Raw genomic sequence first — 222,624 nt, forward strand, 5'->3', positions numbered from 1 at the left:
GGCTCATGCTATTGAGCCGTCCCTTCGGCCGGCTGCTGGCGGCGGCGGTGCTGGCCCGGCTGGCCCGGCTGGCTCTGCTGCCCGGCCGGCGCCGGCTGGGCGCTGCCCTCGGCCGGCTGCGCGGCGCCGCCCTGCCCGCCCTGGCCGCGGCGGCCACCGGCGCCACCCGCCGGACGATCGCCCGGCAGCGTCACCTTGGCCCCGTCCTTCAGGCGGTCGGCGCCCTCGGTGATGACGGTCTCGCCGCCTTCCAGGCCGCTCGCGATCTCGACCCGCTCGGCGTTGGCCTGGCCGCGCTTGACGTTGCGCAGCGCGACCGTCCTGGTCTGCGGGTTCAGCACGTAGACGTAGTCGCCGCTGGCGCCGTGGCGCAGGGCCGTCACCGGCACCGTGATCGCATTCTTGATGGTGTTGACCTGCAGGCGGATGTTCACGAACTGGCTCGGAAAGAGCTTGCCGCCGTCATTGGTGAAGCGGGCCTTGGCGCGCACGGTGCCGGTCTGGGTGTCGACCTGGTTGTCCATCGCGAAGAAGCGGCCCTCGGCCAGGGTCTGGGTGCGGGTGCGGTCGAGGGCGATCGCCGGCAGGACCGCGTTCTGGCCGATGCGCTGCTGCAGTTCCGGCAGCTGGTCCTGCGGCACCGCGAATTCGACGTCGATCGGCGACATCTGGGTGATCACCGCGATGCCGTTCGTATCGCCGCTGTTCACCAGGTTGCCGATGTCGACGGTGCGCAGGCCGACCCGGCCCGAGATCGGCGCGCGCACCTGGGTGTAGCCGAGATTGATGCGGGCGATGCCTTCGGCCGCCTTGTCGGTGGTGACCGTGCCTTCGAGCTGCTTGACCAGGGCGGCCTGGGTGTCGACGTCCTGGCGTGCGATCGAGTCCTGTTCCAGCAGGGTGCGGTAGCGCTGCAGCAGCACGCGCGCGCTTTCCAGCTGGGCTTCGTCGCGCTGGCGCTGGCCGGTGGCCTGCAGCACGCTCATTTGCGCCGGGCGCGCATCGATGGTGGCCAGCACCTGGCCTTCCTTGACCAGCTGGCCTTCGGTAAAGGTGATCTTCTGCAGCACGCCACCGACCTGGGGCCGCACGGTCGCCACCGCCGCCGGGGTCACGGTGCCCAGGGCTTCGAGCGTGATCGGGATGTCGCTGCGCTCGGCCTTGCCGACGCCGACCGTGGTCGCCGCCATGCCGCCGCGTCCTCCGCGCCCGCCGCCGGGACCGCCGCCACCCGCACCGGGTCCGCCGCCCTGCCCGCGCGCGCCCGCCGCCGCGCCGGCACCCGCCCCCGCCGGCTGGTGGGTCAGGTGCCAGGCCAGCCAGCCCAGGCCCGCCATGGCGAGGATGGCAACGATGGCGCCGATCACGCGCGAGCGGCGGGTGCGCTGGGGTCGGGTGCTGGTCTTTTCCTTGTCGGGAGTGACGGTCGGGTTCATGCGAGTCCTTGGCGGCCGAGTGTTCAAAAGCACAATAAAAATGATCAGCCGAATGTAGCACGGAGCGTCGCGAACTTGTGTTTCGTAACGTACCAAACCAAAAACGAAAACGGGCGCGGATCGGCTCCGCGCCCGTAGGTAACAGCTTGCTCAGGCGTACAACTTGTTACAAAGGCCTAACGCTTGTAAAGAGAATCAGTGACAGCGGGTCAAGGCGCCTCGCACAGGCAGTGGGTCACCGCAGCGAAGGGCTGGCGGCGCGAGGCCACCTGCGACAGCCAGCCCAAGTCCCTGGCCACGCCGGCGGCGGCGCCGGACGGCAGCGCATCCAGGGCCAGGTCGGCCGGCAGCAGGCCAAGCTTGACCTGCACGTTCAGGGCCTGGGCATCCGACACGCCAAGGCGCTGGAGGACGCGCTCGAACAGGGTGTCCGGACGCTCGGCGTAGGCGATGCGGAAGTCGCCGTCCAGGTGGGCGCGCCTGGCAGCCGACTGCAGCGCGTCGCCATAGCTGCCGAGACGGTCGACCAGGCCGCGTTCCTTGGCCTGGGCGCCGGTCCAGACCCGGCCCTGCCCCACCGCGTCGATCTTCTCGGGGGTGGTGCGGCGCGCGATCGCGGCCTTGGTGGTGAACTCGTCGTAGATATGGTTGATGCTGGCCTGGATCACCTGGCCGAAGCGCGGATCGAGCGGTCGCAGCGGGTTGTAGGCGTCGGCCAGCCAGGTCGTGGTCACGCCGGCCGTGTGGATGCCCAGCTTGTCGACCACCTTGTCGGCGGTCGGCAGGATCGCGAACACGCCGATCGAGCCGGTCACGGTGTTCGGGTCGGCGATCACCTCGTCGGCCGCCATCGAGATCCAGTAGCCGCCCGATGCCGCCACGTCGCCCATCGACACCACCACCGGCTTGCCGGCATTGCGGGTGAGTTCCAGCTCGCGGCGGATCAGCTCGGAGCCGTAGGCGCTGCCGCCCGGCGAGTTGATGCGCAGGACCAGGGCCTTGACCTGCTTGTCCTCGCGCGCGGCGCGGATCATGTTGGCGGTCGAGATGCCGCCCACCATGCCGGGGCCGCCCGTGCCTTCGGTGATGTCGCCGGCCGCCACCACCACGCCGACGGCGTCGCCCAGCATCTTCGGCGGATTGCGCGACAGGTAGTCCTGGAAGGAGACCTGGCGGAAGGTCTTGTTGGCGTCGTCGTACACGCCGCGCTTGACCATCAGGGCGCGCACTTCGTCGCGGGTCTTCAGGCCGTCGATCAGCTTCCAGTCCAGCGCGACCTTGCCGGCGTTGCCGTTGGCGGCCGCCATGCGCTGCGGCAGTTCCTCGATGCCCTTGGCGATGGCACCGGCCGGCAGCTTGCGCGCCTTCTCGACTTCGGCCGTGTAATTCGCCCACAGCGCGTTGTACAGGAAGCTGTCGGCTTCCTGGGCCGCCGGCGACGGGCCGTTGCCGATATACGGCTCGGCAAAGCTCTTGTAGGTGCCGACCTTCATCAGGTTGACCGTCACGCCGACCTTGTCGAGGGCGTCGCGGTAGTAGTTGCGGTGGCGCCCGAAGCCTTCGATCAGGACCATGCCCATCGGGTGCAGGTAGACCTCGCTTGCGTGCGAGGCGACCATGTAGCGCTTCTGGTCGTAGGTGCCGCCCCAGGCGACCACGGTCTTGCCGGCCGCCTTGACGCGCTCGACGGCGGCGCCGAATTCGCGCAGCGAGGCCAGGCCGCCGCCGTCCATCTCGTCGAGCAGCAGCACGACGCTGTTGATGTTCGAATCCTTGGCGGCCGCGTCGAGCGCGTTCAGGACGTCGCGCAACTGGATCAGGTGGCGTGCATTGCCGCTCAGCGCCGCGACCGCGGAATCGCGCACGCTGCCGGCCTTTTCTTCGACCAGTTCGCCCTTCAGGTCGAGCACCAGGGCGGTCTTCGGCGCCAGCGGCTTGAGGCCGCCGCCGAAGATCGCCATCAGCAGCAGGATCACGATGAGCAGGAACAGCAGGTTCAGCACGAAGCGGCGGGTGGCGTCGAGGCCGCGCCAGAGCGCGCCGACACCGCGGCGCAAGGAAGAGGCTGGCTTGAATGGCATTCTGATGTCCTTTGATTTATTTCTTAAAACCGGGGTCAGACTCCGAATTAAGTCAATTGATTATAGGTTAAGCCGTCACGATTGCAGGCTTGATCGTCGCCCGGCGCGAGATCGCCAGCAAGCCGATAAACACGAGTGCGCCATTGACGATAAGCAACTCCAGGCCGAGGCGGTAATGACCGAGCAAATAATGCTGGTTGTACTCGAGCAGCGCGCACAGGATCGGCGCGCCGACCGTCACCACCGGCACCAGGCTGTCGTTCAGCGTGCGCTTCGTCATCATGCCGAAGGCGAACAGGCCCAGCAGCGGTCCGTAGGTATAGCCGGCCAGCTTCAGGATCACGCCGATCATGCTCGGATTGTCGACCCATTTGAAGAACAGCACCATCAGCAGGAACAGCAGCGCGAAGCCGAGGTGGACGTGGCGGCGCAGGCGCGACCTGGCTTCTTCGGACAGGTCGTCGCGGCGCTGGATGCCGAGGATGTCGATGCAGAAGGTCGAGGTGAGCGCGGTGATGGCGCCGTCGGCGCTGGGGAACAGGGCCGAGATCAGGGCGATCAGGAAGACGATCTGGACCGCCGCCGGCAGGTGGCCCATGACCACGGCCGGGAAGATCCTGTCGCCGGTGGCGGACACGCCGGCGATCGGCGCGTACAGGTACAGCAGGCCGCCCAGGAACAGGAAGCTCGACAGCACCACCACCAGCACCGCGGTCAGGCTCAGCAGGTTTTTCTGGGAGTCGCCCACGGTCTTCACGGAGATGGTCTTCTGCATCATCTCCTGGTCCATGCCGGTCATGGTCACGACGATGAAGGCGCCGGCCACGATCTGCTTCAGCCAGAAGCCGGGGCTGTCCGGATCGAAGGTGAACACGCGCGACAGGCCGCGCTCGTGCATCTGCTGCAGCGCCTGCGGGATGCTCAGGTCGAGCTGGCCCAGCATGAACCAGACGCAGGCGAACAGGCCGCCCAGCATGCAGGTGGTCTGCAGGGTGTCGGTCCAGACGATGGTCTTCACGCCGCCCTGGTAGGTGTAGAGCAGGATCATGCCGAGCACGACGAAGGTGGTCAGCCAGAACGGCACGCCCAGGCTGTCGAGGATGATGTTCTGCAGCACCGCCACCACCAGGTACAGGCGCGCGGTGGCGCCGAACAGGCGCGAGAGGATGAAGAAGCCGGCCCCGCTCTGGTAGGCGCGGCGTCCGAGACGGCCGTCGAGGTAGGTATAGATCGAAGTCAGCTTCAGGCGGTAATACAGCGGCAGCAGCAGGTAGACCACGGCGATATAGCCGAACACGTAGCCGATCAGCACCTGGCCGTAGCCGAAACCGTCGATGCCGACCGCGCCCGGCACGCTGATGAAGGTGGCGCCGGACAGCGTGGTGCCGACCATGCCGAAGGCGACCAGCATCCAGTTGCTGTTCTTGTTACCGATGAAGAAGCTGTCGTTGTTGGCGTTGCGCGAAGTTGCCCAGGCGACGCCGAGCAGCAGTGCGAAATAAGCGATGAGGATGCAGAAAAGGAGTGCCGGGGACATCAGGGATCCGATAACGATTGACTAAGCGCCGAGCAATATACACGGAAGCTGGGCGGAGAGCCATTGCCGGAGAAACTCAGATCCCCTGCGCCGGCACCCTCTCGAAGGGCCCGATGCAGGCCTCCATCGACTCGTCCTGGCACATCACGAAGCGTGCGCCGGAGGGGTGGAAGCGCAGGTAGTTGGTGGCGCGGGTGCCGACCTGCATCACCTCGCCCGAGCAGTCCTGCTTGCCGTTGTCCTTGACGATGCGGTCTTCGAGCTTGTAGAAGCCCTTGGCGCTGGGCTTTTCGGCCACCGTGAATTCGCTTTCCGACACCTCTTGCGCGCTCTTGACAAGGGTGGTGCCGTCGCCGCGGAAGTGGTAGGTCTCGGAGCAGTTGAGCTGGGGAATACTCAGGACCCAGATCCCGAGCAGCGGATGGGAGGCCGACGGTGCGCTTGCGCGCGCCGGGGCAGCGGCGGCCGCGAACGGCGCAGTACACGTACCGGCCAGCGCGGCGGCGAGAAGGAGCAGTCCGGTAAGCGGTCGCATGATGTCGGTCCTTTACGCAAACGGGCAAGCCCGGGGTGCCTTGTCATTATGGCACACCCAGGCCTGGCCGCGCGCGCGCGTCCCGGCTCAGGCCCCTTCCGGCGTCTTCGGCTTGGCCGGGCGGCGCGCGCGGGCGGCCGGCTTGCGCGACGGCGCCTTGTGGGCCGGGCGGGTCGATTTCTTGCGCTGCTTGTCGCCCTGCGCGTCGCCCTGGCCGTCGGCCGGCGCCGGATCGGACGGGTCGGCGTCGGTCACGGCGTCGCTGTCGGCAGCGTCCACATCGGACACGGCCGGCACCGGAACCGGCGCCCCGGCATCGACCGCAGCAACGGCATCGGCAGCGATGGCCGCATTCTCGGCGCCGGCTTCGGGCGTGGCCTCGGCGCTTGCCGCGGCGCGCGCTGCGGTGCCCTTGCGAGCGGCCGGCTTGCGCGGCGTGCGGCGGCGTTCCTTCACCGGGGCGGCCGGCGCTTCCGCGACAGCTTCGGCTTCAGTGTCGGCTTCGGGCGCGGCTGCCGGGGCGGCGTCGATCGCTTCTTCGACCAGGTCCGGGGTCGGCGCCGGCCAGGTGGCGATGCCGAGGTCTTCCGGCGCCTCTTCCTGCGCTGCCGGCGTGTCCACCGGGGCGGCGGCCTGCTCGGCGCCCTCGTTGCGGCCCTTGCGGCCACGGCCGCCGCGGCGGCGCGATTCGCGCGCCGGGGCTGCCGCCTGATCGCCGGAGCGCGGCATCTCGCTCGGCTGCTCGCCCTGCGTTTCCGCCGCCAGTTCGTCGCCGCGGTCCGGCACACCGGCTTCCGGCATCGCCGGGACTGCCTGCATCTGCTCGGTCTCGGCCACGGCGCCGAGCGCCTCGTTGGCCTGGCCGTTGCCGCTGCGGTAGACATAGGTGCCCGACTTCTCGTCGCGGCCGAATTCGAACAGGCCGCGGGTCTGCGCGTCTTCCAGCAGGTTGCCGAAGGTGCGGAAGCCATAATAGGTTTCGGAGAAATCCGGACGGCGCCGCTTCAGGGTGTCCTTCAGCAGCGAGGCCCAGATCTTGCCGGTGTCGCCGCGCTCGGAGACCAGGGCGTCGAAGGTCTCGACCACCATCTCCAGCGCCTGCAGCTTGCGCGCTTCCATCTCTTCCTTCTTGCGGTTGCTCTCGTCGGAAGGACGGCGGCCCTGCTGCTGCGGCTGGCTCTTGCGCTCGTCGCGCTTGGCGGCGGCGCGGCGCACTTCGCGCACCAGGTCGTCGTAGAAGATGAATTCGTCGCAGTTGGCGACCAGCAGGTCCGAAGTCGAATTCTTGACCCCGACGCCGATCACCTTCTTGGCGTTCTCGCGCAGCTTGGACACCAGCGGCGAGAAATCGGAATCGCCGGAGATGATCACGAAGGTATCGACGTGGGCCTTGGTGTAGCACAGGTCGAGCGCGTCCACCACCATGCGGATGTCGGCCGAGTTCTTGCCCGACTGGCGCACGTGCGGGATTTCGATCAGCTCGAAGTTCGCTTCATGCATGGTCGCCTTGAAGCCCTTGTAGCGGTCCCAATCGCAATAGGCTTTCTTGACCACGATGCTGCCCTTGAGCAGCAGGCGTTCGAGGACGGGCTTGATGTCGAATTTCTCGTAATTCGCATCGCGCACGCCGAGCGCGACGTTCTCGAAGTCGCAGAACACCGCCATGCTGATGTTTTCTGAAGATGAAGCCATGTTTGTTATTGAGAATGTGTTGGTGGACAAGCTATCCGGCGGATTATACGCAACAACACGGATTCCACCTCAGCACGCGCGCTCGGGCAGCAGGCAGGACGCGTACGGGCTCACGAAAGGCGTGGCCCGCCCGGCCTCGTCGTAGCGCGAGCGGACCAGCCCGGCAAGGTCGCCGCCGTACACGTGGATGCTGACCGAGGCGCCATCCGCGCGCGCGTTCGATACGCGGTGGATATCACCGATCGTGGGTGAAACGAGATCGATATCACCGGGCAGCAAGTCGTGCACGGCCCCCGCCACCAGCGGCTTGCCGGGCTCGAGCGGCATGCCGAACTCCTCGCAGCGCTCCCGTCCGCGCAGCATGCCGACCATGCCCCAGACCGTGTGGTCGTGGATGGGCGTGCCCTGCCCCGGCCCCCAGACCATGGCCGACACCGAGAAGCGCCGCGCCGGGTCGAGGTGCAGCAGGTGGATGCGGTAGCTGTCCGGATCGGGCTGGGCCAGCGCCGCCGGCAGCCAGTCGTCATCGGCGATCAGGGCGGCCAGCAGCGGGCGGCCGGCGCGGAAGATGGCGCTCTCGTCGGCGCCGCTGGCGACCAGCTGTTCGAAGGCGCGCAGGAATGCCGGCAAGGCGTTCATGACAGGCGCTCGATGGTGGCGGCATCGGGGATGCCGTCGAAGAAGCGGTCGAGACAGGCCTGGAAGATGGCCTCGTCCGGCGCGATGTCGGCGAACAGGGTCATGCAGGAGTGGAATTTCAGGTCGTCCGGGTAGCCGAAGATCTCGCCGATGTCGCGGTCTGCGTGCATGGCGACCGCCGAGGCGCACTCGCGCAGGCGCGGCCCCAGCACCGGGTGGGCGAGGTAGCCGGCGGCCTCGTCGCCGTCGCGGATCGCGTAGCGGCGCGCCATCTCGCTCTGCCCCAGGCCCGCGATCTGTGGAAAGATGAACCACATCCAGTGGGTGCGCTTGTGGCCCGCGCGCAGCTCGGCGAGCGCGGTGGCGTAGACGTCGCGCTGGGCGTCCACGAAGCGTTGCAGGTCGTCGGTGTCCATGATGGTGTCCCCCTTCTGCGGCCATGCTACTACAATGGCGCCCCATGAAACCCGAACACCTCCAGCTCCTCCTGGTCCGCGAAATGCCCTTCGGTAAATACCAGGGCAAGAAGATCGCCGAACTGCCCGGCCACTACCTCGCCTGGTTCGCGCGTCAAGGATTCCCGCGCGGCGAGCTGGGCGAGCTGCTCGAGCTGATGTACGAGCTCGATCACAACGCCCTGCGCGGCCTGCTGGACCCGCTGCGCCGCTGAATCAGCGCGCCGCGCGCGCCATCAGCAGACGCGCCTCCTCGGACTTGGTGCGGATCCTGAACCATTCCTGCGCCTGCTTGACCTGGGACGCCGGCGGCAGGCGACGGCAGCTGGCGCTGAGCAGCGGCGCCGTCTTGCCGTCGGCCAGCGCCACCTGTCCCACCAGCGCCTCGGCGCAGTGCGGGAACTGGGCCGCGAACTCGCGCGCGATGTCGCCGGCGCCGGCGATCCAGTCATGGCGCGTCGCCGCCTGCTCGGCCAGCTGCTTGCGCAGCGCATCGATGGTGTCGTCGCGCTCCTGCAGGGCCTGCTGGCTGTTCTTCACGATCTCGGCCAGGATGTCGGCCTTCAGGGAGCCGACGTCGACCTTGCTGTCCTCGGCCTGGTGCACGACCAGGTGCGCGCCCTGCAGGCCGGCGCTTCCCATTTTCGTTTCCATGGCGGCGATGGCGCTCTGCGGCATGCGCGGGCCGATCAGGGTCACCTCGATCCCGTGCGTGCCGGCGTCGATATGGGTCTCGATCACGTGGATGTTGGCGGCACGGAATTCCTCGCGCACGAAGGCGCGCGCCTTGCCGGAAAACACCTCGTTGTCGACCAGGCGCGCCGCCAGCCAGATGCTCGGCAGTCCGGTGAGCAGCACTATCGCCAGCAAGGCGCGCTTGACCCGCTTTTCCTTGGCCGCGTCGATGAATTTGCGGTGCGGCAGGCGCAGGAAATCGATGATCACGACTGCGGAAAAGGCGATGAACACGCAGTTGATCGAAAACAGGTAGAAGGCGCCGCCGAACACCTGCCAATTGCCGTTCGCCAGGCCGTAGCCGGCCGTGCACAGCGGCGGCATCAGGGCGGTGGCGATGGCCACGCCGGGGATCACGTTCGACTTTTCGCGCCGGGTCTGGCCGATGATGCCGGCCAGGCCGCCGGCCAGCGCGATCAGCACGTCCCACAGCGAAGGCGTGGTGCGCGCCAGCAGCTCCGACTGGGCCTCGCCAAGGGGCGTGATCAGGAAATACACGGTCGAGGTGGCCAGCGAGATGCCGGCCGCGATCGCCAGGTTGGCCAGCGAGCGCCGGATCAGCGGAAAGTCGTAGATCCCGATGCCGTAGCCCATGCCGACGATCGGCCCCATCAGCGGCGATACCAGCATCGCGCCGATGATCACCGCATTCGAGTTGGTGTTCAGGCCGACCGAGGCGATCAGGATGGCGAACATCAGGATCCATGGCGTCGCCCCCCTCAGCTCGACGCCGGCGCGCAGGCTGCGGTCGATTTCGGCGTCGTCGGCGCGATCGTCGTTCAGGCTGAAGCGGTGGGCGATGGCGGCGCGCAGCGAAGGGCGCTGTTCGACTGGCTGGGGTGCATTCATGACAAGGAAGCGGCAAGGCTGAGTCTATTCAACGGGCCATTGTCCGAGAAAATATCCATTGGGACAAATATTTGTTATTCGATTTCTTCGATGATAGGACCGCAAACAATTCGCTTTTTCACGCTCCCTGACCGGCCTATACTTCACACATCGAGACAAAACAACGGCGACGGCGAAATTCAAAACCATCGCACATTATTGATACCAAAAGGAGCCAATCATGATCGAAATGCGCAAAAGTGAAGACCGCGGCCACGCCAACCACGGCTGGCTGAATTCGCAGCACAGCTTTTCCTTCGCCGACTATTACGATCCGCGCCACGTCGGCTTCGGCCCGCTGCGGGTGATCAACGAAGACCGCGTGGCGCCCGGCGCCGGCTTCGGCACCCACGGCCACCGCGACATGGAGATCATTTCCTACGTGCTGGACGGTGCGCTGGAGCACAAGGACAGCATGGGCACCGGCTCGGTCCTGCACTACGGCGACGTGCAGCGCATGAGCGCCGGCAGCGGCGTGCGGCACAGCGAGTTCAACGGCTCGAAGACGGAACCGGTGCACTTCCTGCAGATCTGGATCCAGCCGAATGCGCAGGGCATTCCTCCGAGCTACGAGGAGAAGCACTTCGCGGCCGAGGAAAAACAGGGCAAGCTGCGCCTGATCGCCTCCGGCGATGGCCGCGAGGGCTCGGTGCTGATCCACCAGGACGCCTCGCTGTACGCCGCCATCCTGAACGGCGACGACCGGGTCGAGCACGCCCTGGGCGCCGGACGGCTCGGCTATGTGCATGTGATCCGCGGCCAGGTCAGCGTCAACGGCGTGGCATTGAAAGGCGGTGACGCCGTGAAGATCGGCGCCGAGGACACGGTGCGCATCGACGGCGCCGAAGCGGCCGAGCTGCTGCTGTTCGACCTGCCCCACTAAGCGCCGGTCCCAGGCTTGGCGGGCTGATACCGAAGTGATCAGTCTGCCAATGCTTCGCCCCGAAAGTGTGGGCCGGCAGTCACAGCGCATGCGAAAGCGCCCCGCGCCGGCGTCGCGGGGCGGCAAGCGCGGGTTAAAATGGAGCCTCAAAGCAACTATCTGCGGCCCACCATGAGCGAACAAGCTAGCGTCCTCGTCGTCGAGGATGACGTCCACATTGCCCACGTCCTGACCTTCATGCTCGAACGCCAGGGCTACCGGGTCGTCCACGTCGCCGACGGCCGCGCCGCCGTCGAGCATGTCGCCGCGAATCCGGCGCCGGACCTGGTGCTGCTCGACGTGATGCTGCCCTACGTGGACGGGTTCGAGATCGTGGGCCGGATCCGCGCCCGCGAAGGCTGGCAGGATACCCCGGTCATCATGCTCACCGCCAAGAATACCGAGCGCGACACCGTGCGCGCGCTCGACGCCGGCGCCGACGACTTCATCATCAAGCCATTCCAGCCGCAGGAACTGCTGGCGCGCCTGCGCCGCTTCCTCAAAGCGGCCGCATGATCGACAAGGGCGACCCGATCCTGGCGGCGGCCTTCTGGACCGGCATCGCCGCCCTGCTGCTGACCCTCCTGCTCGGCCTGCAGATCGTGCGCCTGCGCATCGGCCTGCGCGCCCGCGAACGCCGGCAGGCGCGCACCCTTGCGCGCTGGCGCCCGGTGCTGAACGCGGCCATCGTCGGCGAGAGCCCGGAACAGCTCCCCAGGCTGCTGTCCTCGGAACGCCTGCACTTCATCAAGCTGTGGGTGCACCTGCAATCCTCGTTGCGCGGGGAAGCCGGCGCCGCCCTGAACCGGATCGCCTGCCGCCTCGGCCTGGATACCGAAGCGCGCGCCATGCTGGGCCGGCGCGCACGCACCGAGCGCCTGCTGGCCGCGCTGATGCTGGGCCACCTCGGCGACCGCCAGGCCTGGCCCCAGCTGCTGCGCCTGGCGGGCCTGGATGACCCGACCCTGTCGCTGACGGCGCTGTGGGCCCTGGTGCGGATCGATCCGCAGGCGGCCGCCGAGTATCTGACGCCGCTGTTCATCGAACGCGAGGACTGGGCCATGTCGCACGTGGCCGGCATCCTGCAGCAGGCCGGCACGCCGGTGGCCGCGGTACTGGCGGGGATGCTGCCGCGCCTGGACGCCCAGCGCCTGCCGCGCGCCCTGCGCATTGCCGAAGCCCTGCGGGTCGACCTGCCGGCCGATGCCCTGGCCGCCGCGCTGGCGGGCGAGTCGGTCCCGGTGACGATCGCCGCCCTGCGCATCGTGAACACGCCGCTGCTGCAGGAAGCGGTGCGCACCCTGCTGCTGCATGAAGACTGGCAAGTGCGGGTGCAGGCCGCCAAGGCCCTCGGACGGATCGGCGAGCGCGCCGACACGCAGCGCCTGGTGGCCTTGCTGGCCGACCGCGAATGGTGGGTACGCTACCGCGCGGCCCAGGCCCTGGTCGAACTGCCCTGGCTGGCGCGCGCCGACCTGGACGCCCTGCGCGCCTCGATCGAAGACCGCTTCGCCGCCGACATGCTGGCCCAGGTCATGGCCGAGCAGGATGCGGCCAGCGCCGAGAACAAGGCGGAGGCCGCATGAACTGGCACCATCACCTGATCCAGTTCGTCACCTGGTTCGTCCTGGGCTACTTCGTGCTGCTGAACGGCGGCTACCTGGTCCTGAACCTGCTGTCGCTGCGCACCCTGCACCGCAAGGGCCAGGAAGAGATGCTGGACGACCTGCCGCGCGCGTATTCCGGCCTGGAGCCGCCGGTCAGCATCCTGGTGCCGGCCTATAACGAGGAAGCGACCATCGCCGCCTCGGTGCGCTCGATGCTGCAGCTGACCTATTCGGAATACGAGGTCGTGGTCGTCAACGACGGCTCCAAGGACGCCACGCTGGAGGTGCTGAAGCGCGAGTTCGGCCTGCTGCCCTTCCCGGAAGCCTACCGCCGCCAGATCCCGACAAAGGAGATCCGCGCGATCTACCGCTCGACGCGCTTTCCGAACCTGCGCGTGCTCGACAAGGTCAACGGCGGCAAGGCCGACTCGCTGAACGCCGGCATCAACGCCGCGCGCTACCCGCTGTTCTGCGGCGTCGACGCCGATTCGATCCTGCAGCGCGACAGCCTGGAGCGCGTGACCCAGCCCTTCCTGCGCGACCCGACCGTGGTCGCCACCGGCGGCACCATCCGCATCGCCAACGGCTGCGAGGTCGCCGGCGGCTTCCTGACCAGGGTCGGCCTGCCGCGCAACCCCTGGGCCCTGTTCCAGGTGGTCGAGTACCTGCGCGCCTTCCTGTTCGGGCGCCTCGGCTGGTCGGCCGTGAACGGCATGCTGATCATCTCCGGCGCTTTCGGCGTGTTCCGCAAGGATGCCGTGGTCAGCGTCGGCGGCTACCGCGCCGACACCATCGGCGAGGACATGGAACTGATCGTGCGCCTGCACCGCCTGCTGCGCGCGCGGCGCCAGCCCTACCGCATCGAATTCGTGCCCGATCCGGTCTGCTGGACCGAGGCGCCGGAAGACTTCAAGACCCTGAAGAACCAGCGCATCCGCTGGCAGCGCGGCCTGGCCGAGAGCCTGACCGCCAACTGGGGCCTGATGTTCTCGCGGAACGGCGGCGTGCCGGGCTGGCTGGCCTTCCCGTTCATGCTGCTGTTCGAATGGCTTGGTCCCGTGGTGGAGATGGGGGGCTACCTGTTCATGATCGTGTCTTTCCTCACCGGCGAGATCTCCTGGCAGGCCTTCTCGACCTTCATGTTCGTGGCGATCGGACTGGGCATCCTGCTGTCCGCCTCCGGCCTGCTGCTGGAAGAGATGTCCTTCCACATCTACCCGCGCGGCAAGCAGCTGCTGGCGCTCGGCCTGGTAGTGCTGCTCGAGAACCTCGGCTACCGCCAGCTGAACACCTGGTGGCGCCTGGTCGGCCTGTTCCGCTGGGCGATGCAGAAGGAAGCCAGCTGGGGGGCGATGACGCGCAAGGGCAGCTTCGCGGACCAGCCCTGAACATGCCGCGCCTGCGCCCGCTCCTGCTTCTCTCCGTCTTCGTGATGAGCGCTCCCGCCCACGCTGCCTGGCTGCACCTGTGCCCGCAGGCCGGGGCGCCGTCCCGGCCGCCGTTCGCCGACACGATCGCCGAGGACGGCGCCCGCCTGCGCTGGCTCGTCGACGAACAGCCCGAACGCGCCGGCTGCACCGGCATCGCCCTGCCGCCCGGCGCCAGGATCGAAACCCTGTTCCCGCTGGCGCCGCAGGAAGAGATCGAACGCACCGTCCTGCTGCACGGCCGCGTGCGCGACGGCCGTTTCGCCGTCAGCGAGCACCTGCTGCCTTCTTCCCGCCCGGGCACGCCGAAACCCGGCCCGATGCCATTGCGCGCCAACCTGCTGCCTCACATGCAGGCGCGCGCCTATGGCGTCGAGGAGCGGGTCCGGGTCAGCCTCGACAAAGGCCGGCTGACGGTGGAGTGCGATGCCGGCGCCCGTCCGGCCGGCGTGCTGCTCAGCGGCCCATGGTTCCTGCCGCGCGCGCGCCTGCGCCTGGCGGCCGCGTATGCGGGCGACGCCGGCTTCTCGCTGGCGGCGTCCGACGCCGCGCGCGCCGCGCGCGAAAGCCCGCTGGCGCTGGGCGCGCTTCCGGCCCGCGCATCTGCCCGCCCGGCGGCGCAGGCGGCGGCCGACGCCGAGCCGCTGCGCCTCACGCTGCCCGAGGCCCTGGACCGCCCCGGCTGGCGCAACTTCGTCCTGCAATGCCCGGCGCAGGCGGCCGGCATCACGCTGCAGCGCCTGGTCCTCGAACCCGATCCGGCGCCCGCGCTGCGCCCGCCCGCGCGCGCGACCTGGGTATGGAAGGCGGCCGACTGGCGCGAGCACGGCGCCGGCCTGCTGGACTGGGCCGCGGCGCACGGCGTGCGCGAACTCTTCATCACCGTGCCCTTCAAGAACGAGGCGGTGCAGGAACCGGCGCGCCTGGCGGCTTTTGTGCGCAGCGCCGGCGCGCGCGGCATCCGCGTGCTGAGCGTGGACGGCGACCCGCACATGGTGCTGCCCGAGAGCCTCCCCGCGCTGTCGCGCCTGGTCCGCGCCTACGTCGCCTACAATGCCGCGGCCGAGCCAGGCGCCCGCCTGGCCGGCCTGCAGTTCGACGTCGAACCCTACCTGCTGCAGGAATACGGTGCCGGCCAGGTCGACTGGGACGGCCGCTACCTGGCGATGGCGCGCACCCTGCGCCAGGCCGCCGGCAGCCTGCGCCTCGAGTTCGTACTGCCGTTCTGGTGGGACGGCAAGACCGCCCTGCTGGATGGCCTGGCGCCGCTGGCCGATGCGCTGGTGGTGATGGATTACCGCACCGACCCGGCCGAGGTGAGCGAATTCGCCATCCCCTTCCTCGACTGGGGCGCGCGCCACGGCAAGCAGGTGCGCATCGCACTGGAAGCCGGCCCGGTCGCAGCCGAAACCCAGCGCCGCTACGTGCGCGCCGAGACCGGCGACACGGCCGGCCTGCTGCGCCTGCGGATCAAGGGCCAGCAGGTGCTGGCGCTGCTGCGCGAACCGGTGGCCAACACGCCCGGCATCGAGGCATTCCACCTGCAGTCGACCCGCGAGATCGACGGCAGCGCCACCACCTTCCATCGCGACAAGGCGGCGCTCCTGCGCGTCCTGCCCGGCCTGGAAGCCGACTTCGGCGCCTGGGACGGCGCGTTCGCCGGCATGGCCCTGCACGAGCTGCGCTGAGCGGGACCGGACAGGAAAACAACGCTGGCTTTTGTTCATGGATCGCCATTTTCTTTCCGTGTATTATTAATTTCCGACGATAAATATATAAACTGCATTTCGCCAAGGAGACGGCATGAAGATCCGTAAGCTCAAGCAAAGCTGTGCAACGATGGCCCTGGTGGCCCTGGCCTGCCTGCCGGTCGCGAACGCGGTCGCCGGACCGCTCGACGACGCCAAGGCGCGCGCCCACCTGGATGCGGTCGCCGCGGGCGACCTGGAAGCGCTGATGAAGGACTATGCCGACGACGCCTACCTGGAATGGGTCGGCGGGCCGCTCGACGGCCGCTACCGCGGCAAGGAACAGATCCGCGCCGTCTGGACCAAGTTCATCGCCGCGAACGCCGGCAAGCCGCGCCCCGCCAACTTCGGCAAGGCGCTGTCCTTCGCCAATCCGAAAGGCGCCTCGGTGCAGCAGCGCGCCGACTACGGCGGCCAGGTCCCGGTCAAGGTCTGGCATGCGCTGACCTACCGCGACGGCGACCTCACCACCGAAGTCTGGCAGATCGCCCCTGCCCTGCAGCTCGACCAGTAAGGTTTCCGATGTCGATGCGCTCCCCCTGGCTGGTCGTGCTGGCGCTGCCGATGCTCGTGAACGCGGCCGGCGCCGCCACCCTGGAAGCGCTGGTCCGGACCCCGGCCGGCCAGCCGCTGGCCGACGCCGCCGTGGTGCTGGAGCCGCTTGCGCCCGCGCCGGCGGCGAAGAGCCATCCCAACGCCGTCATCGAGCAGCGCGGCACCGAGTTCGCGCCCTATGTGACGGTGGTGCAGACCGGCACCGCGGTCGACTTCCCGAACAAGGACACGGTGCGCCACCACGTCTACTCCTTCTCCCAGCCCAAGCGCTTCGAGATCAAGCTGTACGCCGGCAAGCCGGGGCAGCCGATCACCTTCGACAAGCCGGGCGAGGTTGTCATCGGCTGCAATATCCACGACTGGATGGAAGCGTATGTGCTGGTGGTGGAGACCCCGTATTTCGGCAAGACCGGCCCGGATGGCCAGGTCCGCATCGCCAACCTGCCGGCCGGCCGCTACCGGCTGCAGCTCTGGCATCCGCTGCAGAAGGCGCGCGCCGCCGCCAGCGAGATCGAGCTCGGCGCGAACGGCGCGGGCGCGGCGAAGCTGAACCTGGTGCTGGACGCGAGGAAGCGCGAGCCCAGGCCGCATACCGAGGTCGACCAGGACCGTTATTAGAACAAGGGAAGCTTTTGCCATGGTTTTGACTTCGCTCCAGCGTCGCATCGTCCTCGTGTTCGTGGGCCTGCTGGTGCTGGTCATGGCCCTGGTGCTGGCCCTGGTGCACGACGGCAGCGCGCGCATCGTCGGCAGCGAAGGCCGCAACGAACTGGCGGTCGGCGCCAAGGTTTTCCAGCGCCTGCTCGAACAGAACCAGCGCCAGCTCGAGACGGCGGCCGGCGTGCTGTCCGCCGACTTCGCCTTCCGCGAGGCGATCGCGACCCAGGACCAGCCCACCATGCGCTCGGTGATCCGCAACCACGGCCAGCGCATCCACGCCCAGGTCATGATGGTGGCCGGGATCGACGGCGCCCTGATCGCCAGCTCCCAGCGCCAGACCGCGCCAGGGGACGCCTTTCCCTTCCCCGACCTGCTGCTCGACGCCGAAACGAACGGGCGCAGCGCGGGCTTCCGCCAGATGCGCAACGGCCAGCTCTACCAGGTGGTGCTGGTGCCGATCATGGCGCCGCGCCGCATCGCCTGGGTGGCGATGGCCTTCCAGGTCGACGACGGCTGGGCGCGCGACATGGCCGAGATCACCGGCCTGGCCGTGCACGTGGTGCGTTTCGGCGCGCGCGGCCCGGTGCTGCTGGCCTCGTCATTCGACGCCCAGCGCCGCGGCGCGCTGCTGCTTGCCAGCCTGCCGGCGGCCGGCGAACAGGCGCTGCAGGACGTGCGGGGCGAGGCTTACCGCACCATGCGCCTGCCGCTGGACGGCGCCATGCAGGCCGTGCTGCAGCTGCCGGTGGCGCTGGTGGAAGCGCCGTTCAACAATCTGCAGCTACGCCTGCTGGTGGTGATCGCCGTCGCCGTGCTGCTGTTCGCACTCGGCAGCGTGACGCTGGCGCGGCGCATCGTCCGGCCGCTCGAGCAGCTGTCGAAGGCGGCGCACCGCATCGCCCAGGGCGACTACGGCCAGGCCTTGCCGTCCCTGCCGCAGGACGAGATCGGCCAGCTCGCCACCAGCTTCGCCCATATGCGCGACGGCATCGCCAGCCGCGAGGAACGCATCGTGCGGCTGGCCTACGTGGATGGCCTGACCGACCTACCGAACCGCACCCGCTTCCTCGAGACCTTCGCCGGCCAGCCGGCCGCCGGCGCGCGCGCGGTGGCGGTGCTGAACATCGACCGCTTCGCCATGATCAACAATGCGCTCGGCTACCAGGTCGGCGACCGCCTGCTGCGCGAAGTCGGCGCGCGCCTGTCGCGCCTGGAGCGGGCGCCGCTGATGGTGGCGCGCCTGTGGGGCGCCCGCTTTGCCTTCCTGCTCGAGATCGACGGCGAGGATTGCGCGCGCGCCTTCGCCGATGCGGTGCTGGCCCAGCTGCGCGACCCGATCACGCTGGACGGCCAGCGCCTCGACATCGGCGGCAGCATCGGCATCGCCCTGTATCCGCAGGACGGGCTCGACGCCGGCACCCTGCTGCGGCGCGCCGAACTGGCGCTGGCGGCGGCCAAGCGGCGCCGTTCCGGCCTGGCCTTCGCCCACGAGGCGGGCGCGGAGCCGGCGCCGGAGCAGCTGTCCCTGATCGGCGACATGCGCGCCGCGATGGCGAACGGCGAATTCCTGCTGGCCTACCAGCCCAAGCTGGACCTGAAAAGCGGACGCATCACCGCCGCCGAAGCGCTGCTGCGCTGGCGCCGTCCGGGGAGCGCGGGCATGGTCCCGCCGGGCAGCTTCATTCCCTTCGCCGAACAGACCGGCTTCATCCGCGAAATCACGCCCTGGGTGCTGGACGCCGCGATCCGCCAGCTGGCGCAATGGCATACGGCCGGCCTGGACATCGCCGTCTCGGCCAACCTGTCGACCCTCGACCTGCTCGATCCGGAACTGCCCAGGCGCGTCAAGGCCCTGCTCGAATTCCATGGCGTGCCGGCCGGCCGCCTGTGCCTGGAGATCACCGAGAGCGCCCTGATGGACGAGCCGGCGCTGGCGCTGGCGCACCTGAACGCGCTGGCGGCGCTCGGGGTGAAGCTGTCGATCGACGACTATGGCGTCGGCCAGGCCTCGCTGGCCTACCTGAAAAGCCTGCCGGTGAACGAACTGAAGCTGGACCGCAGCTTCGTCACCGCGATCGGCAGCTCGACGCGCAATGCCGCGATCGTCCAGTCCACCATCATGCTGAGCCACGCGCTCGGCCTGTCGGTGGTGGCCGAGGGGGTCGAAACGGCGGAGGAGCTGGACTGGCTGCGCGCCCACGGCTGCGACGTGGCCCAGGGCTATCGCATCGCGAAACCCATCATGGCCGCCGAGCTGCCGGACTGGGTCGCCGCCCGGCGCTTCGATGAGGACTACGCAAAGATCGAGGTACGGCTGGCCGGCCTTTCCAGGTAAGCCTGGCCGAAGCGCGCCGACCACAGGGCGCTGCAGGTCGAGCGGCAATCCTCGACCAGGCGTTCGCTGTCCGCATACCGGACCATGTCGTGCAGCGTGGCCGCCTGCAGCTTGTCCATCACGCTGCGCTTGAAGGCGCCGATGGTTTCCGTGCTCATCTGCAGCAGGTGGGCGCTCTCGATGGCCGTCATCCCGCATACCGCCATCGCAAAGACCTGGAATTCGCGCTTGCTGAACGTGTCGTGCGGCTTGTTGCGGATATCGTATTTGCGCAGGCCGGTCGCGAATTCGGCCGCCAGCGCCGTGCTCAGGTAGACCTGGCCGCCGGCGACGCGCCTGACCGCGGTGCGGAATTCGTCGGGGCTGGCGCTTTTCATGAGGTAGCCCTTGACGCCCTTGCGCATCGCGCCGACGCCGAAGGTCAGCTCGTCGAGGGCGGTGAACACCAGGATATCCGACCATGGGGACAGTTCGCGCAGCTGCCTGACGAGGCTGGTGCCGCTGCCGCCCGCCATCTTCGGTTCGAGGATGATGAGCTCGTAGTAGCGGGCGCACAGCCTGGTGATCAATTCCATGCGGCTGGCGGCTTCATCGATCTCGAGGGCCTGCGGGTGCCGCGCGAGCAGCGAGCGCATGCCGAGCCGCGCGACACCGCTTTCTTCGACTATCAGGGTACGGATCATCGCTCCTCCAGGCCGACTGCACGCAGAATGAAAGCGATTATATATTTGAAAATTTGCTCTGGATCAGTACTGAAAAAAAATCCCTGCGCCGGGGCCGCCCCCGGACACGGTCAGCGTGCGGCCAACGTCGACCTGATCGTGATCCGCTCCGCTACACGCGAGCTCGGCACATAGCTCATGGTCATGTCGTCGCCGAAGTCGCCCTGGTTGAACTGCATCTCCACATTGCCGTCGGCGGTGACGAATCTGTCGGGCGCCACGGCGATCAGGCGCATCGGACGCTGGTCGTCGATCCGCGCGACGATGCCCTTCGAGGCGGACTTCACGTCGAGGCGCCAGCCGTTCGACATCGCGTAGGCACCCTTGATCGAATCGGTGTCGGAAGGCGCGACGAAAATGGCTTTCGGCGGCGCCGTCACGAACACGGTCGATCCTGAAGTGCTGTCGGTGAGGGGGTAGTCGTGCGACTGGGACTGGGCGACCGCATGGGAGGCCGTCAGCAGCAGCGAGACGGGAATGGCGATGAACAAGGCACGCATGATAGTTCTCCATCAGGAAGATCGGGGCAAGTACGGGCTTCAGGTACTCGCTTCAGTCTAGGGCCGTGCCCGCCTGTTACAAGGGAATTGGGGCATGCATCACGAAACGGTCTCGATTTGGCGAAAGCCAGATCGAACCGAAATGACTCGCGCCCCGGCCCCCTGCCCTGATTTTCGTATCGGAACAGCTAGGACGCGATCGCCGGCAGGTCGACGAAGAAGCTGGTGCCCTTCCCTTCCGCCGTTTCGAAGCCGATCCGGCCGCCATGCTCCTCGACGATGGTCTTGCAGATGCTGAGGCCAAGGCCGGTGCCGCCCTTCTGGCGCGAGTCGGCGCCGTCGGCCTGGGCGAAGCGCTGGAACACGCGGCCGCGGAAGGCTTCCGGGATGCCGGCGCCATGGTCGATCACGGCGATCCGCAGCGTGCCGCCGTGCGCGTCCAGGCGGGTCAGCACCTCGCTGCCCGGCCCGGAAAACTTGATGGCGTTCGACAGCAGGTTGGTCATCACCTGGGCCAGGCGGTCGCGGTCGACGTCGGCGCGCAGGCCGTCCGCATCCGCATCCGCCTCGAAGGCAAGCTTCACCCCGGCCTGGGCCGCGAAGCTGTCCATCGCCGCGACCGCGCCCCGCGCGATCGGGCCGAGCGCTTGCGGCACGCGGTGGTAGGCCATCTGCCCGGCTTCCATCTTCTGGATGTCGAGCACGTCGCCGATCAGGCGCACCAGGCGCTCGGTGCTGGCGCTGGCGACGCCGACCAGGCCCCGCGCATCCTGCGGCAGCTCGCCGGCCATGCCGTCCGCGAGCAGCGACAGCGAAGCGCTGATCGCGGTCAGCGGGGTGCGCAGTTCGTGCGAGACGGTGGAGACGAACTCGTTCTTCAGGCGCTCGACTTCCTTGCGTTCCGAGACGTCGTGCAGGAACACGCTGAAGAACACGCCATCGCCGGTGCCGACCAGGCCGACCGTCATCTCGGCCGTGATCTCGACCCCGTCGCACCGCACCAGCGCGCGTTCGACGCGCCGTCCCAGCAGGTCGAGCCGGCCGGTCTCGCGGAAGTGCCGCAGCGCCTGCAGCGCGCTCTCGCGGAATCGCTCCGGGATGATCAGCCCGATCAGCATCCGGTCCACGGCTTCTTCCCGGCGCCAGCCGAACATCGCCCGGGCCGCCGAATTCCAGTCGGTGATGCGGCCCTCCAGGTCGACGCTGATGAAGGCGTCCTGGGCGGTCTCGATGATGTTGACGATGCGCTGCTGGCTGGCGCGCACCGTGTTCAGGGCCCGCTCCAGCTCCAGCGTGCGCTGCTCGACCCGCAGCTCCAGGGTGGCGTTCAGGTCTTCGAGTTCGAGGCGCCGCTTGAGCAGGTCGGTCACCAGCACGTCCAGCGTGCCGGACAGGGCTTCGACTTCCTCGTAGTCGGCGCGGCCGGGCGCGATGGCGACCGTGTCGCCGGCCCGGATGCGGCGCGCCGAGTCCGCCAGTTCGCCCAGCGGGCGGGTGATGCGGCGCGCGACCAGGATGCCGGCCAGCGAGCACAGGGCCGCCAGCAGCACGCCGGCGCCCAGGCCGTAGTCGCGCAGCCGGCGCACCGGGGCGTAGGCGTCGTCGACCTTCTGGCGCACCAGCACGGTCCAGCCCAGGCCCGGATACTCGGCGTAGCCGCGGCCGCGCGCGAAGCCGACCAGGTAGGAGGCGCCGTCCGGCCACCGCTCGACCTGGAAGCCGCCTTCCTTCTGCGCCTGGGCTGCCTTCAGGCTGGCCAGCGACAGCTGGCTGCCCTGCCAGCCCGGCGGGCCGAGCAGGACAGTGCCCTTGGCGTCGACGATCAGGGCCTCGACCTGGCGCCGCGCCTCGATCGGCGCGATCACGGAGCGTTCGACGTCGCGCGCCCACTGCCAGGACAGGTGCACGCCCAACACCCCCTGGGGGTGGCCGGCCTCGTCCGGGACCGGGAAGGCGACGTCGACGAAGCGCCACGGCTCGTCCTGCTGCGGCAGCAGCTTGGACAGCAGCTTGGCCTCGTGCACGTCACCGGCGTAGCGGCCGTGCAGGGCGTCCTGGAACCAGGGCCGTTTCGAAATGTCGGCGCCCTCCAGCATGCCCCTGGCCGAGACCTGCACCTTGCCGTCCAGGCCGGCGATGCCGATCCAGCTGTAGTAACCGTAGCTGTCCTGCAGCTGGGTCAGGGTCTCGCGGCGGCGCGCCAGCGTGGCCGTCTCGGGACGCAGGCCGCGGCGCTGGGCGATCAGGCGCACCTCGCGATAGCGTTCGTACATGCCGTGCTCGAGCTTGTCGGAAGTCTGCAGCGCCAGTTCGGCCAGGCCGTAGCCGATGCTGGACTTGACCTGTTCGGTATTCCGGACCTCGATCACGGTGACGAGCAGCACCGAGAGCACGATGGACAGCAGGGTGAAGGCCAGCGCCAGCCAGGCGCCCAGGCGGCGCGGCAGCAGTGTGCGGGGAAAGGATCGGGAGGACGGCATCGGAATCGGGAAGGAAAAAGCCGCCGCCAGCGTAGCACACGATGATGCCGTGCGGATACAAATCGGCCGGCGGATCGGCCGCTGCCGCACGGCGATGTCGGATTTCCGGTAAACTGCCGGTTTACCTGCAGGTATCAACGCTTTTCGATTCAGGAATCCCGTCATGCAAGACAACGCCGCAGTTTCGCCCGCCAGCGCGTCCAATCTCGTCGACTACGTCACCTCGTGCACCCTGCCGACGCCGTGGGCGCAGTTCACGCTGCACGCTTTCGTCGAGCACGCGACCGGGAAAGAGCATCTTGCGATGGCGCTGGGCGACCTGTCCACCGGCGAACCGCCACTGATGCGCATCCACTCGGAGTGCCTGACCGGCGACGTGATGTTCTCGCAGCGCTGCGACTGCGGCGCCCAGCTCGAGGGCGCGCTGAAGAAGATCGCCGCCGAAGGCCGCGGCATCCTGCTCTACCTGCGCCAGGAAGGCCGCGGGATCGGCCTGGTGAACAAGATCCGCGCCTACCGCCTGCAGGAAGCCGGCGCCGACACGGTCGAGGCCAACCTGCAGCTGGGCTTCCACGCCGACGCCCGCAACTACGAACTGGTGCAGCCGATGCTGCGGCACTTCGGCATCGAATCCGTGCGCCTGATGACCAACAATCCGCGCAAGATCGACGCCCTGACCAAGCTGGGCTTCAAAGTGGCCGAGCGCGTGCCGCTGCTGGTCAACCGCAATGCCTTCAACAACGGCTACCTGAACACCAAGCAGGCCAAGCTGGGGCACATGATGACGCCGGCGGCGGAAGCGGTGCTGGACGGCGAACTGTAAACCGTCGTCCCCGCGGAGGCGGGGACCCGAGCTTGTTCGCGTTTCGGTAACGCACGCAGAACCTGGATCCCCGCCTGCGCGGGGACGACGGGTTAAGGCGCGGGGACGACGTAGTAATCTTCAGGCGCATCCATTCTGATTTCTCTGGCAATATGCCCGGATGCGACTGTCCCCGCGCGCCATCCTGATGTGTCTCGCCTGCGCCCTGGCCGCCATCCGCGGCGGTGCGGCGCCGCTTGCGCCGAAGAGTGTTACTTCAGCACAAGGTTCCGGTAGCAAAACAGCACCCCAGCCGCCGCTGGTGATTCCCCCCGCCACCCCGCCGGCCACCACGCCGCCGGCGCCCGGTCCCGGCGAGACCGACGAGACCACGGCCCTGCCGACACCCTCGACCGCCGCCCAGGACCTGTACTCGGCCGCCAAGGCTGACCTGCTGCAGATCCGCATGCTGCTGAAGAACGGCCGCAGCCAGTCCACGGTCGGCTCGGGCTTCCTGGTTGGCGCCAGCAACCTGGTACTGACCAATTACCACGTGGTGTCGCAGATGGCGCTCGACCCGGACGTCTACACCGGCGAGTACGTCGACACCGACGGCAAGACCGGCCCGGTGGAACTGCTGGCGGTGGACGTCCTGCACGACCTGGCCGTGGTGCGCGTGAACCGCAAGGGCACCGGCTTCTTCCAGGTGCCCGAGCATCCGGTCAGGCTGACCCAGGGCCAGTACCTGTATTCGCTCGGCAACCCTCTCGATCTCGGCTTCGCGATCTCGGAAGGCGCCTACAACGGCATCGTCACACGCAGCTTCTACGACCAGCTGATCTTCACCGGCCCGATCAACTCCGGCATGAGCGGCGGGCCGAGCGTGACGGTGTCGGGCACCGTGGCCGGCGTGAACGTCTCGAAGCGCCGCGACGGCGAATCGGTCAGCTTCCTGGTGCCGGTACGCTACGCCCAGGAACTGCTGCGCAGGGTCGCCGCCCAGCCGCACCCGCCGAAGAACTTCAATCCGCTGATCGCCCAGCAGCTGCTGGCCCACCAGCGCGAGATGATCGACCGCCTGCTGGCCGAGCCGCTGTCGATCAAGACCATGGGCCCCTACCACGTGCCGGTGCGGGAATCGCAGCAGTTGCGCTGCTGGGGCCGCTCCAACTTCCGCCTCGAAGCCGAGTACACCGGCGATTCGGTCAGCTGCGCGATGGAAGTCGCGGTCTATGTGTCGGACACCCAGCAGACCGGGCATGTGTCGATGTCGCACCTTTACCTGCGTTCGGCGGTCATGCATCCGCTGCAGTTCTCGGCGCTGGCCAGCGACCGCTTCCGGGTCGACCGCATCGGCCCCTCGCGCGATACCCGCCTGACCCGCCCGGCCTGCACCGAGCAGTTCGTGCACACCGCCAGCCTGTCGCTGCGCGCCGTCACCTGCGTGCGCGCCTACCGCAAGTTCGCGGGCCTGTACAACTTCACCCTGCTCACCGCCAGCACCGACGACGGCCGCGCCAGCCTGCAGAGCCGCCTCGACCTGGCCGGGGTCTCCTTCGAGAACGGGATGCGCGCCACCCGGGCCTTCCTGTCGGCGCTCGGACGGAGCCGGCCGCGCGGACCGGGAAAGTGAGCCCGGCCATGAGCGGACCCTGGTTCATCGAGACCCTGGCGCGCAACGGCGACGTGCTGCAGCGCCGCCGCGTCGACGCCCTGCCGATCCGCCTGGGGCGCGGCTACGACAACGACTTCATCATCGACGATGACTACGTGGCGGCCAGCCACGCGCGGATCGAGCTGGACCCCGCCGGACGCCTGGTGCTGCGCGACCTCGGCAGCCGGAACGGCCTGAACCATCGCGGCAAGCGGCTGCAGGAAGTGGTCCTGTCCGGCGATACCGTGGTGCGCATCGGCCATACCTCGCTGCGCGTGCGCGCGGCCAGCTTTCCGGTGGCGCCGGAACTCGAGGACCGCACCTTCCACCGCTGGGAAGGCGCGCTGCCGGGCGCCGCCGGCATCGTGCTGGCGGGCGGCGCCGGCCTGTTCGCGCGCTGGCTCAGCGACACCCAGTACTTCGAATTCGTGCGCTACTTCGAGGCGCTGGCGTGGAGCGCCGGCGCGGCCCTGCTGTGGGGCGGCGTGTGGGCCTTCGCCAACCGTTTGTTCGGACGCCACGCGCGCCTGGGCCGCCACCTGTTCGTGTTCGGCTGCGGCGTGGTCGCGCTGACGCTGACGGCGCTGCTGGCCGCCACCCTCGCCTATGCCTTTTCGGCGGAGTTCTTCACCCACTACGCCTCGCACGCGGCGACGCTGCTGGTGGCCGGCATGATCTATTTCCACCTCTGTACGGTCAAGCCGCAGAACCGGATCCTGTACCGCTGGATCGGCGCCGGCCTGGCGTTGCTGGGTTCCGGCCTGATCCTGCTGTTCAACCTGCAGCGCACCGGGCGCCTGGCGGACGAGCAGTACATGGCGGTGCTGCTGCCGCCCGAAGTGCGGGTCAGCCGCGACCACGGCATCGATGAATTCATGCGCGAGGTGGAGAACATGAAGGGGCCGCTCGACCGCAGCCGCGGCCGCAAGCCGGGCGAGGACGAACTGGAGGATTGATCGGGAACCCGAGAGCGGGACGCCCCATGCCGGCGGCGCCCCGCTCATCCCGGGTTTGCCGGGCTTAGTGGGTGGTTGCGCTGCGCTGGCCCTGGCTGCCCGCCTGCTGGCCGGCCGCCTGCGGTGCGCCGCTGCGTGAAGCCTCGCCGCTGCGCGCAGCCTCGCCGCTGCCGCCCGACTGCGGCTGGTAGGCGGCGCCGTCGCCGGTGCGGGCGAACGGGTCGGCGAACTGGCGCACGGTTTCCTGCTGGGCGCGCAGGCCGCGCTCGGTCTGCTCGGTGGCGTCGCGCGCCACTTCATCGGCCAGGGCGCGTGCGGTGCGGGTGGTGTTCTGGATGTGCTGCTCGGTCACCCGTGACAGTTCCACCTGGGCATCTGCTGCCAGGCGGGTCAGGTGCTGCTGGTAGGCGCGCAGCTTGTCGCTGGCCGGCTGGGCGCGCGAGGTGGCGGCGCTCAGCAGTTCGGTCTGGCGGTCGGCGCTCAGCACCTGCTTGCCGGCCAGCGTGGTCTCCTCGATCATGGTCTGCACCAGCTGGATGTTCAGGTCGCACATCTGCTGGAAGGAACGGAACATCGACTTCGACATGTCGTTCAGGAAGGCGGTCTGGGCGTCGACGTGGGTGCGCACTGCCGGCGCCACACTTTGCGGGAATGGATACATGCGTATGCCTCGCTTTCTAATCAATGGTTTTTGAAAAAGCCACGGCGCCGCGTGGGCGTGGCGCCGCAGGATTTGCTGCAGCGCCGCATGCCCGTGGCATGAACCTAGAAGACTAAAGGCGCGCCGGCGTACGCGTTTGAGATGTATTAAGTGTGCCGGGCTTGAAATCAGGACTACGCGTCCCGTTGACCTCGCGGCTCGGGCGCACCCAGCGCCGCGCCGCAGTCCTTGCAGAAGCGCGCGCCGGCTTCATGGCCGGTGCTGCCGCAGGCGCCGCAGCGGCGCTCGGCCCGGCTGCGCGCGGCGCCGCGCCGGCGCTCGTTGCGGTTGGCCGCGATCTCGGCCGTCACGATGCCGGTCGGCACCGCCAGGATGCCCCAGCCCAGCAGCATCATGAAGGAGGCGATCGCCTTGCCCAGGTAGGTATGCGGCGTGATGTCGCCGTAGCCGACCGTGGTCATGGTGACGGTGGCCCAGTACATCGCGACCGGGATGCTGGTGTAGCCGTTCTTCGGCCCTTCGACCACATACATGATCGTGCCGAGGATCAGGATGGCCATCAGCACCACCGACAGGAACACCATGATCTTGCGCCGGCTGGCCGACAGCGCCTCACCCAGGCGCGTGTATTCCTCGATGTAGAGCGTGAGCTTGAAGATACGGAACACCCGCAGCAGGCGCAGGATGCGGATGTCGAGCAGCAGCTCGGTGCCCGGCACCATCAAGGAAAAATAGCTCGGCAGCACCGCCAGCAGGTCGATCACGCCGTAGAAGCCGCCCGCATAGCGCCAGGGGCGCTGCACGCACACGATGCGCGCCAGGTATTCGAGCGTGAACAGCCCGGTGAACACCCACTCGGCCGTATCCAGCGCCTTGCCATACTCCTTGTGCAGCCCCGGTACGCTGTCCAGCACCACCACCAGGATGCTGAGCAGGATGGCGAACACCAGCGCGATGTCGAAACGGCGTCCGGCCGGGGTGTCGGCTTCGAAGATGATGTCGAACATGCGCCGGCGCAGCCCGGGCGGCGGCTTGCCATACGAGTCCGGGACTTGCGACACATAGGGATGGTCCTGCGGCTTCACGTCGAGGCCGGCCCCTTCAGTTCGATCATGTTCCCTTCCGGGTCGTGCAGGTAGATCGACGGCCCCTCGCCCTCGGCGCCGAAGCGCGATTCGACGGGGCCGGCCTCGACCCCGTGGGCCGCCAGGTGGGCACGGATCGCCGCCTCGTCGAAGGGCTCGACGCGGAAGCACACATGGTCGACGTTGCGCCCCTCGCGGCCCGGCGCGGCGCCGCCGATGCGGCCCAGCTTGCCGTCCACCGGCACCAGGTCCAGCATCGCGCTGCCGGCGCGCAATTGCACCAGGCCGATCTCGGCCTGCCGCCGTATCTCTTCGCAGCCCAGCACCTCGCGGTAGAAGCGCTGCACGCGCGCCAGGTCGCGCACGCGCAGCACCACATGGTCGATCTCGCGGATCGCGATCGGCCCGCGCGAACTGACGCCCTCCTCAGTCGGCATGGCGCTCGACCCAGGTGGCGAAGCATTCCATGAACTGCTGCAGGAAGCCGCTCAAGGACTCGTCGGTCAGCCTGTCGCCGTCGAACTTGTTGCCGATCCCGCCGATGTAGGCTTCGGGCGACTGCATGCAGGGCATGTTGAGGAACACCAGGCACTGGCGCACCGCGTGGTTGGCGCCGAAGCCGCCCAGCGCGCCGGGCGAATTGCTGACCACGGCGCAGGGCTTGCCGTTCCAGGCGGCCTTGCCGTAGGGACGCGAGCCGACGTCGATGGCGTTCTTCAGCACCCCCGGCAGCGAGCGGTTGTACTCGGGCGTACAGAACAGCACGCCGTCGGCCTCGCGGATGCGCTCGCGGAACTCGGTCCAGCGCGGCGGCGGCGTGTCGGTCTCGTCATCCTGGTTGTACATCGGCAGCTGGGAGATGTTGACGATCTCGAGCTCCAGCGTGGGCGGGGCGAGCAGCATCAGGTTCTTCGCCAGCTTGCGGGTAAACGATTCCTTGCGGAGACTGCCTACCAGTACTGCGATCTTCCTCGTTGCCATGGCGATCCTCTCATGTGGTCGTAATAGCCACATGATAACCGCGAAGCCGGGAAGGGGTTGCCGGCCTCGCGTGCCGCCCTGCCCTGGTTTGTTTGCTTACTGGCTCAGCGTCAGGATCGCGTTTTCGCTCTCGAGGTAGATGAGGCCGTCGTCGCCGACGGTCAGCGCGGTAACACGGTTGAGGCTGGCCGGCAGCGGGCCCGGCCTGACGCCCACGACTTCCGGGGTGCCGGCCACGATGCGCGCGGCGCCTGCCGGCGTGATCTTGCGCAGCACGTTACCGCTGGCCAGGTAGATATTGCCGCTGCGGTCGATCGCCAGCGGTCCCGCGAAAACGGCCGGATCGCTATCGGCCGGGCGCGCGTACAGCGTCGTCGAGACGCCGTCCGGGCTCATGCGCTGTACGCCATTCCCGTTCGAATACAGGATATTCCCGTCGCGGTCCGCGATCCAGTATTGGACATCGACGTTTTCCGAGCCGGGCAAGGTGACGATGGCGCCATCCGGGCCGATCCTGCGGATATAGGTAAGGGAAGGCTGCGTGACGATCGTCGGCACGCTGGCCCAGACCGTGTCGCGGAAGTAGATGTTCCCCTTCGGGTCGGCCAGGAAGGCGCCCGGGAAGGACATGCTGGCGATGTTCCGCGGGCCATCGACCAGGCCGCGGGACGTCGCCGTGGCGACGACGCCGGTCGTGTTCCCATTGCCGTCCAGGGTCCTGAGCGTCCCGCTGGACCAGGCCAGCAACTCCCTGCCGTAGGCCATGCCGGAAACGATGTAGGCGATGCGGCCGCCCTTGCCGTCCTGCTCCGGCAGGGACAGCGTGCTGACGGCGCCGCCGGCAGACATCCTGCGCACCCGGGTGCCTTCGGTCAGGGTCAGATTGCCCTGCGCATCGGCGAACATGGGGTCGACATACGAACCCGCCGCGGCAAAACGGGCGGCGCCGCCCACGCCGTCCGCGGAGCCGGAATTGCCCGGCAGGCCGGCGGCGACGCCGATCTCGCCGGCCGGCGTCACCCGGAAAATGGCCGGCTGCCGCGGGTCCGCCACGTACATGTTGCCGGCGGCGTCCTGGTTCATGGCGGCGTAGTCGCTCCACGCCGTCTCGGCGCCGGTGAAATCCGTCACCACGCCGTCCGGACTCACCCGGCGAATATTCCCCGACAGGACGTAGACGCTGCCGTCGGCGCCGACCGCCAGGCCGCCCAGGACCGGAAGGCCGGCATTCGGCTCCGCGGCATGCAGCAAACCGTCGGCGGGCTCGGGCACCGTCGCCAGGGTCGTCACCACGCCGGCCGGCGTGATCCTGCGCAGCACCCTGTCATCGTCCACGTAGATATTCCCGGCCTTGTCGAGCGCCAGCGCTCCCGGCTTGCGGAAGCGCGCGGCGGCGCCCGCGCCGTCCTGGCTGCCGGTGAGTCCGGCGCTGCCGGCCAGCGTCGTCACCGCGCCCGCCGGGCTGATCTTGCGGATCGTGGCATTCAGGCGGTCGGCCACGTACAGGGTGCCGCCGGCGTCGACGGCCATGCCGGCAATGGCCTTGAAGCCGGCCTCGATGCCGGCGCCGTCGGCCGAACCGGCCACGCTCGGATTCCCCGCCAGCAGGGTCCGCACGCCGGCGGGCGTGGTCTTGTGGATCGCGAGGTACCAGTTTTCGTAACGGTTGCCGGCGGCATCGACCGCGCCGACCACGGTCGCCCAGGTCGCGGCGGGCGGCAGTGTCGCGACATTCGCGGCCGCGCCGGGAAGCAGCACGATCTTCCTCGACTGCAGCGTCGCGGTGAAGTCCCTGTCGTTCACCCACAGCTCGCCGGAGGGGCTGACCGCGATATTGGTCGGTTCCCGGAAGCGGCCCACCGGTCCATCCATCTGGCCTTCCCCGCCGAGCGCCCCTGCGAGCAGGCTGAGCTGCCCCACCTTGACCTGCAGGATGGCCGCAGCGCTGCTCACGCTGCCGCCGCCATTGCGCACCACGACCGTGAAGCTGCTGCCGTCGTCGGCCGCCTGCGCATTGGCCAGCACATAGCTGGCGGCGGTGGCGCCGGCGATGTCGGCGCCGTTGCGCTGCCACTGGTAGCCCAGGCCGTCGCCGGTGGCGGCGACACTGAAGGTGGCGGACTGGCCCACGGCCACGGTCTGCGAGGCCGGCTGGGTTGCGATCGACGGCGCCTGGACGCTTGCAACTGGCGGCGCCGCGCTGCTTCCGCCGCCGCCACCGCAGGCGCTCAGGGCGAGCATCGTGGCGAGCATGGCGGCAAGCAGGAAGGCGCCGCTGCGGGCGCGCAGCGGCGCGCGAATGAAAAGGGGCAAGGACACGGTGACTCCGGGAATCGGCCTGGCGGCCTGAACAATCCGTCAGGATAACAGCCGCCGGCGGGCCCGAAATTCAACAATTGTCACATTTCCTTGCGGGCCCGCTTCAGGCCGCCTGCAGGCCGCGTTCCGGAATCGACCAGGTCTTGAAAGCGCGCTCGATCAGGAGCGTTTCGCGGGCGTCCAGCACGGTGTCGGCGTGCACGATGTCCAGCATCGCCTTCATGAGCGACATGCGCAGGGTCTTGTCCTCGACTTCGCCCAGCAGGTCGTCGAGCAGGCGGGCGTCGATCTCGACCTCGGCGCTGCAGCGCCGGGCGGCGCTCGAGAGCAGGTCTTCGCACAGGTCCCGGACCACGTCGTCGAAGCCGTCCTCGTCGATCCCGGTCTGCAGCAGGATGCCGGAGTGATGCATCGCCTTCACCTCCGAAGGCGCCAGGTGGCCGTCGACGATCATGGCAAGGGCCAGCAGCCGCGACACGGCCTTGGGACTGTTGGTGGGGTAACTACGCATGACAGGACTCCTCAAGTGAACGAGACACCAGAGTAATGCCATGCGCATGAAAGTAAAACCGCATAAACCTTGATGGATACTTCGGTTTTTCCGAAGCTCCTCAAATCCGCCGGCGGCGGTACTCGTCCAGGAAGGATTCCACTTCGCGCGGCGACAGCACCTTCACCGGATCGCCATGGTGGGCGTACAGGTAAGGCGCCCCGCCCTGGCGGTCGGTCAGCTTGGCGCGGATCAGGAAGCGGGTCCCGGCCGGATACAGCGCCGGGTCGCGCAGGCTGCGCCCGCACTGCACCCGCATCGAGGTCGCATAGGCCTGGCCGGCCATCGGCCTGATGCGCAGTGCTCCGGTGCGCACATCGGGCACCGATTCGACCGCGACGTCGCGGTAGGCCCAGGGATCGCGCGCCATCTCAGGCCTTCGCCGCTGCCGCGGCGCGCGAGGCCGCGTGCACCGGCGCTTCGCGGATCGGCAGGTTGACCAGCGCGGCGGCCAGTGCCAGTACGATGTCGGCGTACCACATCCAGGAATAATCACCGAAGTGGACGAAGGAGAGCCCGCCCAGCCAGGCGCCGAAGAAGCCGCCGACCTGGTGCGACAGCAGGGTCAGGCCGAACAGGGTCGACAGGTAACGCGTGCCGAACAGCTTGCCGACCAGGCCGGCCGTCGGCGGCACCGTCGCCAGCCAGGAGAAGCCGAGCGCGGCGGCGAAGACATAGAAGGTCAGCGCCGTCTTGGGCGCCAGCAGGTAGATGCCGATGATGAGGGCGCGGCCGCCGTAGATCGCGGCCAGCAGCCACTTCATGCGGTAGCGCTGGCCGAGCGCGCCCGCGATCAGCGAGCCGGCGATGTTGAACAGGCCGATCAGGGCCAGCGCCGTGGCCGACACCCCGGCCGGCAGGCCGCACAACGCGACTTCGCCCGGCAGGTGGGTCACCAGGAAGGCGATGTGGAAGCCGCAGGTGAAGAAGCCGGCGTGCAGGTAGAGATAGCTCCTGTCGCGCAGGGCCTCGCGGACCTGGCGTCCCAGGGTGGTTTCATCGACGGCGACGGCCGCGTGCGCCGTCGCCTTCCGGCCGCGCATGAGGAAGGCCAGCGGAATGGTCAGCAGCGTGGTCGCCGCCAGCGAGATCATCGCCACCACCCAGCCGCTGGCCTGGATCACCGCCTGCACCAGCGGCGAAAAGACGAACTGGCCGAAAGAACCGCCTGCATTGATGAAGCCGGCGGCGAAGGGACGGCGCTCGGCAGGGAGGCGCTGGGCGGTGGCGCCGATCAGGATCGAAAAGCTGCCCGCCCCCGCCCCGGACGCGGACAGCACGCCGAGGGTCAGCATCAGCCCCCACTGCGAGGAGACGAAGGGCGTGGCCGCCAGGCCCAGCGCCAGCATGAGGCCGCCCAGCACGATCACGCGCGCCGGGCCGTACTTGTCGGCCACCGCGCCGAAGATCGGCTGCGAGGCGCCCCACATGAACTGGCCGACCGCCATCGCCAGGCTGATCGAGGCGACGCCGAGGCCGGTCGAGGTATTGATCGGCGAGAGGAACAGGCCGGTGGTCAGGCGCGCCGCCATCGTGATCATCAGGATCGCGCTGGCGGACAGGATCAGGAGCCAGGCGGCGCGCGGGCTCATCGTCGTGGGCGTGGTCATCTTGGCTCCCTTGTTGTCGTTTTATGTCCGACAGTGTCGCATGGCGCGACGGAAGTTGCAGGCGACCACCCAAAACCGTCGTCCCCGCGCAGGCGGGGACGACGAGCGAACAATACGGCTTACGCCTTGACCAGCAGCGCCGTCGCCTGTGCCGCCATGCCCTCTTCACGGCCGAGGAAGCCGAGCTTCTCGTTGGTCTTTGCCTTGATGTTCACCTGCTGCGGCGAGACGCCGAGGTCTTCGGCGATGCGCGACACCATCTGCGGGATGTGCGGGGCCATCTTCGGCTGCTGGGCGATGATGGTGGCGTCGATGTTGCCGATGGTGTAGCCGGTCGCGAGCACGCGCGAGGCCACTTCGCGCAGCAGGGTGCGCGAGTCGGCGCCGGCGAACATCGGGTCGGTGTCCGGGAAATGCTTGCCGATGTCGCCGAGGGCGGCCGCGCCCAGCAGCGAGTCGATGATCGCGTGCAGCAGCACGTCGGCATCCGAGTGGCCGAGCAGGCCGAGGCGGTGCGGGATGGTGACGCCGCCGACGATCAGCTTGCGTCCTTCGACCAGGGCGTGGCAGTCATAGCCGGTCCCGATGCGGAACGGCGGAGTTGGGTTATAAGATGCAAGAGCCATGGCGTCACACGAATTCGGGTTGGGACACTGCCAGGTACAGCTCGGCGATCCGGATGTCGTCCGGCAGGGTCACTTTCAGGTTGCGGGGGTGTCCTTCGACTAACTTGGGGGTCAATCCGAGCGCTTCAACCGCACTCGCGTCATCGGTAATCGCATTCGGATCGGTAGCGGCCTTCAGGGCCTCGGCCAGCAGCTTGTAGCGGAACATCTGCGGGGTCTGCGCCAGCCACAGGCCGTTGCGCGGGATGGTGCCGCAGGCTTCGCCGTCGATGCAGCGCTTGACGGTGTCGACCACCGGCAGGCCCAGCAGGCCACCGACCGGGTGTTCGCCGGTGGCAAGGATCAGCTTCTCGATCAGTTCGGCGTTCAGGCCGGGACGGGCGGCATCGTGCACCAGCACCCAGTCGGTGGGCGCCAGGGTATTCGCCAGCACGGCCAGGCCGTTGCGCACCGACTCCATGCGGCTCGCGCCGCCGCAGCGCAGCACGGTCACGCCGTGGTTCGGGGCGACGCTGTCGATGTAGGGATCGTCCGGGCTCACCACCACGAAGGTGTGCGCGATCAGGTCGCTCGACAGGAAGGCGTCGAGGGTGTGGCGAAGCATCGGCTTGCCGCCGATCTTCAGGTACTGCTTCGGACTGCCCGCACCCATGCGGGCGCCGACGCCGGCAGCTGGAATTAAGGCAAAGTAACGTGGTGCTTGATTCATTTATGAGCTTGTTGACGAACGTGAGCGTCTTGTCGATCCAATAAGAGACTGTACCTCACCTTGGCAAACTTTGCTGAGACGCGCGTACTCTCCCGGACTGTCAATACGCGCCTGCAAGGCCTTGGCCTTGCCCATCTCGCCCTTGATGAAGGGCATCCAGCGGCCATCGAGTTCCGCCTGCACGCGCGCGAGCGCCTGGCCCCGCGGCGCATACATGGACCGGCCATCGAAACGGCGGCCCAGCACCGTGCGCACCCTGCTTTCCACTTTCGGCAGGTAGTCGGCGTAGGCCTTGAGATGGCGCATTTCGTGCGCAAGTATCTCGCGGTACGGACAGGTCCCCGGCGCGAACTCGCTGCCGACGTAGATCACGACCGGCAGGTAGGACAGGCGCACGCCGATCCGCGGCAGCATGCACTCCTCGCCCGTGTCCGGATCGGCCACGATGGCGCCCTCGACGCTGATGCTCACGCGCGACTCGGCACGGGTCAGGCCCAGCACGTAGTCGCCGGCGCGCTCGCGCTTCATCTGCGTGAGGGTGCGGTAGGACAGGCTGTTGTCGACGCGGTAGCCGGCGTCGCGGGCGTCGACGCTGACGCCGGGCCGCCGGGTATCGGTATCGAGGCCAAGCTGCCGCGCCTCGCAGCGCGCCTCGAAAGGCGTGCGCGCCGCCGCATTGTTTGCCGCGATCAGCAGGATCATGGCAAGCAGTGGCGGCAGCGGCGGCAGCCTCGGCATCTCAGGTCGGCGTCCAGGTGCCGGCGGCGAATTTCTCGAGCCAGAAGGTGCCGATGACGGTCTTCACGTCAGTGATCTCGCCGCGCTTCACCATCTCCAGCAGTTCTGGAATCGTGGCCGTGAAGAGCTCGAGGAATTCGCCGTCGTCCAGTTTCGCCTCGCCCTGGGTCAGGTCGCGCGCCAGGAAGATGTCGAGGTGCTCGTCCGAATAGGCAATGGCGTTGTGGATGGTGCAGACGAAGTGCCAGTCCTTCGCGGTATAGCCGGTCTCCTCTTCCAGCTCGCGCTTGGCGCAGGCCAGGGAGGCTTCGCCCGGATCGATTTTCCCGGCCGGGAATTCGATGAAGACGCGGTCGTTCGGATAGCGGAACTGGCGCTCCAGCAGCACGCGGCCGTCCGGCAGCAGCGGCAGGATCACGACGGCGCCCGGGTGGCGGATGAATTCGCGCTGGCTTTCGGAGCCGTCGGGCAGCTTGATGCGGTCGCGGGTGACTTTGAGGAAGTGGCCATCGTAGGCCAGTTCGCCCTCGATGCGGGTTTCTCGCAGGTGGGAATCCATGAAAACTCCGGTGATACTTCGTTGATCGTTTTACAGACAAGCCAAAGGGAGCTGCGAAAACCGTCGCGAGTGGCGGCAGTTCCGATCGAGAAGCGCAGCCGTACTACTGCACGGCCGGTCCGCCGGAGCGGAGCATCGCAGATCGGGAATGCAACGCGCAGCAGGTTTGCGCAGCTCCCCTCAGGACCGGCGCTTTTTCAGGTAGCGTAAGACGAAACCGGGGAAGGCCAGCACGACGAACATGCAGCCCGAAATTGCATAGAACTCCCAGGTTTGGGGGAACGCGTTACCGATCCGGGATTCCAGCAAATGGGCGAGTCCGCCGACGACGAAGTATAAAACAAACAACTCGAGAAGGCGCACGACGAACAGCTTCGTGTGCGCCCTGCCCTGCGCTGGCTTCAGGGGAATGAAGCCGAACACGCTCTCGTTCAGGAAAGGCAGGTTGGCGAACGCGATCGCGACCGCGATCACCAACCAGGTTGCCAGGGACAGGTCCAAGGCGCTTACGAACCCAGGGTCTGGGTCATGGCGGTCAGGCAGGCCTGCAGCAGCGAGCCCGGCATCACGCCCAGCAGCACCACCAGGATGCCGTTCAGCGACAGCGCCACGCGCATGTCCATCGGGGTCGAGATCGGCGAGGCGTCGGCCACGTCATCGAACCAGATGGTCTTCACCACGCGCAGGTAGTAGAAGGCGCCGATCAGCGAGAACAGCACGGCGACGATCGCCAGCCAGTACTGGCCGGTTGCGACCACGGCCTGCAGCACCGCCCACTTGGCCATGAAGCCCATCATCGGCGGCACGCCGGCCAGCGAGAACATCAGGACGGTCATGACCACGGCATACCACGGGCTGCGCTTGGCCAGGCCCTTGAAGTCGGCGATTTCTTCCGCTTCGAAGCCCGAACGCGCCAGCATCATCACCAGGCCGAAGCTGCCCAGGGTGGTCAGCACGTAGGTGATGGTGTAGTACATGGCGGCGCTGTAGGCCGGGGCGGCGTTGGCGGCATTCGCCACATCCTTGCCGCCGGTCACGCCGGCCATCATGCCGAGCAGAACGAAGCCGAGCTGGGCGATGGTCGAGTAAGCCAGCATGCGCTTGATGTTCGACTGGGCGATCGCGGTCAGGTTACCCACGGCCAGCGACAGCACGGCCAGGGCCAGCAGCATCTGCTGCCAGTCGAAGGCCATCGGCAGCAGGCCTTCGACGAGGATGCGGATCATCATCGCGAACGAAGCCAGCTTCGGCGCTGCGCCCAGCAGCAGGGTCACGCCGGTCGGCGAACCCTGGTAGACGTCCGGCACCCACATGTGGAACGGGACGGCGCCCAGCTTGAAGGCCATGCCGGCGACGACGAACACCAGGCCGAACACCAGGATGGTGTGGTTGGAGGCGCCGGCGGCGGTCAGCTTGGCGATCGTGGTGAGGTCCAGCGAACCGGTGGCGCCGTAGATCATCGAGATACCGTAGAGCATGAAGCCCGAGGCCAGCGAACCCAGGATGAAGTACTTCATCGCGGCTTCGGTCGAGGTTGCGTGGTCGCGGCGCATCGCCACCAGCGCGTACAGCGACAGCGACATCAGTTCCAGGCCCAGGTAGATCGGCAGCATGTTATTGCCGGAGATCATGATCATCTGGCCGAGCGTGGTGAACAGGGCCAGCACGTAGAACTCGCCGCCCATGTTACCGGACATCATGCCGCGGTCGCCGGCGTACTGGCGCGAGTACACCAGGGTGATGCCGACTGCCAGGTAGGTGAACAGCTTGAGCAGGTTCGCCATCGGGTCCGACACGAACATGTTGAAGAACGTGTAGGTCGTGGTGCCGGCATTGAAGTCGGCGTAGGTGATCACCGCGCAGCCGACCAGGGTCAGCAGCGACAGGACGTAGGTGATGTTCCGCTTCCCTTCCTTCAGGAACATGTCGATCAGGAGGATCGCGCAGGACGCGACCACCAGGAAGATTTCCGCGGACAGCGGCGCCATGTTGATGGACGCCGCCGAGACAGTAGTGTTAATCATCGGATTCATATCTGTTTAGTGTTCCGCTCAGTGCATCGCCGGCAGTTTGCTGACCGAGACGTGCTGCAGCAGGTCGGCCACCGACACCTGCATCGAGTCGGTGAACGGCGCCGGATACAGGCCCATGTAGATGGTCAGGATCGCCAGCACGCCGAGCATGAAGAACTCGCGGCCGTTCAGGTCGACCAGCTCGGCGACGTGCTTGTTGCCGATCTTGCCGAACACCACGCGCTTGACCATCCACAGCGAGTACGCGGCGCCCAGGATCAGGGCGGTGGCGGCCAGCAGGCCGGTCCAGAAGTTGAACTGGACCGCGCCCAGGATGACCATGAATTCGCCCACGAAGCCCGAGGTCGCCGGCAGGCCGCAGTTGGCCATCGCGAACAGGACCGAGAAGGCGGCGAACTTCGGCATGCGGTTCACGACGCCACCGTAGTCGGCGATTTCACGCGAGTGCATGCGGTCGTACAGCACGCCGATGCACAGGAACATCGCGCCCGACACGAAGCCGTGCGAGATCATCTGGACGATACCGCCCTGCACGCCGATCTCGTTGAAGATGAAGAAGCCGAGGGTGACGAAGCCCATGTGGGCGATCGACGAATAGGCCACCAGTTTCTTCATGTCCTTCTGGACCATCGCCACCAGGCCGATGTAGATCACGGCGGTCAGCGACAGCACGATGATCAGCGGCGCCAGGTAGTGCGAGGCGTCCGGGGCGATCGGCAGCGAGAACCGCAGGAAGCCGTAGCCGCCCAGCTTCAGCATGATCGCGGCCAGCACCACCGAACCGCCGGTCGGCGCTTCGACGTGGGCGTCCGGCAGCCAGGTGTGCACCGGGAACATCGGGACCTTGACCGCGAAGGCCATCAGGAAGGCCAGGAAGATCAGGACCTGTTCCTTCATGGTCAGCTTTTGGGCGTGCCATGCCAGGATGTCGAACGAGCCGCCCGAACGGTTGTACAGGTAGATGATCGCGATCAGGGTCAGCAGCGAACCCATGAAGGTGTACAGGAAGAACTTGAACGCCGCGTACACACGGTTCGGGCCGCCGAACACGCCGATGATGATGAACATCGGGATCAGGGTGGCTTCGAAGAAGAAGTAGAACAGCAGGCCGTCGAGCGCAACGAACACGCCGATCATCAGGCCCGACAGCATCAGGAAGGAGCCCATGTACTGGGCCACGCGTTCCTCGATCACCTGCCATGCCGAGATCACGACGATGATCGTGATGAAGGCGGTCAGCGGCACGAACCAGAGACTCAGGCCGTCGATGCCGAGGAAGTAGTTGATGTTGAAGCGCTCGATCCAGGCCGCCTTCTCGACGAACTGGGGACCGTGCAGGGTGTTGCTGAAGCTGCTCATCAGCGGGATGGTCGGCAGGAAGCTGACCACCGCGCCGATCAGCGACAGTACGCGGGTGAAGCCCGCGCGGCTGTCACGGCCGACCGCCAGCACGATCACCCCGAAGAGGATCGGTAACCAGACCGCCAGGCTCAGGTAGGGAGGAAATGTTGAAATCGTGGACTGCATCTTGTTTTTCTCTCTGATTAAGCGTGCCAGAACGGGAAGAAGTACAGCAGCGTACCCAGCACGCCCAGGATCATCACGAACGCATAGTGGTAGATGTAACCAGTCTGGAACGTACGGACGATGGTCGAGAACCAGCCCACCAGCTTGGCGGAACCGTTGACCAGCAGGCCGTCGATCAGGACGCGGTCACCGACCTGCCACAGGCCTTTGCCCAGGCCGCGTGCGCCGCCTGCGAAGACGACCTCGTTGAACTTGTCCATGTAGTACTTGTTATCCAGCAGAGTGTGGATCGGGCGCAGTTTGGCGTAGAACCAGGCCGGCACACGCGGATTGATCATGTAGCAGTAGTAGGCGGCGACGACACCGGCCAGGGCCAGCCAGAACGGCAGCGCGGTGAAGCCGTGCAGGCCCATCGCCAGCGCGCCGTGGAACTCCTTGCCCATCTCTTCCAGCGCCGGGTGATTCTCGCCGATGAAGATGACGTTCTTGAAGAAGTCGCCGTACAGCATCGGCTTGATCGCGAAGAAACCGATGATGACCGACGGGATCGCCAGCAGGATCAGCGGCAGGGTCACCACCAGCGGCGACTCGTGCGGCTTCTGGCCCGGGGCCAGGCCGTGGTGGCCGTGGTCGTCTTCCTCTTCTTCTTCGTGGTGGGCAGTGGCTTCGTGCAGTGCAGTCGGATCCTTGCCTTCCGCGCCGTGGTTGTCGGCATGGTGAGCATGGTCGTCATGGTGATCATGCGCATGCGCCTTGCCGAAACGCTCTTCGCCGTGGAACACCAGGAAGTACATGCGGAAGGAGTAGAAGGCGGTGATGAACACGCCGGCCACGACCGAGAAGTAGGCGAAGCCCGAACCCCACAGGTGCGATTCGGCGACGGCTTCGATGATCGAGTCCTTCGAGTAGTAACCCGCGAAGAACGGGGTACCGATCAGGGCCAGCGAGCCGAGCAGCGAAGTGATCCAGGTGATCGGCATGTACTTGCGCAGGCCGCCCATGTTGCGCATGTCCTGGTCGTGGTGCATGCCGATGATGACCGAACCGGCGCCGAGGAACAGCAGGGCCTTGAAGAAGGCGTGGGTCATCAGGTGGAACACGGCCACGTTATAGGCCGACACGCCCAAGGCGACGGTCATGTAGCCCAGCTGCGACAGCGTCGAGTAGGCGACCACGCGCTTGATGTCGTTCTGGATGATGCCCAGGAAGCCCATGAACAGCGCGGTGATCGAACCGATGACGATGATGAAGGACAGCGCGGTGTCCGACAGCTCGAACAGCGGCGACATGCGCGACACCATGAAGATACCGGCGGTCACCATGGTGGCCGCGTGGATCAGCGCCGAGATCGGGGTCGGGCCTTCCATCGAGTCCGGCAGCCAGACGTGCAGCGGGAACTGCGCCGACTTGCCCATCGCGCCGATGAACAGGCAGATGCAGGCGGCGGTCAGCAGCGGCCAGGTGGTGCCCGGCACGGTCATGTTGACCAGCTTGGCGGCCTGGGCGAAGGTTTCGCCGTAGTGCATGGTGCCGGTGGCGGCCAGCAGCAGGCCGATACCGAGGATGAAGCCGAAGTCGCCGACGCGGTTGACCAGGAAGGCCTTCATGTTCGCGAAGATCGCCGTCGGGCGGGTGTACCAGAAGCCGATCAGCAGGTACGAGACCAGGCCCACCGCTTCCCAGCCGAAGAACAGCTGCAGGAAGTTGTTGGACATGACCAGCATCAGCATCGAGAAGGTGAACAGCGAGATGTACGAGAAGAAGCGGTTGTAGCCGTCGTCTTCCGCCATGTAGCCGATCGTGTAGATGTGGACCATCAGCGACACCGAGGTCACCACGCACATCATCATGGCCGACAGCGCGTCGATCTGGAAGCCGACCGACATCTTCATGCTGCCGATGGTCATCCAGGTGTAGATGTCACCGTTGAAGGTGTTCCCGGCCAGCACGTCCATCAGCGTCATGATCGAGATGACCATGGCGATGAACACGCCGGCGATGGTCGCGGTATGCGACACCTTGCGGCCGACCACGTTCCCGAAGAACTTGGTGCCGAGCAGGCCGGCGATCGCCGAGCCCGCGAGCGGTGCGAGTGGCACCGCCAGCAAGAGGTTAGGGTTAATTGGCCCCGTCATTTTCTATAGCCTTATGTCTTGTTTATCGAGGAGTTCACAGAACAAACCGATTAGCCCTTCAGGCTGTCGAGGTCTTCCACGTTGATCGTGTCCAGGTTACGGAACAGGACCACCAGGATCGCCAGGCCGATCGCCGATTCGGCGGCCGCGACAGTCAGGATGAAGAACACGAAGATCTGCCCTGCCGCGTCTCCCAGATAATGCGAGAAGGCGACGAAGTTCAGGTTCACTGCCAGCAGCATCAGTTCGATGGCCATCAGCAGGATGATGATGTTCTTCCGGTTCAGGAAAATACCGACCACCGAGATCGCGAACAGGATCGCGCCCAGGATCAGGTAATGAGCGAGCGACAGAGTCATGGAGCCTCCTTGTTGGCTTCTGCGGCGGCCACTGCGGCTGCATCGATCGCCTTCTGGTTCACCGCCTGCATCTTCACGATGCGCAGGCGGTCGTTACGCTTGACGCGGACGGCGAGGCCCGGGTCGATGGCTTTGGAGTCCTTGCGCTTGCGCAGGGTCAGCGCCACGGCTGCGATGATCGCCACCAGCAGGATCAGGCCGGCGATTTCGAAGCCATAGATGTACTGGGTGTAGATCAGGCGGCCCAGTTCGCGGGTGCCGCCGATGTGGCCGACGGCCGCTTCGGCCGGCGCTTCCGCGGCGCCGAGGAAGCCGCGCCACAGGACCGCGGCCATCTCGACCACGATCAGGGCGCCGATCGCCGAAGCGACCGGCAGGTAGCCCCAGAAGCCTTCGCGCATGCGGTCGACGTTAATGTCGAGCATCATCACGACGAACAGGAACAGCACCATGACGGCGCCGACATAGACCAGCACCAGCACGATGGCGAGGAACTCGGCCTTCAGCAGCATCCAGATGCCGGCGGCGTTGAAGAACGCGAGCACCAGGAACAGCGCGGCGTGAACCGGGTTCTTGGCGGTAATGACGCGCAACCCGGCGATGATCATGATCGCCGAGAACACGTAGAACAGAACAGTTGTGAATTCCATGACTTACGCAGGAGCCCTCTTGTTATTAGCGCGATTAGCGGTATTTGGCATCGGCGGCACGTGCGGCGGCGATGTCGTTCTCGTAGCGGTCGCCCACGGCCAGGAGCATTTCCTTGGTGTAGTACAAGTCGCCACGCTTTTCGCCGTGGTATTCCAGCACCTGGGTCTCGACGATCGAATCAACCGGGCACGATTCTTCGCAGAAGCCGCAGAAGATGCACTTGGTCAGGTCGATGTCGTAGCGCGTGGTGCGGCGGGTGCCGTCCTCGCGCTGCGCCGATTCGATCGTGATCGCCATTGCCGGGCACACCGCTTCGCACAGCTTGCAGGCGATGCAGCGCTCTTCCCCGTTGGGGTAGCGGCGCAGCGCATGCAGGCCGCGGAAACGCGGCGAGATCGGGGTCTTTTCTTCCGGGTACTGCACGGTGATCTTGCGCGACAGCGCATACTTACCGGTCAGCGCCAGGCCCTTGAATAGCTCGGTCAGCATCAGGCTGCCGAAGAAATCTTTTACTCGAGTCATTTCTGCGCTTCCTTACTTCCAAATGTTCCACGAGGTCTGCATCACGCCGGCGACCAGGACCAGCCATACCAGCGTCAGCGGGATGAACACTTTCCAGCCCAGGCGCATGATCTGGTCATAGCGGTAACGCGGGAAGGTGGCGCGGACCCAGATCATCATCGACACGACCAGGAAGGCTTTCAGGGCCAGCCAGAAGAAGCCGCCGAAGGCGCCGCCGATTTCGAGGAACGAGAACGGGGCCTGCCAGCCGCCGAGGAACATCACCGCGGTCAGGGTCGACACCAGGATCATGTTGGCGTATTCGGCCAGCATGAACATCGCGTACGACATGCCCGAGTACTCGACCATGTGGCCGGCCACGATTTCCGATTCGCCTTCCACCACGTCGAACGGGTGGCGGTTGCACTCCGCCAGGCCGGAGATGAAGTAGATCACGCACAGCGGCAGCAGCGGCAGCCAGTTCCACGACAGGAAATTCAGGCCGTGGGAGGCCATCGAACCGACCGCCTGCTTGGCGACGATGTCCGAGAAGTTCAGGCTGCCCGACACCATCAGGATCACGACCATCACGAAGCCCATCGGGATCTCGTAGGAGATCATCTGGGCCGAGGCGCGCATCGCGCCCATGAAGGAGTACTTCGAGTTGGCCGACCAGCCGGCGATGATGATGCCGTACACCTCCATCGAGGTGATCGCCAGCAGCAGCAGCAGGCCGGCGTTGACGTTCGCCAGCGCGGTTTCCGGACCGAAGGGGATGACCGACCATGCGGCCAGGGCCGGCATGATGGTCATGATCGGGCCGATCACGAACAGCGGTGCGCTGGCCTTGGCCGGGATCACGATTTCCTTCAGCAGCAGCTTGACGCCGTCGGCGAGCGGCTGCAGCAGGCCGATCGGGCCCACGCGGTTCGGGCCGACGCGGATCTGGATCCAGCCGATCAGCTTGCGCTCCCACAGGGTCAGGTAAGCCACCAGGCCCATCAGCGGAGCGACGATCACGATGATCTTGATCAGCGTCCAGACGAGAGACCAGGCGGTCGCACCCAGCACGTTCGCGCCGCCGGCATTGAAGCTATTAATTACATCAGGCATCGACATTTTAATTAAGCCTTTTCAATCGAAATCGGACCGAACATGGCGCCCAGCGACGAGGTCAGCTGGTGAGCCGCGGCCACGCGCACGACGTTCGCCGGCAGGCGCGTATCGACGGCGGCGACCAGGGTCGCGCTGCCCTCCCCTTGCTGCACGGTGACCATGTCGCCGGCTTGCACGCCGAGGGTCTCGGCCAGCTTGGCCGAAATGGTCGCCAGCGGCGCCTGGGCGTCGGCGGTGCGCAGCAGCGGTTCCGAACGGCGCGCGATGGCGTCGGCGAAGTAGATCGGCACATCGGCCAGGCGCTCCAGCTTCAGCTCGCCATCCTTGGCTTCGGCGTACCTGGCCGAGGTCGGCGCCAGCTTGGCGATGTTGTTCAGCTTGGCCGACAGGTCGGTGTTGCCCTTGCCCAGCGCTTCGTCGCGGATCGATTCCGAGTTCTCGTAATCGAAGCCCGACAGGCCCAGCAGGTTGCCCAGCACGCGCAGCACTTTCCAGGCCGGGCGGGTGTCGCCCAGCGGCTTGACGGTGCCGTTGAAGCTCTGTGCGCGGCCTTCGCAGTTGACGAAGGTGCCGGCGGTCTCGCTGAACGGCGAGATCGGCAGCAGCACGTCGGCGTAGTCCATGCCGTGCTTGAATGCCGACATCGCGACGACCATCTCGGCGCCCTGCAGGGCGCGGATGGCTTGCTGCGGGTTAGCGGCGTCGAGTTCCGGCTCGGCGTTCAGCAGCAGATAGGCTTTCTTCGGCTGCGCGAACAGGTTCGCTGCATTCTTCGACGTGGCGTTGACCAGGTAGCCGCCGACGGTGTTGGCGGCGTCGACGAAGTAGCCGAACTTGGCGCCGGTCTGCTCGGCGATCCATTGGGCCACGGCGTGGATTGCCGAGGCTTGCGGGTGCTGCGCAGCGGCGTTACCCAGCAGGATGGCGCCCGGCAGGTCCGCGGCATTGTCCACGACCAGGGTCGCGGCGATGGCCTTGGCGGCGTCGGTCGCGTCAATGCCTTCGAAGCCGGCCGGGGCGGCAATGCCCTTGGCGGCGGCGACGGCGACAGCGACGTCCGACAGGGCGGCCAGCCAGTCCGACGGCGCGGCGATCAGGCGGCCGGCGGTCGGGATCAGGTTGTCGTCGTTCGAGCCGTGGATGATCGACAGCTTGGCGCCCGACTTGACGGCGGCGCGCAGGCGGGTCGCGGCCAGCGGGTGGTCCTTGCGCAGGAAGGAACCGACCACCAGCACGCGCTTCACCAGCGACAGCTCGGCGATCGGCATGCCCAGCCACGGGGTGACCGCGCCGTCCAGGGCGAAGTCGCTCTGGCGCAGGCGGAAGTCGACGTTCTCGATGCCGAAGCCGCGCATGGCTTTCTGCAGCAGGTACAGCTCTTCGACGGTCGAGTGCGGCGTGGCGACGGCGGCGATGCTGTCGGCGCCGTGCTCGTGGCGGATGTTACGCAGGCCGTGGGCCACGTATTCCAGCGCGGTCTGCCAGTCGGTGTCGATCCACTTGCCGTCCTGCTTGAGCATCGGATTGACCAGGCGGTCGGCGTTGTCCAGCGCTTCGTAGGCGAAGCGCTCCTTGTCGGACAGCCAGCATTCGTTGACGTGTTCGTTTTCCAGCGGCAGCACGCGCATCACCTTGCCGCCCTTGACCTGGACGATCAGGTTGGCGCCCAGCGAGTCGTGCGGCGACACCGAACGGCGGCGCTGCAGTTCCCACGGACGCGCCGAGTAACGGAACGGCTTGCTCGTGAGCGCGCCGACCGGGCACAGGTCGATCATGTTGCCCGAGACTTCGGAGTCGACGGTCTTGCCGACGAAGGTGGTGATCTCCGAGTGCTCGCCGCGGCCGACCATGCCGAATTCCATCACGCCGGCCACTTCCTGGCCGAAACGCACGCAACGGGTGCACTGGATGCAGCGGCTCATCTCTTCCATCGAGATCAGCGGACCGGCTTCCTTCGGGGTCACGACGCGCTTCTCTTCGCTGTAGCGCGAGCCGCTCTTGCCGTAGCCGACGGCCAGATCCTGCAGCTGGCATTCGCCGCCCTGGTCGCAGATCGGGCAATCCAGCGGGTGGTTAATCAGGAGGAACTCCATCACCGATTTCTGTGCCTGCACCGCCTTGTCGCTGTGGGTGCGCACGATCATGCCCGGCGAGACCGGGGTCGCGCAGGCCGGCATCGGCTTCGGCGCCTTTTCCACTTCCACCAGGCACATGCGGCAGTTCGCTGCGATCGACAATTTCTTGTGATAGCAGAAGTGAGGGATGTAGGTTCCCAGTTTGTTCGCGGCGTCCATCACCATGGAACCTGGTGGGACTTCTACTTTCTTGCCGTCTAATTCAATTTCAACCATTTGATCGTTACCTGACCTGGTTTAAAGGTATGCGGGCACGAGGCAATGCTTGTGCTCGATGTGATATTCGAATTCCTCGCGGAAGTTCTTGATCATCGCTTCCACCGGCATCGCCGCAGCGTCACCCAGGGCGCAGATGGTGCGGCCCTTGATGTTGAAGGCGATGTTGTTCAGCAGGTCCATGTCTTCCGGACGGCCCTGGCCGTGCTCGATACGGTGGACCATGCGGTACATCCAGCCGGTGCCTTCACGGCACGGGGTGCACTGGCCGCACGATTCCTCGTAATAGAAGTAGGACAGGCGCAGCAGCGACTTGACCATGCAGCGGGTCTCGTCCATGACGATCACGGCGCCCGAACCGAGCATCGAACCGGCCTTGGCGATCGAGTCGTAGTCCAGGTCGGTGTCCATCATGACTTCGCCGCGCACGACCGGCGCCGACGAACCGCCCGGGATCACGGCCTTGATCTTCTTGCCGCCGCGCATGCCGCCAGCCAGTTCCATCAGCTTGGCGAACGGGGTGCCCAGCGGGACTTCGTAGTTGCCCGGACGTTCGACGTCGCCCGAGATCGAGAAGATCTTGGTGCCGCCGTTGTTCGGCTTGCCCAGCGCCATGTAATCGGCCGCGCCCATGTTCAGGATGAACGGGACGGCGGCGAAGGTCTCGGTGTTGTTGATCGTGGTCGGCTTGCCGTACAGGCCGAACGAGGCCGGGAACGGCGGCTTGAAGCGCGGCTGGCCCTTCTTGCCTTCCAGCGACTCCAGCAGTGCGGTTTCTTCGCCGCAGATGTAGGCGCCGTAGCCGTGGTGCGCGTGCAGCTGGAACGAGAACTGCGAACCCATGATGTTATCGCCCAGGAAGCCGGCGGCGCGCGCCTCTTCCAGCGCCTCTTCGAAGCGCAGGTATTCCTGGAAGATCTCGCCGTGGATGTAGTTGTAGCCCACGGTGATGCCCATCGCAAAGGCGCCGATGGCCATGCCTTCGATCAGCGCATGCGGGTTGTAGCGGATGATGTCGCGGTCCTTGAACGTACCCGGCTCGCCTTCGTCGGTGTTGCAGACGAGGTATTTCTGGCCCGGGAACTGGCGCGGCATGAAGCTCCACTTCAGGCCGGTCGGGAAACCCGCGCCGCCGCGGCCGCGCAGGCCGGAGGTCTTCAGGTCGGCAATGATCTGCTCGGGCGTGATGCCCTCTTCCAGGATGCGGCGCAGCGCCGAGTAGCCGCCACGCTTCACGTAGTCGGCCAGGTGCCAGTTGTCGCCGTTCAGATCCTTCAGGATCAGCGGATTGATGTGGCGGTCGTGCAGGCTGGTCATTTGTTCAGTTCCTCCAGCAGGGCGTCGATCTTTTCGTCGCTCATGAACGAGCACATGCGGTGGTTATTCACCAGCATCACGGGTGCGTCGCCGCAGGCGCCCATGCATTCGCCTTCGAGCAGGGTGAACTGCCCGTCTTCGGTGGTGCCGCGGTAGTCGATGCCCAGGGCATCCTTGATGCGCTGGCCGGCGCGCTCGCCGCCCGACAGGGCGCACGGCAGGTTGGTGCAGACCGTGATCTTGTGCTTGCCGACCGGCTTCAGGTTGTACATGTTGTAGAAGGTGGCCACTTCCTGGACCGCGATGGCAGGCATGCCGATGTAGTCGGCGACTTCCTGCATCGTTTCCGGCGACAGCCAGCCCTTTTCGACCTGCGCGTGGGCCAGCGAAGCCATCACGGCCGACTGGCGCTGGTCGGCCGGATACTTGGCCAGCTCGCGGTCGATCTTTTGTAAACACTGCTCAGATAACATTTCTTCTCTTCCTTAGCGGTCGACTTAGCGGTCGATTGAGCCGAACACGATGTCTTGCGTACCGATGATGGTCACGGCGTCGGCGATCATGTGGCCGCGCGCCATCTCGTCCAGGCTCTGCAGGTGCACATAGTCCGGGGTACGGATCTTCAGGCGGTAGGGCTTGTTGGCGCCGTCCGACACGATGTAGATGCCGAACTCCCCTTTCGGATGCTCGACCGCGGCATACGCCTCGCCCGGCGGCACGTGGAAGCCTTCGGTGAACAGCTTGAAGTGGTGGATCAGCGATTCCATGTTCGACTTCATGTCGACGCGCGACGGCGGCGCGATCTTGTTGTTGTCGATCATGACCGGGCCCGGGTTCGCAGCCAGCCAGGCAACGCACTGCTTGATGATGCGGTTGGACTGGCGCAGCTCTTCCACGCGGACCAGGTAGCGGTCGTAGGAGTCGCCGTTGGTGCCGACCGGGATGTCGAATTCCATCTTGTCGTACACGGCATACGGCTGGGTCTTGCGCAGGTCCCAGGCGATGCCCGAGCCGCGCAGCATGGCGCCCGAGAAGCCCATGCCCAGCGCGTCTTCCGGCGTGACCACGCCGATGCCGACGGTACGCTGCTTCCAGATACGGTTATCGGTCAGCAGGGTCTCGTATTCGTCGACGTAGCCGTCGAAGCGCTTGGTGAAGCCGTCGATGAAGTCGAGCACCGAGCCCTGGCGGATCTCGTTCAGCTCGTCCACCGCGCGCTGGCTGCGCACCAGCGACGGGCGGTGCTGCGGCATCTGGTCCGGCAGGTCACGGTACACGCCGCCCGGACGGTAGTAGGCCGCGTGCATGCGCGCGCCCGACACCGCCTCGTAGACGTCGAACAGGTCTTCGCGGTCGCGGAAGGCGTACAGGAAGGGACCCATGGCGCCGATGTCCAGCGCGTGCGCGCCCAGCCACATCAGGTGGTTCAGGATACGGGTGATCTCGTCGAACATCACGCGGATGTACTGCGCGCGGACCGGCGCTTCGATGCCCAGCAGCTTCTCGATCGCCAGCACATAGCCGTGCTCGTTGCACATCATCGAGACGTAGTCGAGGCGGTCCATGTACGGCACCGACTGCAGGTAGGTGCGGGTTTCCGCCAGCTTCTCGGTGCCGCGGTGCAGCAGGCCGATGTGCGGGTCGGCGCGCTGGATGACCTCGCCGTCCAGCTCCAGCACGAGACGCAGCACGCCGTGCGCTGCCGGGTGCTGCGGACCAAAGTTCAGGGTGTAATTCTTAAGCTCAGCCATTATTTCATCCCGTAGGTTTCTTCGCGGATCACGCGCGGGATGTTTTCACGCGGCTCGATCGTCACGGGTTGGTAGATCACGCGCTTCTGCTCGGGGTCGTAGCGCATCTCGACATAGCCCGAAATCGGGAAGTCCTTGCGGAACGGGTGGCCGATGAAGCCATAGTCGGTCAGGATGCGGCGCAGGTCGCCGTGTCCTTCGAACAGGATGCCGAACAGGTCGAACGCTTCGCGCTCGAACCAGTTGGCGTTGCGCCAGATGCCGGTGATCGACTGGACCAGGGGCATTTCGTCGTCCGGGCAGAACACGCGGACACGCACGCGCCAGTTATGCTCGATCGACAGCAGGTGCACGACCACCGCATAGCGCAGGCCATCCCAGGTGCCTTCGCCATAGTTCAGGTAGTCGACGCCGCACAGGTCGATCATTTCTTCGAAACGCAGCGACTTGTCGTCGCGCAGGGTCTGCATCGCTGCCAGATAGTCCGCGGCCTTGACTACCACGGTTACTTCGCCGAGCGCCGACGAAATGGCGGCGCGCTCGCCGAGCGCATTCTTCAGGGCGAGCTCAAGGACTTCGAGTTTTGTCGTCATGGTGTAATTCGGCAGGTTCTCTTATCGCGCGATGGTGTTGGTGCGCTTGATCTTGTTCTGGAGCTGGATGATGCCGTACAGCAGAGCTTCAGCGGTCGGCGGGCAGCCCGGGACGTAGACGTCGACCGGCACGATGCGGTCGCAGCCGCGCACGACGGAGTACGAGTAGTGGTAGTAGCCGCCGCCGTTGGCGCACGAGCCCATGGAGATCACCCAGCGCGGTTCCGCCATCTGGTCGTAGACCTTGCGCAGCGCGGGCGCCATCTTGTTGCACAGCGTGCCGGCGACGATCATGACGTCGGACTGGCGCGGGGACGGACGGAACACGACGCCGAAGCGGTCGAGGTCGTAGCGGGCGGCGCCGGCGTGCATCATCTCGACTGCACAGCATGCCAGGCCAAACGTCATCGGCCACATCGAACCGGTACGGGCCCAGTTGATCAGCTTATCGGCTGTGGTGGTAACAAAACCTTCGTTTAAAACGCCTTCAATAGACATGGCTTATTCCCAATCAAGGGCACCTTTCTTCCAGATGTACCAGAAACCGACAACGAATTCGGCGATGAAGACCATCATCGTCACGAACGCCGGCCAGCCCAGGTCACGCATCGAGACGCCCCATGGGAAGAAGAATGCCGTTTCCAGATCAAACAAAATAAACAGGATCGCGACCAGGTAGTACCGGACGTCGAATTTCATGCGCGCGTCTTCGAATGCTTCGAAACCGCATTCATACGGCGACAGCTTGGCGGCGTCGGGACGGTGCGGACCGATAAGACGGCCGAGAACTTGCGGAGCGACGCCAACGCCGATACCGACAAGCACGAACAAAAGGACGGGGAAGTAATTCTCGAGGTTCACAGCAGGAAAGCCTTAGTTGAACGATCGGTTGATAAAACACTGCATGGCTGCAGCACCGCATCGGACAATCCTGGCTTGTGGCCTACCACCAGGATCGTTCGAATGGACGCCTCGGAGTGAAGCACCCATGATCCTCGTAAAAAAGCCAGCTAAGGCAAGGAGCGGAGTCCATGCGCCCTAGCTGGCTTCTGTATCTTGGTGCCGACGGCGAGACTCGAACTCGCACAGCTTGCGCCACTACCCCCTCAAGATAGCGTGTCTACCAATTTCACCACGTCGGCTGGAGACCAGTATTCTACCCTGCCTAAGCATGTTTTTTCAATGCTCAAATTGCGCTAGCACAAGGAAAAATACTCTTTTTCTCTACTTTATTTTCGCTGTATTCACAGCCTGGCGGGTCGAGAAGCCGCCAGAGCTTGCCGGCGGAGAGAATCCACCGATACTACACCTCCCTGTGCAAGCCTGCAGGGAGGGGTCCGCTTTTGCCGTGCGGACCGGAACGTCGTCTTGCCTGGTCTTACTTGGTGGGCACCGGAGCGGCCGGGGCCGGCGCTGCCGGAGCAGCACCTGCCGCCGGCGCGGCAGCCGGGACATCCTGGGTCGCGGCCGGCACGGCCGGTGCCGCCGCCGGTGCCGGCGCCGTGTTCGGAACAGCATTGCCCGCGTTGTTCGCCGGCGCGGTGGCAGGCGCCTGCGCACGCTCCATCACGCCGCCGCCGACGCTGGCCGCCGGGCGGCTGGTGCCGAAGTAGGCCAGCGCCAGGGTCGAGGCGAAGAAGATCGCTGCGGCGACGGCGGTGGACTTCGACAGGAAGTTCGAAGAACCGCTGGCGCCGAACAGGCTGCCGGACGCGCCGGAACCGAAGGCGGCGCCCATGTCGGCGCCCTTACCGTGCTGGACGAGCACCAGGCCGATGATGGCCAGTGCGGACACGACCTGCAGAACAACGATCAGATTGAACAACACGTTCATTATTATTCCATTCCAAGGTTAACTACGTTGCAAATTCGTTTGATGCGCGGGGCTCAGCAGCATGGATGATAGCCAGAAAGTCCTGCGCCTTCAACGCCGCCCCGCCGATCAGCCCGCCATCGATGTCGGGCTGGGACAGCAGTTCGCGCGCATTGTCCGGCTTCATGCTGCCGCCGTACAGGATGGCCACCTCGTCCGCCGCTTCACCATTGCGCGCCCGGAGCTGCTCGCGCAGGCGCGCATGCACTTCCTGCGCCATCTCCGGCGTGGCGGTCCTGCCGGTGCCGATCGCCCACACGGGTTCGTAGGCGACCACGATCTTTCCTACCGCTTCAAGCGGCAGCAATTCCAGTACCGTGGCGAGCTGCTCGCCGACCACGTCGAAGGTCTGCCCTGCTTCGCGCTGCTCCAGCGTTTCGCCGACGCAGACGATCGGGGTCATCCCCTCCTTCATCACCGCCAGCGCCTTCTTCGCCACCAGCGCGCTGGTCTCGCCATGGTAGGCGCGGCGCTCCGAATGGCCGACGATCACGTAGCGGCAGGCGAAGTCGGACAGCATCTTCGCGCACACTTCGCCCGTGTAGGCGCCGCCTTCATACGCGGACACGTCCTGCGCGCCCCAGGCGATCGGGCCACCCTTCAGCGCGTCTTCGCACTGCTGGAGGTAAGGCGCCGGCACGCACACGGCGACCGAGGCCCTGGCCTCGCCCAGTCCCGCGGCGATCCCTTCCAGCAGGGCCGCATTGTCCGCACGGCAGCCGTTCATCTTCCAGTTACCTACGATGAGCTTGGGCCGCATCAGAACCTCACCGTCAAATAACCCGCTATTTTAGCGGTCGTTGATAGGGCGGTCAAACGAAGGCTGACCAAAGGCATGTTTTTCATGGTTGCTTCCAGAGTTGTGGGTATTCTTTCCTCAGCGGGCGCGGCTCAGCCGGTGGCCACTTCGAGCACGATCTTGCCGACATGGGCGCTGCTCTCCATCAACGTATGCGCCTCGGCCGCCTGTTCGAGCGGGAAGCGGCGATGGATCACCGGCCTGATCTTGCCGGCCTCGATCAGCGGCCACACGCGTTCGCGCAACTCGCGTGCAATCTGCGCCTTGAAGGCCACCGGGCGCGGACGCAGGGTCGAGCCGGTGATGGTGAGGCGGCGGCGCAGCACCTGGCCGAGGTCGACCTCGGCGCGCGCGCCGCCCAGCAGCGCGATCAGGACGATGCGGCCGTCGTCGGCCAGGCAGGCGATCTCGCGCTTGAGGTAGTCGCCGCCGACCATGTCGAGCACCACGTCGACGCCCTTGCCGCCGGTCAGTTCCTTCACGACCGCCGTGAAGTCTTCGAGCTTGTAGTCGATGGCGCGTTCGGCGCCGAGGCGCTCGCAGGCCTGGCACTTGTCCGCGCTGCCGGCGGTGGCGAACACGCGGTGGCCGAGCGCGGTGGCGAGCTGGATCGCGGTGACGCCGATGCCCGAGCTGCCGCCCTGCACCAGCAGGGTTTCGCCGGGCTGGAGGGCGGCGCGCTGGAACACATTGCTCCACACCGTAAAGAAGGTCTCGGGCAGCGAGGCGGCCTCGAGCGCGCTCAGGCCCTTCGGCACCGGCAGGCATTGTTCCAGCGGCGCCGCGCAGTACTCGGCATAGCCGCCGCCCTGCACCAGGGCGCAGACCAGGTCGCCCTTCTTGAACCCGCTGTCGCCGAGCTCGCCGTCGACGATCTCGCCGGCCACTTCGAGGCCCGGCAGGTCGGAGGCGCCCGGCGGCACCGGGTACTGGCCGAGACGCTGGAACACGTCCGGACGGTTGACGCCGGCGGCGATGACGCGGATCAGGATTTCGCCGGCCTTCAGTTCGGGCATCGGCCGCTCGCAGAGCTGCAGGACCTCGGGCTTGCCGGGTTGCGTGATTTCGATAGCGCGCATGGTGATGTAAGTGCCTGTTAAATAAGTGGCAATTGTACGCCACCGGCAAGCTCCCGACCAAGCGAAGCACCGCGCAAAAATTGCTGATAACGCTACCAATGCGCAAGTAAATGCTGAGTTGCATCCAAAATGCGACGTGGCTTAGCGCCAGATCAACGGTAGAGCTCCTATGCCTTGTTGGTCCAGTCGAGGCTGCTAGATTGGCTCAGCGGGCTCATGCATATTGCATTGCCCATCACTAAGGAGCGAAACATGAAGTTGAGCTTTCCTGCCCTGCTGGACGCCGGGCGCCGCAGCAGCATCGTCGCCGGCCTGGCCCTGGCCACTACCCTTGCCTTCGCGCCGCCCGGCGTACAGGCCCAGGACTGGACCACCGAACACTGGGTCGGCACCTGGGGCGCGGGCCCCGGCGGCCCGCCGCTGCCGGCGACCACCCAGACCTTCACCGACCAGACCCTGCGCCTGATCGTGCACTCCAGTGTCGGAGGCAATCGGGTCCGGATCCGCATCTCGAACGAGATGGGCTCGACGCCGCTGCGGATAGGCTCAGCCCACATCGCGCTGCGCGCCGGCGGCGCCGACATCCAGGCCGGGACCGACCGTCCGCTGACCTTCAGCGGCAACACGGCGATCACGATCCCGCCGGGCGCGCCGGCGCTGTCCGACCCGGTCGAGCTGAACGTGCCGGCGCTGTCCGACCTGGCGATCAGCGTCTACCTGCCGGGCACGGTCGGCGCCACCACGATCCACGGCACCGCCAGCCAGACCAACTACGTCTCGCTGCCGGGCGACTTCACGGGCGCCGCCTCGCTGCCGACCCAGCGCACGATCCTGTCCTGGCCGTACCTGACCGAAGTCGACGTCGACGGCGGCCAGGCGTCGGGCGGGGCCGCCATCGTGACCCTGGGCGACTCGATCACCGACGGCACCCGCAGCACGCCCGACACCAACAACCGCTGGCCCGACTGGCTGGCGCGGCGCCTGCAGACCGTGCGCGATCCGATCACGGGGATCAACGGCCGCCTGGGCGTGGTCAATCGCGGCATCAGCGGCAACCGCCTGCTGTCGAATCCGCCGGAAGGCTCGCTGGCCGGCCGCAGCATCCAGGAACGCTTCGACCGCGACGTGCTGGCCACCGCCGGGGTGCGCTACATGACCCTGATGATCGGGATTAACGACATCGGCAACAGCTCGGCGGCGAATCCGGTGTCGGCCGACGACCTGATCGCCGGCTACCGCCAGGTGATCGCCCGTGCGCACGAAAAGGGGATCGCGGTGTACGGCGCCACGCTGACGCCGTTCGAAGGCGCCGGCTATTATTCGCCGGAGAAGGAAGTGGTGCGCCAGGCGGTCAACAACTGGATCCGTTCGAGCGACGAGTTCGATGCCGTGATCGACTTCGACCGCGTGACGCGCGACCCGGCCCACCCGACCCGCTTCCTGCCGGCCTACGACAGCGGCGACCACCTGCACCCGAACGACCTGGGCTACCAGGCGATGGGCAATGCGGTGCCGCTGGAGCTGTTCCGCTCGCTGGGTGCGGGGTATCCGAGGATGCATCCGGCGCAGATGGCGAAGCCGGCGCCGGCGACGGTGCAGTAGGCCGAAAAGCGCGTTCCCGCGCCATGAATACGTCGTTCCTGGCATTGCCAGAAACGACTCCCCGCGGAGGCGGGGACCCGGGTTCTGCCAAAGCCGTCGAAACGCTCGCAGACTTGGGTCCCCGCCTGCGCGGGGACGACGCTTGGTGAATTACTTCTTGTTGTCGTTCTTGTGGCTCTGCGAGCCGGCCTTCGCGTGCTGCTCCGAGGAGCCGCCGCGGGTGCCGCCGCTGCCACCACTGCCGCCGCCGCTGCCGCCGCCGCTCTGCTGGCTGCCGCCGCCCTGGCTCTGGCTGTTGCCATCGTTCTTGTGGCTCATGGAGCCGGCGCGGCGTGCCTCTTCCGAGGTGAACTCGTGGGCGTTGCCCGAAGCGTGGGCTGCCTTGCCGCCTTCCGAAGCGATTTCACGCTGCTTTTGCGGGTCCATCGAGGCGAAACCGCGGTTGCTGGTGTCGCTCTGGTTGTTGCCCTTGTTACCGCCGCCTTGGTTGTTCGATGCCATGATTGCTGCCTCCAATGAATAGTTGGGTTATGCACCAGCCCGTTAAAAAACTGGCTGAGAGAAGACCATCTTAGTCATCATGGCCCGGCCCGCCCACCAACAACGCCCCATGGCTTTGTAGGATTACGCCTTCATGGAGCGTCAGCGTCATCTTTGCATCAGAAAGCAACTCAAGGGTTGCCTGCGCCCGTCCTGGACTGGGTCGGCAGCGGCGTCCCGGGCTTCCAGTTGCGCGACAGCGCCTGCGCTTCCTCGATCTGTTCCTGGGTCATCTGGCGCGCAACGATGGCGCGCTGTTCGGTCGCGCTGCGATGGCCGTTGGCGGCCGCTAGGTTCCACAGCATGTAGGCGATCACCATGTCCTGCGGCATGCCGGCGACATGGTAGCGGTACATCAGGCCCAGCGCATGCTGGGCGTCCGGATGGCCCTGCTCGGCGGCCTTGCGGAACCAGGTCACCGCCAGCTTCTGGTCCTGGGGCACGGCATTGCCCGTGTAGTACATCGCGCCGATCACGTACTGGGCGTCGGCCTTGCCCTGCTGCGCCGCCTTGTAGTGCCAGGCGAAGGCCTGTTTGTAGTCGCGCGGGACGCCGCGGCCCATGTAGTACATCAGGCCCAGCAAATGCTCCGCATCCGCGTTGCCGGCCTTGGCAAGCGGCGTGATCTCCTTCAGCGCCAGCGCATAGTTGCGGGCGTTGTAGGCATTGGCGCCTTCCGTGAAGCCTGCCATCGCACTGCTGTGCAGCCCCAGCGCCAGCAGGATGGCAACGATGTGTTTTCTCATTGTCTCGTTCGGAACGTCTTGTTTTTGCTGTCGTCCTGTAGTGGCCGTAGCTGTGCGCTTACTTCCAGCTCACCTTGCCCAGCCCGTCGACCGCCACCTTGCGGTTCAGCGGTTTGCCGTACACGGTCACCGAACCCATGCCGGACAGGTTCAGGCTCGCGTTCTGGTGCGCCGTGACGCTGGCATTTCCCAGGCCCGACAGGTCCACGTTCACGTTGTCGGCCGTGAATTCCTTCGCATCCAGGCTGCCCAGGCCGCCGAGGTCGGCCTTCAGCCACCTGGCGCGCCCGCTCAGGGTCACGAAGCCGGCCCCGCGCAGGTTCAGGTCGACGCCCTCGCCGTTCAGGCTCTGCAGATGCATGCTGCCGATCCCCCCCAGGCTGGCCGAGACCAGCTTGTAATTACAGGATATCCGCATCGATCCGGCGCCATCGAGGCTCAGTTCCAGTTCCTCGCCGGAGAAGCCGGAGACATCGGTGCTGCCCACGCTGTCGGAACTCAGCTCGCGCAGCGCCGGCAGGGTCAACTCGGCGTGCAGGGAGCCCAGGCGCACGCGTCCGTGGAGTTCGGTATCGATGTTCAGCGTGTCGCCGCTCTGCACGGTGACGGTCTTCGCCAGCCAGCGCGGATCCCCGCTCAGGGTCAGGGTGGCCGTGCTGCCCTGCCGGATCCGCAGGTCGACCGCGCCGTCGAGCTTGACGCGCACCACGCGCGCATCGATCGGGCGCGTCTCGGTGGCGACCTCGGGCGCTGCCAGCGCGATGCCGAAGCAGGCCCAGAGGCTAGCCGCCGCCACGCCGAGCTTAAAAACCTTGTTCATCCAATTCTCCGCAATCCATGTTTATGGCAAGCATCAGGGTAAGGGCTTGGCTCGTCAATGCCCAGCGGATTGCGACGAACTGCAAAAAGCGCGCCCCGAGCGACAGGATGGCGGGACTGGGATGCAGCGGGCCGGTCATTATGCGGGACGCAAAGACACGAAATTGTATGAATTTGTCGTCGCGTTAAATTACTTTTTTACATTGCATTAAGTTAAGATAAGACGCTGCCTGGATACGATCCGGGCAACAAGACGCTTTTCGAGTCCAGTCCAAAACAGAGGTTATCAATGCGCATGCGCCTATTACCCGCCCTGCTGGCCGGTGTGTCGCTGTCGATGTCCGCGTACGCCGCGAACAGCGATCAGTGGACCCTGCCGGTGCACGTCAAGAAGCTCGACAACGGCCTGACGGTCGTCGTTTCCGAAGACCACAGCTCGCCCACCGTTGGCGTCTCGGTCGTCTACCACGTCGGCATGCGCCTCGAGCCGCGCAACCGCACCGGTTTCGCCCACCTGTTCGAGCACCTGATGTTCCAGGGCACGCCGAACGCGCCGAAGGGCGTGTTCGACCGCACCATCACGGGCGGCGGCGGCAACAACAACGGTTCGACCCGTCCCGACTTCACCAATTACATCGAGACCGCGCCGGTGTCCGCCATCGAGCCGATCCTGTGGCTGGAAGCGGACCGCATGAAGACCCTCGACTTCAACCCGGCCACGCTGAAGAACCAGCAGGACGTGGTGAAGGAAGAGATCCGCGTGAACGTGAAGAACCAGCCCTACGGCGGCTTCAACTGGATCGACATCAGCAAGCTGGCCTTCAACAAGTGGGAGAACAACCACGACGGCTACGGCAGCTTCGAAGACCTCGAAGGCGCCAGCCTGGACGACGTGCGCGGCTTCCACCGCGACTACTACGGCCCGAACAACGCGGTGCTGGCGATCGCCGGCGACCTCACCCCGGCCCAGGGCTTCGCGCTGGCCCAGAAATACTTTGGCGGCATCGCCAAGCGCCCGACGCCGAAAGCGACCGACTTCGCCGAAGGCCCGAACACCGAGGAAAAACGCATCGAGCAGAGCGACGCCCTGGCCCAGGTTCCGGCCGTGGCCGCCGCCTGGAAAGTGCCGGCCCGCGGTTCGAAGGACCAGGCGCCGATGGCCGTGCTGGCCGAACTGCTGGCCGGCAGCGACGCCTCGCTGTTCTACCAGGGCCTGGTGAAGGGCCGCCAGATCGCGCTGAACATGTCCGGCGGCTTCGGCCTGACCGGTCCCTTCGAATACGACGGCCCGACCCTGTTCACCGTGACCGCGCTGTACAAGCCGAACAGCAACGCCGACGCCCTGCTCGCCGCAATGGACGAGGAAATCGCCAAGGTCGCGAAAGACGGCGTCGACGACGCCACCCTGAAGCGCGTCAAGACCAGCATGGTGGCCGACTGGAACAACGGCCTGGAAAACATCCTGCGCCGCGCCGACACCCTGGCCAAGCTGCAGACCCTGTGGGGCGACGCCAACGTCGTCAACAAGGTGCCGGGCTGGATCGAAGGCGTGAGCTCGAAGGACGTCCAGCGCGTCGCCGCCACCTACCTGGTGAAGGCCAACCGCACCGTGATCGACCGTAAGCCGGTGGCGAAGCCCGCGCCGGCGGCCGCCCCGCAAGCGCCGAACAAGGCCGACACCACCCCGGCCCCGGCCGAAAAGAAATAAGGAGAGCACAATGAACAAACTGATGCTCATCGCCGCCCTCTCGGCGGCTTTCGCTTCGCCCGCGTTCGCGGCCGACACCGCCGCCCCTTCCGGCATGCCCGCCTACGGCAAGGACAAGCCGCTGCCGGCCCCGCACATCGCCAGGAAGACCCTGGCCAACGGCCTGCAGGTCTGGGTGGTGCCGCGCAACGGCGTGCCGCGCGTCGACATGGTCCTGGCGGTGCGCGGCGCCGGCTACATCGCCGATGACGCCGCCCACCCGGCCTTCGCCAGCATGCTGGCCGGCCTGCTGAACGAAGGCACCGCAAAGCACGACTCGCGCGCCATCGCCGAGCTGGCCCAGGGCCTGGGCGGCGGCGTGGGCGGCAGCGCCAGCGCCGACGGCATCACCGTCAGCGCCAACGCGCTGGCCTCGCAGGCCGGTTCGATGATGCAGCTGCTGGCCGAAGTCGCGCGCACCCCGTCCTTCCCGGCCAAGGAAGTGGCGCTGGCCAAGACCAATGCGCTGCAGGCGCTGCGCGTGGCCGAGACCCAGCCGCGCTTCCGCGCCGACCGCGCCCTCAACCGCGCGGTGTTCGGCGATCACCCCTACGGCCACACCACGCCGACCGTCGAAGGGATCACCTCGGTCGACGAAGCGCTGCTGCGCGCCGAGCACGCCAAGCGCTTCCGTCCGGACCAGGCGCTGCTGGTGATCACCGGCCGCATCAAGGAAGGCGAGGCCATGAAACTGGCGCAGCAGGCCTTCGGCGACTGGAAGGCCGAAGGCCCCGCCCCGGCCGCCAGCGTCAAGGCGCCGGACGCCGCCAAGCCGGTCCGCGTGCTGCTGGAACGTCCGGGCAGCGTGCAGTCGACCATCCGCCTGGGCGGTCCGGGCATCGCCGCCACCGCCGCCGACCAGGTGCCGCTGCGCCTGGCCAGCACGGTGCTGGGCGGCGGCTTCTCGAGCCGCGTCAACATCAACCTGCGCGAGGAAAAGGGCTATACCTACGGCGCCTCGGCCGGCGCGCGCATGATGCGCGAAGCCGGCAGCATCGTCGGCGGCGCCGACGTGCGCAACGACGTGACCGGCGCGGCCCTGAGCGAGTACTTCAAGGAGTACAAGCGCATCGGCGGCGAACTGATCCCGCCGCAGGAAATGGAGATGCACAAGCGCTACGTGGCGGGCGGCTACGTGCTGGCCAACCAGATGCAGCGCGCCGTGGCGGCCACCCTGGCGGGCAACTGGCTGGTCGGCCTGCCGGCCGAGTTCCTGGCCCAGTACGTGCCGCTGATCCAGAAGGTCACGCCGGAACAGGTGCGCGACGTGTCGAAGAAGTATTTCGCGCCCGAGAACCAGTCGATCGTCGTGGTCGGCGACAGCAAGGCGGTCGGCGAGCAGCTGAAGGCTTTCGGCGACTTCACCGTGACCGACAAGTAATCCGCAGGCGAGGATGTGCAAAAGCCTCCCGGGTGCGAGCCCGGGAGGCTTTTTATTTGCCGGCGTTCGGCGCTGCGCGCCTCACTTTTTGGCGGACTGCTTGTTGCCGCTGTGCGAAGACTGCCTGGTCTCGCCATGTTCGGCGCGCTGCTTGTTGACGATGCGCGACGCGACCTCTTCCTCGCGGCCGGGATAGCGGTGCTCTTTCTTGAATTCGGTCTCGAGTTTCTTGTACTCGCGCTCGCGCTTGGGGCTGGCTCCCTTGGGCATGATGACCTCCGTGTGGTGGTTGATGCCGCCAGAGTAGACCCGCCGCGTTTGCGCTTCGGTGCGCTGACACACCGAAGCACGCGTCAGCCTTGCAGCGCCTTTTCGAGGTCGTCCAGCTCCGCCGGCTTGACCAGGTGCGCATCGAAGCCCGCTTCCTGGGCCTTGCGGCGGTCTTCCGGCGAACCGTAGCCGGTGTGCGCCACCAGCCGGATGTCGCGCAGTTCGGGATGCTGCTTGAGCATGCGCGCCACCTCGTAGCCGTCGACGTTCGGCAGGCCGATGTCGAGCACGATCACGTCCGGGCGGCGCTCCAGGGCGAGCTCGATGATGTGGGTGGCGTCGGCCGTGGTGGTGGCGTCGTAGCCCATCTCGGCCAGCAGGAAGGCCATCATCTCCATGGCGTCGATGTTGTCGTCGACCAGCAGCACGCGGCGGTGTTTCGTCCCGCCCTGGCCCGCCTGCTCGGCGGCGGGCGCCGGCTGCGCGGGCATCGCGGTGCGCAGCACCGGCAGCTCGACCGTGAAGGTGCTGCCCATGCCGATCCCCGGGCTGCTTGCCGACAGGTGCCCGCCATGCATTTCGAGCAGGCGCGAGACCAGCGACAGGCCGATGCCCAGCCCTTCCGGCGCGCGGTCCGGCGGCACCGCCGCCTGGGCGAACATCCCGAAGATGCGCGGCAGGTTGTCCTCGGCGATGCCGATACCGTTGTCCTGCACCGCAATGCGGACCAGTTCGCCGTCGAGCTTCACTTCGACGCGGATCTGGCCGCCCTTGGGCGTGAATTTGGCGGCGTTGTGCAGCAGGTTGCCCATCGACTGCGCCAGCCGCACCGGATCGCCCAGCACCCAGATCTGGCGCTCCGGCTGGACCACGTCGAGGTGGTGCCCGCGCGCCGTGATCAGCGGGCCGGCGGTCTCGATCGCCTGCGCGATCACGGCCGTCATCTCGACCTCTTCCTTGCGCAGCGCGATCTTGCCTTCCGAGATGCGCGCCACGTCCAGCAGGTCGTCGACCAGGTGGGCCAGGTGGTCGACCTGGCGCGTGATCACCTCGCGCGCCCGCGCCTGGCGCTCGGCGGCGGCGGCGCCGGTGGAACCGAGCAGCGCGGCCGCGTTGCGGATCGGCGAGAGCGGGTTGCGCAGCTCGTGCGCCAGGGTCGCCAGGAACTCGTTCTTGTTGCTGTCGGCCGCGCGCAGCAGGCTTTCCATTTCCTTGCGCCGCGTGATGTCGCTGGTCACGCGCGCCACCCGGTAGACCTCGGCGCGCCCGTCGCGCACCGGGAACAGGCGGTCGCGCACCCAGCGCAGCGCGCCGTCCTTCAGCACGATGCGGAACTCGGCTTCGTAGTGCGGATGCGCCTGCACGCCGCGCCACAGCCCGTCGACATAGGCGCGGTCGTCCGGATGCACGGCGTCCATCCAGCTGCCCGGCTCGCGCTCGAGCGACTCGACGCTGCGCCCCCAGATCGCCGGATAGGCCGGGCTGACGTATTCGAGCGAGCGGGCCGGCACCGAGAACATCCAGAACACGTCCTCGATGTTGTCGGTGAGCTGGCGGAAGCGTTCTTCGCTGTCGCGCAGCGCGCTCTGGGTGCGGCGCATGCGCAGCAGCGCGTTGACGTTGGCGATCAGTTCGTCGGCTTCGATGGGCGCCGCCAGGTAGTTGTCGGCGCCGCCCTCCAGGCCGCGGATCTTGTCGGCGCGCCCGGTCAGCGCAGCCGACGTCTGCAGCACCAGCACCATGGCGCTGTCCGGGTCGGACTTGATGCGGCGGCAGACCTCGATGCCGTTGATGTCCGGCAGCTTGACGTCCAGCAGGACCAGCGAAATCGCACTGTGCTTGACCGCCGCCAGCGCATCGGTGCCGTTGGTGGCTTCCACGACGTCGAATCCGGCGCTTCGCAGGATCCGGGTCTTCGCGTAGCGGGCGCCGTCGTTGTCGTCGACATTCAGGATCAGGGTAGGGTTCGTCATCGTCTATCCATCAATTTGCGGTAGGCTGCGCGGCAACACCAGCCGGAAGGTGGAGCCGGCGCCGACCTGGCTTTCCACCTCGACCCGGCCGCCGAGCAGCTCGGCCAGCTTGCGGCACAGCGGCAGGCCGAGTCCGGTCCCCTTGCTGCGACGCTGCAGCGGGTGCTCGATCTGGCTGAACTCCTCGAAGATCAATTGCAGGTTTTCCGCGCTGATGCCGATCCCGGTGTCGGCCACCGTGAAGGTGATGGTATCGTGCTCGCGGTCCTGGAGGGCGCTCACCTTCACCGAACCCTGCTCGGTGAATTTGAGCGCGTTCGAGATGAAGTTGCGCAGCACCTGGGAAATCTTGCCCTCGTCCGATTCGAAAGCCTCGTCGACCTCCGGCGGCTCGAACACCAGCTCGACCTTGCTTTCGTCGACCAGCGGCCGCAGCATGCCCTTGAGCGCGCGGAACAGGTTCTCCGGCACCACCGGCGCCACCTGCAGATCGACCTTGCCGGCCTCGATCTTGGCCAGGTCGAGCAGGTCGTTGACCAGTTCCGACAGGTCGTTGGCGGCCCGCTCGATGAACTTGACCTGGCGCTCCTGTTCCTGCGTGAGGTCGCCGTCCAGGCGGTCCAGCAGCAAGCGCGCCAGGGCGCGGATCGAGGACAGCGGGGTGCGCAGCTCATGGCTGGTGTTCGACAGGAAGCGCGACTTCATCTCGTCGGCGAGGCGCAGGCGCTCGGCCTTGTCCTCGATCTCGGCGTACAGCGCGACGATGCCGCGGTTGGTGTCCTCCAGCTCGCGGGTCAGGTCCAGCAGGTCTTCCTGGCGCTCGCGCAGCTCGGCCAGGGTGGCCACCAGTTCCTGGTTCTGCTGGTGCACTTCCAGGTAGCTGTTCGCCACCGGGCTGTCCTTGGCCAGCTGGGCGCCCAGCTCGGCCAGGCGGGCCGGGCCCACGTAGGCCTGGGGCGGCAGGCTCTTGCGCATCGTGACCGCCGGCGCGCCGCGCGCGTCCGTCCCGATCGTGCACTCGTCCATCAGGCGGTGCGCCGTGACCACCGCGTCGTCCGGCAGCGGTGCGGCGGCGGCCGTGCTGCCGGTGGTGATGGTCATCTCCAGCCACTGGCGCCCGCCCTGGTCGAGCACCTGGAACAGGGCCCGCCCGCCGAAGCCGAGCTGGCAGGCGCCGCGCGCCACCTCCGACACCGCGGTGGCGACGCGCACCTGGTCCTGCTGCGAGAAACCGAGCAGCCCCGAGACCTGGCGCGCGCGCTGGCGCACCAGCACCACGTCCTGCTCGCCGGACAGGCCTACATTCAAGATCCGCTGGCTGCTCATGCATGCCCTCCCCGGCGCCGCCCGACCAGCACCATGGCGTCGTCGCGGCGGCGGATGAAATCGCGCATCAGGATGCCCGCCACCAGCACCGGCACGCGCGCGTACAGGCCGGGGTAATCCTCCAGGCTCCACTGGGTATGCACGCCGTCCGAATGCAGGATCACGATCGCGCCCGGCGGGCAGTCGGCGGTGAATTCCTGCACCTTGCGCATGTTCGCGCCGACGATGCCGTTATGCGAGACCAGCGCGCGCCGCGTGGCGCCGTCGTGGACCACGCCGTTGACGTTGCCGATCCCGGCGAAGCGCAGCGCGCCGCCGTCGTACTCGATGCGCGCCACCGACAGGGCCGCGCCGCGCGTGATTCGCAGCGCCTCGTGCGCCGCCTGCAGCACCTCGGCCGGCGCCGCGGATGGGCGGCGCTCGAGCGCGTGGATGGCCGCGTGCGCCGCCTTGGCCGCCTCCGGGCCGTGGCCCAGGCCGTCGACGCCCAGCAGCGTGGCGCCATGCCGCCCGCAGCTCGCGGCCCAGCCGTCGCCGCAGGCATCCTCGCCGCCCATCGGCACGCACAGCGCCCCGATCTCGATGCCGCAGGGTTCCGGCGGCGGGCTGCCGCGCCACAGGCGCATGAAGAAGGCCGCGCCCCTGTCGCGCATCGACCAGACGTCGAACTCGTCGGACTGGCGGCGCAGCGCGCCCAGGCCGGTGCCGGCAGTGCCGGCGGTCGAGACGCCGTCCTGGATGCTGGTCGCGAGGTCGGCGATGCCGGGGCCGTCGTCGATCGCCAGCACGTCGATGCCGGCCATGTCCGCGCCGGACTGCGCGCGCATGACGTACAGGGTGCCCTCGCCGGCATGCTTGAGGATATTGGTGCCGGCCTCGGTGATGACGATCGCGAGACGCCCCGCCTGGACGTCGTCGAAGCCCAGTTCGTCGGCCAGTTTCTGGCCTGAACGTCGGGCGGCGGCGATGTCGCTGGCGTGGTTGATCGGGAAGACGAGCTGTGGCGACAGCGAACTGATCAGCGTTTCCATTTGACGACAGACACTGCCGTGCCCTCTCCCGGACGGGAATCGATATCGAACTCATCGACCAGGCGCTTGGAGCCGCCCAGGCCGAGACCCAGGCCGCCGCCGGTCGTGAAACCGTCGCGCAAAGCCTGGTCGAGATCGGGGATGCCCGGCCCATTGTCCACGAAGACCAGGCCGACGCCGCGCCGGAAGCCATCTTCGAGGGAATCGAGATGGACTTCGCCGCCGCCGCCGTACTTGATCGTATTGCGCGCCAGTTCGCTGGCCGCCGTCACCAGCTTGGTCTGGTCGACCAGCGACAGGGCAATCGCCACCGCGCGCTCGCGCACGTGCCTGCGCAGCCCCACCACGTCCTCGTCGGAACGCAGAGGCAGGGTCATGCGCGCGGTACGCAGCCGGCTGTTGCGCTCCAGGAGCGCGGTATCGAAAGCTACTGCGTTATTGAGAGCTGCGCTCATCAAAAGTGCGTCTTTCCTAACAGGGTCATGCCCTTTTCCACGTTAAGTGCCGTCTTCACGCCGTGCAGGGTCAGGCCCAGCTCGACCAGCGTGATCGCCACCGCCGGCTGCATGCCCACCACCACGGTCTGGGCATCGAGCACACGCGCCATCGCGGCGGTGTTGCTGATCATACGCCCGATGAAGGAGTCGACCAGGTCGAGCGCCGAGATGTCGATCAGGACGCCCTTGGCATTGTCGCTCACGATGCGCTCGGTCAGGTCGTCCTGCAGCGTCATCGCGAGGCGGTCATGCATGTCGACCTGGATCGTCACCAGCAGCAGGTCGCCCATGCGGAGAATCGGAATACGTTCCATGCGAGGCTCAGGCTTTCTTCATGATCGAGGTGCCGGTGCGCTCGAGCGCGACCACGAAGGCATCGGCCAGGCTGGCCTTGGTCGTCACGTCTTCCAGGTTCACGCCGAGGTGGACGATGGTCTGGGCGATCTGCGGGCGGATGCCGCTGATGATGCAGTCCGCGCCCATCAGGCGGGCGGCGGCGATGGTCTTCATCAGGTGCTGGGCGACCAGGGTGTCGACGGTCGGCACGCCGGTGATGTCGATGATCGCGATGGCCGCGCCGGTGTCGACGATCTTCTGCAGGATGTTTTCCATCACGACCTGGGTGCGCGCCGAATCCAGGGTGCCGATCAGCGGCAGCGCCAGGATGCCGTTCCACAGCTTGACCACCGGGGTCGAGAGCTCGAGCAGTTCCTGCTGCTGGCGCACGATGATCTGGTCGCGGGCGCGCTGGAACACCTCGATGGTGTACAGGCCCAGCTTGTCGAGCAGGGTGCTGAGTACCCAGGAGGCGTTGGCCAGCACCGCCGGCTCGTTGGCAAAGCCCGCGTTCATGCGGGTGAACAGCGGCTGCTTGAGCGAGAACACGAAGGTCGCGGTTTCGCTCGGGGTCGAACCGCCCTTGGCGCGGCTCGAGGAGATCTCGGCCAGCAGGTCGCGCACTTCGTCCCACGAGCGGTGTTCGATGTTCTGCAGCTCGCCGCCGCGGGTGGCATTGCTGAAGGCCGTCAGGAATTGCTGGCAGTGCTTGCGCAGCTGCTCTTTCGAGACCGCATTGGACCGGACCGTCAGCGCATCCAGCTGGGCCACCCATTCGGCGCCGATCTCGGCCTCGTGTTCCTGGATGATCTGGCTGATGCGGGTAGCGTAGTCCTGAGTGGTCATCTTTCTTTTTCCTTTAGGTGCTTGGACGGTAAAGAGCCTTTTATGTCACATGACAAGGCCATTCTGTTAAATGACTAACTATACCATTCCTTTCCTTGATGACACGACACGATTGCGTGCGTCGCTTTTTATTTTTGACTTACAGTCGGGTTTGCCAATTCTTTATGGAATCGACGATGAGTCTACAAAACCTGCTGGAGATCGGCAGCCTCGACAAGGCTGAACCGCGGCGCGACGACATCCAGCGCCTGCTGGCCGCCGCCGAGCGCAACCTGAACGACGCCGCCGTCACCGCCATCAGCGACGAAAACCGCTTCGATGCGGCCTACAAGTGCGTGATGCAATGTGCCATCGCGGGCCTGCTGGCGAACGGCTACCGCACCTCGACCAGCAAGCCGGGCCACCACCAGACCGCGATCCAGTCGCTGCCGACCACCATCGGCCTCGACAATACAACCATGGTCGAGCTGGACGAGCTACGGAAGCTGCGCAATTGCGACGACTACGAAGGCGACCCGGTCAGCCCCGCCGCGGTCGAAGAAGCGCAGGCGCATGCGAAAGCCCTGCTCGCCCGGGTCAGGGACTGGCTGGGGGAGCATCATCCTGGGTTGGTTTGAGGGTGGGTTGCCGGGCAACAAACCGGGCTGCTTGGGCCTAGGCCATCATCCGCTTTGTCCCTTTAAAGTGGAGAAAGCAAATGGCGGAACAGGCATCGATGTCTGCGCTGGACAGGTGGAAAAACAATCTACGTAGCGCAATCGACTCACCCAAATGGAATGACTACGATTGCGAAATCAAAACCGCGGTCGAGGAATACAATCGCCATCTCGGCAATACTCCGGGCTTCCGAGCACTCGACTGGAAGCTCATCAAGGCCATGGTCTGGGTGGAAACAGGCGCCGAGAATGCTGAGTGGAAAACCAAACCCATGCAGATAGGTGTGAATGGCGATCCGGGGCTGGCTTCGCTCCTTCGCGGGAATGAAGGTGGCGACCTGATCATTCCTCCACTGTGGCAGGGGCGATTGACGGCGGGTTCCGCGCGAACGATACCCGCCCATAATATCCGTGCAGGGATCGGTTATCTGCTCATGCGCATGGCGAACTTTGAGCACCGAAGCGTCCAAAGTGACCAGACCGTACTGAACGTCGCCGTCAAGGCCGGCGACAATCTGGACAAGATCGCCAAAACTCAAGGGACGACTACGGAAATGCTGAGGAAGTTGAATCCCACCGCGTCAGTCTTGCGTCCCGGATTGGCACTCAGGTATCAGAAGGCGTCGGTCAAGCGTGTCATAACAGGGTGGCGTCTGATTACTACCAGTTTGATTGCACAGCGATACAACGGCGGAGGTGATCCAAACTATGCGAGGAAGCTCGACTTCGCGTTTGCTTTGCTCACCAATCGAAAGGAAGCAACATGCGGATGATTTCTGTCTTAGCAGTGACTTTGCTGATCCCGTTGGCTTCGACCGCTGCGCCTGCTAGTCAGCAAAATGCTCTTGACGAGTGCGGCGCCAACTCACAAGCCGGCATGCGCGAGTGTTTAGGCAGGAAGGCTATTGATAGCCAAACTTTGTTGAAGCGTGCCGAGGGCAATGCTATTGCCGCCTTAGGCCAATGGGACGAGGATGCCAAGTACGTGACGCTCGCGAAAAAGAAGCTCGACACCTCGGGTAAGGCGTTCGAACAGTATAGGGAAGCGCAATGCGCACTTGCCTCATCGCTTGGCGGAGGCGCTGTTACCAGTGCGCTTGAATTGCGCCGCCTGGCCTGCGTGATCGCGTTGAATAATGAGCGCGCAGCTTCGCTCGCAAGTAGTGTTACCGACCTTCCACGACGCTAAGCGAGCCGAGCGGGAAATAAAAAAACCGCCAGGCTCACGCACTGGCGGTTTTTACATTCAGCCAGCCGCCGAAGCGGCCAGCTCAGAGAGCAGCTTACTGCGCCGCGCCCGCCGCCGCGTCATCCGCGGCTGCAGCCTTCATCGACAGCTTCAGGCGGCCGCGCTCGTCGGTCTCGAGGACCTTCACGCGCACTTGCTGGCCTTCCTTCAGGTAGTCGGCCACGGCGTTGACGCGCTCGTTGGCGATCTGCGAGATGTGCAGCAGGCCGTCCTTGCCCGGCATGACCTGGACGATGGCGCCGAAGTCCAGCAGCTTCAGCACGGTGCCGTCGTAGGTCTTGCCCACTTCGACCGATGCGGTCAGCTCTTCGATGCGGCGCTTGGCTTCCTGGCCGGCGGCGGCGTCGACCGAGGCGATGGTCACGATGCCTTCGTCGGTGATGTCGATCTGGGTGCCGGTCTCTTCGGTCAGCGCGCGAATGACTGCGCCGCCCTTGCCGATCACGTCACGGATCTTTTCCGGATTGATCTTGATGGTGATCAGGCGCGGTGCGAAGTCCGACAGCTCGGTCTTCACGGTCGGCATGGCCTTCTGCATCTCGGCCAGGATGTGCTGGCGGCCTTCCTTGGCCTGGGCCAGCGCCACCTGCATGATTTCCTTGGTGATGCCCTGGATCTTGATGTCCATCTGCAGCGCGGTGATGCCGTTGGCGGTGCCGGCCACCTTGAAGTCCATGTCGCCCAGGTGGTCTTCATCGCCCAGGATGTCGGTCAGGACGGCGAACTTGCCGCCTTCCTTGATCAGGCCCATGGCGATGCCGGCCACGTGCGCCTTCATCGGCACGCCGGCGTCCATCAGCGCCAGGCAGCCGCCGCAGACGGAGGCCATCGACGAGGAGCCGTTCGACTCGGTGATTTCCGAGACCAGGCGCACCGAGTAGCTGAACTCGTCCGGCGCCGGCAGCGCAGCGACCAGCGCGCGCTTGGCCAGGCGGCCGTGGCCGATTTCGCGGCGCTTCGGGGTGCCCACACGGCCGGTTTCGCCGGTGGCGAACGGAGGCATGTTGTAGTGCATCATGAAGTCGTCGGTGTACTCGCCCATCAGCGCGTCGATCTTCTGGCTGTCGCGGCCGGTGCCGAGGGTGGCGATGACCAGCGCCTGGGTTTCACCGCGGGTGAACAGGGCCGAGCCGTGGGTACGCGGCAGGACGCTGGTGCGGATCGAGATCGGACGCACGGTGCGGGTGTCGCGGCCGTCGATGCGCGGCTCGCCTTCCAGGATCTGCGAACGCACGACCTTGGCTTCCATGTCGAACAGGATGTTGCCGACTTCGGCGCTATCCGCTTCGATGCCCTGCTCCTGCAGGCCTGCCATCACTTCGCCCGACAGCGACTTCAGCTTCTGCTGGCGCGCCGACTTTTCGCGGGTCTGGTAGGCGTCACGCACCTTGGCTTCGGCCAGCTGGGCGACTTGTGCGATCAGGGTTTCGTTCTTCGGCGCCGGGCTCCACTCGACTTCCGGCTTGCCGCCTTCTTCGACCAGGGCGTGGATCGCGTCGATCACGGCCTTCATCTGCTCATGGCCGTAGACGACCGCGCCCAGCATGATTTCTTCCGACAGCTGCTGGGCTTCGGATTCGACCATCAGCACGGCGTGCTCGGTACCGGCGACGACCAGGTCCATCTGCGAGGTCTTCAGCTGGGTGGTGCTCGGGTTCAGGATGTACTGGCCATTCGAATAGCCGACACGGGCGGCGCCGATCGGGCCGCTGAACGGGATGCCGGCCACGCACAGGGCGGCCGAAGCGCCGATCATCGCAGGGATGTCCGGATCGATCTCAGGATTCACGGACAGCACGTGGATGATGACCTGGACTTCGTTCAGGTAACCTTCCGGGAACAGCGGGCGGATCGGACGGTCGATCAGGCGCGACGTCAGGGTCTCCTTCTCCGACGGACGGCCTTCGCGCTTGAAGAAGCCACCCGGGATCTTGCCGGCGGCGTAGCTCTTCTCGATGTAGTCGACGGTCAGCGGGAAGAAATCCTGGCCCGGCTTGGCGTCCTTCTTGGCCACCACGGTTGCCAGGACAACGGTGTCCTCGACCGACACGAGGACGGCGCCGCTGGCCTGGCGAGCGATTTCGCCGGTCTCCAGGGTCACGGTATGGTCGCCGTACTGGAAGGTTTTCGTAACTTTGTTAAACATGGGTAATCCCTTTCTATTTGCCGACAGAATTTCAGGCGCTGTCGTTCACCTCACCACAGTTTTTGTTTTGGGAAACCGGGGTCAGATCCCGGTGTTCAGGGTGGGCTCTGACCCCGGTTTCCCAAAACAAAAACAAAAAATGCCTGCGGCAGTCGGGCTGACGCAGGCACTTCGTGATCAAGCCGATTGGCTCAATGCGTAGATTACTTACGCAGACCGAGCTTGGCGATCAGGTCGCGGTAACGGTTCAGATCTTTGTTCTTCAGGTAAGCCAGCAGGCTCTTACGACGGTTGACCATCATGATCAGGCCGCGGCGCGAGTGGTGGTCTTTCTTGTGTTCCTTGAAGTGGCCGTTCAGCTCGTTGATGCGTGCGGTCAGCAGTGCAACCTGGACTTCCGGCGAACCGGTGTCTTTGTCGCCACGTGCGTTATCCGCGATGATGGCGGCTTTGTTGATGTGTTCTACGGACATGATGTTACCTTTCACATGCGGTGCAAGAGTCGGAACCCAGCGCACCGTGAATTGTTAAAAAACTTGGCCTCGAAAGCCAAGACCGGGAAGTATAGGGGAAAATGACGGGTGAAGCCAGTATTTCCTCGGCTTCGCTACAATAGGCGGGTTGGCATTGCCGTTCTGGCATGCTCCAAGGATTAAAACGATGAAAAGAACCCACAAGAACTTCGCAAGACCCGCCATCGCCCTGGCGCTCATCCTGACCCTGTCCGCGTGCGCGCCGCTGGTGCGCAGGACGCCCGCGGTCGGCGCCCCGCTGTCCGAGGTGACGGCCAAGCTCGGCCAGCCGAACGCCGTGTATCCGGACCCGGCCGGCGGCCAGATACTGGAATACCGCGGCCAGCCGATGGGCCAGTTCCAGCACATGGCGCGCATCGGCGCGGACGGCCGGCTGCTATCCTACGAACAGGTGCTGACCAGCGAGAATTTCGCGAAGATCGAGATCGGCGTCTGGAACAAGGACGAGGTCCTGCGCCACTTCGGCCGCCCGGCCGAGGTGATGCGTTCGCGCCTGGAAGAAGGCGAGATCTGGTCCTACCGCTACAAGGAACAGGGCCTGTGGAACTCGATGATGAACGTGGACTTCAATGCGCGCGGCACGGTGCTGCGCGTGTTCAACAGCCCGGATCCGGTGCTCGACGACCGCTACCGGGGACTGTAAGCGCGTAAGGCCTTGCATGAAGGAGATTGCGATGAAACACACGATCAGGACAATCGCGCTGGCGGCGCTCGCATTCTCCCTGTCCGCCTGCGCGCCGATGTTCCGCCAGCCGCCGCCCCCGGGCGCGCCGCTGGCCGAAGTCACGGCCAGGCTGGGCCGCCCGGACGCGGCCTACCCGGAACCGGACGGCGGCCAGGTGCTCGAATACCGCGGCCAGCCGATGGGCCAGTTCCAGTACATGGCGCGCATGAGCCCGGACGGCCGCCTGCTCTCCTACGACCAGGTCCTGACCAGCGAGAATTTCGCGAAGGTAAAGGTCGACCACTGGACCAAGGCCGACATCCTGCGCAACTTCGGCCAGCCGGCCGAGACCTCGGCCGTGGCCTTCCACAACTACGAGGTCTGGTCCTACCGCTACAAGGAAGCCGGCGTGTGGAATTCGATGATGCATGTGCACTTCGACCAGCAGGGCGTCGTGCGCCAGATGCTGAATGGTCCGGACCCGCGCTACGACGACCGCTTCCGGCGCTTTTAAGCAATCGCTAAGCATGCGGTGAGGATGTGTGAGAAAGCAGCGCCGGCAGGCCGCTATACTCTTTCCACATGAACATTGCCTATCGTGCAGCCAGCACCGACCGCCGCCTGAGCCTGCTGCTGACCGCCCTCGTGCACCTGGCCTTGATCGCCGGCTGGTACGCGGCGCGCACGCTGCCGGCGCCGGCGCCCCCGAACGATGGCCCGCGCAGCCGCGTCCTGTGGATTCCCCTGCCCCGCTCCCGGCCCGCGCTGCGCGACAGCGAGCCCGCGCCGCCGCCAAAGGAAAGCACGGCGCGGCCGATCCCGCTGCATCCGCGTCCCGCCGCCCCCCTCGCCCTGCCGCCGGCGCCGGCGATCGAATCCCGGCCCACGCCCGCGCCCGCCGCCGCGCCCGCGCCGGCCCAGACGCCGGCCCCGGCCACGGCCACGGCCACGCAGCCCGCCCCGCCCGGGCCGAGCGCGGAACAAATCCTGGAACGCGCCCGGCGCGACATCGGCGGCATCGACAAGGCGCTGCGCAAGGAAAACAAGCCGTATATCGCGGCGCCGCTGGACAGCCCGCAGATGCGCCTGCGCCAGGGCATCGAGCACGCCCGCGCGATGGCGCCGAACCGCATCTGGGAAGCGCCCAAGGTCGAGGAACTGGTGAACAACACGGGCGACGGCGCGCGGCGCTCGCGCGTCGTCGGCGGCAGGGGCACCTACTGCGTCACCGAGCGCGCAACCAACACCGATGTCGAGATGATCGAACACCACGGCAAGCTGCGCATCACGAGCTGCCCGACGCACGAAGAGCCGGCCAAGAAGCAGGAATGGCGCACCCTGCAGGACTGAGTCCCGGCAGGCTAATACCTTAACAAAACCTTTTTCTTACTCCGCGAGCAACAAGGCATACGCTGGGCCATCCCGAACGTCCGTAACCGGTCCGTGACCGGTCATTTAACTCGACCATTATTATTCACGAGTTCTATCGACCGAATCGATCGGACGATGCGGAATACTTACCAAGTGCCAACAGACGCCTTCGACCAGTGGCACGGGACCGGATATACGTGAGCAGTCGTACCTCACGGCCTGCCGACGGATTGTTTGCAAACGAGGAGGAGTCCATATACGGACATCCAGATCGCTGGCCCTTGTTCATCCCATGATCGGGTTTCTTCGCTGTCTGCGGCCACATCGACTGGCCGCCATCAGCAACAGGACGCCGGCGCTGAACATAGTGGCAGGTGCCGGTTCTGGCACCGGCAGCATGTAGACCTGGCCGCTCGTTCCATAATAATTGAAACCTGTCCACCCGCCATACGGATAGAGTTGGAAGCCGTAGTAGAAGCTCGAGTCCGGATCGTGTAGCAGGCCCAAGGGCACTGAAAACGATAGCGTATCGTCAATAAGCGTGTAGTCGCCATACCTTATCAGCGCCGCATGGACGATGGGATCGTCGGGGAGCCATTCGGAGCGGGGCTTGGGCCACCAGATGGTCAGCTGCCGCCGTGTAGCGATCTCATAACTACCGATAACGGTTTGTGTACCAAGCGGGCCGCTGCGGTACATCCCCTCGGTGGTGCTCTGGATGGGATCGCTCGATACGGTGTCGGTGAAGAATTGGAACGCATCGGCCGCGCGTCCCACATCGTCGAGCGTGAAAAAATCAGGAGGACGGTCGAAACGCACCGAGAAGTTTGCCTGTCCGTTTGCAAGGTCAATCACCGCGCGATACTGGGTGGGGTGCAAGGGTAGATCGTATGCTCGCGTACTTGGGAGCACGAACAAGAGAAGGAAACCGGCAGCTAGCCAGTGCCATATAAAAGTTAGACGGGTGCTCAAGTTCATTTTCATGCCCCTTAGCTTTGACAGCGGGCACTCATCATCTGCTTCTAGCAAGCGGCAATTTTGATCCACGTCAAACGCCGAGGGCGACAGGAGTTCCAGTGCGTTCGGTTTCCTCAGGCCTTTATACCGCCTTACCGGAGAACTATCACAACGGGCCGGGTTCCCCCCTCAGGAGACTGAAAGCTCCTGGGCACAACCTATGGCAATATAGTGATCGCCTTTGAGACCGGTACCCAGGTGTATCACTATGCCGGGCCAGCGAACAGCATCGCGCACCTTGCTGCCTGGTTTTCGGCGCACCTCTACTTCAATCTGAACGCCGAACCGATCACTTCTGGCCTGCATCCCCCTAGCCCGACCATGTCCGTGCATCTGGCCTCCCGTGCCGGAACCGGCATCGACGAGGCGACGCTGCGCCGACCCTGCAAATACGACCAGATCGCGTAGGATGGAACCGGCATTGATGCCGCCAGCATATCTTCGCCGCGAGGCGGCGAGCATACCGGACGGAAGATCAGCACCGGCTGCCATCGGATGAGCACGCCGGGCGTGAAACGTCCGATGGCGGGTGCTCAAGCGCCTTCCTTCGGATAGCCGACGGTCTGCGACAGCAGCACTTCCTGGTCGTGTGTAAGGCCGAGCGCGTCGGCGATCGCTTCGCGGTCGATCCAGGCACGGATCACACTGGCGAGGCCGTTCGCGGCGGCAAACAGGTAGACGTTCTGCGCCGTCGCCCCTGCCGCCGTATACGCATACGCGGCGCGCCTGTCCACCGGAACGAGTCGCATGCGGGCATGGTCGGCTACGTAGACCAGGCCCATCGGCGCGTCGTCCACGAAGTCCTGATAACCGGTGATGCTGCGCAGGTCGTTCGGCGCCGCCAGTTCGAGCCGGTGCCCCTGCGCTTCGTAGCGATATGCGCCACCCGGGAGCGCGACGAACACGTCGATTTCCTGCGCGTTCATCGCGGATGGTGCGGTGCGCTTTCCGTCCGGTCGGTTCACTCCGCAGGCCGCCCACAGTAACGCGGACAGCAGCGGCGGCGCCAGCTCGTGCGGCGCGAACTCTCGCGACGAATGGCGTGCCGCCAGCGCCTCCATCAGCGGCATCCCTCCCTTGCACGCCGGCGCCGGCAGTGCGATCGTCGACGCTGATTCTCCCAGTTGCGGCTTGGGCCGCAGCTGCCCCATTTTGCCGAGCGCGAGCTTCATCAAGGTACTCATCACATTGTCTCCCATGCCTGTTCAGGCCAGCCTGGCGCCCAAGTATCCGGTGAGGTCGTCAAGCGTGCGCAGCTTGCCGTAATCGGACTCCGGAATGTCGATCTTGAAACGCCGGTGCAAGCCAATCAGGAAATTCAGCCAGTCCATCGAGTCGAGGTCGACCTGTTCGCGCAGCAGCCTGGTGCGCGTCAGTCCGGCCGGATCGACTTCGGGCGCGATCGACGTCAGTTCCGCCATCACGCCCGCCAACAGATCCTGCTCGTTCATTGCTTCTGCTCCTCAAAGTTCGGCCGGGCGCTGCAGGCGTTCGCGCAGATTCACAAGGAACATGGCGCCGCGATGGCCATCCGACACCCGGTGGTCGGCCGCCAGGCTTGCCGTGACCACCGGCATGGCAGACAGTCCGCCGGCGCTTGCCCAGGGCCGCTCCATGATCCGGCCGAAGCCGACCAGCGCCACCTGCGGCGGATAGATCACGCCGAACACGGCTTCAGCGCCCTCCTCTCCGAGATTGGTGACCGTGATGGTCGGCTCGGACATCTCGGAACTGCGCAGCGATCCGGCGCGCGCACGGCGCACCAGGTCGGACAGCTCGCGCATCAGCTGCTCGAGCGGCTTGACTGCGACGTCGTGCAGCGCGGGCGCAACCAGGCCACCCTGGCGGAGCGCGATGGCGACGCCGACATGCACTTGCTTTGATCCCTGGTAGGCGCCGTCGCGAAAAAAACCGTTCAGGTCGGGGTAGTCCTGGAGCGTCAGCGCGACCGCCTTCAATTGCAGCGTGGCCATCAGCAGGCGCTCGGTGATGGGCCGCGCGGCATTGGCTTCGGCCAGCCATTCCTGGGCACGGCGCATCGGCACCGTCTCGCTCAGGTAGTAGTGTGGAATCTCGCGCTTGGAACGGCTCATGGCGGCCGCGATCGACTTGCGCATCTCGCGCTGGCGATCCGCCGGTGCCGGCGCGGACGACGCGGCAAGTATCCCGTTTTCGACGTCCTGCAGTGTGACGGCGCCGCCGGGACCGGTACCGATGACACCCTCGATGTCGATACCGGCCTCGCGTGCGCGCCTGCGCGCGGCTGGGGACACCGGACGTCGGCCCTCGGATGGGGGCCCGGCCTCGGGAGCCACGCCAGCCGCCGGCGACGGCGGGGGTACAGCCGCTGCCCGGCTGCGCTGCGCCGCGCGCGCATGCTCCTCCGTTTCGCCCGGCTCCAGCAAAGTCGCCAGCACCGCGCCGACCGGCACCGTCTCGCCCGGCTGTACCACCAGCTCGAGCACGGTGCCGTCGTTCCAGGCTTCGACATCGACCGCAGCCTTGGAGGTGTCGACCACGGCCACCACCTGCCCGCTCCTGACCGCGTCACCCGGCTTGACATGCCAGGCCAGCAGCTTGCCCTGGTCCATGTCGGAACCGAGCGAGGGAAGCTTGAATTCGATCATGCCTGCCCCACCAGTGTGCGTGCCGCGGCAACGATGTCTTCGGCTTGCGGCAAGGCGGCCAGTTCCATGTGGCGCGCATACGGCACCGGCACTTCGGCGCTGCACACGCGGGCCACCGGGGCGTCGAGGTCGTAGAACGCGTTTTCCATGATGCGCGCGACGATCTCGGCGGCCAGGCTGCCGCTCTTCCAGCCTTCGTCGACCACCACCGCACGCCGCGTCCTGCGCACCGAAGCGGCGATCGTGTCCGTGTCGAGCGGCCGCAGCACGCGCAAGTCGATCACCTCGGCCTCGATCCCGGCGGCGGCCAGTTCCCCGGCCGCCTGCAAGGCTTTCGGCACACAGCCGCCGTACGCGATCAGGGTGAGGTCGCTGCCGGCGCGGCGCACCGCGGCGCCATCGATGGCGCACCAGGGCGCCGGCGGCGCGTCGCCGAACTCTTCCTCCATGTTGTACAACTGCGCATGCTCGAAGATGATCACCGGGTCCGGATCGGCCAGCGCCGGGGCCAGCATGCCGCGCGCGTCGGCCACGGTCGCCGGGGCCAGCACGCGGATGCCGGGGATGTGCGCGTACCACCCTTCCAGGCTGTGCGAATGCTGGGCCGCCAGCTGGCGGCCCGCGCCGGTCGCCATCCTGATCACCAGCGGCACGCCGAACTGGCCACCCGACATGTGCCGCATCGCTGCCGCCGTGTTGACGACCTGGTCCAGGGCCAACAGGCTGAAGTTGACGGTCATGATTTCGACGACCGGGCGCATGCCGCCCAGCGCCGCGCCGATCCCGGCGCCGACGAAGCCGAGTTCGGACAAGGGCGTGTCGCGGATCCGCTCGGGCCCGAACTCGTCGAGGAAGCCTTTCGACACGGCGTACGAGCCGCCATATTTGCCGACATCCTCGCCCATCAGGAAGACGCGCGGGTCCGACACCAGCGCTTCGTGCAGGGCCGCGCGCATCGCCTCGCGGTAACTCATCTTCATGGTGCTGCGTCCCCGCCGAGCAGGTCTTTTGCCAGGTCTTCGACCGGCTCCCAGGCGGCGGCGTCGGCGAAGGCCACCGCCGCCTCGACTTCGCTCCGGGCTTCGGCGTCCAGCGCCAGGAACTCGTCTTCGGTCAGCTTGCCCTCGGCCTTCAGGCGCGCCGTGAACGCGTGCAGCGGCCCGTGCTGCTTCCATGCCTCGATCTCGGCCGGATCGCGGTACAGGTCGGGGTCGAACATCGAGTGCGCGCGAAACCGGTAGGTCTGGCATTCGAGGAAGTACGGCCCTTTTCCGGCGCGCACGTGGCCGGCGGCGAGCGCGGCCGCCTCGTGCACCGCAAGCACGTCCATGCCGTTCGCCCTGCCGACAGCCATGTTGTAGGCGGCGGCCTTGGCGCACAGGTCGGTCTGCGACTCGGAACGGGCAAGCGCCGTGCCCATCGCATAAAAATTGTTTTCGCAAATGAACAACAGCGGCAGCTTCCACAGCGCCGCCAGGTTCGCCGTTTCGTGGAACACGCCCTCGGCCATCGCGCCCTCGCCGAAGAAGCAGGCATTCACGCGTGCTGTCCCCCGCGTCTTGTCGGCCAGCGACAACCCGGCCGCAAGCGCGATGCCGCTGCCCACGATCGCGTTGCCGCCGTAAAAATGGCGGTCGCGGTCGAACAGGTGCATCGAGCCGCCGCGCCCGTGCGAGCAGCCGGCCAGCTTGCCAAACATCTCCGCCATGATCGTGTTCATGGGCACCCCGCGCACCAGTGCGTGCCCGTGCTCGCGGTAGGTCGCGATGACGTTGTCTTCAGGCGCCAGCGCATGCAGCGCTCCGACCGCGACCGCCTCCTGGCCAACGTACAGGTGCAGGAAGCCACGGATCTTGCCGGCGCCGTAAAGCTCAGCCGATTTTTCCTCCATGCGGCGGATACGCTGCATATCGGCCAGCAGCGCATGGCAGAACGCACGATCCCGCGGCGCGCTGGGCGGCCAAGCGGCGGACAGTGCGGCTTCGGCAGGGCTCATCGCTTGGCTGATGGGCGGGCTCATTGGCTCGACTCCAGGGTGGAGATATCGCCTTCCGGCAGGCCCAGTTCGCGCGCCTTCAGCAGGCGCCGCATGATCTTGCCGCTGCGCGTGCGCGGCAGCGACGCGACCACCTCGATTTCCTTTGGCGCCATCACAGCGCCCAGCCGGCTGCGCGCGTGGCCCAGCAGCGCCTTGCGCAACTGCTCCGAGTCCGCGTAGCCGGCGCGCAGCGAGACGAAGGCCTTGACGACTTCGCCAACGGTCGGATCGGGCTTGCCGATCACGCCGGCCTCGGCGACCGCTGGATGTTCCATCAGTGCGCTTTCGACCTCGAAGGGGCCGATCAGGTGCCCTGCCGACTTGATCACGTCGTCGCTGCGGCCGACGAACCAGAAATAGCCGTCCGCGTCGCGCCGCGCCAGGTCGCCCGTCAGGTAGAGGTCGTCCGCGAAGCATTTGCGATAGCGTTCCTCGTTGTTCAGGTAGCCCCGCATCATGCCGGGCCAGCCGCGGCGCAGCGCAAGTTCGCCTTCGATGCCGGGTTCAAGGACGACGTCGACCTTGCCTTCGGCATCGCGCCGCACGATGCAGGCCTCGACCCCGGGCAGCGGGCGTCCCATCGAGCCGGGCTTGATGTCGAACCCGGGCGTGTTGGCGATCATGATGCCGCCCGTTTCGGTCTGCCACCAATTGTCGTGGATCGGCAGCCCTAGCACTTCCTGTCCCCACCAAACCGCTTCGGGATTGAGGGGCTCGCCGACGCTGGCGATGAATCGAAGGGCCGGGAAGGAATATTTACGGGGAATCGCATTACCCGCCTTCATCAGCATCCGGATCGCCGTCGGCGCCGTGTACCAGACGCTCACCCGCTCATTTTGCAGGATGCCATACCAGCGCTCGGCATCGAAGTCGGCAGCATCGACGATCGAGGTGACGCCGTGCAGCAGCGGTGCGACGATGCCGTAAGAGGTGCCCGTGACCCAGCCCGGATCGGCAGTGCACCAGAAGATGTCATCCGGATGCAGGTCGAGTGCATACTTGCCGCTGACCCAGTGGGTGAGCACCGCGCCATGCACGTGCATGGCACCCTTTGGCGTGCCGGTGGTACCGCTGGTAAAGTGCAGCAGCGCGAGTTCCTCGGGGTCGGTGGGCCCGATCTCGAAGCGGTCGGACGCCTGCGCCAGCAGGTGCTTCAGGTCTTCGGTGTCGGGAAGCGGTTCGTCGTCTCCGTTCTCGCGCGCCAGGAGCACATGCCGCAGAAAGGGAAGTCGAGCCCGGATCGGCATGATCTTGCGCCGGTACAGCGAGCTGGTCGTGACCAGTACGCGCGCATCGCCGATGGTCATGCGTGTCGCAATCGGTTCCGACCCAAAGGCGGAAAACATCGGACACGCCACGCAGCCGTTCTTGAGGCTGCCCAGCACCGCAATGTAGAGTTCGGGAATGCGGCCGGCGAGCACGAACACGCGCTCGCCCTTGCCGACGCCGAGCGTGCGCAGCACGTTGGCGAACCGGTTGGTCAACAAGGAAAGTTCAAGGTAACTGAGATCGTGACGTTGTTCAACGCCGAGGAAGCGGAACGCCGTTTTGTCTCTTGCGGCGCCGCTGGCGTGCCGGTCGACCGCTTCATGTGCTATGTTCAGGCCGCCTTGCGGCAGGCCCGCCAGCTCACGCCGCGCCGCCTCCCATGAGAAGGCGGCGCGCAGCCCTTCATAGTCGGTCCAGTTGGGCGTGACCCGGTTTGCCGCACTACTCTTGCGGATGATCGAAGGCCGTGGCACGACTTCCTCCGTACTCGCAAAACGTGGTTCATTATGTGGCGCGCCGCTTGGCAGTGTCAACATCGGCGCTATCTGGCGAATCTGCTTCCCCAACCGATGCGCTGGGACAGCAAGTGTCGCTGTTCGATATAAGGATGCCTAGTCGCTTTTTGGATACTGAAAAGTTGGCGGCATCTGCTTGCCCCCGCGACTTTGCTGAATTGGAGACAGAGCCTGCCGATACCGACCGAGAACCGGAGTGCACGACTCGCGCATCCGACATGAGCGACGAGCAGACATCCATCAGGCATTCCTTTCGCTTGCCCGCTCGCTCATCTATTGGCGGTATCTCGAACGGTTTTATCAGGCGTACTTACTCGTCGAAATCCTCGGCCAAATTCTTCCAGCCCCGGCTCTTGGCGAAGGCCGCGAATTCCTCCGGCGCCTCGAGCACGACCAGGCGGCTCTCCTGCAGGCCCGGATCGCTGTGGCCGAAGTCCGGCCCCTTGTAGCCGACGGCCCGGAGGCGGTCGATGATCTGGCGGACCAGCACCGGATCCTTGTAGGCGCCGGGTTCGAGCCGGGCCTTGAAATCCACGTATACGTCGATGATCCCGTAGCCCTCGTCGAAGATGCGGATCGCCTTGACGTCGAGGGTACGGCCCTGGCTGTCCTTGGCCTGGAAGGGGCCGGACAGTTCAATATCGGAATTATCGCTCATGGCTGCAGCATACCACCGGGCGCGCGGCTCAGCGCCGCTCGCTCGGATCGAGCGTCTCCTCCTCGGTCTGCACGATGCTGACCGGCTTGCCCTTGGCCAGGCGCCAGAAGTAGACCACATAGCCCGACAGGCCGTAGACCACGAACAGCGGCCACAGGACCTTCGGCGGGTCGATCGCCAGCAGGGCGAAGAACAGCGCGATCAGGAACACCACGATGAAGGGCACCGACTTGCGGAAGTTGACGTCCTTGAAGCTGTAGAACGGCACGTTGGTGACCATGGTCAGGCCGGCGAACAGGGCCAGGCTCCAGGAGATCCAGTCGACCTTGGCCGGGCTGATATTGATCTCGGGATCGGTCATCATCATCACGAAGCCGACCACCAGGGCCGCCGCGGCCGGGCTGGGCAAGCCCTGGAAGAAGCGCTTGTCGACCACTTCGATATTGGTGTTGAAGCGCGCCAGGCGCAGCGCGGCACCGGCGCAGTAGACGAAGGCGGCGATCCAGCCCAGCTTGCCCAGGCCGCGCAGCGACCATTCGTAGATCACCAGGGCCGGCGCGGCGCCGAAGGACACCATGTCGGACAGCGAGTCGTACTGGGCGCCGAACTCCGACTGGGTGTTGGTCAGGCGCGCCACGCGGCCGTCCAGGCCGTCGAGGATCATGGCGATGAACACGGCCCAGCAGGCATGATCGAAACGCTGGTTCATCGCCATCACGATGGCGTAGAAGCCGCCGAACAGGGCGGCGGTGGTGAAGGCGTTGGGCAGCAGGTAGATGCCGCGGCGCGGACGGGCCTCGGCGTCGGCCTTGCGGGGCACCCGGCTGAAGCGGCTGAAGCGGCCGAAACGACCGGTCTTGGGCGCGCCGTTCTTTCTGCGGCGTGGGAATGTTGGCATAGTATTGTTATTCGGTAACAGCGCGCGCGGGCGCGAACCTTGCCATTATATGGCCGCGCCGCGCCGTTAGCGAACCGATACTGTTACCTGAATTACCTGAATTTCACTTTGCCGACCAGCCGCATCTGCAGACGGGTCTCGCCCGGCTCGAAGCTGGGCTCGGGCATCTCGGCGCTGTCGGCACGTTTGCCGCGCATCATCGCCATCGGCGCGGCCGCCGCCTCGGCGCCGCCCACGTAATTGCCGCTGCCTTCGAAGTCGACGGTATCGATCACGGCGTCGCCCACGTTCCGGCCCATCGCGCGCGCGATCGAGGCGATGCGCTCGTTCAGGTTGCGGTAGGTGGCGGCGATGCGCTCGTCGTCCAGCTTCCTGGTCAGCTCGGGGCTGAGGTGGTAGTCGATATTGCTGATCCCCAGCACCTTCTGGGCCGCGGCGGCCGTCTTCGGCAGATTGTCGAGGTTGCGGGTCCTGACTTCGAGGTACTGGCCGACGCGCCAGCCGATCGGGATGCGGCGCGCGGCCGGCGTCGCCAGCGGGCGCGGCGTGTCCGGCACTTCCGGATACACCGGGTAGCTGTAGTAATTCACCGTCTTCAGCACGGCCTGCGGGTCTTCCCTGCGGACGATGTCCGTGCCCTGCTTCATCTTCTGGTTCACGCGCGCGGTGGCGGCGGCGCGGTCCTTGTCCTGCTCCTCGACCGAGAAGGTGACGGTGGCTTCGTCATTCGCGTGCCTGACTTCGCCGAAGGCCGGGACGATGACCAGGGTGCCGCTGGTCGTCGCCACGGCGGCGGTCTGCGCCTGGGCGTCCAGCATGGGGGCCAGGCCGAGGCCGAGGCTGGCGGCGAGGATGAGCGTCGATGCGCGCATGGCTGTTCTCCTGTGAGTTCGTATCAGGCCGAACGATACCGTGTTTTGCGCCGCTGTCGAGTTTCTGTAATGGAAAGTTGCAAACGTTTGCAAATGAGTGCATTTGTCGCGCACGCCAGACGCGCACCGGACAAGCGGACTTGGCGGGTATAGGCTGCATGACAGGCTTTCGAGGAGCATGCCATGCGCCACTACCACCTCGTCCTTGGCTGCGGACTCGCCCTGCTGGCGCCGCAGTTGCCCGCCCTTGCCCAGATCCAGGCCGAGGTCCAGGCCGGCGGCTTGCGCTACACCCTCACCGACCTGGCGCCGAACGACGGCAAGTCCCCCGGCCTCAGGCTGTACGATCCGGGCGCGGCCTATATCAGCGTCTCGGCCGAGGCGCCCGGCAAGCCGGCCAGTTACCGGCAGGGCCAGAGCCTGGATTCGCTCAGCCTGTCGGCAGGGTGGCCGGGGGATTCACGGGTGCAGGGCTTTTACCGAAATGGCGGCAGCCTGGAAAATTCCGCGATCGGCCTCTCCTTCGCCACCCTGCGCCCGGACCTCGACGGCACGATCCTGCAGGCCCGGGTGGACGGGCCGCTGATGTCGGTCGACCTGGCGCCGCACACGGCCGTCATGCTGAGCCTGGACGTGACGCTGGCGATGAGCATGACGCCCGACGCCGGCGGCCACACGCGCATCGGCAGCGCCACGGCCTCGCTGCTGCTGTGGCCCGACGTCAACGTGGAATACAAGGATGCCGCCGAGGTCCACGTGGGAAACCAGGTGATCTTCGGCGATGACCGGCTCGAAGACAGCGCCGCCCGCACCCTGAGCGTGAACTGGGCGAACGACAGCGACGCGACGGCGTTCGCGCTGCTCGGCTACGGCGTGTTCGGCAGCGCTCAGGCCTGGACGGTTTCCGCGGTGCCGGAGCCGGCGGAGTGGGTGATGCTGGCGACCGGGCTCGGGCTGGGACTCACACGCATAAAAAAACGCCGCTCCCGCAGCGGCGGGAACGGCGTTCGCAGGTGGCAGCCGACGGCTTAGTTCTTCGACTGGTCCACCAGCTTGTTCTTCGCGATCCACGGCATCATCGCGCGCAGCTTGCTGCCGACCTGTTCGATCTGGTGCTCGGCGTTCAGGCGGCGGCGCGAGATCAGGGTCGGGGCGCCGGCCTTGTTCTCGAGGATGAAGGACTTGGCGTACTCGCCGGTCTGGATGTCCTTCAGGCACTGGCGCATGGCGTTCTTGGTGTCTTCGGTCACGATGCGCGGGCCGGTCACGTACTCGCCGTATTCCGCGTTGTTCGAGATCGAGTAGTTCATGTTCGCGATGCCGCCTTCGTAGATCAGGTCGACGATCAGCTTCAGCTCGTGCAGGCACTCGAAGTAGGCCATTTCCGGCGCGTAGCCGGCTTCGGTCAGGGTCTCGAAGCCTGCCTTGATCAGCTCGACGGCGCCGCCGCACAGCACGGCCTGCTCGCCGAACAGGTCGGTCTCGGTCTCTTCGCGGAAGTTGGTCTCGATGATGCCGGCGCGGCCGCCGCCGTTCGCCATCGCATACGACAGCGCGATGTCACGGGCTGCGCCCGACTTGTCCTGGTACACGGCCACCAGGTGCGGCACGCCGCCACCCTGGGTGTAGGTGCCGCGCACGGTATGGCCCGGGGCCTTCGGCGCAACCATGATCACGTCGAGGTCGGCGCGCGGCACGACCTGGCCGTAATGGACGTTGAAGCCGTGCGCGAAGGCCAGCACCGCGCCCTGCTTGGCGTTCGGCTCGACGTTTTCCTTGTAGACCTGGGCGATGTTCTCGTCCGGCAGCAGGATCATGATGACGTCGGCGGCTTTCACTGCCTCGTTGACTTCGGCGACCTTCAGGCCGGCCTGCTCGACCTTGGTCCAGGAGGCGCCGCCGCGGCGCAGGCCGACGGTGACGTTGACGCCGGATTCGGACAGGTTCTGGGCGTGCGCGTGGCCTTGCGAGCCGTAGCCGATGATGGCGACATTCTTGCCTTTGATGAGGGAGAGGTCGCAGTCTTTATCGTAGAAAACTTTCATTTTTAGATCCTGTGTTTTGGTGTATTTGGTTCGCGGGCACGGGTGCCCGCCCTACGGTAGGGTGGGCACCCCGTGCCCACGCATGCCGCTTTAAACTTTCAAAATGCGCTCGCCCCGGCCGATGCCGGAGCCGCCCGTGCGGACGGTCTCGAGGATGGAAGCGCGGTCGATGGCGTCGATGAAGGCGTCGAGCTTGCTCTTGGCGCCGGTCAGCTCGATCGTGTAGGTCTTCTCGGTCACGTCGATGATGCGGCCGCGGAAGATGTCCGCGGTGCGCTTCATCTCTTCGCGCTCCTTGCCGACCGCCCTCACCTTGATCAGCATGAGCTCGCGCTCGATGTGCTGGCCTTCGGTCAGGTCGACCACCTTCACCACCTCGATCAGGCGGTTCAGGTGTTTCGTGATCTGCTCGATGATGTCGTCCGAGCCGGAGGTCACGATGGTCATGCGCGACAGCGTCGCATCTTCGGTCGGCGCCACCGTCAGGGTCTCGATGTTGTAGGCGCGTGCGGAGAACAGGCCGACCACGCGCGACAGGGCGCCCGCTTCGTTCTCGATCAGGACTGAAATAATGTGGCGCATTACAGGTCCTCCGAGCTCAGCAGCATCTCCGACAGGCCCTTGCCCGTCTTGACCATCGGCCAGACGTTCTCGCTGCGGTCGGTGATGAAGTTCATGAACACCAGGCGGTCCTTCATGGCGAAGGCGTCGCGCAGCGCGCCCTCGACGTCGCCCGGTTTCTCGATGCGCATGCCGACGTGCCCGTAGGACTCGGCCAGCTTCTCGAAATCGGGCAGCGAATCCATGTAGGACTCGGAATAGCGCGAGTTATAGTCGAGCTCCTGCCACTGGCGCACCATGCCCAGGAAACGGTTGTTCAGGAGGATGATCTTCGGCGTCAGGTGGTACTGCTTGCAGGTCGCCAGCTCCTGGATGTTCATCTGGATCGAACCCTCGCCGGTGATGCAGGCCACGGTGGCGTCGGGATTCGCCATCTGCACGCCCATCGCGTACGGCAGGCCCACGCCCATCGTGCCCAGGCCGCCCGAATTGATCCAGCGGCGCGGCTGGTTGAACGGGTAGTACTGCGCGGCCCACATCTGGTGCTGGCCGACGTCGGAGGTGACGAAGGCGTCGCCGCCGGTGACCTGCCACAGGGTCTCGACCACCGACTGCGGCTTGATGACCTCGCTGGACGGCGTGTATTTCAGGCATTCGCGCGAACGCCATTCGCCGATCTGCTGCCACCATTTCTGCAGCGCCGGTTCGTTCGGCTTCTGTTCCGCCGCGTCGAGCTGGGACAGCAGTTCCACCAGCACGTCCTTGACGTTGCCGACGATCGGGATGTCGACCTTCACCCGCTTCGAGATCGACGACGGGTCGATGTCGATATGGATGATCTTGCGCGGATTGCTGGCGAAGTGCTTCGGGTTGCCGATCACGCGGTCGTCGAAGCGGGCGCCGATCGCGACCAGCACGTCGCAGTGCTGCATCGCCATGTTCGCCTCGTAGGTGCCGTGCATCCCCGGCATGCCGACGAAGTGGCCGCTGGAGGCGCGGTAGGCGCCCAGGCCCATCAGCGTATTGGTGACCGGGAAGCCGAGCTTGTCGACCAGGCGGTTCAGTTCGTTCGAGGCGTTCGCCAGGATCACGCCGCCGCCGGTGTAGATCATCGGGCGTTCGGCGGACAGCAGCAGCTGCACGGCCTTGCGGATCTGGCCCGCGTGGCCCTTGTCGACCGGCTTGTACGAGCGCATCTCGACGTCGCGAGGATACTCGTACAGGGCCTTCTGCATGCTGATGTCCTTCGGGATATCGACCAGGACCGGGCCGGGACGGCCGGTGCGGGCGATATAGAAGGCTTTCTTCATCGTCGCGGCGAGGTCGCGCACGTCCTTGACGAGGAAGTTGTGTTTCACGACCGGACGGGTGATGCCGACCGTGTCGCACTCCTGGAAAGCGTCCTGGCCGATCGCGTGGGTCGGCACCTGGCCCGAGATCACCACCATCGGAATCGAATCCATATAGGCGGTGGAGAGGCCGGTGACGGCATTCGTCACGCCCGGACCGGACGTGACCAGGGCCACGCCGACTTCGTTCGAGCTGCGCGAATAGGCGTCGGCTGCGTGGATGGCCGCCTGTTCGTGGCGTACCAGGATGTGCTGGAATTTGTCCTGCTTGAAGATGGCGTCGTAGATATAGAGGACCGCGCCGCCGGGATAACCGAAGACGTGTTTCACGCCCTCTTCCGCGAGGCAACGAACAACTATTTCAGCGCCCGTGATGGGAACTGCTGCGTCATGACTCATTACGTTTCCTTTCAAGACCCATAGGGAGATTGATCGGATGCTCGTTCCTGACGAGATACGTATCGCGCAACAGTGCTCAGGCTTCCCTTCTTCCTGCGGTCACGTCGATCTTTCAGCTATCCGTAGACAGCTTACGAACCGGCGCTGGTCGCAAACTCGTTTGGCGTGAGTTTCTGTTGGCGTATTGCGTGTCTCTCGCGCTTTTGGCACGGGTTGGAGCAAACTGCCTACATGTGAAAGCGCGTCATTCCTGGACTGGCGGGGTATGCCATTCCGGATGACCTTGGGCTTCGGGGTTGCAAAGCGTTAGATACCTTACTGCGTTGCACCATTTAGGTCAAGTACAAATATGGAAATAACTTTTTTGGTGCATCGGGGATGTGCGCAAAATTATCGTCGGCTGTCGGGCCCGGCAGTTCCTGAAAATTGCCGGGATCGCGTTACGCGCCTGAATCAGGCGACGCCGTTCATGCAGAATTCGCGGCAGCCGGGACGCTGCAGCAAACGCTCTACATAAGCCTGGATGGCCGGATAGGCCGGCCGTTGCATCGGCGTCATCAGCCAGCGATTGACCGACAGTCCCAGCACGATATCGGCCAGCGAGAACGCCGTCCCGGCGGCGAACGCGCCGGTGTTCGCGAGCTGCCCCTCGAGGATGCCCATGTGCCGGTTCCACTGCGCGATGCTGTGCTCCACCTGTCCCTGGTCCGCATGCGCCGGCCTGTTGCGCACCAGGGCCATGAAGGCATAGCGCCAGGAATTGTTCAGCTCGGTCGCCTGCCAGTCCATCCACTGCTCGACGCGCGCCCGCGCCGCCGGCGCCGACGGCAGCAGGGCGGCATCGCCGCCGTAGCGGCCGGCCAGGTAGCGACAGATCGCGTTCGATTCCCACAGCACGGTATCGCCATCGACGATCACCGGCACCATCGCATTCGGATTCAGGGCCAGGAATGCGGCTTCCCGGGTGGACTGGAATCCGGCGCCCCAGTCTTCCCGGTTGAAGGGAATCTCCAGTTCGGCGCAGGTCCACAAGACCTTGCGGACATTGATCGAGCTTGCCTTTCCGAGAATGCGCAGCATCTTCATCTCTTCCTGTAATGGTCCGAATGATTGTAAATGCCCGTTTACAGTGCGCTCAACCGTAATTTTTGCTAGGATTCGAAGGTTTTCCGACCCTTCATCGCATGGCCACTGACAAAGAACTAAACGACTTCCTCGAGAGTGTCGAGCGGCGCGCCTTCAAGCAGGCGGCGTACGCAGTCCGCAAGGACGAGGCAGCGCTGGACATCGTTCAGGACGCCATGATCAAGCTGGCCGAGAAATACGGCGACAAGCCCCTGGCCGAACTGCCGATGCTGTTCCAGCGCATCCTCCAGAACACCATCCTCGATTATTTCCGGCGCGAGAAGGTCCGGAACACCTGGGTCAGCCTGTTTGGAGGCCTCGGCCGCCGGGATGAAGGTGACGAGGACTTTGATATACTCGACTCCTACGAGGCCGAGGAAGGGACAGCTGCCGCCGAGTCGAGCGCAGACCAGGTCGAACGCGCCGAAACCTTGCGCCTGATCGACGAAGAGATACAAAAGCTCCCGGCGCGTCAACGGGAAGCCTTCCTCATGCGTTACTGGCAGGACATGGACGTGGCCGAAACGGCCGAAGCGATGGGTTGCTCCGAGGGCAGTGTGAAAACGCACTGTTCTCGCGCTACGCATACCCTCCAAAAAGCCCTGGAGGCCAAGGGAATTAAATTATGAACACCGACGACATCAACCTGGCGTACAAGATTCGCCACGCCCTGAACGAGAACCTCGACCATCTGCCGGCCTCGACCACCGACAGGCTGGCGGCCGCGCGCGCACGCGCGGTGGCGCGCAAGAAGGCCGATACGCCGGCCTCGGTACGAAAGCAGGAACAGCAGCGTCCGCGCTTCGATATCCGTTCGGTGCTGGCGATGCCGTGGGTGGCGCGCGCCGCCGTGGCGGCGCCGCTGCTGGCGATGGTCATCGGCCTTGCCGGCGTCTACCAGGTCGAGCGCGAGCAGCGCAGCGCCGAGCTGGCGGACCTCGACGCCGCCGTGCTGTCGGATGACCTGCCGCTCACGGCGTATACCGACCACGGCTTCAATGCCTATCTGGCCCAGCAACAGCAGCAGCCGCCGCAACGCGCTCAGTAAGGCCCAGCTTGATGACGGGAAACAAGGGTAAAGTCGCCGCCGCCGGCGCCGCCGTGGTTTTCGCCGGTCTCGTGCTGCTGTTCAGCCAGCAGCACGACCGTGCCGGCATGCCGGGCAGCGCCGCACCCGCGGCCGATGCCAGCAGCGCCGACAGCGCCGTCCACCCCGGCAACGCCGGTGCGCCGCTTGCGCACAAGGGCGGCGACAAGCCGCTGTGGCGCGCGCTCACCCCGGCCCAGCAGCTTGCCCTGCAGCCGCTGCAGAGCGAGTGGGACCAGATGGATGGCGTGCGCAAGCAGAAATGGCTGCAGCTGGCGAACCGCTTCGCCGGCATGAATCCGGAAGAACAGCAGCGCGTCCATGCCCGCATGCGCGAATGGGTCAAGCTCACCCCGGCGCAGCGCGAACTGGCGCGCGAAACCTATGCGCGTGCGCGCAAGATCGGTCCGGACCAGAAGACCGCAAGCTGGGAGAACTACCAGCAGCTGTCCGAAGAACAGAAGAAGAAACTGGCCGCGTCCGCCGCCGGCCGCAAGACGACCTCCGTGGTGCCGAGCCAGGCCAGCGGCAAGGTCGTGGTCCCGCTCGGCCAGGGGGCGACCTCCTGCCCTGCCGGCACCGTCAAGAACACCGTCTCCGCCACCCCGCCCTGCGTGGCGGTGCCGGCGACACCGCAGCAGCCGGCGCCCGTCCCGGCGCCGCAACCCGCCCAGCCCGCCCAGCCGGCCAATCCGTCCCAGCAGGAAAAGCCGGTGCCGGCCAACTGGGGCATCAGTCCGAACAACGCCTGAGTCCGCATATGTCCGACACGCCCAGCAGCACGCCGACGATCAAACGCCGCCTGATCGTCATGGTCTACGAGACCTTCCTCCTGCTGGCTGTCGAGATGCTGGCCGTCGCGCTCTACCTGCTGGTCACGCGCAACAGCCATGCGCCGCTGGCCCAGCACGGCCTGAAAGTCTTCCTGTTCCTGGTGACGGGCGCGTATTTCGTCTGGAGCTGGACCGACAGCGGCCATACGCTGGCCATGAAAACCTGGCGCCTGCGGCTGACCGGCGATGGCCAGGGCCGCGTGCCGCTGCGCACGGCCGTGCTGCGCTATCTGCTGGCCTGGGGCTGGTTCCTGCCGGCGCTGATCGTCTGCGCCGCCTTCGGCCTGAAGGGCAAGGCGGAAGTCTCGGCCGCGATCGCCATCGGCGTGGCCGGCTGGGCGTTGACCGCCTTCCTCGACAAGGACCGCCAGTTCCTGCATGACCGCCTGGCCGGCACCCGCCTGCTGCAACTGCCGAAAGCAGCGAAGGCGTCGAAGACCGCGGCGGTGTCGCCGGCGGCCTGAACCCGTCTAGAAGCGCTCGACGTCCCGCAGGTAGCGCCACTGCCCCACCGGCAGGCTGCTCAGCGCCACACGGCCGATGCGCAGGCGGCGCAGCGCCTTCACTTCCAGCCCGACCTGGGCGCACAGGGCCTCGATCTGGCCAGGCACGAGGCCCTTGCCGGCGAAGCGCAGCCGCGCCTCGCTCTGCCAGCTGGCCTTGAGCGGCGCATTCGGTTTCCCGCCCCGGTTCAGACGCGCCAGGCCGTCTTCGGCGATGGCGCCGCCGACCTCGGCCACGTACTCCTGCTCGATGCGGTCGCCATCCTCGCCCAGCTTGCGCAGCACGCGCCAGTCCTGGCTGAACACGACCAGGCCGCTGGCCATGACTTCGAGCGGCATCGCCGGCGTCAGTCTGCCCAGGTGACGCTTCAGGAAGCGCTGGCCCTGTCCTTCCTGGAACAGCGTTTCATGCTGCAGCGAGTCGAGCGCGGCCTTGCCGTGCAGGCCGGCCGGCTTGTGCAGCAGGATGGTGACCGGCGGCGGCTCGACCGGCGTGGCGCCCGGCAGCAGTTCGATGCGCTGGGCCGGCGTCACGCGCGTGGCCGGGTCCTCGGCGACGATGCCGTCGACGCTGACCCAGCCGCCGGCGATGTAGCGCTCGGCCTCGCCGCGCGAACACGGCACGATTTCGGCCACGCGCTTGGCGAGGCGGATAGCTTCTTCAGTCATCAGGAACGCCAATCCTTGAAAAAGCCCTGGAAAGCCGCGATGGTCTTCTGCACGTCTTCCTTGCTGATGTCCAGGTGGGTCACCAGGCGCGTGTGGGCGCCGACCGAGGCGCGGATGCCGGCCTTGGCCAGGTGCTCGCGCAGCGCCGCCACCGCCGCTTCCGGAATCTCGACGTAGAAGATATTGGTCTGCGGCGCGGTGACGCGCAGCGGCTCGATCCGGGCCAGGCCGCTGGAGAGCTCGGCCGCGTTCTGGTGGTCTTCGGCCAGGCGCTCGACGTTGTGCTCGAGCGCGTAGTGGGCCGCCGCCGCGATCACGCCGGCCTGGCGCATGCCGCCGCCCAGCATCTTGCGCCAGCGCTTGCCCTGCTCGATGAAGGCCTTCGGTCCCAGCAGCACCGAACCGACCGGCGCGCCCAGGCCCTTCGACAGGCAGACCGAGACGGTGTCGAAACCGGCGACCGCGTCACGCAGGCTGATGCCGTTCTTGACGGCGGCATTGCAGACGCGCGCGCCGTCCAGGTGGGTGGCCAGGCCCTTGTCGTGCGCCAGTCTGGTCGCCGCCGCCAGGTAGTCCTGCGGCAGCACGCGGCCGCCGATGGTGTTCTCCAGCGCCAGCAGGCGCGTACGTGCGAAGTGCATGTCGTCCGGCTTGATGCAGGCCGCGATGTCGGCCAGCGACAGCGAGCCGTCCGCCTGGTTGGCGATCGGCTGCGGCTGGATGCTGCCCAGCACCGCCGCACCGCCGCCTTCGTATTTGTAGGTGTGCGCTTCCTGGCCGACCAGGTACTCGTCGCCGCGGCCGCAATGGCCCATCAGGGCGATCAGGTTGGTCTGGGTGCCCGAGGGCGCGAACAGGCCGGCCTCATAGCCGAACAGCTCGGCCGCGTAGTCCTGCAGGCGGTTGACGGTCGGGTCGTCGGCGTACACGTCGTCGCCGACCGGGGCGGCGGCCATGGCGGCGCGCATCGCCGCGGACGGTTGGGTGACGGTGTCGCTGCGCAGGTCGATCCAGCGCTGGGTTTGATCGCTCATGGGTCTCAGTCAGTCGGTGGTGGATACGGCGGGTTCGCCGGTATAGAAGCGCCGGGCCATCTCTTCCAGGCCCACTTCGGCCAGCACCTGCTGCAGGCGCTCGGCGGGCCGCTTGCGCGGCAAATTCTTGTAGGTGGCGACGATCAGCTCGTTCTTCATCGAGTGCTCCCAGCCCACCAGCTCCGTCACCGTGACCTGGTAGCCGTGCGCCTCCAGCTGCAGGCAGCGCAGCACGTTGGTGATCTGGCTGCCGAACTCCCGGGTGTGGATCGGGTGGCGCCAGATCTCGGTCAGCGCGCTGCGGCCCAGGTCCTTGCCCTTGTTCTTGCGCAGCACCGAGGCCACTTCCGCCTGGCAGCAGGGCACCAGCACGATATGCTTCGCCTTCTTCTTCAGCGCGAAGTCGATCGCGTCGTCGGTCGCGGTGTTACAGGCGTGCAGCGCGGTGACCACGTCGACGGTGGGCGGCAGCTTGTCGGACTCGGTGGACTCGGCCACCGACAGGTTCAGGAAGGACATGCCTTCGAAACCCAGGCGCGCGGCCAGTTCGGTCGACTTCTGCACCAGCTCCTCGCGGGTCTCGATGCCGTAGATATGGCCGCCCTCGCCCGCTTCCCTGCCCTTGAACAGCAGGTCGTACAGGATGAAGCCGAGATAGGACTTGCCGGCGCCATGGTCGACCAGGGTCACGCCCTGCTTGCCGCCGGCCAGCACGTCCTTGACCAGCGGCTCGATGAACTGGACCAGGTGGTAGACCTGCTTCAGCTTGCGCCGGCTGTCCTGGTTCAGCTTGCCCTCGCGGGTCAGGATGTGCAGCTCCTTGAGCAGCTCGATCGACTGCCCCGGCTTGATCTCGGGCGCCAGTTCATAGATGGTCGGCGCCGGCTTCTTCGGGGCGCTGTCTTTTTTAGCGTGCATGATGTCAGCTGGATTCGTCGATCCAGGCGGTTTGAATGGCTTCCAGCACGCGTTCGCCGCCGCGCGCGTGGTCATCGTCGAAGCCGTCCAGCCCGACGACCCAGTTATGCAGGTCCACGAAGCGCACCGTGGCCGGATCGACGTCCGGATACTTCTCGTACAGCGCCTCGGCGATGGCAATGACGTCGGTCCACTTCATGGCGGCTCCCTGGAATCGGCGATCGGCGATCGGCGATCAGTGATTCTCTGCAGCGTGGTTGATCGTGTATTTCGGGATCTCGACCACCAGGTCTTCATCCGCGATGATGGCCTGGCAGGACAGGCGCGAGTTCGGCTCCAGGCCCCAGGCCTTGTCCAGCATGTCCTCTTCCTTTTCTTCCTGCTCGTTCAGCGAGTCGAAGCCTTCGCGCACGATCACGTGGCAGGTCGTGCAGGCGCACACGCGGTCGCAGGCGTGCTCGATCTCGATGTCGTTCTCCAGCAGGGTGTCGCAGATCGACTTGCCCTGCTGGCCTTCGAGCACGGCGCCTTCGGGGCAGAAGACGGGATGGGGGAGGATGACGATTTGTGGCACTTCTTTACCTCTTGGTTTTATATGTTTAGACCTGGTCCAGCGACTTGCCCGCCAGTACCTTGCGCACGTTCTTGTCCATGCGCCGCGCCGCGAATTCCTCGGTGCCGTGCGCCAGCGCCTGCACCGCATCGTGCAGCCTGTTCTGGCGCTCGTCGGTGCCGATCGCCTCGTCCTTCGAGCGGGCCAGCGCATCGCGCACGCCCTGCTCCAGCGTGGCCACCGCCGCGCGTTCTTCCTCGCTCAGCAGCTCGGCGTCGGACTCCAGCGCCGACTGGGTCGCCAGCAGGATGCGCTCGGCCTCGACCTGCTCTTCGCGCAGCGCGCGCGCGACCATGTCGCCCTGCGCCGAGTTGTACGAGTCCTGCAGCATGCGCGCCACCTCGTCGTCGCCCAGCCCGTAGGACGGCTTGACGGTGATGTGCGACTCGACGCCGGAGCGGGTTTCGCGCGCCGAGACCGACAGCAGGCCGTCGGCGTCGACCTGGTAGGTCACGCGGATGCGCGCGGCGCCGGCCGCCATCGGCGGGATGCCGCGCAGCTCGAAGCGCGCCAGCGAACGACAGTCGGACACCAGTTCGCGCTCGCCCTGCACCACGTGCACGGCGAGGGCCGTCTGGCCATCCTTGAAGGTCGTGAATTCCTGCGCGCGCGCGCACGGAATCGTCGAGTTGCGCGGGATGATCTTCTCGACCAGGCCGCCCATGGTCTCGATGCCCAGCGACAGCGGGATCACGTCCAGCAGCAGCCAGTCGTCGCCGGCCGCGCGGTTACCGGCCAGCAGGTTCGCCTGGATCGCGGCGCCCAGCGCCACGACCTTGTCGGGGTCGATGTTCGCGTGCGGGATGGTCTTGAAAAAGTCGCCCGCCGCGCGGCGCACGTTCGGCATGCGGGTCGCGCCGCCGACCAGCACCACGCCGTCCACGTCCTCGACCGACACGTTCGCATCGCGCATGGCCTTGCGCACCGCGTTCATGGTCTTGGCCACCAGCGGCTGGGTGATCTCGGCGAAGGTCTTCGCGCTCACCGTCACCTGGACGATCTCGCCGGACTTCAGGATCGCCTCGACCGTGGTCTCTTCATTCGTCGACAGCAGTTCCTTGGCCTGGCGCGCCTTGACCATCAGGGTCGCGGTGTCCTCGTCCGACAGCGGCGCGAGGCCGGCCTGCTGGGTGATGTGGCAGAACAGGCGCTGGTCGAAGTCGTCGCCGCCCAGGGCCGAATCGCCGCCGGTCGACAGCACTTCGAACACGCCTTTCGACAGCTTCAGGATCGAGATGTCGAAGGTGCCGCCGCCCAGGTCGTAGACGGCGAACACGCCCTCCTTGCCGTGGTCCAGGCCATACGCGATCGCGGCCGCGGTCGGCTCGGACAGCAGGCGCAGCACGTTCAGGCCGGCCAGCTGGGCCGCATCCTTGGTCGCCTGGCGCTGCGCGTCGTCGAAGTAGGCCGGCACGGTGATCACGGCGCCGACCAGTTCGTCGCCGAGTGCGTCTTCCGCGGTCTGGCGCAGGGTCGCCAGGATCTGCGCGGAGACCTCGACCGGGCTTTTGACGCCGGCGACCGTCTTCAGCTGCACCATACCCGGAGCATCGACAAAGTCGTAGGGCATGTTCTCGGCGTGCGCGATGTCCTTCAGGCCGCGGCCCATGAAGCGCTTGACGGAGACGATGGTGTTCTTGGGGTCGGTGGTGCGGTGCGCCTGGGCCTTGTAGCCGATGTTGGCGTGGCCGTTCGGCAGGTAGCGCACGATCGATGGCAGCAGCGCGCGGCCGTCTTCGTCGCTCAGCACTTCCGGGATACTGGAGCGCACGGTCGCGACGAGGGAATTGGTGGTGCCCAGGTCGATGCCCACCGCCAGCCGGTGCTGGTGCGGCGCGGTCGACATGCCGGGTTCGGAAATCTGCAGTAGTGCCATGGTCGTGTTACCTGGTTTTATTATTCGATGCGATCGGCGGCGCCGACCGCGCGGACATGGCGCATACGCGCAGTCCGTTTACGATTCGAGCGCTTCGAAGGCGTAGTGCAGCTCGTCCGCGAATTTATCGAGGAACATCAGCGCCCGCACGCCCTGCGCGGCCTGGCCGTAGTCGCCGGCGTCGAGCAGCTTGCCGACCCGGGCCAGCCGGCTCTTCTTTTCGCTGCGCACCTGGGCATCGAGTTCGTCCAGCGCCTCGGCATCCTTGGCCGCGCGTGCGTCGCCGAGCGCCTCGCGCAGTTCCATCTGCTGCATCAGGAAGTCCATCGGCATGGCCGTGTTGGACTCGGTCTGCAGGTCGACGCCGTTCAGCTCGCACAGGTAGCGCGCGCGCAGCATCGGGTTGCGCAGGGTCTGGTAGGCCTCGTTGGCGCGGGTCGCCCACTGCATCGCGACGCGCTTCTCGGCGTCGCTGGCGTTGACGAAGCGGTCCGGGTGCACGCGGCCCTGGATTTCGCGGTAGGCCGAATCCAGGGCGTCCATGTCGACGTCGAACCTGGCCGGCAGCTGGAACAGCTCGAAGTGATTCTGCATGAGGCTCGGCTTCCTGCGTCAGATGCGGAAGCTTTCGCCGCAGCCGCAGTTGTCCTTGACGTTCGGGTTATTGAAGCGGAAGCCTTCGTTCAGGCCCTCGCGTGCGAAGTCCAGCTCGGTGCCGTCGATGTAGGGCAGGCTCTTCGGGTCGACGAAGACCTTCACGCCGTGCGATTCGAAGATGTTGTCCTCGTTCGCCGGCTCGTCGACGTACTCCAGCTTGTAGGCCAGGCCGGAGCAGCCAGTCGTGCGCACACCGAAACGCAAGCCGACACCCTTGCCCCGGCGCTCGAGGTAGCGGGTGATGTGACGCGCGGCTTTTTCAGTCAGGGTGATTGCCATTTTTCTCTTACGCCTGTTCGGTAGCGTGCTTGTGCTTGTAGTCGGCCACGGCCGCCTTGATCGCATCCTCTGCCAGGATCGAGCAGTGGATCTTCACCGGCGGCAGGGCCAGTTCTTCGGCGATCTGGGTGTTCTTGATGGACAGCGCTTCGTCCAGCGACTTGCCCTTGACCCACTCGGTGACCAGCGAGCTCGACGCGATCGCCGAGCCGCAGCCGTAGGTCTTGAACTTCGCGTCTTCGATCACGCCGGCTTCGTTGACCTTGATCTGGAGCTTCATCACGTCGCCGCAGGCCGGGGCGCCGACCATGCCGGTGCCGACGTCGTCGGAGTTCTTGTCGAACGAGCCGACGTTGCGCGGGTTTTCGTAGTGGTCCAGGACTTTATCGGAATATGCCATTTTTGTACTCCTTCAGAATGCGATGATTAGTGGGCTGCCCATTGGATCGTGCTCAGGTCGATGCCATCCTTGTGCATTTCCCACAGCGGCGACAGTTCGCGCAGCTTGCCGACCTTTTCCTTCAACAGCTTGACTGCAAAGTCGATGTCTTCCTCGGTCGTGAAGCGGCCGATGGTGAAGCGGATCGAGCTGTGCGCCAGTTCGTCGCTGCGGCCCAGGGCGCGCAGCACGTACGACGGTTCCAGCGAGGCCGAGGTGCAGGCCGAACCCGAGGACACGGCCAGGTCCTTGACCGCCATGATCAGCGACTCGCCCTCGACGAAGTTGAACGAGACGTTCAGGTTGTGCGGCACGCGGTGTTCCATGTCGCCGTTGATGTAGACCTCTTCGATCTCCATCAGGCCCTTGGCCAGGCGGTCGCGCAGCGCCTTGATGCGCGCGAGTTCGCTGTCCATCTCTTCCTTGGCGATGCGGAAGGCTTCGCCCATGCCCACGATCTGGTGCGGCGCCAGCGTGCCCGAACGCAGGCCGCGCTCGTGGCCGCCGCCGTGCATCTGCGCTTCCAGGCGCACGCGCGGCTTGCGACGCACGTACAGCGCGCCGATGCCCTTCGGACCATAGGTCTTGTGTGCGCTGAAGCTCATCAGGTCGACCTTCAGCTCTTCGAGGTTGATCTCGACCTTGCCGGTGGCCTGGGCGGCGTCGCTGTGGAAGATGATGCCCTTCTTGCGGCACAGTTCGCCGATTTCCTTGATCGGCTGGACCACGCCGATCTCGTTATTCACCAGCATGACGGAAACGATGATGGTGTCCGGACGGATCGCGGCTTCCAGCTGCTCGATCGAGATCAGGCCGTTATCCTGCGGCTCCAGGTAGGTCGCCTCGAAGCCGACGCGCTCCAGCTCGCGCACGGTGTCCAGCACGGCCTTGTGTTCGGTCTTGACCGTGATGATGTGCTTGCCCTTCGACTTGTAGAAGTGCGCAGCGCCTTTCAGGGCCAGGTTGTTCGATTCGGTTGCGCCCGAGGTCCAGATGATCTCGCGCGGGTCGGCGCCGACCAGGGCGGCGACATCCGCGCGCGCTGCCTCGACCGCCGCCTCGGCGCTCCAGCCGTAGGCGTGGCTACGCGAGGCCGGATTGCCGAACTGCTCGCGCAGGAAGGGAATCATCGCATCCGCGACGCGTGGATCGATCGGCGTGGTCGCCGAGTAGTCCATGTAGATCGGGAAATGCGGTGCAGTCTGGAAGCTCTGCTCGATTTTTTTGTCCAGGGGCGCGTTCATCAGTTCACTCCATTCAATATGCTGTGCGTTGCTTCGGTATTGTCCGACGCCGCGTGGCGGTGCATCACCACGACGTTCTGTTCCTTCTGTTCTTTCTGCTTCTGCTGTTCGACCAGGTCATGCAGGGTGACCGAGTCGAGGTAATCGACCATCTTCGCGTTCAGGGTGGCCCACAGCTCGTGGGTCATGCAGCGGGTGCCGCTGGCGGCATCGGCGCCGTGGCAGTTTTCCTTGCCGCCGCACTGGGTCGCATCGAGCGGTTCGTCGACGGCGATGATGATGTCGGCCACGGTCACCTTGTCGGCGCCGCGCGCCAGGCTGTAGCCGCCGCCCGGTCCGCGCACCGACTCGACGATCTCGTGCCGGCGCAGCTTGCCGAACAGCTGCTCCAGGTAGGACAGCGAAATGGCCTGGCGCTGGCTGATGCCCGACAGCGTGACGGGGCCCTTGCCCTGGCGCAGGGCAAGATCGATCATCGCGGTAACAGCAAAACGGCCTTTGGTGGTCAGACGCATCACAACCCCGGGTTGGTTTCCAAACAGTGTTAAAATCTTGCTTCTCTTCAACGCTTCAAGTTTCCCTTCCCTGCGTTGGCAAGAATAAAAACCCGATTAGTTGATTGATTTAGTCAAGTATAGCGCATTCGACGGGGTTTGTCTTGGCAGCCCCAATTCCTGATATGGCACAAACCGGGGTCAGACTCCCGATTTAAGCAATATCACCCTCACAATTTCCAGAATGCGGAGTCTGACCCCGGTTTGACCCCGGTTTGATGGCGGTCAGTCAGCTTGCGTGCAGCAGTTGCATCGGCCCGAACAGCTTGTGCATGCCCTCGTGGCCAATGAAGCTGAGGTTGTAGGGGTGTTCCGCCTGGATCTGGGGCAGGCCTTCGGTTTCCGGCACTTTTTTCAACTGTTCGGCGATCTTGCCCCACAGGACCAGGGTCGGCTTCTGTGCGCATTGCGCCAGGGCCGCGAATACGGCGCGCTGGAAGGGCAGCCAGGCGCGCGCGTCGACCGCCGGGGCGACGTGCTTGCGGAAGACCAGCGAGGCGTTCAGCAGCAGGAAACCCTGCCCGGTCAGCTTGTCTTGCAGCTCGGCCAGGGTGCGGATCGCGCCGCCCTCCCGCGCCGCCCTAGCGATCGGCGCCAGCGCCGCGCCGCCGGTATCGTCGATGCCGAGCTGGCCGTCGGCGACCAGCAGCATCTTCATGAAGTTGCGCAGCGAGGTCGCGCGGTTCACCGGTTTCGACAATCCCGTCTCCGACCACAGCTCGCCCACCGCGCCATCCATGAAGCAGACCCCGGTCGCGCTTTCCGGACGCGGATACGGCCCCTCCCCCACCAGCACGTAGCGCACCTGCGGCAGCGGCAGCGCGAAGGCCGCGAACAGGCGGCCGCCGTTCGGCAGGTAATCGTCGCCGGCAAGCGTGGGCAGGTAGGCGGGATCGAACGCCGCCATGGCCTGCAGGCCGGCTTCGAGGTGCGGACGCCAGGAGGGATCGGCAAGGCCGAGGGCGTCGAGAATCGGTGCTGGGATCGCGGTAGTCGGCATGGTGGAAGCGGCAAGCGGAAAAGGGTCCAGATTGTAGCCGTTCATCCAGCCTCAAGGGCGCGCGGCGTCCTTTTTTGCGGCCTGTTCCGCGCGTCAAACTGGCGTCCGGTTTTTGCAAAACGGGGCATCATCGCCCCGCATCAGGCATTCATCCCGCAACCGAAAGGAGAACCCATGCAAACGATCCAGGATGTGATGACCCGCGACGTGCAGAGCATCTCGCCGCAGGAAACGATCCAGCGCGCCGCCCAGATGATGGACGAACTGAATGTCGGCGCCATCCCCGTGCTCGACGGCCGCAAGCTGGTCGGCATGATCACCGACCGCGACATCACGGTGCGCGCCACCGCCGCCGGCCAGGCGCCGGGCAGCACCCGCGTCGGCGACGTGATGAGCACCGACGTGCGCACCTGCTCGCCGAACCAGACCGTCGACGAAGTGCTCGGCCAGATGGGCGATGTGCAGATCCGCCGCGTGCCGGTCATCGACGAGAATTCGCAGGAAGTGATCGGCATCGTTTCGATGGGTGACATGGCGACCAAGCACTCGGCCGGCATCGACCATGCCCTCGAAGAGGTGTCGACGCCCTCGGAACCGGACCGCTCGATGCCGGGATCGCAGACCCGGCACTGATCGCCGGGCGATGCGGCGCCGGCCGCGAACGGCATTCGCAGCCGGCTTTATATTGTCGGAAGTTTTTACATTTGGCGGGAAATACGATTTCGCCGCGCCGGTGAGCCGGTCACGCTTTCCCAGCTAAATCCGCCGAATGACGGCTGTTGGCATGCTCGTTGCTTTATTTGCCATCATGAGAATTTCGAAGACCCTTGCCCACACCGCGGTCACTGTCGCGCTCGCGCTATGCTGCAGCGCGGCCGCGATCGCCATGCCGCTCGGCAGCAAGGACGCCTTCCCGCTGGGCGCCGCGCGAACCAGTACCAGCCAGCCGGGCGGCGAACGCCTCATCGGCAAGACCGACGCGCCGCTGCCTGCGCCTGCGCCGAAAGGCGTGCCGGAACCGATATCGGTCGCCCTGCTCGGCCTTGGCCTGGCTGGCATCGGCCTGGTTCGCCGCGCCGGCAAGGCCCGGCTTACTCGGCGTCGGGCTGGTTCGACGGATGGGCTGCGATAAAGGCCGGAATCTGCACGCACTGCGCATTGATGCGCGAGATGTTCGTATAGCCGGACACGTCGATGCCGTGGCGCTGGGCATTGAAGACCTGCGGCACCAGCAGGCAGTCGGCGATGGTCGGCGTGCGGCCATGGCACAGCGGACCGGAGCTCGGATCGCGCGCCAGGTGTTTTTCGAGCACGTCCAGGCCGCTCACCAGCCAGTGGCGGTACCACTCGTTCTTTTTCTCTTCGGAAATGCCGAGCTCATGAACCAGGTAACGCAGCACGCGCAGGTTGTTCACGGGATGGATGTCGCAGGCGATGATCTGGGCCAGCTCGCGGACGCGGGCGCGCTCGGTGGCGTCCTTCGGCATGATCGGGACCTGCGGATGGGCGTCTTCCAGGTATTCGAGGATGGCGATCGACTGGGTCAGCGTGATGTAGTCGTCCTGGAAAGCCGGCACCAGGCCGCTCGGGTTGATGGACCGGTACTGTTCCTGCAGCTGTTCGCCGCCACCGCGCAGGAGGTGGACCGGGATGGCGTCGTACTGCAGCCCCTTCAGGTTCAGTGCGATGCGTACCCTGTAGGCGGCCGAGCTGCGAAAATACGTGTAGAGCTTCATTCTTTCCTCCCGTGATAATGGGCGACCTCCTGGTCGATCGCCCCGAAAATGCTTGCGCCGGCCGCATCCAGCATCTCGATGCGGACCGTGTCTCCATAGCGCAGGAATGGCGTCTGCGGCGCGCCCTGCTCGATCGTTTCGTACATGCGCAGCTCGGCCAGGCAGCAGTAGCCGACGCCGCCGTTGGCGATGCTCGATCCGTGCAGGCCGCCCTGCTTGTTCGATACCGTGCCGGAACCGACGATGCTGCCGGCCGCCAGTTCACGGGTCTTCGCGGCATGCGCGACCAGCTGCGCAAAGCTGAAGGTCATGTCGTCGCCCGCATTCGGGCGGCCGAAGGGCTGGCCGTTCAGCGTCACCTGCAGCGGCAGGCACAGCTTGCTGTCGCGCCAGGCATCGCCCAGTTCGTCCGGTGTCACGGCCACCGGAGAAAAGGCGCTGGCCGGCTTCGACTGGAAGAAGCCGAAGCCCTTCTCCAGCTCCTTCGGGATCAGGTTGCGCAGCGAGACATCGTTCACCAGCATCACCAGCCGGACCGCCTGCGCCGCCGCCTCCAGGCTCGCGCCCATCGGCACATCGCCGGTCACCACCGCGACTTCGGCTTCCAGGTCGACGCCCCACTCCTCGGACAGCACGGCGATCGGATCGTGCGGGCCGACGAAGGAATCTGAGCCGCCCTGGTACATCAGCGGGTCGTTGTAGAAGGATGGCGGCACCTGGGCGCCGCGCGCCTTGCGCACCAGCTCGACGTGGTTGATGTAGGCCGAGCCGTCGGCCCACTGGTAGGCGCGCGGCAGCGGCGAGGCGCACTCTTCCTCCAGGAAGGAGACCGCGTCCGGGGCCGTGCCCTGGTTGAGTTGCTGGTAGACCTGGCGCAGCCGGGGCGCAGTGCGCTCCCAGTCGTCCAGCGCGGCCTGCAGGGTCCGCGCGATCGCCGGAACGGGCTGGCAGGTCACGAGGTCGCGACTGACCACGACGAGGGTGCCGTCGCGTCCGCCTGCTTTCAGGGTGGCGAGTTTCATGATGCTCCTTGGCAATTTGACATTGCCGCCATTAAAGACTAATCCGGACTATCATACAAACAATATTTTTCGTTCTATTTATCGGATTGTCTGATGAATCCCACCCTGCGCCAGATGCGCGCCTTCGTTGCTGTTGCCAAGACTGGTAACTTTACGCTTGCCGCGCAATACCTGCACGTTACACAGTCAGCTTTGTCAGGTTTGATCAAGGAACTCGAACAGACACTTGGCGCGCGCGTGATCGACCGCAGTACGCGCAAGATTGCGCTGACCGACATGGGCAACGAGCTCTACCCTCTATTCAGCCAGATGATCGACGATCTCGACAGTGCGCTTGCTAACGTTGCGGACCATACACAACTCAGAAAGGGTATCGTCCGGATCGCGGCCCCCCAGCTGATGGCCTGCACCCTGCTGCCGCAGGCGATCGCGGCCTGGCGCGCGCTGCACCCCGAAATCAAGGTCAGTCTGGCGGACAGCGCGGTCGAAAACGTCATGGCGCGGGTGCTGGCCGGCGAGGTCGACTGCGGCATCGGCCCCGAGCGCGACGACAGCCCGGAACTCGACGCCCGTCCCCTGCTCGAGATGCCGTTCGAGGCCGTGCTCCCGCCCGGCCATCCCCTGGCAAGCCGCGAGCGGCTGGCATGGGGCGACCTGGCCGGCTACCCCTTCATCTCGCTGCGCGGCCAGTTCACCGAGCGCCTGCTGGCCGACATGGGCGAGGCCCTGCGCGAAACCACGCTGAAGCCGGAACACGAAGTGACCTACATGACCACCGCGCTGGCGATGGTGGCGGCCGGGCTCGGGGTCACGGTCTGCATGCCCTATGCCTCGGCGCTGGTGCGGCGCCACGGCCTGCTGACCCGGCCGCTCGACGCGCCGGTGCTGCAGCGCCGCTTCTTCATCTACACCCGCGGCCACCGCTCGCTGTCCCCGGCGGCCGCGGCCTTCATCGGCTTCCTCGGCAGCTATGTGAGCCAGAAGCTAGAATAAGGGCATGTCGCACAACACCATCGCCATCAACCGCCATATGAACCGCTTCGACAGCCACGCCAGCGTCTGGCTGTTCGGCTACGGTTCGCTGATCTTCAAGGCCGACTTTCCCTTCCTGGAGCGGCGCCCGGCCCATATCGCCGGCTGGACCCGCCGCTTCTGGCAGGGTTCGCACGACCACCGCGGCACCGAGAGCGCCCCGGGCCGCGTCGTGACCCTGGTGCCGGAGCCGGGCGCGCTGTGCCACGGCATGGCCTACCTGGTCACGCCCGAGGAATTCGCCCACCTCGACTACCGCGAAAAGAACGGCTACCTGCGCCTGGCCACCGACATCCACTTCGAGGACGGCAGCTCGGCCGAGGGCCTGGTCTACATCGCCACCCACGAAAACGCTGCCTACCTGGGCCCGGCCAGCGAACGCGAGATCGCGCGCCAGATCGCCCGCGCACGGGGGCCGAGCGGCCCGAACAGCGAATACCTGCTGGAACTGGCCAGGGCCCTGCGCGAGCTGGGCAAGCCCGATGCGCACGTGTTCGAGATCGAGCGCCACCTGGGCGAATTCGCGGCCTGAACCACACAAGCCAGGAGAGCACATGGAACAAGCGAACAAACCGCCTTCCGCTGCCGAACTCGACGACGACACCCTCGCCTTCGTGCGCCGGGTGTTCGGTTTCGCCCGCGCCGGCGAGGCCGGGGAGCTGGCGACCCTGCTGCGCCAGGGCCTGCCGCCCAACCTGCGCAACGAACGCGGCGACAGCCTGCTGATGCTGGCCTGCTACCACGGCCATGCCGACGCCGCGCGCGTCCTGCTGGAGCATGGCGCCGATCCGGAGATCATGAACGATGCCGGCCAGGCGCCGTTGCACGGCGCCGCCTTCAAGGGCGACTTGGCGGTCGCCGCCCTGCTGCTGGGCCACGGCGCCCAGGTCGATAGCGCCGGCCCGAACGGCAAGACGGCGCTGATGTTCGCCGCGATGTTCAACCGTACCGGGATCGCGGAACTGCTGCTGGCGCGCGGCGCCGACCCCTTCCGCCTGGATGCCGACGGCAACTCGATGCTGGACGCGGCGCGCAAGATGGGCGCGGTCGACACCATGGCCCTGCTGGCCGCGGCGACCAACGAACGCTGATTACAAGGAAGGCTGGGGGCAGACGCGGTTGCGTCCGCCCTGCTTGGCTTCATACAGCATGGCGTCGGCGCGCAGGAACAGCGCGTTTTCCGTCTGCTGCGCCGGATAGGCCGCCATCCCGCCGCTGAAGGAAAAGCGCCGCACGTCGCCCGCGCGGACTTCGAAGGGCAAGGCGCCGAAGGCCTGGCGCATGGCGTCCAGCCTCGCCCACCCCTGCTCCGGCGTGCAATCCCAGAACACCAGCACGAATTCCTCGCCGCCGAAGCGGCTCAGCAGGTCGCGTTCGCCCAGGTGGGACGCCAGGCAGACCGCCAGGCGCTTGATCACGATGTCGCCGAAGTAATGGCCCCAGGTATCGTTGATGGTCTTGAACTTGTCGATGTCGATCACGCCGAAGGCCAGCGGGCATTCCTCGCGCGCCGCCTGGCGGATCAGTTCCTGGGCTTTCTTCTGCAGGCCGATCTTGTTCAGCAGGCCGGTCGCACGGTCTTTCGAGATCAGGTCCTTGCTGATGCGGATCTTGCTGGCGCGGTTGACGAGTTGCGCGCACAGCAGCCCGGCGTCCAGCGCCGGCAGGACGGCGTCGAAGCCGCTGGCCAGCGCATGCTGCATCAGGCCGGTGTCCGGCTGGCGCTGCAGCAGCATGATCTCGCGCACCGGATCGGCTTCGATATTCTTCTTCAACACGCGCGCCAGCGAATCGGTGCGCGCGAATTCAAGGTCGCTCACCAGCACCATGTCGGGCTGCAGCTCGCGCACGCGCAGGTGCAGGGTGTGGGCTTGCTCATGGGAAATCATCTCGATGCGCGCCTGGCGCAGGCAGTCCTCGTCCAGCGGGCCGGGATCGCCCAGGTGGATGATGCGCACCAGATCGCCGCGTTTCTGCTGCACGAACAGATTGAACAGCTTGTCGACCAGCACGTCGTTGGCGATCGGCTTTTCCGCATAGGCCAGGCAGTGGCTGTCGACCAGCTTTTGCTGCAGCAGGTAGCGGCCGCCCTGGCGATGACTCTGCAGGTAGACGTACTCGCGCCCGTCGGGCAGGCGCTGCAGCAGTTCGCCCAGCATCAGGGTCTTGCGGCTGTCCTGCATATCCGACTGCATATTGTGCAGGGCGTCGAGGTCGATCACGAACAGGCCATTGCCGGCGTCGCCCTCCACCGCCGCCACGAATTCGCTGACTTCGCTGAAGAAGAACATGTCGAAGTCATACTTGTGCGCATGCAGCCGCAGCTCGGCCGCGTTGTCCTTGATGAAGAAATTCTGCGACAACAGCAGCGCGCGGTACTTGTAGAGCGGGACCTTGCTGGACATGGACGTGGGTCGCTATTCGTGTGCAAAAGTTGCATACGAAACATACAGCGAACTCGCCCAAAATTGTGTGAAAAAAGAAAGTTTTTTTGCAAACATTTGCGCGGATGGCGCGGCAACAACAGCGTCTTACCCGCCGCGGGTCGGCGCGCCGGTCTGGCGGAGATAGGTCGGCTTCACCTCCCCCGTCAGCCAGACCCCGTTATCGGACTGGTAGAAGGCCAGGCCATCCGCATGCATGCGCGCCGCGTCGACAGCCAGCACGGCCGGAAAGCCGTGACGTGCCCCGACCCGCATTGCCGTCGCCACGTCGGCGGACAGGTGCACATGCTGGCGTCCGCCGGCGCGCAGGCCGGCGGCCAGGATGGATTTCAGGAAGCGGCTGGCGGTGCCATGGTAGAGCACGGCGGGCGGCTCGGCTTCGCGCAGCTGCAGGTCGACGGCAATCGAGTGCCCCTGGCTGGCGCGGATGCGGCTCCGGTCGTCGTTGAAGGCGAAGCGCTGCTTGTCGTTGCCGGCGACCGTCCGCTCCAGCAGGGCCCGGTCGATGCGCTTGCCGTGCGCGTCCAGGCAGGCCAGCAGTTCATCGACGCCGGCCCAGCCGTGGGCATCGAGCGCCAGGCCGATGCTGTCGGGGCGGTGGCGCAGCACGTAGCTGAGCAGTTTGCTGGTGGCGACGATCTGGTCCTTCATCGGCCCAGTATAGTCGCGCCCAACAAAACCCTCAGGGCAAGGCGCATCGTCGAAGACAGTACATACGTACGGCGAGACGATGCAACGCCGCCATGAGGGTTTTGTTGGGCGCGACTCAGGCCACGCCTTCGATCACGCGCCGCACCTGCAGCGCCCGTTCCTCGACGCTGCCGCTCACCAGGGTGTAGGGAATGCCGCGCGCCTCCAGATCCTGCAGCACGAGCTGATGGATGCGTCCGCGCCAGGCTTCGTTCTCGCGGGCGGCCTGTTCTTCATAAGGGATGTCGTCCGCGCAGACGAAGGTGTAGGCATAACGCTCGCGGCAGTCGTCGGCGCAGCGCAGCAGCTCGGGCGGTACCGGCTCCTTGACCTGGCCGAACTCCAGGCCCAGCAGCAGCGTGGTCAGGGCATTCGTGTCGACGAAGAGGTAGCGCCTGGCGTAGGGCATCTGCTCGTCTTCGGCCTCGCGGTGGCGCAGGGCGATGTCGACATAATCGCCGGCATCGAGCTGGCCCTGCTTGTCTTCCCAGATGTAGCGGCCGATCTCGGGCACGGCGACGCTGCCGTACTGGCGCGCCAGGTATTCGCACAAGGTCGACTTGCCGGTCGACTCCGCGCCGACGAACACGACCCGCTTGATCTGGCCCGATGGGCTGCCCTGCTCATCCATATGAATCCCGTTTTTGAAAATGACCAATTGCGCTACAGAAATACAAGAGGCGTCATCCTAGCCGACGGCAGCGCCCGCCACAAGGCGCCGCCGTCGGGCTCCCGGCTCAGAACAGGTCCAGCTGCGGGCTCGCCTTGGCCTTCCTGTTGGCCGGCTTGCCGCCGCCCTCGCCTGCCGCATCGGCCACCTTCGCGCCGAACAGGTCCAGCTGGGTCACATCCTCATCGCGGCGCTGGCAGGCTGCGGCCGACGGCACCACCAGCGGCCGGCGGAACTGGGCGCCGTCCATCTTGCTGAAGCGGCCATTAAAGCCATCCATGCCGAGCCGCTTGACGGCCTTGGTGAAACGCTGGCGGATCAGGTCGGCCCATACGCCTTCGCCGCTCATGCGCTTGCCGAAGTCGCTGTCGTATTCCTTGCCGCCGCGCATATCCTTCATGCGGTTCAGCACGCGTTGCGCACGGTCTGGAAAATGAGCGTACAACCATTGATGGAACAGGGGGTTGACCTCCCACGGCATACGCAGCACGACGTAGTGGGCGCCGACCGCGCCGGCGTCCCTGGCAGCCTCGAGGATGCGCTCGATTTCCGGTTCCGTGATGAACGGGATAATCGGCGCCACGCTGACGCTGACCGGGATGCCGGCCTCGGTGAGCGTGCGGATCGCGCGCAGGCGGCGCGCGGGGGCGGCCGCGCGCGGCTCGAGCGTGCGCGCGATCTCGCCGTCCAGGGTCGTGATCGTGATCGCGGCCGCCGCCAGGCCCTTCTCCGCCATCGGCGCGATCAGATCGATGTCGCGCTCGATCAGGGCCGACTTGGTGATCAGGCCATACGGGTGATTGCACTCGCCCAGCACCTGCAGCACTTCGCGGGTGATGCCGCGTTCGCGCTCGCAGGGCTGGTAGGCGTCGGTGTTGACGCCGATGGCGATGCTTTCGGGCACATAGCCGGGCTTGGCCAGCTCGCGGCGCAGCAGGTCGGCCGCATTCACCTTGGCGAAGATGCGGCTTTCGAAATCCAGGCCGGGCGACAGGCCGAGGTAGCTGTGCGAGGGCCGGGCGAAGCAGTAGATGCAGCCATGCTCGCAACCCCGGTAGGGATTCAGCGAGACATTGAACGGGATGTCCGGCGAAGCGTTGCGGGTCAGGATGGTCTTGGCAAACTCATCCGTGACAATCGTCTTCGGCGGCGCCGGCTCGTCGGGTTTCAGTCCCGGGACCGTCCAGCCGTCGTCGAAACGTTCGCGGCCGTGGACTTCGTAGCGGCCCTGGAGGTTGGACACGGCGCCACGCCCCTTGTGCGGCGTCAGGGGCCGCGGGGGGATCATGACTTGGCCTTGCAATTCCACGTCTTCAGCCCAAGCTTGTTGGCGATTCACTATGGCGCTCCCGAGTACTGTATGGATATACAGTATCGTACACCCGCTTGACGAGGGGTTCAAGCGCGAAATAGCCGGGATTGTTGTTCCACAAAGGCTTCGAAGGCTTCCAGCAACGGTGCATAGTGCGCAGGCCGGTTTTCGAGTTGCGCAAGGGCATGAACAGCCGCTTCCAGCGAAGACAGCTGGTCCGGCGCATGGGCCTTGCGAATCCGATAAGCGGACGGCGGCATGTCCTCCAGGGCCAGGCGCGGCAGGCGCTGCAGCGCCGGATTCAGGTAGAGCATCTTGCGGCTCTTGCGCCAGGTGGCGTCCAGCAGCACCAGGCGCAGCCGCTCCGGCCGCGCCAGCAGGGCCGCTTCGATACGGGGCGGCGCCGGCAGGCCGAGCGCGGCCTCGCCCGCCGTCTGCGGATACAGCAGCACAGGCGTGCGCCCGTCCGCATGCAATGCCGCATCGAGTTCCGATACCGGAAAGGTCTCGCCCACCAGCAGCCGGCTCGACGGCAAACACAGGTGCAACAGGCGCGCGCTGTTCTTGGCGTTGCGCACCTCGAGCGGATGCTGCAGCACCAGCAGTTCGACCTGGCTGGGCAGCGGCTTCACGAAGCCGCAGATGCAGGCGCTCTCGGCGCGCAGGCAGGCCGCGCAGGTGGCGCGGCGGGAAGTGGAAATCGTCATGGGCGCCGATTGTACCCGCGCCCGCCCGCGACAAATCTAGAAGCTGCCGCCGACCCGCTCCCCGCGCGGCGGCATATTGTCCGGCACCGGGACCGGCGCGTCGTCCTTGCGCAGCGGCTTGAGCGCCGCGCTCCACTGCACCACCTGGTCGAGCATGGCCTCGACCGCGCGCTCGTGGTGCTCGGCCGGATTGAAGCTCGTGAACTGCTCGAAGTCGGTGAACAGCGACAGCATCACCTGGGCCCGCACGTCCGCCACCATCAGCTCGCCCATCACCAGGCGCAGGTTCTCGATCGCGCGCGCTCCGCCCGCGCTGCCGTAGCCGACGAAGCCGGCGGCCTTGTTGTTCCACTCCTTGTACAGGAAGTCGATGGCGTTCTTCAGCGCACCCGAGGTCGCGTGGTTGTATTCGGGCGTGACGAACACGAAACCGTCGAATTCGGCGATCTTCGCCGCCCAGGCTTTGGTGTGCGGCTGCGAATACTGGCCCATCGAGGGCGGCGCCGGCTCGTCCAGCAGCGGCAGATCGAACGCCTGGATGTCGACCAGTTCGAAGGCGGCGTCGCCGCGCGTGCCTGCGCATTCCATCACCCAGCGCGCCACGTCCAGCGCCTTCCTGCCCGGGCGGGTGCTGCCCACGATGATTCCGATATTGATCATGCTCGCCTCCGGTCTTTGCAAATGCTCATGAAGTCATGGTGCCACGGTCCAGCCTCCGCCCAGCGCCCGGTACAGGTCGACATGCGCCGCCAGGTAGCTGGCGCGCAGTTGCAGCACATTGGTCTCGGCGCTGAAATTGTTGCGCTGGGCGTCCAGCTCCTCGAGATAGGACGAATAGCCGTTGCGGTAGCGGTTGTGGGCGATGCGCAGGGCCTCGGCGGTCGCCACCCTGCGCGCTTCGGCCTGCTCCAGCTGTTCGCGCAGGCGCTGCACCGCCGCCAGGCCGTTCTCGGTCTCGGCGAAGGCGTTGCGCACCACCGATTCGTAGGCGAACACGGCGCGGTCGCGCAGCGATGCCGAGATCTCGGCCTGGGCGCGCAGGCGGCCGGCGTCGAACAGCGGCGCGAGGACGCTGCCGCCGACGCTCCACAGCAGCGTGCCGGAACCGCTCAGCAGGTCGGGCAGCTTGTGCGCATAGGCGCCGACCGACGCGGTCAGGCGCAGCGAGGGCAGCATCTGGTCGCGCGCGGCGGCCAGGCTGGCGTCGGCGGCGGCGACCGTACGCTCGGCCTGGGCGATGTCGGGGCGCCGCCGCAGCAGCGCGGACGGCAGGCCGGGCGCGATGCCCGGCGCGCGCAGGCCCGCCAGGTCGGCGCCGCGCGCCACCGGCCCGGGATTCGCGCCGAGCAGCAGGCTCAGGGCATTCTCCTGCTGGGTGATCGAGCGCTCCAGCTGCGGGATCGCGGCGGCCGTGTTGCGGTATTCGGCCTCGGACTGGGACACCTCCAGGCGCGAGCTGTAGCCGACCTCGAACTGGCGCCGCGCCAGCGCCAGCGAAGCCTGGCGCGAGGCCAGGGTCTGGCGCGCCAGGGCCAGCTGGGCGTCCAGTCCGCGCAGGTTCAGGTAGCCGGACGCCGTGCTGGCCGCCACCGACAGCGCCACCGCGTCGGCGGCGGCCTGCTGGGCCGCGTAGTCGAAGCGCGCGGCCCGGGTGGCGGATTCCAGCCGGCCCCATGGGTCGAGTTCGTAGGCCGCCTGCACATTGCCGGTGAAGTTGGTCGCCTCCACCGGCGTGCCGAAGGGGCCGATCGAACGCCCGCGCGACGGTCCCGTCGTGACGGACACGCTGGGTTCCTGGGCCGAGCGGGCGACGCGGATCCGCGCCTGGTATTCCTGCAGGCGCGAACGCGCCGTGCGCAGGTCGGCGTTGTGCGCCAGCGCCTGCGCCACCAGGGCGTCCAGCACCGGATCGCCGAAGGCGCGCCACCATTCCTTCTCGACGGCGGCGTTCGGCCCCACCTGCAGGGGCGCGCGCCAGGCCGCCGGCAGCGCGAGCGTGGAGGCCGGACGGTCCTGCACCGGAATCCGGCAGCCGGCCAGCAATGCGGCGGCCGCCACGGCGCATGCCAGTTTGCTCCCCTTGCTCATCGCTGCGGTCCCTTTGCGGCGGCGGGCGCCGAGGTGTCGATGCTGGTCACCACCGACATGCCCGGCCGCAGGCGCGCGGCCAGGTCCTGGTTGGGGTCGATGCTGATGCGCACCGGGATGCGCTGGGCGATCTTGACGAAGTTGCCGGTCGCGTTATCCGGCGTGATCACCGAAAACTCGGAGCCGGTGGCGGGCGAGATCTGCTCGACGTGGCCGCGCAGCCTGGCGTGGTTCAGGGCGTCGACCGTGAAGGTGACGGGCTGGCCCAGGCGCACGTTCGCCATCTGGGTTTCCTTCAGGTTCGCCACCACCCACATGGTCTGCGGCACCAGCGCGGTGAGCTGGGCGCCGGCGTTGACGAAGGCGCCGAGGCGCACCGTCACCTGGCCCAGCTGGCCGTCGCGCGGCGCGACGATGCGGGTATTGGCGAGATCGATCTCGGCCAGCTTCACGGCCGCCTCGGCGTTCGCCACCGCCGCCTCCAGCGACGCGCGGTTGACATCCACGGTCCTGGCGCTCTGGCGCGAGATCTCCAGCGCCGCGCGCGACTGCTCGGTCTGCGCCACCGCCTGCGCGCGGGCGGCGCGGGCGGCGTCGCGTTCGCGCGCGGACAGCGAACCGTCGGCGGCCAGTTCCTCGACCCGGCGCAGGTCGGCCTGGGCGCGCTGGGCCTGGGCGGCCGCGTTCGCCACCGCCGCCTGGTTCTGGGCGATGGTGGCGGCCGCGCTCTTCCGGCTCTGGGCGAAGTTGGCGAGCGCCGCGCGCTGGCTCGCGAGCTGGGCGCGCGCCTGCTCCAGGCGCTGGTTGTAGATGCGGTCGTCGATGCGCATCAGCAGCTGGCCCTTGCGGACGTGCTGGAAGTCCTGCACGTCGACCTCGACGATGTAGCCGGACAGCTGCGGACTGATGATCGTCACCTGGCCGCGCACCATGGCGTTCTCGGTGCTCTGGATCGCGCTGCGGAAGGGCGGCAGGTCCCAGGCATACAGCACGATCAGCACGCCGATCAGTGCGATGAGCGCGAACAGCAGGCCGCTGGCAATGACGTGGCGGTTCGATTTCTGTTGTGTGGTCGGGGTCTCGGCCATGGGTCGTTATCTCGTTATCTCGTTATCTCGTTATCTCGTATGCGGAAGCGGATGGCGCGGCACCGGCAGCGGCGGCTGGCCTTCCGGCGTCGCGATCGGCGAATCGGTCGGCGGTTCGGCCGGTCCTTCGTCGAGCGCCGTGTGGCCCTTGGCGGGCGGGGCGGCGGGCGGCGCCACGTACATCAGCCACAATGCGCGCCCGAAGATCCACAGCGCCAGGAAGGCGGCGATCGCGGCGATCGCCAGGAACACGTCGTTGTAGGCCAGGATGTTGGCCTCGCGCGTCTGGGTCTGCGCCAGCACCGAGATGCCCTGCCGGGTGCGCGCGGCCGGGTCGGCCAGGGTGCCGGCGTAGGCCGCCGCGCCGCGCTGGATGCGGGCGGCCACCAGCGGATCCAGGCTGCTGAGCTGCTCGGCCAGGATCGACGAGTGGAATTTTTCGCGCGTGACCTGCCAGGTGCCGAGCAGCGAGGAACCGAGCAGCGCGCCGATGTTCTGGGTCAGGCTGAACAGCACCGAGAAGGTGATCAGGTTGCCGGGGTTGGTGACCACCGTGCCCATCAGGGTCAGCAGCAGCGGCCCGAGGAAGAGCACGCCGCCGAAGGCCAGCATGGCCTGGCTCACGTACATCTCTTCGGGACGGGTCAGGCTGGTCGCGTGCGAATCGATCCAGGCGCCCAGCGCCATGATCAGGAGCGCCACCACCTGCGGCCCCATCAGGTGCTGCGGGTTCATGACCAGCACCGCAATCGCGATGCCGGCGACGGTGGCCAGCAGCACCACCAGGAACAGCATCGTCATCTGGTCGTTGTTCAGGCCCACCAGGCGCAGGAAGCCGACCGCGCCCACGCTCTGCTCGGACAGCACGACGCGCACCAGCATCATCGCCAGGAACAGGCGCGCGATCATGCCGTTGGTGAGCCAGCGCAGGTTGAGGAGCGGGTTCCTGCGGTTGTGCTCGACGGCGATCGCGGCCACGATCAGGAACACGGCGCCGGCCAGCGCCACGCCGACCCAGGGCTGCGAGGTCCACCACAGCACGCGCCCGAAGGTCAGCGCCGCGCACAGCAGGGCCACGCCGGGCGCGAACAGCGCGAAGGTCAGGAAGTCGGTCGGCCGGAAGGCCTTGAAGCGGTCGCCCGGCGGCAGCTTCAGCCACAGCACGGCGCTCAGCGTGACCAGGGTCAGGCCCAGCTCGAACAGGTACAGGCCGCGCCAGTTGGCCAGTTCCAGCAGCCGGGTCGAGAACAGGTAGGCGATCGGCTGCGGCAGCTGCGAGATGCCGAGCGAGGCCGCGATGAACCGCGGCCGTATTTCGCGCCTGGAGGCCGCCTGCAGCGTGTAGTACAGGCCGAGCGTGGACAGCGCCGCGCCCGCCATCCCGTGCGCCGCGCGCACCGCGATCGCCGAGCCCAGGTCGTTGACGAACAGGTGGGCAAAGGTGACCAGCGCATACAGCACCAGGAAGAATTCGGTGAAGGCGCGCAGGCCGAACTGCTGGCGGAACTTCACCAGCAGCAGGTTCATGGAGGCGTTGGTCATCACATAGGCGGTCGGCAGCCAGTTGACCTCGGACGCATAGGCGCCCAGCGCGCCCTGCAGGTTGATCAGGTTGACCGTCACCAGTGAATTGCCGAGGCCGCCGGTCAGGGTGACCAGGGTCCCGACCAGGAAGAAGGCGAGACGGCGGCGCGGCGTGTGCTGCGGGAAGGACGGGCTGCCCGGCAGGGTCGGCCGTTCGTCGGGATGCCAGTCGCGCGGCGCGTACTTGTCGCTCATGCGCTCTCCAGCGCCTGCTGCAGGCTTTCCAGCACCGCGGCGGCGGCCGCGACCTGGGTCGGGTCCAGGCGCGCGAGCGCGTCGCGCCGCAGGCGCTCCGCCTGCGCCCGCAGCTTTTCCTCCAGCGTCCGGCCCTGCGGCGTGAGCACGATCAGCTTGACGCGGCGGTCGCGCCGGCTCGGGGTCCGCTCGATCAGGTTCGAGGCGGCCAGGCGGTCGATGGTGGCGACCAGGGTCGCGCCGTCCACGCCCAGGTGCTGGGCCAGCTCGGTCTGCGAGGGCGGGCGCGCCTCCTCGCCCTCGGCGGCGCGGTCCAGCTCGGCCAGCGCGGCCACCGCGCTCCAGCCGGCCGCGGTCAGGCCGCAGGCCTTCAGCTGGCGCTCCAGCGCCTGGCGCCAGGCCCGGCTGCCGGCCTGCAGCGCCTGGGTAAACCGCTCGCTCAGTCTTTCATCGAAAGCAACCATGGGTCACCAAATCGTTGGACACACTGATTATCTGCTTGTTCTGGAAAACTTGACCACACACGAAGATTTAATGCGCGAATTAGTTAATCGGATATTGCTCTCGCAAATTACCGTGCTTAGAATAAATTTATTCCGCTAAGCAATTGGTTCCCTGACGGACACAACCGTGAGGCCCGCCGTTCCAGAGTCTTCCATGTCTAGAGCACGCGCATCTGTTCGCAAACTGACCACCGCACTGATCGTCGGCCTGGCCCTGCTGCCGGGTCTGTCGGTCGAGCAAGAGTTGCAACTCGACTACAGGATCAACGAGCACATCATGCTGATCCCGGCCGGCCAGAATCACGAGGCGCGCCTGGAGACGACCGTGTTCCAGCCGAACGGTCCGGGTCCCTTCCCCCTCATCATCATCAACCACGGCAAGGATCCGGGGCACCCGAACCTGCAGCCGCGCGACCGCTTCTATCACATGGCCCACGCTTTCGTGGCGCGCGGCTACGCGGTGATGGTGCCGATGCGCCAGGGCTTCGCCAACTCGACCGGGCGCTACCGCGACCGCGGCTGCGACATGACCGCCAACGGCTACATCCAGGCCGAGGACATCCGCGCGACCCTGGAATTCGCCCGCGAACAGAAGTGGATCGACGCCGACCGCATCGTGGTGGCCGGCCAGTCCTACGGCGGCCTGGCGACGATGGCGCTGGGCACCCAGGAACTGCCGGGCGTGCGCGCCCTGCTCAACTTCGCCGGCGGCCTGCGCGACGACAGCAACAGCTGCGGCTGGCGCTCGTCGCTGGTCTCGGCCTTTGCCGAGTATGGCGCGCAGAACAAGATCCCGAGCCTGTGGATGTACGGCGCGAACGATTCGCTGTTCGGTCCGGAACTGGTGGCGCGCATGCACGACGCCTTCGAGCAGGCCGGCGGCAAGGCCCAGCTGGTCGAATACGCGGCGTTCAAGCGCGATTCGCACGGCATGCTGGCCAGCCGCGACGGCGAAAAGGTCTGGCTGGCCGACACCATGCGCTTCCTGGACCAGGTCGGCATGCCGACCAAGGTGCTGTACAAGGTGCCGGAGCCGCCGCTGCCGCAGCCGACCAATTTCGCCAGCATCGGCGACGTCGCCTCGGTGCCCTTCCTGAGCGAGAACGGCAAGCGCGCCTACGCCGAATATCTCACCAAGATGACCCCGCGCGCCTTCGCGGTGTCGCCGAGCGGCGCCTGGTGCTGGGCCGAGGAAGGCGAGGATCCGGAAGCGCGCGCCCTGGCGACCTGCTCGGCCAAGAGCGACAAGCCGTGCCGCCTGTACTCGGTCGACGAGAGCGTGGTGTGGAATCCGGACCTGGCCGAGAAGGCCGCGGTGACGGCCTCCAACACGCCGGCGCCGGCGCCAGCGACCTCAAGCGACGGCGCGGGGACTGCGCAGCTGGGCAGTACGGCTGTGGTGGCGAACTAAATCGAGCTAGCGCAAACTCCGCCCGGGAGTCCAATTCGACAATGTAGCGTCCGCCACCCATGCCGGGAGAGCTGCATGTCGCCAATCAAGAAGATCTGCGCCCGCGCGCTGCTGGCCCTGGGCTGCACGCTGGGCGCCGCCAACGCCGGGGCCGCCAACAACGATCCGGTCGTGCTGGTCCACGGCTTCCTCGGCTTCGGCCCGGACAGCTATCCCGGCAACGGCTTCCTGTACTGGGGCGGTTACCACGACATCGCCGCCCGCATGCAGCTTTACAAGGGGCCGCATGCGGTCTACACCGCCGGGGTCGGCGCGATCAGCTCGAACTGGGACCGCGCCGCCGAGCTGTACGCCCAGATCAAGGGCGGCTGCGTCGACTACGGCGCCACCCACGTCGCCCGCTACGGCTATCCGGGCCAGCCACAAAAGCCGGACGGCAAGTGCTGGGCCGCCGATCCGAACGACAATCCGCACGGCTATCCGCTCGCCTTCTACCCGCAATGGGATGCGCGGCACCCGGTCCACCTGATCGGCCACAGCCAGGGCGGCACCACGATCCGCGCCCTGGTCCAGTTACTCGAACACGGTTCGCCGGACGGCGACGAAGGCGGCGGCGAGCTCTACCGGGGCGGCAAGACCGGCTGGGTCAGGAGCGTGGTGACGATCTCGGCGCCGCACAACGGCACCACCCTGCGCGACGCCGTGCTGGACGTCCTGCCGAACCTGCGCAGCCCGCTGCGCGACAATTTCGACCAGCGCCTGGCGCACTGGGAACTGGCGCCGGACGGCGCACGCGAATTCAACCGCTGGGCGCAAACCTCGCCCTCGGTCTACTGGTTTTCGGTGGCGACGCGCGCAACCGTGGCCGGGGCCTGGTGCTGCAACGGCAGCGACCGCGTGCTGGCGCCCGTCCAGAGCAGCCGGTTCCAGTACCCGCGCGAGGACATGATCCCCTACTTCAAGCTGTTCGCGGGCGAGTTCATCGCGGGTTCGCTGGCGCAGCCGGGCATGGGTTCCTATACCCAGTCGGCGCGCGGCCGGGTGCGCATCGACAGCAGCTGGTTCGCCAGCGACGGCGTGGTCAACACGGTCAGCATGCGTGCCCCCGACGGCCATCCGGTGCGCGACTACGACGGCACGGCGGTGAAAGGCAGCTGGAACTTCCTCGGCACCTACGAAGGCTACGACCACTTCGACATCCTGAACTGGCCGAACCCGGGGCCGTCGGCGGATCCGGTCTACGACCGCATCTGCGACATCATTTTCGGATTGTGACGGCATGGTGGGCACGGGGTGCCCACCCTGGGTTTACATCGCCGACCGCAGCGTGCGCGCCAGGTCCGACAGGCGGTAAGGCTTGTTGACGAAGGCGAACTCGCTCAGGTCCTTGCCGTGGCGCTGCTTGAGCGCCGGCAGCGGATAGCCGGACGCCAGCATGATCTTGGTGTCCGGATAGTGGGCGCGCGTATAGCTGGCCAGTTCGATCCCGTCCATCCCGTTCGGCATGACCACGTCGGTGAACAGGATGTCGACGTCGCGCTGCTCCATCAGGTCGATCGCCTCGCGGCCGCTGGATGCGGTCACCACGTCGTAGCCCATGCTGGTGAACAGCGAGGCCGCGACGTCCATCAGGTCCGGCTCGTCCTCGACGATCAGCACGCGCTCGATGTGCGGGCGGCGGTCCTCCAGCGCATCGGACACCACCGCCGGCAGGTAGATCGCGATCGTGGTGCCCTCGCCCGGCGTGCTCTCGATGACGACGTCGCCGTCCGACTGCTTGATGAAGCCGTACACCTGGGACAGGCCCAGGCCGGTGCCCTTGCCCACTTCCTTGGTGGTGAAGAAGGGTTCGAAGGCGCGCGACACCACCTGGGGCGGCATGCCGGTGCCGGTGTCGGCGACCGTGATGCGCACGTAGTCGCCGGCCGGCAGGCTGCCGGCCTGGTGATGCCGTTCGAGCGTGACGTTGCGGGTCGCGATGACGATGCGGCCGCCGTCCGGCATGGCGTCGCGCGCGTTCACGACCAGGTTCAGCAGCGCCGATTCGAGGCGCGCGCTGTCGATGACGGCGCTGTGCGCCTTGCGGTCGAGGTCGACCTCGAACTCGATGCTGGCATTGCCGGCGCGCCGCAGCACCGGTTCGAAGCCGGTGATGATGCGGTTCAGGTTGCGGGTTTCGGCCTGCAGCGGCTGCTGGCGCGCGAAGGCCAGCAGCTGCTGGGTCAGGCGCGCGCCGCGGTCGACCGCGCGCCGCATGCTTTCGATGGTGCGGGTGTCGCCGGTCTCGCCGCGCTGCAGGGCCAGCACTTCGAGGCCGCTCGACAGCACCGACAGCAGATTGTTGAAGTCGTGCGCGACGCCGCCGGTGAGCTGGCCGATCGATTCCATCTTCTGGGCCTGGTACAGCGCGGCATTCGCGGCTTCCAGGGCCTCGGCGGCGCGCTTTTTCTCGGTCAGGTCGCGCGTGATCTTGGCGAAGCCGACCAGCTGCCCCGCGTCGTCGTGGACGGCGTCGATGATCACGTGGGCCCAGAAGCGGGTGCCGTCCTTGCGCACGCGCCAGCCCTCGGCCTCGAAGCGCCCGGCGCTGGCGGCGGTGGACAGCGCGCGCTTGGGCACGCCGGCGGCCTGCTCTTCGGCCGTGTAGAAGCGCGAGAAATGGCTGCCGACGATCTCGGCAAAGGCGTAGCCCTTGATGCGCTCGGCGCCCGAATTCCAGTTGGTGACCACGCCTTCCGGCGACAGCATGTAGATCGCGTAGTCGGTCACGCCCTGCACCAGCAGGCGGAAGCGCTGTTCGCTCTCGCGCAGCTTGTCCTCGGCCTTCTTGCGCTCGGTGACGTCGCGGGTCACCTTGGCGAAGCCGAGCAGGACCCCGTCCTCGTTGTAGATCGGGTCGATGACGACGTGGGCCCAGAAGCGCGTCCCGTCCTTGCGCACGCGCCAGCCTTCCGACTCGTACTTCCCTTCCTTGAGGGCGGTCGCCAGGGCGCGCGCCGGCAAGCCGGTGGCGCGGTCCTCGTCGGTATAGAAGCGCGAAAAATGCTCGCCCAGAATTTCCTGCGCGACGTAGCCCTTGAACCGGTTCGCACCGGCATTCCAGCTGCTCACGTGACCCTGCGGATCGAGCATGTAGATCGCATAGTCGTTGATGCCGGAGATCAGGTATTGGTAACGCCGCTCATCCGACAGGACTTTTTCAGGCTGCATGTGTTCGCTCATGGCTAGGCACTCGTGTCCAGATGCACGAATTTATTGATCCAAATCCATTTAATCATACACGCTCACCGTCTGCCTTGCCTTGCGCACGCCGCGGTGAGTTCACATCGCAACATTGTAAATACCGTTGTGTTCGCGCTGCATCGCAAGATTGTTAAAAGCCTAAATGAGGGCACGCTTGCCATTCAATGTAAAATGGCGGGCTTGCAATTAACGTTCTTGAGCGCTCAGTACATGACTTCTGCCCCATCCGTTCCGGAACTCGACCTCTCTGCCTGCGACAGGGAGCCGATTCGCACGCCCGGCAGTATCCAGCCGCATGGTTTCTTGCTGACGCTGTCGGGTGAACTGGAGGTACTACAGGCGAGCGCGAACCTTGGCGACTGGACCGGCGTTCCGGCCGGTTCGGCAATTGGCCGTCCCCTTGCCGAAGCCATCGGCGAAGCGGCCGCCCAATGCCTGGCGCCGGAGCTGGCCGCGGGTCCGGGAGCGAAGCTGGGCGCCCGTCCGTATTACGTCGGCACCATCACTGCCGCGAACGGCCGCCATTTCGACGTCCTCGGCCATCGTTGGGACGCGCTGACGATCCTCGAGTTCGAACCGACCGAACGCGCCGCGCCGGCCGACTTCCGCCAGCTGTATTCGCTGATCGGCGACTTCCTGCAGAAAGTCAACGGCGCGGAATGCGTGGAATCCCTGGCTGCGCTGGCCTGTCAGCACGTGCGCTCGGTCATCGGTTTCGGCCGCGTCCTGGTCTACCAGTTCGACCGCGACGGTCATGGCCACGTGATGGCGGAAGCGAAGCAGGAGGACTATGCATCCTACCTGGGCCAGCATTTCCCGGCGTCGGACATTCCGGCGCAGGCGCGCCAACTGTATGCGCTGTCGCCGATCCGCCTGATCCAGGACGCCAATTACACGCCGGCGCCGCTGGTCCCGGCCCTGAATCCGCTGACCGGCAAGCCGAACGACCTGTCGTTCGCGGTACTGCGCAGCGTTTCGCCGGTCCACCTGCAGTACATGCGCAATATGCATACGATGGCGTCGATGTCGGTATCGCTGATGGTCAAGGGCCAGTTGTGGGGCATCATCTCCTGCCACAACGAAGATCCGTCGCCGGTGCCGTTCGAGCAGCGCACCGCCTGCGAGCAGCTGGCCCAGCTCCTGGCGCTGTGCATCGAGTCGCGCGAGGACGCCCGCGAGCTGAGCTTCCGCCTGGAAGTGCGCCGCATCATGGTGTCGATGCTGGCCGGCCTCAGCCAGGGCAACGATTTCGTCGAGAACCTGTCGAACGTGTTCCCGGAGCTGTTGCGCTTCGCGCGCGCCAGCGGCGTCGCGGTGGTGGTCGACGAACGCGTGCTGACCTTCGGCGACGCCCCGGAGCAGGCAGAGCTTCTCGAGCTGGTCGACTGGCTGGCTGCGCACGACCATGGCGACGTCTACCATACCGACAAGCTGTCCGCCGCCTGGCCCGGCGGCGAAAAAATGATCCGCAACGCTAGCGGCCTGCTGGCGATGCCGCTGTCGCGCATCCACAAGAACTATCTGCTGTGGTTCCGCCCCGAGTTCGTGCATACGATCGAATGGGCCGGCAACCCGCACGACAAGATCGCGCAGGCAGCCGCCGCCGGAATTGCACTGCAGCTTTCGCCGCGCACCAGCTTCGAAGCCTGGCGCGAGACCATTCATGGCACCAGCGTGCCCTGGCATAGCGGCGAGATCGAGCTGGCGGTGGAGTTCCGCGCCGCGCTGCTGGGCATTGTCCTCGAACGCGCCGAGCAGATGGCCGAACTGGCCGAGGAACTGACCCGCTCCAACAAGGAGCTGGAAGCCTTTTCCTACTCGGTGTCGCATGACCTGCGCGCACCGCTGCGTCACATCGTCGGCTTTGCCGACCTCCTGATCGAATCGGCCGGCAGCGAGAACGGGCAGCAGCGCCAGCGATTCCTCGGCAATATCAAGGAAGCCGCGCGCCTGGCCGGCAAGCTGGTCGACGACCTGCTGTCGTTCTCGCAGATGGGCCGCGCCTCGCTGCGCCCGACCGATGTCGACATGGGCGACCTGGTGGCCGCCTGCATCGACAAGCTGGCGCTGGAAACGCAGGGCCGCAACATCGAATGGAAGATCGACCCGCTGCCGCAGGTGCATGCCGACCCGACCTTCCTGCACCTGGCGATGTTCAACCTGCTGTCCAACGCAGTGAAGTTCACCGGCCAGCGCGACCCGGCCGTGATCAGCGTCAGCTTCGAGGACGCCCCCAACGAGACCGTGTTCCACGTCGCCGACAATGGCGCCGGCTTCAATATGGACTACGTCCACAAGCTGTTCGGCGTATTCCAGCGCCTGCATCGCATGGAAGACTTCCAGGGCACCGGCATCGGCCTGGCGAACGTGCGCCGCATCGTCGAGCGCCATCATGGCCGGGTGTGGGCGAAGTCAGTCCAGGGCGAAGGCGCGACCTTCTCCTTTGCAATTCCGAAACATGTACCAGACACCTGAATTAACCGAATTTACCGATCGAATCCTGAAAGAACGCATGCTCAAGCCCATCCTGCTTGTCGAAGACAATCCCAACGACCTGGAGCTGACGCTGATCGCGCTGTCGAAGAGCCAGCTCGCCAACCAGGTGATCGTCGTGCGCGACGGCGCCGAGGCGCTCGACTACCTGCACCGGCGTGGCGAACACGCCGGGCGCGCGGCCGGCAACCCGGCGGTCGTGCTGCTCGACCTCAAGCTGCCGAAGGTCGACGGCCTCGAAGTGCTGAAGGAAATCCGCGAGACCCCCGCCCTGAAACCCCTGCCGGTGGTGATGCTGACCTCGTCGAAGGAAGAACAGGACCTGGTGCGCAGCTACGAGCTGGGCGTGAACGCCTACGTGGTCAAGCCGGTCGACTTCACCGAATTCGTGCGCGCGATCGCCGACCTCGGGATCTTCTGGGCGGTGCTGAACGAACCGCCGCCGGGTTCCCACAAGGTCATCAAGCAGGCCAAGTAAGGCTCACGCCGCGCGCCGGCGCAGCAGATGGCGGATGCGCGCGCTGAGCGCGTCCGGATGGTAGGGTTTCTGCAGCAGGTTGATGTTCGCTTCCAGCTTGCCCTCGTGCGCCAGCACGCCTTCCGCATAGCCCGAGGTGTACAGGATCTGGGCGTGCGGCAGCAGGGCGCGCACGGTTTCGCCGAGCTGCAGGCTGCTGACCGGTCCCGGCATGATGACGTCGCTGAACACCAGGTCGATCTCTTCGCCGCTCTCCACGATCGCCTTCGCCACCGCCGCATCGGGCGCCTCCAGCACCCGGTAGCCGAGCGCCGACAGGATGCCGCAGGTGGCGCTGCGCACGTCTTCCTCGTCCTCGACCACCAGGATGGTTTCGGGGCCGCCCAATAGCGGCGCCGCCGCCACGTCCTCGAACGCCGTCGGCTCGGATTCGCTGCGCGGCAGCCAGATGCTCACGCTGGTGCCCTTGCCCGGCTCGCTCTGCAGCACGATCTCGCCGCCCGACTGCTTCACGAAACCATAGGCCATCGACAGGCCCAGGCCGGTGCCCTGCCCGGTCGGCTTGGTGGTGAAGAAGGGCTCGAAGGCGCGCTCCAGCACGTCCGCCGGCATGCCCTTGCCGGTATCAAGGATCTCGATCATCACGTAGCGGCCGGCTTCCAGCGACGGCGGCAGTGCGTCGTCCGGCCCCCTGTTGGCGGCGCGGATGGTAAGCGTGCCGCTGCCGGCCATCGCGTCGCGCGCATTGATGGCCAGGTTCAGCAGGACGTTGTTGAGCTGGTTCGGATCGACCAGGGTGCTGCCAAGGCGGTGCTCGATCTCGGTGACGACGCGCGCGCGCGGCCCCAGCACCCGGCGCATCATGTCTTCCATCTCGCGCAGCAGGTGGCCGGGGTTGATCACCACCGCCTGCAAGGGCTGGCGGCGGGCAAAGGCCAGCAGGTGCGAGGACAGCTTGGCGCCGCGCTCGACGCCGGCCAGCGCCATGTCGACGCGCGCCTTGCCGGCCTCGTTCAGGTTGCCGACCAGCTTCAGGAGCTGCAGGTTGCCCCCGATGATCTGCAGCACGTTGTTGAAGTCGTGCGCCACGCCGCCGGTGAGCTGGCCGATCGCTTCCATCTTCTGGGCCTGGAACAGCGCCGACTGGCTGGCCGCGAGCTGCTCCTGGCTGTGGCGCAGCGAGACGAAGGCGTCGTCGCGCTGGCGCCGGGCGATGAAGGCGTCGCTGTGGTAACGCACGCGCGCCACCAGTTCGCGCGGGTCCGGCCATTTCACCAGGTAGTCGTTGGCGCCCACCGCGAAGGCCTTGGCCTTGATGTCCGGATCGTCTTCCGAGGACAGCACGATCACGGGAATGTGTTCGGTGTCGCGGTTGGCGCGCAGGCGCCGCGTGACTTCCAGGCCGTCGATCTCCGGCATGCGCAGGTCGACCAGCACCACCGTGGCGCCGATCTCCCTGGCCAGCTCGACCGCCATCTCCGGCCGGCTCGCAAAGCGCAGCACATGCGGCGAACAGGCTTTCAGGCCATGCGAGATGATGTCTTCGGCAAAAGGCTCGTCGTCGATGAGGAGAACGGAACAGGCGCTGGATTCGTCTTGGGTCATTGCAACTGCGGCGGCATCGGTGGTGGGGGGGAAACGCGAATTGCAAAATCTTAAGATTTGATTTTACATCATTTCCTATATGGACGATGCCGTTTCCGCCGCCAGCAGCACAGGCCTTCAGCGCCGGCCTTGTTTCTTGTTGGCCGTGAAGGTGCGGGTGTAGAACCCGGGCGGCTTCTTCGCCACCCAGCCGATGAAGGACTGGATGTCCTCGTGGCCCTGCAACGCTTCCCAGGTGTGATAGGCGCGCAGCAGCTCACGCTCCGAGAAGGTCGCATGGATCTTCCGGTGGCAGATCTTGTGGATCGGGAACTGCTCCTTGCCCTTGAAGGTCTTCGGCACCAGGTGGTGCCGGTCGATGTTGACGGTGCCCAGCGGCCGGCCGCACAAGGGGCACGCGGCCTCATCGGCAGGGACGTCGGAAGCCTCGGGAAGATCGGGAATGCGGGTGCGGCGCGCCATCCCTCTCATATCGAGGCGGGCGCCGCCTTTTAAAGGTCGTGCGCCGGCTCGGCCACCATCAGGCGCGAGAAGCTGGCGATGCTGGCGGCGGCGGCGAAGACCGCCGCGATCGCGATCGCGTACCAGGTGCCGCGCAGGTAGAACATGGTCAGGCAGAAGGCCACCAGCGCGGCCCCTAGCGACTGGCCGACCAGGCGCGCGGTCGCCACCATGCCGCTCGCGCTGCCGCTGCGCGAAGGCGGCGCGCTGGCCATGATCGCCTTCACGTTCGGCGCCTGGAAGAAACCGAAACCGATGCCGCACACGGCCATGCGCCAGCCGATGTCCAGTGCCGAGGGCGATGCCGGCATGCCCAGCAGCAGGGCCAGGCCGGCCGCCAGGATCGCCAGGCCGACGCCGCCCAGCAGGCCCGGCGAATAACGGTCGCTGAGGCGCCCCGCCACCGGCGCCATCACGCCGACCATCACCGGCCACGGGGTCAGCAGGAAGCCGGTCTCGACCGGCGTGCGGCCCAGCTGGCTCTCGAAATAGAAGGGCAGCGCGACGAAGGCCAGCGCCTGCGCCGCGAAGGTGCAGACCGCGGTCAGGGTCGACAGCGTGAACAGCGGCAGGCGGAACAGGTCGACCGGCAGCAGCGGCGCCGGGTGCCCCTTCTGGCGGCGCAGCAGCAGGACGAAGAAGACCAGCGCGATCACGATTTCCGGCAGCAGCGTGCGCATGCCGACGCGGTGGGCGGCGTCGCCCAGCGCCAGGATCGCCATGCCGAAGGCGGCCACGTTGTACAGGCCGGCGAGGCCGTCGACCTTGTGGCTGGCGCGGCCGGTCTCCGGCAGCGCCTTGCGCGACAGGAAGAAACCGAGGATGCCGGGGATGACGTTGATGCCGAACAGCCATTCCCACGAGGAGGTGGCGAGGATCACGGACGCCAGGCTCGGGCCGAGCGCAAAGCCGATCGCCACCACCAGCGCATTGTTGCCGAAGCCGCGCCCGTGCAGCCGCGCCGGATACACGGCGCGGATCAGGGCCGAGTTCACGCCCATCAGCATCGCCGCGCCCAGCCCCTGGAACAGGCGCCCCACGATCAGCATCGGCAGCGACCACGCCAGCGCGCAGGCCAGCGAGGCCGCCGTGAACAGGGCCATGCCGCCGATGTAGACGCGCTTGTAGCCGATGGTCTCGCCCAGCGCCGCCACCGGCAGCAGGGTCGCGACCATCGCCAGCTGGTAGGCGTTCACGATCCAGACCGAATTCGCGGGCGTCGCGTGCAGCTGGTCGGCCATCGCGGGCAGCGCGGTGTTGGCAATCGCGGTATCCAGCGCCGACATGCCGACACCCAGCGACAGCACGAGCACGGCCCAGATCAGCTGCGCGCCGCTCAAACCGTCGACCGGCACATTGGCTTGCTTGTAAGTACTTGTATTGACTGGGGTTTTCATGCGCGGCCCGGAGTAAAGGAAAGATTATAGGAGGGCCGGGCGAAGTCTGCTGGAGAGGGGCGAAAAGCATCGGCGCCAAATCGCGCCGGCAAGATCCCGGCCCGCCGGCTGGGGACGGGTGTAGAGTGTCTGCAAATAAACACGATTGCACTGCATGGCCAATACGAGCGCTGAGCGTACTCATCGACAAATACCTTCCACACCGGGCGCGACCGATGCCGGCCAGCGTGTCGAATCGATCGATATCCTGCGCGGCATCGCCTTATTCGGCGTCCTGGCAGTCAATTTGCTGACCGAATTCCGCGTCTCGATCTTCGCCCAGTTCACGGATGCCGCCGAGCCGGCGGCGCTGGACCGGGCCGTGATGAACATCGTGCACCATGCGCTGGAACTGAAGGCCTTCGCCCTGTTTTCCTTCCTGTTCGGCGTGGGGCTGGCGATGCAGTACGAGCGCCTGTCGGCTACCGGAAAGCCGCTCTACTGGCTGACGCGCCGCCTGCTCGTCCTGCTCGTCCTTGGCCTCGTGCATCTGCTGCTGATCTGGAACGGCGACATCCTGACCGAATATGCGCTGGCGGGCCTGATCGCCTTGCCCCTGCTGCAGGCATCGCGCCGGGTGCTGGCGCTGGCGGCAGCGGGGCTGTTTGCCGCGTACCTGGCCTTGCCCACGCTGCCGCTGCACCCGTGGCCGGATCCGGACTGGATCGCGCGGCATGTCGGGCAGGCAAACGCGGTATATGGCGGCGGGAACTGGTTCCAGGTGATGCGCTTCAGCCTGCGGGAACTTCCCTTCCTGCTGCCCTTGCACGTCTATATCTTCCCGCGAACGCTAGGCTTGTTCGTTCTCGGCATGCTGGCCTGGCGCAGCGGGCTGTTTGCCGGCGGCGCCAGGCGCAAGGCGGCGCTGGCGCGCCTGGGCTGGGCGCTGGGAATTGCCGGCATGACGCTCGCCCTGGCGGATGAGAACCGCTTGTCGCAACTGGCGCCGGTCTGCCTGGCGCTGGCGTTTGCAGCGCTGGTCGTGTACGCCGTCCACTACACCGCGAGCCGCGCCCTGCTCCGGATGTTTTCCGCCATCGGCCGCATGGCCTTCACCAACTATATTGCGCAGTCGCTCGTCTTCGGCTGGATTTTTTTCGGCTATGGACTGGGCCAATTCGGCCGCCTGCCTGCGGCGCCGGTGCTCGCGCTGGGCATTGCCGTGTACGCCATACAAATACAGCTGAGCATGGTCTGGCTGCGCCATCATCGCTTCGGCCCGATCGAATGGTTGTGGCGAACCCTGATGTATGGCAGGCGGCAAGCGATGCGGCGATAAACATGACTGACAATGAAAAAGGGCCGCAGCTTGCGCATGCGGCCCCTCCATATTCTGGCTCCCCGACCTGGACTCGAACCAGGGACCTGCGGATTAACAGTCCGTCGCTCTACCGACTGAGCTATCAGGGAATTGAAGCCGTATTATAGCTGCATAGTTGCCGTTTGACCAGAGTCCGCGCGCGGCATCAGCAAGGCGTGCTGCGACGCGGTGTGGAAATCGCGCCAGACGCGGTTGATCTCGCTGTCTTCGCGCGCCGCGTACAGGCCGCAGTAGGGGTACAGGGTATCGACGGCGCGGCGCGAAGCGGCCACCCATTCCACCGACAGGGCCTCCATCTGCGCCGCCTCCTCGTCGCTGACCGGCGCGCCGGCCGCCGCCCGCGCCCAGGTCGCGTCCAGGCACGCGTAGAAGCGCGCGCGGACATCCTCCAGTTGCGCACGCGCGCCCTCCAGCAGCGCGCGCACGGCCGGCACCTCGATCAAAGGTTCGCCCGCGCCGCCGAAGCGGTTGCGGCGCCGCGCGATGCATTCGGCCGCCAGCTCGACGAAGTGAGCCGCCATGCCGGCCACGTTGGCCGACAGCGTGACGAAGGCGAAGGCCATGAAAGGGAAACGGTACAGCGGCCCCTGCTCCTTCGCGCGCGCCGGATCGATGGCGAAGCCGTGCTCCGCACCCACCCACTTGTCCTGCACACGGTAGGCGTGGGAAGCGGTGGCGCGCAGGCCGATGCTGCGCCAGTTCGGCACCAGCTCGACCAGCGCAGCCGGCACCACGAAGGCCTGGATGCGCGGCTGGCCGGCCTCGTCGAGCAGCGGGCGGCCGTTTTCGCGCAGGATCGCGTTGAAGGTGAAGTGGGTCGCCATCGGCGCGCCGCTGGCGTAGTCCCACAGGCCGGTGATGCGCCAGCCCGCCTGTTCCCGATCTTCGCGGTCGGCGTAGCCGGTCGGTGCGCCGCTGCCGGCCAGGCAGACCTCCGGCGTCGCCAGGATCGCGCGCGCCAGGCCCGGATCCAGGAAGCCGGCGAACCAGCCGGCGCCGGCGCACAGGGTCACGGTCCAGCCCATGCTGCCGTCGAGGCGGGCGATCGCTTCTTCCAGGCGCACGACGTCCGGCAGCGCCGCTTCCGGGCCGCCGACGCTGCGCGGGGCCAGCATGCGCAGCCAGCCGCGCGCGTGGATCAGGGCCTGCTGTTCCGGGCGCAGCCAGCCTTCGGCATCGGCCTGGGCGGCGTGGGCGACGACAAGGGCGGCATCGTGTTCGGCGGGTGCGGAGATCATGGTTTGGCCTGGAAACGAAAAAGGCCGCTTCAGTGAAGCGGCCTTTGGCGTACTACTTGAATTCTGGCTCCCCGACCTGGACTCGAACCAGGGACCTGCGGATTAACAGTCCGTCGCTCTACCGACTGAGCTATCAGGGAATTGAGGCACGCATTATAACCGCTGGAAGAAATCCGGCAAGGATTTTTTATTTTGTTATAGTGCTCGCTTCCCTCCTCACCTTCTACAGCAATGACGCAAGCACCCATCCTCGGCACCCCACTCTCCCCTTCCGCCACCAAAGTGATGCTGCTCGGCTCCGGCGAGCTCGGCAAGGAAGTGATCATTTCCCTGCAGCGCCTCGGCATCGAAGTGATCGCCGTCGACCGCTACCCGGATGCGCCGGGCCACCAGGTCGCGCACCGCGCCCACGTGATCGACATGACCGACGGCGAGGCCCTGGGCGCGCTGATCGCGCAGGAGCGGCCCGACCTGGTCGTGCCGGAGATCGAGGCGATCGCCACCGACAAGCTGGCCGAGCTGGAAGCCGCGGGCGTCATCACTTGCATCCCGACCGCGCGCGCCGCGCAGCTGACCATGAACCGCGAAGGCATCCGCCGCCTGGCCGCCGAAGAGCTGGGCCTGGCGACCTCGCCCTACCGCTTCGCCAGCAGCCTCGACGAGCTGAAGGCCGCCTGCGCCGAGATCGGCTTTCCGAACGTGGTGAAGCCGGTGATGTCGTCCTCGGGCAAGGGCCAGTCGAAGCTGGACAGCGCCGACGACGTCGAGAACGCCTGGAACCACGCCGCCGCCGGCGGACGCGTCGATGCCGGCCGCGTGATCGTCGAGGGCTTCATCGACTTCGATTACGAGATCACCCTGCTGACCGTGCGCGCCACGAACGGCAACGGCGAGATCGCGACCCAGTTCTGCGAGCCGATCGGCCACAAGCAGGTGCACGGCGACTACGTCGAATCCTGGCAGCCGCAGCCGATGAGCCCGCGCGCCCTCGAGAGCGCGCGCGAGATCGCCAGCAAGGTCACGGCCAGCCTGGGCGGCCGCGGCGTGTTCGGCGTCGAGCTGTTCGTGAAGGGCGACATGGTGTGGTTCTCGGAAGTCAGCCCGCGCCCGCACGACACCGGCATGGTGACCATGGCAACCCAGGTGCAGAGCGAATTCGAGCTGCACGCGAAGGCCATCCTCGGCCTGCCGGTGAACACCGAGCTGCGCGCGCCGGGCGCTTCCGCGGTGATCTACGGGCAGCTGGACGAAGCCGGCATCGCCTTCGAAGGCGTGGCGGAAGCGCTGCGCGTGCCGGGCTCGGACATCCGCCTGTTCGGCAAGCCGGAATCCTTCAGCCGCCGCCGCATGGGCGTGGCGCTGGCGACCGCGCCGGACATCGACACGGCGCGCCATCGTGCGCTGGAAGCGGCCGGCAAGGTCAGGCCGGTGCCGGGCAAGTAATCAGGCCAAGCGCCTCAGGATCCCGGGCGCATCAGCCTGGGATCGTAGCCCCACTTCCGGACCTTCCTGGCCTCGATGCGCCCGGCATCCGGATGCAGCGGATTGATCAGCACATTGCTCTCTTCGCCCACGATCACCGATGGCACGATCAGCACCGCGCTGCGATTCGCCTTCAGCCATCGGTCGCCCTCGTCCAGGCTCACCTTGCCGGCCGGGATCGCATCCCAGCCCACCGGCGGCGCGGGCATCCAGGTCGCGCTCTTCCACACCGCATCGGGAATCGTCAGCGCCACCAGGTAGCGGTTCAGCGGCAGGCCGCCCGCTTTCAGGCGCACGAAGGTTTCGAGGACCGCCAGCGAGATATTGCTGGCGCAGTAGAGCATGGCGTTGCCGGGCCGGTTCCAGCGGCCGCCGGACTGCTTGGCGCCCGCGCCTGTCAGGTCATCTGCGGTATAGCCGGGCGTATCGGTCGCGATGCGCCAGACGACGCTCACGCGTAGGCCCCTGTCTGCATCCTTGCGAGCAGTTTGGAGATCATCTCCTGACCTTCGATGGTGTCCATGTATTCGGCGGGCGTGGCGCCGCCGAGCGCCGGGATCGGCTCTTCCATCCAGTGGGTGAGCCAGCGGGCGGCGTCGAAATCCTTCATGAGGTCCGGATCGCCGGATTCTTCGAGCATGGTCTCGACCTGCCCGATCAGTTTTGCCATGCCGACCACTTTTTCGCTGTCTTCGCGCGACAGGGCTTCGTTGCGGCTGGCCTTGCGGTTGACGGTGGCCGTGGCGATGTCGAGCATGGTGAAGACTTTTTCCTGCTGTACATCGAGGCCGCTGACGAAGGTCTTGAAGTCGGCGGCCTTCACGCCGTTGCGGATCAGGTCGATCCGATCGACGGCAGTGGTTTGATAAAGCTCGCGGAAGTTAAGCCACCGGCCTTGATCGCGCGGCGCCTCTTCGGAGTTTCCTGGTAACCACTTCTCAGCAATCGCGTCCATGATTTGCTCCTTTGAGCAGAAATCTTAGATCAAATGAGCGAACAGTGCAAGGCAAGGGCCGGCGCAGCCGGCAAGGATAAAAGAAAAGGGGCGTCGATCGCTCGACGCCCCTTCTTGTATTCTGGCTCCCCGACCTGGACTCGAACCAGGGACCTGCGGATTAACAGTCCGTCGCTCTACCGACTGAGCTATCAGGGAATTGATGTTGCTATTATAGCCTTTCCAGCACGGCTTGCACAGGCCAACTTGCCTATCGTGCATGCCCGGAAAAGGCAGAGAATGTTGGCTCCCCGACCTGGACTCGAACCAGGGACCTGCGGATTAACAGTCCGTCGCTCTACCGACTGAGCTATCAGGGATCAGCACTCATGTTCTTCCGATCCGGCTTGCGCCGAATCGGAAGAGCCAAGAGTTTAGAGAACTTTTGCGATGGCGTCAACGACGCGATCGATGTTCTTCGAATTCATCGCCGCAACGCAGATACGGCCGGTGTCCACGGCGTAGATCGATTCGTCGCGCAGCTTGCCGACCTGGTCCTTGCTCAGGCCCGAGTACGAGAACATGCCGACCTGCTTGCGCACGAAGTCGAAGTCCTGGCCCGGGGCCTTCTCGGCCAGCTTCTTGACCAGCTCTTCACGCATTTCCTTGATGCGCACGCGCATGCCGGCCAGCTCGTCTTCCCACAGCTGGCGCAGTTCCGGGGTCGACAGCACCATTGCGACCACCTTGCCGCTATGGGTCGGCGGGCTGGAGTAGTTGGTGCGCACCACGCGCTTCAGCTGCGACAGGATGCGCGCCGCCTCTTCCGCGGTCGAACCGACCACCGACAGCGCGCCGACGCGCTCGCCGTACAGCGAGAAGGACTTCGAGAACGAGTTCGAGACCAGCAGCGGGCCGCCGGCGTCGACGAAGCGGCCCACCACGGCGCCGTCTTCGGCGATGCCCGAGCCGAAGCCCTGGTAGGCCATGTCGAGGAAGGGAATCAGGCCGTTTTCGCGGACGGCCTGGATCACCTGGCCCCACTGGTCGGCCGACAGGTCGGCGCCGGTCGGGTTGTGGCAGCAGGCGTGCAGGACGACGATCGCGCCTTCCGGCATCTTGCGCAGGTCGGCCAGCATGCCTTCGAAGTTGACGCCGCGCGTGGCTGGGTCATAGTAGGCGTAGTTGTTGACGTTGAAACCGGCGCTTTCGAAGAGGGCGCGGTGGTTTTCCCAGCTCGGGTCGCTGATGTAGACGTCCGAGCCCGGCGCGAAGCGCTTCAGGAAATCGGCGCCGATCTTCAGCGCGCCGGTGCCGCCGAGGGCCTGCACGGTCACCGCACGCTTCTCTTGAATTACGGCGCTGCCGGCCCCAAATACGAGTTCCTGCACAGCCTTGTCATACGCGCCCAGGCCTTCGATCGGCAGATAGGTGCGCGGCGCGGGTTGTTCCATCAACATCGCTTCCGCCTTGCGTACGCATGCCAGCAAGGGCACTTTTCCGTTGTCATCGTAGTAGACGCCGACGCCCAGGTTGATTTTGGCCGGATTGGTATCTGCATTGAATGCTTCGGTGATGCCCAGGATCGGGTCGCGCGGGGCCATGGCAATGGCGCCAAAGATGCTGGCAGGAGCTGTGGAATTCATCGTGATAGACTCAGGTTTGTCGGCTGGGTTCGCAGCGGTTGTATAGACAGCGGCATGATGTTGCACTGCCGCAGGCGGATTCCAATTCTAGCAAAGGTCTGAACTCATGGCAGAACTATCGGTCGCAAATACTCCCGCGCCCACCGTCATCACTTTCCCGAATTCTCCGTTCAAGCTGCACCAGCCCTTCCCGCCCGCCGGCGACCAGCCGACCGCGATCGATGGCCTGGTCGAAGGCATCGACGACGGCCTGATGTACCAGACGCTGCTGGGCGTCACCGGTTCCGGCAAGACCTACACGATGGCCAACGTGATCGCCCGTGCGGGCCGTCCGGCGATCGTGTTCGCGCCGAACAAGACCCTGGCCGCCCAGCTGTACGCCGAGTTCCGCGAGTTCTTCCCGCAGAACGCGGTCGAGTATTTCGTCTCCTACTACGATTACTACCAGCCGGAAGCCTATGTGCCGCAGCGCGACCTGTTCATCGAGAAGGACTCGTCGATCAACGAGCACATCGAGCAGATGCGCCTGTCGTGCACGAAGTCGCTGATGGAACGGCGCGACGTCATCATCGTCGCGACCGTGTCGGCCATCTACGGTATCGGTAATCCGGACGAGTACCACAAGATGGTGCTGACGCTGCGCGCCAAGGACAAGGTGGCGCAGCGCGACGTGATCGCACGCCTGATCCAGATGCAGTACACGCGCAACGAGATGGACTTCGCGCGCGGCACCTTCCGCGTGCGCGGCGACACCATCGACATCTTCCCGGCCGAGCACGCCGAGCTGGCGATCCGCGTCGAGATGTTCGACGACGAGATCGAATCGCTGCAGCTGTTTGATCCCTTGACCGGCAAGGTGCGCCAGAAGATTCCGCGCTTCACCGTCTACCCGGGTTCGCACTACGTGACCGGGCGCAGCACCGTGCTGAAGGCCGTCGACTCGATCAAGGCCGAGCTGCGCGACCGCCTCGAATACTTCCGCGAAGCGGGCAAGCTGCTGGAAGAGCAGCGCCTCGAACAGCGCACCCGCTTCGACCTCGAGATGCTGGCCGAAGTCGGCTTCACGAAAGGCATCGAGAACTACTCGCGCCACCTGTCCGGCGCGATGCCGGGCGAGCCGCCGCCGACGCTGATCGACTACCTGCCGAAGGACGCGCTGATGTTCATGGACGAGTCGCACGTGATGGTCGGCCAGCTCAACGCGATGTACAACGGCGACCGTTCGCGCAAGACGAACCTGGTCGACTACGGCTTCCGCCTGCCGTCGGCGCTGGACAACCGGCCGCTGAAGTTCCAGGAATTCGAGAACAAGATGCGCCAGTGCATTTTCGTCTCGGCGACGCCAGCCGACTACGAAAAGCAGAAGGCCGACAACGTGGTCGAGCAGGTGGTGCGTCCGACCGGCCTGGTCGACCCGCAGGTCATCGTGCGCCCCGCGCGCTCGCAGGTCGACGACCTGATGGGCGAGATCAACGACCGCATCGCCAAGGACGAGCGCGTGCTGGTGACCACGCTGACCAAGCGCATGGCCGAGCAGCTCACCGAATACCTGAGCGACCACGGCATCAAGGTGCGCTACCTGCACAGCGACATCGATACCGTCGAGCGCGTCGAGATCCTGCGCGACCTGCGCCTGGGCACCTTCGACGTGGTGGTCGGCATCAACCTGCTGCGCGAGGGCCTGGACCTGCCGGAAGTCTCGCTGGTGGCCGTGCTGGACGCCGACAAGGAAGGCTTCCTGCGTTCGGAACGCTCGCTGATCCAGACCATCGGCCGCGCGGCGCGTAACCTGAACGGCGTGGCGATCCTGTACGCCGACCAGATCACCGACTCGATGAAGAAAGCCATCGACGAGACCGAGCGCCGCCGCGCCAAGCAGATCGCCTTCAACGAAGCCAACGGCATCACCCCGAAAGGCGTGAACAAGAAGATCAAGGACATGATCGACGGCGTCTACAGCGCCGCCGCGGCCAAGAACATGGAACAGGCCGAGGAAACCGCGAAGATCGAGGGCATGAGCGAGAAGCAGATTTCGAAAGAGATCAAGCGCCTCGAGAAGCTCATGGTCGACCATGCCAAGAACCTCGAGTTCGAGAAGGCGGCCCAGGTGCGCGACCAGCTGCATGTGCTCAAGCAGCAGGCTTTCGGGGCGCCGGGGGCGGACAATGTGGTGTCGATGCTGGGCAAGTAAGCCTCGGCCTCGCCAGGAAAAAAGCGGCCTGCAGGCCGCTTTTTTTATCGCTGACATTCGGTTACATTGCCGGCCGCACACAGCAGGCGCCGCATGCTAATGTCGAAGCAACATCATCGAAAAGAAAAGGACTCGCCATGAAAGGTCGCCTCATCGCCGCCGCGGCGCTCGCCCTCCTCCAGCTGGCGGCCAGCCCCGCCTTCGCCGCGCCCGACACCAGCTACCTGCAGAACGAGCTCGACGGTCGCGGCCGTTGCCTCGGCACGGCCGGCCCGGACGTCGCCATGCTGGCGTGCGACAAGTCGCCGACCCAGCAGTGGTTCGTCACCCGCGGCGCCCTGCCCGGCTTCGACAAGTTCCATACGGTCGCGGACGGCGAAAGCGTCTGCCTGGCGGTGCATCCGGACGACCGCAAGAACGTGCTGGCGATGGAAGCCTGCAGCCAGGCCGACAACCAGCAATGGACCGTCAAGCGCCTGAACGAGGTGCCCCGCCTGATGCAGCTGACCAACCGCAAGACCGGCGCCACGCGCTGCCTGGAAGCGGTCCAGACCGGCCTCAAGCTGACGCCGTGCGGGCGGCGCCAGAACGGGCACCGCTGGCACAGCAATTACACGCCGACGATGTGATGCCGGCTTACTTCACGTCGAGCAGCTCGACGTCGAAGATCAGGTTGCTGTTCGGCGGGATCGGCCCCGCGCCCTGCTCGCCGTAGCCCAGCGAGGCGGGAATGATCAGGGTGCGCTTGCCGCCCACCTTCATGCCCTGCACGCCCTGGTCCCAGCCCGGGATCACCTGACCGCCGCCGAGCTGGAAGCTGAAGGGCTCGCGGCCGATCGAGGAATCGAACTGGGCGCCGTGCTTCTGCGGCGCGTCCGGCGCGTACAGCCAGCCGGTGTAGTTGACGACGACGGTATTCCCCGCCGCCGCTTCCTTGCCGCTGCCCTGCACGGTATCGATTTTCTGCAGCGCGAGCGCGGGCGTGGCGGCCGATGGGGCGGTGGCCGATTGCGGGGCGGCCGATTGCGGAGCCTCGCTGCGCTTACAGCCGGTAAGCAGCAGGCCTGCGGCCAGGAGGCCGAAGGCGCCGGCCGTGAACAGTCGTTTCATGATGATTTCCGTTTAGAGAGTTTTAACAAAGGCGCGTACGCCGCCCAACAGCATCTCGATCGACATGGCCGTCAGGATCAGCCCCATCAGGCGCTCGAAGGCCGTCATGACCTGGGCCCCGAGGGCCTTCTGCAGGCGCTCGGCGGCCAGGAACACGGCCAGCCACACCACGCCCACCGCCGCCAGCGCGGCCACGTGGATCATCACGTCTTCCATATTGTTCGAGGTGAACAGCAGCACCGTGGCCAGCGCCGACGGGCCGGCCAGCGCCGGGATCGCCAGCGGCACGATGAAGGGCTCGCCGCCTTCGCTGCGGCCCAGCACGCCGTCCGGGTGCGGGAAGATCATGCGGATCGCGATGATCAGCAGGATCACGCTGCCGCCGATACGCAATGAGATGTCGGTGAGCTGCAGCGCCGCCAGGAAGTGCCGGCCGAAGAACATGAAGACCAGCAGCAGCAGGAAGGCGATCGCGCACTCGCGCACCACGATGCGCGGACGGCGCGCCGGCTCCACGTCTTTCAGGGCGGTGGCGAACAGGGGGACGTTGCCGAAGGGATCGGTGACGAGCAGGAGCAGGATGAAGGTCTGGAAGAAGCTTTGGGTCATGGGATCGGGAAAGTTGTATATGGCAATCTTAACCGATCGGCATCCGGCGGCGGGCTTAAATGAGCAGGGGCAGGCGCGCATCCGCGAAGAAGTCGGCCACGCTGGCGGCCTGGCCCAGCATCTGGTTGACCAGCGGGCGCGAATCGCCGCGCCGCCATTGGAAGGAATAGGTCAGCGGCGTCAGCGCGTGCTCGTCCGTCAGGATGTGCAGGAGCTTTTCGCGCACCAGCTTCCGCGCCCAGCCCTCGGGCAGGATGCCGACGCCGACGGAAGCGATCAGCATGCCGGCGATGGCGCCCCAGTTGTTGCAACTGATCCGCTCGACCGCGGCGATGCCGTGCGCCAGCAGCCAGTCGTCGATCAGGCGCGTGGTCCCGGCAGCCTGGGGAAGCGCAATGATCGGCTGCCGGTCGCGCAGCATGGCGCGCAGGTCCTGGTAGCGCGCCGCCAGCGCCGGCGCCGCCACCCACACGAACTGCGCCTGCGTGATCGGCTGGGACAGCACCGTCTGGCGTGACGAGCGGCCGGCGACGATCGCGAAATCGAGTTCGCCGTTGTCGACCCGCGTTTCCAGCACCGCGCCGACGTCGACATACGGTTCCAGCACCAGCTTCGGGTACTGGGCGCGGACCTGGGCGATGAAGCGCGGCAGCCAGGTCATCGCGCTCAGTTCGCCCACGCCGAACACGCAGCGTCCGACCAGGCCCGCGCCCGGCGCGAAGGCGTTGCGGATCGCGGCCGCGCCGTCGAGCAGTTCGAGGGCGCGCGGCAGCAGTCCCTGCCCGGCCTCGGTCAGCACCGCGCGGTGTCCGCTGCGGTTGAACAGCGGCTGCCCCAGCGATTCCTCGAGCTCGGCGATCCGCTTCGACAGCGAGGACACCGACAGGTGCAGGCGCTCCGCGGCGATGGCGAAATTCGCGCAGGTCGCGGCCCAGTAGAAGGCTTCCAGTTGCTTGAGCGTCATTGGCTTGCTTGTTTCCTTTATCGAAACAAGTTTATCTTAAATTTTTCGCTTTTATTTGAATTCCTGATCATTAAGATGCTCTCTGTTACCCCGGCTGGGTGTCTGAAGAGGTATGCATGAGCACGGAACTGCGCAGGAAACGCTATGCCGTCATTGGCGGCGGCATCAATGGACTGTCGGTCGCCCGGCAATTATTGCTGGATGACCCGGATGGCTCGGTCACGGTGTTCGAAAAGGAAGCCGAGGTTGCGCAGCATCAGTCGAGCCACAACTCGGGTGTCGTGCATGCCGGCCTGTACTACGAACCCGGCGGCCTGAAGGCGCGCCTGTGCCGGCGCGGGGTGGAACTGGTCCGGGACTACTGCGGCGAACACGCGATTCCTTACGACGAATGCGGCAAGGTGGTGGTGGCGCTCGACAAGGAAGAATTGCCGCGCCTGGACGCCATCTACAGGAAATCGCTGGCCAACGGCGTGCCCGGCGTGCGCCTGGTCGAGCAGGACGAACTGCGCGAGATCGAGCCGAACTGCATCGGCATCCGTGCGCTGCATTCGCCGCACACCGCGATCGTCAGCTACGGCCAGATTGCCCGGCGCATCGCCCGCGAGATCGAGGAAAAAGGCGGGACGATCCGCCTGAACGCACCGGTCTCGCGGCTGATCGAGCGCGGCAGCCAGATCCATGTGGAGCTCGAAGGCGGCGAGGTGCATCCCGGGCATTTCGACCTGGCCGTGGCCTGCTCCGGGCTGCAGTCCGACCGCCTGGCGATGCGCTCCGGCGACGAAGCCACACCGAAGATCGTGCCTTTCTTCGGCCAGTACTACGTCATCGACGAGGCCTTCAAGTCGCACGTCAAGGGCCTGATCTATCCGGTGCCCGATCCGCGCTTTCCCTTCCTGGGCGTGCATTTCACCAAGCGCATCGACGGCCAGATGACCATCGGACCGAACGCCTTCATTTCGATGGGACGCGAAAACTACGACGGCAGCCGCTTCAGCATGCGCGACATCGCCGATTTCCTGGCCTATCCCGGCTTCTGGAAATTCGCCTCGCGCAATGTGCCGGCCACGCTGCGCGAACTGAAGACGGTGCTGAGCGAGTCGGTGTTCGTCCGCGAGGCGGCCAAGTACGTGCCCTCGCTCGCCGATGTCGGCGTCACCCCGGCGGTGCGCGGCATCCGCGCCCAGGCCATGCAGAACGATGGCGCGCTGGTGGACGATTTCGTCATCCGCCGCCAGGGCAACATCACGCACATCCGCAACGCACCGTCGCCGGGCGCGACCTCCTCGATGGCGATTGCGGAATACATCGTGCGCGAGGTCCTTCCGCGCCAATAAGCCCCCAACCATTAAAAAACAAACCAAGATCAGGAGACTTCATGGATATCCGCAAACCCGATTGGGAAACACCGGAACAGATGGCCGGCAGGCTGAAGAAAGTGGCGGCCGCGACCATCGTCGGCTCCATGCTGGAGTGGTACGACTTCTACCTGTACGCGACGATGGCCTCGATCGTGTTCAGCAAGGTGTTCTTCGATTCCACGGACCCGTCGAGCGCATCGATGAAGGCGTTTTCGACCTTCGCCATCGGCTTCGTGGCGCGCCCGCTCGGCGGCATGCTGTTCGGCTATTTCGGCGACCGTTTCGGCCGCAAGAAAATGCTGTACGTGACCTTCCTGGTGATGGGGCTGTGTACCGCCGCCATCGGCCTGATTCCTTCGTATGCGGTGATCGGCGTCTGGGCGCCCTTCCTGCTGGTCGCCATCCGCATCGTGCAGGGCCTTGGCGCCGGCGCCGAGCTGGCCGGGGCCGCCGTCACCTCCTATGAACACGCGACGGAGGAGAAGCGCGGCCGCCAGGGTGCCTGGCCGGCGCTCGGCCTGAACCTCGGGCTGCTGCTGTCCTCGATGACGGTCTACCTGCTGACGCTCGGCGGCGACAAGTTCCTGCTGGCCGGCGGCTGGCGCATTCCATTCCTGCTCAGCTCGGTGCTGGTGATGGTCGGCCTGTGGGTCCGCAAGAAACTGCCCGAGACGCCGGAATTCGACCATGCCAAAGCGCAGGAACGCCAGGCGCCCAAGGCCAGGCCGTTCAAGGAACTGTTCAGCACCAACCTGAAGGGCCTGGGTGTGGTCTTCTTCGTGGCGATCGGCTACAACGCCCTCAGCTATATCTTCAAGACCTTCTCGCTGGCCTACCTGACCCAGTTCAAGGGCGTCTCGGCAAACGTCACCTCGCTGTCGGTCACGCTGGCGAGCCTGGTGGCGATCGTCGCCGTGCCGACCTTCGGCTGGCTGTGCGACAAGTTCAGCAGCAAGAACCTGCTGGTCGTCGGCGGCATCCTGTCGGCCCTGTTCGCCTATCCCTTCATGGCGCTGCTGGACAGCGGCCAGCATTCGATGATCTACCTGGCCCTGATCCTCGGCACCGGCGTGCTGGCGCCGATGATGTTCGCGCCCCAGGGTTCCTACCTCAGCCGCCAGTTCTCGGTGCAGAGCCGCTCGACCGGGGTCGGCACGGCGCGCGAGATCGGGACCGCGATCGCCGGCGGCCTGGCGCCGCTGTGGGCGCTGTCGATGGTGGCGCAGTCGAGCACGCATTCCACCACCGGGGTCGTGCTGATCCTGGCCGGTTCGGGCCTGATCCTGGCCCTTGCTTCGCTATGCGACCAGGGCTACCGCTTCAGCCGGCATAAGAACTGAGGGCGGGACGCACCACCGCCGGCGCCTTGCGCGCCGGCGCTGCCGGCTGGGCCGGCATGTCCTTCAGCTTGAAGATGCGCATCGCGTCGGCCAGCTCGTCCGCCTGGTGCTGCAGGGTCTCGGAAGCCGCTGCGGCCTCTTCCACCAGCGAGGCGTTCTGCTGGGTGGTCTGGTCCATCTGGCTGACGGCTTCGTTGATCTGCTCGATCCCGAGGGTCTGCTCGCGGGTCGCGGCGCTGATCTCACCCATGATGTCGGCCACCCGGCGGATGCTGTCCACGATCTCTTCCATCGTCGAGCCGGCCTGGGCCACCAGCACGCCGCCGGTTTCGACATTGCTGACCGAGGCGTCGATCAGGGCCTTGATTTCCTTGGCGGCGGCGGCGGAGCGCTGGGCCAGGTTGCGCACCTCGCCTGCGACCACGGCAAAGCCGCGGCCCTGTTCGCCGGCCCTGGCCGCTTCGACCGCGGCATTCAGCGCCAGGATATTGGTCTGGAAGGCGATGCCGTCGATGACGCCGATGATGTCGACGATTTTCTTCGACGAGCTGTCGATCAGGCTCATCGTGTCGACCACCTGGCGCACCACGGCGCCGCCCCTGGCCGCCACTTCGCTGGCCGAACCGGCGAGCTGGTTGGCCTGGCGCGCATTGTCCGAGGTCTGCTTGACCGTCGAGGTCAGCTCTTCCATCGACGACGCGGTCTCTTCCAGCGAACTGGCCTGCTGCTCGGTGCGCGACGACAGTTCGAGGTTGCCGGCAGCGATCTCGTCCGTCGCACGGGCGATGTTGCCGACGCCGTGGACCACGTTGTGCACCAGGTCGCGCAGCGAATGGTTCATCTCGCGCAGGGCTTCCAGCAATTGTCCCGCCTCGTCCTTCGAGGTGACCTCGATCTCCCCGGTGAGGTCGCCCTTGGCCACGCGGCGCGCAACGCCGATGGCGGTTTCGAGCGGCTTGACGATGCTGCTGCGAAGCAGCCAGCCGCAGGCGACCACCAGCAGCACCAGCAGCACACTCAGGGCGGTCTGCATGCGCAGGCTGGCCTGCGCCGCCTGCTCGGCTCGCACGGCGCTGGCATCGATGGCCTGGCGCTGCATGTCGAGCAGGTCGCGCAACAGGGACTGGTATTTGTTCGAGGCCGGGATGAATTTCTCGTCGAGTACGCGATTGGCGGTCTCGACGTCGTTGGCTTCCTTGGCCTTGGTGACCGCGGCCTTCTGGACGTTGTAGTAATCGCGCGCATCGGCGATCTGCTGCAGCAGTTTTGCTTCTTCCGGCGAAGTCAGGAGTTCCTTCACCTTCTTCAGGATGGCGCCGGCTTCCTTGCTGCCGGTTGCCGAATCCGCGGCGAAGAAAGCGACCAGGCCGTTGTCGGCGCTTTTCGCGATCGCCAGCGTACGGCGCGAACCGCCGTAGATGGTGCGGTACCAGTCGCTCACCAGTCTCTCCTTGGCGAGCGGCAGCGCCATCAAATCCCTTGTCGAGGCGGTAATCTTGTTCAACTGCCACAGGCCGACACCGGTAATGGCGATCGAGACGAATAAGACGATCGCGAAGACGACCGCAATCTTTTTGCCAATATTGAGGTTTTTCATTATTAACATTTACGCTGGTTTGAGGCGCGAAGCGTCGGCCCTGGGGCGAACTTATCCGCATGGAAGGCGTCAAATATGCCGCATGAATTTCTTTACGGCAACAAAAATAGAAGAACTGTCGGCATCTACGCAACAAACCGTATCCAAATTCCGACAAATCGGTTTATGATTGCCCCATGGAAATTTTGTTTCCACCGGCAATTGTGAAGTTCATATTTACAGCGAGGCATCGGTTCACTGGCGCCGGCGACTCAGCTCCCTTCCGTTTTCACAGGATTCACACAGCATGACCGACCCCACCCAATCGAAGCCGCGCCGCGACTTCCTGATCAAGTCATTCGTCGGCGCAGCCGGCGCAGCGACCGCCGCCCTGCCGCTCGCGGCGCAGGCGCAGGCCGCCGGCGGCCAGGCTGCCCCGGCGGCTTCCCCCGCCGCCGCAGCGGCCGCCGCCGATGCGCCGGCGGGCTATACCTGGCTGCGCCCCGGCGAGCAGGTCTTCGTCGAAGCCCTCGTCAACCACATGTGCCCTGCGGACAAGCACACCCCGAACGGGGTCGACATGGGCCTGAACATCTACTTCGACCGTGCGCTTGCCGGTAACTGGGGCCAGGGCGACCGTCTCTTCCTGCAGGGCCCGTTCAGGCAGGGCAGCGCCAACCAGGGCTACCAGCTGGCCATGACGCCCGCCGCCCTGTTCCGCGCAGGCACCGAAGGCCTGGACGAGTATTGCCAGGCCACGTACAAGAAATCCTTCGACGCCCTGCCGCCCGAGGCCAGGGAACAGCTGCTGAAGGACCTGCAAGCGGGCAAGATCGCACTGCCGAACGGCGTGCCGGCCAAGCCCTACTTCGCGCAGCTGCTGCAAATGTTCTACGAAGGCATGTTCGCCGACCCAATCCACGGCGGAAACCGCGACAAGATGGCCTGGAAGATGATCGGCTACCCGGGCGTGAACACGACCAACAAACTGAATATCGTCAAGTTCAAGAACAAGCCGTACCGCCCGCAGCCGCTCGGCATCGCGGACGTCAGCTGAAGCAAACATCAAGGCAAACGCAATGAAAAAGATGAATGAAGTGGATGTCGTGCTGGTCGGCGCAGGCTGGACCGGCGGCATCCTGGGCAAGGAATTGTCGGAAGCGGGCATGACCGTGGTCTGCCTGGAGCGCGGCAGCCCGCAAACCTCGTCGGAAGATTTCACGGTGCCGCGCATGCGCGACGAACTGGCGCTGGGCATCCGCAACGGCATGATGGTCAACACGGTCGACCAGACCGAGACCATCCGCAACGAAGCCAAGGAAACCGCGCTGCCCTACCGCCGCCTCGGTTCCTACCTGATGGGCACCGGCGTCGGCGGCGCCTCGACCCACTGGAACGGCCACACCTGGCGCTGGACCGACGACGAGTTCAAGATCCGCTCGCGCTACGAGGAAAAGTACGGCAAGAAGTACATTCCGGAAGACATGACGATCCAGGACTGGGGCGTCACCTACAAGGAACTTGAAAAGTACTACGACAAGTTCGAGAAGACCGCCGGGATCTCGGGCAAGGCGGGCAATATCAAGGGCAAGAAAATCGCTGGCGGCAACGTCTTCGAAGCGCCGCGTTCGAACGAGTATCCGCTGCCGCCGGTCGAGCAGACCCTGGCCGGCGAGATGTTCGAATCGACCGCGAAGAAGATGGGTTACCACCCCTTCCCGCGCCCGACCGCGAACACCTCGCGCGCCTATACCAATCCGGACGGCGCCAAGTTCGGCGAATGCCAGTACTGCGGCCACTGCGAACGCTTCGGCTGCGAGTCGAACGCCAAGGGCGGCGCCCACATGACCGTGCTGCCGTTTGCGCAAAAGCAGAAGACCTTCGAGCTGCGCGCCAACGCCTGGGTCACCCGCATCGAGCGCGATGCGTCGGGCAGGAAGGCGACCGGCGTCACCTACATCAACCTGGTGAACGGCGAAGAAGTCTTCCAGCCGGCCAAGATGGTGGTGCTGACTGCCTATGCGCTGAACAACGTGCACCTGATGCTGGTGTCGGGCATCGGCCAGGCCTATGATCCCGCCACCGGCAAGGGCCTGATCGGCAAGAACTACTGCTACCAGACCGGCGCCAGCGCCACGCTGTTCTTCGAAGACAAGCTGTTCCACCCCTATATGTCGTCCGGCGGCACCAGCACCCTGATCGACGACTTCAACGCGAACTGGGACTTCGACCGTACGCCCTTCGGCTTCATCGGCGGCTCCATCATCGGCACCGTGCAGTACGGCGGCCGGCCGATCCAGTGGCACCCGGTCCCGGCCGGCACGCCGGCCTGGGGCAGCAAGTGGAAGGACGAGGCCGCCAAATGGTACGAGCGCGCGATGAACATCGGCGCGGCCGGCAGCGTGATGCCGAACCGCGGCAACTTCCTCGACCTCGATCCGACCTACCGCAACCGCCTGGGCATGCCGCTGATGCGCATGACCTTCGACTACAAGGACAACGAGCGCAAGCTGTCGGCGCACTCCGCCGAGATCATCAACAGGATCGCGCAGGCCATGAACCCGACCCACCTGACCCCGGCGAAGCCGCGCAACTCGTGGAACTCGACCGTGTACCAGAGCACCCACAACACGGGCGGCACCATCATGGGCACGAACCCCGGCAACTCGGTCACCAACAAGTACGGCCAGGTGTGGGAGGTCGACAACCTGTTCATCATGGGCGCCTCGCTGTTCCCGCATAATTCGGCCTACAACCCGACCGCGCCGGTGGGCGCGATCGCCTACATGGCGGCCGATATCATCAAGAACGTCTACGTCAAGAATCCAGGAAAACTCATCGATGCCTAAGTTCGTCAACTCGTCTGCAATCGCGTTCGCGGCCCTCGCCGCCCTCTCCTTCCACGCCCAGGCCGCCGACGAGCTCGGCAAGAAGACCTTCGAAACCTGCGCCGCCTGCCATTCGCTGAAGGCCGGCGAAAACGGCGTCGGTCCCAGCCTGCACAACATCGTCGGCCGCACGGCCGGCCTTGAACCGGGCTTCCGCTTCTCGGGTCCGATGAAGCGCAGCGGCATTACCTGGGACGAGAAGAGCCTAGCCGAATTCCTGCATGCGCCGCAGGAAAAGGTGCCGGGCAACCGCATGCCGTTCTCGGGCGTGCCGGACGACGCGGCGCTGAAGGCGGTGGTGCAGTATCTGGCGACGGCTGGCAAGTAAGGCCAAGACGTCGTCCCGCGCCACCAACGTCGTCCCCGCGCAGGCGGGGACCCAAGTTCGTTGCAGGCCACGATCATCTGCTAACAGTATTCACGCAAACTTGGGTTCCCGCCTCCGCGGGAACGACGGGTCAACAATAAAAAGGGCGGTCCCTCACGGAACCGCCCTTTTCTTTCGTTCGCACTTCACCCGCACACGCGCGCGGGTAAGCGAAATCAGTTCTTCTCGAACTTCTTCAGCCACGCCGACAGCTGGTGCGGGCGCAGGCCGTCGTAGTCTTCGAACGGCTGGTGGATCCACGGGTTGTGCGGCAGGTCCTGCAGGTGGTAGTCCGGCACCAGCGACGAGGTGCCCTTGACCCAGATGACCGCCGAGCGCACTTCGGTGACGGCTTCGTAGTTGGTCTTCAGGTGCTCGCGCACCTTCTGCAGGGTGACGCCGGAATCGGCCAGGTCATCGACCAGCAGGATCTTGCCGGCCAGCGGGCCCTTGGTCATCGTCATGTACTTGGCGATGTCCAGGTCGCCCTGCTTGGTGCCGGCTTCTTCACGGTAGGAGCTGGTCGACAGGATCGCCAGCGGCACGTCGAAGATGCGGGAGATCGCGTCGCCCGGGCGCACGCCGCCGCGCGCGAGGCACAGCACCATGTCGAACTTCCAGTTCGATTCGTAGACTTTCAGCGCCAGGCGCTCGACCAGGCGGTTGTACTCGTCCCAGGAGACCCACAGGTCCTTGTCGGTCGATGCAGGAGTATTCACTTTCAAATTCCTTTTTGCCGGGCTTCGCAAACCTTGGTCTTCGAAGCCCTTCTTATTAATATCAGGCGGCGAACGGGTGACGCAGCACGATGGTTTCAACGCGGTCCGGGCCGGTCGACACCATGTCGATCGGGACGCCGACCAGTTCTTCGATGCGCTTGATGTAAGCGCGGGCATTGGCCGGCAGTTCGTCCATGGACTTGGCGCCGACGGTGCTTTCCTTCCAGCCCGGCATTTCTTCGTAGACCGGCACGCAGGCGGCCGCCTCTTCCGCGCCGACCGGGAAGATGTCGACGTCACGGCCGTCGATCTTGTAGCCGGTGCACAGCTTCAGGGATTCGATGCCGTCCAGCACGTCCAGCTTGGTCAGGCACATGCCGGTCACGCCGTTGATCTGGACCGAGCGGCGCAGCAGCGCGGCGTCGAACCAGCCGCAGCGGCGCGCACGGCCGGTCACGGTGCCGAACTCGTGGCCCACGCGCGACAGGTGCTCGCCGACGCCGGCGTCGGTCGGCAGTTCCGACGGGAACGGGCCCGAACCCACGCGGGTCGTGTAGGCCTTGGTGATGCCCATGATGTAGTGCAGCATGCCCGGGCCCACGCCCGAACCGGCGGCGGCGTTGCCGGCCACGCAGTTCGACGAGGTCACGAACGGATAGGTGCCGTGGTCGACGTCGAGCAGCGAACCCTGGGCGCCTTCGAACAGCAGGCTGCCGCCGGCCTTGTGCGCGGCGTACAGTGCCGAGGAGACGTCGCCGACCATCGGACGCAGGCGCGGCACCAGGGCCATCGCGTCGTCGAAGGTCTTCTGGAAGTCGATTGCCTGGGCTTTCAGGTAACCGGTCAGCACGAAGTTATGGTAGTCCAGGTTCTCGCGCAGCTTCTCGGCGAAGCGGGTTTCGTTCAGCATGTCGGCGATACGGATCGCGCGGCGCGCCACCTTGTCTTCGTAGGCCGGGCCGATGCCCTTGCCGGTGGTGCCGATCTTGTTGACGCCGCGCGCGGCTTCGCGGGCGACGTCGATGGCGACGTGGTAGGGCAGGATGACCGGGCAGGCTTCCGAGATCTTCAGGCGCGACGCGACTTCGACGCCGGCGGCTTCGAGCTTGTCGATTTCGCGCATCACGTCCGGCACCGACACCACGACGCCGTTGCCGATGTAGCAGGCCACGCCTTCGCGCATGATGCCCGACGGGATCAGCTGGAGGGCGGTCTTCTGGCCCTTGATCACCAGCGTGTGGCCGGCGTTATGGCCGCCCTGGAAGCGCACCACGCCGGCGGCGTGGTCGGTCAGCCAGTCGACGATCTTACCCTTGCCTTCATCGCCCCACTGGGTGCCGATGACAACGACGTTCTTAGCAGTATTTGACATCACTTAACCTAAGTTTTTTAGAATCCAATTTCCCTGTTCGAGGACGAGCACGCGGTCGCACTCGAACTCGTCCTGTACATTCTCGTGACCCGGCATGGACTGGATCACGACTTCGCCTGCCTTGCGCAGGTCAGCGATTTTTTCGCGCAGCTCGGGGGCGTTGCCCCACGGCGCACGGATGGCATGCTTGCGGTCGGCGGTCGGCAGCAGCCGCGCCAGTTCGCGCAGGTCGAGCGAGAAGCCGGTTGCCGGACGCGCGCGTCCGAAGGCTTCGCCGACGTGGTCGTAGCGCCCGCCGCGGGCGACGGCGTTCGGCAGGCCCGGCACATAGAGCGCGAACATGGCGCCGCTCTCGTACTGGTAGCCGCGCAGGTCGGCCAGGTCGATCGCCACTTCGGCGCGGCCGATGGCGCAGGCCGCCAGCGCGGCCAGTTCGCCCAGTGCACGGGAGATGCCCGGCAGCGCCGGCAGCACTTCCCTGGCGCGCGCCAGCACGTCGACGTCGCCGTAGAGGTTCGGCAGCGCCATCAGGGCGGCGCGGGTGCCTGCCGCGTAATGGATGGAAGCCTCGTCCAGGCCCGGCATGTCCTTCGACTTCAGCAGGCCGTGCAGCAGCTGCTCGTCGCGCTTGGCGGCCGGGTCTTCGGCCAGGATCGCGCGCAGCACGCCGGCGTGCGACAGGTCCAGGCGCGGCTGCTCGAAGCCGGCCAGGGCCAGCGAGGCCAGCGCCAGTTCCTGGATCTCGGCGTCGGCTTCGAGGCCGGCGTGGCCGTAGATTTCGGCGCCGATCTGGAGCTGCTCGCGGGTCGCGTGCAGGCCCGACGGGCGGGTGTGCAGCACGGTGCCGGCATAGCACAGGCGGGTGACGGTGTCGCGGTTCAGCAGGTGGGCGTCGATACGGGCGACCTGGGTGGTCATGTCGGCGCGCAGGCCAAGCAGGCGGCCGCTCATCGAATCGACCAGCTTGAAGGTCTTGGAGTCGGTATCCTGCCCCGCGCCGGCCAGCAGCGACTCGACGTACTCGAGCATCGGCGGCATCACCAGCTCATACCCGTAGGTGCGGAAGGTGTCGAGCATCAGGCGGCGCAGTTCCTCGATCTTGCGCGCTTCGGACGGCAAGACGTCGGCGATATTCTCGGGCAATAGCCAGGTAGGCATGGGCAAAGCGAAAGGGAGTTGTTAAAGATTGAGCAACGGAATGCGCGGCTTTGCACGCGTATTCTGCGCCGAATCGACGATTTTAACCGAAAACCGGCCGGGATTGGCGCAGAAGTTGCGGGGCAGGCACACGGCGCCCGCCCCTAAAGTGCTTATTTGCCCGTTCCCGGGCTCTTGAAGTACTTGAAGAAATCCGAATTCGAATCCAGCACCAGCACGTCGCTGCGGCTCTTGAAGGTCGCGCGATAGGCTTCCAGCGAACGGTAGAAGCGGTAGAACTCGGGGTTCTTGCCGAAGGACTGGGCGTAGATCTGGGCCGCTTTCGCATCGCCCTCGCCCTTGATGGTCTCGGCGTCGCGGAAGCCTTCGGCCAGGATCACGCTGCGCTGGCGCTCGGCGTCGGCGCGGATGCCTTCGGCCTCGGCTTCGCCGGTCGAGCGCGTCTCGCTGGCCACGCGCAGGCGCTCGGCCTTCATGCGCTCGATCACCGCATTGTTCACCTGGGCGGTGAAGTCGACGCGTTTCACGCGCACGTCGACGATCTCGACGCCGAGCTGGCGGCTGGCGGCAGCGACCCGTTCACGCACGCCGGCGGCCAGCTGCTGGCGCTGCCCCGAGAGCACGTCGGCCACCTTGCGCGCGCCGATCTCGGCATTCATCGCAAGCTGCACGGCCTGGGCCACGCGCTCGGCGCCGCGGTCGGCGCTTCCCTGTCCGCCGCTGCCGCCGATCGCCATCAGGTACTGGCGCGGATCATTGATGCGCCATTTGACGAAGGCGTCGACCAGCAGGTCCTTCTTCTCCGCCGTGACGAAGCGCTCGCCGTCGGCGGTGTCGAGGGTCTGCAGGCGCTTGTCGAGGTAGACCACGTTCTGGAACGGCGGCGGCAGCTTGAAATGCAGGCCGGGCTCCTTGATCACCTCGCGCAGTTCGCCGAGCGCATAGACGACGGCGTAGCGGTTCTGGTCGACCACGAACATGCTCGAGGACACCAGCGCCAGGACGATGGCCGCCCCGATCACGATCGAAAGCAGGCGGCGCATCAGCGGGTCTCCCGTTCACGCGACGAATCGCGGCTGCGCGGATCGACCTTGCGCACCGACTCCGGCTGCGGATGCTGGTCCGGGGCCGGCGCGGCCTGTGCCTGCGGCTGGTTCTGCTGGTTCTGCTGCGGGTTCGCCGACTGGTTCTGCTGCGGCTGGTTCTGCGGCTGGCCGGCCTGCGGTCCCTGCGGGGCCGGCATGACGGGACCGGAACGGCTGCCGATCGCCGCCTCGTTGGCCAGCGACTGGTTCAGCATGCGGTCGAGCGGCAAATAGATCTGGTTCGAGGTCTTGGCGTCGATCATGACCTTGCTGGTGCTGGAGAAGATCTGCTGCATGGTGTCCAGGTACATGCGGTCGCGGGTGACGGCCGGCGCTTTCGCATATTCGGCCACGACCTGGTTGAAGCGGGCGGCATTGCCTTCCGCGGTGTTCACGACCGTCGCGCGATAGGCTTCGGCGTCCTGTTTCTGGCGCTCCGCCTTGCCCTTCGCCTGCGGGATGATGTCGTCGGCATAGGCCTGCGCTTCGCTGCGCGCTCTAGCCCGTTCTTCCTGGGCCTTGACGGTTTCCTCGAAGGCGCCGGCGATCTGCTCGGGCGCGGCCAGCGACTGCACGGTCACGCCGGTGACGGCGGCGCCGAGCTTGTAGCTGTCGACCATCTTCTGGATCATGCCCTGCGCTTCGCCGGCCAGCTGGTCGCGGTTTTCGGCCAGCAGCGCATCCATCTTCGCGCGGCCGACCAGTTCGCGCACCACGGTCTCGGCGGCGTCGCGCACGGTCTCGACCTGCTCGCGGTTGTTGAACACCCAGGCGACCGGGTCCTTGATCTTGTACTGCACCGAGAACTGGACGTCGACGATGTTCTCGTCCGCGGTCAGCATCAGCGCTTCGTTCGGCTGCTTGTTGCGCACGTTCGCGCGGTAGCCGATCTCGGCGGTCTGGACCTGGCTGACATTGACCGTCTCATGGGCCTGGAACGGGGCCGGCCAGCGCCAGTTGAAGCCGGCGCCGGTCTTGTGCGAGAGCTGGCCGAAGGTGGTGACGAGACCGACCTGCCCTTCCGGCACGATGAAGGCGCCGCTGGCGAGCCAGATCAGGAACAGGATCGCGCCGACCACCGACGCGGTGACGCCGACCCCGCGCGCATCCGGGCGGTAGCCGCCGCCGTCGCCGCGCTTGCCGAACAGGCGGTTCAGGCGCTGGTTGAAGTCACGCCAGAGCTGGTCGAGGTCGGGCGGGCCGTCGTTGCCGGAGCCTTTGCCCTGCTGGGCCTTGGGATCTTCAGGTTTGTGTCCCCAGCGGGGGTCGTGCAGTGACATAGGCTAGTGTGGAACCACATGGGTGGTGTTCGGAATATTCTCGGCATCAGCAAGCGCGATCACGGGCTCGGTCCTGGCCGCCTCGACGATCGCGTCGCGCAGCAGGTCCAGCCCCGCGCCACTGTGGGCGCTGATAAAAACGCGGCTGATTTTATCATATTCATCACGTTCCACCCCGGGCTCCAGCCCGGCCGCATCGATCTTGTTCCAGACAAGGATCTGCGGGATGTGGTCTGCGCCGATTTCGCGCAGCACCTCGTTGACCTGCTCGATCTGCTCCATGCGCACCGGCGACGAACCGTCGACCACGTGCAGCAGCAGGTCGGCATGGATGGTTTCTTCCAGCGTGGCGCGGAAGGCGGCCACCAGCTGGTGCGGCAATTCGCGCACGAAACCGACCGTATCGGAGATCACCACATTGCCGGTTTCCTCGCCCAGGTAGAGGCGGCGGCTGGTGGTGTCCAGGGTCGCGAACAGCTGGTTCGCGACGTACACCCCGGCCTTGGTCAGGGTGTTGAACAGGGTCGACTTGCCGGCGTTGGTATAGCCGACCAGCGACACCGAGAATGTCTGGTTGCGTCCGCGCGAGCGGCGCTGGGTCTCGTGCTGCTTGCGCAGCTTGGCCAGGCGGGTGCGCAGCATCTTGACGCGCTCGCCGATCAGGCGGCGGTCGGTCTCGAGCTGGGTTTCGCCGGGGCCGCGCAGGCCGATACCGCCCTTCTGGCGCTCAAGGTGGGTCCAGCCGCGGATCAGGCGCGTGGCCAGGTGCTGCAACTGGGCCAGCTCGACCTGCAGCTTGCCCTCGTGGCTCTGGGCGCGCTGGGCGAAGATGTCGAGGATCAGGCTGGTGCGGTCGACCACGCGCACGTTCAGCCTGCGCTCCAGGTTGCGCTGCTGGGCCGGCGACAGGGCGTGGTTGAAGATGACGATCTCGATCTTGTCGGCCAGGCAGGCCTGGGCGATTTCGTCGGCCTTGCCGCTGCCGACGAAATGCGCAGGATCGGGACTGCTGCGTTTTGCGGTGATCGTGGTGATCGGATCCGCTCCGGCGGAACGCGCCAGCAGCGCCAGCTCTTCCAGGCTTGCGGTGAAATCGCCGCGGCCGAAGTCGATGCCGACCAATGCTGCGCGCATGGTGTTGCCGGAAACGTCAGCCATTGACCTCACTCGGCGTCTTGTTCGAGGTTGAGGTTGACGGCACGTGCCGGGACGACGGTGGAAATGGCGTGCTTGTAGACCATCTGGGTGACGGTGTTACGGAGCAGAACCACGTACTGATCGAAGGATTCGATATGTCCCTGGAGCTTGATCCCGTTGACCAGGTAGATAGAGACCGGGACATGTTCCTTGCGCAAGGCATTGAGGAATGGGTCTTGTAACAGTTGCCCTTTGTTGCTCATAACAGCTCCGTAATGTTGTTGTCGTATAAAAATTGAGGCACTACGCCGGTTTTCAAGTGCTCGGGCCAACATTCTCAGCTTTTGAATGATGTCCCGAAGCTACTGTAACCTGTTTTGTCGTTTTTTGTCGTACCGCTATGGTTAGACCAGACTTAAGACTGGTCTTTCGCAAACGGGTTTTTACCGCTCCGCAGTTCGATCCGCAGCGGGGTGCCGATCAGGTCGAAGGTGTCGCGGAAATGCTTCTCCAGATAGCGCTTGTACGGCTCGGTGATGCCATCCAGCGCGTTGCCGTGGATGACGATGATGGGCGGATTCTGGCCGCCCTGGTGGGCATAGCGCATCTTCGGGCGGGTGCTGCCCTTGCGCTTCGGCTCCTGCTTCTCGACCGCTTCCTGCAGCGCACGCGTCAGGCGCGGGGTCGACAGCTTGGCGGTGGCGGCGGCGTAGGCCGTATCGATCGCCTTCATCAGGTGATTGATGCCGGTGCCCTTCAGCGCCGAGATGAACTTGGTTTCGGCGAAGGACAGGAAATCGAGCTTGCGGTCGATGTCGTTCTTGACCTGGTCGCGCTGGTCGCTGGTCAGGCCGTCCCACTTGTTGACGGCGACCACCAGCGCGCGCCCGCTCTCCAGGATGAAGCCGGCGATGTGGGCGTCCGATTCGGCGATGTCGGCCTGGGCGTCCAGCATCAGCACGACCACGTTGGCTTCCGAAATCGACTGCAGGGTCTTCACCACCGAGAACTTCTCGACGGCCTCGAACACCTTGCCGCGGCGGCGGATGCCGGCGGTATCGATCAGCGTATAGTGCTTGCCGCCTTTTTCGAAGGGCACCTCGATCGAGTCGCGGGTGGTGCCCGGCATGTCGAAGGCGATCACGCGCTGCTCGCCGACCAGGGTGTTGATCAGCGTGGACTTGCCGACGTTCGGGCGGCCGATCAGCGCGATCTTGACGCCGTAGTCGGCCGGGTCGAATTCCGCCTCTTCCTGCGGACGCAGGGTCGCGGCTTCATCGATCGCCTCGTTGACGAGGTCGAGCACGCCGTCGCCGTGGGCGGCCGAGATCACGTAGGGGTCGCCCATTCCCAGCTCGTAGAACTCGGCGGTGACGCTGGTGTACTTCATGCCCTCGCTCTTGTTCACGACCAGCATGACCTTGCGGCCCGACTTGCGCAGGAAGTCGGTGATGGTCTTGTCGTGCGGGGTCAGGCCCTGGCGGCCGTCGACGATGAACATCACGACGTCGGCCTCGGCCACCGCCTGCTTCGTCTGCAGCGCCATCTCGTGCATGATGCCTTCCTTGGCGACGGGTTCGAAGCCGCCGGTATCGATCACCAGGAAGGGGCGGTCGCCCATGCGGCCCTCGCCATAGTGACGGTCACGCGTCAGGCCGGGCAGGTCCGCCACCAGCGCGTCACGCGAGCGGGTCATGCGGTTGAATAGGGTGGACTTCCCGACGTTCGGGCGTCCTACGAGTGCAATTACCGGCTTCATGTAAGTATCTTATTCCACCGCGATCGCTGTCACGGTTCCGTTTTGTGTTTGAAAAATCAGGTTCGAGCCCGCGACCAGCGGAGTCGAGCTGATCGCACTGCCGTCGGTGGCGGCACGGGCCAGGAAGGCGCCGTCCTCACGCGACAGGAAGTGCACGTAGCCCTGGTAGTCGCCGACCGCGACCGCACGGCCATAGGAGACCGGGGTCGACAGGCGGCGGAAGGCCAGCTTGTCGTTCTTCCAGGCGCTGGTGCCGGTGTCGCGGTTGTAGGCATACACCGCGCCCTTTTCGTCGGTGACGAAGACGAAGCGCTGGTCGACCGCGACGCCGGCTTCCGACGACAGGTCGCGGGTCCAGTGCGGGCTGCCGTTCAGCGCATCCCAGCAGCCGACGCGGCCCTGGTAGGACACGGCGCAGACTTCGCCTTCGAACACCACCGGGTAGCCGCCGATGTCGGTCACGCGTTCGAGTTCGGTGGCGCCGCGCGCGACGCCGACTTCGATCTCCCAGCGCGGGGCGCCGGTCGCCAGCACCAGCGACATCAGCTTGCCGCCCGGCTGGGCCACGATCACGTCCTTGTCGTGCACCACCAGGCCCGGCGCCGTGCGCAGGGTCAGCGGCGGCGCGGCGCGCTGCACGGTCCATTTCTTCTGGCCGGTCGCGGCATCGATGCCGACGATGCGGTTATCGACGCTGCGCGCCACCACCACGCCCTGCCCCACCACCGGCGAGGACAGGATCTCGCTCGACAGCTGGGTCTTCCAGAGCTGCTTGCCGTCCATGTCGAAGGCCAGCAGCTGGCCCTTCTCGCCGCCGACCACGATCAGGTTGCCGTCGGTGCCGACGCCGGCGGTCAGGTCCATGCCGGCCTTGACGCGCCAGACCTGGCGGCCGCTGGCGGCTTCGGCGCGCACCAGGGTGCCGTCGCCGCCGGCCACGATCACGGTATTGCCGGCCAGCGCGGGGGTGAACTGGTAGTTGCGGGACTTGCCGACTTCCAGCTTCCAGGCGGTACGCACCGCCATCGCCCCTTTCAGGTCGACCAGCGGCGCCGGCACGTTGCCCTTCGGCTTGGATGAGAACGGATTCAGCGAACTAATCGTCGAGCAGCCCGTCATCAGGGCGAGGACACCGACACCAACCAGCTTCCGGGTAATACGCATGTTCTTCTTGCCTTATTCTTCGAATGTCTAAAACGCCGTCCCCGCGCAGGCGGGGATCCAGGTGCTGCGAGAGCAGTCGTCACGCATGCAAACCTGGTTCCCCGCCTCCGCAGGGACGACGGATCTTATGCAGCAGCCTTCGCGGCCGGCACCGTGCCGCCGATCGCGTCGAGCTTGATCTGCACGATCTGGCGCCCAGGGTGCTTCTTGTCCATCTTGTCGAGCGCGGCCTGGTAGGCGGTGCGGGCTTCCGGCAGCTTGTTCTGCGCCACCAGCACGTCGCCCTTGCGGTCCGCCACTTCCGCGGCGAACTGCGGCTCGATGTCGCCGTTCAGGATCGCCAGCGCCTGGTCATAGGCCTTCTCGTCGAGCAGCACGCCGGACAGGCGCAGGCGCGCGATCGACTTGTACTCCTCGTTGCCATGGTCGACCGCCCACTGCAGCTGGGCCTTGGCGGACTTCAGGTCGTTGGCGTCGAAGGCGGCCTTGGCGGCGGCCAGCGCGGCCATCGGGGCGTAGGCGGTGCTGTCGTACTTGCTTTCGATGTCGGCGGCCATGCGCTGGACTTTCGCATTGTCGTTCGCCTGGGCGGCCTCGGACAGGCTGTCGTACAGGGCCGAGGCTTCGGCGGCCTTGCCGCGCTGGTGCGTGTTCCAGAAGTTATAGCCGGCGTAGCTGCCCAGCGCGATGATCAGCACCCAGCTGATCAGGTTGCCAAAGCGGTTCCAGAAGGCCTTGAAATTGGCTATCTGTTCCTGTTCTTCGAGATCGTATGCCATGGACGTGGATTTCTTTTATCGGTTATGGGAAGGGTCGGGATTACGGATGATAGTGCACGTGCTCGTGATCGTGGTCGTGGTCATGGCCGCCGATGACCTGGTCGACGATGTAGTCGACCGCCTCGTCGAAGGCCACGCTGGCCTGCTGGGCGCCGCCCTCGGCGTCGCGCAGCGACTTCACCGCCACCACCTCGTTCTTGACCTCGTCCTCGCCGATGATCACGGCGAACGCCGCGCCCGAGCCGTCGGCCTTCTTCATCTGGCTCTTGAAGCTGCCGGCGCCTTGCGCGGTGGCGCAGTGCAGGACCACGTCCAGGCCGGCGTCGCGGATGCGCTCGGCCAGGATGAAGGCCTTCAGCTGGGCGTCCTCGCCCTGGTGCACCATGTAGACGTCGCACTGGCTCGGCGCGGCCGGCTCGCCCTGGCCCTTCATCAGCTCGATCAGGCGCTCCATGCCCATCGCAAAGCCGATGCCCGGGGTCGGCTTACCGCCGATCATCTCGATCAGCGGATCGTAGCGGCCGCCGGCGCAGACGGTGCCCTGGGCGCCCAGTTCGTCGGTAACCCACTCGAACACGGTGCGGTTGTAGTAATCCAGGCCGCGCACCAGGCGCGGGTTGACGGTGTACTGCACGTTGCTGGCGTCGAGGATCTTCTTCAGGCCCTCGAAGTGGGCCAGCGACTCGCCGCCCAGGTAGCTGAGCAGCTGCGGCGCGGCGTTGACCAGGTCCTGCATCGCCGGATTCTTGGTGTCCAGGATGCGCAGCGGATTGGCGTGCAGGCGGCGCTTGGCTTCGGCGTCCAGCACGTCGATATTCGCTTCGAAGTAGGCGATCAGGTCGGCGCGGTGGCGCTGGCGCTCCTCGGCGTTACCGATCGAATTCAGTTCGAGGCGGATGTTGTCCAGGCCCAGGTCGTCCCAGACGCGGCGGCACAGCATGATCAGCTCGGCGTCGATGTCCGGACCGGCAAAGCCGATCGCTTCCGCGCCGAACTGGAAGAACTGGCGGTAGCGGCCGCGCTGTGGACGCTCGTGACGGAACATCGGGCCCTTGTACCACAGGCGCTTCGGGCCGTCGTAGGCCAGGTTGTGCTCGACCACGGCGCGCACCGCGCCGGCGGTGCCTTCCGGGCGCAGGGTCAGCTGGTCGCCGTTCATCGAATCGGTGAAGGAATACATCTCCTTCTCGACGATGTCGGTGACGGCGCCGATGGCGCGCGCGAACAGGCCGGTCTCCTCGACGATCGGGGTGACCAGCTTCTGGTAGCCGTAGCTCTTCAGCACGGATTCCACGGTGTTCTCGAACAGCTCCCACAGCGGCGCATCGGCCGGGAGGATGTCGTTCATGCCTTTGATGGCAACAATCTTTTCTTTTTTATCGGACATTTCTACTTTCCTTGCGCCGTAGGGTGGGCACCCTGTGCCCACGCGAACGCGTGCACTGTGCCGGCTTATCCGTGGGCTCGGGGAGCCCACCCTACGCTGTTAGCTGACTGCTTCGGTTTGACCGTAGTTTTTTTGCACGTAATTCAGCACGATCGTCTTGAACTCATCCACGATCCGCTCGCCCCGCAGTGTAGCGACCTTTTGGCCATCCACAAAGACCGGCGCCGCCGGCGACTCGCCGGTGCCGGGCAGCGAGATGCCGATGTTCGCATGCTTCGACTCCCCCGGACCGTTGACGATGCAGCCCATCACGGCCACGTTCATCCCTTCCACGCCCGGATAGGTCTTCTTCCATTCCGGCATCTGCTCGCGCAGGAAGGTCTGGATGTTGTCGGCCAGTTCCTGGAACACGGTGGAGGTCGTGCGGCCGCAGCCCGGGCAGGCGATCACCATCGGGGTGAACTTGCGCAGGCCCATGGTCTGCAGGATTTCCTGGCCCACCACGACTTCCCTGGTACGGTCGCCGCCCGGCTCCGGGGTCAGCGAGATGCGGATGGTGTCGCCGATGCCTTCCTGCAGCAGCACCGACAGCGCCGCAGTCGAGGCGACGATGCCCTTGCTGCCCATGCCCGCTTCGGTCAGGCCCAGGTGCAGCGCGTAGTCGCAGCGCTTGCCGAGTTCGCGGTAGACCGCGATCAGGTCCTGCACGCCCGAGACCTTGCACGACAGGACGATCCGCTCGCGCGCCAGGCCGATCTCTTCGGCGCGCTGCGCGTTCTCGATCGCCGAGGTGATCAGGGCTTCGTACATCACGGCCTGGGCGCTCCAGGGCTGGGCGCGCGCCGCGTTCTCGTCCATGATGCGGGCCAGCAGCGACTGGTCGAGGCTGCCCCAGTTGACGCCGATGCGCACCGGCTTGTCGTAGCGGATCGCGGTCTCGATCATCTGGGCGAACTGGCTGTCGCGCTTGGCGCCCTGTCCCACGTTGCCCGGATTGATGCGGTACTTCGACAGCGCCTGCGCGCATTCCGGGAAGTCGCGCAGCAGCAGGTGGCCGTTATAGTGAAAGTCGCCGACCAGCGGGACGTCGACTTCCATCCTATCGAGCTGTTCGCGGATGGCCGGCACGGCGGCGGCCGCTTCCGGCGTGTTGACGGTGATGCGCACGATCTCGGAACCGGCGCGGGCCAGCTCCTTGACCTGGATCGCGGTGCCGATCACGTCGGCGGTATCGGTATTCGTCATCGACTGCACGACGACGGGGGCGTCGCCGCCCATCCATACCTTGCGCTCGCCGTGCTGGATCAGCACCGGACGGCTGGCGCGGCGCGCCAGGGGACCCGAGGGAATCGGCATGTTCGTAGAAGTCATGTTATTGCAAGTTAACCAGTGAGTAAGTCTTGCCCGGCTGCGGCGGCAGCGCCACCGGGGCGCCGCGCAGGCTGGCCGAGACGGCGCCCGGGTTGCCGATGATGACGCGCACCGGCTGGTCGACGTTCACGGTTTCGGTGCTGCCGGCCTTGACCAGGCGCTTGATCATCGGGGCGCCGCCCTTGGCCGGACGCACTTCGATCCAGGCGTCCTCGCGCACTCTCAGCACCAGCGCGTTGGCGCCGGCGGCGGCGGGCTGCGCGGCGGCAGCCGGCGTTGCAGGGGCCGGGTTCTGGCTGGTCACCGGACTGGCCGGCGCGGCCGGCACCGTGGTCGGCGGCGCGCCGGTGGCGGTGGTGGCCGGCACGTTCACGACCGGGCCGGCAGCAGCGCCGCCCGGCGTGGCGGCCGCGCCATCGGCGGCCGGTGCGCTGGCCGGGCCCGGCACGGAAATCAGCGGCACCGACGGATTCTGCAGGGTCTCGGTCGCGCTGCCGTGGGCGGCGTCGGGCGAGGCGGCGCTCGGCGCCGGCACACTGGCCACGCCGGTTTCGCCACGCTGGCCGGATGGGATCAGGCCGAAATGCCAGGCCGCAGCGGCAGCGGCCACGACCACCACGGCGCCGGCGATCCAGCCCAGCGGCAGCGAGGAGCGCTTGCCGTGCGAAGGGAACTTCGCCTGCGAGAACGAGGCCGGGGCCGGACGCCGCACCGGGGCCGCGCCGGCCTCTTCATGGCCCGGCGTATCGATCGCGATCCGCGCCACCAGCGGGGCCGGATCGAGTTTCATCAGCTTGGCATAGGCGCGCACGAAACCGCGCGTCACGGCCGGACTCGGCAAGGCCGCATAGTCGCCCGCCTCCAGCGCCACCACCTGGCGCACCGCCAGTTTCAGCTGGTCGGCAACCTGCTCCACCGTCCAGCCCATGGCTTCGCGTTGGGCTGCCAGCACCTTGCCCGGGATGTCATGCCGGCTGTCGGGCGTCGTCGGCTCGTCTGCACGCTCGGAACTCATCGTCGTCATCTCACTCGTTAAATGCACCGCGCTCGAACGCCGCGTATTCGGGCGAGCCGGGGAAGCGCTTGCGCAGCTGTGCCGCGAGAGTCGCTTCGGTAGTCCGGTCGCCCAGCATGTGCTTGACCCGGATGGCCAGCCACAGCACGTCGGCAGACAGCGCATCGAGTTTCGCTGCCTCCGTCAGGCGGTTGATGAAAAACCCGGCGCGGGTGTAGTCGCGCCGCTCGAAATAGACCCGCGCCAGGCCGGCCTGGATCGCCGGCAGCTCGGGTTCGTAACGCAAGGCGTCGAGCAGGTAGCGCTCGGCCGCGTCGATATTCTTCAGTTTCAGGCTGCAGTTGCCGGCATTCACCATGGCCTTGACCGGCGAGCGGTACTGCGGATTCTTCAGCGCCGACTCGAAAAAGCCGAGCGCCTGGTCCGGCCTGCCGCCGGCGTCGCACAGAAACAGCCCGTAGTTGTTGGCCAGGTCGGGATTGCGCGGCGCCAGGCGCAGCGCATGCCGGTAGTTGTCGTCGGCCAGCGCGTTCTCGCCCATCGCGGTGTAGATCAGGGCGCGCAGGCCGTAGGCGTCGGCATAGTCGGGGGTGGCGGCGATCGCTTTCTTGACCTCGTCCAGCGCGATCTCGTATTTGCGGTCCTGGAAATAGCCGACCGCCAGCTGCAGGCGGATCTGGGCGCGGTTTTCCGCGGCCGTCTGGTCGGATGCCGTCCTGAGTTCGCGCGGCGACTCGTCCTGGCTGGCGCACCCGGCCAGCAGGGTCAAGGCACCCATCGCGAAAACAGCGCCGGCCAGTCCGGACCGCGTCGGCTTCAAGAAGGGATCTCCACGATCTTGCCGAAGTCCGGGCCGAACTTCTGCTGGTATTCGGCCATCTTGCTCATCCGCTCGTTGACGCGGGTACGGTCCTTGACCTCGCCGGCCAGCTGGCCGCAGGCGGCGTCGATGTCGTCGCCGCGGGTCTTGCGGATGGTGGTGACCAGGCCGGCATCCATCAGGATCTGGGCGAAAGCCTTGATGCGCGGGTTCTTCGACCGCACCAGGCCCGATTCCGGGAAGGGATTGAACGGAATCAGGTTGAACTTGCACGAGACGCCCACGGCCGGGTCGTTGACCAGGGCGATCAGCTCGCGCGCGTGCTCGTCGGTGTCGTTGACGCCGTCGAGCATGCAGTATTCGAAGGTGATGAAGTCGCGCGGCGCGAACTCCAGGTAGCGCCTGCAGGCCGCCATCAGCTCGCGCAGCGGGTATTTCTTGTTCAGCGGGACCAGCATGTCGCGCAGCGGGTCGTTCGAGCCATGCAGCGAAACCGCCAGCGCCACCGGGCACTCCTGGCTCAGTTTGTCCATGTTCGGCACCACGCCCGAGGTCGAGACGGTCACGCGGCGGCGCGACAGGCCGTAGGCGTTATCGTCCAGCATCAGCTTGAGCGCGGTGACGGTCGGCTCGAAGTTCAGCAGCGGCTCGCCCATGCCCATCATCACCACGTTGGTGATCTGGCGCTCGCCCTTCGGACCGCCTTCGATGCCCTTGGTCTTGCGCAGCTCGAACTCGGCCATCCACAGCTGGCCGATGATCTCGGCCACGCTGAGGTTGCGGTTGAAGCCCTGCTTGCCGGTCGAGCAGAAGCGGCAGTTGACGGCGCAGCCGGCCTGGGTGCTGATGCACAGCGTGCCGCGCGTCTCTTCCGGGATGAACACGGTCTCGACCGCGTTGCCGTTGCCGACGTCGACCAGCCACTTGCGGGTGCCGTCGCTGGACGTGTGGTCGCTGATGATGGCCGGCGCCGTTACCGTCGCGCGGGTCTTGAGCTTTTCGCGCAGCGACTTGGCGAGGTCGGTCATGTCGTCGAAATTCGCCACGCCGAACTGGTGAATCCAGCGCTGCAGCTGTTTGGCGCGGAATGGCTTCTCCCCCAGTTCGGCGCAGTAAGCGACGAGCTGCGCGGGATCGAAGTCCAGCAGATTGGTGAGAGTTGCCATCGTTGAATCCTGTATCGTCAAAATAAATCCCGCCCGCCGGGCTCCGGGAGCGTGGGCGAGCGGGTCACTACGGTGTCGGCATGCAGCTTAACGCAGCGTGCCGGCTTGGCGCGAAAAAATTTCGCGCACTTGATTAACGCGAGTAGACGTTCAGCGCCGGGAAGTAGTACGCGATCTCGACAGCGGCGGTTTCCGCAGCGTCCGAACCGTGCACGGCGTTGGCGTCGATGGAGTCGGCGAAGTCGGCGCGGATGGTGCCCTTGTCGGCCTTCTTCGGGTCGGTGGCGCCCATCAGTTCGCGGTTCTTGGCAATCGCGCCTTCGCCTTCCAGCACCTGGATCATGACCGGACCGGAAATCATGAAGTCGACCAGATCCTTGAAGAACGGACGCTCCTTGTGGACGGCGTAGAAGCCTTCCGCTTCAGCGCGCGACAGCTGGGCCATGCGGGCTGCGACGATCTTCAGGCCAGCGCCTTCGAAGCGGCTATAGATTTGACCGATCACGTTTTTTGCAACTGCGTCGGGCTTGATGATCGACAGGGTGCGTTCGATTGCCATGTAAAAACTCCAATAAAAAGAAAGGTTTAAATCGAGAACTTCGGAACTCAATCAACCTTCGATTTTACCATACATCCGCAGGCCAGCCGATATTGCGAGGGCGGCATCGCCGGTGATACAGTGTCGGTAATAATTACTCGTCCATACCGTGGGCTTAACCGGGCCTTAACGGCTGCTTTAATGGCCGGGAAACGTCCCCATATCGGATGTCGATAGAAGTTCATCAACCGGAGGCAATATGATTCCCAATCTGCAGAAAACTTATGACGTCTCGGCCAGCGGCGCCGTACGCCATCGCGTACTGCGCAATACCTACTGGCTGCTCGCCCTGTCGATGATCCCGACCGTGCTCGGCGCCTTCATCGGCGTGCAGGCGCGCCTGCCGATCATGGGCGGCGGCCTCGGTTTCCTGCTGTTCTTCGCGATCGCCTTCGGCTTCATCTTCGCGATCGAGAAGACCAAGAACTCGGCGGCCGGCGTGCCGGTGCTGCTCGGCTTCACCTTCTTCATGGGCCTGATGCTGACCCCACTGCTGCGCTACACCCTGGGCTTCGCCAACGGCGGCGCGCTGATCATGGGCGCCTTCGGCGGCACGGCCGTCGTGTTCGCGGCGATGGCGACGGTAGCGACCGTGTCCAAGCGCGACTTCTCCGGCATGGGCAGCTGGCTGTTCGCCGGCACCATCGTGCTCATCCTGGCGTCGGTGGCCAACATCTTCCTGCACCTGGCCGCGCTGCACCTGGTCGTGCTGGTGCTGGCGATGGGCATCTTCTCGGCCTGGCTGATCTTCGACGTCCAGCGCGTCATCAATGGCGGCGAAACCAACTACATCACCGCCACCCTGTCGATCTACCTGGACCTGTACAACATCTTCACCGCCCTGCTGCAACTGCTCGGCATCGGCTTCGGCAACCGCGATTGAGCGTCGGGGCGCCTTGCCCTGAGGGCTTTCTCGGGCGCTCCTGCAATGTCGCCCTCCAGGAACCGGCCTCGATGGCCGGTTTTTTTGTACAATAATCGGATGTCTCGCAGCCTGGTCCATGTCTTCCTGTCGCTGCTGCTGCTCGTTTCGCAGCAGCTGTCGCTGGGCCACGCCTACTCGCACTGGACCGACGTCCAGGAATCGCTGACCGAGCAGCGCCAGAGCGCCTACGACCCCGACGGCGACGGCGGCAAGCCGTCCAAGCCGGGCCTGCACGAGCAGTGCGGCCAGTGCGCCGCCAGCGCCCAGGTCGCATTCGCGCTGCCGTCGACGGTACGCCAATTCATCCCCGCCGAGCTCGCGTACGCCGTCCCCAGCCTCGCGCCCACGCCCGGCATCTGCCTGCTGGCGGCCTGCCCCTTCCAGCAGCGCGCCCCACCCCGGGCCTGATAACGCGTCCCCTGCTTTTCCCGCGCTGCCCGGCCTTCGCCCCGGCAGCGCGGACCGTTATCCATTCGCTCGAGGTTTTAAACGATGAAAAAGATTCAACCGACGCTGATCGCCAGCGCGATCCTGTTCGCCTACGCCCCTGCCTTCGCCCAGACGCAGTCCCGGATCACGCCGGACGGCGGCCAGGTCATCAATGAAGGCAAGGTCCAGCAGGTGGTGGTCACCGCCAATCCGCTGCGCAATGGCGAAGGCGACCAGATCCTGACCCCGGCCAAGGTGCTGGCCGGCGACGAGCTGCGCGACAAGGTCGGCAGCTCGCTCGGCGAGACCCTGCAGAACGAGCTGGGCGTGTCCGCCTCGGCCTTCGGCGCCGGAGCCTCGCGCCCGATCATCCGCGGCATGGAGGGTTCGCGCGTGAAGATGCTGGAGAACGGCATGGCGACCTCGGACGTGTCCGGCCTGTCGAACGACCACGCGGTCGCTTCCGAAGGCGCGGTGGCGCGCCAGATCGAGATCCTGCGCGGCCCCGCCGCCCTGCTGTACGGCTCCGGCGCGATCGGCGGCCTGGTCAACGTCGTCAACGAACGCATCCCGACCGCGCTCGAAGACAAGCCCACCGGCCAGGCCGAGAGCCGTTACAGCACGGTCGACAACGGCCGCAACCTGTCCGGCTCGATGGACGGCGCGGTCGGCCACGTCGGCCTGCATATCGACGGCAACTGGCGCGACACCAACGATTACAGGATCCCCGGCAGCCGCGTGCTGGGCGACCCGGCCTCCGGCGGCGGCCGGCTGCCGGACAGCGATACCAGCGAGCGCAGCATCGGCGCCGGCGCCTCCTACATCCGCGACTGGGGCTATGTGGGCGTGTCCGCGAACCACCTGTCGAACAACTACGGCATCCCGAGCGCGGAAGGTTCGCGCATCGACCAGCGCCAGAACCGCTACGACCTCGACAGCCTCGTGCACGATCCCTTCACGGGCTTCGAGAGCGCGCGCCTGAAGGCCGGCTTCACCGACTACCGCCACGCCGAGCTGGGCGAGGACCTGGCGCCCCAGGTCATCTTCAGCAACCGCTCCTTCGAATCGCGCCTGGAGCTGACCCACAAGCCGCTCACCGGCCTGCACAACCTGCACGGCACCTTCGGCGTGCAGACCGAGAACACCCACTTCTCGGCGCTCTCGGCGGCGGGCGGTCCGGACACGGTGCCGGTCACGCATTCGACGTCCAGCGCGGCCTTCCTGGTCGAAGAGACTTCGCTCGGCCCGGTTCGCCTGAACGCCGGCGCGCGCTACGAGAACGTGCGCCGCGAACCGGTCGGCAACGCCGAGCGCAGTTTCAACCTGGGCTCCGGCTCGGTCGGCGCGCTGTGGCCGTTCACGAAGGGCTATAGCGCCGGCGCCACGCTGTCGTATGCCCAGCGCGCGCCGTCCACCGACGAGCTTTACTCGGGCGGCCCGCACGACGCCACCCTGACCTTCGACCTCGGCGACGCCAATCTGAAGAAGGAGGTCTCGCGCAACATCGAGCTCTCGCTGCAGAAGGACACCGGCATGCTGCGCTGGAAGGCGAACCTGTTCCGCAACAACGTGTCCGACTTCATCTACGGCCACATCACCGACCTCAGCCTTGACCAGGACGGCAATGCCGGCGGCAGCTTCCGCCAGCGCCTGTTCCAGCAGGCCCCGGCCCACATCCAGGGCGCGGAAGCCGAACTGACGTGGAACGCGGTGGGCATGGGCTGGAACGGCCGCCTGTTCGCCGACGGCTCACGCGGCGAGCTCGACAGCGGCGACAGCCTGCCGCTGCAGCCGGCCGACCGCATCGGCGCCAGCCTCGGCTACCGCCAGGCCGACTGGCGCGCCGGCCTGTCCTGGACCCACGCGCGCGGCCAGGACCGCTTGGCCGCCTTCGAGAGCACGCCGACCCCGGCCTACAACCTGGTCGACGCCAACCTCTCGTACACGCAGAAGCTGGAGCACACCGACCTGACCTGGTTCCTGCTGGCGAAAAACCTGCTGAACCAGGACATTCGCCTGTCGACTTCGCTGCTGAAGGATATTTCGCCACTGCCTGGCCGGAACCTCGTGTTCGGCGTCCGCGCCAAGTTTTAAGTGTGAAATATAAATTTTTCTTCAGAAAATGTATTTTTTCTCAGCCGCGATCCAGCTTGTGCATTTGCGCATAGAATGACGACTTTCGGACTCGAAGGCGATAGCATGGAAGCGGCCACGCGCGACTTTCATCTCCTCGATACTTCCGGCGCGGTGCGCGCCGGATACCACCTGCATGACTGGTCGGGTTCGCCGCTCGGCCTGCCCGACCAATGGGATCCGGCGCTGCGCAACGCGGTCAGCCTGATGCTCGAGTCGGAGTTCCCCATGTACATTGCATGGGGTCCCCGACTGATCCTGCTCTACAACGCCGCCTATATTTCCCTGCTCGACGGCAGGCATCCGTCCACCCTCGGCGCGCCCCTGCTCGATGCCTGGCCCGACCAGTGGCCCGGCATGAAGCCGCTGGCCGAACGCGCCCTGGGCGGCCACTCGACCTATGGCGAAGACGTGCCGCGCACGATCCGCCGCGCCGGCAAGCCCTACCACGGCTGGTTCACGCTGGCCTACTCGCCGGTGCGCGACAGCGGCGGCGCGGTGCGCGGCTTTCTGTGCGTCACCAGCGAAACCACGCCGCGCGTGCAGCTCGAACGCCGCCACGCGGTGCAGCTGCAGGTGGTCGACAGCCTGCGCCGCCTGCACCATCCGTCCGACATCGTCGAAAGCGCCTGCGCCCTGCTCGGCAAGCATCTCGAGCTCGACCATGCCTGCTACGTCGAGGGCGACGGTACCGGCGCCGGTTTCGAAGTCATGCACGACTGGGCGCGCGACGGCGCCTCCGCGCTGGCCGGACGGCGCGCCCGCATCAAGGATTTCGGGCCGGCGGCGCTGGCCCTGCTGCACACCGGCGCGCCGCTGGCGATCCGCGACACCACCAGCGACCCGCGCCTGGCCGAGCGCGGCGAACGCTATGCGGCGGCCGGCGCACGCGCGATCCTGGCGCTGCCGCGCCTGCGCCGCGGCCAGCTGCAGGCGGCCCTGGTCGGCTACGCCACCAGCGCCCGCACCTGGGACGAGGAAGAATGCAAGCTCGCCGCCGACATCGCCGAGCGCAGCTGGGAAGCGCTGGACCGCATGTCGGCCGAGCAGGCGCTGCGCAACGCGGTGGCGCGCCAGACCACGCTGCTGGACATGAACGAGTTCCGCCTCGAGCTGGCCGACCTGCTGCGCCGCCTCGACGACCCGGCCCAGATCTTCGTCCAGACCGCCGCCATGCTGGGCCGCTTCCTGCAGGTCAGCCGGGTGCTGTACGGCGACTACGACGCCGACCGCCAGCTGGTCACCTTCCACTCGAACTATACCGACGGCATGGTGACCGAACTGAGCGGCACCTTCCCGGCGGCCCTGTTCGGCGCCGCCAACTTCGTCGCGCTGGCGCAGGGCGCCACCATGGTCGCCAGCGACCTGCAGCGCGATCCGCGCACTGGCGCCCCGGACACCTGGCCGACCTTCGCCGCGCTGCAGATCCGCTCCTGCGTGGTGGTGCCGGTGCACCACAACGGCGCGCTGACCACCTGCCTGCTCATCAACGACAACCTGCCGCGGGTCTGGAGCGCCGACATCGTGCGCCTGATCGAGGACGTCGCCGAGCGTTCCTGGAGCGCGCTCGAGCGCGTGCGCGCCGAGGAAGCGCTGCGCCTGGCCGACCGCCGCAAGGACGAGTTCCTGGCGATGCTGGCGCATGAGCTCCGCAATCCGCTGGCGCCGATCTCGGCCGCCGCCCAGCTGCTGACCATGGGCCCTTCCGACAGCGGCCGCGTGGAGCGCACCAGCGCCATCATCGCGCGCCAGGTGGCGCACATGACCGGCCTGATCGACGACCTGCTGGACGTCTCGCGCGTGACCCGCGGCCTGGTGGTGCTGGCGCGCGACGAGGTCGATCTGCGCCGCGTGATCGACGACGCGGTCGAGCAGGTGCGCCCGCTGATCGAGTCGCGCCGCCACGAACTGAGCCTGGAGCTGGCGCTGGATACCGGCCCGGTGATCGTCGAAGGCGACTACAAGCGCCTGGTGCAGGTGCTGGCCAACCTGCTCAACAATGCCGCCAAGTACACGCCGGAAGGCGGCCGCCTGGGCATGTGGATGGGCGCCTCACCCGATCATGTGCTGGTCAGCGTGAAGGACAACGGCATCGGCATCGCCGCCGACCTGCTGCCGACCGTGTTCGACCTGTTCGCGCAGGCCGAGCGCACGCCCGACCGCGCACAGGGCGGCCTGGGCCTGGGCCTGGCGCTGGTGAAGAGCCTGGTCGAGCTGCACGGCGGGATGGTGACCGCATCCAGCGAGGGCCGCAACATGGGCACCGAGTTCACGGTGCGCCTGCCGCGCCGGCACGCCGTAGCGGTTACTTCCGGCGCGCCGGACGCCCCGGCCGAGGCGGCGGCCGACGGCGCCCGCGGCCTGAAGCTGATGCTGGTGGACGACAACGAAGACGCGGCCATGACCCTGGGCCTGCTGCTGGAGGCGAGCGGTCATGCGGTGACGGTGATGCACGACCCGCACCAGGCGCTCGCGCGCGCCGCCGGCGAACGCTACGACGTGTTCCTGCTGGACATCGGACTGCCGGGCATGAGCGGCGTCGAACTGGCGCGCCGTCTGCGCAAGCTGCGGGGTTCGGAGAAGGCGGTGCTGATGGCGATTTCGGGCTACGGGCAGCAGTCGGACCGTGCGGATGCCCAGGAGGCCGGCTTCGACCGGTATTTCGTGAAGCCGGTGGATGCGGAAGAACTGATCGGTGCGCTGGCCGAGGTAAGCGCCTGGCGCTGAACCGCAACCTCGTCGTCCCCGCGCAGGCGAGGATCCAGGTATTCGTGAGTGACGCTTGCGTCAAGCTGGCATACGCGTGGGCACGGGGTGCCCACCCTACCATTACGCTTCCTGCTGCTGCGCCTCTTCCTTCACCTGGAACTCGCGCGGCACGAAATCCTCGACCAGGTCGAACACCCCGATCGACTCCACGTGCGAGGTATGCGGGAACATGTTCGCCACGCCCGCCTTGCTCATCTTGTAGCCGGCGCGGTGGGTCAGGATGCCGGCGTCGCGCGCCAGGGTCGACGGGCTGCAGGACACATACACGATCCGCTTCGGCATCAGGTCCGGATGCGTCAGGCGCAGCTCGGCCAGGGCGATGGCCAGCGCCACCGCGCCGTCGCGCGGCGGGTCGACCAGCATGCGGTCGAACTTGCCCAGCGCGACCAGGTCATCCTTCGTCACTTCGAACAGGTTGCGGGTCGAGAAGCTGGTCTTGCCGTCCAGGCCGTTGGCGCGCGCATTTTCCAGCGCGCGTGTGGTCAGGGCGGTACTGCCCTCGATGCCGACCACCTCCCGCGCCCGGGTCGCCAGCGGCAGCGTGAAGTTGCCGAGGCCGCAGAACAGGTCGGCCACGCGCTCGCCCGGCTGCACCTGCAACAGGCTCAGCGCCTTGTGCACCAGCAGGCGGTTGATCTGGTGGTTCACCTGGGTGAAATCGGTCGGCTTGAAGGGCATGCGGATGCCGAACTCCGGCAGCGTGTAGTACAGCTCCTTCTGCTTCGGATAGTAGGGGTAGGCGGTATCCGGCCCCTTCGGCTGCAGCCACCATTCGACATTCCACTTGTCCGCGAATGCCTTGACCAGCTTTTCGTCGTTGGCGTCGAGCGGCGCCATGATGCGCAGCACCAGCACGGTGCTTTCCTCGCCCACCGCCAGCTCGATCTGCGGCATCTGCTGGTAGATCGACAGGCTGCTGACCAGCTCGCGCAGCGGGACCAGCATCTTCGAGACGTGCGGCGGCACGATCTCGCAGCTGGTCATGTCGGCCACGTAGCTGGAGTGGCGCTCATGGAAGCCGACCAGCATGCCGCCCTTCTTGGGCACATGGCGCACCGACAGGCGGGCGCGGTAGCGGTAGCCCCAGGTCGGGCCGTACATCGGGCGCATGATGTGCTCGGCCTTGGTCTTGCCGATGTGCCAGAGGTTATCTTCGAGCACGCGCTGCTTCATCGCAACCTGGGCCGAGGGCTCCAGGTGCTGCATCGAGCAGCCGCCGCAATGCCAGAAGTGCGGGCACTTCGGCTCGACCCGCATCGACGAGGCCTTCTGCAGGGTGAGCATGCGGCCCGATTCCCAGTTCTTCTTCTTGCGCAGGGTTTCGAAGCTGACCGTTTCACCCGGCAGCGCGCCTTCGACGAAGATGACCTTGCCCGGCGAGCCGTCCTCGTTCTCCAGGTGGCCGACGCCGCGCGCGTCCATGTCGAGGGATTTGATCTTGATGAAGGTTTCTTGCATGGGAATAGAAGAAAGCAAAAACGAGGAAGGTACAGGCGATAGGCCGCGCAATCAATCAACGTCGTCCCCGCGAAGGCGGGGATCCAGGTTCGTCGAGCAGTACTAACGCTTGCGTTGGCTAGGCACGAGACTTGGGTTCCCGCCTGCGCGGGAACGACGGCAGGTCAGCCGAACATCATAGCAAGGAATCGCGCACCACGCCACGGGCGGCCATGGCCCGTTTCAGCTTGACGAGGGCTTCCTGCTGGATCTGGCGCACGCGCTCGCGCGTCACGCCCATTTCTTCGGCCAGGGTTTCGAGGGTCGCCGGGTCGTCGTTGTCGAGGCCGAAGCGGCGCATCACGACCACGCGCTGCTTGTCCGGCAGTTTCTGCAGCCAGTCGCGCACCAGCAGCGTCATCTCGTGGTGTTCGGCGTGCAAGTCGGGACTGACGTCGGCCTCGTCCGGCAGCATGTCCATCAGGCTGGTCTGCGGATCGTTGTCGAGCGGGGCGTCGAGCGAGGTCGCGTGCTCGGACAGGGCCAGGATGTCCTGCACCTCCTCCGCCGGCCGCCCGACCAGGCTGGCGATGTCCTCGGCGCTGGCTTCCTTGCCGTCGTGGTGCTGGGCTTCGAGGTGGTATTTGGCGCGCAGCATCTGGTTCAGCTCGCGCACCATGTGCACCGGCAGGCGCACCGTGCGGGCCTGGTTCATGATCGCGCGCTCGATGCTCTGGCGGATCCACCAGGTGGCGTAGGTGGAAAAACGGAAACCGCGCTCCGGCTCGAACTTGTCGATTGCCCGCATCAGGCCGATGTTGCCCTCCTCGATCAGGTCGAGCAGGACCACGCCGCGGTTGATGTAGTGCTTGGCGATCGAGACCACGAGCCGCAGATTATGCTCGATCATCTTCTGCCGAGCAGCGAACTCCCCGGCCTTGGCCAGGGTCGCGTAATGCACCTCCTGCTCGGCCGTGAGCAGGGGCTTGGCGCCGATCCGGTTCAGGTAGTACTGGGTGGTGTCGGTGGAGAGTTCGGCCTGCAGTACGCTCTTGAGCTCGTCCACGCTGTCGGAGGCGGCCGGCCCTTCGGCCAGCAGTTCCGCGCGCTCGCTGCCATCGGCGCCGAAGTCGCTGTCGCCCAGCGCTTCCTCCGGCACCTCCTCCGGCCCATTGTCCGGCATATCCTGGTCCAGCGGGTCGGGCGGCAGCGTCATTGGTCCTCGCTAACGACTGGGCAGGAACTTCGACGGGTCGACCGGCTTGCCCTGCTGGCGTATCTCGAAATGCAATTTGACCGTGTCGGCATCGGAATCGCCCATCTCGGCGATCACCTGGCCCTTGGTCACGCTCTGACCTTCCTTGACCACGATCGCGCGGTTGTGCGCATACGCCGACAGCAGGCTGTTGCTGTGCTTAACAATCACGAGATTACCATATCCGCGGATGCCGCTGCCCGCGTACATCACCTTACCGGAACCGGCGGCCATCACCTGCTGGCCGAGCTTGCCGGCGATATCGATGCCCTTGTTCTTGCCTTCATCGAAAGTGGCGATGATCTTGCCGTCCGACGGCCACATCCAGCTCAGCTTCTCGTCGTCGCTGGCGGTGACCGTGCTGCCGGCCGCCAGGCCCGGGCGCTCGACGGCTTTCGGGTTCACGGACGGATTGTCGTCCTTCTGGGCTTCGGCCAGGCTGCCTTCGCTGTACGGCTTCTTGTCGCCGCGCGGCGCGGTCTTCTTCGGCACCGCGGCGGGTTTCTCGACGCCCGGCATCACGATCGGATTGGTGCCGGCGATGGCGCCGGCGTTGCGCTCGGGCGGCGCCACGCGCAGCACCTGGCCGACCTTGATGTCGTCCGGATCGGCGAGGTTGTTCCAGGCCACCAGGTCGCGGTAGTTCTGGCCGACGTCGAGCGCGATTTTCAGCAGGGTATCGCCCCTGCGCACGGTATAGCTGCCGCGCGCGTCGGCTTTCGTTTCCTCGGACGCGGGCGACGGGTTTGCGGGATGCTGGGGACGCGGCATCTTGTTGGCGGCCACAGGGGCCGGTCGGTCGATCACGGGCGCCTGGCGGGTCGGGGTGCTACAGGCGCTCAGCACGATACTGACGGTCAGCAGGGCTAAGCGGGGTGTTGGTTTCATTCTCATCTAATTCTGTTACGACTTTCTGGCATTCTCAAACGATGCCTGGCCGCAGTGGGACAAAATGGCAGGCTTCCAGCGTTTCGCTGGTCCATTCCGATTTGCCGGTGCGGGTGATGCGCTGCAGATGCTGGACCTGGGCGCCGACTGGCGCCACCAGCCGGGCGCCGATGGCCAGCTGCTCGAGCAGTGCGCGCGGCACCTCGAGTCCGGCCGCTGCAAGGACGATGCCATCGAAGGGCGCGACTTGCTGCAGCCCAAGCATACCATCTCCATAGTGCAAGCGCAGGTTTGGGATGCGCAATGGCCGCAGATTGGCCTTGGCCAGCTCGTGCAGCGGCTTGATGCGCTCGATCGAATACACTTCCTGGGCGACGCAGGACAGCACCGCGGCCTGGTAGCCGCAGCCGGTGCCGATCTCGAGCACGCGCCTGAGCTGTCCACCTTGCGGCTGGCCGCTTTCCTTGAGCAGTTCGATCATGCGGGCCACGATGTAGGGCTGCGAAATCGTCTGATTATGACCGATCGGCAGCGAAACGTCAGCATACGCCTGGCTCGACAGGGCCGGCTCGATGAACATGTGGCGCGGCACGGTCTCGAGGGCGGCCAGCACTTGCGGGTCCTTGACGCCCTGGCGGGTCACATAGGCCGCCATCGCCCGGCGCCGGGCCTCGGTGGCCGCCAGGTCGGAACGCGCCAGCGTCTGTTGGGGAAGAGCCGGTTGCTGGGCGCCGCCGTTGCCGGCCGCACGCGCACCCGGGAGCGTCTGGACCTGGCTGGTGCGCGCGTTCTGGGTTGCGGTCTGCGGCGTCGCCACCGGCGCCGGCGCAGCAGGTTTTCGGGTGCCGCCGCCTGTCACGGAGGACAGCGGCAACGGGAAATTGCTGCGCTTTTCGTTCATTCCAGCCACCCTCGCAAGCTGTCCAGCTGTTCGCGATGGGTCAGGTCGACCTGCAGCGGCGTGATCGACACCCTTCCCTGGCTGGTAGCATAAAAATCGGTGCCCTCGCCGGCATCGCGGCAGGCGCCGGGCGCGCCGATCCAGAAGATTTCGCGGCCGCGCGGGTCCTGGCCGCGGATCACCGGTTCGGACTGGTGGCGGCGTCCCAGGCGCGTTGCGGTCAGCGCTCCCATCTGCTCATAAGGCAGGTTCGGGATATTCACGTTGAGCAGGAACGGCGATTCCAGCTTCTCAAGGCGGCGCAGCACGATGTCGCGGGCGACGCGCGCGGCCGATTCGATCTCGGACCAGCCGCTGCGGACCTGGGAAAAGGCGATCGCCGGGATACCAAACAGATAAGCCTCGGTCGCGGCCGCCACAGTGCCCGAGTACAGGGTGTCGTCGCCCATGTTCTGGCCGTTGTTGATGCCGGAGACGACCAGGTCGGGGCGGGCGTCGAGCAGCCCCGTCAACGCGATGTGCACGCAGTCGGTCGGGGTGCCGTTGACGAAATAGAAACCGTTTGCAGCTTTCGACACCGACAGCGGCCGGTCCAGCGACAGCGAGTTGGACGCCCCCGAACGGTTGCTGTCGGGAGCGACCACCACGATGTCGGCGACCGCGGCGAGCGCGTCGGCCAGCGCCTGGATACCAGGAGCGAGATAGCCGTCGTCGTTACTGATAAGGATTCGCATGCGTGCGATTTTACCTGAAGCAACGGCTGTATCGACGCCTCGGGCTGCACATTTATTGCTCATCGGGACAATCCGGGCCGCGCCCAGACCGGCGGCCCCCGTGCTTGCCGTCGCGCATGCGCCACACCTGCCCCCGGCTGCGGCTCAGCTGCGGCTCAGCTGCGGCTCAGTTGCGAATGACCCGCCTGCCCTCTTCCATCGCATGCAAACCTTCTTCCAGCGCGATCACGTGCTGCTCGAGCCGTCGGGCGGCCTCCAGCTCGTCGCCCTGCTGGCCCAGGTAAAGCTGGCCCAGGCGCGCCAGTTCGCGCGCCAGCGGCGGCGCCTGGGTGTCGCCGGCGCGCTCGCGCAGCGCCTCGACCGCCTGCACCAGGCGTACCTCGGCCAGCGGCCGCCATGGAAAATGGCCCGGTTCCATCCACTCGAGCAGGGTCTCGACGCTGCGCACCGGTCCCAGCCTGTCGCGGGCGGCGCCGCGCGCGCAGGGCGGCGCCTCGCCCAAGGCGGCCTGCGGCAGCTGGACTTCGTCGAGATAGCTGTCGAGGGCGACGCCGGCCAGGCCGTAGCAGTCGCCCAGCAGCTTTTCGAGCGCCGACTGGTAACCGGCCAGGCCGTGGCGGGCATCGCCGTGGCGCCAGTCCAGGCGCGCCTCGATGGCGCCGGCCGGCGGGCTGGGCAGTGGGTAGACCAGCAGCGGCCGCTGCTCGTCCTCGTGGCTGCAGCGGTAATCGAGCGCGCGCCGCACCACGCCGTCCAGGCCCTCCAGGCTGCGCGGTTCCGGCGTGAACAGGCCGACCATCTTGTCGGGCAGGAGCGCGGTGCAGACGCTGGTGGCGGCCGAGCGGCCGCCGCGGCAATCGACCAGCACATGCGCGAAGCGCCGCGTGAGGTGGGCGGCGAAGCTGCGGAACAGCGCCGGGCAGGCGCAGAACAGGGCGTCCCAGTCGAGCCGGTCGACCCGTTCGCCGTAGCTGTCGTCGAAGCGGCCGGCGCGCATCAGGTACAGCGGGCGGCTGTCGTCGACGCGTTCGAGATAGGCATCCCAGTCGAGGCTGTCGAGCACGCGCTCGGCCAGTTCCCGGGTCTCGTCGGCAGGCGCGCGCCCGAGCGCATGCAGGCGTTCGCGGCAGGCTTCGAACAGCTCGAGCACACCCTGGCGCTCCGCGAGCGGCTGGCCGCCGGAAAAATAATGGTGCAGGCCGGGCGCTTCGAGGTCCCAGTCGATCATCAGCACCGGGGTCTTGCCGTGCTTGCGTCCAGACAATAGCCACGCGGCATGTGCAAGGGCGCGACTACGCACGCTCGCGCCATCGTAGGCGTAAAACGTCGTCACCTCGCCGGCCACGGCCGGCGCAGCGGTGATGCGGTTGGTATCCATATTGCTCCTCATTTTTTGGGGAAGGTGGTATCCGTTATCTCGCGCCACGGGGGTGGGACATCGGGGAGCACGAATTGGTTGCAGTCATGCCCCGGTGGCATGTATTTTTTCAGGCATTGGTAATGGGCGACGATGCGCCGGACCATCTTGTCGATGTCCGGCAGAAAATCCGGATTCGATTTCAGGTCGCCGGTCGCCATCGTGAAGCGGGAGAAATCGACATAGAAGCTGGACTCCGCGATCTGCGGCGGCAGCTGTTCCGGGTGCCGGGTCATGATCACGGGGATGATCAGGTGGCTCGGCAGCGCATACCAGCGGCTGCGCTCGATCTCGAGCTGGCGCATGGCCGCGTATTCGCGCCGCGTGTAGGCATGGGCTTCATATTTGGGCGTGTAAATCAGGATCATGCAGACGCTCTCGCACATCGCGCGCGCGATCTTGCGATCGAGGTCGTCGCCGCCGCCGAGCTGCTCGACATCGACGAACAGTTCGTCTTCGTTGTCGAAATACGGCTCCAGGTAGCAGCGCAGGGCATCGGCCAGGGTGGCCTTGAAGCGCTGCATGAGCTCGTGTCGCCCATGGGCATAGCTGAAGAAACAGCCGTAACGGATCGCCATTGCTCTCCCCTAAATCGATGCATGCGGCAGCGGACCTGCAGACTCTAGCAAGCCATGCATGCCGCATGTTGTGGAAGCACAAGCGCACTGCCGGCCTCGGCCGGCCGGCCTTGCGGCATAATCCCGGCTTCGTATTCGCAGAACTGACAGGAGAAAGCATGAAAGCCGTCGTGTGCAAGGCATGGGGACCACCGGACAGCCTGGTGGTGGACGAACTCGCGGACCTGGTCCCCGGCCCCGGCCAGGTGGTGGTCGACGTCAAGGCGGCCGGCGTGAACTTCCCGGACGTGCTCACCGTGCAGGGCAAGTACCAGGTGAAGCCCGCGCTGCCCTTCACGCCGGGCAACGAATTCGCCGGCATCGTGCGCGCGGTGGGCGACGGCGTGACGGCGTACAGGCCGGGCGAGCGCGTGATCGGCTTCACCCGCACCGGCGCCTTCGCCGAGCAGGCCCTGGCCCCGGCCGAGATGCTGATGCCGATGCCGCCCGGGATGGACTTCGACATCGCCGCCGCGATCACCCTGACCTACGGCACCTCGCACCACGCGATCGCCGACCGCGGCGCCCTGCAGCCGGGCGAAACCATGCTGGTGCTGGGCGCGGCCGGCGGGGTCGGCCTGGCGGCGATCGAGATCGGCAAGGCGCTCGGCGCGCGCGTGATCGCGGCCGCTTCCAGCCCGGAAAAGCTGGCGGTGTGCCGGACCCACGGCGCCGACGTGCTGATCGACTACACGAAGGAAGACCTGCGCGAAGCGCTCAAGGCGGCCACCAATGGCAAGGGGCCGGACGTGATCTACGATCCGGTCGGCGGCGTCTACAGCGAGCCGGCGCTGCGCTCGATCGCCTGGCGCGGGCGCCACCTGGTCGTCGGTTTCGCCAACGGCGAGATCCCGAAGCTGCCGTGGAACCTCATGTTGCTGAAAGGCGCCTCGGTGGTCGGCGTGTTCTGGGGCGATTTCGTGCGCCGCGAACCGCAGGCCAACCTGGCGGCGATGCGCCAGATGCTGGGCTGGATGGCGGAAGGGAAATTGCGCCCGCTGGTATCGCGGCGCTACGCGCTGGCGGACACCGCGCAGGCGCTGAACGACATGGCCGAACGCAAGGTCACGGGCAAGGTCGTGATCGTACCGGGAGACGGGAAATGAGCAAGGAAGGAGGACTGGATCCGGACGGCCTGGCCGCCCTGCGCGCCCGCTTCGAGCAGCAGTCGCGCAAGGCCCAGGCCTACTACACGGTGATGCACGCCGTGCGTGGCGTGCTGGGCTCGGACGATGCGGCGAGCGCCTGGATGGAAGCGCCGCTGGCGGCCATGGGCGGCAGCACGCCGGCCCGCCTGGTCGACGAAGGCCGTACGGACCAGGTGCTGGCCCACGTCCGCACGCTCAAGCCCTAGGGGCTATCGAGCCGGTCAGGCCGCCGGGGTCGTCTCGCGGCCCTTGGCTTCGCCGGCGGCGCGCAGTCCCGCCGCGCGCTTTTCCCAGTAGTGGGCATTGCTGATGCCCAGCGCCAGCGGATCGAATTCGGGATCCTTGCCGGCCGCCTTCTGCGCCTCGTAGTCGCGCAGGCACTTGTAGGCGGTATTGCGCAGCAGCAGGATGGCGATGATGTTCAGCCAGGCCATCAGGCCGACGCCGAGGTCGCCCATCGCCCAGGCCACGTCGGCCGTCTTCACGGTGCCGTACACGGTCGCGCCGATGATCACGACCTTCAGCAGGAAGTTCATCCACGGCCGTGGCGTGTGGCGGTTGATGTAGGCGACATTCGTCTCGGCGATGTAGTAGTACGCCACGATGGTGGTGAAGGCGAAGAACAGCAGGGCCAGCGCGACGAAGATCGAGCCGAAGCCCGGCAGCACGTTTTCCAGCGCCGTCTGCACGTAGCCGGGGCCGGCCGCGACGCCCTGCACGCCCTGGTAGATGTGGCTGCCGTCGGCGCGCTCGACGTTGTACTGGCCGGTAATCAGCAGCATGAAGGCGGTGGCCGAGCACACGAACAGGGTGTCGATGTAGACCGAGAAGCCCTGCACCAGGCCCTGCTTGGCCGGGTGGCTGACTTCGGCAGCCGAGGAAGCGTGCGGGCCGGTGCCCTGCCCCGCCTCGTTCGAGTACACGCCGCGCTTGACGCCCCACTGGATCGCCATGCCGAGGATGGCGCCGAAGGCCGAATCCATGCCGAAGGCCGAGCTGAAGATCAGCTTGATGACGTGCGGCAGCTGGCCAATGTTCAGGAAGATGATGACGACGGCCACGATGATGTAGGCCAGCGCCATGAAGGGCACGACGACCTCGGCGAAGCTGGCGATGCGCTTGACGCCGCCGAAGATGATGAAGCCGAGCACGATTGCCAGGCCGGCGGCGGTCACGTTCGGGTCGATGCCGACCGCGGTCTTCAGGCCCTCGGCGATCGAGTTCGCCTGCACGCCGGGCAGCAGCACGCCGGTGGCGACCACGGTCACGGCCGCGAACAGCCAGGCATACCATTTCACGCCCAGGCCTTTCTCGATGTAGAAGGCCGGGCCGCCGCGGTATTCGCGGTTGATCTGTTCCTTGTACACCTGGCCCAGGGTCGATTCGACGAAGGCCGAGCTGGCGCCGAGGAAGGCGACCGCCCACATCCAGAACACGGCGCCGGGGCCGCCGAAGGTGATCGCGGTGGCGACGCCGGCGATGTTGCCGGTGCCGACGCGGCCCGCCAGCGTCATCGCCAGCGCCTGGAAGGAAGACACGCCCTGGTCGGAGCTTTTACCTTCCATCATCAGGCGCGTCATCTCGCGCATGTGGCGCACCTGCAGGAAGCGCGACCGGATCGAAAAATACAGACCGGCGCCCAGGCACAGGACAATCAGGGCCGGACTCCAGACATAGCCATTGATGGCGTTGACCAACTCGTTCATCGATACTCCTTGGATGCTATCCGATTTGCAACAAGACGTAACACGATAAGCGAAACGGCTGAGCGTGCCTAGACTTTTTTTGCACCCGCGGCGCCTGCTATGATGGCGTCATGTGCGTGAATTACCGACCTCCCCTCCCCGAACAACTGGACATGGTGCTCGGCACCCTGGTCGACCTGTATCGCGACTGGGACTGGCCCACCGAAACCTGGAAGGACTACCTGGCGCCGATCGTGCGGGCGGACGCCCGCAACCGGCGCATGCTGAGCCTGGCCAGCTACGGCATGGTGCCGCGCCGCCATATTCCGGCCGGCGTGAAGGTCTTCGATACGATGAATGCGCGCGCCGAGTCGATCGGCGAGAAGCGCTCGTTCGCCCCGAGCTGGCACCGCACCCAGCTGTGCGCGGTGCCGATGAACTGCTTCTTCGAGCCGAACTACGAGAGCGGCAAAGCCGAGCGCTTCGGCATCGGCATGGCGGACGATGCGCCCTTTTTCGTGGCGGGACTGTGGCGCGAATGGCGCGAGGCGGACGGCCAGGTCGCGACGTCCTTCACCCAGATCACCATCAACGCCGACGAACATCCGCTGATGAAGCGCTTCCATAAGCCGGGCGACGAGAAGCGCGCACTGGTGGTGCTGCCGCCCGGGGATGTCGACGCCTGGCTGGCCTGCCGCGATCCGGAACTGGCGCGCAGCTTCCTGCGGCATTATCCGTCCGAGGGGATGAAGGCCTGGGCCGCGCCGGCGGCGCCGCGGGCGAAGAAGCTCATCGTTCCGGAGACCGGGTCTTTGTTCTGATGTCACCCGTGGGCTCCCCGAGCCCACGTCCACATTACGCGTCCGGTTTCGGCTGTGTGAAGAAGTCGATCACCTCGGCCTGCACCCGCGTACGGCGGAACGGCGGCAGGCTTTGCCAGATGCGGCGGCCGTAGGGCTTGCTGATCACGCGCGGGTCGCACAGCATCAGCACGCCGCGGTCGTCGACGTCGCGGATCAGGCGGCCGGCGCCCTGCTTCAGGTTGATGATGGCTTCCGGCAGCGTGTGGTGGACGAAGCCGTTCATGCCCTTCTTTTCCATGACCTCGATGCGCGCCGCCAGCACCGGATCGTCCGGCGGGGCGAAGGGCAGCTTGTCGATGATGACCAGCGACAGCGCCTCGCCGCGCACGTCCACGCCTTCCCAGAAGCTCTGGCTGCCCACCAGCACGGCGTTGCCGGCATTGCGGAAGGAATCCAGCAGCTCGGTGCGTCCGCGCTCCCCCTGCACGAACAGCGGGAATTCCAGGCCGCGCGCGGCGAACTCCTCGCGCAGGCGCTCGGCCACGCGGTTCACCGCGCGGATCGTCGTGCACAGGAAGAAGCAGCGGCCGCCCGCGGCTTCGATGACGGGCAGCGCCATGTCGACCACCGCGTCGGTGTAGCCGAAGGTGTTCGGTTCCGGCAGCCCGGTCGGCACGTACAGGATGCCCTGCTCCTGGTAGTCGAAGGGGCTGGGCCAGGTGCGCGCCGGCTCGCCGGTCATGCCCATCTGGGAAGTGAAATGCTTGAAGTCGTTCTTCACCGCCAGCGTGGCCGAGGTGAAGATCCAGCTGCGCGGCGTGCCGGCGCGCTGGCCGGCGAAGATCGGCGCGATCGACAGCGGCGTCTTGTGCAGCTGCAGCGAGGACGAGAAAGCCTCGACCCACAGCACGGCGTCGGCGCCGGCGAACTGGCTGTAATCCTTTTCCTTCGGGTCCTTCTTGACCGGTGCCTGCTTCCAGTCCTTGAAGTTGTCCAGCAGTTCCACCGCGCGCACACGCACCTGTTCCAGGGTTTCGGCGCGCTCGGCGTTCGCTTCCAGCACGTCGAGCATGCCTTCCAGTTCTTCCTTCAGCTTTTCCAGCGCCGGGAAGAAATCCGAACTCGGCGGGATCTGCGGCAGCGACAGGCGGGTGCCGCCTTCCGGGAAGGTCAGGCGCAGGTCGCGCGCGGCTTTTTCGACCACCGTCACGACCTTGGCCCAGTCCGGGCCGCCGCGCGCATGCGCCAGGCCTTCGGCCAGCACGTCGCGGCACAGCTCCAGCACCTGCGAAGTCGAGACCGTGGTGCCGAAGAACAGGGTCGCCACTTCGGGCAGCTGGTGCGCTTCGTCGAACACGATGGTGTTGGCGGACGGCAGCAGCTCGGCCATGCCGCCCTCCTTCAGGGCGACGTCGGCGAAGAACAGGTGGTGGTTGACCACCACCACGTCGGCCTGCTGGGCTTCGCGGCGCGCCTTCATCACGAAGCAGTCCTGGTAGTACTGGCATTCCTGGCCGACGCAGTTTTCACGCGTGGAGGTCACCAGGTTCCACACCGACGCGGTTTCGGGCACCTTGGCCAGCTCGGCCTTGTCGCCCGAGTTGCTCATCTTGATGAAACGCGAGATCTCGCGCAGGTGGCCGACGTCGTCGCGCGAGGTCAGGCGCCCGTTCTGCAGGGTGCGTTCCAGGTGGTAATGGCAGACGTAGTTGGCGCGGCCCTTCAGCAGGGCCACCGACACCGGCGCGCGCAGGGCCTGGCGCACGTTCGGGATGTCGCGCGAGAACAGCTGGTCCTGCAGGTTCTTGGTGCCGGTCGAGATGATGGTCTTGCCGCCCCACAGCAGCGTCGGAACCAGGTAGGCGAAGGTCTTGCCCGTGCCGGTGCCGGCCTCGGCGATGAGCGTGCCCTGGTTGCCGATCGCGTCGGCGATCGCTTTCGCCATCTCGGTCTGCGACTGGCGCGGCTTGAAGCTGCCGACGGCGGGCGCGAGCGGGCCGTTCGGGCCGAAGATGCGGTCGATCTCGGCGTCGTATTTACCCGGCGCGACAACTGCCTCGGACTCGGTGGACGGGGCTGCTGCGGCGTCGCTGGGAATGGGCTCGCCGGCCAGGCCGGGCATGGGAAGGTGATCGGTCAAAGTCGTGGAATGGGGTAAAACTGCCAGCTTACGCCGGCACGTCCGGTACCAACTGCATTTTCAGCAAAGTGATGTGGTCCTTCAGCTGCAGTTTGCGCTTCTTCAGGCGGCGCAGCTGCAACTGGTCGGAATGGCCGTCGCGCGTCAGCATGTCGATGACGGCGTCGAGGTCGCGGTGTTCCACGTCGAGTTCAATAAGGCGGCGCTGGATCTCCTGGACATCGATCATGGTGGACTTTTCCGAACTAAAGAGCTGATGCTGTGGTGGGAGGACGCGATTCGTCGTTACGGCTTGCAACTGTAGTGCAAACCAGTGCATAGTTTAATCTACGCCGACGTTGCCGCCAACAAAGTTCGGCACGCCGGTAACGGAAAGCCACGTTTATGAGTCCATACAAGTTAGAAGCGGGAACCGCGCAGCACATCGGCAACCGTCCGCAGCAGAACGACCGCGTCGCCCTGATGACGGGCGCCCGCGCTCCCGGATACGTGCTGGCGATCCTGTCCGACGGCATCGGCGGCGCCGCGGCGTCGGAACAGGTGCTGCACACGGCCAAGCACGTGTTCGACCTGTTCAAGCCCGGCGACGGGCCCGCCGTCGAGCGCTTGGAGCACTTGCTGCGCGATATAGTGCAAGAGACTCACCTGGTCATCAAGATGAATGCCGTTACCACCGGGGTCGAGACGCATGCCAGCTTCGTCGGCCTGGTCCTGAGTCCGCACGGCGAGGCGGTGTGGGCGCATGTGGGCGATTCGCGGCTCTACCACTTCCAGGATGGCGCCTGCCTGGCGCGCACCAGCGACGCCGCCTATGTCGAGCACCTGGTGGCAAGCGACCGCCTGCCTCCGGCATCGGCGAAGAACCACCGCAAATCCAAGCTGCTGGTCAATGTGCTGGGCAATGGCCGCAAGGAGCCCTACGTCACCGTCGGCCATTGCACGGGCCTGGCGGCGGGCGACGTGTTCCTGCTGGCGTCGGACGGGCTATGGCATTTCTTCACCGACGCCGAACTCGGCGCGGCCACCGCGCGGTCGACGCCGCGCCAGGCTTCCGAGATGCTCATCACCAAGGCCGGCGAACGCTCGCAGGGCAAGGGCGGCAATTGCACGATGGCGATCTTGAAACTGGTGCCGCCGCCGCAGGAGGTGGGCAACTACACGGTGCAGAAACTCAGGCGCGCGGTGTAGGGCGTTTACACCGCGCCCGCGCGACAGCGGGCATGCTGCGGGCGTCACGCGTGGGCACGTTGTGCCCACCCTACGGCGTCGGGCTGGCGGCCGCCTTGGCCTTCTCCGCCTTCTCTTCCTCGGCCTTCCTGGCCAGCTTGGCCGCGCGTTCCGCCTTCTTCCGCGCGACTTCGCGCTGGCGTTCCTCGGATTCGGCCTTGCGGCGTTCGTAGTCGCGCGCGTTCTGGGCGCGCTTCGGCGCATCGGCCGCTTCCTTGGCCTGGGCTTCCTTCAGGCGGGCGTCGCGCTTGGCCTCGCGGGCGGGCACGGTGGGCGCGCGCGGCGCCGGCGCTTCCTGCACCTGCGGCGCCGGCTTCGGCGGCTCGGCAGCCAGGCGCGCTTCTTCCTCGCGGTATTTCTTGTCGGCCTCGGCCAGCTTGCGGTCGCGCTCGTCGACCACGGCCTGGCGCTTGAAGCGCTCGGCCTGCACCTCGATCGCGCGCTGGGCCGCCAGCGCGCTGCGGCGCCGTTCCTTGGCATCGTCGAGGCAGCGGTTGACGAAGAACTTGTCGTAGCAGACCCGCTCGCGCTCGGCGAAGCGGGCCTCGACCGCGGCGCGTTCGCGCGCCACCGCGGCCAGCTGCTGGTCGGCCTGGGCCACCGAGGTGACCGGCGGCGGCGGCACTTCGCGCACGGCCGGACGGTTGCCGGCGCAAGCCGCCAGCAGCGCGCACAGCAGGGCGGCCTGGGCGCCGAGGGCGGCGCGGCGCATGATCGGGTTTGCCTTCATCGTCTTGTTGTTTTCCTGTTCGATGGTGTTCACGCGAGGGAATCGGCGGCGCCGCGGCGCTCAGCCAGCATGTATTCGCGCGATTGCATCTCAATGATACGCGAGACGGTACGGTGGAACTCGTTCGACATCGCACCTTCCGTGTACAGGTGCTCCGGCGCCACCTCGGCCGACATGATCAGCTTGACCTTGTGGTCGTAGAACACGTCGATCAGCCAGGTGAAGCGGCGCGCCTCCGACGACATCGCCGCCGACATGCGCGGCACCGCGGACAGGATCACGGTGTGGAACTGGCTGGACAGCTCGAGGTAGTCGTTCTGCGAGCGCGGGCCGCCGCACAGGGTGTGGAAATCGAACCAGATCACCCCGCCCGCGCGCCGCAGGGCGCGCAGCTCGCGCTGCTCGATGTGCACGCGCGGGTCTTCGTCGGCGGTGTCGGCGATCTTGGCGTAGGTGTCGCGCAACGCATGGTCGCTGGCGGCGTTGAGCGGCGTGTAGTAGGCCTGCACCTGTTCCAGCGTGCGGTGGCGGTAGTCGATGCCGGCGTCGACGTTCATCACGTCCAGCTTGTCCTTCAGCAGCGCGATGGTCGGCAGCATGCGGTCGCGGTGCAGGCCGTCCGGGTAGAGCTTGTCGGGGTCGTAGTTCGAGGTCATCACGAAGGAGACGCCGTATTCGAACAGCTTCGACAGCAGGTTGTACATGATCATCGCGTCGGCCACGTCGCTGACGTGGAACTCGTCGAAGCAGATCAGGCGGTACTTCTTGGCGATGCGCTTGGCGACTTCGACCAGCGGGTCTTCCACGCCTTTGAGCTCGTCGAGCTGGCGGTGCACGGCGCGCATGAATTCGTGGAAGTGCAGGCGCGTCTTGCGCACCACCGGGACCACCGAATAGAAGCTGTCCATCAGGAAGGACTTGCCGCGCCCCACCCCGCCCCACATGTAGACGCCCTGCGGCACCTCGGGACGCTTGATCAGGCGCTTGAAAGCGGACGACCGCTGGGCCTTGTAGTGGACCCAGTCGTCGTACGCCTGCTGGAGACGGTCTACCGCGCGCTGCTGGGCCGGATCGGACTTGAAGCCGCGCTCGGTCAGCGCGTGCAGGTAATACTCTTGGACGTTCATGAGGTGCTCATCAAAACGTAGGGTGGGCACCATGTGTCCACGCGGATGCCGGCGTGGTGCGGACCTCCGCGTGGGCACGGGGTGCCCACCCTACAGCGGCGCAAGGCCGCTATTTACTTAGAAGTTCAGCGAACGCTTGTCGACGGCGAGCGCGGCTTCCTTGGTCGCTTCGGACAGGGTCGGGTGAGCGTGGCAGATGCGCGCGATGTCTTCGGCCGAAGCCTTGAACTCCATCGCCACCACGGCTTCCGAGATCAGCTCGGAAGCGACCGGGCCCACGATGTGCACGCCCAGGATCTCGTCGGTAGCGGCATCGGCGATCACCTTGACCATGCCGGTGGTGTCGCCCAGCGCGCGCGCACGGCCGTTGGCCATGAACGGGAAGGTGCCGGCCTTGTAGGCGACGCCATCCTTCTTCAGCTGCTCTTCGGTGCGGCCGACCCAGGCGATTTCCGGCGAGGTGTAGATCACCCACGGGATGGTGTTGAAGTTGACGTGGCCATGCTGGCCGGCGATGCGCTCGGCAACCGCGACGCCCTCTTCTTCCGCCTTGTGCGCCAGCATCGGGCCGCGCACGACGTCGCCCACTGCCCAGATGCCCGGCACGCCGGTGCGGCACTCGTCGTCGACGGCGATGAAGCCGCGCTCGTCGAGCTGCAGGCCGACGCTCTCGAAGCCCAGGCCGTTGGTGTTCGGCACGCGGCCGATCGAGACGATCAGGCGGTCGAAGGTGGCGGTCTGCGCGGCGCCGCTGGCATCGGCGTATTCCACGGTGACGCTGTTGTCGCCCTTGGTGATGTTGCCGATCTTGACGCCCAGGTGGATGTCCAGGCCCTGCTTGGTGAAGGCCTTCTGCGCTTCCTTGGCGATCTGCTGGTCGACTGCGCCCAGGAAGGCCGGCAGGCCTTCCAGCACGGTGACCTTGGCGCCCACGCGGCGCCATACCGAACCCATTTCCAGGCCGATCACGCCGGCGCCGATCACGCCCAGCGTGGCCGGGACGGCGTCGATCGCCAGTGCACCGGTGTTCGACAGGACCAGTTTCTCGTCGAACGGGGTGCCCGGCAGTTCGCGCGGATTGGAGCCGGTGGCGACGATCACGTTCTTGGCGGTTAGGGTATCGGTGGTCGGGCCCGAGACGTTGACGGTGAAGCCTTCGCCAGCCTTGCCGGCGAGGGTGCCGCGGCCGTGGAAGAAGGTGACCTTGTTCTTCTTGAACAGGTAGACGATGCCGTCGTTGTTGGCCTTGACCACGCCATCCTTACGCTTGAGCATCTGGCCCAGGTCCAGCTCCAGGCCGGACACGTTGATGCCGTGCTCCTTGAAAGCATGGCCGGCGTGCTCGAAGTGCTCCGACGATTGCAGCAGCGCCTTCGACGGGATGCAGCCGACGTTGGTGCAGGTGCCGCCCAGGGCAGGACCGCCCTTGGCATTCTGCGCCTCGTCGATGCAGGCCACCTTGAAGCCCAGCTGGGCAGCGCGGATGGCAGCCACATAGCCGCCGGGGCCGCCGCCGATCACGACGACGTCAAATTGTTTATCGCTCATTATTTATCCCTTTTACGTCGTTCCCGGACTCATCCTGGGACGTCATCCCCGCGAAGGCGGGAACCCAAGTCGGACGCATTTCGACTGCGCTCGCAGAACCTGGGTCCCCGCCTTCGCGGGGACGACGATCGATTATTCGCGGGTACGACGGTTAATTTATTCTTCCGGTACGAAAATCCACAACAACAGGTAAATCACCGCGCCAAATCCGAAGGTCAGGGTGAACAGCGTAAACACCAGCCGCCACACCCACGAATCCACCTCCGACACCCGCGCCAGGCCGCCGCACACGCCGCCGATCCAGCGGTCGGTGCGCGAGCGGCGCAAGGTGTTGAGCTCGGCAGCGAAACTCCCGCCCGAGGCCGTCGAGGCGCCCTTGTTCAGGTTCACCGTCGACGAGGACAGGATCTTCGCCTTGGCCTGTTCGAATTCGGCGTCGGTCAGGGCGCCGGCCTGGTGCAGTTCGTGCAAGCGCTTGATTTCATCGGCAATCATGGTGACAACCCTCCATCAATACAGCACGAACGGCGCGCCAGGCGACGCGCCTTTCCTGGTGAATTACAGGTCCAGCAGCAGGCGCGACGGATCTTCCAGCGCGTCCTTCATGGCGACCAGGCCCAGCACGGCTTCGCGGCCGTCGATGATGCGGTGGTCGTAGGACATCGCCAGGTAGTTCATCGGACGGATCACGATCTGGCCGTTCTCGACCACGGCGCGGTCCTTGGTCGCGTGCACGCCCAGGATAGCCGACTGCGGCGGGTTGATGATCGGGGTCGACAGCATCGAGCCGAAGGTGCCGCCGTTCGAGATCGAGAAGGTACCGCCGGTCAGGTCTTCCAGGGTCAGCTTGCCTTCCTTGGCTTTCTGGCCGAATTCACCGATCTTCTTCTCGATGTCGGCGATCGACATCTGGTCGGCGTTGCGCAGGATCGGCACCACCAGGCCACGCGGCGAACCGACAGCGATACCGATGTCGAAGTAGCCGTGGTAGACGATGTCGTTACCGTCGACCGAGGCGTTCAGGATCGGGTACTTCTTCAGCGCGTGCACGGCGGCCTTGACGAAGAAGGACATGAAGCCCAGCTTGACGCCGTGGTTCTTCTCGAACTGGTCCTTGTACTTGGCGCGCAGGTCCATGACCGGCTTCATGTTGACTTCGTTGAAGGTGGTCAGGATCGCGTTGGTCGACTGCGACTGCAGCAGGCGCTCGGCGATACGGGCGCGCAGGCGGCTCATCGGCACGCGCTCTTCCGGACGGTCGCCCAGGTTGGCCGGGGACGGGGCGGCGACTTGCTGCAGGGCCGGCTTGGCGGCCTGCTGCTGCAGCGGGGCCGGTGCGGCCGGCGAAACTGGAGCCGAACCCGCGGCGCCTTTGTTGGCGACGGCGGCCAGGGCATCGCCCTTGGTCACGCGGCCGTCACGGCCGGTGCCGGTGGCGTCGGCGGTGCCCAGGTTGTTGTCGGCCAGGATCTTGGCGGCGGCCGGCATGGCGACGTCGCCTTTCGAGCCGGTCGATGCCGACGAGGTTTGCGGGGCGGCGGCAGCGGCCGGGGCGTTCGCCACCGGAGCGGCGGTAATGCCGATCGGGCTGGTCTGTGCCGATGCTTCGGTATCGATGATCGCGATGGTCTCGCCGGCAACGACGGTCGCGCCGTCGGCCTTGATCAGTTGCACGATCACGCCAGCGCTCGGGGCCGGCAGTTCAAGAACCACCTTGTCGGTCTCGATGTCGATCATGTTCTCGTCGCGCGCGACGGCTTCGCCGACCTTCTTGTGCCAGGACAGCAGGGTCGCCTCTGCAACCGATTCCGACAGTTGGGGGACCTTGACTTCGATTTGTGCCATTTAAAACTCCGTATATTTTTCTTGCGAAAACCCCGCGCCAGCCAGAACGGCGCGGGGTGCTCTTGGGCTTTTAACTAATTACTTGGTCAGAATGAAGCCCTTGAGCTTCGAGAACGCGGTTTCCAGCAGTTCCTTCTGCTGCGCCACGTGCTTGTCGGCGTAACCGACAGCCGGCGATGCGGAAGCCGGACGGCCGGCGTACGACAGGCGCTGGCCCGATTCCATGCTTTCGAACAGGTTGTGCTGGATCTGGAACCACGGACCCTGGTTCTGCGGCTCGTCCTGCACCCACACCACTTCGGTCGCGTTCGGGAACTTCTTCAGTTCGGCAACGAAGGCCTTGTGCGGGAACGGATACAGCTGCTCCATGCGGACGATCGCGGTGTCGGTCGCGTTGCGGGTCTTGCGGGTGTTGACCAGGTCATAGTAGACCTTGCCCGAGCAGACCAGCACGCGCTTGACCTTGTTGGCGTCGATCTTGTCGTCCAGTTCGCCGATGACGGTCTGGAAACCGCCCTTGGCCAGGTCGGTCAGCGGCGAGCCGGCGTCCTTGTTACGCAGCAGCGACTTCGGCGTGAAGATCACCAGCGGCTTGCGGAACTGGCGCACCATCTGGCGGCGCAGCAGGTGGAAGATCTGGGCGGCGGTGGTCGGCTGCACGACTTGCATGTTGTGGTCTGCGCACAGCTGCAGGAAGCGCTCGATACGTGCCGACGAGTGCTCCGGACCCTGGCCTTCGTAGCCGTGCGGCAGCATCAGCACCAGGCCCGAGGCGCGGCCCCACTTCACTTCGCCCGAGGCGATGAACTGGTCGATGACGACCTGGGCGCCGTTGACGAAGTCGCCGAACTGGCCTTCCCAGATGGTCAGGGTGTTCGGCTCGGCGGTCGAGTAGCCGTATTCGAAGCCCAGCACCGCTTCTTCCGACAGCACGGAGTCGATGACGGTGAAGTTGGCCTGGTTGTCCGACACGTTGGCCAGCGGCAGGTAGATGCCCTGGTCCCAGCGCTCGCGGTTCTGGTCGTGCAGCACGGCGTGGCGGTGCACGAAGGTGCCGCGGCCGGCGTCCTGGCCCGACAGGCGGACCGCGTAGCCCGACGACAGCAGCGAGGCGTAGGCCAGGTGTTCGCCCATGCCCCAGTCCAGGTTCAGCTCGCCCTGGCCCATCTTGGCGCGGTCGCCCAGCACCTTCTCGACCAGCGAGTGCAGCTTGAAGTTTTCCGGCACGGTGGTGATGCGCTGCGACAGGCGTTTCAGCTCGGTCAGCGGCACGGCGGTGTCGGCGGCGTCGGTCCACTTCTTGTTCAGGAACGGCGCCCAATCCACGGCGTACTTGTTCTTGAAGTCGGTCAGGACCGGATCGATGGTGTGCTTGCCGGCGTCCATCGCGGCGCGGTATTCGGCCACCAGCTGGTCGCCGCCGTCAGCGGCGATGGTGCCCTGCGCAGCCAGCTTGTCCGCGTACATCTTGCGGGTGCCCGGGTGCTTGGCGATCTTCTTGTACATCAGCGGCTGGGTCAGGGCCGGGGTATCCTGCTCGTTGTGGCCCAGCTTGCGGTAGCAGACGATGTCGACGACCACGTCCTTGTGGAACTCGGTGCGGTAGTCCATCGCGATCTGGGTGGCCAGCACGACCGATTCCGGATCGTCGGCGTTCACGTGCAGCACCGGCGCTTCGATCATCTTGACCACGTCGGTGCAATAGATCGTCGAACGGGCGTCGCGCGGGTCCGAGGTGGTGAAACCGATCTGGTTGTTGATGACGATGTGGACGGTACCGCCGGTGCCGTAGCCGCGGGTCTGGGCCAGGTTCAGGGTTTCCATGACCACGCCCTGGCCGGCGAATGCGGCGTCGCCGTGCACCAGGATCGGCAGCACTTCCTTGCCCTGGCGGTCGCCGCGGCGTTCCATGCGGGCCTTGACCGAGCCTTCGACGACCGGGTTGACGATTTCCAGGTGCGACGGGTTGAACGCCAGCGACAGGTGGACCGGGCCGCCCGGGGTCGAGATGTCGCTCGAGAAGCCCTGGTGGTATTTCACGTCGCCTGCCGGCAGGTCGTCGGCGTGCTTGCCTTCGAATTCTTCGAACAGCTCGGACGGGGCCTTGCCCAGGGTGTTGACCAGGACGTTCAGGCGGCCGCGGTGGGCCATGCCGATCACGATTTCCTGGACGCCCTGCTCACCGGCGCGCTGGATCACTTCGTCCATCGAGGCGATGAAGGACTCGCCGCCTTCCAGCGAGAAACGCTTGGCGCCGACGTACTTGGTGTGGAGGTAGCGCTCCAGGCCTTCGGCCGCGGTCAGGCGCTCGAGGATGTGCTTTTTCTTTTCTGCGGTGAAGGCCGGGGTCGAGCGGATCGATTCCAGCTTTTCCTGCAGCCAGCGCTTTTCGGTCGGGTCGCTGACGTACATGAACTCAGCGCCGATCGAACGGCAGTAGGTGTCGCGCAACATGTTCAGCAGGTCGCGCAGCGATGCGGTTTCCTGGCCGAAATAGGTGTTGCTGATATTGAATTTGGTATCGAGGTCGGCTTCGCTGAAACCGTAGAAGGCAGGATCCAGTTCCGGGATCGGCGGGCGCTCCTGGCGCTGCAGCGGGTCCAGGTTGGCCCAGCGCGAACCGAGGTAGCGGTAGGCGGCGATCAGCTGGGTGACGGCGACGCGCTTGCGGCCGAGTTCGGCATCCGGGGAGGCGGTGACGGTGCGGATCGGGCCCTGCTTGGCGCGCTCGGCAAAGGAGGCGATCACGGAGGAGTGGGCCACGTCCGGCTTGGCCGAACCGTCGACGGCGGGCATGTGCTGCATCGCGTCGAAATACGCGCGCCAGTTGTCAGGCACCGAACCCGGGTTGTTCAGATAGGCTTCGTACAACTCTTCCACGTACGGCGCATTACCGCCGAACAGGTACGAGTTGGCTTCGTATTGTTGCATCATTCTTGCTCACCTTTCTTCGCGTTTCGCGAAATTAGGGCGGGTTAATCTAACCTTCCGCGACACGGCCTGACCGGTTAGCGGATCGCACTACTACTCAAGTTGTGGGGGAAGGACTATACAGGGCGGAACTTTGCAGTGGATCAATGCAGCATATTGCCGCTACGCTGCCAATTTGCGCACGGTATTGTAACGCAAGGCGCCAAGCACGACAGCGGATGGAGTTGTTTTTATTTGTTACCGTGTAGCACCAAAACTGCTGAGTTGACCGGCTAAATGATAATCGTTATCATTTAATGCATGTACTCGACCGGTCCGACATCCTCCTCCCCTCCAGCCGCCCTGCCGGCCGCGCCACGCCGCGCCGTCTGGCTGCGCCAGCTGCACCAGTGGCACTGGATCAGTTCCGCCATCTGCCTGATGGCGATGCTCCTGTTCAGCGTCACCGGCTTTACGCTGAACCACGCGGCGCAGATCGAAGCCAGGCCGCAGGTCACGCGCCAGAAGGCCGCCCTGCCGGACGCGCTGCGCGCGCGCCTGGCCGCCTTCGCCGAAAGCCATGCCGACGCCAGACTGCCGCTGTCCGACGAGCTGGCCAGCTGGGCGAACAAGAATTTCCCGGTCGACGTGCGCGGCGTGAACGCCGAATGGAGCGAGGAAGACGCCTATATCGCCCTGCCCCGCCCGGGCGGCGACGCCTGGCTGCGCATCGGCGCCGACGGCCGGGCCGAGTACGAGAAGACCGACCGCGGCTGGATCTCCTGGCTCAACGACATGCACAAGGGCCGCAACGCCGGCGCCGTGTGGAGCTGGTTCATCGATATCTTCGCCGGGGCCTGCCTGGTGTTCTGCATCACCGGTTTCCTGATCCTCAAATACCACGCCGCCAACCGGCCCTCGACCTGGCCGGTGATCGGCTTCGGCATCGTGCTGCCGATCGTGCTGGCGCTCCTGTTCGTCCATTAATCCCTTTGAAAGCCCGTCCATGACACTGTCCCGATCGATCGCCCTGAGCTTGCCCCTGACGTTCTCCCTGACGCTGCCGCTGGTGTCGAACGGCGCGATGGCCGCCGACCTGAGCGTCAAGTTCGAACTGCCGCAGCTGAACGTGGCCGAGTACCACAAGCCCTACGTCGCGATCTGGATCGAGCGCGCCGACCAGAGCGTGGCGTCGACCCTGGCTGTGCTGTACGACGTCAAGAAGAAGGACAACGCCGGCACCAAGTGGGTCAAGGACCTGCGCACCTGGTGGCGCAAGGCCGGCCGCGACGTTGAGCTGCCGATGGACGGCGTGAGCGGCGCAACCCGCCCGGCCGGCGTGCAGACCCTGAACTTCGCCGGTCCCAAGGCAGGCCTCGACAAGCTGCCGGCCGGCGACTACAAGCTGGTCATCGAAGCCGCGCGCGAAGCCGGCGGCCGCGAACTGGTGCGCGTGCCCTTCACCTGGCCGGCCAAGGGCAAGCTGGCGGCCAGCGGCTCGGGCAAGGAAGAGCTGGGCGCGGTCTCGATCTCGGTCCAATAAGAAGAGGAATTGCCATGCAAGCCAGATTCATGAAGCAGTTCGGCATCGCCTTCGCCCTCGCCGGCATCGCGTGCGCGGCCCAGGCCCACCGCCCGTGGATGCTCCCGACCAGCACCTTCATCGAGACCGAGCGCGAAGCCTGGGTCACGATCGACGGCGCGGTCTCGGAAGGCCTGTTCAACGTCGACCACCTGCCGCTGCGCATGGACGGCCTGACGGTCACCGATCCGGACGGCGCCACCGCGCCCGCCCCGGCCGCCACGGTCGGCAAGTTCCGCTCCAGCGTCGACCTCAGGCTGCCGAAGGACGGCACCTACCGCGTCACCCTGGCCGCCACCAACGTCATGGGCAGCTACAAACTGAACGGCGAGACGAAACGCTTCCGCGCCAGCGAACAGGCCGCTGCCAAGGAAATCCCCGCCGGCGCCACCGACGTGAAGAGCAGCGTCATGGTCCAGCGCCAGGACACCTTCGTCACCCTGAACAAGCCGAGCAGCGGCGCGCTGAAAGCCACCGGCACGGGCCTGGAACTGGTGCCGGTCACCCATCCGAACGAACTGCGCGCCGGCGAGAAGGCGAGCTTCCGCTTCCAGCTGAACGGCCAGCCGCTGCCGAACTTCCCGTTCAGCCTGATCCCGGGCGGCGTCAAGTACCGCGGCACGATCAACGAAGTACGCCTCAGCACCGACGCCAAAGGCGAAGCCAGCTTCACCCTGCCGGCCGCGAACATGTACTGGCTGAGCGCGAAATACCCGGTCGCCGAATCGGCCGACGCCAAGCGCTACAGCTACTCGGCCACGCTCGAGATCCTGCCCGAGTAATCGGCTCAGCCCTCCATCATGCGCGCCGTCCTCGTTCCCCTCGATGCCGATCCGGTCCTGCCCGACCCCGCCAGCCGCCCGCACGGCCTGGCCGGGACCTCGATGGGCACCGGCTGGTCGGCGCGGCTGATGCTGCCGCCGGCGCTTGCGTCCGGTCCCGATGGCGACCTGCGCGGCGCCCTGCAGCGGGAGCTGGACGGGATCGTCGCCCAGATGAGCCACTGGGATCCCGGCTCCCTGCTCTCCCGCTACAACCGCGCGCCCGGCGGCAGCTGGCATGCGCTGCCGCCGCAGTTCTTCGCGGTGATGGACTACGCGCTGTCCGTCTTCGACGATAGCGGCGGCGCCTACGACCCGGCCGCCGGCGCCCTCGTCAACCTGTGGGGCTTCGGTCCCGTCGGGCGCTATGACCAGGCCGGCTTCTACGCGCCCGCCGCCGGCGCGGTCGCCGCCGTGCTGGCGCAGGCCCGCGAAGGCCGGCCCGTGCTCGACCGCGAAGGCCGGCGCCTGCTGCAGCCGGGCGGCGCCGTCCTCGACCTGTCCTCGGTGGCGAAGGGCTACGCCGTCGACTGCCTGGCGCGGCGCCTGGAAGCCCTGGGCGTCGGCCATTACCTGGTCGAAGTCGGCGGCGAGCTGCGCGGCGCCGGCGTCAAGGGCGACGGCCAGCCCTGGTGGGTCGAGCTGGAAGGCGTGCCCGATGCGGCCGATGCGGCCGGTGCGGCTGCCGCGCCGGCGCCGCAGGCGGTGGTGGCCCTGCACGGCCTGGCGGTCGCCACCTCGGGCGACTACCGCCGGTACTTTCATCACGCCCGGCGCCGGGCCTCGCACACGCTCGACCCGCGCACCGGTTCTCCCGTAGACAACGGCGTCGCCTCGGTGACGGTGCTGGCCCCGGACTGCATGGCGGCCGACGCCCTCTCCACAGCCCTGACGGTGATGGGCGCGGAGGCCGGCCTGGCGTTTGCCGAAGGGCGCCACCTGGCGGCGCGCTTCCTGCTGCGCGAGGGCGGCGGGCTGCGCGAAGTCCACAGCCCGGCCTGGCGCGCGCTCTTGCAATGACACTCCGATGACGATCACCACCGAACCGCTGCGCCTGGGCGGCGCCCTGCTGCTGTGCGCCAGCTACCTGCTGATGTGCGCCGGCTACGTCCGCGCCGCGCGCGCGCGCGCCGCGGCGGTCGGCGCTTCGGGCGCCATTACTGCCGACTGGCTGGTCGTGTATGCGAGCCAGACCGGCAGCGCCGAAGCCCTGGCCCGCCGCAGCGCCGGGCTGCTCGCCACCGGCGGCCTGGCGGCGCGCGCGGCCTGCATCTCCAGCCTCGACGACGCCAGCCTGCGCGGCGCGGCGCGCATCCTGTTCGTCGCCAGTACCTACGGCGAGGGCGACGCCCCCGACACGGCCGCGCGCTTCGCCGGCCGCCTGATGGCCGCGAACGGCAAGCCCGCCGGCCTGGCCCACCTGCACTACGCCGTGCTGGCCCTGGGCGATCGCAGCTACGCCAACTTCTGCGGCTTCGGCCGCGCGCTGGACGCCTGGCTGGCCGCGGCCGGCGCCACGCCGCTGTTCGAGCGCATCGACGTCGACCGCAACGACAGCCGGGCCCTCGAGGACTGGCAGCACCACCTCGGCCGCCTGGCCGGCACCATGGATGCACCCGACTGGGAAGCGCCGGCCTACGCCGACTGGCGCATCGCCGAGCGCGAGCTGCTGAATCCCGGCAGCCTGGGCGCCCCGCTGGTCCGCCTGGCGCTCGCGCCCGTCGATGCCGCCCTGCCCGCCTGGGAAGCCGGCGACCTGGCCCAGCTCAGCGCCCCGGCCGACCCGGACCATCCGCGCGAATACTCGATCGCCTCGATCCCATCCGACGGCCGGCTGGAACTGCTGGTGCGCCTGCAGCGGCGCGAAGACGGCAGCCCGGGCGCGGCCTCCGGCTGGCTGTGCGAAGGCGCGACGGGTGGGGACCGTATCCGCCTGCGCATCCGCGAGCACCAGCGCTTCCGCCTCGGCGAGAATGCGCGCCGGCCGATGCTCCTGATCGGCAATGGCAGCGGCCTGGCCGGCCTGCGCGGCCTGCTGCGCGCGCGCGTCAAGCTCGGCGTGCGCGAGAACTGGCTGCTGTTCGGCGAACGCAACAGCGCCCACGATTTCCTGCTGCGCGGCGAACTGGAAGGCTGGCTCGATGCCGGCTGGCTGGAGCGGCTGGACCTGGCGTTTTCGCGCGATCAGGCGGAGCGCATCTACGTGCAGGACCTGCTGCGCGTGCAGGCCGATGCCGTGCGCGCATGGATCGGACGCGGCGCCGCCATCTATGTGTGCGGCAGCCTGCAGGGCATGGCAGGCGGCGTGCACGAGGCCCTGGGCGAGATCGTCGGCGCCGATGTGCTGGAACAGCTGGCGGCCGAAGGGCGCTACCGGCGCGACGTGTACTGAGCCATCAGCCTTTGGTCACGCCGCTCCGCCCCACGGCCTGGCGGCCGGCTGCCGGAAGCGCTCCAGCACCTGTACGGACGGCAGCGGGCGCGCGACCAGGTAGCCCTGGATCTCGTCGCAACCGTGGCGCTCCAGGAAGGCCGCCTGGCCGGCGGTTTCCACGCCCTCGGCAATGACGCGCATCCCCAGCGTCCTGGCGAAGGAGATCACGGCCAGCACCACCGCCGCCGCGCTCGGCACGGTTTCGATTTCGTGGATGAAGGAGCGGTCGATCTTCAATTTATCGACCGGGAAGTTGCGCAGCGCGCTGAGGCTGGAATAGCCGGTGCCGAAGTCGTCGATCGAGATGGCTACGCCGAAGTCCTTCAGCTCGTGCAGCAGGCGCGTCGCGTGGTCGATGTCGTGCATGATCGAACTTTCCGTGATCTCCAGCTCCAGGCTGGACGGCATCAGGCCGGTGGTGTGCAGCGCCTGCTTGACGGTGTCGACGATGCGGGCATTCCGCAGCTGGCGCGCGGCCAGGTTGACCGCCACGGTCGCGTCGGGAAAGCCGGCTTCGTGCCAGATCCGGGCCTGGAGGCAGGCTTGCAGCAGCACGCGCTCGCCCAGCGCCACGATCAGCGCCGAATCCTCGGCCAGCGGGATGAAGCGGGCCGGCGGCAGCAGGCCGTGTTTCGGGTGCTGCCAGCGCACCAGGGCCTCGGCGCCGGTGAAGGCGCCGGTGGCGAGGTCGAGCTTGGGTTGGTAATGCAGGACCAGCTCGCCGGCCGGCACGCCCCGGCGCAGTTCCGTCTCGAGTTCGATGCGCTCGGCCACCGCGGCGTCGCGCGTGCTCGCATACAGCTGGATATTGTCCTTGCCGGTACTCTTGGCGCGCAGCATGGCCGAATTCGCGCGCCGCAGCAGCATCTCGGCGTCTGCGCCGTCCAGCGGGTAGATCGCGGCCCCGATGCTGCAGGTCACCACCGCGTCCTTGCCCGCCAGCGGCACCGGGTCGCGCACCGCCGCCAGCATCGCGTTCAGGCGCGCGCTGCTGCGCTCGGCGCTGTCGAGGCCGGCCAGCAGGATCACGAACTCGTCGGAGCCGATGCGCGCCACGGTATCGCTGTCGCGCACCAGGCGCGCCAGGCGCCGCGCGGTCTCGCGCAGGAACTCGTCGCCGCAGGCATTGCCCAGGCCGGTGTTGATGAAGGTGAAGCTGTCGAGGTCGAGATAGACCACCGCGACCATGCGGCCCTCGCGCTGGGCGCTGCAGATGGCGCTTTGCAGGCGGTCGATCAGCAAGGCGCGGTTCGACAGGCCGGTGAGCTGGTCGTGGGTGGCGCGGTACTCCAGCTCGCGCGTGCGTTCGGCCACGCGCAGTTCGAGGCCGTCGCGGGCCTCGCGCAATTCGCCGTTGGCCAGGGCCAGGCGTTCCTGGAAGTGGCGGGTGACCAGGATCCGCCCCAGGGTGCCGGCGATATTGCTGAGGAAGGCAATGTAGGGCCGCAGCGCGGCGTCGTCGTCGACCCTGAGCAGCAGCCAGCCGAAACGCCGGGTCGGCGTGCCGATCGGGAAGCACTGGACGCCCGTCTTCAGGTGGCGCATCACATTCAGTACCGGCACCGGTGAACACTCGGCCTCGCAGTGCAGCTTCAGGGCAGCCATGTAGGCGTTCGGCGCGTCCGTAAAGCCCTCGAGGGCAACGTGGACCTCGGCCAGCCCGGGCATGCTCTCGAGGGCGCGCGCGACAAAGCTGGCGATGTGCACCTCGTCCGGCATCGCGTCGATGGCCTGCTGGATGACGAGCAGCCGTCCCAGCACCATGGCGTCCAGTTGCGGCGGGCCCGGTTCTTCGACGACGGCGGCCATGGCATCACCCGTAGTTCTGGTAAAAGGGATTGCGCAGGAGGTGGCCGCCGACGATCACGACCGGATGCACGTTCAGCACATCGTAGATCAGGCCGCCGTCGAACCTGTTCAGGTCGTACTGGCACATGATGGTCATCGGCGCCTCCTTGATCAGCTCGTTGATCCGCGATTCGCATTCGAGGATGCGGTCGGCGCCGGGAATGCCGCGCAGCGCCCAGGTCATCTCGCCGGCGAAGCGGGCGCCGGCCAATCCCCTGGCCTGGCCTTCCACGTAGGCCTCGCGCAGCCTGGCGAGCATGTCGTCGGGATCGAAACGCCCCATCGGAAAATAGCCTTCCGCCGTGATGGCGGCCTCGGCCTGTCCGGGCCGGTCGCGCACGGCCGCGGCCAGGTCGAGCTCTTCCAGGGCGCGCGGCAGGTCGGCGCGGCTGGGCACGTCGGCCACGTAGTTGAAGGCCTCGTGCCCGAGCAGGGCCTGGCGCGCATACAGGGGCAGGATCTGCCGCCGCTCATCGTCGCTGTTGTAGAGGTAGCAGATGTGCGTGCCCGCGGGATAGGGCTCGTCCGTGAATCCTAGGCATACATGCCGTCCTGGCGCCGCCATGCTGGCTCCCTGTGCATTCGGTCAGGGGTCCGAGAATACACCTTTCATTCCGAGTCGGCGTCGGCTTTTACCCACGGCGTTCAGAATTTCATTTCGAGGTTCGCCGCCACCCGCGGCGACGAGGGCGTGAAATTCGTCTGGCGTGAGGCGCCCGCCGCGTCCTGGTACAGGCGATCGGAGGCATTGTCCTGGCCGAGCAGATTGTTGGCCGACAGGCGCAACTGGTAGCGCGGATTGAACTTGACCAGCACATAGGCGTCGAGGTCGCGCCGGGTCTGCTGGTACTGGCTCTGGGCGTCGGAGATCCGCACCCAGCCGCCCTTCTGCCAGGCCAGGCTGCTGCCCATGGTGAGATCGCCCTTGCGGTAGTCGATGCCGAGGTTGGCCGACATGACGGTCTGGCCGTCGAGGCGGTTGCCGGGGCCGGGCACGCTCGATACCCGGGACCAGTTGCGGGTGAAGGCGGCGCGCAGGTCGATGCCGCCGAGCGCGGCGGCCAGCAGCTTGCCGGGCGCCTTGGCTTCCAGTTGCAGCGAGCGCACCAGCGCATCGCCGTCGTTGACCGGACGGTAGATCCAGCGGCCGTTCGGGTCGAGGTCGAGGGTGGTGCGGATGTAGTCCGAGATCGCGCGCCGCGACACGCTGGCCGAGAACATCGCGCCTTCCTTCAGGAAGTGCTCGTAGGTGATGTCGATGCCGTTCGCCAGCTCGGGGCGCAGGTCCGGGTTGCCGCCGGAGTCGGGCGCGAAGCGGGTGTTGACGGCGGCATCGTAGCGGCGCGCGGTGAGCTGGTCGATGGTCGGCGCCTTGTAGGTGCGGGTCAGGGCCAGGCGCAGCTGGCGTCCGCTGTTGCCGGGGAATTTGTACAGGGTCTGGGCGACGGGGCTCAGCACGTGGTTGCGCGAACTGGTCGACAGGCGGCCGGTGTCGGTGCCGCTCGCCTCGCTGTCGGTCCGCACGCCTTCCCAGCGCGCGCCCAGGTACAGCGAGAGCTGCTTGTCGACGTTCCATTCGTCCTGCACGAAGCCGGCCACGCGCGTCACTTTCGGCGCGAAGGTCTCGAGGATGCGGGTCGACGCGTCCTGGTTCAGCTGGTCGCGGCGGTCGCGGGCCTGTTCGCTTTCCTCGACGCTGCCTTCCAGTCCGGTGGCCAGCGCATGCCCGTCGAACAGCGAACGGGTGTACTTGCCGCGCACGCTGGCGCGGTGCGCGCGGGTGATGCTGTTCCAGTCGCGCAGCAGGCGCTGGTCGCCCGCCTCGGTGAGCAGCTCGTTGAAGTTGAGGCCGTCGTTGCGGCTGCGGTCGCCCGACACCTTCAGGTCCAGCTTGCCGCCCGCCAGCTTGCCGATCCAGCCGACCTCGCCCTGCATCATGCTGTTGGTGTTCGGCGAGCGGTACCGGGTGTCGACGTAGTCCGGATTGCCGAAGCTGCCGACCTGGTCGATGTTGTGCGACGCACCGGTCCAGCCGCTGCGACCCACCTGCAGTCCGCCCGACAGGTTCAGCTCGTCGCCGTCGGCGACTTTCCAGGACAGGCGCGGGAACAGCACCACGCCGCGGTAGCCGCCGCCGCCGTCGGACGCGGTGCTGCGCGCCTGACTCACTTCGCCGGACGGCAGGGTGAAGGTATCGAAGCCGCGCGAGCGGCTGTCGTTGTCGCCGTCGTACACGCCGGCATACACGAAGTACGAGAGCTTGCCGGCCTTGTCGGCCAGGTTGACGCCCCCATTCAGGTTGCGGCTCTGCTGCGATCGCATCAGGCCGATGCGCACGTCGTGCTGCGGCTTCGACGTCACCTTCTTCAGCACGATGTTGATCGTGCCGGCGATCGCCTGCATCGAGTACTCGGCGCTGGCCGCGCGGATGATCTCGATCCGCTCGATCTGGTCGGGCGTCAGCGCGTCCATGTTGAAGCCCGGCGGCGGGCGGTCGCCGTTGACCAGGATCTGGGTATAGCCCGCGCCCAGGCCGCGCATGCGCAGGGTCTTGCCGGTCACGGTCACGCCCGGCGCCCGCTTGAGCACATCGTAGATATTGTCGTCGCCGTACTTGCGGATCTCTTCCGCGCTGAGCACCGTCTTGCTGGCGGTGTCGTCGCGGCGCGGATCGTAGTCGCTGGCCGCGCCCTTCACCTCGACGGTGGCGACTTTTCCCTCTTCCTTGCGGTCCTTGCCGTCCTTGTCGGCGGCGGCGGGTTCGGCGGAGACGGCGGAGACGGCGGTCTGCGCCAGCGCGGCGGCCGGCAGCAGGGAAACGAGGACGAGGGAGGCGACGGAGCGGACTGGCATCGTGAAGGGCTGCGTTACTGAACAGCCCGCCACGATAGCAGCCGCGCGGCGTTTAAAGTGCGCTAATTGTCACAATGCAACAATTACTCCGCGGCGCGCACGCAGCTGAAGTAGGCGAAGAGATCGTCTCCGCGTTCCGCGGCGGCGCCGGTGGCCAGGTTGACCGCCAGGTGCCCGACGGCGCTGCCTTCGGTACCCATGGTCGACGACCAGGTATTCCCCAGTGTCCAGCCATGGCCGGCGATCGCACCGGACGCATACAGCGCGCTCAGCTCGGCCGCGTTCGGCTGGCGCCAACCGTCCGCGCCTTCGATCGTGGTGCTGGTGCAGAAGGCGCTGGCGTTGCTCCAGCTGCCCGCGCTGCTCACGCCGGCCCAGGACAGGCCGTTGAACGTCACCACGGTCGCGGTCGTGGCCGGGGCCAGGCACTTGTTGCTGCCGCTGTCCAGGCTGGCAGGCGGGATGCAGGTCGGTTTCACGCTGCAGACGCCGCCGACGCGCACGCTGCCGGCCTCGCAGGGCACGGCGGTGACGGTGAGCTTGGTCGTGGCCGAGGTCGGGCCCCAGCCGCCGACGCTGTTCTGGTACGCGGTGATCGTCGTCTCGCCGGGTCCGGTGATGGTCACCAGGCTGCCGGAGACGGTGGCCACCTTGGGGTCGCTGCTGCTGAAATTGAACGGCGCCGGGCTTTTCGAGGTCGGCGGCGTCAGGTTGAACGGCGCATCGGTCTCGGTCTTGGTAATGGCCGCGAACGCGCCCAGCGGCGGGCCCTGGTCCGGATCGGAGCACGCCGCCATCAGGCACAGCATCAACAACAAGCCGATGAGTCGCTTCATGTCATCCCTTTTGAAATCGTCAAATAAGCTTTGTCACAGTATCAAAATCCGGGCTTCCAAAATACGTGCTTTGTCACGCGTGCGCGACGCCGGCGCTCTTAGTGGCTTGCGGACAGTGTTCCGTGAATCTCAGTTCCCCAAGGATCCTTCTCCGCGACTGGCTTGCCATGCGCGCCGAAATCCATGATCTCGTCGCTGGCGCGCGCATACCGCGGCCAGGCCGGCAGCCCGGCGCCGTTCGGGTCGCCGCGCTTCACGAAGTTCACCAGGTAGGCGCTCATCGCGCGCGCCATGGCGCGGTCGCGCCGCGTGGTCTTCGCGGCGTACTTGATGGCGGCGGTGTCGAAGAAGAAAGGAATATCGGTCGCGTGCTGGGCGCCCGGCTCGCCCACCGACTGCGCGACATACGAGAACCGGTAGGCGTAGACCGGCACGCCATGGCCGGCAAGCGTGCCCGCCAGCTTGCGCGCGCCGGCCACCATGAAGCCGGTCCTGCCGCCGATGTCGGCGCTGGTGGCGCCGATCATCACCGGCACCCTGGCGAAGCGGCCTTCGGCGAAGGCGCGGGCCGAGTCGACGGCCAGCCTGCCGTCGGCGAAGGGACCGATATAGGTCGGCGGATCGCCGGCCGGGCGGTTGGCGAGGTTCATGCCGTCCACCACCTCCCCGGCCGGCAGCGCGCGCAACCTGTCCAGCACCTGAGCCTGCGGATCGCCGGCCGCGATGCCCTTGCTGGCCGCGAAATTCACGCCGGCCTGCTCGACCTCGGCCAGGGCGGGCGTCGGCGTGCCGCCATCGCCGCCCGACAGCACCACGGCGCCGGCGAACAGCCCCCTGGCCAGCGGCGACGCCAGCAGCGTATTCACCGACATGCCGCCCGCCGACTCGCCGACGATGGTCACCCTGGCTGGATCGCCGCCGAAGGCCGCGGCATTCCGCTGCACCCACTGCAGGGCTGCGAGCTGGTCCATGAAACCGTAGTTGCCGCCTGCCTCGTCGCGACTCTCCCTGCTCAGGGCCGGATGGGCGAAGAAGCCGAAGCGCCCCAGGCGGTAATTGAAGCTGACCACCAGCACGCCCTGCTTCGCCAGCCGGGCGCCGGCATAGGTCGGCGGCGAGCTGCCGCCGTTGACGAAGCCGCCGCCATAGATCCAGACCAGCACCGGCAGTCCGCCCCTGGCGCCGGCCTTCGTCGGCTGCACCGGCTTCCAGACGTTGGCGTACAGGCAGTCTTCCGAAGGCGCGGTGCCGAGCGGGGCGGCGTCGCTGGGGAAAGGCAGCTGCATGCAGTCGTGGCCGTATGCCAACGCCTGGCGCACGCCGCTCCACGACGCGGCCGGCTGCGGCGCGCGCCAGCGCAGCGCGCCGCCAGGGGGCGCGGCAAAGGGAATGCCCTTCCAGCTCGCGACCCCGCTTTCGACCGCGCCGGCCAGCTTGCCGGTGTCGATCGCCACCACCGGCCCGGCCTTCACGGCGGCGAGCGCCGGCGCGCCCAGGGCGAGAATGGCGGCGAACAGGATGCTGCGTGGCGCGGGATGGGGCATGGGCGGTCTCCGATGGTTGAACCCGGCCGATGCTAATCAGAGCTTGATAGCCCGTCAATTGAAATTGGTCGGGGCGCCGCAACTTGTCCTAGAATGGCTCGTTGCCAACTTTTCATCCGACCTTGAAAATTTCGATCGGCCATCGCCTGTTCGCTTCCGTCCTGCTCGCGATCCTCGCGGTGGCGGCGGGCGCCGTCTACCTGCTGCGCCAGAACGTGCTGGCGGGCTTCGGCGACTATGCCGTCGGGATCGAGCTGGACCGCCTGGACGAGTTGTCCGGCGCGCTGGCGCGCCAGTACCGCGGCCATGGCGGCTGGACCTTCCTGCCTGCCGGCGATGCGCGCGCGGGCTGGATCGCCCGCGAGCTGGAACGCCTGCAGCGCGAACGCGAGGAGACCGTCGCGCCGGCGCCGGCCGCGCCGGAGGCTCCTGCTGCGCCCGAGGCTCCCGCCGTGCCGCAAGCCGTTCCAGCAGCGGCGCCGGTCGCCGGCGTGCCTGACGAGCCGCCTGCCGCTGCGCCGGCCGCGCCGATGGCCGTGGCCGCCCCGCCCGCGCCGCCCGCACCGCCCGCGCCGCCGCTTCCGCCCCTGCCGGCGCCCAGGATCGCCCCCGAACCGGGCGTGGACGCCTCCCTGCCCCGGCGCATCACCCTGCTCGACGCCGGCGGCCGCTACCTGGCCGGGCGCGTCCCCGGTGCGCTTCCGCTGGCGCGCCGCCCGATCGCCGTGGACGGCCGCACTGTCGGCTATCTCGGCGTGGCGCGCGGCCGCCGCCCGAGCGACGCCATGGCGCTGGCCTTCCTCGAGCAGCTGCGCGCCAGCCTGTGGTGGATCCTTGCTTTTGCGGTGGCCCTGTCGGCGCTGGCCGCGACCCTGCTGGCGCGCCACTTCCGCGGTCCGATCCGTGAACTCGCGGGCGGCGCCGGCATGCTGGCCGAGGGCCGCTTCGAGGTGCGCCTGCCGGCCGGGCGCAGCGATGAACTGGGCGAGCTGGCGCGCCACTTCAACACCCTGGCGCAGAAGCTGGACAGCGCGGAAAGCGCGCGCCGCCAGTGGGTGGCCGACACCTCGCACGAGCTGCGCACCCCGCTGGCCGTGCTGCGCGCCCAGCTCGAGGCGATCCAGGACGGCGTGCGCGGCAGCGGCCCGGACAGCATCGACGCCATGCTGCGCCAGGTGCTGGCCCTGAACAAGCTGATCGACGAGCTGTATGCGCTGGCGCGCGCCGACGTCGGTGCGCTCGAACTCAGCCTGGTGCCGCTCGACCTGTGGCGGCTGGCCTGCGACCAGGCCCGCGCCTTCGAAGCGCGCCTGCTGGCGGCCGGGCTGGCGCTCGAATTCGGCCCGGCGCCGGCTTCGGCGATGGTGCTGGCCGATCCCGACCGCATGCGCCAGGTGCTCGACAACCTGCTCGAGAACAGCCTGCGCTACAGCGCCGCCGGCGGCCGCGTGGTGCTGGGCGCTGCAAGCGATGGGACGCTGCTGCGGCTGCACCTGGACGACAGCGCGCCCGGCGTGCCGGACGAGGCCCTGAGCCGCCTGGGGCAGCGCTTCTACCGCGTCGACGCCTCGCGCAGCCGCGCCCACGGCGGCGCGGGCCTCGGCCTGGCGCTGTGCCGCCGCCTGCTCGAAGCGCAGGGCGCGCAGCTCGGCTTCGCGCATGCGCCGGCCGGCGGACTGCGCGCCACCATCGTCATCCCTCTCGCCAGGCAAGCATGAACCAGGAAATCTACATCGTCGAAGACGAACCCGAACTGGCCGCGCTGGTGGCCGACTATGCGAAGGCGGCCGGCTTCGAGGCCACCGTGTTCGGCGACGGCGCCCAGGCCCTGGACGCGATCCGGCGCCGGCCGCCGGCCCTGGTGGTGCTCGACCTGATGCTGCCCGGCCTGGATGGCCTGTCGCTGTGCCGCGAACTGCGCCGTTTTTCGGCGCTGCCGGTGGTGATGACGACCGCGCGCGTCGAGGAGATCGACCGCCTGCTCGGCCTGGAGCTCGGCGCCGACGACTACCTGTGCAAGCCTTTCAGCCCGCGCGAGCTGGTAGCGCGCATCAAGGCGATCCTGCGCCGCGCCGCGCCGGCCGCCGGGCCCGCCGCGCCGGCGCCGCCCGCCATCGACGTCGACGCCGCCGCGCGCCGGATCCGCATCCACGGCCAGGTGCTGGCGCTGACGCCCACCGAATACGGCATCCTGGCCGCGCTGGCGCGCCGGCCCGGCCAGGTATTCTCGCGCGCCCAGCTGCTCGACGCCGCGCGCGAGGGCAACGCCAGCCTGGACGTCGCCGACCGCGCCATCGACAGCCACGTCAAGAATTTGCGCCGCAAGCTGGACGCCGTCCTGCCGGGCGTCGAGGCCATCCATTCGATCTACGGGCTGGGATACCGCTTCGATTTGTGATCTTCATTTTTTCTCCACATTCGGGCTGCACCATGGTTGCATCCAACTGAAAAGGAGAACGACATGAAAACCCGCATCGCCTTCCTGGGCTTCGTCCTGCTGTCGGGCGCCGCCGGGGCCAGCCTGGCCGACGGCCGCGTCCACGTCTACGTCAACTGCCAGGCCGCCGACGCCCACTGCCCGCCGCCGCCGAAGGCGCCGAAGCCGCCGCGTCCTCCGGTCCCGCCGCCGCCGCCGGCGCCACCCGCGCCCGATGCCGACACGGCCGCCGCCGCGCTGCCCGCGCCGCCCGCACCGCCGGCTCCCGCAGTCCCACCCGCGCCGCCCGTCCCGCCGGCTCCGCCGCCGCAGCCGGAGATCCCGCCGGTACCCGACAGCGCCCACGCCGACTGCGCCGCGAAGAAGCCGGGCACCCGCCTGAGCTTCACCCTGCGCCCGGGCGAAACCATGAGCGGCGTCTGCCGGAAACAGGGCGGCAAGATGGTCTTTTCGCTGCGCGAGTACGAGCTGGCCGGGTGACTTTCGCGGCGGGAGCGGGTATCCTTGCCCGCATGCCGTCTCCCGCCCCACCGAAACCGACTCCATCCGAACTGGAACTGCTGCGCATCCTCTGGCAGCTGGGCGCCGCCACGGCCAAACAGGTGCACGAGGCGATCGCGGCGGAGCGCCCCGACATGACGGCGGCGACCGTGCTGCGCCTGCTCCAGCTGATGCACGCCAAGGGCCTGCTGCTGCGCGACGAAAGCCAGCGCGCCCACGTCTATACACCGGCCCAGCCGCAGGACAGCCTGCAGACCAGCCTGGTCAGCGACTTGATCACGAAAGCCTTTTCCGGCTCCGGCAAGGCGCTGGTGCTGGCCGCCCTGCGCGGCCACGTCAGCAAGAAGGAGCGCGAGGAGATCCAGGCCATCCTCAGCGGCGAGAACACCGGTCAAAAAGACGGCGGGAAGGCATCGTGAACGACAGCGTTTCCCTGCCCGACCCCGACCCGCGCCCCGTGCCGCCCAGGGAACCCGCGCTCGAGGATTGCTGCGGCACCGGCTGCGTCAACTGCGTGTTCGACATGTACCAGATCGCGCTCGAGAACTACGAGCGGGCGCTGGCAGCCTGGGAAGCGCGGCATCCGGGACAGGCCGGTGCAGGCGCCTAGCGCCGGCCGCGGCGCCGGCATCGGCGGGCGGCTGCGCACCCTGGTCGGCGCCAACGCCTTCCTGCTGCTGGCCGCCCTGACCGGCTTCGTCGGCGCGCTCGCCACCGTCGCCTTCCGCGAAGGGCTGGTCGGCTTGCAGAAACTGTTATACGGTCGCAGCGGCTCCTTCGTCGAAATCGCCGGCAGCCTGCCCTGGCAGACCCGCCTGCTGCTGCCCTGCGCGGGCGGCCTGCTGGCCGGCGCCCTGCTGGCCCTCGGCCGCCGCCTGCCCTCGCAGCGCCGCCCGGACTACATGGAGATCGTGGCGATCGGCGACGGCCGGGTGCCCATCCGCCTCACCCTCGTCAACGGCCTGTCCTCGCTGCTGTCGATCGCCTCGGGCGGCTCGATCGGCCGCGAAGGCTCGATGATCCAGCTGGCCGCGCTGTCGGCTTCCGTGGGCGGGCGGGCGCTCGGCCTCACGCCGATGCGCCTGCGCCTGCTGGTGGCCTGCGGCGCCGCGGCCGGCATCGCCGCCGCCTACAACGCGCCGATCGCGAGCGCCTTCTTCGTCACCGAAATCGTGCTGGGCGCGATCGCCATGGAGAGCCTCGGCCCGATCATGGTGGCGGCGGTGGTCTCGAACATCACGATGCGCCACCTGCCCGGCTACCACCCGACCTACGAGATGCCCGCCTTCGCGCCGATCGCCGGCGCCGAGATGCTGGCCTTTGCGGTGCTGGGAGTGCTCGCGGGCCTGGCCGCGCCGGCCTTCCTCGGCGGGCTGCGGCGCACCCGCCGGCTGTTCGAGGCGCTGGCGCTGCCGCTGCCGCTGCGGCTGGCCCTCGGCGGCCTCGGGGTCGGCGCGATCTCGGTATGGGTGCCGCAGGTCTGGGGCAACGGCTACAGCGTGGTGAACTCGCTGCTGCACGCGCCCTGGGTCTGGCAGAGCGTGCTGCTGGTGCTGGCCGCCAAGATGCTGGCGACCTGGCTCACCTGCGGTTCCGGCGCGGTCGGCGGCATCTTCACCCCGACCCTGTTCGTCGGCGCCACGCTCGGCTACCTGTTCGCGCTGGCGGTGCAGGCGGTCTGGCCCGGCGCCGCCGCGCTGCCGCCGGCCTACGTCGCGGTGGGCATGGGCGCGACCCTGGCGGCCGCGGCCAGCGCGCCCCTGATGGCGATCCTGATGATTTTCGAGATGACCCTCAGCTATCCGCTGATGCTGCCGCTGGTGCTGGCCTGCGTGATCGCCTACGCGGTCGCGCGCGCGGCCGGCGGCGCTTCGATGTACGAGATCACGGCGCAGCGCCTGGCCGAGGCGGAAGAGCGCGAACGGCTGCGCACCATGCGCATCGCCGAACTGATCCGCCCCGGCGAAACGGTCCTGCCGGAAGGTGCGCCGCTGAGCGAGGCGGCGGCGCTGTTCCGCCAGCATACCGTCAAGTACATCTACCTGGTCGACGGCGCGAACCGCTATCGCGGCGTGGTGGCGCTGCACGACATCGCGCCGCGCTTCCAGGATCCGGCGCTCGCCACCCAGCCCTGCGCGGAGATCGCCCGCCAGGACGCGCTGCCGCTGCTGACGGCCGATATGAGCCTGGACGAGGCCCTGCGCCAGTTCATGCGCCACCACGGCGAGCGCCTGCCCATCGTGGGCGGCGCCGACAATCCGGAACTGCTGGGCACCGTGCACAAGACCGACCTGCTGGACGCCTACGTGCGGCTGAATCGGACCCTGCTCCACACCCGGATCGAGGCGTAGAATATTGAGCATGGCACATTTGCTCGATAACATCTTCTGGAACACCCTGAACGGCGCGCACTACCACCTGTCGAGCGGCACCGACCGGGCCAGGCGCTATGCGCAGGGCTTCTCCCCCATCATCGGCTTTCCGGATCCGCAGCAGCCGGACTTCGCGGCGCTGGAGCCCTTCTGCGAAGCCGGCGAGCGCTTCTACTGCGACGCCTGGTCGGGTCCGGCGCCCGGCGGCTGGCGCATCGAAGCCGAGTCGACCATGTTCCGCATGGTCTGGGACGGCGCGCTGCCGGAGCTCGACGAGGCGCCGGACGCGAATTTCCTCGGCACCGAAGATGCTGCCCGGGCGCTCGAGCTGGCCATGCTGACCCGCCCCGGCCCCTTCGGTCCGCGCACCATCGAGCTGGGCGAGTACTTCGGCTACTTCGAAGAAGGGCATGGCGGCAGCCGGCGCCTGATCGCCATGGCCGGCGAGCGCATGGCGGCGCCCGGCCTGCGCGAGATCAGCGGGGTCTGCACCCGCCCCGGCTACGAGGGCCGCGGCTATGCGCGCCGCCTGATGCTGAAGCTGATCCGGCGCCAGCTGCTGCGCAGCGAAACACCCTTCCTGCACGTGATGCGCGCCAACCAGGCGGCGCACGCGTTCTACCTGCGCATGGGCTTCCGCGACTACAAGGAAACGGTGGTGCGGGTGGTGACGCCGGAAGGCCGCTACGTTCCCTAGCGCACGATCGAAACGCGGACTCGTCATTACAATCCTCTCATCCGTCAGCATTCCTTGAGAGGCCGCCATGTTCGATATGGATCTTCCGTGGTGGGAATTTATTTTGCGCGGCGCGATGGTCTACCTGGCGCTGCTGGTCATGGTGCGCCTGTCCGGGCGCCGCACCATCGGCCAGTTCACGCCCTTCGACCTGCTGGTCGTCATGCTGCTGTCGGAAGCGGTGTCGAACGGCCTGTCCGGCGGCGATGATTCCGTGAGCGGCGGCCTGATCATCGCGGCGACCCTGATCGTGCTGAACGGCAGTATCGGCCTGCTGTCGGCGCGCAGCCGGAAGATGGAAGCGATGGTCGAAGGCGAGGTCGTGCTGATCGGGCGCGACGGCGTTTTCTTCGACAGGACCATGCGGCGCAACCGTATCGGCCAGATCGACATCGAGCAGGCGCTGCGCGGAGCCGGCTGCGCCCGCCACGAAATGCGGTGCGCCTTTCCCGAGGCGGACGGCAGCATCACCATCATGAAGGAAAACCAGCCGGGAACGCCACCCGGCCCCGGGCAGGAATATCTCCGAACCCCTCGGTTCTTAAGGGCACTATCTCAGCCGTACGGTGCGAGTCCGCCCCATCCACTGGTGCTAAGTTTTTGATCGCATCCCAGGACGGGGTGCGTTGCAGAGACTCTGTTCAACACGATGTATTCCATGAAACAAGTTCTGTCCGTTCTAGCACTGGCGGCGGCGTCGGCCCTGGCCACCCCGGCCTTCGCCCAAACCTACCAGGCCGTGGCCAGCGGCCCGGCCGAGAGTCCGCCCAACGGCTCGCCCGGCAACAGCATCGCGACGATCGAGTTCAGCGGCACGAATATGTCGGTGGACATGCCGTTCAACAACCTGGTCGGCAGCACCACCGAGGCCCACGTCCACTGCTGCACCAGCGAGGCCTTCACCGGGACGTCGCCGGTCGCGGTGCCGTTCACCGACTTCCCGGCCGGGGTCAAGTCCGGCTCCTACACCAGGACCTTCGGGCTGTACGACGAAACCACCTATGACCCGGCCTTCCTGAAGGCGAACGGCGGTACGGTGCAGGGGGCGGCTTCGGCGCTGGTGGACTCCATCAATGCCAACGAGGCTTACATCAACATCCACACGACCGCCCATCCGGAAGGCGAGATCCGCGGCTTCATCGTGGCTGCGCCGGTTCCGGAACCCGCCGGGTGGGCCCTGCTGGCGGGCGGGCTGGGCGGCCTGCTGTGGGCGAGCCGGCGCCGGCGTCCGGAAACCAGCTGGCAGAAATAGACAGGAGGTGGGCTAGCTAGCCACGCAGCACGGCGCCGCGTTCGGCGAGGAGGTTTGCCCAGGCCGGGACCGCCTCCTGCCAGAACGCGGCCAGGGTGCTTGTCGACGCGGCCCGCGCGCCAAGGCGCAGGCCGAGGAAGCCGGCGGCTTGTTGCAAGGCTGCAACGGCGGCCTCTTCCGAATGAGCATGTTCGCCGGGCAGGATCGCCAGCGCCCCGGTCTGCTTGGACAGCTTTTCACCATTCGCATTGCGCACCACCGGCACGTGCAGGTAGCGCGGCGTCGGCACGCCGAGCAGGCGCTGCAGGTAGATCTGGCGCGGGGTCGAGTCGAGCAGGTCCGCGCCGCGCACGACGTCGGTCACGCCCTGTTCCGCATCGTCCACCACCACCGCGAGCTGGTAGGCCCAGTAGCCGTCGGCGCGCTTGAGCACGAAGTCCCCCGATTCCAGCGCCAGCCGCTGTTCCTGCCAGCCGGCGAAGCGGTCATGGAAGCCTACCGCGTCCGCGCCCGCTTCCGGCACGCGCAGGCGCAGGCTGCGCGCTTCGCGGCCCGGCGCCAGGCCGTGGCGGCAGGTGCCGGGATAGATGGCCGCGCCGTCCGGCCCGACGCCGAGGCGCGAATCGGCGATCTCCCTGCGGTTGCAGCCGCAGCCGTACACATGCGCCGCGAGCCGCTCGCGGGCAGCCTGGTAGAGCGCCTTGCGCTGGCTCTGCCAGACGATCTCCCCGTCCGAATCCATGCCCAGCCAGGCCAGCTGTTCGAGGATGGTCTCGGCCGCCCCGGGCACGGCGCGGCCTTCGTCGATGTCTTCGATGCGGATCAGCCAGCGCCCCTTGTTGGCGCGGGCGTCGAGGTAGCTGGCCAGGGCGGCGACCAGCGAACCGGCGTGCAAGGGGCCGGTCGGAGATGGCGCGAAACGGCCGATGTAGGCGCTGAAAGGGGTCGTGTTCACAGGCGCAACCTTAGCACAGGCGGACAGCGGGCGTCCGGCAGCCCCGGTCGATGGATGTTTGTCCACGACAACAACCGCTATATTCACTTGCAATTACCGCAAAGCAATATACAATTGTGTTTTGTCCTAGACAAATAAGACAAACAACCGAGACCAACAAGGAGCACCCATGCTGTCAATCCCGAACGTGATCGCCTTCGGCAAGGACGATATCGACAATTCCCTGTCCAAGCTGCCCGGCAACAAGATCGATGAACTGGCCTTCGGCGCCATCCAGCTCGACGCCCAGGGCAGGATCCTGCGCTACAACCAGGCCGAGGCGGAGATCACCGGCCGCAAGGCCGACGCCGTGATCGGCACCAACTTCTTCCGCGACGTCGCGCCCTGCACCAACACGGCCCGCTTCAAGGGCGTGTTCGACGCCGGCGTGCGCGCCAACAACCTGAACACCATGTTCGAGTACGTGTTCGACTACAAGATGACGCCGACCAAGGTGAAGATCCACATGAAGAAGGCCATCAGCGACGGCACCTTCTGGATCTTCGTGAAGCGCCTGTAAGCCATGCACGCCTCCCCATGGTGGACCGACCGCGGCGCGCTGCTGCGCTTCGTCGCCGACCTGGCGGCGGGCGAGCTGGCGGCGCTGCGCCATGACCAGTTCCTGCTGCCCGCCGGCTGGACCGGCTCGCTGTCGCTGCAGCACGACCTCGGCGTCGACTCGCTCGAGCTGCTGCACCTGGCGGGCAGCCTGGCCGAAGCCCTGCAGATGCACCGCAGCGGGATCGAGGACTACCTGCTGGCGCGCCGCACCCTGGACGGCTGGCTCGACATCGCCACCGCCGCCCTGCAGCACTGGGACGCCGAACTGACTTTCCGCACCTCGGGCAGCAGCGGCGAGCCAAAACGCTGCACGCACGCCCTCGCCGCCCTGGAACAGGAAGCGGCCAGCCTGGCCGCGCTGTTCCCGCGGCGCCGGCGCCTGCTGCTGGCGGTGCCCAGCCATCACATCTACGGTTTCCTGTTCGGCGTGCTGCTGCCGCGCCATCTCGGCCTTGAAGCGGACCAGGTCGTCAGCGTGCGCGCGCGCCTGCCCTCGCAGCTGGCCAGGCATGCGCTGCCCGGCGACCTGGTGGTCGGCCATCCGCAGTTCTGGCAGGCGGCGACGGGCAGCGGGGCGCGCTTCCCCGAGGACGTGACGGGCGTCAGCTCGACCGCGCCCTGCCCCGATACGGTCGCGGAACAGGCCGAGGCGGCGGGGCTGGCTTCGCTGGTCCAGATCTACGGCGCGTCCGAAACCGGCGGCCTCGGATGGCGCGCCTCGCACCGCGACGCCTATCGCCTGCTGCCCTACCTGGAACGCGTGCCCGGCCTCGACGACGAGGTGCTGCGCCGCGGCCCCGATGGCGTCGTGCGCGCCCTGGCGCCGCAGGACGGCCTGGCGTGGTGCGGCGCCGACCGCTTCACGGTGGGCGCGCGCCGCGACGCCGCGGTCCAGGTGGGCGGCGTCAACGTGTTCCCGGAACGGGTGCGCAATGTGCTGCTGGCGCACCCGCTGGTGGAAGATGCGGCCGTGCGCCTGATGCGCCCCGACGAGGGCCAGCGCCTGAAGGCCTTCGTGGTGCCGCGTCCCGGCGCCGGCGCCGCCTTCGCGCAGGAGCTGCGCGCCTGGGCCGACGCCAGGCTGGCGCCGCTCGAGCGTCCGAAGGCGATCACCCTCGGCCCGCAGCTTCCGCGCGGCGCGTTGGGCAAGCCTGCCGACTGGCGGCTAGAATACAGTCACTCATGACGATTACACAAACTACCCTCAGTATCGCCGCCGTCGAGCGCGAGACCCGGCTGTCCAAGGACGTGCTGCGGGTCTGGGAACGGCGCTACGGCTTCCCGCAGCCGGAGCGCGACGCGAACGGCGAGCGCAGCTACCCGGCCGAGCAGGTCGAGCGCCTGCGCCTGATGAAGCGCCTGATGGACCAGGGCCACCGCCCCGGCGCCCTTGCCGCGCTGGCGCCCGGCGAGCTGGCCGCGCTGGCCGCGCCGGAGCTGCGCGCGGCGGCGGACGAGCCGCAGGATGGCGCGATCGCGCTGCTGCTGGACCTGATCCGCGAGCGCGACCCGATTGCTGCCCGCCACGCGCTGCGCCAGGCGCTGGCGCGCCAGGGCCTGGAGCGCTTCGTCGAGCAGACCGTGGCGCCGCTCACGGCGGCCGTCGGCCTGTGCTGGGAAGACGGCAGCTTCGACGTCTTCGACGAACATTTCTATACCGAATCGGTAGAGAGCCTGCTGCGCCAGGCGATCGCCGACCTGCCCGGCGCCCGCCAGGGTCCGCGCATCCTCCTCACCACCGTGCCTGGCGAAGGGCATGGCCTCGGCCTGCTGATGGCCGAAGCCATGCTCTCGCTGGAAGGCGCGACCTGCATTTCGCTGGGCACCGAGACCCCGCTGCTCGACATCGCGCGCGCAGCGGCGGCCTACGGTACCGGGGTCGTGGCGCTGTCGTTTTCGGCGGCCTATCCGCGCCGCCAGCTGGCGCCGGCGCTGGCGCAGCTGCGCCAGCTGCTGCCGCCGGCGGTGGAATTATGGGCCGGCGGCGCCGGCGTGGCGCGCCTCGATGCCGTCGACGGCGTGCAGCTGCTGCCGACGCTGGACAGCGGCCGCCAGGCGCTGGCCGCGCTCGGCCTCAAGATGTAAGTCCGCTCAGGCGGCGTCCTTCGACTGCCAGCCCTGCAGCTGCGCGATGAAGTCGTCCAGCGGCGCCGGGCGCGAGAACAGGAAGCCCTGCATCGCCGGCTTGCGGTTGGCCGTCAGGAACTCGGCCTGCTGCACGGTCTCGACGCCTTCCGCCACCACGCGCAATCCGAGATGGTCGGCCATCGCCAGGATCGACTGCACGATGGCGGTGCCGTTGGCGTCGCCCGGGGTGTCGCGGATGAAGCTCTTGTCGATCTTGAGTTCGTACAGCGGCATCTTTTTCAGGTAGGCCAGGTTCGAGTAGCCGGTGCCGAAATCGTCGATCGAGAAGCGGATCCCCATCTGCGCCAGCTCGTGCATGCGCGCGATGGTTTCATTGAGATCGTTGACCAGCAGCCCTTCGGTGACTTCGAAGATCAGCTGGCTGGCCGGCGCGCCGGTCTCGACCAGGATGGTGCAGACCTGGTCGACGAAGTCGGGCTGGCGGAACTGCAGCGGGCTGACGTTGATCGACAGCGGCACCGCCAGGCCGGCGCGGTCGAGGCGCTGCCAGTACAGGCAGGCCTGGCGCAGCACCCAGTGGCCGAGCGGGACGATCAGGGCGCTCGATTCGGCCGCCGGGATGAACACGTCGGGCGCGACCATGTTGCCGTCCGCGCGCCGCCAGCGCATCAGGAGCTCGGCGCCGACCGGCACGCGCCGGTGGTCGATCTGCATCTGCAGGTGCATCGACAGTTCGCCGTTCTCCATCGCGTTCGCCAGGTCGCGTTCCAGGGTCAGCTTGCGCTCGGCCTCGGCCAGCATGCCGGTCTCGAACAGGGCGACGCCGTTGCGGCCGGCGACCTTGGCGCGGTACATCGCGGTATCGGCTTCGCGCAGCAGGTCGTGGCCGGTCTTGCCGTCGCGCAGCGGCAGCGCGATGCCGATGCTGGCCGAGGCATTGTAGAGCTGGCCGTCGATCTCGACGTCCTGGGCCAGGACGCTGCGGATCTTTTCGGCCACGGTCTGCGCCACGAGGGTGGCGCGCTCGACTTCCCGGCCCAGGTTCTCGAGCAGGACCACGAATTCGTCGCCGCCCAAGCGCGCCACGGTATCGCCCTGGCGCAGCACGCCGGCGACGCGCGCGGCGGCATGCTTGAGCATCGTGTCGCCGATCGCATGGCCGCGCGCATCGTTGATGGTCTTGAAATTGTCGAGGTCGATGAACAGCACCGCGCCCAGGCCGCCGCCCGTGTAGGCGCGCGCGACCATGGCGTCGAGGCGCTCGATCAGCAGGCGCCGGTTGGGCAGCCCGGTCAGCACGTCGTAGAAGGCCAGGCGGTGGATGGCGTCGGCGTCGTTGCGGCGCTCGGTGATGTCGCGCCCGACCACCACCCAGTGCGTGTTGCGGCCGCCTTCGCCGGCAAAGGGCACCATCTCCATCTCGACCCAGTATTTTTCGCCGCTCTTGGCGTAGTTCACCAGCTCGGCCGTCACTGGCTCGCCGCGCTGCATGGCGCTGAGGATGCGCGCGACCTCGGCCTGGTCGGTATCGGGGCCGTACAGCAGGCGCATGCTGCGCCCGACGATGTCTTCGCGCGAATAGCCGGTGCGGCGCACGAAGGCGTCGTTGGCGAAGATGACAGGCTGTTCGGCGCCCTCGACATCGACCACCCGGGCGATCAGCACCATGTCGTTGAGGCGCGCCACCGCGGCCGAGGTCAGGCGCAGCTCGGCATTCAGCTCATGCAGACGGGCATGGCCCTCTTCGAGCGAATCGGCGGTCCGGCCCAGCTCTTCCATCGATGAGTTCAGGCGCTGCAGCAGGCCGCCGCAGGTCAGGGTGATCAGGGCGCCGACGAACAGGTAGTTCAGGGTGACGATCAGGCAGGGCAAAAAGGCATGCTCTTCCATGCCCGCCACGTACAGCCTGGCATAGCCGGCGATGCCGAGCGTGAAGATGGTCGCGCCGCTGAACAGCAGCGCGCCGATCGCCGGCCGCATGCCCAGCAGCACCACGCTCAGCACGGGCAACGCGACCAGGAAGATCTGGCTCACCGGCCCGACGGTCAGCATCAGGCCGATGCCGATCATGTACAGGATCGCGAGGAAATTCACGACCCGGAAGGTGTAGTCGACACGCGGAAGACGCCAGAGCGCGATCACCCACGCCAGCGCCAGGCTGTCCATTGCGGCGACCGGCCAGAGGCCCTCGCTGACCGACAGGCCGATGCTGGGCACCGCCGCGAGCGTGCCGAGCATGACCACATACGACAGCAGGGTTGCGAAAACCCTGGAGCGCCAGTGTGCGATGTCGTAATAGGTTCCCATGGAGCGGCTCGTCAATCTCACTCCGCATGCGACTTCTACGGAGGATCATGGATTGTTGCAAAGCAACATTCTAGTTTAGGGCGCGGAAGCTGTCAGCAACTCCGTGCCCGGTGTTGTACCTGCGGGACGAAACGATAGCATCAAGAAATTGAACGCCGGCTATTTCGAGGGCGCGGCCTCGGCCTGCGTCACCAGCGCCGTCACCTGCTTCGCGATCCCGTTCGGCACCGCCATCGACAGCTGGTAGTGCAGGATTTCGAATCCCTTGCCGGTCCGGCGGATCACGCCGCTGGCCATGCAGTGGCCCATGTTCGGGGTGTCCAGCAGTTCGTCGAACCAGATCAGCTTGCCGTCGTCGGAGGCGTAGACATTGCGCCGGGTGGCCTTGAACGACCAGGCGGACTGCTTGCCTTCGAAGTATTTGCGGGCCCAGGCCTTGAACGCGTCGCGCTGCCACAGCTCGCTGCGGTCGGTGCCGATGTAGACGCCGTCCGGCGCCATCTTGTCGAAATAAGCCATGCGCGCGTGGGCCGCGTCATCGTGCCAGCCGTCGACGAAGGCGTTGACCTGCTTGCTCAGGGCCGGGTCGGCGCTGGCGGCCTGGGCGAGGCTGGCGAAGCACAGCGCGCAGGCCAGGATGAATGATTTCAGCATCAGAAGCGCCCTCCGTCGACGTCGCGCAGGAATTTGATCAGGCCCTTGAAATAGGTCTTCTGGTCGTCGTACATCGACATGTGGCTGCCGTTCGGGCATTCCAGCAGGCGGCCATGCTGCACCTTCTGCGACACCATCTTCATATGGGCCGGATCCATGGTGTCGTGCAGGCCGGCGATCACCAGGGTCGGCACCGCGATCTTCGGCAGGTCGGCGACGCGGTCCCAGTTTTCCAGGCGCGCGTTGTGGGCGCCCAGTTCGCTCGGGCCCTGCATCGGCACGTAGATCTTCGGGTTGATGTGCGCGAACGAGCGCTTGACCGGCTCGGGCCACTGGTCGGCCGGCATGCGCAGGACGTGGTGCTCGTAGTGATTCGGGACCAGCAGCGCCATGTAGCGCGGATCCTCGTACTTGCCGGCCGCTTCGAGCTGCCTGATCTCGGCCAGGGCCTTCTGGTCCATCTGCGGCATCAGGACGGTGTCGGCGTATTTGTTATACGCCGGGATGCTCATCATCATGTTCGAGATGACCAGGCCCTTCAGGTTGCGGCCGTACTTGAGCGCGTACTCGGCGGCCAGGATGCCGCCCCAGGAATGGCCCAGCAGGTAGAAATTCTTGTTGTCCAGGCCCAGCGCCTTGCGCACCTGCTCGACCTCTTCCACGTAGCGCGGCAGGTCGACCAGGGAAGGATCGTCGGGCTGGTCGCTGTAGCTCGATCCGAGCTGGTCGTAGTAGTAGTACTCGATGCTGGCGCCGGGGAAGTAACTGTCGAAGGCTTCGAAATACTCGTGCGTGGCGCCGGGGCCGCCGTGCAGCAGCAGGACCTTGATGGTCGGGTTGTTGCCGACGCGCTTGGTCCAGACCTTGAAGGTGCCCTTCGGCGTCGTGATCGGAATCATGCGCACGCCGCCGGACAGCACGTCGCTGCGGCCGGTGTTGTCGAAATAATCCTGGGAAGCGGCGCTGGCCGGGCCGGTAGCCGTCAGCAGTACTGCCGCGATCAATGCAAGAATGCGTTTCATCGGGACCTCGTGGGTTGCAGTGCTTACATTGTACGTTGGAAATGTAACCAAATGTGCAAGAAAACCAAGTGTTCAATAAGTCGTGTACAGTTGGTTCTCCAGCAATTTCGTACTTGAGCGATGAGAGCGTGGACCTTGATGATGGCGGCAGGACTCTGTGCGGCCGCGCTGCAGGCGCCGACGCAGGAACTCGAGGAGCACAAGGCCGTGCAGCCGAAGCTCAGCCTGCGCCTGAGCGACGCGGTAATCGAGAAGGCGGTGCGGGAGACCCTGGCCGAACAAAAGGGCAAGCTCGGCACACCGTCGGGAAAGACGCTCAGCGGCGACGCCTACCAGAAATTCGAGCGCGCCTTCTCCGAAGCGGAAAAGCCGGACTGCCTGCATCCGGATGCGATGAAATTCCAGCCGCACAGCCTGCAGTTCAAGATCCTTGGCCAGACCTACGGCATGGGCGTCGGCGGCCTGCTTGCCCTGCCCTTCTGGGGAGCCGCCATCGTGCGCGGCAAGTGCAATTGAGGCCGAATCAGGAATCGTGGATAATATCGCCATGAACGATACTACCCAACTCCCTCCCCTGCCCGACCACCTGTCGATCGACCCGCGTAGCCCGCATCACAACGCGGAGGTCTTCAAGCACCCGGTCGGCATCCGTTTCAACGGTAAAGAGCGCACCGACGTCGAGGAATACTGCGTCAGCGAAGGCTGGATCAAGGTCGCGGCCGGCAAGGTCGTGGACCGCAAGGGCCGTCCGATGCTGATCAAGCTGAAGGGCACGGTCGAGCCGTATTACGCGGTTTAAGCTTCTCCCCTTAGCTCATCCACAAGGCGGCTGCCGGAGCGATCCGGCAGCCGTTTTCTTTTCAGCGGTGCAGTTCCCCTGCCCGTTCCGGCTGGTAAATCAGTTCCAGCACGGTCAGCTTGAACAGTTCGCCGCCGGGGCGCGCCCATTCGATCGTATCGCCTTCCGCCAGGCCGATCAGGGCGCTGCCGATCGGCGACAGCACCGACACCCGGTCGCTGCCGAAGGCGATGTCCTTCGGGTAGGACAGCGTCATGCAGAAATCCTGCGCCGGGTGGTCGATCTCGAAGCGCACGGTCGAGTTCATCGTCACCACATTCGGCGGCACCTCGTCCGGATCGACGACGTCGGCCCGGCCCAGCTCGTCCGTCAGGTGGAAATCGCGGTCGCCATGGGCCTGCGGCAGTGCGTCGAACAACGCTTCCAGGCGCTCCATGTCGAGGGAGGATACGGTGATGTTGGGTCTCATGCTTAACTCCTGTAATGGTCAGACCAGCAAATGGCGTGGCTGACGCCGGTGGCGGCAGCCGGGTGGGTCATTGGAATAGGCTCGGGGAGGAAGATGCCGCTTCGTGCGGCGCTGTCCTCACCGAGCCCAGGAGAGCCAGGCGAGATCTCGCGGGTAAAATCGCGCGTGCAGCAACCGTACGCCTTCGGACAGGAAGGCGGTTCGGCGATCGGCGCGGACGGCTGGCTTGCACATGAGTCCAGTATATAGAAAAAAAGCGAGCCCGCAGGCTCGCTTTCTCATGAGAACAAAGCGGGATCAGCGCTTGTCGATGCTCGGGACGTCGCGGCGCGGCGAACCGACGAACAGCTGGCGCGGACGGCCGATCTTCTGTTCCGGATCGGCGATCATCTCGTTCCACTGGGCGATCCAGCCCACGGTACGGGCCATCGCGAAGATACCCGTGAACAGCGAGACCGGGATGCCCAGGGCCGACTGCACGATGCCCGAGTAGAAGTCGACGTTCGGGTACAGCTTGCGCGACACGAAGTATTCGTCGTTCAGGGCGATCTTTTCCAGTTCCATCGCCAGCTTGAACAGCGGGTCGTCCTGCAGGCCCAGCTCTTCCAGCACTTCGTGGCAGGTTTCGCGCATCAGCTTGGCGCGCGGGTCGAAGTTCTTGTACACGCGGTGACCGAAGCCCATCAGCTTCACGCCCGAGTTCTTGTCCTTGACCTTCTCGATGAAGGCCGGGATGTTCTCGACGCTGCCGATTTCCTTCAGCATGTTCAGTGCGGCTTCGTTCGCGCCGCCGTGCGCCGGGCCCCACAGGCAGGCGATACCGGCAGCGATACAGGCGAACGGGTTGGCGCCCGACGAACCGGCCAGGCGGACGGTCGAGGTCGATGCGTTCTGCTCGTGGTCGGCGTGCAGGATCAGGATGCGGTCCAGGGCGCGCACCAGCACGTCGTTGACCTTGTACTCTTCGCACGGGTTACCGAACATCATGTGCATGAAGTTCGCGCTGTACGACAGGTCGTTGCGCGGGTACATGAACGGCTGGCCGATCGAGTACTTGTACGCCATGGCGACCAGGGTCGGCAGCTTGGCGATCAGGCGGATTGCCGAGATCTCGCGCTGCTTCGGATCGTTGATGTCCAGCGAGTCGTGGTAGAACGACGCCAGCGCGCCGACGGTACCGACCAGCACCGACATCGGGTGCGCGTCGCGGCGGAAGCCACGGAAGAAGAAGTTCATCTGCTCGTGAATCATCGTGTGACGGGTCACGGTGTTCTCGAACGTCGCCTTCTGCTCGGCGGTCGGCAGTTCGCCGTTCAGCAGCAGGTAGCAGGTTTCCAGGAAGTCGCAATTGACGGCCAGTTGCTCGATCGGGTAGCCGCGGTACAGCAGCTCGCCCTTGTCACCGTCGATGTAGGTGATGCTCGAGTTACAGGCGGCGGTCGACATGAAGCCGGGGTCGTAGGTGAACTTGCCGGTCTGGCCGTACAGCTTGCGGATGTCGATGACGTCCGGGCCGATGGTGCCCTTGTAGATCGGCATGTCGACCGACGGGCTGCCGTCCGAGAACGACAGGGTGGCTTTGGTTTCAGAGGTATTCATGACACTTCCTTCTGTGGGAGGTGATATACAAAAAAACGAAAACAAAGGTTTCGTTACGCTTGCCGCAGGCGCGCCACCAAAGCACGCACATGCGGCAGGTCGACCTCGCCCTCGGGCTCGGCGCGTCCCAGCAGCAGGTCCATCAGCGGATTGTCCGCCAGGTCCAGCAAACGGGTCAGCGCATCGACTTCTTCGTCCGTCAATTCCTCTTCGTGCGCATCCAGGAAGCGCGTGAGGATCAGGTCGTTTTCGAGCAGGCCCCGGCGGGCGCGCCAGCGCAGGCGGGCGCGGTTGGCGGGGTCGGATTGATGCGTTTTCACACTAGAGTCCGTTGTTCGGTCAACACTATACTCCGGCTGCCGCTTAGCGGCAGTACGGTAGTTTTACTGTATTTATGGAAACAAGTTAGGCGCATTTCGCCGGAAATATACCTGTTCCGGCCCAATTGCGCCGTTTCGCACAATGGAGCACCGCCCCGACAAGCGGGGCGGTCTGCGATCGCCTTAGATCGCGCGGCGAACCAGCAATTCCTTGATCTTGCCGATCGCCTTGTTCGGATTCAGGCCCTTCGGGCACACGTCCGTGCAATTCATGATCGAGTGGCAGCGGAACAGGCGGTACGGGTCTTCCAGGTTGTCCAGGCGCTCGTTGGTCGCTTCGTCGCGCGAGTCGGCGATGAAGCGGTAGGCCTGCAGCAGGCCGGCCGGGCCGACGAACTTGTCCGGGTTCCACCAGAACGACGGGCAGGAGGTCGAGCAGCAGGCGCACAGGATGCACTCGTACACGCCGTCCAGCTCTTCGCGCTCTTCCGGCGACTGCAGACGCTCCTTCTCCGGCGGGATCGAGTCGTTGATCAGGAACGGCTTGATCGAGTGGTACTGCTTGAAGAAGTTGGTCATGTCGACGATCAGGTCGCGCACCACCGGCAGGCCCGGCAGCGGACGCAGCACGATCGGCTGGGTCAGCTCGTTCAGGTTGGTGGTGCAGGCCAGGCCGTTCTTGCCGTTGATGTTCATGGCGTCCGAACCGCACACGCCTTCGCGGCAGGAGCGGCGCAGGGCCAGCGAGTCG

221 protein-coding genes and 5 tRNA genes (2 of these 226 running past the window's edge) are annotated in these 222,624 nt (G+C 66.5%); 72 read left to right on the forward strand and 154 right to left on the reverse strand.

Going from position 1 to position 222,624, the window contains the following annotated elements; translation table 11 throughout:
* From AM586_RS06965 to AM586_RS07000, 8 genes are all read right to left on the reverse strand, one after another.
* Positions 1–7: the beginning of an efflux RND transporter permease subunit gene (locus AM586_RS06965; RefSeq protein WP_082439698.1), read on the reverse strand. 3,179 nt of this gene lie to the left of the window's left edge; the window shows 7 of its 3,186 coding nt (coding positions 1–7); the start codon lies at positions 5–7; its stop codon lies off the left edge, out of view.
* 1 nt (position 8) lies between these two features.
* Entirely contained in the window at positions 9–1,436 is a 1,428-nt protein-coding gene (locus AM586_RS06970) for an efflux RND transporter periplasmic adaptor subunit (RefSeq protein ID WP_047826240.1), read from the reverse strand.
* Between the two features lie 209 nt (positions 1,437–1,645).
* Positions 1,646–3,517 (reverse strand): signal peptide peptidase SppA, encoded by a 1,872-nt coding sequence (gene sppA / locus AM586_RS06975; RefSeq protein WP_047826241.1) that lies wholly within the window; start codon positions 3,515–3,517, stop codon positions 1,646–1,648.
* 67 nt (positions 3,518–3,584) lie between these two features.
* Positions 3,585–5,054 (reverse strand): sodium:solute symporter, encoded by a 1,470-nt coding sequence (locus tag AM586_RS06980; RefSeq protein WP_047826242.1) that lies wholly within the window; start codon positions 5,052–5,054, stop codon positions 3,585–3,587.
* Positions 5,055–5,130: 76 nt separating this feature from the next.
* The gene (locus tag AM586_RS06985; protein WP_052234423.1) at positions 5,131–5,589 is read right to left on the reverse strand and encodes a hypothetical protein; all 459 of its coding nucleotides are present in this window, start codon (positions 5,587–5,589) and stop codon (positions 5,131–5,133) included.
* An 87-nt stretch (positions 5,590–5,676) separates the two neighbouring features.
* Entirely contained in the window at positions 5,677–7,281 is a 1,605-nt protein-coding gene (locus AM586_RS06990) for an NYN domain-containing protein (protein ID WP_047826243.1), read from the reverse strand.
* Positions 7,282–7,350: 69 nt separating this feature from the next.
* Positions 7,351–7,920, reverse strand: coding sequence for a cysteine dioxygenase (locus AM586_RS06995; RefSeq protein WP_047826244.1), 570 nt, complete (start codon positions 7,918–7,920; stop codon positions 7,351–7,353).
* Positions 7,917–8,336, reverse strand: a complete 420-nt coding sequence (locus AM586_RS07000; RefSeq protein WP_047826245.1) for a DUF1810 domain-containing protein — start codon at positions 8,334–8,336, stop codon at positions 7,917–7,919. The genes AM586_RS06995 and AM586_RS07000 overlap by 4 nt, the downstream gene beginning before the upstream one ends.
* 44 nt (positions 8,337–8,380) lie before the next feature.
* Between AM586_RS07000 and AM586_RS07005 the strand changes: the two genes are divergently transcribed.
* Complete coding sequence (locus tag AM586_RS07005) at positions 8,381–8,590, forward strand: DUF3820 family protein (protein ID WP_047826246.1); 210 nt, start codon at positions 8,381–8,383, stop codon at positions 8,588–8,590.
* 1 nt (position 8,591) lies between these two features.
* Here the strand turns inward: AM586_RS07005 and AM586_RS07010 are convergent, their stop codons facing one another.
* Positions 8,592–9,959 (reverse strand): DUF389 domain-containing protein, encoded by a 1,368-nt coding sequence (locus AM586_RS07010; protein ID WP_047826247.1) that lies wholly within the window; start codon positions 9,957–9,959, stop codon positions 8,592–8,594.
* A 220-nt stretch (positions 9,960–10,179) separates the two neighbouring features.
* On the opposite strand from AM586_RS07010, the gene AM586_RS07015 reads away from it, so the two are divergent.
* From AM586_RS07015 to AM586_RS07050, 8 genes are all read left to right on the forward strand, one after another.
* Positions 10,180–10,881 (forward strand): pirin family protein, encoded by a 702-nt coding sequence (locus tag AM586_RS07015; RefSeq protein ID WP_047826248.1) that lies wholly within the window; start codon positions 10,180–10,182, stop codon positions 10,879–10,881.
* A gap of 171 nt (positions 10,882–11,052) precedes the next feature.
* A complete protein-coding gene (locus AM586_RS07020) occupies positions 11,053–11,436 on the forward strand; it encodes a response regulator transcription factor (RefSeq protein WP_047826249.1) in 384 nt (127 codons plus the stop codon).
* Entirely contained in the window at positions 11,433–12,506 is a 1,074-nt protein-coding gene (locus AM586_RS07025; protein ID WP_047826250.1) for a HEAT repeat domain-containing protein, read from the forward strand. The genes AM586_RS07020 and AM586_RS07025 overlap by 4 nt, the downstream gene beginning before the upstream one ends.
* Positions 12,503–13,915 (forward strand): glycosyltransferase family 2 protein, encoded by a 1,413-nt coding sequence (locus tag AM586_RS07030; RefSeq protein WP_047826251.1) that lies wholly within the window; start codon positions 12,503–12,505, stop codon positions 13,913–13,915. The genes AM586_RS07025 and AM586_RS07030 overlap by 4 nt, the downstream gene beginning before the upstream one ends.
* 2 nt (positions 13,916–13,917) lie before the next feature.
* Positions 13,918–15,642: a hypothetical protein gene (locus AM586_RS07035; protein WP_047826252.1), complete on the forward strand. Its 1,725-nt coding sequence runs from the start codon at positions 13,918–13,920 to the stop codon at positions 15,640–15,642.
* Positions 15,643–15,757: 115 nt separating this feature from the next.
* Positions 15,758–16,216 carry a nuclear transport factor 2 family protein gene (locus AM586_RS07040; RefSeq protein ID WP_229411268.1) on the forward strand — a complete coding sequence of 153 codons (459 nt, stop codon included), beginning with the start codon at positions 15,758–15,760 and terminating at the stop codon, positions 16,214–16,216.
* 8 nt (positions 16,217–16,224) lie between these two features.
* Entirely contained in the window at positions 16,225–16,875 is a 651-nt protein-coding gene (locus AM586_RS07045) for a methylamine utilization protein (RefSeq protein WP_109370443.1), read from the forward strand.
* 19 nt (positions 16,876–16,894) lie between these two features.
* On the forward strand, positions 16,895–19,252 hold the full coding sequence (locus tag AM586_RS07050) for a bifunctional diguanylate cyclase/phosphodiesterase (protein WP_047826253.1): 2,358 nt from the start codon (positions 16,895–16,897) through the stop codon (positions 19,250–19,252).
* Here the strand turns inward: AM586_RS07050 and AM586_RS07055 are convergent.
* The 3 genes from AM586_RS07055 to AM586_RS07065 form a co-directional block, all read right to left on the reverse strand.
* Positions 19,210–19,935, reverse strand: a complete 726-nt coding sequence (locus AM586_RS07055) for a response regulator transcription factor (protein WP_052234424.1) — start codon at positions 19,933–19,935, stop codon at positions 19,210–19,212. The genes AM586_RS07050 and AM586_RS07055 overlap by 43 nt on opposite strands.
* 110 nt (positions 19,936–20,045) lie before the next feature.
* A complete protein-coding gene (locus tag AM586_RS07060) occupies positions 20,046–20,474 on the reverse strand; it encodes a hypothetical protein (RefSeq protein WP_047826254.1) in 429 nt (142 codons plus the stop codon).
* 188 nt (positions 20,475–20,662) lie between these two features.
* On the reverse strand, positions 20,663–22,954 hold the full coding sequence (locus tag AM586_RS07065; protein WP_047826255.1) for an ATP-binding protein: 2,292 nt from the start codon (positions 22,952–22,954) through the stop codon (positions 20,663–20,665).
* A gap of 163 nt (positions 22,955–23,117) precedes the next feature.
* Between AM586_RS07065 and ribA the strand changes: the two genes are divergently transcribed.
* The 3 genes from ribA to AM586_RS07080 all read left to right on the forward strand — a co-directional run bounded on the left by ribA (position 23,118) and on the right by AM586_RS07080 (position 26,366).
* Positions 23,118–23,777 carry a GTP cyclohydrolase II gene (ribA, locus tag AM586_RS07070; protein WP_047826256.1) on the forward strand — a complete coding sequence of 220 codons (660 nt, stop codon included), beginning with the start codon at positions 23,118–23,120 and terminating at the stop codon, positions 23,775–23,777.
* A 160-nt stretch (positions 23,778–23,937) separates the two neighbouring features.
* A complete protein-coding gene (locus AM586_RS07075; RefSeq protein WP_052234425.1) occupies positions 23,938–25,389 on the forward strand; it encodes a S1C family serine protease in 1,452 nt (483 codons plus the stop codon).
* A gap of 8 nt (positions 25,390–25,397) precedes the next feature.
* A complete protein-coding gene (locus AM586_RS07080) occupies positions 25,398–26,366 on the forward strand; it encodes an FHA domain-containing protein (protein WP_047826257.1) in 969 nt (322 codons plus the stop codon).
* Between the two features lie 64 nt (positions 26,367–26,430).
* Here AM586_RS07080 and AM586_RS07085 read toward each other — a convergent pair whose 3' ends face one another.
* The 31 genes from AM586_RS07085 to AM586_RS07235 all read right to left on the reverse strand — a co-directional run bounded on the left by AM586_RS07085 (position 26,431) and on the right by AM586_RS07235 (position 54,289).
* Entirely contained in the window at positions 26,431–27,027 is a 597-nt protein-coding gene (locus tag AM586_RS07085) for a phasin family protein (RefSeq protein WP_047826258.1), read from the reverse strand.
* A 173-nt stretch (positions 27,028–27,200) separates the two neighbouring features.
* Positions 27,201–28,112 carry an ion transporter gene (locus tag AM586_RS07090; protein WP_373887949.1) on the reverse strand — a complete coding sequence of 304 codons (912 nt, stop codon included), beginning with the start codon at positions 28,110–28,112 and terminating at the stop codon, positions 27,201–27,203.
* The gene (locus tag AM586_RS07095; protein WP_047826259.1) at positions 28,109–28,549 is read right to left on the reverse strand and encodes a VOC family protein; all 441 of its coding nucleotides are present in this window, start codon (positions 28,547–28,549) and stop codon (positions 28,109–28,111) included. The genes AM586_RS07090 and AM586_RS07095 overlap by 4 nt, the downstream gene beginning before the upstream one ends.
* Positions 28,539–29,093 carry an NADPH-dependent FMN reductase gene (locus AM586_RS07100; RefSeq protein ID WP_047826260.1) on the reverse strand — a complete coding sequence of 185 codons (555 nt, stop codon included), beginning with the start codon at positions 29,091–29,093 and terminating at the stop codon, positions 28,539–28,541. The genes AM586_RS07095 and AM586_RS07100 overlap by 11 nt, the downstream gene beginning before the upstream one ends.
* Before the next feature lie 96 nt (positions 29,094–29,189).
* Positions 29,190–31,412, reverse strand: a complete 2,223-nt coding sequence (locus tag AM586_RS07105; RefSeq protein WP_156328263.1) for a hypothetical protein — start codon at positions 31,410–31,412, stop codon at positions 29,190–29,192.
* Between the two features lie 103 nt (positions 31,413–31,515).
* Positions 31,516–31,923, reverse strand: coding sequence for a TerB family tellurite resistance protein (locus AM586_RS07110; RefSeq protein ID WP_047826261.1), 408 nt, complete (start codon positions 31,921–31,923; stop codon positions 31,516–31,518).
* A 100-nt stretch (positions 31,924–32,023) separates the two neighbouring features.
* Entirely contained in the window at positions 32,024–32,332 is a 309-nt protein-coding gene (locus tag AM586_RS07115; protein WP_047826262.1) for a hypothetical protein, read from the reverse strand.
* A gap of 1 nt (position 32,333) precedes the next feature.
* A complete protein-coding gene (locus tag AM586_RS07120) occupies positions 32,334–33,572 on the reverse strand; it encodes an MFS transporter (RefSeq protein ID WP_047826263.1) in 1,239 nt (412 codons plus the stop codon).
* A 119-nt stretch (positions 33,573–33,691) separates the two neighbouring features.
* A complete protein-coding gene (ispF, locus tag AM586_RS07125; protein WP_047826264.1) occupies positions 33,692–34,198 on the reverse strand; it encodes a 2-C-methyl-D-erythritol 2,4-cyclodiphosphate synthase in 507 nt (168 codons plus the stop codon).
* Positions 34,199–34,202: 4 nt separating this feature from the next.
* A complete protein-coding gene (gene ispD, locus AM586_RS07130; RefSeq protein ID WP_047826265.1) occupies positions 34,203–34,907 on the reverse strand; it encodes a 2-C-methyl-D-erythritol 4-phosphate cytidylyltransferase in 705 nt (234 codons plus the stop codon).
* Positions 34,908–35,645: a hypothetical protein gene (locus AM586_RS07135; protein WP_052234427.1), complete on the reverse strand. Its 738-nt coding sequence runs from the start codon at positions 35,643–35,645 to the stop codon at positions 34,908–34,910.
* Between the two features lies 1 nt (position 35,646).
* Positions 35,647–36,204: an NUDIX domain-containing protein gene (locus tag AM586_RS07140; protein WP_047826266.1), complete on the reverse strand. Its 558-nt coding sequence runs from the start codon at positions 36,202–36,204 to the stop codon at positions 35,647–35,649.
* A 180-nt stretch (positions 36,205–36,384) separates the two neighbouring features.
* Positions 36,385–36,705, reverse strand: coding sequence for a DUF2818 family protein (locus AM586_RS07145; RefSeq protein ID WP_047826267.1), 321 nt, complete (start codon positions 36,703–36,705; stop codon positions 36,385–36,387).
* 5 nt (positions 36,706–36,710) lie between these two features.
* A complete protein-coding gene (gene nuoN, locus AM586_RS07150; protein ID WP_373887950.1) occupies positions 36,711–38,237 on the reverse strand; it encodes an NADH-quinone oxidoreductase subunit NuoN in 1,527 nt (508 codons plus the stop codon).
* A gap of 18 nt (positions 38,238–38,255) precedes the next feature.
* The gene (locus AM586_RS07155; protein WP_047826268.1) at positions 38,256–39,764 is read right to left on the reverse strand and encodes an NADH-quinone oxidoreductase subunit M; all 1,509 of its coding nucleotides are present in this window, start codon (positions 39,762–39,764) and stop codon (positions 38,256–38,258) included.
* Positions 39,765–39,781: 17 nt separating this feature from the next.
* Positions 39,782–41,899 (reverse strand): NADH-quinone oxidoreductase subunit L, encoded by a 2,118-nt coding sequence (nuoL, locus tag AM586_RS07160; protein ID WP_047826269.1) that lies wholly within the window; start codon positions 41,897–41,899, stop codon positions 39,782–39,784.
* 50 nt (positions 41,900–41,949) lie between these two features.
* Positions 41,950–42,258, reverse strand: coding sequence for an NADH-quinone oxidoreductase subunit NuoK (gene nuoK, locus AM586_RS07165; protein WP_036168632.1), 309 nt, complete (start codon positions 42,256–42,258; stop codon positions 41,950–41,952).
* Positions 42,255–42,908 carry an NADH-quinone oxidoreductase subunit J gene (locus tag AM586_RS07170; protein ID WP_047826270.1) on the reverse strand — a complete coding sequence of 218 codons (654 nt, stop codon included), beginning with the start codon at positions 42,906–42,908 and terminating at the stop codon, positions 42,255–42,257. The genes nuoK and AM586_RS07170 overlap by 4 nt, the downstream gene beginning before the upstream one ends.
* A gap of 34 nt (positions 42,909–42,942) precedes the next feature.
* The gene (nuoI, locus tag AM586_RS07175) at positions 42,943–43,431 is read right to left on the reverse strand and encodes an NADH-quinone oxidoreductase subunit NuoI (RefSeq protein ID WP_047826271.1); all 489 of its coding nucleotides are present in this window, start codon (positions 43,429–43,431) and stop codon (positions 42,943–42,945) included.
* 12 nt (positions 43,432–43,443) lie between these two features.
* Positions 43,444–44,529 carry an NADH-quinone oxidoreductase subunit NuoH gene (gene nuoH, locus AM586_RS07180; RefSeq protein WP_082439699.1) on the reverse strand — a complete coding sequence of 362 codons (1,086 nt, stop codon included), beginning with the start codon at positions 44,527–44,529 and terminating at the stop codon, positions 43,444–43,446.
* Positions 44,530–44,534: 5 nt separating this feature from the next.
* On the reverse strand, positions 44,535–46,877 hold the full coding sequence (gene nuoG, locus AM586_RS07185) for an NADH-quinone oxidoreductase subunit NuoG (RefSeq protein WP_047826272.1): 2,343 nt from the start codon (positions 46,875–46,877) through the stop codon (positions 44,535–44,537).
* Between the two features lie 21 nt (positions 46,878–46,898).
* Positions 46,899–48,194: an NADH-quinone oxidoreductase subunit NuoF gene (gene nuoF / locus AM586_RS07190; protein ID WP_047826273.1), complete on the reverse strand. Its 1,296-nt coding sequence runs from the start codon at positions 48,192–48,194 to the stop codon at positions 46,899–46,901.
* A complete protein-coding gene (nuoE, locus tag AM586_RS07195) occupies positions 48,191–48,667 on the reverse strand; it encodes an NADH-quinone oxidoreductase subunit NuoE (RefSeq protein ID WP_047826274.1) in 477 nt (158 codons plus the stop codon). Before nuoE ends, nuoF begins: the two co-directional genes overlap by 4 nt.
* Before the next feature lie 24 nt (positions 48,668–48,691).
* Entirely contained in the window at positions 48,692–49,945 is a 1,254-nt protein-coding gene (locus AM586_RS07200; protein WP_047826275.1) for an NADH-quinone oxidoreductase subunit D, read from the reverse strand.
* Entirely contained in the window at positions 49,945–50,538 is a 594-nt protein-coding gene (locus AM586_RS07205; protein ID WP_047826276.1) for an NADH-quinone oxidoreductase subunit C, read from the reverse strand. The genes AM586_RS07200 and AM586_RS07205 overlap by 1 nt, the downstream gene beginning before the upstream one ends.
* Positions 50,539–50,559: 21 nt before the next feature.
* Positions 50,560–51,036 (reverse strand): NADH-quinone oxidoreductase subunit B family protein, encoded by a 477-nt coding sequence (locus tag AM586_RS07210; protein ID WP_047826277.1) that lies wholly within the window; start codon positions 51,034–51,036, stop codon positions 50,560–50,562.
* A gap of 3 nt (positions 51,037–51,039) precedes the next feature.
* Positions 51,040–51,399, reverse strand: a complete 360-nt coding sequence (locus tag AM586_RS07215; protein ID WP_060567006.1) for an NADH-quinone oxidoreductase subunit A — start codon at positions 51,397–51,399, stop codon at positions 51,040–51,042.
* Positions 51,400–51,595: 196 nt separating this feature from the next.
* Positions 51,596–51,680 (reverse strand) — tRNA-Leu (locus tag AM586_RS07220).
* Between the two features lie 236 nt (positions 51,681–51,916).
* The gene (gene secG / locus AM586_RS07225; protein WP_047826278.1) at positions 51,917–52,372 is read right to left on the reverse strand and encodes a preprotein translocase subunit SecG; all 456 of its coding nucleotides are present in this window, start codon (positions 52,370–52,372) and stop codon (positions 51,917–51,919) included.
* 22 nt (positions 52,373–52,394) lie between these two features.
* Positions 52,395–53,171: a triose-phosphate isomerase gene (gene tpiA / locus AM586_RS07230; RefSeq protein WP_082439700.1), complete on the reverse strand. Its 777-nt coding sequence runs from the start codon at positions 53,169–53,171 to the stop codon at positions 52,395–52,397.
* Between the two features lie 131 nt (positions 53,172–53,302).
* Complete coding sequence (locus AM586_RS07235) at positions 53,303–54,289, reverse strand: NAD(P)H-quinone oxidoreductase (RefSeq protein WP_047826280.1); 987 nt, start codon at positions 54,287–54,289, stop codon at positions 53,303–53,305.
* A gap of 252 nt (positions 54,290–54,541) precedes the next feature.
* Between AM586_RS07235 and AM586_RS07240 the strand changes: the two genes are divergently transcribed.
* The gene (locus AM586_RS07240; RefSeq protein ID WP_082439701.1) at positions 54,542–55,891 is read left to right on the forward strand and encodes an SGNH/GDSL hydrolase family protein; all 1,350 of its coding nucleotides are present in this window, start codon (positions 54,542–54,544) and stop codon (positions 55,889–55,891) included.
* Between the two features lie 150 nt (positions 55,892–56,041).
* Here the strand turns inward: AM586_RS07240 and AM586_RS07245 are convergent, their stop codons facing one another.
* The 3 genes from AM586_RS07245 to AM586_RS07255 all read right to left on the reverse strand — a co-directional run bounded on the left by AM586_RS07245 (position 56,042) and on the right by AM586_RS07255 (position 57,997).
* Positions 56,042–56,392, reverse strand: coding sequence for a KGG domain-containing protein (locus AM586_RS07245; RefSeq protein WP_047826281.1), 351 nt, complete (start codon positions 56,390–56,392; stop codon positions 56,042–56,044).
* Between the two features lie 170 nt (positions 56,393–56,562).
* A complete protein-coding gene (locus AM586_RS07250) occupies positions 56,563–57,177 on the reverse strand; it encodes a tetratricopeptide repeat protein (protein WP_047826282.1) in 615 nt (204 codons plus the stop codon).
* Between the two features lie 58 nt (positions 57,178–57,235).
* Positions 57,236–57,997, reverse strand: a complete 762-nt coding sequence (locus AM586_RS07255) for a GIN domain-containing protein (RefSeq protein WP_060567008.1) — start codon at positions 57,995–57,997, stop codon at positions 57,236–57,238.
* A 294-nt stretch (positions 57,998–58,291) separates the two neighbouring features.
* Here AM586_RS07255 and AM586_RS07260 point away from each other — a divergent pair, with 294 nt between their 5' ends.
* Positions 58,292–59,704 (forward strand): pitrilysin family protein, encoded by a 1,413-nt coding sequence (locus AM586_RS07260; RefSeq protein WP_229411270.1) that lies wholly within the window; start codon positions 58,292–58,294, stop codon positions 59,702–59,704.
* Between the two features lie 10 nt (positions 59,705–59,714).
* Positions 59,715–61,124: a pitrilysin family protein gene (locus AM586_RS07265; RefSeq protein WP_047826284.1), complete on the forward strand. Its 1,410-nt coding sequence runs from the start codon at positions 59,715–59,717 to the stop codon at positions 61,122–61,124.
* A gap of 81 nt (positions 61,125–61,205) precedes the next feature.
* Here AM586_RS07265 and AM586_RS07270 read toward each other — a convergent pair whose 3' ends face one another.
* From AM586_RS07270 to AM586_RS07300, 7 genes are all read right to left on the reverse strand, one after another.
* The gene (locus tag AM586_RS07270) at positions 61,206–61,394 is read right to left on the reverse strand and encodes a hypothetical protein (protein ID WP_047826285.1); all 189 of its coding nucleotides are present in this window, start codon (positions 61,392–61,394) and stop codon (positions 61,206–61,208) included.
* Positions 61,395–61,477: 83 nt separating this feature from the next.
* On the reverse strand, positions 61,478–63,367 hold the full coding sequence (locus AM586_RS07275) for a response regulator (RefSeq protein WP_047826286.1): 1,890 nt from the start codon (positions 63,365–63,367) through the stop codon (positions 61,478–61,480).
* Positions 63,368–63,370: 3 nt separating this feature from the next.
* Positions 63,371–64,693 (reverse strand): sensor histidine kinase, encoded by a 1,323-nt coding sequence (locus tag AM586_RS07280; RefSeq protein WP_047826287.1) that lies wholly within the window; start codon positions 64,691–64,693, stop codon positions 63,371–63,373.
* Entirely contained in the window at positions 64,690–65,724 is a 1,035-nt protein-coding gene (locus tag AM586_RS07285) for a SpoIIE family protein phosphatase (RefSeq protein ID WP_052234429.1), read from the reverse strand. The genes AM586_RS07280 and AM586_RS07285 overlap by 4 nt, the downstream gene beginning before the upstream one ends.
* A complete protein-coding gene (locus tag AM586_RS07290; protein WP_082439702.1) occupies positions 65,712–66,179 on the reverse strand; it encodes an anti-sigma regulatory factor in 468 nt (155 codons plus the stop codon). The genes AM586_RS07285 and AM586_RS07290 overlap by 13 nt, the downstream gene beginning before the upstream one ends.
* Complete coding sequence (locus AM586_RS07295; protein ID WP_047826288.1) at positions 66,179–66,535, reverse strand: STAS domain-containing protein; 357 nt, start codon at positions 66,533–66,535, stop codon at positions 66,179–66,181. The genes AM586_RS07290 and AM586_RS07295 overlap by 1 nt, the downstream gene beginning before the upstream one ends.
* 7 nt (positions 66,536–66,542) lie before the next feature.
* The gene (locus tag AM586_RS07300) at positions 66,543–67,403 is read right to left on the reverse strand and encodes an STAS domain-containing protein (RefSeq protein ID WP_047826289.1); all 861 of its coding nucleotides are present in this window, start codon (positions 67,401–67,403) and stop codon (positions 66,543–66,545) included.
* A 176-nt stretch (positions 67,404–67,579) separates the two neighbouring features.
* On the opposite strand from AM586_RS07300, the gene AM586_RS07305 reads away from it, so the two are divergent.
* The 3 genes from AM586_RS07305 (at position 67,580) to AM586_RS07315 (ending at position 69,248) form a co-directional block, all read left to right on the forward strand.
* Positions 67,580–68,020, forward strand: coding sequence for a hypothetical protein (locus AM586_RS07305; protein ID WP_047826290.1), 441 nt, complete (start codon positions 67,580–67,582; stop codon positions 68,018–68,020).
* 80 nt (positions 68,021–68,100) lie between these two features.
* A complete protein-coding gene (locus AM586_RS07310; RefSeq protein ID WP_047826291.1) occupies positions 68,101–68,832 on the forward strand; it encodes a LysM domain-containing protein in 732 nt (243 codons plus the stop codon).
* Entirely contained in the window at positions 68,823–69,248 is a 426-nt protein-coding gene (locus AM586_RS07315) for a lysozyme inhibitor LprI family protein (RefSeq protein WP_047826292.1), read from the forward strand. The genes AM586_RS07310 and AM586_RS07315 overlap by 10 nt, the downstream gene beginning before the upstream one ends.
* Before the next feature lie 94 nt (positions 69,249–69,342).
* On the opposite strand, the gene pnp is transcribed toward AM586_RS07315, so the two are convergent.
* Both pnp and rpsO read right to left on the reverse strand, forming a co-directional pair.
* The gene (gene pnp / locus AM586_RS07320; protein ID WP_047826293.1) at positions 69,343–71,454 is read right to left on the reverse strand and encodes a polyribonucleotide nucleotidyltransferase; all 2,112 of its coding nucleotides are present in this window, start codon (positions 71,452–71,454) and stop codon (positions 69,343–69,345) included.
* Positions 71,455–71,657: 203 nt separating this feature from the next.
* Complete coding sequence (gene rpsO / locus AM586_RS07325; RefSeq protein ID WP_047826294.1) at positions 71,658–71,927, reverse strand: 30S ribosomal protein S15; 270 nt, start codon at positions 71,925–71,927, stop codon at positions 71,658–71,660.
* A gap of 187 nt (positions 71,928–72,114) precedes the next feature.
* Here rpsO and AM586_RS07330 point away from each other — a divergent pair, with 187 nt between their 5' ends.
* The 3 genes from AM586_RS07330 to AM586_RS07340 all read left to right on the forward strand — a co-directional run bounded on the left by AM586_RS07330 (position 72,115) and on the right by AM586_RS07340 (position 74,001).
* Positions 72,115–72,630, forward strand: a complete 516-nt coding sequence (locus AM586_RS07330; RefSeq protein ID WP_047826295.1) for a hypothetical protein — start codon at positions 72,115–72,117, stop codon at positions 72,628–72,630.
* A 31-nt stretch (positions 72,631–72,661) separates the two neighbouring features.
* Entirely contained in the window at positions 72,662–73,165 is a 504-nt protein-coding gene (locus AM586_RS07335) for a membrane protein (protein WP_047826296.1), read from the forward strand.
* Between the two features lie 68 nt (positions 73,166–73,233).
* Positions 73,234–74,001, forward strand: coding sequence for a hypothetical protein (locus tag AM586_RS07340; RefSeq protein ID WP_060567010.1), 768 nt, complete (start codon positions 73,234–73,236; stop codon positions 73,999–74,001).
* A gap of 306 nt (positions 74,002–74,307) precedes the next feature.
* Here the strand turns inward: AM586_RS07340 and AM586_RS07345 are convergent, their stop codons facing one another.
* The gene (locus tag AM586_RS07345) at positions 74,308–74,901 is read right to left on the reverse strand and encodes a hypothetical protein (protein WP_156328264.1); all 594 of its coding nucleotides are present in this window, start codon (positions 74,899–74,901) and stop codon (positions 74,308–74,310) included.
* A 309-nt stretch (positions 74,902–75,210) separates the two neighbouring features.
* On the opposite strand from AM586_RS07345, the gene AM586_RS07350 reads away from it, so the two are divergent.
* Complete coding sequence (locus AM586_RS07350) at positions 75,211–75,447, forward strand: hypothetical protein (RefSeq protein WP_047826299.1); 237 nt, start codon at positions 75,211–75,213, stop codon at positions 75,445–75,447.
* A gap of 125 nt (positions 75,448–75,572) precedes the next feature.
* Here the strand turns inward: AM586_RS07350 and AM586_RS07355 are convergent, their stop codons facing one another.
* The 9 genes from AM586_RS07355 to AM586_RS07395 all read right to left on the reverse strand — a co-directional run bounded on the left by AM586_RS07355 (position 75,573) and on the right by AM586_RS07395 (position 83,916).
* Complete coding sequence (locus AM586_RS07355) at positions 75,573–76,223, reverse strand: nitroreductase family protein (protein WP_052234433.1); 651 nt, start codon at positions 76,221–76,223, stop codon at positions 75,573–75,575.
* A 21-nt stretch (positions 76,224–76,244) separates the two neighbouring features.
* Positions 76,245–76,490, reverse strand: a complete 246-nt coding sequence (locus tag AM586_RS07360) for an acyl carrier protein (protein ID WP_047826300.1) — start codon at positions 76,488–76,490, stop codon at positions 76,245–76,247.
* 12 nt (positions 76,491–76,502) lie between these two features.
* Positions 76,503–77,666, reverse strand: coding sequence for a dihydrolipoamide acetyltransferase family protein (locus AM586_RS07365; protein WP_047826301.1), 1,164 nt, complete (start codon positions 77,664–77,666; stop codon positions 76,503–76,505).
* Complete coding sequence (locus AM586_RS07370; RefSeq protein ID WP_047826302.1) at positions 77,663–78,646, reverse strand: alpha-ketoacid dehydrogenase subunit beta; 984 nt, start codon at positions 78,644–78,646, stop codon at positions 77,663–77,665. Before AM586_RS07370 ends, AM586_RS07365 begins: the two co-directional genes overlap by 4 nt.
* Entirely contained in the window at positions 78,643–79,686 is a 1,044-nt protein-coding gene (gene pdhA / locus AM586_RS07375; RefSeq protein ID WP_257791535.1) for a pyruvate dehydrogenase (acetyl-transferring) E1 component subunit alpha, read from the reverse strand. Before pdhA ends, AM586_RS07370 begins: the two co-directional genes overlap by 4 nt.
* The gene (acsA, locus tag AM586_RS07380) at positions 79,683–81,446 is read right to left on the reverse strand and encodes an acetate--CoA ligase (protein WP_047826303.1); all 1,764 of its coding nucleotides are present in this window, start codon (positions 81,444–81,446) and stop codon (positions 79,683–79,685) included. Before acsA ends, pdhA begins: the two co-directional genes overlap by 4 nt.
* A 352-nt stretch (positions 81,447–81,798) precedes the next feature.
* A complete protein-coding gene (locus AM586_RS07385; RefSeq protein WP_047826304.1) occupies positions 81,799–82,146 on the reverse strand; it encodes a hypothetical protein in 348 nt (115 codons plus the stop codon).
* Between the two features lie 28 nt (positions 82,147–82,174).
* Positions 82,175–83,044, reverse strand: coding sequence for a CDP-diacylglycerol--serine O-phosphatidyltransferase (gene pssA / locus AM586_RS07390; protein ID WP_047826305.1), 870 nt, complete (start codon positions 83,042–83,044; stop codon positions 82,175–82,177).
* A gap of 92 nt (positions 83,045–83,136) precedes the next feature.
* Positions 83,137–83,916, reverse strand: coding sequence for an SIMPL domain-containing protein (locus tag AM586_RS07395; protein ID WP_052234431.1), 780 nt, complete (start codon positions 83,914–83,916; stop codon positions 83,137–83,139).
* Positions 83,917–84,099: 183 nt separating this feature from the next.
* Between AM586_RS07395 and AM586_RS07400 the strand changes: the two genes are divergently transcribed.
* Positions 84,100–84,948 carry a PEP-CTERM sorting domain-containing protein gene (locus AM586_RS07400; RefSeq protein WP_047826306.1) on the forward strand — a complete coding sequence of 283 codons (849 nt, stop codon included), beginning with the start codon at positions 84,100–84,102 and terminating at the stop codon, positions 84,946–84,948.
* On the opposite strand, the gene ilvC is transcribed toward AM586_RS07400, so the two are convergent.
* The 4 genes from ilvC to AM586_RS07420 form a co-directional block, all read right to left on the reverse strand.
* The gene (gene ilvC / locus AM586_RS07405) at positions 84,945–85,961 is read right to left on the reverse strand and encodes a ketol-acid reductoisomerase (protein WP_047826307.1); all 1,017 of its coding nucleotides are present in this window, start codon (positions 85,959–85,961) and stop codon (positions 84,945–84,947) included. The two genes, AM586_RS07400 and ilvC, sit on opposite strands and share 4 nt — an antisense overlap.
* 90 nt (positions 85,962–86,051) lie before the next feature.
* Positions 86,052–86,543, reverse strand: coding sequence for an acetolactate synthase small subunit (gene ilvN, locus AM586_RS07410; protein ID WP_047826308.1), 492 nt, complete (start codon positions 86,541–86,543; stop codon positions 86,052–86,054).
* The gene (locus AM586_RS07415) at positions 86,543–88,270 is read right to left on the reverse strand and encodes an acetolactate synthase 3 catalytic subunit (protein ID WP_047826309.1); all 1,728 of its coding nucleotides are present in this window, start codon (positions 88,268–88,270) and stop codon (positions 86,543–86,545) included. Before AM586_RS07415 ends, ilvN begins: the two co-directional genes overlap by 1 nt.
* Positions 88,271–88,723: 453 nt before the next feature.
* Entirely contained in the window at positions 88,724–89,350 is a 627-nt protein-coding gene (locus tag AM586_RS07420; protein WP_047826351.1) for a glutathione S-transferase family protein, read from the reverse strand.
* 104 nt (positions 89,351–89,454) lie between these two features.
* Between AM586_RS07420 and AM586_RS07425 the strand changes: the two genes are divergently transcribed.
* From AM586_RS07425 to AM586_RS07440, 4 genes are read left to right on the forward strand one after another with little or no spacing between them, the layout of a single operon-like run.
* On the forward strand, positions 89,455–90,024 hold the full coding sequence (locus tag AM586_RS07425; RefSeq protein ID WP_047826310.1) for an RNA polymerase sigma factor: 570 nt from the start codon (positions 89,455–89,457) through the stop codon (positions 90,022–90,024).
* Positions 90,021–90,443, forward strand: a complete 423-nt coding sequence (locus AM586_RS07430) for a DUF3619 family protein (protein ID WP_047826311.1) — start codon at positions 90,021–90,023, stop codon at positions 90,441–90,443. Before AM586_RS07425 ends, AM586_RS07430 begins: the two co-directional genes overlap by 4 nt.
* A gap of 11 nt (positions 90,444–90,454) precedes the next feature.
* Positions 90,455–91,234 carry a DUF3106 domain-containing protein gene (locus tag AM586_RS07435; RefSeq protein WP_052234432.1) on the forward strand — a complete coding sequence of 260 codons (780 nt, stop codon included), beginning with the start codon at positions 90,455–90,457 and terminating at the stop codon, positions 91,232–91,234.
* Positions 91,235–91,242: 8 nt separating this feature from the next.
* A complete protein-coding gene (locus AM586_RS07440) occupies positions 91,243–91,779 on the forward strand; it encodes an RDD family protein (protein ID WP_047826312.1) in 537 nt (178 codons plus the stop codon).
* Positions 91,780–91,785: 6 nt separating this feature from the next.
* Here the strand turns inward: AM586_RS07440 and AM586_RS07445 are convergent, their stop codons facing one another.
* The 12 genes from AM586_RS07445 to AM586_RS07500 all read right to left on the reverse strand — a co-directional run bounded on the left by AM586_RS07445 (position 91,786) and on the right by AM586_RS07500 (position 101,101).
* Positions 91,786–92,487, reverse strand: a complete 702-nt coding sequence (locus AM586_RS07445; protein WP_047826313.1) for an RNA pseudouridine synthase — start codon at positions 92,485–92,487, stop codon at positions 91,786–91,788.
* A complete protein-coding gene (gene ltaE / locus AM586_RS07450; protein ID WP_047826314.1) occupies positions 92,487–93,521 on the reverse strand; it encodes a low-specificity L-threonine aldolase in 1,035 nt (344 codons plus the stop codon). The genes AM586_RS07445 and ltaE overlap by 1 nt, the downstream gene beginning before the upstream one ends.
* A 9-nt stretch (positions 93,522–93,530) precedes the next feature.
* Entirely contained in the window at positions 93,531–94,439 is a 909-nt protein-coding gene (locus tag AM586_RS07455) for an SAM-dependent methyltransferase (RefSeq protein WP_060567012.1), read from the reverse strand.
* A 4-nt stretch (positions 94,440–94,443) separates the two neighbouring features.
* Positions 94,444–94,638 carry a Fe-S cluster assembly protein IscX gene (gene iscX, locus AM586_RS07460; protein WP_060567014.1) on the reverse strand — a complete coding sequence of 65 codons (195 nt, stop codon included), beginning with the start codon at positions 94,636–94,638 and terminating at the stop codon, positions 94,444–94,446.
* Positions 94,639–94,674: 36 nt separating this feature from the next.
* Positions 94,675–95,013: an ISC system 2Fe-2S type ferredoxin gene (gene fdx, locus AM586_RS07465; RefSeq protein WP_060567016.1), complete on the reverse strand. Its 339-nt coding sequence runs from the start codon at positions 95,011–95,013 to the stop codon at positions 94,675–94,677.
* Between the two features lie 25 nt (positions 95,014–95,038).
* A complete protein-coding gene (hscA, locus tag AM586_RS07470) occupies positions 95,039–96,928 on the reverse strand; it encodes a Fe-S protein assembly chaperone HscA (RefSeq protein ID WP_060567017.1) in 1,890 nt (629 codons plus the stop codon).
* Positions 96,929–97,006: 78 nt separating this feature from the next.
* Positions 97,007–97,522, reverse strand: coding sequence for a Fe-S protein assembly co-chaperone HscB (gene hscB, locus AM586_RS07475; protein ID WP_060567019.1), 516 nt, complete (start codon positions 97,520–97,522; stop codon positions 97,007–97,009).
* Positions 97,523–97,540: 18 nt separating this feature from the next.
* Entirely contained in the window at positions 97,541–97,864 is a 324-nt protein-coding gene (iscA, locus tag AM586_RS07480) for an iron-sulfur cluster assembly protein IscA (protein WP_060567021.1), read from the reverse strand.
* Positions 97,865–97,871: 7 nt separating this feature from the next.
* Positions 97,872–98,264, reverse strand: a complete 393-nt coding sequence (gene iscU / locus AM586_RS07485) for a Fe-S cluster assembly scaffold IscU (protein WP_060567023.1) — start codon at positions 98,262–98,264, stop codon at positions 97,872–97,874.
* 26 nt (positions 98,265–98,290) lie between these two features.
* Positions 98,291–99,547: an IscS subfamily cysteine desulfurase gene (locus tag AM586_RS07490; RefSeq protein WP_060567025.1), complete on the reverse strand. Its 1,257-nt coding sequence runs from the start codon at positions 99,545–99,547 to the stop codon at positions 98,291–98,293.
* Entirely contained in the window at positions 99,547–100,062 is a 516-nt protein-coding gene (iscR, locus tag AM586_RS07495) for a Fe-S cluster assembly transcriptional regulator IscR (protein WP_060567026.1), read from the reverse strand. Before iscR ends, AM586_RS07490 begins: the two co-directional genes overlap by 1 nt.
* A gap of 268 nt (positions 100,063–100,330) precedes the next feature.
* The gene (locus tag AM586_RS07500; RefSeq protein ID WP_047824700.1) at positions 100,331–101,101 is read right to left on the reverse strand and encodes a uracil-DNA glycosylase; all 771 of its coding nucleotides are present in this window, start codon (positions 101,099–101,101) and stop codon (positions 100,331–100,333) included.
* A 174-nt stretch (positions 101,102–101,275) separates the two neighbouring features.
* Here AM586_RS07500 and AM586_RS07505 point away from each other — a divergent pair, with 174 nt between their 5' ends.
* The gene (locus AM586_RS07505) at positions 101,276–101,734 is read left to right on the forward strand and encodes a CBS domain-containing protein (RefSeq protein ID WP_047824167.1); all 459 of its coding nucleotides are present in this window, start codon (positions 101,276–101,278) and stop codon (positions 101,732–101,734) included.
* 175 nt (positions 101,735–101,909) lie between these two features.
* Positions 101,910–102,233 (forward strand): PEP-CTERM sorting domain-containing protein, encoded by a 324-nt coding sequence (locus AM586_RS07510; protein WP_162600529.1) that lies wholly within the window; start codon positions 101,910–101,912, stop codon positions 102,231–102,233.
* Here AM586_RS07510 and maiA read toward each other — a convergent pair.
* Positions 102,193–102,837: a maleylacetoacetate isomerase gene (maiA, locus tag AM586_RS07515; RefSeq protein ID WP_047824163.1), complete on the reverse strand. Its 645-nt coding sequence runs from the start codon at positions 102,835–102,837 to the stop codon at positions 102,193–102,195. The two genes, AM586_RS07510 and maiA, sit on opposite strands and share 41 nt — an antisense overlap.
* Positions 102,834–103,859 (reverse strand): fumarylacetoacetate hydrolase family protein, encoded by a 1,026-nt coding sequence (locus tag AM586_RS07520; RefSeq protein WP_047824161.1) that lies wholly within the window; start codon positions 103,857–103,859, stop codon positions 102,834–102,836. The genes maiA and AM586_RS07520 overlap by 4 nt, the downstream gene beginning before the upstream one ends.
* Before the next feature lie 93 nt (positions 103,860–103,952).
* Here AM586_RS07520 and AM586_RS07525 point away from each other — a divergent pair, with 93 nt between their 5' ends.
* From AM586_RS07525 to AM586_RS07535, 3 genes are read left to right on the forward strand one after another with little or no spacing between them, the layout of a single operon-like run.
* Entirely contained in the window at positions 103,953–104,852 is a 900-nt protein-coding gene (locus AM586_RS07525) for a LysR family transcriptional regulator (protein WP_047824159.1), read from the forward strand.
* Between the two features lie 4 nt (positions 104,853–104,856).
* Positions 104,857–105,423: a gamma-glutamylcyclotransferase gene (locus tag AM586_RS07530; RefSeq protein ID WP_047824157.1), complete on the forward strand. Its 567-nt coding sequence runs from the start codon at positions 104,857–104,859 to the stop codon at positions 105,421–105,423.
* A 22-nt stretch (positions 105,424–105,445) separates the two neighbouring features.
* On the forward strand, positions 105,446–105,982 hold the full coding sequence (locus tag AM586_RS07535) for an ankyrin repeat domain-containing protein (protein ID WP_047824155.1): 537 nt from the start codon (positions 105,446–105,448) through the stop codon (positions 105,980–105,982).
* Here AM586_RS07535 and AM586_RS07540 read toward each other — a convergent pair whose 3' ends face one another.
* From AM586_RS07540 to AM586_RS07585, 10 genes are all read right to left on the reverse strand, one after another.
* Positions 105,983–107,296: a diguanylate cyclase gene (locus tag AM586_RS07540; RefSeq protein WP_047824153.1), complete on the reverse strand. Its 1,314-nt coding sequence runs from the start codon at positions 107,294–107,296 to the stop codon at positions 105,983–105,985.
* A gap of 126 nt (positions 107,297–107,422) precedes the next feature.
* Positions 107,423–107,986, reverse strand: coding sequence for an RNA 2'-phosphotransferase (locus AM586_RS07545; RefSeq protein WP_047824152.1), 564 nt, complete (start codon positions 107,984–107,986; stop codon positions 107,423–107,425).
* Positions 107,987–108,101: 115 nt separating this feature from the next.
* Entirely contained in the window at positions 108,102–108,656 is a 555-nt protein-coding gene (locus AM586_RS07550) for an AAA family ATPase (protein ID WP_047824150.1), read from the reverse strand.
* 106 nt (positions 108,657–108,762) lie between these two features.
* Positions 108,763–109,983 (reverse strand): PA0069 family radical SAM protein, encoded by a 1,221-nt coding sequence (locus AM586_RS07555; protein ID WP_082439703.1) that lies wholly within the window; start codon positions 109,981–109,983, stop codon positions 108,763–108,765.
* A gap of 110 nt (positions 109,984–110,093) precedes the next feature.
* The gene (locus tag AM586_RS07560) at positions 110,094–110,714 is read right to left on the reverse strand and encodes a tRNA-uridine aminocarboxypropyltransferase (protein WP_047824148.1); all 621 of its coding nucleotides are present in this window, start codon (positions 110,712–110,714) and stop codon (positions 110,094–110,096) included.
* Between the two features lie 36 nt (positions 110,715–110,750).
* Positions 110,751–111,374: an NADPH-dependent FMN reductase gene (locus AM586_RS07565; protein ID WP_047824147.1), complete on the reverse strand. Its 624-nt coding sequence runs from the start codon at positions 111,372–111,374 to the stop codon at positions 110,751–110,753.
* Positions 111,375–111,407: 33 nt separating this feature from the next.
* The gene (locus tag AM586_RS07570) at positions 111,408–112,802 is read right to left on the reverse strand and encodes an efflux transporter outer membrane subunit (protein ID WP_047824145.1); all 1,395 of its coding nucleotides are present in this window, start codon (positions 112,800–112,802) and stop codon (positions 111,408–111,410) included.
* On the reverse strand, positions 112,799–113,890 hold the full coding sequence (locus AM586_RS07575) for an HlyD family secretion protein (protein ID WP_047824142.1): 1,092 nt from the start codon (positions 113,888–113,890) through the stop codon (positions 112,799–112,801). Before AM586_RS07575 ends, AM586_RS07570 begins: the two co-directional genes overlap by 4 nt.
* 30 nt (positions 113,891–113,920) lie before the next feature.
* A complete protein-coding gene (locus AM586_RS07580) occupies positions 113,921–115,669 on the reverse strand; it encodes an MFS transporter (RefSeq protein ID WP_082439704.1) in 1,749 nt (582 codons plus the stop codon).
* The gene (locus AM586_RS07585) at positions 115,666–116,133 is read right to left on the reverse strand and encodes a MarR family winged helix-turn-helix transcriptional regulator (RefSeq protein WP_052233408.1); all 468 of its coding nucleotides are present in this window, start codon (positions 116,131–116,133) and stop codon (positions 115,666–115,668) included. The genes AM586_RS07580 and AM586_RS07585 overlap by 4 nt, the downstream gene beginning before the upstream one ends.
* A gap of 193 nt (positions 116,134–116,326) precedes the next feature.
* On the opposite strand from AM586_RS07585, the gene AM586_RS07590 reads away from it, so the two are divergent.
* Together AM586_RS07590 and AM586_RS07595 are read left to right on the forward strand one after the other, a co-directional pair.
* The gene (locus AM586_RS07590; RefSeq protein ID WP_047824140.1) at positions 116,327–117,583 is read left to right on the forward strand and encodes a dienelactone hydrolase family protein; all 1,257 of its coding nucleotides are present in this window, start codon (positions 116,327–116,329) and stop codon (positions 117,581–117,583) included.
* A gap of 75 nt (positions 117,584–117,658) precedes the next feature.
* The gene (locus tag AM586_RS07595) at positions 117,659–118,858 is read left to right on the forward strand and encodes a triacylglycerol lipase (RefSeq protein ID WP_047824139.1); all 1,200 of its coding nucleotides are present in this window, start codon (positions 117,659–117,661) and stop codon (positions 118,856–118,858) included.
* A 33-nt stretch (positions 118,859–118,891) separates the two neighbouring features.
* Here the strand turns inward: AM586_RS07595 and AM586_RS07600 are convergent, their stop codons facing one another.
* The gene (locus AM586_RS07600) at positions 118,892–120,805 is read right to left on the reverse strand and encodes a PAS domain-containing sensor histidine kinase (RefSeq protein ID WP_047824137.1); all 1,914 of its coding nucleotides are present in this window, start codon (positions 120,803–120,805) and stop codon (positions 118,892–118,894) included.
* Positions 120,806–121,036: 231 nt separating this feature from the next.
* On the opposite strand from AM586_RS07600, the gene AM586_RS07605 reads away from it, so the two are divergent.
* Both AM586_RS07605 and AM586_RS07610 read left to right on the forward strand, forming a co-directional pair.
* Positions 121,037–123,301, forward strand: a complete 2,265-nt coding sequence (locus AM586_RS07605; RefSeq protein ID WP_047824136.1) for an ATP-binding protein — start codon at positions 121,037–121,039, stop codon at positions 123,299–123,301.
* Between the two features lie 37 nt (positions 123,302–123,338).
* The gene (locus AM586_RS07610) at positions 123,339–123,797 is read left to right on the forward strand and encodes a response regulator (protein WP_047824135.1); all 459 of its coding nucleotides are present in this window, start codon (positions 123,339–123,341) and stop codon (positions 123,795–123,797) included.
* Between the two features lie 3 nt (positions 123,798–123,800).
* Here AM586_RS07610 and AM586_RS07615 read toward each other — a convergent pair whose 3' ends face one another.
* The 3 genes from AM586_RS07615 to AM586_RS07625 all read right to left on the reverse strand — a co-directional run bounded on the left by AM586_RS07615 (position 123,801) and on the right by AM586_RS07625 (position 127,300).
* Positions 123,801–125,402: a response regulator gene (locus tag AM586_RS07615; RefSeq protein WP_047824133.1), complete on the reverse strand. Its 1,602-nt coding sequence runs from the start codon at positions 125,400–125,402 to the stop codon at positions 123,801–123,803.
* Positions 125,403–125,519: 117 nt separating this feature from the next.
* Positions 125,520–125,864, reverse strand: coding sequence for a hypothetical protein (locus AM586_RS07620; protein ID WP_229411094.1), 345 nt, complete (start codon positions 125,862–125,864; stop codon positions 125,520–125,522).
* Between the two features lie 29 nt (positions 125,865–125,893).
* On the reverse strand, positions 125,894–127,300 hold the full coding sequence (locus AM586_RS07625) for an MFS transporter (RefSeq protein ID WP_047824131.1): 1,407 nt from the start codon (positions 127,298–127,300) through the stop codon (positions 125,894–125,896).
* Between the two features lie 154 nt (positions 127,301–127,454).
* On the opposite strand from AM586_RS07625, the gene AM586_RS07630 reads away from it, so the two are divergent.
* Positions 127,455–128,618 (forward strand): DUF418 domain-containing protein, encoded by a 1,164-nt coding sequence (locus AM586_RS07630; RefSeq protein ID WP_082439705.1) that lies wholly within the window; start codon positions 127,455–127,457, stop codon positions 128,616–128,618.
* Between the two features lie 55 nt (positions 128,619–128,673).
* Here AM586_RS07630 and AM586_RS07635 read toward each other — a convergent pair.
* The 3 genes from AM586_RS07635 to AM586_RS07645 form a co-directional block, all read right to left on the reverse strand.
* Positions 128,674–128,749, reverse strand: a tRNA-Asn gene (locus AM586_RS07635).
* Positions 128,750–128,761: 12 nt separating this feature from the next.
* On the reverse strand, positions 128,762–129,898 hold the full coding sequence (locus tag AM586_RS07640; protein WP_047824129.1) for an acyl-coA dehydrogenase-like protein: 1,137 nt from the start codon (positions 129,896–129,898) through the stop codon (positions 128,762–128,764).
* Positions 129,899–129,962: 64 nt separating this feature from the next.
* A tRNA-Asn gene (locus AM586_RS07645) sits at positions 129,963–130,038 on the reverse strand.
* Positions 130,039–130,129: 91 nt separating this feature from the next.
* Here AM586_RS07645 and purT point away from each other — a divergent pair.
* Complete coding sequence (purT, locus tag AM586_RS07650) at positions 130,130–131,341, forward strand: formate-dependent phosphoribosylglycinamide formyltransferase (protein WP_047824128.1); 1,212 nt, start codon at positions 130,130–130,132, stop codon at positions 131,339–131,341.
* Positions 131,342–131,355: 14 nt separating this feature from the next.
* On the opposite strand, the gene AM586_RS07655 is transcribed toward purT, so the two are convergent.
* The 5 genes from AM586_RS07655 to AM586_RS07675 form a co-directional block, all read right to left on the reverse strand.
* On the reverse strand, positions 131,356–131,835 hold the full coding sequence (locus AM586_RS07655) for an RES family NAD+ phosphorylase (protein ID WP_047824126.1): 480 nt from the start codon (positions 131,833–131,835) through the stop codon (positions 131,356–131,358).
* Entirely contained in the window at positions 131,832–132,335 is a 504-nt protein-coding gene (locus AM586_RS28765) for an antitoxin Xre/MbcA/ParS toxin-binding domain-containing protein (protein ID WP_047824123.1), read from the reverse strand. The genes AM586_RS07655 and AM586_RS28765 overlap by 4 nt, the downstream gene beginning before the upstream one ends.
* 122 nt (positions 132,336–132,457) lie before the next feature.
* Positions 132,458–132,533: transfer RNA gene (locus tag AM586_RS07665), tRNA-Asn, on the reverse strand.
* Between the two features lie 85 nt (positions 132,534–132,618).
* A tRNA-Asn gene (locus AM586_RS07670) sits at positions 132,619–132,694 on the reverse strand.
* Positions 132,695–132,748: 54 nt separating this feature from the next.
* Complete coding sequence (locus tag AM586_RS07675; protein WP_047824122.1) at positions 132,749–133,960, reverse strand: amino acid aminotransferase; 1,212 nt, start codon at positions 133,958–133,960, stop codon at positions 132,749–132,751.
* 106 nt (positions 133,961–134,066) lie between these two features.
* Here AM586_RS07675 and uvrB point away from each other — a divergent pair, with 106 nt between their 5' ends.
* Positions 134,067–136,151 carry an excinuclease ABC subunit UvrB gene (gene uvrB, locus AM586_RS07680; RefSeq protein WP_047824120.1) on the forward strand — a complete coding sequence of 695 codons (2,085 nt, stop codon included), beginning with the start codon at positions 134,067–134,069 and terminating at the stop codon, positions 136,149–136,151.
* 137 nt (positions 136,152–136,288) lie between these two features.
* Positions 136,289–136,780 (forward strand): ricin-type beta-trefoil lectin domain protein, encoded by a 492-nt coding sequence (locus tag AM586_RS07685; protein ID WP_047824117.1) that lies wholly within the window; start codon positions 136,289–136,291, stop codon positions 136,778–136,780.
* A 7-nt stretch (positions 136,781–136,787) separates the two neighbouring features.
* Here the strand turns inward: AM586_RS07685 and AM586_RS07690 are convergent, their stop codons facing one another.
* Genes AM586_RS07690 through AM586_RS07700 form a run of 3 tightly spaced genes read right to left on the reverse strand, consistent with a single transcriptional unit; the run spans position 136,788 to position 138,834 of the window.
* Positions 136,788–137,261 (reverse strand): FKBP-type peptidyl-prolyl cis-trans isomerase, encoded by a 474-nt coding sequence (locus tag AM586_RS07690; protein ID WP_047824116.1) that lies wholly within the window; start codon positions 137,259–137,261, stop codon positions 136,788–136,790.
* 12 nt (positions 137,262–137,273) lie between these two features.
* The gene (locus tag AM586_RS07695) at positions 137,274–137,870 is read right to left on the reverse strand and encodes a MarC family protein (RefSeq protein ID WP_047824113.1); all 597 of its coding nucleotides are present in this window, start codon (positions 137,868–137,870) and stop codon (positions 137,274–137,276) included.
* A gap of 55 nt (positions 137,871–137,925) precedes the next feature.
* Positions 137,926–138,834 carry a LysR family transcriptional regulator gene (locus tag AM586_RS07700; RefSeq protein ID WP_047824111.1) on the reverse strand — a complete coding sequence of 303 codons (909 nt, stop codon included), beginning with the start codon at positions 138,832–138,834 and terminating at the stop codon, positions 137,926–137,928.
* A 116-nt stretch (positions 138,835–138,950) separates the two neighbouring features.
* Here AM586_RS07700 and lhgO point away from each other — a divergent pair, with 116 nt between their 5' ends.
* Complete coding sequence (gene lhgO, locus AM586_RS07705) at positions 138,951–140,171, forward strand: L-2-hydroxyglutarate oxidase (protein ID WP_047824109.1); 1,221 nt, start codon at positions 138,951–138,953, stop codon at positions 140,169–140,171.
* A 41-nt stretch (positions 140,172–140,212) separates the two neighbouring features.
* Positions 140,213–141,535 carry an MFS transporter gene (locus tag AM586_RS07710; protein WP_047824107.1) on the forward strand — a complete coding sequence of 441 codons (1,323 nt, stop codon included), beginning with the start codon at positions 140,213–140,215 and terminating at the stop codon, positions 141,533–141,535.
* Here AM586_RS07710 and AM586_RS07715 read toward each other — a convergent pair.
* A complete protein-coding gene (locus tag AM586_RS07715) occupies positions 141,516–143,141 on the reverse strand; it encodes a methyl-accepting chemotaxis protein (protein ID WP_047824106.1) in 1,626 nt (541 codons plus the stop codon). The genes AM586_RS07710 and AM586_RS07715 overlap by 20 nt on opposite strands.
* A 277-nt stretch (positions 143,142–143,418) precedes the next feature.
* On the opposite strand from AM586_RS07715, the gene AM586_RS07720 reads away from it, so the two are divergent.
* From AM586_RS07720 to AM586_RS07730, 3 genes are read left to right on the forward strand one after another with little or no spacing between them, the layout of a single operon-like run.
* A complete protein-coding gene (locus AM586_RS07720; protein ID WP_047824104.1) occupies positions 143,419–144,168 on the forward strand; it encodes a gluconate 2-dehydrogenase subunit 3 family protein in 750 nt (249 codons plus the stop codon).
* Between the two features lie 22 nt (positions 144,169–144,190).
* Complete coding sequence (locus AM586_RS07725; protein ID WP_047824101.1) at positions 144,191–145,960, forward strand: GMC family oxidoreductase; 1,770 nt, start codon at positions 144,191–144,193, stop codon at positions 145,958–145,960.
* Entirely contained in the window at positions 145,953–146,327 is a 375-nt protein-coding gene (locus tag AM586_RS07730) for a cytochrome c family protein (RefSeq protein WP_047824099.1), read from the forward strand. Before AM586_RS07725 ends, AM586_RS07730 begins: the two co-directional genes overlap by 8 nt.
* Before the next feature lie 215 nt (positions 146,328–146,542).
* Here AM586_RS07730 and AM586_RS07735 read toward each other — a convergent pair whose 3' ends face one another.
* From AM586_RS07735 to ndk, 16 genes are all read right to left on the reverse strand, one after another.
* On the reverse strand, positions 146,543–147,085 hold the full coding sequence (locus tag AM586_RS07735; RefSeq protein ID WP_047824097.1) for a phosphoribosyltransferase: 543 nt from the start codon (positions 147,083–147,085) through the stop codon (positions 146,543–146,545).
* Positions 147,086–147,146: 61 nt separating this feature from the next.
* A complete protein-coding gene (locus tag AM586_RS07740; protein ID WP_047824096.1) occupies positions 147,147–148,457 on the reverse strand; it encodes an adenylosuccinate synthase in 1,311 nt (436 codons plus the stop codon).
* A 3-nt stretch (positions 148,458–148,460) separates the two neighbouring features.
* Positions 148,461–149,615, reverse strand: a complete 1,155-nt coding sequence (locus AM586_RS07745) for an ATP phosphoribosyltransferase regulatory subunit (protein ID WP_047824094.1) — start codon at positions 149,613–149,615, stop codon at positions 148,461–148,463.
* A 152-nt stretch (positions 149,616–149,767) separates the two neighbouring features.
* On the reverse strand, positions 149,768–150,658 hold the full coding sequence (hflC, locus tag AM586_RS07750; RefSeq protein WP_047824092.1) for a protease modulator HflC: 891 nt from the start codon (positions 150,656–150,658) through the stop codon (positions 149,768–149,770).
* Positions 150,658–151,980, reverse strand: coding sequence for an FtsH protease activity modulator HflK (gene hflK, locus AM586_RS07755; protein WP_047824090.1), 1,323 nt, complete (start codon positions 151,978–151,980; stop codon positions 150,658–150,660). Before hflK ends, hflC begins: the two co-directional genes overlap by 1 nt.
* Positions 151,981–151,983: 3 nt before the next feature.
* Positions 151,984–153,114, reverse strand: a complete 1,131-nt coding sequence (gene hflX / locus AM586_RS07760; RefSeq protein WP_229411127.1) for a GTPase HflX — start codon at positions 153,112–153,114, stop codon at positions 151,984–151,986.
* A gap of 29 nt (positions 153,115–153,143) precedes the next feature.
* Entirely contained in the window at positions 153,144–153,380 is a 237-nt protein-coding gene (gene hfq / locus AM586_RS07765) for an RNA chaperone Hfq (protein WP_036168820.1), read from the reverse strand.
* A 152-nt stretch (positions 153,381–153,532) separates the two neighbouring features.
* Positions 153,533–154,876, reverse strand: a complete 1,344-nt coding sequence (der, locus tag AM586_RS07770) for a ribosome biogenesis GTPase Der (RefSeq protein WP_047824084.1) — start codon at positions 154,874–154,876, stop codon at positions 153,533–153,535.
* 9 nt (positions 154,877–154,885) lie between these two features.
* Positions 154,886–156,040 carry an outer membrane protein assembly factor BamB gene (gene bamB, locus AM586_RS07775; RefSeq protein ID WP_047824082.1) on the reverse strand — a complete coding sequence of 385 codons (1,155 nt, stop codon included), beginning with the start codon at positions 156,038–156,040 and terminating at the stop codon, positions 154,886–154,888.
* Positions 156,041–156,165: 125 nt separating this feature from the next.
* Complete coding sequence (locus tag AM586_RS07780; protein WP_047824080.1) at positions 156,166–156,819, reverse strand: tetratricopeptide repeat protein; 654 nt, start codon at positions 156,817–156,819, stop codon at positions 156,166–156,168.
* 40 nt (positions 156,820–156,859) lie between these two features.
* Positions 156,860–158,206, reverse strand: a complete 1,347-nt coding sequence (gene hisS / locus AM586_RS07785) for a histidine--tRNA ligase (protein WP_047824078.1) — start codon at positions 158,204–158,206, stop codon at positions 156,860–156,862.
* Positions 158,207–158,305: 99 nt separating this feature from the next.
* Positions 158,306–159,577: a flavodoxin-dependent (E)-4-hydroxy-3-methylbut-2-enyl-diphosphate synthase gene (gene ispG / locus AM586_RS07790; protein ID WP_047824076.1), complete on the reverse strand. Its 1,272-nt coding sequence runs from the start codon at positions 159,575–159,577 to the stop codon at positions 158,306–158,308.
* A gap of 1 nt (position 159,578) precedes the next feature.
* On the reverse strand, positions 159,579–160,601 hold the full coding sequence (locus tag AM586_RS07795; RefSeq protein ID WP_307163527.1) for a helix-turn-helix domain-containing protein: 1,023 nt from the start codon (positions 160,599–160,601) through the stop codon (positions 159,579–159,581).
* 1 nt (position 160,602) lies between these two features.
* Complete coding sequence (gene pilW, locus AM586_RS07800; protein ID WP_307163524.1) at positions 160,603–161,412, reverse strand: type IV pilus biogenesis/stability protein PilW; 810 nt, start codon at positions 161,410–161,412, stop codon at positions 160,603–160,605.
* Positions 161,409–162,578 (reverse strand): 23S rRNA (adenine(2503)-C(2))-methyltransferase RlmN, encoded by a 1,170-nt coding sequence (gene rlmN, locus AM586_RS07805; RefSeq protein ID WP_047824072.1) that lies wholly within the window; start codon positions 162,576–162,578, stop codon positions 161,409–161,411. Before rlmN ends, pilW begins: the two co-directional genes overlap by 4 nt.
* 133 nt (positions 162,579–162,711) lie before the next feature.
* The gene (ndk, locus tag AM586_RS07810; RefSeq protein ID WP_047824070.1) at positions 162,712–163,137 is read right to left on the reverse strand and encodes a nucleoside-diphosphate kinase; all 426 of its coding nucleotides are present in this window, start codon (positions 163,135–163,137) and stop codon (positions 162,712–162,714) included.
* A 238-nt stretch (positions 163,138–163,375) separates the two neighbouring features.
* Here ndk and AM586_RS07815 point away from each other — a divergent pair, with 238 nt between their 5' ends.
* The 4 genes from AM586_RS07815 (at position 163,376) to AM586_RS07830 (ending at position 169,390) form a co-directional block, all read left to right on the forward strand.
* The gene (locus AM586_RS07815; protein ID WP_047824068.1) at positions 163,376–164,059 is read left to right on the forward strand and encodes a Bax inhibitor-1 family protein; all 684 of its coding nucleotides are present in this window, start codon (positions 163,376–163,378) and stop codon (positions 164,057–164,059) included.
* A gap of 99 nt (positions 164,060–164,158) precedes the next feature.
* The gene (locus tag AM586_RS07820) at positions 164,159–164,509 is read left to right on the forward strand and encodes a DUF2946 family protein (protein ID WP_162600530.1); all 351 of its coding nucleotides are present in this window, start codon (positions 164,159–164,161) and stop codon (positions 164,507–164,509) included.
* 84 nt (positions 164,510–164,593) lie between these two features.
* A complete protein-coding gene (locus AM586_RS07825; RefSeq protein WP_047824064.1) occupies positions 164,594–166,624 on the forward strand; it encodes a TonB-dependent receptor in 2,031 nt (676 codons plus the stop codon).
* A 75-nt stretch (positions 166,625–166,699) separates the two neighbouring features.
* The gene (locus AM586_RS07830; protein ID WP_082439706.1) at positions 166,700–169,390 is read left to right on the forward strand and encodes an ATP-binding protein; all 2,691 of its coding nucleotides are present in this window, start codon (positions 166,700–166,702) and stop codon (positions 169,388–169,390) included.
* Positions 169,391–169,492: 102 nt separating this feature from the next.
* Here the strand turns inward: AM586_RS07830 and rlmD are convergent, their stop codons facing one another.
* From rlmD to AM586_RS07865, 7 genes are all read right to left on the reverse strand, one after another.
* Complete coding sequence (gene rlmD / locus AM586_RS07835) at positions 169,493–170,890, reverse strand: 23S rRNA (uracil(1939)-C(5))-methyltransferase RlmD (protein WP_047824062.1); 1,398 nt, start codon at positions 170,888–170,890, stop codon at positions 169,493–169,495.
* 175 nt (positions 170,891–171,065) lie between these two features.
* Positions 171,066–172,085, reverse strand: coding sequence for an RNA polymerase sigma factor RpoS (gene rpoS, locus AM586_RS07840; protein WP_047824061.1), 1,020 nt, complete (start codon positions 172,083–172,085; stop codon positions 171,066–171,068).
* Between the two features lie 9 nt (positions 172,086–172,094).
* Positions 172,095–173,012 carry a peptidoglycan DD-metalloendopeptidase family protein gene (locus tag AM586_RS07845; protein WP_047824059.1) on the reverse strand — a complete coding sequence of 306 codons (918 nt, stop codon included), beginning with the start codon at positions 173,010–173,012 and terminating at the stop codon, positions 172,095–172,097.
* A 34-nt stretch (positions 173,013–173,046) separates the two neighbouring features.
* Positions 173,047–173,913, reverse strand: a complete 867-nt coding sequence (locus tag AM586_RS07850) for a protein-L-isoaspartate(D-aspartate) O-methyltransferase (protein ID WP_047824057.1) — start codon at positions 173,911–173,913, stop codon at positions 173,047–173,049.
* Entirely contained in the window at positions 173,910–174,647 is a 738-nt protein-coding gene (surE, locus tag AM586_RS07855; RefSeq protein WP_047824055.1) for a 5'/3'-nucleotidase SurE, read from the reverse strand. Before surE ends, AM586_RS07850 begins: the two co-directional genes overlap by 4 nt.
* A gap of 166 nt (positions 174,648–174,813) precedes the next feature.
* A complete protein-coding gene (locus AM586_RS07860; protein WP_052233406.1) occupies positions 174,814–176,025 on the reverse strand; it encodes a hypothetical protein in 1,212 nt (403 codons plus the stop codon).
* 8 nt (positions 176,026–176,033) lie between these two features.
* Entirely contained in the window at positions 176,034–176,642 is a 609-nt protein-coding gene (locus tag AM586_RS07865; RefSeq protein WP_047824053.1) for a toll/interleukin-1 receptor domain-containing protein, read from the reverse strand.
* A gap of 158 nt (positions 176,643–176,800) precedes the next feature.
* On the opposite strand from AM586_RS07865, the gene AM586_RS07870 reads away from it, so the two are divergent.
* Complete coding sequence (locus tag AM586_RS07870; RefSeq protein WP_047824051.1) at positions 176,801–177,787, forward strand: NADPH:quinone oxidoreductase family protein; 987 nt, start codon at positions 176,801–176,803, stop codon at positions 177,785–177,787.
* Complete coding sequence (locus AM586_RS07875) at positions 177,784–178,035, forward strand: antitoxin Xre/MbcA/ParS toxin-binding domain-containing protein (protein WP_047824049.1); 252 nt, start codon at positions 177,784–177,786, stop codon at positions 178,033–178,035. The genes AM586_RS07870 and AM586_RS07875 overlap by 4 nt, the downstream gene beginning before the upstream one ends.
* A 15-nt stretch (positions 178,036–178,050) precedes the next feature.
* Here AM586_RS07875 and AM586_RS07880 read toward each other — a convergent pair whose 3' ends face one another.
* Positions 178,051–179,535: a sodium:alanine symporter family protein gene (locus AM586_RS07880; RefSeq protein ID WP_047824047.1), complete on the reverse strand. Its 1,485-nt coding sequence runs from the start codon at positions 179,533–179,535 to the stop codon at positions 178,051–178,053.
* 110 nt (positions 179,536–179,645) lie between these two features.
* Between AM586_RS07880 and AM586_RS07885 the strand changes: the two genes are divergently transcribed.
* Positions 179,646–180,335, forward strand: a complete 690-nt coding sequence (locus AM586_RS07885; RefSeq protein WP_047824046.1) for an SOS response-associated peptidase — start codon at positions 179,646–179,648, stop codon at positions 180,333–180,335.
* 34 nt (positions 180,336–180,369) lie between these two features.
* Here the strand turns inward: AM586_RS07885 and AM586_RS07890 are convergent, their stop codons facing one another.
* Positions 180,370–182,439 (reverse strand): ATP-dependent DNA helicase, encoded by a 2,070-nt coding sequence (locus AM586_RS07890; RefSeq protein ID WP_082439707.1) that lies wholly within the window; start codon positions 182,437–182,439, stop codon positions 180,370–180,372.
* A gap of 46 nt (positions 182,440–182,485) precedes the next feature.
* Positions 182,486–182,686 carry a YdcH family protein gene (locus AM586_RS07895; RefSeq protein ID WP_047824041.1) on the reverse strand — a complete coding sequence of 67 codons (201 nt, stop codon included), beginning with the start codon at positions 182,684–182,686 and terminating at the stop codon, positions 182,486–182,488.
* Positions 182,687–182,841: 155 nt separating this feature from the next.
* On the opposite strand from AM586_RS07895, the gene AM586_RS07900 reads away from it, so the two are divergent.
* The gene (locus AM586_RS07900) at positions 182,842–183,645 is read left to right on the forward strand and encodes a PP2C family serine/threonine-protein phosphatase (protein WP_047824039.1); all 804 of its coding nucleotides are present in this window, start codon (positions 182,842–182,844) and stop codon (positions 183,643–183,645) included.
* 70 nt (positions 183,646–183,715) lie between these two features.
* Here AM586_RS07900 and AM586_RS07905 read toward each other — a convergent pair whose 3' ends face one another.
* From AM586_RS07905 to AM586_RS07930, 6 genes are all read right to left on the reverse strand, one after another.
* Positions 183,716–184,447, reverse strand: a complete 732-nt coding sequence (locus tag AM586_RS07905) for a hypothetical protein (protein ID WP_229411093.1) — start codon at positions 184,445–184,447, stop codon at positions 183,716–183,718.
* Positions 184,444–185,541, reverse strand: coding sequence for a cell division protein ZapE (gene zapE / locus AM586_RS07910; RefSeq protein WP_047824037.1), 1,098 nt, complete (start codon positions 185,539–185,541; stop codon positions 184,444–184,446). The genes AM586_RS07905 and zapE overlap by 4 nt, the downstream gene beginning before the upstream one ends.
* Positions 185,542–185,658: 117 nt before the next feature.
* A complete protein-coding gene (gene lpdA, locus AM586_RS07915) occupies positions 185,659–187,089 on the reverse strand; it encodes a dihydrolipoyl dehydrogenase (protein ID WP_047824035.1) in 1,431 nt (476 codons plus the stop codon).
* A 156-nt stretch (positions 187,090–187,245) separates the two neighbouring features.
* Positions 187,246–187,584: a PspC domain-containing protein gene (locus AM586_RS07920; protein WP_047824033.1), complete on the reverse strand. Its 339-nt coding sequence runs from the start codon at positions 187,582–187,584 to the stop codon at positions 187,246–187,248.
* A gap of 63 nt (positions 187,585–187,647) precedes the next feature.
* Positions 187,648–188,934 (reverse strand): 2-oxoglutarate dehydrogenase complex dihydrolipoyllysine-residue succinyltransferase, encoded by a 1,287-nt coding sequence (odhB, locus tag AM586_RS07925; protein WP_047824032.1) that lies wholly within the window; start codon positions 188,932–188,934, stop codon positions 187,648–187,650.
* A 78-nt stretch (positions 188,935–189,012) separates the two neighbouring features.
* The gene (locus AM586_RS07930) at positions 189,013–191,868 is read right to left on the reverse strand and encodes a 2-oxoglutarate dehydrogenase E1 component (RefSeq protein ID WP_047824030.1); all 2,856 of its coding nucleotides are present in this window, start codon (positions 191,866–191,868) and stop codon (positions 189,013–189,015) included.
* Positions 191,869–192,165: 297 nt separating this feature from the next.
* Here AM586_RS07930 and AM586_RS07935 point away from each other — a divergent pair, with 297 nt between their 5' ends.
* Genes AM586_RS07935 through AM586_RS07955 form a run of 5 tightly spaced genes read left to right on the forward strand, consistent with a single transcriptional unit; the run spans position 192,166 to position 196,639 of the window.
* Positions 192,166–192,831: a PepSY-associated TM helix domain-containing protein gene (locus AM586_RS07935; RefSeq protein ID WP_047824028.1), complete on the forward strand. Its 666-nt coding sequence runs from the start codon at positions 192,166–192,168 to the stop codon at positions 192,829–192,831.
* 19 nt (positions 192,832–192,850) lie between these two features.
* Positions 192,851–193,387 carry a DUF2271 domain-containing protein gene (locus tag AM586_RS07940; RefSeq protein WP_197416401.1) on the forward strand — a complete coding sequence of 179 codons (537 nt, stop codon included), beginning with the start codon at positions 192,851–192,853 and terminating at the stop codon, positions 193,385–193,387.
* Between the two features lie 14 nt (positions 193,388–193,401).
* A complete protein-coding gene (locus tag AM586_RS07945; RefSeq protein WP_229411092.1) occupies positions 193,402–194,208 on the forward strand; it encodes a DUF4198 domain-containing protein in 807 nt (268 codons plus the stop codon).
* Positions 194,209–194,226: 18 nt separating this feature from the next.
* A complete protein-coding gene (locus AM586_RS07950; RefSeq protein ID WP_047824024.1) occupies positions 194,227–195,267 on the forward strand; it encodes an FAD:protein FMN transferase in 1,041 nt (346 codons plus the stop codon).
* A gap of 7 nt (positions 195,268–195,274) precedes the next feature.
* Positions 195,275–196,639, forward strand: a complete 1,365-nt coding sequence (locus AM586_RS07955; RefSeq protein WP_047824023.1) for a sulfite reductase subunit alpha — start codon at positions 195,275–195,277, stop codon at positions 196,637–196,639.
* Positions 196,640–196,654: 15 nt separating this feature from the next.
* Here the strand turns inward: AM586_RS07955 and AM586_RS07960 are convergent, their stop codons facing one another.
* The 5 genes from AM586_RS07960 to AM586_RS07980 all read right to left on the reverse strand — a co-directional run bounded on the left by AM586_RS07960 (position 196,655) and on the right by AM586_RS07980 (position 203,762).
* Complete coding sequence (locus tag AM586_RS07960; protein ID WP_052233405.1) at positions 196,655–198,490, reverse strand: bifunctional diguanylate cyclase/phosphodiesterase; 1,836 nt, start codon at positions 198,488–198,490, stop codon at positions 196,655–196,657.
* A 4-nt stretch (positions 198,491–198,494) separates the two neighbouring features.
* Positions 198,495–199,094, reverse strand: coding sequence for an MEDS domain-containing protein (locus AM586_RS07965; protein WP_047824021.1), 600 nt, complete (start codon positions 199,092–199,094; stop codon positions 198,495–198,497).
* A gap of 80 nt (positions 199,095–199,174) precedes the next feature.
* The gene (locus AM586_RS07970; protein ID WP_047824019.1) at positions 199,175–201,382 is read right to left on the reverse strand and encodes a TonB-dependent siderophore receptor; all 2,208 of its coding nucleotides are present in this window, start codon (positions 201,380–201,382) and stop codon (positions 199,175–199,177) included.
* An 83-nt stretch (positions 201,383–201,465) separates the two neighbouring features.
* Positions 201,466–202,218, reverse strand: a complete 753-nt coding sequence (locus tag AM586_RS07975) for a hypothetical protein (RefSeq protein ID WP_156328138.1) — start codon at positions 202,216–202,218, stop codon at positions 201,466–201,468.
* Between the two features lie 98 nt (positions 202,219–202,316).
* Positions 202,317–203,762, reverse strand: coding sequence for a carboxylesterase/lipase family protein (locus AM586_RS07980; protein ID WP_052233404.1), 1,446 nt, complete (start codon positions 203,760–203,762; stop codon positions 202,317–202,319).
* Between the two features lie 122 nt (positions 203,763–203,884).
* On the opposite strand from AM586_RS07980, the gene AM586_RS07985 reads away from it, so the two are divergent.
* The 9 genes from AM586_RS07985 (at position 203,885) to AM586_RS08025 (ending at position 211,060) form a co-directional block, all read left to right on the forward strand.
* Positions 203,885–205,480 (forward strand): ATP-binding protein, encoded by a 1,596-nt coding sequence (locus AM586_RS07985; protein ID WP_060567030.1) that lies wholly within the window; start codon positions 203,885–203,887, stop codon positions 205,478–205,480.
* Positions 205,477–206,160 (forward strand): response regulator, encoded by a 684-nt coding sequence (locus AM586_RS07990; RefSeq protein WP_047824013.1) that lies wholly within the window; start codon positions 205,477–205,479, stop codon positions 206,158–206,160. The genes AM586_RS07985 and AM586_RS07990 overlap by 4 nt, the downstream gene beginning before the upstream one ends.
* A gap of 63 nt (positions 206,161–206,223) precedes the next feature.
* On the forward strand, positions 206,224–206,679 hold the full coding sequence (locus tag AM586_RS28565) for a hypothetical protein (protein ID WP_047824011.1): 456 nt from the start codon (positions 206,224–206,226) through the stop codon (positions 206,677–206,679).
* Positions 206,680–206,711: 32 nt separating this feature from the next.
* The gene (locus tag AM586_RS08000; RefSeq protein WP_047824010.1) at positions 206,712–207,119 is read left to right on the forward strand and encodes a BlaI/MecI/CopY family transcriptional regulator; all 408 of its coding nucleotides are present in this window, start codon (positions 206,712–206,714) and stop codon (positions 207,117–207,119) included.
* Positions 207,116–207,310 carry an oxidoreductase-like domain-containing protein gene (locus tag AM586_RS08005; RefSeq protein WP_047824008.1) on the forward strand — a complete coding sequence of 65 codons (195 nt, stop codon included), beginning with the start codon at positions 207,116–207,118 and terminating at the stop codon, positions 207,308–207,310. The genes AM586_RS08000 and AM586_RS08005 overlap by 4 nt, the downstream gene beginning before the upstream one ends.
* A complete protein-coding gene (locus tag AM586_RS08010; protein ID WP_373887925.1) occupies positions 207,297–209,051 on the forward strand; it encodes a ClcB-like voltage-gated chloride channel protein in 1,755 nt (584 codons plus the stop codon). The genes AM586_RS08005 and AM586_RS08010 overlap by 14 nt, the downstream gene beginning before the upstream one ends.
* A 10-nt stretch (positions 209,052–209,061) precedes the next feature.
* Entirely contained in the window at positions 209,062–209,769 is a 708-nt protein-coding gene (locus AM586_RS08015; protein WP_047824006.1) for a GNAT family N-acetyltransferase, read from the forward strand.
* 67 nt (positions 209,770–209,836) lie between these two features.
* Positions 209,837–210,412: a DUF421 domain-containing protein gene (locus AM586_RS08020; RefSeq protein WP_307163492.1), complete on the forward strand. Its 576-nt coding sequence runs from the start codon at positions 209,837–209,839 to the stop codon at positions 210,410–210,412.
* A 54-nt stretch (positions 210,413–210,466) separates the two neighbouring features.
* Complete coding sequence (locus AM586_RS08025; RefSeq protein ID WP_047824668.1) at positions 210,467–211,060, forward strand: CHRD domain-containing protein; 594 nt, start codon at positions 210,467–210,469, stop codon at positions 211,058–211,060.
* A gap of 16 nt (positions 211,061–211,076) precedes the next feature.
* Here the strand turns inward: AM586_RS08025 and gluQRS are convergent, their stop codons facing one another.
* On the reverse strand, positions 211,077–212,015 hold the full coding sequence (gene gluQRS, locus AM586_RS08030; protein ID WP_047824004.1) for a tRNA glutamyl-Q(34) synthetase GluQRS: 939 nt from the start codon (positions 212,013–212,015) through the stop codon (positions 211,077–211,079).
* 169 nt (positions 212,016–212,184) lie between these two features.
* On the opposite strand from gluQRS, the gene pyp reads away from it, so the two are divergent.
* The 3 genes from pyp to AM586_RS08045 are packed head-to-tail and all read left to right on the forward strand — an operon-like array spanning position 212,185 to position 214,700.
* Positions 212,185–212,574 (forward strand): photoactive yellow protein, encoded by a 390-nt coding sequence (gene pyp / locus AM586_RS08035; protein ID WP_047824002.1) that lies wholly within the window; start codon positions 212,185–212,187, stop codon positions 212,572–212,574.
* A 3-nt stretch (positions 212,575–212,577) separates the two neighbouring features.
* Positions 212,578–213,801, forward strand: coding sequence for an AMP-binding protein (locus AM586_RS08040; RefSeq protein WP_047824000.1), 1,224 nt, complete (start codon positions 212,578–212,580; stop codon positions 213,799–213,801).
* On the forward strand, positions 213,798–214,700 hold the full coding sequence (locus tag AM586_RS08045; protein WP_047823999.1) for a MerR family transcriptional regulator: 903 nt from the start codon (positions 213,798–213,800) through the stop codon (positions 214,698–214,700). The genes AM586_RS08040 and AM586_RS08045 overlap by 4 nt, the downstream gene beginning before the upstream one ends.
* A gap of 6 nt (positions 214,701–214,706) precedes the next feature.
* Here AM586_RS08045 and AM586_RS29165 read toward each other — a convergent pair whose 3' ends face one another.
* The 3 genes from AM586_RS29165 to AM586_RS08060 all read right to left on the reverse strand — a co-directional run bounded on the left by AM586_RS29165 (position 214,707) and on the right by AM586_RS08060 (position 218,686).
* Positions 214,707–217,010: a bifunctional diguanylate cyclase/phosphodiesterase gene (locus AM586_RS29165; RefSeq protein WP_047823997.1), complete on the reverse strand. Its 2,304-nt coding sequence runs from the start codon at positions 217,008–217,010 to the stop codon at positions 214,707–214,709.
* A gap of 159 nt (positions 217,011–217,169) precedes the next feature.
* Entirely contained in the window at positions 217,170–217,664 is a 495-nt protein-coding gene (locus AM586_RS08055) for a nuclear transport factor 2 family protein (RefSeq protein WP_047823995.1), read from the reverse strand.
* Positions 217,664–218,686 carry a proline iminopeptidase-family hydrolase gene (locus tag AM586_RS08060; RefSeq protein ID WP_047823993.1) on the reverse strand — a complete coding sequence of 341 codons (1,023 nt, stop codon included), beginning with the start codon at positions 218,684–218,686 and terminating at the stop codon, positions 217,664–217,666. The genes AM586_RS08055 and AM586_RS08060 overlap by 1 nt, the downstream gene beginning before the upstream one ends.
* A gap of 141 nt (positions 218,687–218,827) precedes the next feature.
* Here AM586_RS08060 and AM586_RS08065 point away from each other — a divergent pair, with 141 nt between their 5' ends.
* A complete protein-coding gene (locus AM586_RS08065; RefSeq protein WP_156328136.1) occupies positions 218,828–219,202 on the forward strand; it encodes a hypothetical protein in 375 nt (124 codons plus the stop codon).
* Positions 219,203–219,233: 31 nt separating this feature from the next.
* On the forward strand, positions 219,234–219,485 hold the full coding sequence (locus AM586_RS08070) for a DUF3297 family protein (RefSeq protein ID WP_047823990.1): 252 nt from the start codon (positions 219,234–219,236) through the stop codon (positions 219,483–219,485).
* A gap of 61 nt (positions 219,486–219,546) precedes the next feature.
* Here AM586_RS08070 and rnk read toward each other — a convergent pair whose 3' ends face one another.
* The 4 genes from rnk to AM586_RS08090 all read right to left on the reverse strand — a co-directional run.
* The gene (gene rnk, locus AM586_RS08075) at positions 219,547–219,954 is read right to left on the reverse strand and encodes a nucleoside diphosphate kinase regulator (RefSeq protein WP_047823988.1); all 408 of its coding nucleotides are present in this window, start codon (positions 219,952–219,954) and stop codon (positions 219,547–219,549) included.
* A 297-nt stretch (positions 219,955–220,251) separates the two neighbouring features.
* Positions 220,252–221,553, reverse strand: a complete 1,302-nt coding sequence (gene gltA / locus AM586_RS08080; protein WP_047823987.1) for a citrate synthase — start codon at positions 221,551–221,553, stop codon at positions 220,252–220,254.
* 53 nt (positions 221,554–221,606) lie between these two features.
* A complete protein-coding gene (locus tag AM586_RS08085) occupies positions 221,607–221,873 on the reverse strand; it encodes a succinate dehydrogenase assembly factor 2 (RefSeq protein ID WP_047823985.1) in 267 nt (88 codons plus the stop codon).
* Positions 221,874–222,056: 183 nt separating this feature from the next.
* A protein-coding gene (locus AM586_RS08090; RefSeq protein WP_047823982.1) for a succinate dehydrogenase iron-sulfur subunit crosses the window boundary here: on the reverse strand, positions 222,057–222,624 show its 3' portion. Its footprint extends 143 nt past the window's final position; 568 of the gene's 711 nt are visible here — the last part of the coding sequence; its start codon lies beyond the right edge, outside the window; it ends in the stop codon at positions 222,057–222,059.

Source organism: Massilia sp. WG5, assembly GCF_001412595.2.
GTDB lineage: Bacteria > Pseudomonadota > Gammaproteobacteria > Burkholderiales > Burkholderiaceae_D > Telluria.

What these genes read in the sequence shown, in the direction of transcription:
- AM586_RS28765 (WP_047824123.1), bottom strand. Translation starts at nt 132,335, where the DNA reads ATGGACGCGATTGCTGAGAAGTGGTTACCAGGAAACTCCGAAGAGGCG.
- pssA (WP_047826305.1), bottom strand. Translation starts at nt 83,044, where the DNA reads ATGCCAACATTCCCACGCCGCAGAAAGAACGGCGCGCCCAAGACCGGT.
- AM586_RS07265 (WP_047826284.1), top strand. Translation starts at nt 59,715, where the DNA reads ATGAACAAACTGATGCTCATCGCCGCCCTCTCGGCGGCTTTCGCTTCG.
- AM586_RS08040 (WP_047824000.1), top strand. Translation starts at nt 212,578, where the DNA reads ATGCACGCCTCCCCATGGTGGACCGACCGCGGCGCGCTGCTGCGCTTC.
- hisS (WP_047824078.1), bottom strand. Translation starts at nt 158,206, where the DNA reads ATGTCCGATAAAAAAGAAAAGATTGTTGCCATCAAAGGCATGAACGAC.
- hscA (WP_060567017.1), bottom strand. Translation starts at nt 96,928, where the DNA reads ATGGCACTACTGCAGATTTCCGAACCCGGCATGTCGACCGCGCCGCAC.
- AM586_RS06990 (WP_047826243.1), bottom strand. Translation starts at nt 7,281, where the DNA reads ATGGCTTCATCTTCAGAAAACATCAGCATGGCGGTGTTCTGCGACTTC.
- AM586_RS07505 (WP_047824167.1), top strand. Translation starts at nt 101,276, where the DNA reads ATGCAAACGATCCAGGATGTGATGACCCGCGACGTGCAGAGCATCTCG.
- AM586_RS07245 (WP_047826281.1), bottom strand. Translation starts at nt 56,392, where the DNA reads ATGGCATCGAACAACCAAGGCGGCGGTAACAAGGGCAACAACCAGAGC.
- rnk (WP_047823988.1), bottom strand. Translation starts at nt 219,954, where the DNA reads ATGAGACCCAACATCACCGTATCCTCCCTCGACATGGAGCGCCTGGAA.
- AM586_RS07315 (WP_047826292.1), top strand. Translation starts at nt 68,823, where the DNA reads ATGCGGATGATTTCTGTCTTAGCAGTGACTTTGCTGATCCCGTTGGCT.
- AM586_RS07870 (WP_047824051.1), top strand. Translation starts at nt 176,801, where the DNA reads ATGAAAGCCGTCGTGTGCAAGGCATGGGGACCACCGGACAGCCTGGTG.
- AM586_RS07330 (WP_047826295.1), top strand. Translation starts at nt 72,115, where the DNA reads ATGAAAAGAACCCACAAGAACTTCGCAAGACCCGCCATCGCCCTGGCG.
- AM586_RS07425 (WP_047826310.1), top strand. Translation starts at nt 89,455, where the DNA reads ATGGCCACTGACAAAGAACTAAACGACTTCCTCGAGAGTGTCGAGCGG.
- ndk (WP_047824070.1), bottom strand. Translation starts at nt 163,137, where the DNA reads ATGGCAATCGAACGCACCCTGTCGATCATCAAGCCCGACGCAGTTGCA.
- AM586_RS07620 (WP_229411094.1), bottom strand. Translation starts at nt 125,864, where the DNA reads ATGGCGCGCCGCACCCGCATTCCCGATCTTCCCGAGGCTTCCGACGTC.
- AM586_RS07025 (WP_047826250.1), top strand. Translation starts at nt 11,433, where the DNA reads ATGATCGACAAGGGCGACCCGATCCTGGCGGCGGCCTTCTGGACCGGC.
- AM586_RS07535 (WP_047824155.1), top strand. Translation starts at nt 105,446, where the DNA reads ATGGAACAAGCGAACAAACCGCCTTCCGCTGCCGAACTCGACGACGAC.
- AM586_RS07155 (WP_047826268.1), bottom strand. Translation starts at nt 39,764, where the DNA reads ATGCAGTCCACGATTTCAACATTTCCTCCCTACCTGAGCCTGGCGGTC.
- AM586_RS07100 (WP_047826260.1), bottom strand. Translation starts at nt 29,093, where the DNA reads ATGGCAACGAGGAAGATCGCAGTACTGGTAGGCAGTCTCCGCAAGGAA.
- AM586_RS07455 (WP_060567012.1), bottom strand. Translation starts at nt 94,439, where the DNA reads ATGCACGCTAAAAAAGACAGCGCCCCGAAGAAGCCGGCGCCGACCATC.
- AM586_RS07575 (WP_047824142.1), bottom strand. Translation starts at nt 113,890, where the DNA reads ATGGCCGAGACCCCGACCACACAACAGAAATCGAACCGCCACGTCATT.
- nuoK (WP_036168632.1), bottom strand. Translation starts at nt 42,258, where the DNA reads ATGACTCTGTCGCTCGCTCATTACCTGATCCTGGGCGCGATCCTGTTC.
- AM586_RS07080 (WP_047826257.1), top strand. Translation starts at nt 25,398, where the DNA reads ATGAGCGGACCCTGGTTCATCGAGACCCTGGCGCGCAACGGCGACGTG.
- AM586_RS08060 (WP_047823993.1), bottom strand. Translation starts at nt 218,686, where the DNA reads ATGAAACGCATTCTTGCATTGATCGCGGCAGTACTGCTGACGGCTACC.
- AM586_RS07820 (WP_162600530.1), top strand. Translation starts at nt 164,159, where the DNA reads ATGTCTCGCAGCCTGGTCCATGTCTTCCTGTCGCTGCTGCTGCTCGTT.
- iscA (WP_060567021.1), bottom strand. Translation starts at nt 97,864, where the DNA reads ATGGCAATCACCCTGACTGAAAAAGCCGCGCGTCACATCACCCGCTAC.
- AM586_RS07360 (WP_047826300.1), bottom strand. Translation starts at nt 76,490, where the DNA reads ATGAACGAGCAGGATCTGTTGGCGGGCGTGATGGCGGAACTGACGTCG.
- AM586_RS07290 (WP_082439702.1), bottom strand. Translation starts at nt 66,179, where the DNA reads ATGAGCGCAGCTCTCAATAACGCAGTAGCTTTCGATACCGCGCTCCTG.
- pnp (WP_047826293.1), bottom strand. Translation starts at nt 71,454, where the DNA reads ATGTTTAACAAAGTTACGAAAACCTTCCAGTACGGCGACCATACCGTG.
- AM586_RS07630 (WP_082439705.1), top strand. Translation starts at nt 127,455, where the DNA reads ATGGCCAATACGAGCGCTGAGCGTACTCATCGACAAATACCTTCCACA.
- AM586_RS07385 (WP_047826304.1), bottom strand. Translation starts at nt 82,146, where the DNA reads ATGAGCGATAATTCCGATATTGAACTGTCCGGCCCCTTCCAGGCCAAG.
- AM586_RS07935 (WP_047824028.1), top strand. Translation starts at nt 192,166, where the DNA reads ATGTACTCGACCGGTCCGACATCCTCCTCCCCTCCAGCCGCCCTGCCG.
- purT (WP_047824128.1), top strand. Translation starts at nt 130,130, where the DNA reads ATGACGCAAGCACCCATCCTCGGCACCCCACTCTCCCCTTCCGCCACC.
- AM586_RS06980 (WP_047826242.1), bottom strand. Translation starts at nt 5,054, where the DNA reads ATGTCCCCGGCACTCCTTTTCTGCATCCTCATCGCTTATTTCGCACTG.
- AM586_RS07610 (WP_047824135.1), top strand. Translation starts at nt 123,339, where the DNA reads ATGCTCAAGCCCATCCTGCTTGTCGAAGACAATCCCAACGACCTGGAG.
- AM586_RS07120 (WP_047826263.1), bottom strand. Translation starts at nt 33,572, where the DNA reads ATGACCACGCCCACGACGATGAGCCCGCGCGCCGCCTGGCTCCTGATC.
- AM586_RS07580 (WP_082439704.1), bottom strand. Translation starts at nt 115,669, where the DNA reads ATGAGCGACAAGTACGCGCCGCGCGACTGGCATCCCGACGAACGGCCG.
- AM586_RS07525 (WP_047824159.1), top strand. Translation starts at nt 103,953, where the DNA reads ATGAATCCCACCCTGCGCCAGATGCGCGCCTTCGTTGCTGTTGCCAAG.
- AM586_RS07600 (WP_047824137.1), bottom strand. Translation starts at nt 120,805, where the DNA reads ATGAGCGAACACATGCAGCCTGAAAAAGTCCTGTCGGATGAGCGGCGT.
- AM586_RS07395 (WP_052234431.1), bottom strand. Translation starts at nt 83,916, where the DNA reads ATGCGCGCATCGACGCTCATCCTCGCCGCCAGCCTCGGCCTCGGCCTG.
- nuoE (WP_047826274.1), bottom strand. Translation starts at nt 48,667, where the DNA reads ATGTTATCTGAGCAGTGTTTACAAAAGATCGACCGCGAGCTGGCCAAG.
- AM586_RS07845 (WP_047824059.1), bottom strand. Translation starts at nt 173,012, where the DNA reads ATGAAACCAACACCCCGCTTAGCCCTGCTGACCGTCAGTATCGTGCTG.
- AM586_RS07530 (WP_047824157.1), top strand. Translation starts at nt 104,857, where the DNA reads ATGTCGCACAACACCATCGCCATCAACCGCCATATGAACCGCTTCGAC.
- AM586_RS06970 (WP_047826240.1), bottom strand. Translation starts at nt 1,436, where the DNA reads ATGAACCCGACCGTCACTCCCGACAAGGAAAAGACCAGCACCCGACCC.
- lhgO (WP_047824109.1), top strand. Translation starts at nt 138,951, where the DNA reads ATGAGCACGGAACTGCGCAGGAAACGCTATGCCGTCATTGGCGGCGGC.
- AM586_RS07005 (WP_047826246.1), top strand. Translation starts at nt 8,381, where the DNA reads ATGAAACCCGAACACCTCCAGCTCCTCCTGGTCCGCGAAATGCCCTTC.
- AM586_RS07885 (WP_047824046.1), top strand. Translation starts at nt 179,646, where the DNA reads ATGTGCGTGAATTACCGACCTCCCCTCCCCGAACAACTGGACATGGTG.
- AM586_RS07960 (WP_052233405.1), bottom strand. Translation starts at nt 198,490, where the DNA reads ATGGCCGCCGTCGTCGAAGAACCGGGCCCGCCGCAACTGGACGCCATG.
- AM586_RS07570 (WP_047824145.1), bottom strand. Translation starts at nt 112,802, where the DNA reads ATGAGCAAGGGGAGCAAACTGGCATGCGCCGTGGCGGCCGCCGCATTG.
- AM586_RS08045 (WP_047823999.1), top strand. Translation starts at nt 213,798, where the DNA reads ATGACGATTACACAAACTACCCTCAGTATCGCCGCCGTCGAGCGCGAG.
- AM586_RS07035 (WP_047826252.1), top strand. Translation starts at nt 13,918, where the DNA reads ATGCCGCGCCTGCGCCCGCTCCTGCTTCTCTCCGTCTTCGTGATGAGC.
- AM586_RS07940 (WP_197416401.1), top strand. Translation starts at nt 192,851, where the DNA reads ATGACACTGTCCCGATCGATCGCCCTGAGCTTGCCCCTGACGTTCTCC.
- ilvN (WP_047826308.1), bottom strand. Translation starts at nt 86,543, where the DNA reads ATGCGCCACATTATTTCAGTCCTGATCGAGAACGAAGCGGGCGCCCTG.
- AM586_RS07355 (WP_052234433.1), bottom strand. Translation starts at nt 76,223, where the DNA reads ATGAGTACCTTGATGAAGCTCGCGCTCGGCAAAATGGGGCAGCTGCGG.
- AM586_RS07415 (WP_047826309.1), bottom strand. Translation starts at nt 88,270, where the DNA reads ATGAGTCATGACGCAGCAGTTCCCATCACGGGCGCTGAAATAGTTGTT.
- AM586_RS07920 (WP_047824033.1), bottom strand. Translation starts at nt 187,584, where the DNA reads ATGATTGCCGATGAAATCAAGCGCTTGCACGAACTGCACCAGGCCGGC.
- AM586_RS08015 (WP_047824006.1), top strand. Translation starts at nt 209,062, where the DNA reads ATGGCACATTTGCTCGATAACATCTTCTGGAACACCCTGAACGGCGCG.
- AM586_RS07780 (WP_047824080.1), bottom strand. Translation starts at nt 156,819, where the DNA reads ATGGCATACGATCTCGAAGAACAGGAACAGATAGCCAATTTCAAGGCC.
- AM586_RS07595 (WP_047824139.1), top strand. Translation starts at nt 117,659, where the DNA reads ATGTCGCCAATCAAGAAGATCTGCGCCCGCGCGCTGCTGGCCCTGGGC.
- ispG (WP_047824076.1), bottom strand. Translation starts at nt 159,577, where the DNA reads ATGACTTCTACGAACATGCCGATTCCCTCGGGTCCCCTGGCGCGCCGC.
- AM586_RS07550 (WP_047824150.1), bottom strand. Translation starts at nt 108,656, where the DNA reads ATGGATGAGCAGGGCAGCCCATCGGGCCAGATCAAGCGGGTCGTGTTC.
- AM586_RS07825 (WP_047824064.1), top strand. Translation starts at nt 164,594, where the DNA reads ATGAAAAAGATTCAACCGACGCTGATCGCCAGCGCGATCCTGTTCGCC.
- AM586_RS07710 (WP_047824107.1), top strand. Translation starts at nt 140,213, where the DNA reads ATGGATATCCGCAAACCCGATTGGGAAACACCGGAACAGATGGCCGGC.
- hscB (WP_060567019.1), bottom strand. Translation starts at nt 97,522, where the DNA reads ATGCAGAATCACTTCGAGCTGTTCCAGCTGCCGGCCAGGTTCGACGTC.
- AM586_RS07865 (WP_047824053.1), bottom strand. Translation starts at nt 176,642, where the DNA reads ATGGCGATCCGTTACGGCTGTTTCTTCAGCTATGCCCATGGGCGACAC.
- AM586_RS07605 (WP_047824136.1), top strand. Translation starts at nt 121,037, where the DNA reads ATGACTTCTGCCCCATCCGTTCCGGAACTCGACCTCTCTGCCTGCGAC.
- AM586_RS07545 (WP_047824152.1), bottom strand. Translation starts at nt 107,986, where the DNA reads ATGAAGGACCAGATCGTCGCCACCAGCAAACTGCTCAGCTACGTGCTG.
- AM586_RS07955 (WP_047824023.1), top strand. Translation starts at nt 195,275, where the DNA reads ATGACGATCACCACCGAACCGCTGCGCCTGGGCGGCGCCCTGCTGCTG.
- AM586_RS07695 (WP_047824113.1), bottom strand. Translation starts at nt 137,870, where the DNA reads ATGACCCAAAGCTTCTTCCAGACCTTCATCCTGCTCCTGCTCGTCACC.
- AM586_RS07875 (WP_047824049.1), top strand. Translation starts at nt 177,784, where the DNA reads ATGAGCAAGGAAGGAGGACTGGATCCGGACGGCCTGGCCGCCCTGCGC.
- rpoS (WP_047824061.1), bottom strand. Translation starts at nt 172,085, where the DNA reads ATGACGCTGCCGCCCGACCCGCTGGACCAGGATATGCCGGACAATGGG.
- zapE (WP_047824037.1), bottom strand. Translation starts at nt 185,541, where the DNA reads ATGAACGTCCAAGAGTATTACCTGCACGCGCTGACCGAGCGCGGCTTC.
- AM586_RS07340 (WP_060567010.1), top strand. Translation starts at nt 73,234, where the DNA reads ATGAACATTGCCTATCGTGCAGCCAGCACCGACCGCCGCCTGAGCCTG.
- ilvC (WP_047826307.1), bottom strand. Translation starts at nt 85,961, where the DNA reads ATGAAAGTTTTCTACGATAAAGACTGCGACCTCTCCCTCATCAAAGGC.
- AM586_RS07430 (WP_047826311.1), top strand. Translation starts at nt 90,021, where the DNA reads ATGAACACCGACGACATCAACCTGGCGTACAAGATTCGCCACGCCCTG.
- AM586_RS07640 (WP_047824129.1), bottom strand. Translation starts at nt 129,898, where the DNA reads ATGATCTCCGCACCCGCCGAACACGATGCCGCCCTTGTCGTCGCCCAC.
- AM586_RS07730 (WP_047824099.1), top strand. Translation starts at nt 145,953, where the DNA reads ATGCCTAAGTTCGTCAACTCGTCTGCAATCGCGTTCGCGGCCCTCGCC.
- AM586_RS07420 (WP_047826351.1), bottom strand. Translation starts at nt 89,350, where the DNA reads ATGCTGCGCATTCTCGGAAAGGCAAGCTCGATCAATGTCCGCAAGGTC.
- AM586_RS07060 (WP_047826254.1), bottom strand. Translation starts at nt 20,474, where the DNA reads ATGCGTGCCTTGTTCATCGCCATTCCCGTCTCGCTGCTGCTGACGGCC.
- ispD (WP_047826265.1), bottom strand. Translation starts at nt 34,907, where the DNA reads ATGAATCAAGCACCACGTTACTTTGCCTTAATTCCAGCTGCCGGCGTC.
- AM586_RS07055 (WP_052234424.1), bottom strand. Translation starts at nt 19,935, where the DNA reads ATGATCCGTACCCTGATAGTCGAAGAAAGCGGTGTCGCGCGGCTCGGC.
- AM586_RS07210 (WP_047826277.1), bottom strand. Translation starts at nt 51,036, where the DNA reads ATGTCTATTGAAGGCGTTTTAAACGAAGGTTTTGTTACCACCACAGCC.
- AM586_RS07585 (WP_052233408.1), bottom strand. Translation starts at nt 116,133, where the DNA reads ATGGTTGCTTTCGATGAAAGACTGAGCGAGCGGTTTACCCAGGCGCTG.
- hfq (WP_036168820.1), bottom strand. Translation starts at nt 153,380, where the DNA reads ATGAGCAACAAAGGGCAACTGTTACAAGACCCATTCCTCAATGCCTTG.
- der (WP_047824084.1), bottom strand. Translation starts at nt 154,876, where the DNA reads ATGAAGCCGGTAATTGCACTCGTAGGACGCCCGAACGTCGGGAAGTCC.
- ispF (WP_047826264.1), bottom strand. Translation starts at nt 34,198, where the DNA reads ATGGCTCTTGCATCTTATAACCCAACTCCGCCGTTCCGCATCGGGACC.
- AM586_RS07740 (WP_047824096.1), bottom strand. Translation starts at nt 148,457, where the DNA reads ATGTCAAATACTGCTAAGAACGTCGTTGTCATCGGCACCCAGTGGGGC.
- AM586_RS07240 (WP_082439701.1), top strand. Translation starts at nt 54,542, where the DNA reads ATGAAGTTGAGCTTTCCTGCCCTGCTGGACGCCGGGCGCCGCAGCAGC.
- AM586_RS07205 (WP_047826276.1), bottom strand. Translation starts at nt 50,538, where the DNA reads ATGACGACAAAACTCGAAGTCCTTGAGCTCGCCCTGAAGAATGCGCTC.
- AM586_RS07590 (WP_047824140.1), top strand. Translation starts at nt 116,327, where the DNA reads ATGTCTAGAGCACGCGCATCTGTTCGCAAACTGACCACCGCACTGATC.
- AM586_RS07085 (WP_047826258.1), bottom strand. Translation starts at nt 27,027, where the DNA reads ATGTATCCATTCCCGCAAAGTGTGGCGCCGGCAGTGCGCACCCACGTC.
- AM586_RS06995 (WP_047826244.1), bottom strand. Translation starts at nt 7,920, where the DNA reads ATGAACGCCTTGCCGGCATTCCTGCGCGCCTTCGAACAGCTGGTCGCC.
- AM586_RS07565 (WP_047824147.1), bottom strand. Translation starts at nt 111,374, where the DNA reads ATGATCAATATCGGAATCATCGTGGGCAGCACCCGCCCGGGCAGGAAG.
- AM586_RS07520 (WP_047824161.1), bottom strand. Translation starts at nt 103,859, where the DNA reads ATGAAACTCGCCACCCTGAAAGCAGGCGGACGCGACGGCACCCTCGTC.
- AM586_RS07140 (WP_047826266.1), bottom strand. Translation starts at nt 36,204, where the DNA reads ATGGATTCCCACCTGCGAGAAACCCGCATCGAGGGCGAACTGGCCTAC.
- AM586_RS07880 (WP_047824047.1), bottom strand. Translation starts at nt 179,535, where the DNA reads ATGAACGAGTTGGTCAACGCCATCAATGGCTATGTCTGGAGTCCGGCC.
- AM586_RS07075 (WP_052234425.1), top strand. Translation starts at nt 23,938, where the DNA reads ATGCGACTGTCCCCGCGCGCCATCCTGATGTGTCTCGCCTGCGCCCTG.
- AM586_RS07095 (WP_047826259.1), bottom strand. Translation starts at nt 28,549, where the DNA reads ATGCCGACTGAGGAGGGCGTCAGTTCGCGCGGGCCGATCGCGATCCGC.
- AM586_RS07555 (WP_082439703.1), bottom strand. Translation starts at nt 109,983, where the DNA reads ATGATCCCCCCGCGGCCCCTGACGCCGCACAAGGGGCGTGGCGCCGTG.
- AM586_RS28565 (WP_047824011.1), top strand. Translation starts at nt 206,224, where the DNA reads ATGAAAACCCGCATCGCCTTCCTGGGCTTCGTCCTGCTGTCGGGCGCC.
- AM586_RS07510 (WP_162600529.1), top strand. Translation starts at nt 101,910, where the DNA reads ATGAGAATTTCGAAGACCCTTGCCCACACCGCGGTCACTGTCGCGCTC.
- ltaE (WP_047826314.1), bottom strand. Translation starts at nt 93,521, where the DNA reads ATGAGCGATCAAACCCAGCGCTGGATCGACCTGCGCAGCGACACCGTC.
- AM586_RS07310 (WP_047826291.1), top strand. Translation starts at nt 68,101, where the DNA reads ATGGCGGAACAGGCATCGATGTCTGCGCTGGACAGGTGGAAAAACAAT.
- AM586_RS07970 (WP_047824019.1), bottom strand. Translation starts at nt 201,382, where the DNA reads ATGCCAGTCCGCTCCGTCGCCTCCCTCGTCCTCGTTTCCCTGCTGCCG.
- AM586_RS07435 (WP_052234432.1), top strand. Translation starts at nt 90,455, where the DNA reads ATGACGGGAAACAAGGGTAAAGTCGCCGCCGCCGGCGCCGCCGTGGTT.
- nuoH (WP_082439699.1), bottom strand. Translation starts at nt 44,529, where the DNA reads ATGTCGATGCCTGATGTAATTAATAGCTTCAATGCCGGCGGCGCGAAC.
- surE (WP_047824055.1), bottom strand. Translation starts at nt 174,647, where the DNA reads ATGCGAATCCTTATCAGTAACGACGACGGCTATCTCGCTCCTGGTATC.
- AM586_RS07980 (WP_052233404.1), bottom strand. Translation starts at nt 203,762, where the DNA reads ATGCCCCATCCCGCGCCACGCAGCATCCTGTTCGCCGCCATTCTCGCC.
- AM586_RS07020 (WP_047826249.1), top strand. Translation starts at nt 11,053, where the DNA reads ATGAGCGAACAAGCTAGCGTCCTCGTCGTCGAGGATGACGTCCACATT.
- AM586_RS07000 (WP_047826245.1), bottom strand. Translation starts at nt 8,336, where the DNA reads ATGGACACCGACGACCTGCAACGCTTCGTGGACGCCCAGCGCGACGTC.
- secG (WP_047826278.1), bottom strand. Translation starts at nt 52,372, where the DNA reads ATGAACGTGTTGTTCAATCTGATCGTTGTTCTGCAGGTCGTGTCCGCA.
- AM586_RS07965 (WP_047824021.1), bottom strand. Translation starts at nt 199,094, where the DNA reads ATGGCGGCGCCAGGACGGCATGTATGCCTAGGATTCACGGACGAGCCC.
- gltA (WP_047823987.1), bottom strand. Translation starts at nt 221,553, where the DNA reads ATGAATACCTCTGAAACCAAAGCCACCCTGTCGTTCTCGGACGGCAGC.
- AM586_RS07275 (WP_047826286.1), bottom strand. Translation starts at nt 63,367, where the DNA reads ATGACGAACCCTACCCTGATCCTGAATGTCGACGACAACGACGGCGCC.
- AM586_RS07560 (WP_047824148.1), bottom strand. Translation starts at nt 110,714, where the DNA reads ATGACGATTTCCACTTCCCGCCGCGCCACCTGCGCGGCCTGCCTGCGC.
- odhB (WP_047824032.1), bottom strand. Translation starts at nt 188,934, where the DNA reads ATGGCACAAATCGAAGTCAAGGTCCCCCAACTGTCGGAATCGGTTGCA.
- AM586_RS07200 (WP_047826275.1), bottom strand. Translation starts at nt 49,945, where the DNA reads ATGGCTGAGCTTAAGAATTACACCCTGAACTTTGGTCCGCAGCACCCG.
- AM586_RS07050 (WP_047826253.1), top strand. Translation starts at nt 16,895, where the DNA reads ATGGTTTTGACTTCGCTCCAGCGTCGCATCGTCCTCGTGTTCGTGGGC.
- nuoL (WP_047826269.1), bottom strand. Translation starts at nt 41,899, where the DNA reads ATGACGGGGCCAATTAACCCTAACCTCTTGCTGGCGGTGCCACTCGCA.
- AM586_RS07715 (WP_047824106.1), bottom strand. Translation starts at nt 143,141, where the DNA reads ATGTTAATAATGAAAAACCTCAATATTGGCAAAAAGATTGCGGTCGTC.
- lpdA (WP_047824035.1), bottom strand. Translation starts at nt 187,089, where the DNA reads ATGAGCGATAAACAATTTGACGTCGTCGTGATCGGCGGCGGCCCCGGC.
- AM586_RS07950 (WP_047824024.1), top strand. Translation starts at nt 194,227, where the DNA reads ATGCGCGCCGTCCTCGTTCCCCTCGATGCCGATCCGGTCCTGCCCGAC.
- AM586_RS07065 (WP_047826255.1), bottom strand. Translation starts at nt 22,954, where the DNA reads ATGCCGTCCTCCCGATCCTTTCCCCGCACACTGCTGCCGCGCCGCCTG.
- nuoI (WP_047826271.1), bottom strand. Translation starts at nt 43,431, where the DNA reads ATGACTCGAGTAAAAGATTTCTTCGGCAGCCTGATGCTGACCGAGCTA.
- AM586_RS07700 (WP_047824111.1), bottom strand. Translation starts at nt 138,834, where the DNA reads ATGACGCTCAAGCAACTGGAAGCCTTCTACTGGGCCGCGACCTGCGCG.
- tpiA (WP_082439700.1), bottom strand. Translation starts at nt 53,171, where the DNA reads ATGCGGCCCAAGCTCATCGTAGGTAACTGGAAGATGAACGGCTGCCGT.
- rlmD (WP_047824062.1), bottom strand. Translation starts at nt 170,890, where the DNA reads ATGCAAGAAACCTTCATCAAGATCAAATCCCTCGACATGGACGCGCGC.
- rlmN (WP_047824072.1), bottom strand. Translation starts at nt 162,578, where the DNA reads ATGGCAACTCTCACCAATCTGCTGGACTTCGATCCCGCGCAGCTCGTC.
- AM586_RS07540 (WP_047824153.1), bottom strand. Translation starts at nt 107,296, where the DNA reads ATGTCCAGCAAGGTCCCGCTCTACAAGTACCGCGCGCTGCTGTTGTCG.
- AM586_RS07830 (WP_082439706.1), top strand. Translation starts at nt 166,700, where the DNA reads ATGACGACTTTCGGACTCGAAGGCGATAGCATGGAAGCGGCCACGCGC.
- AM586_RS07900 (WP_047824039.1), top strand. Translation starts at nt 182,842, where the DNA reads ATGAGTCCATACAAGTTAGAAGCGGGAACCGCGCAGCACATCGGCAAC.
- AM586_RS07945 (WP_229411092.1), top strand. Translation starts at nt 193,402, where the DNA reads ATGCAAGCCAGATTCATGAAGCAGTTCGGCATCGCCTTCGCCCTCGCC.
- nuoN (WP_373887950.1), bottom strand. Translation starts at nt 38,237, where the DNA reads ATGAATCCGATGATTAACACTACTGTCTCGGCGGCGTCCATCAACATG.
- AM586_RS07135 (WP_052234427.1), bottom strand. Translation starts at nt 35,645, where the DNA reads ATGCCGAGGCTGCCGCCGCTGCCGCCACTGCTTGCCATGATCCTGCTG.
- AM586_RS08020 (WP_307163492.1), top strand. Translation starts at nt 209,837, where the DNA reads ATGTTCGATATGGATCTTCCGTGGTGGGAATTTATTTTGCGCGGCGCG.
- AM586_RS07990 (WP_047824013.1), top strand. Translation starts at nt 205,477, where the DNA reads ATGAACCAGGAAATCTACATCGTCGAAGACGAACCCGAACTGGCCGCG.
- AM586_RS07445 (WP_047826313.1), bottom strand. Translation starts at nt 92,487, where the DNA reads ATGACTGAAGAAGCTATCCGCCTCGCCAAGCGCGTGGCCGAAATCGTG.
- rpsO (WP_047826294.1), bottom strand. Translation starts at nt 71,927, where the DNA reads ATGTCCGTAGAACACATCAACAAAGCCGCCATCATCGCGGATAACGCA.
- AM586_RS07370 (WP_047826302.1), bottom strand. Translation starts at nt 78,646, where the DNA reads ATGAAGATGAGTTACCGCGAGGCGATGCGCGCGGCCCTGCACGAAGCG.
- AM586_RS07440 (WP_047826312.1), top strand. Translation starts at nt 91,243, where the DNA reads ATGTCCGACACGCCCAGCAGCACGCCGACGATCAAACGCCGCCTGATC.
- AM586_RS07015 (WP_047826248.1), top strand. Translation starts at nt 10,180, where the DNA reads ATGATCGAAATGCGCAAAAGTGAAGACCGCGGCCACGCCAACCACGGC.
- hflK (WP_047824090.1), bottom strand. Translation starts at nt 151,980, where the DNA reads ATGTCACTGCACGACCCCCGCTGGGGACACAAACCTGAAGATCCCAAG.
- AM586_RS07850 (WP_047824057.1), bottom strand. Translation starts at nt 173,913, where the DNA reads ATGAACGAAAAGCGCAGCAATTTCCCGTTGCCGCTGTCCTCCGTGACA.
- AM586_RS07615 (WP_047824133.1), bottom strand. Translation starts at nt 125,402, where the DNA reads ATGACCCAAGACGAATCCAGCGCCTGTTCCGTTCTCCTCATCGACGAC.
- maiA (WP_047824163.1), bottom strand. Translation starts at nt 102,837, where the DNA reads ATGAAGCTCTACACGTATTTTCGCAGCTCGGCCGCCTACAGGGTACGC.
- AM586_RS07030 (WP_047826251.1), top strand. Translation starts at nt 12,503, where the DNA reads ATGAACTGGCACCATCACCTGATCCAGTTCGTCACCTGGTTCGTCCTG.
- AM586_RS07285 (WP_052234429.1), bottom strand. Translation starts at nt 65,724, where the DNA reads ATGGAAACGCTGATCAGTTCGCTGTCGCCACAGCTCGTCTTCCCGATC.
- AM586_RS07930 (WP_047824030.1), bottom strand. Translation starts at nt 191,868, where the DNA reads ATGATGCAACAATACGAAGCCAACTCGTACCTGTTCGGCGGTAATGCG.
- AM586_RS07890 (WP_082439707.1), bottom strand. Translation starts at nt 182,439, where the DNA reads ATGCCCGGCCTGGCCGGCGAGCCCATTCCCAGCGACGCCGCAGCAGCC.
- AM586_RS07110 (WP_047826261.1), bottom strand. Translation starts at nt 31,923, where the DNA reads ATGCGTAGTTACCCCACCAACAGTCCCAAGGCCGTGTCGCGGCTGCTG.
- AM586_RS07365 (WP_047826301.1), bottom strand. Translation starts at nt 77,666, where the DNA reads ATGATCGAATTCAAGCTTCCCTCGCTCGGTTCCGACATGGACCAGGGC.
- bamB (WP_047824082.1), bottom strand. Translation starts at nt 156,040, where the DNA reads ATGCGTATTACCCGGAAGCTGGTTGGTGTCGGTGTCCTCGCCCTGATG.
- AM586_RS07300 (WP_047826289.1), bottom strand. Translation starts at nt 67,403, where the DNA reads ATGACCACTCAGGACTACGCTACCCGCATCAGCCAGATCATCCAGGAA.
- AM586_RS08070 (WP_047823990.1), top strand. Translation starts at nt 219,234, where the DNA reads ATGAACGATACTACCCAACTCCCTCCCCTGCCCGACCACCTGTCGATC.
- AM586_RS07255 (WP_060567008.1), bottom strand. Translation starts at nt 57,997, where the DNA reads ATGAACAAGGTTTTTAAGCTCGGCGTGGCGGCGGCTAGCCTCTGGGCC.
- nuoF (WP_047826273.1), bottom strand. Translation starts at nt 48,194, where the DNA reads ATGACCAGCCTGCACGACCGCCACATCAATCCGCTGATCCTGAAGGAT.
- AM586_RS06985 (WP_052234423.1), bottom strand. Translation starts at nt 5,589, where the DNA reads ATGCGACCGCTTACCGGACTGCTCCTTCTCGCCGCCGCGCTGGCCGGT.
- AM586_RS07270 (WP_047826285.1), bottom strand. Translation starts at nt 61,394, where the DNA reads ATGCCCAAGGGAGCCAGCCCCAAGCGCGAGCGCGAGTACAAGAAACTC.
- AM586_RS07045 (WP_109370443.1), top strand. Translation starts at nt 16,225, where the DNA reads ATGTCGATGCGCTCCCCCTGGCTGGTCGTGCTGGCGCTGCCGATGCTC.
- AM586_RS07815 (WP_047824068.1), top strand. Translation starts at nt 163,376, where the DNA reads ATGATTCCCAATCTGCAGAAAACTTATGACGTCTCGGCCAGCGGCGCC.
- AM586_RS07625 (WP_047824131.1), bottom strand. Translation starts at nt 127,300, where the DNA reads ATGAAAACCCCAGTCAATACAAGTACTTACAAGCAAGCCAATGTGCCG.
- AM586_RS07235 (WP_047826280.1), bottom strand. Translation starts at nt 54,289, where the DNA reads ATGCGCGCTATCGAAATCACGCAACCCGGCAAGCCCGAGGTCCTGCAG.
- AM586_RS08000 (WP_047824010.1), top strand. Translation starts at nt 206,712, where the DNA reads ATGCCGTCTCCCGCCCCACCGAAACCGACTCCATCCGAACTGGAACTG.
- sppA (WP_047826241.1), bottom strand. Translation starts at nt 3,517, where the DNA reads ATGCCATTCAAGCCAGCCTCTTCCTTGCGCCGCGGTGTCGGCGCGCTC.
- AM586_RS07400 (WP_047826306.1), top strand. Translation starts at nt 84,100, where the DNA reads ATGCGCCACTACCACCTCGTCCTTGGCTGCGGACTCGCCCTGCTGGCG.
- uvrB (WP_047824120.1), top strand. Translation starts at nt 134,067, where the DNA reads ATGGCAGAACTATCGGTCGCAAATACTCCCGCGCCCACCGTCATCACT.
- AM586_RS07040 (WP_229411268.1), top strand. Translation starts at nt 15,758, where the DNA reads ATGAAGATCCGTAAGCTCAAGCAAAGCTGTGCAACGATGGCCCTGGTG.
- pdhA (WP_257791535.1), bottom strand. Translation starts at nt 79,686, where the DNA reads ATGAGCCCGCCCATCAGCCAAGCGATGAGCCCTGCCGAAGCCGCACTG.
- AM586_RS07010 (WP_047826247.1), bottom strand. Translation starts at nt 9,959, where the DNA reads ATGAATGCACCCCAGCCAGTCGAACAGCGCCCTTCGCTGCGCGCCGCC.
- iscR (WP_060567026.1), bottom strand. Translation starts at nt 100,062, where the DNA reads ATGCGTCTGACCACCAAAGGCCGTTTTGCTGTTACCGCGATGATCGAT.
- iscX (WP_060567014.1), bottom strand. Translation starts at nt 94,638, where the DNA reads ATGAAGTGGACCGACGTCATTGCCATCGCCGAGGCGCTGTACGAGAAG.
- AM586_RS07250 (WP_047826282.1), bottom strand. Translation starts at nt 57,177, where the DNA reads ATGAGAAAACACATCGTTGCCATCCTGCTGGCGCTGGGGCTGCACAGC.
- AM586_RS08025 (WP_047824668.1), top strand. Translation starts at nt 210,467, where the DNA reads ATGAAACAAGTTCTGTCCGTTCTAGCACTGGCGGCGGCGTCGGCCCTG.
- AM586_RS08065 (WP_156328136.1), top strand. Translation starts at nt 218,828, where the DNA reads ATGGCGGCAGGACTCTGTGCGGCCGCGCTGCAGGCGCCGACGCAGGAA.
- AM586_RS07335 (WP_047826296.1), top strand. Translation starts at nt 72,662, where the DNA reads ATGAAACACACGATCAGGACAATCGCGCTGGCGGCGCTCGCATTCTCC.
- AM586_RS07725 (WP_047824101.1), top strand. Translation starts at nt 144,191, where the DNA reads ATGAAAAAGATGAATGAAGTGGATGTCGTGCTGGTCGGCGCAGGCTGG.
- AM586_RS07295 (WP_047826288.1), bottom strand. Translation starts at nt 66,535, where the DNA reads ATGGAACGTATTCCGATTCTCCGCATGGGCGACCTGCTGCTGGTGACG.
- AM586_RS07690 (WP_047824116.1), bottom strand. Translation starts at nt 137,261, where the DNA reads ATGAAACGACTGTTCACGGCCGGCGCCTTCGGCCTCCTGGCCGCAGGC.
- ribA (WP_047826256.1), top strand. Translation starts at nt 23,118, where the DNA reads ATGCAAGACAACGCCGCAGTTTCGCCCGCCAGCGCGTCCAATCTCGTC.
- AM586_RS07490 (WP_060567025.1), bottom strand. Translation starts at nt 99,547, where the DNA reads ATGAACGCGCCCCTGGACAAAAAAATCGAGCAGAGCTTCCAGACTGCA.
- hflX (WP_229411127.1), bottom strand. Translation starts at nt 153,114, where the DNA reads ATGCGCGCAGCATTGGTCGGCATCGACTTCGGCCGCGGCGATTTCACC.
- AM586_RS07305 (WP_047826290.1), top strand. Translation starts at nt 67,580, where the DNA reads ATGAGTCTACAAAACCTGCTGGAGATCGGCAGCCTCGACAAGGCTGAA.
- AM586_RS07280 (WP_047826287.1), bottom strand. Translation starts at nt 64,693, where the DNA reads ATGAGCAGCCAGCGGATCTTGAATGTAGGCCTGTCCGGCGAGCAGGAC.
- AM586_RS07115 (WP_047826262.1), bottom strand. Translation starts at nt 32,332, where the DNA reads ATGGCGCGCGATCCCTGGGCCTACCGCGACGTCGCGGTCGAATCGGTG.
- AM586_RS07795 (WP_307163527.1), bottom strand. Translation starts at nt 160,601, where the DNA reads ATGACGACGATGAGTTCCGAGCGTGCAGACGAGCCGACGACGCCCGAC.
- AM586_RS07895 (WP_047824041.1), bottom strand. Translation starts at nt 182,686, where the DNA reads ATGATCGATGTCCAGGAGATCCAGCGCCGCCTTATTGAACTCGACGTG.
- AM586_RS07860 (WP_052233406.1), bottom strand. Translation starts at nt 176,025, where the DNA reads ATGGATACCAACCGCATCACCGCTGCGCCGGCCGTGGCCGGCGAGGTG.
- nuoG (WP_047826272.1), bottom strand. Translation starts at nt 46,877, where the DNA reads ATGGTTGAAATTGAATTAGACGGCAAGAAAGTAGAAGTCCCACCAGGT.
- AM586_RS07500 (WP_047824700.1), bottom strand. Translation starts at nt 101,101, where the DNA reads ATGCCGACTACCGCGATCCCAGCACCGATTCTCGACGCCCTCGGCCTT.
- hflC (WP_047824092.1), bottom strand. Translation starts at nt 150,658, where the DNA reads ATGCGCCGCCTGCTTTCGATCGTGATCGGGGCGGCCATCGTCCTGGCG.
- AM586_RS07975 (WP_156328138.1), bottom strand. Translation starts at nt 202,218, where the DNA reads ATGAAGCGACTCATCGGCTTGTTGTTGATGCTGTGCCTGATGGCGGCG.
- AM586_RS29165 (WP_047823997.1), bottom strand. Translation starts at nt 217,010, where the DNA reads ATGGGAACCTATTACGACATCGCACACTGGCGCTCCAGGGTTTTCGCA.
- pyp (WP_047824002.1), top strand. Translation starts at nt 212,185, where the DNA reads ATGCTGTCAATCCCGAACGTGATCGCCTTCGGCAAGGACGATATCGAC.
- AM586_RS07685 (WP_047824117.1), top strand. Translation starts at nt 136,289, where the DNA reads ATGAAAGGTCGCCTCATCGCCGCCGCGGCGCTCGCCCTCCTCCAGCTG.
- iscU (WP_060567023.1), bottom strand. Translation starts at nt 98,264, where the DNA reads ATGGCATATTCCGATAAAGTCCTGGACCACTACGAAAACCCGCGCAAC.
- AM586_RS07720 (WP_047824104.1), top strand. Translation starts at nt 143,419, where the DNA reads ATGACCGACCCCACCCAATCGAAGCCGCGCCGCGACTTCCTGATCAAG.
- AM586_RS07745 (WP_047824094.1), bottom strand. Translation starts at nt 149,615, where the DNA reads ATGCCTACCTGGCTATTGCCCGAGAATATCGCCGACGTCTTGCCGTCC.
- AM586_RS07170 (WP_047826270.1), bottom strand. Translation starts at nt 42,908, where the DNA reads ATGGAATTCACAACTGTTCTGTTCTACGTGTTCTCGGCGATCATGATC.
- AM586_RS08055 (WP_047823995.1), bottom strand. Translation starts at nt 217,664, where the DNA reads ATGCTGAAATCATTCATCCTGGCCTGCGCGCTGTGCTTCGCCAGCCTC.
- AM586_RS07675 (WP_047824122.1), bottom strand. Translation starts at nt 133,960, where the DNA reads ATGAATTCCACAGCTCCTGCCAGCATCTTTGGCGCCATTGCCATGGCC.
- AM586_RS07260 (WP_229411270.1), top strand. Translation starts at nt 58,292, where the DNA reads ATGCGCCTATTACCCGCCCTGCTGGCCGGTGTGTCGCTGTCGATGTCC.